Raw genomic sequence first — 230686 nt, forward strand, 5'->3', positions numbered from 1 at the left:
CTCGCCCTGCGCGAACTCCGTGCCGAACAGCCGGCGCAGGCCGCCCGCCAGACCGCGGCCCTGCGCGCACTGGCCCGGCACATCCGGGCCCTGGACACCGTGCGCCGCACCGAGGGCACGGGGGCTTCCGGTTCGCTGCTGGGCTCCCTGTCCGCGGTGGCCCCGGCCGCGCCCGGCCGCCGTACCGGGCAGAGCGGCCCGGTGTCCCCGGCGGGCGGCAGCGGGACGGAGCCGGAGGGCCGGGGGGACTCGGAGGCTCCTGTCGGCCCCGGTGACGACGGCCGAGGTCCCGTCCGTCCGGGCGGGCTGCGGCGCACCGGCGACGGCGGTGCCGTACTCGACGTACTCGACGGGATCGCCTACGCCCTGCGTCCCGTACCGGTCGGGCCGGGCCACGCCGTGGCCGTCGTATCGGCGGCCCTCCGCGAGCTGGCGGCGGCGGCCGGACCGCTCCCCGGCCGGGGCACCGGGCTCCTGGACCGGCCGGCGGGCGCTGCGGACGACAACCCGCTCGACGACCGGCTCGACGACGGCCATGTCCCGCCACTGGACCGGTCGGTGATGGTGCCGGTGCCGCTGCTGGAGCGCGCGGGGCAGGTTCTGACGGACTCCCAGCGCGCGCAGGGAACCCTGCTCGGCGATGTGCTCCCGGCGGGGGAGGTCGCCGCGGGTCCCGCCGTACGGCTGCGGCTGCTGCTGGCGGACCCCGCCCTGGCCGACCCCGCCGCCGAACTCCCCCTGCTCCCGCTGCTGACCGCCGCCGCGAACACCTTCGGTGTGGTGGTCGCGGTGGCGGAGGCCGACGGCCGGGTCGTCCGCATCGGCGGCGCCCCGGGCTCCGTGACGCCGTACGCCCTGCTGCTCCACGACGGCGACCGGTGGTTCGCCGGACCGCGGGTGGTACGGGCCCCGGGCCCCGGGCCCGGCGGCGGCCCGGTGCCGGACCCCGGCCGCTGATCCGGCCCCGTCCGCCCGCTGCGGCGGGCCGGGCGGTTCGGGTTTTCGGCTCAGGAGCGGGTGAAGGTCCACTCGTGGTTGTTCTGGTTCTCGGGCGCGCAGGGCCAGATGATGAGCTGACGCTCCTGTTCGCTGTTGCTGTAGGAGTCCAGGCACTGGTTGTTGCTGGCGAAGTTGCGGATCCAGAACTTGCCGTCGGCGCGCTTGTCCAGCCACCAGAGCTGGTTGTCCTTGGTGGTGCCGTTGCAGGGGTACTCTGTGACCCCGGTCGCCCCGCCGACGCCCCCGTTGCCGGGGAGGTCCAGGCACATGCCGTCCATGACGTTGCGGATCTGGAAGAGCGGCACCCCGCCGGGTCCCGCCGTGGCGTAGCGCTGCTCCACCGTCCACAACTGGTTGTCGTTGTTGGTGTTGTTGCAGGTGAAGTGGTGCACTTCGGTGTCGGGGCGGCCGCTGGAGTAGCCGGGGATATCGACGCAGGTGCCGTTGGTGTTGTTCTTGATGAGCACCCGGGTCATCACGGAGGGCAGACTTCCGGAGGTCTTCTTCTGCTTCTTCTGGGTACTTCCTGCCCGGTCCGTGGTCTTCGCGCTCCCCGAGCCGCCGGTACCGCCCGTGCCGCCTGTTCCGCCTGTGCTGTCCGTGCCGCCTGTGTTTGCCGTCTTCGCGCCCGGCGGGGCGGCCGGGTCGGCCTTCTCCGGCCCGGCGCCCTGCTTCTGCTTCTCCGGCTTCGCGCTCGGCACGGGCTTCGGCTTCGGCTTCGGCGGCGAGGGGGCGGGCGATTCGGCGACGAAGGCGCCCGCGGGGTCGTCCTCGTCCGTGAGGACGTTCTCGGCCGCTGTGGTGACGGTCTTCTTCTCCTCGTCCTTGCCGAGCGCCATCACCAGCAGCGGGACGGCGACCAGCACGACGCCCACCATGGCGGCGCCGGCCAGGACCGGTTTGCCGGGGCGGCCGGGCGCGGCGGCTTCGGGTCCCGCCGTGTCCCCGCCGGACCCGGCAGCGGCGGCGACGCCACGGCGGCCTTCCGATGCCGTGGCGGCGGCCGCCGAAGACCGTGCCTCGCCGCTCGTCCCGGTCACGGACCCGGTCGCAGCCCCGGCCCGCCCGGTGCTCTCGGCGCCCCCGGACCGGGAGCTCTCCGCCGTCGCGGCGGTCCCGGTGGTTCCGGTCTCCTCGTCCCCGGCGGGCTCGGTGGTTCCGCTCTTCTCGGCAGCGGCCTCCTCGGCAGCGGGTCCTCCGCCGGGTGACGCCGTACTCCCCGTACTCCCGGCGGACCCGGCCGCTTCCCCGGCACCGGCCTCCGAAGTGACCGGCACGGACTCCTCCTCCGCCGTTCCCGGGGCGGGGCCGCCGGGGGGCTTCCCCTCGCCCATGAGCCCGGCCGCGACGGCCTCGGCATCGGGAGCCGCAGCGGATCCCGACGGCCGGCCGACGGATTCGCCCGATGCCTTGTTCTGGTCGGACATCTACTTCTCCTCTGGTCCCGGAGTCGCTGCTCCGGGGCGATGCGGATACGAGGGATCGGTTGGTGCTGAGGTCATGGCCGGTCCCGGTCCGGATCCCGGGGCGGGCCGGACAGCGGGGCCGGGACGGGTGCCAGGGGGCCCGCGGCACGGAGGTGCCCGGCGAGCCGGGCCTGGTCGGTGCCGTCGCGGCCGGTGAGTGCCCGGGCCAGTGTGGCGTGCAGCAGTTGCCGCCCGGACGCCGTGAGGGTGCCGAGCAGGACGTCGTGGACCAGTTCCGGCAGCCGGTAGTGCCCGGCCAGCGGGTCGCCCTGGTCCGGCTGCCAGAGCAACAGCCCCGCGGTGACAGCGTTATCAACGAGCACCGGAAGCCGGTCGGCGGCCAGACCCGGGATCTCCGCGAGCAGTCCGAGGTCCAGCCGCCCGCCGTCGGCGGCGGTGTGGGCGAGGAGCGAACGGGCCTCCGTGGAGAGCCCGGCCAGCCGGTCGTGGACGATGGTGCCGACTGCGGCCGGCACCCTGGCGCCGGGCCCGGTCCGCAGTTCCGGCGCCAGCGCCAGCAGCTCCGCGAGGACGAACGGATTGCCCGCCGCGCGCCGGTGCAGGGCCTCGGCCCCGGCCGGGTCCTCCCCGCGCTCCGTCAGAAGCCGGGCCACGTCCCCGGGGGTCAGCGGCTCCAGATGCAGCCAGACCGTCCCGCGCCTGGCGAGATCGGCGAGCAGACCGCTGATCTCCGGTGCCCCGGTGTCGCGGAGCGCGCAGACCACGGCGGCCGGGGTGTTCCGCAGCAGAGCGGCGAGGCGGCGCAGCCGGGCACAGCTCTCCGGGGCGGCCCCGTCCAGATCGTCGAGCAGGCACAGTACGGGCGTCCGGCGCAGCTCGCGGACGAGTGCCTCCACCGGGTCCGGATCCGCCGCCCCCTTCTCACCCTTCCCACCCGTTTCACCCTTCTCACCGGGAGCGCCGGGAGCGCCGGGATCGGGCTCCCGGCGCTCCAGCGCGTCCAGCAGCCGGAGCACCGGGCAGGACGGCGCGGCGTCCGGCCCCCCGGCACCGGGCCGGTCGCCGTGCACCCGGACCACGGCGATCCCGGACTCGGCTGCACGCGCGGCCAGTTCGTCCAGCAGCCTGGTCTTGCCGGTGCCCGCCTCGCCGGAGACCACCGCCCACCGGGTGGCGCCCGCGGCCGTCTCCCGGAGCAGTCTGCCGAGTTGTCCGTTCTCCTCGTCCCGCCCGACGAGGGGCAGTCCGGCGGAGGTCGCGCGGGGTAACGGGGTACCGGTGAGCCGGTGCGGGCCCGGGGCGCCGAGCACGGGGCCCAGGACGTCGGTGTCGTGGCGCAGTACAGCCGTGTGCAGATCGCGCAGTCCGGGGCTGGGGTCCAGGCCCAGTTCGCGTGCGAGGAGGGAGCGGAACCGCTCGTACTGGCGCAGGGATTCCACGGGCCGTCCCGCCGTGTACAGCGCGCGCATCAGCAGGGCCCAGGACGTCTCGCGCAGCGGGGCGTCGGTGGTGAGCCGCATGGCGGCGGGCACGGCCCGGTCCGGGTCGGCCTGTTTGATGAGCACGGTGACCTGGAGTTCCCGCGCGTCCTGGCGTGCGGCGTCGAGCCGGGTCCGCTCCCGCAGGGCGAAGGCGTGATCAGCGGCCTCGCCGAGGGCCGGGCCGCGCCAGAGTCCGAGGGCGCGGTCGATCCGCTGCCGGGCCAGGTCCAGTCGGCCCTCGTGCAGTGCGGTACGGGCCGCGAGTACCGCCTCTTCGAAGACGGCGGTGTCCCGCGCCTCCCGCGGAATCCGCAGGGCGTACCCGGCCCGGCTGCTGACCAGTACTCCGGAGCGGCCGCGGTGCCCCGGGTCGAGTGCCGACCGCAGGCGGCTGACATGGGCACGCACCGACGACGCTGCGGCCGTGGGCTGGTCGCCCTCCCACAGATCGCGGCAGATCTCGCCGAGGGAGACCGGATGGCCGTCCTGGATGAGCAGCCGGGTCAGCAGCACCCGGCGCTGCCGGGGCCCGAGGTCGAGCACGGTGGCACCGCGCACGACCTCGACGGGGCCGAGCAGGCCGTACCGCAGGGTGGGTCCGTCCTGGGTGTCCATGAAGATCCGGCCACCTCCAGATGGCGCCGTCCGGAGCGGGACGTACGACGGGTAACGGCTGACGGGCTGACAGGCTGACGCACAGACCGGTAAGGGCCAACGGGAGTACGGGAGTTCCCTGGTGGAACCCCTGTTCTCACCGTCTCGCCCCGGCAGCCTACGTCATCCGTGTCACGGGCTCGGAACGGAATCGGTGCTGGTACGGCGGCACCGGGACCGTCGGCAACCGCCCTGCGGAACGGTTCCTCCCGCCCCGTCCGAACGGCCGCCGGTTCCGCCCGCCGCGCCCCCTTACTCTCGGGTAGCGACCCCGCTCGGGACCAGGCCCTCCCCCGGTGGGTACAGAACTGTGACACGGCCTGCCCGGGTGTCCGCCCGGGAGGGAGAGTCGCTCGCCGCCCTCGCCGTCGGCATCCGGCCCGGCCACCGACGAGTGTCGCATTCAACAAGTCGGCTCACACGGCGTTCTGGTTCCCGGCGAGGACCGGAATTCGGAAGTACGGGAAGCACTACCGGCGCACTGGATCATGCAGGCCCGCTGCTGCGCCCCTTTTACCGGGGGCGGGACGGGTGAGCCCTGGGTAGCCTTCCTACGGTATGCACGGACCGCTGTGCCCGAATTCTGGAGAGGTAATGACCCCCGAGATAGACGACGCCTTCGCCGCCATCAGGAGTGAGCACGGACCGGATTCCCTCGTCCGGGTCGAGCAGATGCTGGCGGCGGGAAAAGGTGATCGCCATCCGCTGCAGAAGGGGGCGAAGTGGATCCTGCCGGGAATTTCCCAGCAGCCCTGGCACGATCCGTACGGCCATCCGGAGTTGGCGCCCGTGGTGCACGCCCTCGAAGCAGACCACGCAGCGATCAAAAAGGAGTTGGAGACCGCCTGGGAGGCCCGGCGGCAGGCCTTCTCCGATTACGAGCACTACCTCTCGCGCCAGTCGGACTGGCAGGCTCTCTATCTCTTCCGCAACGGCGGCCTGGTGAACGAGTCGGCCGATACGGTGCCGACCGCCTTCCGGATTCTGAAGGAGGAGGCGGTCGACACCGGAACGCTCTGCCCGCTGCTGGAGTGCCACTTCTCTACCCTGCTGCCCGGCGCGGCGATCGCCCCCCACTCCGACCTGTGGAACTTCAGCATCAACCTGCACCTGGCGGTCGACATCCCCGAGGAGTGCGGCATCACGGTCGCGGGCGAGACGCGGTCGTGGGAAGAGGGCAAGTGCCTGCTCTTCGACTACTCCTTCGAGCACGAGGCCTGGAACCGGGGGGCGCGCCCGCGCACCTGCCTGCTCGTCGACCTGTGGCACCCGGAGACCACCGTGCCCGAGCGGAAGGCGCTCGTGGTGGCCATCACCGAGATCCGCAAGCTGATGGGCGAGGGGTAGAACCTGTCCGGACCCGGCGGGTCCGGACAGGTGAGGAGGGCGGCGCGCGCGGCGCCCTCCCCCTCCTCAGGCCCCCAGCGGTACGGTCACCGCATCGACGACCACCCGGCCGGAGCTGCGGAACCACAGTTCGAACCGGACCCTGTCCCCGGCCTTCAGCTTCGGCGGGTCCATCACCATCACGTCCACGTCGTACGGGGTCATGTTCACCCGGCTCCGGGCCGGGATCGCGAGCGCGTCGAGCGGCTCCATGCGCCCCGCTCCGTCCTCCGTGACCCGCTGGCCCAGCATGGTGGAGCGGAGCTCCGGCGAGGACACGGACGTCAGCACGTCGCCGCTGGCCCCGGTGTTGGTGATGTCGAAGAAGGCCGCGGTGCTCTCGGTATTGGGGGGCACGAAGATCCGGGCGTTGCTGACGCTGATCCGGGCCGGGGGTTCACCGGCCGCACCCGTTTTGGTGTAGGCGGTCAGGAGCATCAGGGCCGTCACACAGGTGACCACGGGTACGTAGGCGGCGCTCAGCGCACCACCGGCCGCGCGGCGCCAGGGCGGCGAGGTGCGTTCGCCGGGGCCGGTGGACGGGGCGGAGCTCATCGGGTCTCCTTCAGGTACGGGACGGTGCCGCTGTCCGCGGTGGAGGGTGCTGTCGGGCCGCCCTTTCCGGCGGCGGGGCGGTAGCCGCCTCCGGGGGGCGCATAGGTCCGCAGCCGCAGGCTGTTGGCGACCACAATGACCGAGCTGGCGGACATCGCCACGGCGGCGAACATCGGGTTGAGCCAGCCGGTGGCCGCCAGGGGCACGGTGACGACGTTGTATCCGAAGGCCCAGGCGAGGTTGGCGCGGATGGTGCTCAGCGTCCGGCGGGTGAGCTGGACGGCGGCCACCACTGCCTGCATGTCCTCGCGTACGAGGGTGATGTCGGCGGCGCCGATCGCCGCGTCGGTGCCGCCGCCCATGGCGATGCCGAGATCGGCGGAGGCCAGGGCCGCGGCGTCGTTGACCCCGTCGCCGATGACCGCCACCCGGCGCCCCTCGGCCCTCAGCCCGGCGACGATGGCGGTCTTCCCCTCCGGGGTGATCTCGGCGTGGACCTCGTCGATGCCGACCTGCTCGGCCACCGCCCGTGCGGCGGCGGGGCCGTCGCCGGTCACCAGAATGGGCTCGATGCCCAGCTTGCGCAGGTGTCGTACGGCGGAGTAGCTGGAGGGCCGCAGGGTGTCTCCGACGGCGAGGACGGCGACCGGGCGGCCGTCCTTCTCGACGACCACGGCTGTACGGGCAGCGGCATGGGCGTCGTCCAGGGCCCGCCGGAGGACGTCCGGGAGCGGGCTGCCGGACCGCGGGCGGCCCACGGCGACCTCGACGCCGTCGACCCGGCCGTGGACGCCGACTCCGGGAACGGCCCGGAAACCGGTCACCGGCGGCATCGGGTTGCCGTCCGCTGCCTGGCGGGCTGCGGCGGCGACCGCGCGGCCGATCGGGTGCTCGGAGCCGTACTCGACCGCCCCGGCGAGCCGGAGGATCTCGCCCGCGTCCTCCCCGGCGACCGCCGTCGTCGCGGCGAGGGTCATGCGTCCGGTGGTCAGGGTGCCGGTCTTGTCGAAGACCACGGTGTCGATGTGCCGCAGCCGTTCCAGCGCTTCCGGGCCCCGGAGCAGAACGCCGAGCTGGGCACCCCGGCCGGTGGCGGCCATGAAGGCGGTGGGGGTGGCCAGGCCGAGAGCGCAGGGGCACGCCACGACGAGGACGGCGACCGCCGCCGTCACGGCCGCCGACGCATTCGCGCCCGCACCGAGCCAGAAGCCGAGGACCGTGCAGGCGACGGTCACGATCGCGGGCACGAAGACCCCCGCGACGGCGTCGGCCAGCCGCTGGATACGCGCCTTGCCCGCCTGGGCGTCGCTCACCAGCTTGGTGATCCGTGCCAGCTGGGTGTCGGCGCCGACCGCCGTGGCGCGGACCACGAGCAGCCCGCCGGCGTTGACGGCGCTGCCCACCACGGCCGATCCCGGCCCGACCTCCACCGGCACGCTCTCGCCGGTCACCAGTGACAGGTCCAGGGCGGAACTGCCGTCGGTGACCACACCGTCGGTGGCGACCTTCTCCCCCGGCCGTACCAGGAACTCCTGCCCGACCCGGAGTTCGGAGACCGGGATCCGCCTGCCCCGGCCCCCCTCCTTGACCTCGACGTCCTTGGCGCCGAGTTCGGCGAGCGCCCGCAGGGCCGATCCGGTGCCCCGCTTGGCGCGTTCCTCCAGATAGCGGCCGGCCAGGACGAACAGCGGCACGGCCACGGCGGCTTCCAGATACAGGTGCGCTCCCGCGTCACCGGCCTCGGGGATCAGGCTGAACGGCATGCTCATGCCCGGCTCGCCCGCGCCGCCGAAGAACAGGGCGTACGTGGACCAGGCGAAGGCGGCCAGCACCCCCAGGGAGACCAGGGTGTCCATGGTCGCCGTGGCATGCCGCAGCCCCTTCAGGGCCCGCTCGTGGAACGGCCACGCGCTCCAGACCACCACCGGGGCGCTCAGAGTGAAACACAGCCACTGCCAGTAGGTGAACTGCCAGGAAGGCACCATGGAGAGCATGAGCACGGGCACCGACAGCAGTGCCGTGATCAGCACCCGGCCCCGGTCATCGACGCCCGCGCCGGCCGTCCGCTGTTCGCCCTCCCCGTCCACCCGCTGTTCTTCGGGCGGCGGCGGGAGTTCGGCGGTGTAACCGGCGCTCTCCACGACGGAGATCAGCTGCTCGGGCGTCACCGACGCCGGGTGGGAGACCCGGGCCCGCCCGGTGGCCAGGTTGACGGTTGCCGTCACACCCGCAACGCGCCCCAGTTTCTTCTCGACCCGGTTCACGCACGCGGCGCACGTCATGCCACCGACCAGCAGATCGGTGGTCGCGTCGGCATCGCCGGCCGTCTCACGGTGATCGGCGGTGGTCATCGGCCCACCCGTACTTCACGGTCGGCCGGACCGAGACCGTGCATCCCCGGCATACCCGGCTCCTGCGAGTCCTCGGACGCCGGATCCGTGCGGTGCATTCCCGGTGCCACCGGGCCTGCCATGCGTCCCGCGGCGTACGACACCCCCGTCAATACCACGAGCAGGACGACGAACCCCAGTAAGGCCGGCGGGACGAGAAAACCGCGTTTCGACTTCTCCATGCAGACATACGGTAGGGGGGTACGCGGCCGATAGCCCGACTCGGACGTGTGACAAAAAACTTTCCCGCCGCCGGGAACCAGGGGCCCCCGCCGTCCGACTACCTCTCAATAAGAGTTCATACGCCGTTTTCAATTGCCGCACTCCAGATCGCCTTCAACGATATCGAAGGCCGAGACGCGAGGTTATGGAGGGTGCTGAAACCAGCCATCCGGGATGCGTCCGGATTCGACAGGAAAGGCTGGAACCAGCAGGCACCACCGACCGACTTGTTGATCAGGGAAACTATCTCTCCACCGTCCGCATATGCCTCCGGCACGCGCTTCGACTGCCCTGCGCCCCTGCCCACCTGGCATGTTCCGCGATCGCTTGCACGAGCAACCGTTCCGGCCGCCACGTACTGCTACGAAAAAGCGAACGATCTTCACAACCCACTCGCAAGCCAGTCCGAAAGTGGGAGTTGAACGCTTGTGGCCCGCGCGGCCGGTGAGCAAAGATCCCGGAGTGATCACCGTCCTGTTTCAGGGGGCGGATTCTTAGGGGGAATCGTTCCGCAATGCCTGCAATGAATTCGCCGTCCGCTCCGTCCCGTCAGCGCCTCGGCTGGCCGCTCGTGGTCCTGGCCGCCGCGCAGCTGGTCATCTCCCTCGACTTCAGCATCGTGTACGTCGCCCTCCCCGGCATCGGCAGCGATCTCGGCTTCTCGGGGCAGGATCTGCAGTGGGTGGTCAGCGCCTATGTCGTGACGACCGGCGGGTTCCTGCTGCTCGGCGGGCGGGCCACCGATCTGCTCGGCCGGCGCCGGATCTTCATCGTCGCCGCGCTGCTGTACGCGGTCTCCTCGCTGGTGGGCGGGTTGTCGGAGTCGGCGGGCGTGCTGATCGCGGTGCGCGCGGTGCAGGGCATCGGTGGTTCACTGCTCTTCCCCGCGGCTCTCTCCCTCGTCAACACCCTCTACGAGGAGGGCCCCGTCCGTAACCGGGCGCTGGCCGCGTGGGGTGCCGCCGGGGCGGGCGGGCTGTGCTTCGGCTCGCTGCTGGGCGGCGTGCTCGTCGACGCCTTCGGCTGGCCCGCGGTGTTCCTCGTCAACGTCCCGCTGGCCGGTGCCATCGCCCTGGCCGCAGCGCTGCTCTTCCCCGCGGACGGCCCCCTGCCCAAACAGCGGAACTTCGACCTCCCGGGCGCCCTGACCGCCACGGCGGGCATCACGCTCCTCGTCTTCGTCCTCATCCATGCGCCGGAGGCCGGCTGGGGCAGCCGCAGCGTGCTCATATGCACGGCCCTCTCGGTGATCTCACTGTCCCTGTTCGTCCTCGTCGAGGCCCGCACCCGGGCCCCCCTGACGCCGGGGCATCTGTTCCGCCACCGCGGTCTGCTGGGCGCCATGGCGCTGACCGCGCTGTTCAGCGCCACGTTCAGCTCGCTGCCGTACTTCCTGACCCTCTACTTCCAGACGGTGCACGGCTACAGCGCCATGGCCACCGGAGCCGCCTTCCTGGTGCCCGCCGTCGTCGTCGCCGCCGGGACGAAGGTCGGCGAGAGAGCCGTGGCCCGGCTGGGCGTGCGGACCATGCTGCTGGGAGCCATGGCGACCGGCGCCGTCGGCGCCCTCCTCCTCGCCCTCGCATTCGATTCCGACGGCTCCTATCTCCGTCTGCTGCCGGGGATCGTGCTGATGAGCCTCGGGCAGGGTGCCACCTGGACCGGCATGTGGATCGTCGCCTCGACCGGTATCCCCGCCGAGGACCAGGGCATCGCCTCGGGCCTGGCCTCCACCACACTGCAGGTGGGCGGCGCCGTCGGCCTCGCCGTCCTGGTGGCCGTCGCCGGCACCGGCAGCCCCGAGCTGACGTCCGCCGCTCTTCTGAACGGGATCCGGGACGCCGTCTACGTCATCACCGCCGGTATCTGTCTCGGCGCCGTGGCCCTGCTGGCCGTGCGCAGGCAAGCGAACGCCTGAGCAGACCGGTTCCCCCACCTTCCTTCCCTGTTCCGGACCTGCCTCCACCGTGCCCGGAGACCTAGGAGCCCTTGTGTCCAGCACCCTTGACCGACCCATCAGCATGCCCGCGCCCCCCGCCCCGCCCCACGGTCGGGCCGCCGTCCTCTGCGGGCTCGCGGGCTGGCTTCCCCCGCGAGTCGTGACCAACGAGGAGCTGTCCCAGCGGCTCGACACCAGCGACAACTGGATCAGGACCCGCACCGGAATCGGCCGACGCCACTTCGCCGAACCCGGCCAGGCCACCTCGGACCTCGCCGTGGAGGCGGGCCGGCGGGCACTGCGCTCCGCGGGGGTGACGGACGTGGACGCGGTCGTCGTCGCCACGACCACCCCGGACCGCTCGTGCCCCGCGACCGCCCCGCTCGTGGCCGACCGGCTCGGGCTGGTGGGAGCGGCGGCCTTCGACATCAGCGCCGTCTGCACCGGGTTCGTCTACGGACTGGCCTCCGCCGCGGGTCTTATCGCGGCAGGGGTGGCCGAACGCGTCCTGCTGATCGGCGCGGACACCTACTCCACGATCGTCGACCCGGACGACCGGACCAACGCCATCATCTTCGGGGACGGCGCCGGAGCCGTCGTCCTGCGCGCCGGCCACGCCGGTGAACCCGGCGCCGTCGGCCACTTCGACCTCGGCAGCGACGGCACCGGCGAGGAACTGATCATGGTGCCCGCCGGTGGTTCACGGCAGCGTTCGGCCTCCCATCTCGCCGCCGCGCAGGACCACTACTTCGCCATGCGCGGCAAGGAGGTCTTCCGGCACGCGGTCACCCGGATGACCGCCTCCGCCCGCGCCACCCTGACGCTGGGCGACCGCAAGGTCGAGGACATCGACCGCATCGTCCCCCACCAGGCCAACCTGCGGATCCTCCGCTCGGTGGCCGAGGACCTCGGACTGCCCCCGGAACGACTGGTGACCAACGTCGAGTCCGTGGGCAACACCGGCGCCGCTTCCATACCGCTCGCCCTGGCGGACGCGGTGGCCCGGCACACCATCCACGCGGGCGAACACGTTCTGCTCACCGCGTTCGGCGGCGGGCTCACCTGGGGGTCCTGCCTCCTGACGTGGCCCGGTCTCGCCGGCACAGATCATCCGTACGACACAGGAGGAACGCAGCAGCCATGAGCGCCACCACCTACGACCGACTGGTCGAAATCGTCACGAAACTCCACGACGCGCCGGAGGACCGGATCAGCCCGGACGTCACCTTCGCCCAGCTGGACGTCGACTCGCTGACCATGGTCGAGATCAGCATGCGCATCGAACGCGAACTCGACGTCCACATCGACGACAACGAGCTCGAAGCGGACCTCACCCTCGACGCGACCACCAAGCTCATCGACGCGAAACTCGCCGCCTGAGCGCCACTGCCCCATCCGCGTTGCCACCACCTCTACCGAGAGCAGGGATCATGCAGATCAAGGAAGTCACCGGCAAGGAAATCGGCGCCACGGTCGAAGGGTTCGACTACGCCACCGCCTCCGCGGAGGACATCGAGGCCATCAAGACGGCCGTCTACACCAAGAAGATCGTCGTCCTGAAGAACCAGCACCTGGAGCCCCAGCAGTTCCTCAAGCTCGGCCAGGCGTTCGGCCGTCCCGAGACCTACTACGAGCCGATGTACAAGCACCCCGAGGTCGAGGAGATATTCGTCTCCTCGAACGTACCCAAGGACGGCAAGCAGATCGGCGTCCCGAAGACCGGGAAGTTCTGGCACGCCGACTACCAGTTCATGCCCGACCCCTTCGGTCTGACGTTCATCTACCCGCAGGTCATCCCCGAGAAGAACCGGGGCACCTACTTCATCGACATGGGCAAGGCGTACGAGCAGCTCCCCGACGACCTCAAGAAGGAGGTCGCGGGCACCTTCTCCGAGCACTCGGTGCGCAAGTACTTCAAGATCCGCCCCACGGACGTCTACCGGCCGCTCTCGGAGATCATCGACGAGGTCGACACCAAGACCCCGCCGGTGCTGAAGCCCAGCACCTTCGTCCACCCCATGACCGGCGAAACGATCCTCTACAACAGTGAGGGCTTCACCGTCGGCATGCAGGACGAGCACGGCAGGCCGCTGGAGAACGACCTCCTGGACCGTCTCTTCGAGGCGACCGGCCAGCTCGACGACGACTTCGAGCACCCCAACATCCACCTCCAGACCTTCGAGAAGGGCGACCTCCTGGTCTGGGACAACCGCAGTCTGATCCACCGTGCCCGGCACACCACCACCCCGGAGCCCGTCGTCTCCTTCCGGCTGACCGTGCACGACGCGCGCAAGCTGTACGACGAGGCCGTCTGAGATGCCGACGCCCGTCCAGCACAAACCGCCGGCGCAGGACTACGAGAACGACGACGAACTGCTGCCGCTGGTGCTGCGGCCCTACAAGCCGCACTGCAAGTACCTGAAATCCGCGGCGGTGAGCACCCGGTCCAGCCTGGTGTCGGCGCGCTGCGAACTGGCCATCCCGGAGTCCTGCTACATCGACGACACCGGCCATCTCAACGCCGTCGAAGTCAACATCAGCTACAACCAGATGATGTACTACACCGTCGCCAAGGCGGTGAAGGAAGGACTTCTCGACGAGTTCGCCGGCTGGTCGATGGACGACTACTGGCGCCATCAGCTGCCGGACATCCTCATCGCCCGCTTCAGCGGCAGCTTCCGGCGCCCCATCAACGCGCGCTCGTTCTCCGGCGAGATCGAGTTCCTGTCCGTGGAGCGGCGCTCGCCGGGCGGCGAACCGCTGCTCGTCGCCGAGACCGCGTACCGGTACTGGGACGACGCCGGCGGGCGCTGCGACGGCGCGGTGAAGCTCGCGTTCGTCAACGCCCCTTAGGCCCTGTCCGGAAAGCCGCGGCCGGCCCACGGGCCAACGGCGTCACTTTCCGGACACGCCCCGGCAGCAGGGCAACCACACCTCGGTCGGCGTGCCGCCGCCCCATCCGGTGGCGGCACGCCGCCCGGCAGACCGAGAGCACATCGAGAGGCAGACCCGCCCATGGCCGAACCGTCCGCGCCGGGGACACCCGGCGACAGGCTGCACCACCCCCAGCTCGAAACCCTCGTGGACACCGCACGCTTCCACGCGGCGCAGAGCCCGCAGCTCCCCGCGGTCGTCTGCGAGGAACGCGAGCTGACGTACGCCCAACTGCACCGTGAGAGCAACCGCATCGCCCATGCCATCCGGGCGACGGGGGCGGCTCCCGGCGCCCGGATCGCCTATCTGGGCAAGGAGTCCGAGCACTACTACGAGATCCTCTTCGGCTGCGCCAAGAGCGGGACCGTCCTGGTGCCCATCAACTGGCGGCTGACGGCCCCCGAGGTCAGCCATATCCTCCAGGACTCCGGCAGTGAACTGCTCTTCCTGGAGGACGAGTTCGGCACCGTCCTGGACCGGCTGCCGACCGCCCCGCCGAAGACCGTCGTCCGGCTGGGTACGGAGGACGGCCTGGCCGCCTGGAAGGCGGACCACCCGGACACCGAACCCGCCTCCTCCGCCACCCCGGACACCCCGGTCGCCCAGCTCTACACCAGTGGAACCACCGGTCTGCCCAAGGGAGTCGTCCTCGCCCACCGGAGCTTCTTCGCCATCCGCAACGCCCTGGCGAGCGAACAGCTCGACTGGATCGACTGGCGGGCCGGCGACGTCGCCCTGGTCGGCATCCCCGGATTCCACGTCGGCGGCCTGTGGTGGGCCACCCAGAACTTCAACGCGGGCGTGACCGTGGTGGCGATGCGGGCCTTCGCCCCGCGGGCCGCGATCGACCTCATCCGCGACCGGGGCATCACCACCGCGTGCGTGGTCCCCGCCATGCTGCGCATGATGCTGGCCGAGCCCGGTGTGCAACCGGACGACTTCACCACCCTCCGCAAGATCGTCTACGGCGGATCCCCGATCTCCGAGGCCCTCCTCGAAGAGAGCCTCGCCATGTTCGGCAGCGAGTTCGCCCAGATCTACGGGCTGACCGAGACCGGCAACACCGCCGTCTGCCTGCCGCCCGCCGACCATGTCCCCGGCCACCCCCGGATGAAGGCCGCTGGCCATCCGTACCCGGGTGTCGGCAGCAAGGTCCTCGACGGGGACGGCAAGGAGCTTCCGGCGGGCGCCGTCGGTGAGATCTGCCTGGCCACCCCGGCCCGTATGACCGAGTACTGGGGTCTGCCCGACAAGACGGCCGAAACCCTCGTCGACGGCTGGATCCACACCGGCGACGCCGGATACATCGACGACGACGGCTATGTCTTCATCCAGGACCGCATCAAGGACGCGATCCTCGTCGCGGGCGAGAACGTCTATCCCGCGGAGATCGAAAACGTCCTGGAGCGTCATCCCGGGGTGTCGGAAGCGGTGATCGTGGGCGCACCCGACGAGCGGTGGGGCGAGAAGGTCCACGCCTTCGTCGTGCCCGTGGCCGGGAACCAGCCCGCCCCGCGGGACCTGCACCGCTTCCTCGTCGACCGGCTTGCCGCCTTCAAGCTGCCCGCGGCCTACGAGTTCATCGAGCACGTCCCGCGGAATCCCAGCGGCAAGATCCTCCGCCGGGAACTGCGCGACCGCTTCTGGAACGACGCCGACCGCAAGGTCAACTAGGGAGTTTCTTTCGGATCAGGCCGGAGCCCGGCCTGATCCGAAAGAGACGCCCCGGACCGGCCCCGCCATCCCCGTGCGGCTACCAAGAGAGAACACCATGCCTGAGCCCCTGACGCCGGCCGCCTTCCGCGCGGACCTGGCGGAATTCCTTCATCAGCATCCGGACGAAGTCGACCTGGACGAGAGCCCGCTGGACGCGGGCCTGGACTCGCTGCGCATCACCACCCTCGCCGAACGCTGGCGCAGTGCCGGTGCCGAGGTGAGCTTCGTCGAGCTCGCCGAGCGCACCACCTTCGGCGCGTGGTGGCAGCTGCTGTCCGAACGCCAGGGGGGAGCGGCTCATGCCGACGCCTGATCCGAGCGCCGAGCGCCGTCCCCTCCTCGCGGCCCAGGAAGGCATCTGGACCGGGCACCTCCTGGATCCGGAGAGCCCCGCCTACAACACCGCCGAATATGTGCAGATCCACGGCCCGGTGGACCCGGCGGTCTTCGAGAAGGCCCTGCGCCACGCCGTGGCGGAGACCGAGGCCCTGAACGTCCGCTTCGTCACCGACGAAACGGGCCGCCCCTGGCAGGTGAGCGCCCCCGACCTCCGGTGGGATCCGCACCTCGTCGACCTGACCACCGCCGCCGACCCGCACCGTGCCGCCCTCGCATGGATGGCGCAGGACCTCGACCGCCCCCTCGACCTGGAGCACGACCCGGTCTTCGGGCATGCCCTGCTGCGTACGGCCCCGGACGAGTTCCTCTGGTACCACCGCGTCCACCACATCGCCCTCGACGGATTCGGCCTCTCCCTGGTCGCCCGCCGTGTGGCGGAGGTGTACACGGCCCTGGCGGGGGACGCCCCGCTCGGCGAGAGCGGTTTCGGCACCCTGGAGTCGGTACGGGAGGAGGAGGCCGCCTACCGCGCTTCGGAGCGGATCGCCAAGAACCGTGCCTACTGGACCGAGCGTTTCGCGGACCGCCCGGCGGTCCCCAGCCTCACCTCCCGGCAGGCCCTCCCGGCCCGTACCTTCCTGCGCCGCGTCGTCGATCTGGATCACGCGGAGACGGAACGGCTCCGTGCCGTCGCCGGTGAACTGTCGGTGACCTGGTCCGATGTGCTGCTCGCCGTCACCGCTGCCTATATCCACCGGGTCAGCGGCGCCCCCGAGGTCGTGCTGAGCCTGCCGTCCATGGGCCGTCTCGGATCGGTGTCCCTGCGGGTGCCGTGCATGGTCCGCAACATCCTGCCCCTGCGGGTCGCGGTCGGGGAGCAGGACGGGCTGCGGGAGCTGGCCGTCAGGGTGGCCGCGGAGCTGCGGGCCGGCCGGCCGCACCAGCGGTACCGCTACGAGCAGCTGCGGCGGGACCTGAAGCTGGTCGGCGGCAAGCGGCGGCTGTCCGGGCCCGGCGTGAACATCATGCCGTTCGAGTACGACCTCCGGTTCGCGGGCGTCCGCAGCACGGTCCACAACGTCTCCGCGGGGCCCGTGGACGACCTTGCGGTCAATGTGTACGACCGGGCCGAGGGCGCGGGCCTGCGCATCGCCTTCGACGCCAACCCCGACCTCTACGACGAGGCGGAGCTGGCCGGGCACGAGGAGGGCCTGCTGTCGCTGCTGCGCGAGGCTCTGGCCGCTCCCGAGCGGGCGATCGGGCAGCGCCCGTGCACCGTTCTGGACGGTGGGCCGCTGCCCGGGCCGGCCCGTCCGGTGCTGGGTCTCATCGCGGACCATGCGGCCCGGCGCGGTGGCGCCACGGCCGTCGAGTACGACGGGCGGAGCATCACCTACGCCGAGTTGTTCGGCTCCGCGCGGCAGCTCGCGCGGCGGATCGCCGCCCGCGACGTCGGCCCCGGTGCGGTCGTGGCCGTCGCCCTGCCGCGCGGCATCGACGCCGTCACCGCCATCCTGGCGGTTCTGCTGTCGGGCGCCGCGTACTGCCCGCTCGACCCCGATGCCCCGGAGGCGAGGACGCAGGCGCTCCTGGACAGTTCCCGGCCCGCGCTGATCCTCACCGACGTGGCGCACGCCCCGCGTTACGCGGGGCGGCCCGCCCTGCTGCTGGACGCCCCCGGCGACGACGCCGAAGCACCGGTCGCCCCGGCCGGAGCGGCGGACGATCTCGCCTATCTCATCCACACCTCGGGCTCCACCGGCCGGCCGAAGGGCGTGGAGATCAGCCACGGCGCACTGGCCACGTTCGTCTCCGGCGGCGCGCACCGCTACGGCCTGCGCCGTGAGGACCGTGTCCTGCAGTTCGCGCCCCTGCACTTCGACGCCAGCGTCGAGGAGGTCTTCCTCACCCTCTGCACGGGCGCCACCCTGGTCGTACGCACCCCCGAGATGACCGAGTCGCTGCCCCAGTTCCTGCGCGCGGTCGACCGGCTGCGGATCAGCGTCCTGGACCTGCCGACGGCGTACTGGCACGAGCTGTCCTACGCGCTCTCCACGGGTACCGCTCCGCTGCCCGGCGGGGTGCGGACCGTCATCATCGGAGGGGAGGCCGCGCTTCCCGAACGCGTCGACCGCTGGCGGAACACGGTCGGCACTTCGGTACAGCTGTTCAACACCTACGGCCCGACCGAGGCGACGGTCGTCGCCACGGTCGCCGCACTCCACGAAACGCCCGCGGAGCCCGGTGACGTACCGATCGGACTCCCGCTGCCCGGAATGCGTGCGGCCGTCGTCGGCGGCGAGCTCCACCTCATCGGTGACGCGCTGGCCCTGGGCTACCGCGGTGCGGACGCCCCGGACGACGCCCGGTTCACCCTGCTCCCCCAGCTGCCCGGCAGTCCGAGGGCCTTCCGCACCGGCGACCTGGTACGCATCGGGGATGACGGCCAACTGCGGTTCCTCGGCCGGGCGGACGACGAATTCAAGATCAGCGGACACCGTGTCCACCCCTCCGAGGTCGAGGCCGCGCTCCTCGCCCTGCCGCGGGTCCGTGAAGCCGCGGTCGTCGGGCAGGTCCTGCCCGACGGCACACGCCGGCTCGCCGCCCATGTCGTCGCGGAGGAGCCCCGGCCCACTGCCGGGGAGGTGCGGGAGGAGCTGCGGAAGGTCCTGCCTGCGGCGATGGTCCCGTCGGCCGTGGAGTTCACCGAGCGGCTGCCCCGTACCAGCACCGGGAAGATCGACCGGAAGAGCCTCGGCACGGTCGTGGCGGAGCAGACCGGCCCGGCGGAGGAGGCGGGCGGCCTGGAGTCGGTCATCACCCGTATCTGGTCCCGGATCCTGGGCGTCGAGGGCATGACGCCCCAGGACGACTTCTTCGACCTCGGTGCCCAGTCGCTCCAGGCGATCCAGGTCGCCAACCGGCTCGGTGCGGAACTGCAGCGGGAGGTCCGCGTCGCCTGGCTGTTCGAGCATCCGACGGCCGCCGATCTCGCGCACCGCCTGGAGCAGCGCGAGGACGCTCCGGCCGGCGCGTCCGTCCAGTCGGCACAGTCCGCGGCCGTCGTGGCCGATGCCGTGCTGGACGACGACATCCGGCCCGGTGCCGCGCCCCGCACGAACGGAGCACCACGCCAGGTGCTGCTGACCGGCGCCACCGGTTTCGTGGGCCCCCATCTGCTCTCCGAACTGCTGAGGGCCACCGACGCCGAGATCGTCTGCCCGGTAAGGGCGGCGACCCCGGCCGAGGCCGCGGACCGTATCCGTCAGGCCCTGGCGGCCCAGGAGATCCCGCTTCCGGCGGGCGCCGAACGGATCACCGCCGTCCCCGCCGACCTCTCCCGCCCGGATCTGGGAATGGGTGCGGACCGTCTGGCGGAGCTGGCCGAGACCTGCGACGCCGTCGTCCACAACGCGGCGACGGTCAGCATCATGCGCGACTACGGCAGTCTGCGCGCCGCCAACACCGACTCCACCCGGCTGCTGCTGCGCATGGCGTCCGTACGGTCGATCCCGGTCCATCTGGTGTCGACGCTGTCCGTGGCCCCGCCCCGCAGCGAGAGCCCGGAGGTGCCCGAGGCGTTCTTCCCGGCGCACCCGGGGCTGATCAGCGGCTACCAGCAGTCCAAGTGGGCGTCGGAGCGCCTGCTGGAGCAGGCCGCCGAACGCGGTCTGCCGGTCACCCTGCACCGGCTGGGCCGGGTGACGGGAGCGGCGGACACCGGCCAGGTGAACCGGCGGGACTTCCTGTGGAGCGTCCTGGCGTCCGGTATCCCCGCCGGTATCGTGCCCGAACTGTTCGACGCCGAGGTGTGGACCCCCGCGGACTACGTCGCCCGCGCCGTCGTACGGCTGTCCCTGACGGCCGCACCCGGAACCGTCTTCAACCATGCGCCCGTCGCCCCCGTCCGGCTGGCCGACGTGTACGACTGGGTGCAGGAGTACGGGTACGACGTCAAGCAGATCCCCCTGCTGCAGTGGCGCAGGGAGCTGCCACGCTCGGCCGACGTGGCGGCGACGACCGGAGCCTTCTTCGACTCCTTCACCGCCGACGAGGACGCCGAGCCGGAGCTGGGCCTCGGCCGGGTCCGGGCGGACAACGTGCTGCGCGGGCTCGAAGGCACCGGCATCAGCTGCCGGGAGGCCGATCGAACACTGGTGTTCCGATACCTGGACCACTGTGTGAAAAACGGAATCCTGCCGGCCCCCGGAGGGGCGAACGTCTGACCTCGCGGGAACTCGGACCCGCCCCGCACCGACTACTTGAACGGAGTCCTTCCCGTCCCAAGGAGATCGTGTGCAGACGAAACGGCCCGCTGCCGTGGTCCTGGCCGTAGCCCTGTGCCTGGCCGCCACGGCATGCGGGGCCTCGTCGGCCCCGGCGGCCAAGCCCGCCGGGGGCGCGAGCGCCCCCGGCTATCCGGTCACGCTGGAGAACTGCGGCCGGACGACCACCTACACCAAGGCGCCCGACAAGGTGGTCGTCATGAACGGCGCTTCGGTCGCCGAGGTCTCGTCGCTGCTGGCGCTGGGACTCGGTGACCGCATCGTCGCGAACCAGCAGTCCTACGGCCGCTCCGAGGTCCCGGGCCGGGCCGCGGCCATCAAGAAGCTGTCCAACGGCGGGATCAAGCTCAACGACGCCTACGACGTTCCCCGCGAGGCGATGCTGGGTCTCACCCCGGACCTGGTGCTGTCCACCACGTCGTACGGCTTCGACGCCAAGAACGGCTTCGCGACCCGCGACGACCTCAAAGCGGTCGGCGCCAACACCTATATCTCGCCCCAGGGTTGCGACCAGGACACCTCCCGGATGACGATCGACGACAGCTACCGGCTGCTCCGCGACCTCGGGAAGATCTTCAATGTCGGCGACCGTGCCGAGAAGCTCATCTCCGCGTCGAGCCGGCGGATCGGCGAGGTGTCGGCGCGGGTGAAGGCCGAGAAGAAGCCCAACGTCATGGTGGTCTTCTCCAATATGAGCATGGGCGGCAACGACTTCAGCTCCGTCGCGGCCCACGGCATCTGGAACGACATCCTCGCCAAGGCGGGCGGCAGCAACGCCTTCGCGACCGCTTCCAAGACCGCCTTCGCCGACCTCAGCAAGGAGAAGGTCGCTGCCGAGCAGGTGGACGCCCTCGTGGTGATCAGCTACAACGACCCGGACCCCGAGGCGTACGCCCGCAAACTGCTTAAGGAGTTCCCCCAGTGGCCGGCCGCCAAGAACAAGCGCTCCCTGGTGCTGTCCGATTCGATCTACCTCGGGCCCAGCAACGATCTGGCAGTGGCGGAGATCGCAAAGATGCTGCACCCGACCGGCTCCTGACCCGGCCGGGCCGGCGCAAGCAGCCGAACTCCGTCCTCGTCTTGGTGGGGCTGCTGGCCGTGCTCCTGGTGGCCATGGTCCTGGCGATCAGCATCGGAGCCGTGACCGTGCCGGTGGGTGAGGTGTGGCGGATCATCTGGCACCGCATCACCGGCAGCGGAACGGTCACCGACCCCGCCATGGACCAGATCGTCTGGAACTTCCGCACCCCGCGCGTCGTCCTCGCGGCGCTGGTCGGCGCGGGGCTCGCGATCGCCGGTGTGGTCCTGCAGGCCGTCGTCGCCAACCCGCTCGCCGACCCGTACGTCCTGGGCGTCTCGTCCGGTGCGTCACTCGGCGCCGTGCTCGTCATCACCCTCACCAGCGGTGCGCTCGGCGGCCTGGGAGTGTCGTCGGCGGCCTTCGTCGGCGCCGCGCTGGCGGCCGCGCTGGTCTTCTTCCTCGGCCAGAAACAAGGGCGTCTCGCACCGACCCGCCTGGTCCTGTCCGGTGTGGCCGTGGGCTATCTGTTCCTGGCCGCCACCAGCTATCTGCAGCTCCAGGCCACTCCGACCGAACTGCGCACGGTCATGTTCTGGATGCTGGGCAGCGTCGCCGGCGCACAGTGGGGGCAGCTCCCCCTCGTCACCACCGTCGTCATCGCCACCACCGTGGTCCTGGCCCTCTTCGGCCGCCGGCTCAACGCCCTCCTCGTCGGCGACGAATCCGCCACCGCCCTCGGGGTCGACGTACACCGGCTGCGCGCCGTGCTGCTGGCGCTGTCCTCCCTGGTGACCGGGACGGTCATCGCCGTCGCCGGGGGAATCGGCTTCGTCGGCCTGATGATCCCCCATCTGGTGCGCCTCACGACCGGCGCCGACCACCGCAGGCTGCTCCCCCAGGCTGCCCTGGTCGGCGCCATCTACCTGGTCGTCGTCGACCTGCTCGCCCGCACCGTCCACCGCCCCAACGAACTGCCGCTCGGTATCCTCACCGCCCTGTTCGGGGCCCCCTTCTTCCTGTGGCTGCTGCGCCGCAACAAGAGCCTGGACACCGCATGAAGCTGACCGTCGAAGAGATCCACGTCGAACTCGGCCGGAAGCCGATCCTCCACGATGTGAACCTGGAGGCCGGGCCGGGCGATATCGTCGGCCTCATCGGCCCCAACGGCAGCGGCAAATCGACGCTGCTGCGGACGGTCTACCGTTCGCTGCGCCCCCACCGCGGTGTGGTGCGTGTGGACGGGGACGACGTCTGGGGGCTGAGCGCGCGCAATGCCGCCCGCCGTACCGCCGCCGTCCTCCAGGACGCCGGGAGCAATCCGTCCGGCCTCTGCGTCACGGAGGTGGTGGCCCTCGGCCGGACCCCGCACCACGGGCTCGTCGGCCGTGACAGCGCCGAGGACCACGAGGCCGTGGACCAGGCCCTCGACCTGTGCGGGATCCAGCACATGGCCGGACGCGACGTCACCTCCCTGTCCGGAGGCGAGCGCCAGCGGGTGCTGCTGGCGCGCGCCTTGGCCCAGCGGCCCCGGCTCCTCGTTCTCGACGAGCTCACCAACCATCTGGACGTCCGCGCCCGCTTCGAACTCCTGGACCTCATCCGGGCGACCGGCATCACGACCCTCGCCGTCCTCCACGACCTCGACCTGGCGGCCCGGCTCTGCGACCACCTGGTGGCGCTCCACTCGGGCCGGGTGGTGGCCGCGGGCCCGGTCCTGGAGGTGCTGACGCCCGGTCTGCTGCGCGAGGTGTTCGGCGTGGCGGGCACTGCCGACCGTCACGCCGACGGCATCGTACGCATCACCTATGCGGCGCAGCCCCTGGCCCTGGAGCGGCTGTCGGAGGCCGGGGTCGGCTGACGGGACGGTCGTACTGCGTCCCCCGGCGGACCTCGGCCGATGCCTCCGCGCTGTCGAGGCGTTCCACCAGGTGGAAGGCCATGTCGATGCCAGCGGAGACACCCGCGCTGGTGACGATGGTGCCGTCGTCGACATACCGTTCGGCGGCGCGGACGTCGATCGTGCCGTCCAGGGCCGCCAGTCTTTCGGTGAAGTCGCGGTGCGTGGTCGCGGGCCGGTCCCGGAGCAGTCCGGCGGCCGCCAGTACGAGTGAACCGGTGCACACGCTCGCCAGCAGCACCTCGCGACGGTGCAGCTCCCTGAGCCACTCCAGATGCGCGCCGTCGTCCTTGAGCGCGCGCGTGCCGTCACCGCCCGGGTGGATCAGCACGTCGAGTGCGGGAGCGTCGGCAGGGCTGTGGTCCACGCCCAGGCGCAGCCCCTTGGCGCAGCGCACCCATCCCTCCTCCCGGGCGACCGTGACCAGGCGGACGGGTGCCGTGGCGACGTGGGCGGCCCAGAAGCCGAGGACTTCCCAGGGGCCGACGACATCGAGTTCCTCGGCGCCCTCGAACACGAAAACGCCTACGGTCAGCGCGGACTCCAGATCCGGTGAGCTCACTAACGCCCCCTGCATGTCGATGAGTTGAGGCATCACCCTGACACGGGAGCCGGTGGCTGTCCCGGGAGCGCCAACCGAAGAACCCGAAGGAATGAAATTGCGTACCGCGGCGCCGCCGTCCGGTCGAGGTCCGGTGCGCGCCCCACGGGCCACGCACCGGACCTCGCCGTCATGCAGCCGCGCCGGCCAGGACGGATACCGCCGTATGGGACGGTGGGACGGCCGGAATCAGGTCGTCGCCGTCCGTGCGGGGCTGTTCCGGCTCGGCGAGCAGGACCAGCAGCATCGAGCGGGCGCGGGCCACCCGCGAACGGATGGTCCCGACCGGGCAGTCGGTGACATCGGCGGCCTCCGCGTACGACAGGCCCAGCAGCTGCGTGAGGATGAACGCCTCGCGGCGTTCGTCCGGCAGCGCTGCCAGCAGGTCGAGGAGTGCGATGCCCTCCTCGAAGCCCGGCACGCCGACCGGCTGGGTCTGTTCGGCGGCCCGCCGCCAGTCCTGGCGATCGGCCAGCCGGGGGCGCGCGGCGGCCCGCCGGAAGTCGTCGATCACGGCCCGGCGTGCGATCGACAGCAGCCAGGCGCGGGCCGAGGAGCGGCCCTCGAACCGGTGCAGGCTGCCCAGGGCACGTATGAACGTCTCCTGGGTCAGATCGTCCGCCGACTGCGGGTCGGCGCTCAGATAGGCGACATAGCGCAGTACGTCGTAGTGCAGAGCGCGGATGAACCGTTCGACGGCGTCCGGATCGCCGCCCCGGGCGGCCAGCGCCCAGCCGGTGATCAGCTGATCGGCCTCCTCGGTCCTGTCGTGCTTCTTACGTCTGTTGCGGGGCCCGCGTAATGCGGGCAGGGCAGGAGCAAGCACCTGGTGTCCTTCGCGAATCGCACAGGGAACGGCGGCACACGGACCTGCCGGTTCCGGCTGTAGGGGGACGGCGGCCGTGCGCGGGCACGACCGTGAACCGGAGCGGGGCGCCGAAGACGCCCGAAGCCCCGGGAAGACCTGCTGTTCTAGATGACAGCGGTCCTCAAGGGCGGTCCCCTGCTGGTGATCGCATGGACGAGATGCAGGTGGTACGGCGCCCAGCGCGAGCGGTTCCGCCGCACCAGACGGCGCGGGCGGCGCGGCAGCGCGGGCAGGGTGAGCGCCGGCCGCAACGGCGCGGCCAGCCATCCGGCGACGGCGCGCACCAGGCGGTAGGCGACACGTTCGCCGTAGGCCAGCCACAGGCCGCACAGCACTGCGGCCACGAGGTGGGCTCCGGACATGCCGAGCGACGGCATGCTGCTCACCAGCCAGTGCCCCAGGTCGGAGCCGGTGTCCGGGCTTGCGTGGGCCGAGTGGCCCATGCCCATGGGCATCTTCATGAGCAGGGAGTGCGCATGGCTGCCGCCCGTTTCGGCGGCGCCCGCGCCGTGTCCCGCGGAGCCGGCCGGGGTGCCTCCCGGGGCGGGGGGCGCCGCTGCCGCCTGTGCGAGTGAGAATCCCCAGTGGAGCATCTTCTGGGCGCCGACGACGAGCGTCACGATCAGCGCCGTACCGCGTTCCCGGCCGGCCAGCACCCAGCCGACGCCGCCCGTTGCCACACCTCCGGCCACGAGTGCCCACCAGGGCACGGCGCAGCAGGACATCAAGGTGTGCCCGATGGCAGCGAGCAGCACGCACACGGCCGCGAACAACGCGGCCCGTACCGTGCGCACATACCAACCGGCATCCATGACTGGCTTCATCCTTGCACCCGAATTGCGGTCGTTATGGATCAAGTATCCAAAGTCACGGGGTGCCCCACTCAAGGGGACCGGTGTGATTCAGGACGTGATCTGCCGGGGAACCGATCACCCCGTCGAGCCGACTCCATAGAGGGCAGTCTGCCTGTGGACGTCCGGATGCGGGAGGGTGCCTCCGTCCGGGTCGGATGCGGCGGTGAAGTGGTGGGGTGCTTCCGGGGTGCGCCGGAAACGGCTTCGGCGCGGGGCTTTCGCCCCGCGCCGAAACTCGTCATTGTTCAGTTGTGCTGCTGCGTTCCGCGCGCTCCCGGACGACCGGTGGGTTCGGCCCGGTCAGAGCCTTCCGCGAGTGCGCTGCGGGAGCCGTCTCAGTTGGTCCTGCGGCGGCTGCGGTTGAGCAGCAGGGCGCCCACGGCGAACACCGCGGCACCTCCCGCCCAGGTCACGGCACCGACGGGCGAGGAGCCCGCGGGCTGCGATTCGGCGGAGGCCAGCGCGGGGGCCTGCTCGTCCCCGCCGTGACCCGAGTGGCTCACGGTCGAGAGGGACGCGCCCGCGTCGATCTTCGCCTGGGTCGGCGCCTTGGCCGTGGCGGCCGAAGAGCCGAAGACGACGTCCGAGCAGCCGTAGAACGCCTCGGGGCTGTCGTGGCGCTGCCAGACCTTGTAGACGATGTGGCGGCCCGTGCGGGCGGGCAGGTTGCCGGTGAAGCGGTAGTAGCCGTTGTCGCTGACGCGCGGCGTGGCGTGGGTGCCGACCGGGGTCGGGTCCAGGTCCGACCACTTGAGGGGCTTCGTGGGGTCGAAGCCCGGCTTGGTGATGTACATCGTCATCGTGCCCAGGTGGGCCGCGGTGATCCGCACGTTGAAGTTGTACGAACCGGCGGCCACGTTCGTGGCGGGCCAGTCGGCGCGGGCCCAGTCCAGGGCGCGGTACTTCACGCGGTTGGCGGAGCAGAGCTTTCCGTCGGGGATGAGCTCCTTGTGCTTGCCGTTCGCGTTGGCGATGTTCACCTCGTTCCAGTCGTACAGCGGCTGGGTGCCCGAGTCCGCGACAAGGTCCTTACAGACCTGGGACTTGGGCGTCTCCGGGCCTTCGGCGAAGCAGGCACTCACCCTGCTGACCGGACCGAAGACGGAACCGTGGGCGCTCGCGGGGGTCGGCGCCAGGGAGACGAAGGTCGCGGCGGAAGCGACCACGGAGGCCGCGGCAATGCGGCGTCGTGCGGAAGACATAGTGGCTCACTCTCGTACGTGTAGGGCCGTCGGGAGTAACGGGGTAACACCGGCCCGACCGTGGGGGGTTGGAGCGGTGGTCTGAACCAGAGGATCGCATTGGTACACACCAATCACAAGAGGGTGCGCCCGATGTACCCCGGAATGGCAGCCTTTCCGGTGGGTGTACGGGGCGGCCTCGGAGCCGTACCGCAGACTTCCGTACCGCCTCCGTCCTTCGGAGATCCTCTTCGGTCCGGTACCGCGGACGCCTGTCCTCCGCGCCCTGCGGACCGCGGCGGCCCGGGCCGATATCGCCCGCGTGATGACGACGACCCGTGCACCGTGCCGCCGCCGGCAACGGCGGCGGCCGGATGCGCCGGTTCGCCGATGTCACACTTTCGGGCAGCACCTGCACTCAACGGATGAGGGGCCTCGACAGGGTGTCCCCGAGGGCGAACCGCGTATCGGAACAGGGGTAGCGGATGCTGGAAGTCTTTGCCGGATTGAGCGGTGTCGTCGTACTGCTGGGAACACGTCTGGCGTATCAGTGGATCCGGGGTCGGACGGAGGTCGAGCTGGCCCGGGTGGCCCGGGAGACCGCGGCCGGTCTGCCGCCGGGCAGTGTGCTCACCGATCGGCGCCCGGGCAGCGAGCTACGGGTGCAGATCGGGCCCGGATTCCGGGGGCAGTCGCATGGCTGAGGCCCCGGGCCACCCCGCCGTCCCGGTGGCGCAGCCGTTACGCCCGCCCGACCCGGACACACGGCCGGGCGCCGAGTTCGCCCGCTACTACGAACAGCAGATGCCCCGGCTGCTCATTCATCTGGTCCGCCGGGGGGCGAGCTGGCACGAGGCCGGGGAAGCCGCCCAGGCCGCCTTCACCGAGGCGTTCACCCAGTGGGATCGCATCGCACACCCCGCCGGCTGGCTGCGGCTGGTCGCCTACCGCCTCTATCTGCGCCGCCCCGCACGCCGGGAGGAGCCCACCGACCAGCTGCCCGACGGGCCCGGAGGCAGCTGTCCGCTGCACAAGGTGGAACTGAAGGAGTCCGAGCAGTGGGTCCTGTCCGCTCTGTCGGCCCTGCCGTCGCAGCAGAGCGCGGTCATGGCCTGGCACCTCGACGGCTTCGCCACCCGGGAGATCGCGGAGGCCCTCGGGACCACCCCGGCAGCGGTACGGCAGAACCTCGCCAGGGCCCGCGCCCGGCTCAAGACGATCCTGCTCGCACCCACCGACCGGACAGGAGACGGAGGCCGGGAATGACGATCCACGACGACGATGACGCAGCACTCGACGCGCTGCTCGACGCCGCCGACGACGGCCTGCGCGCTGCGGTCGCGGCGAGCCTGGACGCCGACGCAGGCCGTGCCGCGATCTTCACCCGGGCACTGCCGCCCCACCGCGACGCGCTCCCACCGGCGGACAATATGTTCGGCGGCCACACCACGATCCACTGGGCCGATGCGATCGACACCGACCCCCACGTCAGCCGGATCCTGGAGCTTCTGTCCGAGGCCCTGAACCGCCTCTCGGAGCTGGGCTGCTGGCTCCGGACCCCGGGCGGCCCGGGAACCCCACCGGGCCGGACGGAGACCGCCGCCACCCTGCTGACCGCCCTGTGGCTGGGGGTCAAGGAACGGGGCGTCGACCAGCCCACCGCCCAGACCTTCGTGGGCGTCGGCCTCGACGAGATCCGTGAACTGCGGAACGAGCTGAGGAGGTCCGTCGGATCGGGGCGGCAGCTACGGCCCGATCCCTGGGACAGCTGGGACGGCCAGTGGGCCGACGCCCACTGTCACCGGCTGCACACCACCCTGCAGACCGCCCGGAATCTGCTCCCGGACCTCTTCCGCGACGGCAGCGAGACCTCCTCCGTGCCCCTGTCGAGCCGTTGAATCCGCGGCGCCGCGGTGACCGGAAGGCACCCGCGGGCCCGCCCGTGATCTACTGACAGGAATCGGCCGCAGCAGCGGCTGCAGCGGGGCTACGACAGGGCTACGACGGGGGAACGACGCGATGTTCGGATTCCGGGGGCGGCGGAACGATCCGCCGGCCGAGCGCGCCAGGGGCGGGGGCGCGGAGCTGGTCCTGCCGTCCGCCGATCCGGTCGAGCGGGCGGAGGCGCTGAGCTGGCTCCAGGAGCACGCGCGCGAGTATCTCGACCCCGGTGCCCTCGCCGACCGTGAGGATCTGCGCCGGTGACCCCCTCCGAGCGGCCGGCCCCGCGCTACCTCGCCCATACGTCACTGGTCTGGCGGCTGCTTTTCGGCACGGTCGGCGGCCCCTGGCCCGAGCGGGTCGCCGAAGGGCTCGTGACCATCTGCCCCGTCACCCATGCCGAACTCCGGCACGGTCTGCACCCCGGTACGGACCCCTTGCCCCTGCATCTGGCGCTCGACCGGGCCTTCGGCTCCGTCCCGCTGAGGCACTTCGACAAGCAGCCCGAAGCCGCCGACGTGGGCAAGCGGCTGCGCGCGCTCGGCGTCGGGCAGCCGCCCTCCCTGATGGACATCGTGACCGCGCTCACCGCACGCGACCACGGTCTGACCCTCGTCCACACCATCGACCGCTTCGACAGCATCAACCGGGTGTGCCCCGATATCTCCCTGATCAAGGTGCAGGCGGCCCGCCCTCCGCGCCCCGAGCCCTCCCGGGACACCAACCGGCGGCGGGGCTTCCTGCGCAGCCTCCTGGACGACTGACCCGGCCCCACCGGCCCCGAGCGGCCCTCAGCGGCCCGGACCCCGCCCCGACCGGGGCCCGCGTACAGCCGCCGGAGTCCGCGGCACGGGCAGCCCGGCGGCCGACCCGTTCCCGGACAAGGGCCCTCCCACCGCCCCCCTAGGCATCTGTCCCATGGTCGCTTAGGGGGGTCCGGCCTGCCGTCCTAGGGGGCTGACGGGCCGACGAAGCCCTCCCTATGCTCGGGTCGTTCGTTACGGGGAGACGGCATCCCGGAGCCGCCGCGGCCACTCTTCGACCACCGGTGGGTCCGGTACGCGGCGGACCCGTCCCCTCGTCCCGCGCTACCGCACCTCCATCCCGATCATGCCCCTCCTGTCCGGCCGGAGCATGTCCAGCGGCATGTCCGACGGTTCCCCCTGCCCGGCAGGAGAAGCGCCGGCCCGAGCTGTCCGGGCGGGACCGGCCCGGGCCATCCCGACGAAAGGACGATGACATGACCAGTGGGGTGGCGTTCCTCTTCCCCGGCCAAGGGTCGTACGTACCGGGCGTCTTCGCCGGTCTGGGTGCCGATGCCGGCCGGGTGGCGACCCTCGTCGCGGAGATCGACGCGGCCGTCGAGGAGTTCCGGCTGAAGCCGGTCCGGCCGCTTCTGTTCTCCCCGGACGCTCCGGCGCTGGCGGAGCTGCTCGAATCCGATCACGAGCGGCTCGACGTGGCCATCCTGGCAACCTCCATCGCCCTGGCGGAGCTTCTGGAGTCACGGCACGGGATGAGTCCCGACCATGTCGCCGGGCACAGTCTCGGGGAGTTCGGAGCCCTCGCCGTCGCCGGTGTCTTCACCCCGGGCGACGCGGCCAGGGCGGTCTGCGAACGCCACGCCACGCTGCGCAAGGCGCCGCCGCCCACGGGCGGGATGCTGGCGGTGAAGGCGGACGCGGCCCGCGCCGGGGAGCTGATCGCTGCCGCGCGGGCCGGGACGTCGGCCGTATCGGCGCTGAACTCCCCCAGCCAGACGGTGATCAGCGGCGCGGAAGCGGATCTGGTGAAGGTGCAGCAGCTGGCACGGGAGGAAGGCATCCGTACCTCCCGGCTGCATGTCCCCGGCCCCTTCCACGTCCCGCAGCTGGCCGACGCGAGCGCCCTGTACGCGACGACGATGCGCACCATACGGATATCCGCGCCCCGGGAGCGCTTCTTCTACTCCCACGGTCTGGGCCGCTTCCTGACGGCGCAGGACGATGTCGTCGACCTGATGGTGAACGACATGACCCGTCCGGTGCGGTTCCACGACTCCGTACGCGCGCTGAACGCGGAGGGCGTCACGACCTATGTGGAGTGCGGTGCGCTGGACGTCCTCACCCGGATCGTGTCCGGATCGCTGCCCCGCGCCGTGACCCTGGCACCGCTCCGGGAGGCCACGACGACACCGGATCTGTCCGCCCGGCTGCGGCCCGCCGGCACCCCGGCCGTGAACGGCGTCGCTGCGCCCGCGGGCCCGGCGCCGGCCGCCGAGGTCGACCCGGAGGTGCTCGCGGGGGTACGTGCGGTGTGCGCCGAGGTCCTGGAGTATCCGCTGGAGGTGATCACCGACGACGCGGACTTCCAGGCCGATCTCGGTGTCGACTCCCTGGCGATGACCGAGCTGCAGGCCCACGCGCTGCAGCGGTTCGGTCTGAAGGAGACGCTGCAGGACGCGGATACGGGAACGTACGGCACGGTTTCCGGTCTGGCCGCGTACATCACGGGCCTGCTGAGTGAGGGCACCGGTTCCGTTTCCGGGCGGCGGTGATCCGGTCGTGATCTCCCGTGCTCCGGACGGGGAGGGGCCGCACGACGACAGGGTCGCCGTCGTCGGGATGGGTGTCGCCGTGCCGGGCGCCTGCGACCCGGAGGAGCTGTGGAAGCTGCTGTGCGGTGACAGACCCGTGTTCGATGAGCCGTCGGACCGCTTCCGGCTCGATTCCTTCTGGTCCGCGGATCCGGCCGCCGAGGACCGCGGCTATGTCCGCACTTCGGGTTTTCTGCACGACTTCCGTCCGCACCCCGCACTGGCCGCGGAGATCGCGGCCGGAACGCTCTCGGCCGCCGCGCAGAACCCGGTCTGGCTGCGGCACTGCCTGCTGCAGGCGCGGGACACCGTCACCGCCCGCAGCACCGACCGATACGCCTACCACGTCGGGACCAGCGCCCTGGTCGGCCAGCGCACCGACGAGGCGGTGCTGGCCGAGTGCGTTCCCCGGGCCGTCGCCGAGCGGCTGCACCGCGACGAGCCCGCCCGGATGGCCGAGGCCGAGGCACGGCTGCGCGCCCTGCTGAGAAGCCACCACGGGTACGGCGCCGAAGAGCCGCGGGACACACTGCCCGACCGGGTCGTACGGGCCGCGGCGGCCGGACTGTTACCCGACGACTGCGAGTTCTCCGTGGTCGACGCGGCCTGCTCGTCCTCGCTGTACGCGATCGGTCTGGGTGTCGCGAGCCTGCTGGCGGGCGCCTGCGATATCGCCTACTGCGGCGGGGTGTCGGGAGTGACGCCGCGTTACAACGTCACGTTCTCCAAACTGCACGGGCTGAGCCCCAGCGGCGACGTCCGCGCGTTCGACGACGACGCCGACGGAACGCTGTTCTCGGACGGAGCGGGCGTTGTCGCGCTGAAGCGCCTGGACCGGGCCGTCGAGGACGGGGACCCGGTGTTCGGCGTCCTCGTGGGATTCGGCGGGTCGTCGGACGGCCGGGGAACGGCGATCTACGCCCCCAACCCCGTCGGTCAGCGCCGCTGCCTGGACCGCGCCCGGCAGGCATCGGGTCTCACGGCGGACGATGTCGACTGGGTCATCGCGCACGGGACGGGCACGGCCGTCGGTGACGCGGTCGAGCTGCGGACCCTCGCCGCCGCCACCGATCCGGGCAGCGTCTGGTGCGGATCCAACAAGTCCCTGCTCGGTCATACCGGGTGGAGCTCCGGAGTGGTCTCGGTCGTCCAGGCCCTCACGGCGCTGCGGCAGGGCACGATACCGGCACAGCGACGCTTCACCGGTCCCGGGCTCACCGCGCAGACCGGCGACCGGGTACGCATACCTTCGGCGGACGTTCCCTGGCATGCGGGCGGCCGGCGTTCCAGGACCGCAGGCGTCTCCGCCTTCGGCTTCGGCGGCACCAACGCCCATCTGCTGATCACCGACCGAGAGCCCGTGCGGACGGGCCCGCGCCCCGCCCGCACCGGGCCCGATCCGGTGGTCGTCCTCGCCTGGACCGCGCACCTGCCCGGCGACCCCGGCCCCGAGGCGACGGAGCGGCTGCTGCGCGAAGGCCGCATCCCCGGGCCGCGTACCTTCGGCCCCCGCTATCCGGCGCCCCCGTTTCCGGACGTCCGTCTCCCTCCGCCCACCGTACGGTCCACGGACGCGGGCCAGCTCATGGCCCTGCGGGTGGCGGGCCTGTTCGCCGCCGAACACGGTGAGCTGTGGGCGCCGGTACGGGCGACCACCGGGGTCTTCGCGGCCGCCACCGGTCCGCCGCCGTCCTCCATGGATCATCTGGTGCGCTGTCATGCCGCCGACGTACACCGCATTCTCGACGAACCCGACCGGACGGCGTTCACCGAATGGCTCGCCGACCTGCGGGCCACGACCCCGGCGACCACCAAGGACACGCTGCCGGGGCTGCTGCCCAACATCATCCCGGCGCGTATCGCCAACCGCTACGACCTGGGCGGCCCCACCATGCTGGTCGACACGGGCACCACCAGCGGGCTCACCGCCGTGCACACCGCCGTCCGCCAACTGGCGGCCGGTGCCGTCGACATGGCGCTCGTCCTCGGTGTCAGCGCGACCGGCCGACCCGAGTTCGCCCGCTTCATGGGCGTCGCGGCCGAGCGGATCGCGGAGGGGGCGTTCCTCCTCGCGCTGAGTCGCGAGTCCGTCGCCCTCGCGCACGGCCTGACCCCCCTCGTCCGCCTCCGCACGGACTGGACCGGCAGCCCTCAGGCGTCTGCGGATGCCGTCCCCGGCGGGCCCGGTGCGGCGGAGGACACCTTCCTCGGCGCCGACGGCGTCCTCGCCGTGATCCGTGCCCTGCACTCCACCGCGTCCGGCGTCACCGTGGGACCCGCGGACGGCGAACCGGGCCCGGTGATCACCCTCTCCCCCGCCGACGGCTCACCTCTTCGGCAGACAAGGACCAGCCGATGACCCACGTTCGCGACGCCGCGGCCACCGACGACCCGCAGGCCATCGCCGCCTGCGAGGTCCCGGCCGGCTACCGGGCCGCCGTTGTCCTCGCGGCCGACCACCAGGCACTCGCCGGGAGCCCCGTCGAAGACCGGGACCCCCGCAAGACGGTCCAGGTCCAGGAGGTCCCCACCCCCGAACCGGACCACGGCGAGGTGCTCATCGCCACCATGGCGAGCTCCATCAACTACAACACCGTGTGGTCGGCGCTCTTCGAGCCCGTTCCCACCTTCCGCTTTCTGCGCACCCTCGGCCGTACCTCACCGGAGGCGGCCCGCCACGACCAGCCGTACCACGTGCTCGGCTCCGACCTGTCCGGAGTGGTGCTGCGCACCGGACCGGGTGTACGGGAGTGGAAGCCCGGCGACGAAGTCGTCGCGCACTGTCTGCAACCGGACCTGCAGACGCCGGGCGGGCACGACGACACCCTGCTCGACCCCGGCCAGCGGGTCTGGGGCTACGAGACGAACTTCGGCGGCCTCGCCGAACTCTCCCTGGTCAAGGCGAACCAGCTGATGCCGAAGCCCGCCCATCTCACCTGGGAGGAGGCGGCCTCCCTGGGGGTGGCGCTCTCCACGGCCTACCGTCAGCTGGTGTCCCACCACGGGGCGGCGATGAAGCAGGGCGAGCGCGTCCTGGTCTGGGGTGCCGCCGGTGGCGTCGGCGCCTACGCGACCCAGCTGGCCCTCAACGGCGGCGCCGTTCCGATCTGTGTGGTGTCGTCGCAGGCCAAGGCCGACCTGTGCCGGCAGATGGGCGCGGAGCTCGTCATCGACCGTGCTGCGGAGGGCTTCTCGTTCTGGGAGGGGCGGGACCGCCCGCGGCTGAGCGAGTGGAGCCGCTTCCGCGGTGCCGTCCGGTCCCTGGCGGGTGACGACCCGGACATCGTCATCGAGCACCCCGGCCGGGACACCTTCGGCGTCAGCGTCATGATCGCCGCCCGGGGCGGAAAGGTGGTCACCTGCGCATCGACCACCGGCTACCAGCACACCTACGACAACCGCCATCTGTGGATGCGCGTCAAACGCATCATCGGGTCACATATGGCGAACTACCGGGAAGCCTGGGCCGCGAACGAACTCGTCGCACGCGGCAGCATCCACCCCGTGCTCTCCCGGGTCTACCCCCTCGACGCCACAGGCGACGCCACGCACGCCGTCGCCAACAACAGCCACCACGGCAAGGTGGGCGTGCTCTGCCTCGCCGACCGCCCCGGCATGGGAGTGCGCGACCCCGAGCTGCGGGCCCGGAAACTCGACAGCATCAACCTGTTCCGGAAGGGGCAGCCCCGGTGAGCGAATCCGAACGCCTCGGTATCGTCAGGGATTTCGTCGCCCGGGAGATCCTGGGCCGCGAAGGCATCCTCGACTCGCTGGCGGACGCACCACTGGCCCTGTACGAACGCTTCGCCGAGACGGGCCTGATGAACTGGTGGGTCCCCAAGGAGCACGGCGGTCTTGGGCTCGGCCTGGAAGAGAGTGTGCGGATCGTCTCCGAACTCGCCTACGGGGACGCCGGGGTGGCGTTCACCCTGTTTCTGCCCGTCCTGACGACCAGCATGATCGGCTGGTACGGCAGCGAGGAGCTCAAGGAGAGATTCCTCGGCCCTCTCGTGGCCCGGCGGGGCTTCTGCGCCACGCTGGGCAGCGAGCACGAGGCCGGCAGCGAACTGGCCCGGATCTCCACCACGGTCCGCCGTGACGGCGACACGCTGGTACTCGACGGCACCAAGGCCTTCTCCACCAGCACCGACTTCGCCCGGTTCCTCGTCGTCATCGCCCGTTCGGCGGACGACCCGGCCCGGTACACGGCGGTCACCGTACCGCGGGACGCGCCGGGGCTGCGGGTCGACAAACGCTGGGACGTCATCGGGATGCGCGCCTCCGCGACCTATCAGGTGTCGTTCTCCGACTGCCGGGTGCCGGGGGACAACGCGCTGAACGGCAATGGGCTGCGGCTGCTGGAGATCGGCCTCAACGCCAGCAGAATCCTGATCGCCGCATCCGCTCTGGGTGTCGCCCGCAGGATCCGCGATGTGTGCATGGAGTACGGGAAGACGAAGTCGCTCAAGGGCGCTCCGCTCGTCAAGGACGGCGTGTTCGCCGGGCGGCTCGGCCAGTTCGAGATGCAGATCGACGTGATGGCGAACCAGTGCCTGGCGGCCGCACGGGCCTACGACGCGACCGCGGCCCGGCCCGACGCCGCCAGGGTGCTGCTGCGGCAGGGCGCCCAGAAGTCGGCACTGACCGCGAAGATGTTCTGCGGGCAGACGGCCTGGCAGATCGCGTCCACCGCGTCGGAGATGTTCGGCGGCATCGGGTACACGCACGACATGGTGATCGGGAAGCTGCTGCGGGATGTGCGGCACGCTTCGATCATCGAGGGCGGCGACGACGTCCTGCGCGATCTCGTCTACCAGCGCTTCGTCGTCCCCACCGCGAAACGTACCTAGGGCATGTTCTGGTCAGTCCCGCGTCAGGGCCTGGGTGAGGTCGGCCCACAGATCGTCGACGTGTTCGAGGCCGACGGAGATCCGGAGCAGTCGGTCGGAGATACCGGCCTGTTCGCGTGAGCCCGGGTCCATGGCGTGGTGGGTGAGCGAGACCGGGTGCTGAATGAGGCTGTCGACGCTGCCGAGGCTGACCGCCGGGGTGAAGAGACGTACGCCGCCGGTCACCGCGTGCGGATCGTCGACCTCGAAGGACACGATTGCCCCGCCTGCGGCCATCTGCTTCGGCGGCCGGGGTTCACCGCTCAGCCCCGGGTAGTGGACCCTGGTGACCGCCGGATGGTGCAGGAGCCGGCGGGCGATCTCGGCAGCCGAGGCCGAAGCGTGGTGCATCCGCACCGAGAGCGTCGACAGTCCTCTGAGGAGCTGGTAGCCAGCCAGGGGGTGCAGGATCCCTCCGGTGGCGAACCGGATCCGCCGCAGGGCACGGGCGAACTCCTCGTTCGACGCCACCACACCGCCCATGACGTCACCGTGGCCCCCCAGGTACTTCGTCGCGCTGTGCAGAACGATGGCGGCACCCCTGTTCAGGGGGCGCTGGAGCGCGGGCGTTGCGAAGGTGTTGTCGACCAGTACCGGAACCGGAGCGCATGCAGCGGCCAGCGCCTGGATGTCGGTCTCCGTCAGTGTGGGGTTGGCGGGTGACTCGACGATCACCAGCCCCGTGTCGCTGCGGATGGCATCGCCGGCGCTGTGGGGTTGCGCCCAGGTCACCGAGGTGCCCAGCAGGCCCGAGTCCAGGAGGTAGTCGCTGGTGCCGTACAGGGGACGGACGGCGACGATATGCGGCCGTCCCCGGGCGACCTGCACGAGAAGGCAGGCGCAGAGCGCTGCCATACCGCTGGCGAAGGCCACCGCGGCTTCGGCCCCTTCCAGTTCGGCCAGCGCGGACTCGAACCGTGCGACGGTGGGGTTCCCTGCCCGGCCGTAGATCGGCGGACCGCCGTCGTCGGCTCCGGAGCCGAACACGTCGATCCGCGCCGCCTCGGCAACGGTGTCGCGGGAGGGGTAGGTGGTGGACAGGTCTATGGGCGGGACATGCAGTCCGAGATCGACAAGATCCTCACGGCCGGCATGGACCGCCCGGGTTTCCCAGTGATGCGAAGGCATGACGACAGTCTTCGCAAAGCGTCAGGATCAGTGACTGAATCTCGCACTACATTCGGTCCATGAAAGAAAAGGTTGTCCTGGATTCGATAGATCAGGCAATTCTGCGTGAGCTGCAGAATGATGGTCGGCTGCCCAACAAGACGCTGGCCCGGAGGGTCGGCGTGGCACCGTCCACCTGTCTGGCCCGCACGCAGAGGCTGATGGAGGCAGGTGTGATCAGAGGTTTCCAGGCTCAGGTGAGTGCCGCGGCGATCGGCCGGCAGGTCCAGGCCGTCCTCGCCGTCCAGTTCATCGCCCATTCACGTCCCTTTGTCGACCCGTTCGTGGCATGGGCCAGGGAGCGGCCCGAGACTCGTGCGCTTCACCATGTGACCGGAGCCTTCGACTTCCTCGTCCACACGGCCTGCCGTGACACCGAGAACCTCCAGCAACTCGTCCTGGAGTTCACCGCACGCCGAGAGGTGGGCCGAGTGGAGACCCACCTCGTATTCGGATCCTGGTCGGGAGGACCCCTGACTCCGGGCTAGTGATCTGAATCGGAGATTCGTCGGCAGGTCGGGCGGGCGCCGATGTCCCGCCGGTACAGTCGCCACCGTCGTTCCATCCACCCTCTGTCTCCAAGGAGACCTCGTGGACCGAGAACCCGTTTTCGTCCTCGACCCGCGCGGCGGCGATCGCCATGGCGAGGACGCCGCCCTCCGCGCCCGCGGCCCCCTGACCCGAGTCGACGCCCTCGGCGTGGAGGCGTGGTCGGTCACCGACCCGGTGCTGCTCCGTCGGCTGCTGCTGGACTCGCGGGTCTCCAAAAACGCCCGGCAACACTGGCCCGCCTTCCCGGAGGAGATCGTCGGAGTCTGGCCGCTCGCCCTCTGGGTCGCCGTGGAGAACATGTTCACCGCCTATGGCGAGGAGCACCGACGGCTGCGGCGGACCATCGGGCCGGCCTTCGCCGCCCGCAGGATCAACGCGCTGGCGCCGGTCATCGAGCAGCTCGTGGGGGAGCTGCTGGACGAGCTCGCCGCCACCCCGCCCGGAGAGCCGGTCGACCTGCGGGAGCACTTCGCCTATCCGCTGCCCATCGGGGTCGTCGGCCAGCTCGCCGGCCTCCCCGAATCCGTCCGGCCCCGGTTCCGCCGTACCGTCGACGTGATCTTCTCCACCAGCCACAGCCCCGAGGAGACGACCGCCGCGGTCCAGGATCTGTACGCGCTCCTCGCCGACCTCGTGGCCGCCAAGCGCGCCGAGCCGGGAGACGACCTCACGTCGGCGCTCATCGCCGCCAGGGATACGGAAGGCGACGGAGAGCCCCTGACGGAGGCCGAACTCGTCGACACCCTGCTGCTGGTGGTCAACGCCGGTTTCGAAACCACCGTCAACCTCCTGGACCAGGCGATCACCGCACTCCTCACCGACCCCGGGCAACTCGCCCATGTCCGCGCCGGACGCGCGGGCTGGAAGGACGTGGTCGAGGAATCACTCCGCCACGAGGCCCCGCTCGCGCATCTGCCGATGCGCTTCGCCGTGGAGGACATCCCCCTCCCCGAACACGGCGTGACCATCCGGCAGGGCGACGCCGTCCTGCCCGCCTACGCCGCCGCCAACCGGCATCCGGACCTGCACGGCCTCACCGCCGACGACTTCGACGCCACCCGGAGCGACAAGAGCCATCTCTCCTTCGGACACGGCATGCACCTCTGCCTCGGAGCCGCCCTCGGTCGCCTCGAAGCCGAAATCGCCCTGCGCGGCCTCTTCGAACGCTTCCCCCGTCTCGCCCTCGCCGTGCCCCTGGACCGACTGCGCCCCAAGCCGAGCTTCATCTCCAACGGCCACAGCGAACTGCCCGTCATCATCGACCCGTAGCCCCCGGCCGACGGCAGGGATGTCCGCTCTCAACAGCACGGGGATACTCTGATGAACCGCTTCGCCTCGGACGAGGGGCTGGACGACAGAGTCGCCTACTGACTGCGAAGGACTTGGAAGCACACCGAGCCGCCGCCCCCTCCGCCCCGTACCGGGGCGGCACGACGAAAGGGCAGGGACGACTGTGGGCACTCCTCAACCCGATGTCGCCGAGGGCCTCACGCCGGTCGAGGCGGCGCGCTCACTGGTCCCGCTGCTCGCTGCCGAAGCGGCCCGCACCGAGGAGCGGCGCGCCCTCACCGGCGCCACTGTGACCGGCCTGCGCCGGGCCGGTCTGCTCCGCCTCGGGACCCCGACCGAGTGCGGCGGCCGGGGTGCGGGTGCCCGTACCGCGGTGGATGTGTGCGAGGAGCTGGCCAAGGGCTGTGCGTCCGCCTCCTGGATCGTGGGCATCGCCTACGGCGGCGCCCTCTTCGCCTCCCAGCTTCCCCACTCCGAGCGTGCGGCCCTGTGGCGGGACGACCCGGACGCTGTCGTCTGCGGCAGCGCCAACCCGTCCGGAACGGCGCGGCGTACGGACGGCGGCTGGACCCTGAGCGGCCGTTGGCCCTGGATCTCCGGCATCCACCATGCGCCCTGGACCCTGCTCGGCTTCGTCCGGCCCGGCGCAGGGGGCGAACCGGAGCGCGGCATGGCCGTGGTCCCCACCGCCGGCCTGACCGTCGAGGACGTCTGGCATATGGCGGGCATGCGCGGCACCGGCAGCGACACGGCCGTCGCGGACGGCGTGTACGTGCCGGACTCCCGCACGATCTCCCTGACCGCCATGGCGGACGGCGCCTACCGGCGACGCCATCCCGGCGAACCCCGGGTCACCTTCCATCTCTCCATCAACCTGCCGTTGGTGGCGACGGCCGTCGGGATCGCCACAGCGTCCCTGGAGAAGGTGCTGGATGCCGCGGCCCGGGGCAAACAGACGGTCTCCCCGCTGCACCGGCTGGTCGCCGAGGACTCCGCCCATCAGCTCAATGTGGCGGACGCCGCGACGCTCATCGACACGGCCCGGCTGCATCTGCGCCGCGCCGCCGACGAGGTGGACTCCCACGCCCGCGCGGGGCGCCGTCCCGCGCTCGCCGAGCGGGCCCGACTGCGGATGGACGCCGCCCACGCCATGCGCTGCGCCCGCGACGCCGTGAGCCTGCTGCTGGACACCGCGGGCGCGGGCAGCTTCGCGGACGGCTCGGTCCTGCAACGGGCCTGGCGCGATATCGAGACGGCGTCCCGGCACGCCGCGCTCAGCGTCCAGACCAGCAAGGAGATATACGGCCGCGCTCTGCTCGGCGCCCCGCTGCCGCCCGGCCCGGTCGTCTGAGGGGGGCCGACGATGACGACGGCAGGCCTCCGGGTGGCGCTGGTCACCGGCGCGGGACGCGGTATCGGGGCCGCGATCGCCGAACGGCTGCACGGGTCCGGCCACCGGGTGGCCCTGCTGGACCGCGACGGCGACGCCGTGACCGGGCTGTCCGCCGCCCTCGACCCCGCCGGCGCGGGCACCGCGCTGCCGCTGCGTGCGGACGTCGACGACACGGACGCCGTCCACGCCGCGCTGCGCGAGACCGCCGCCGCCTGGCACGCGCCCGACATCCTGATCAACAATGCCGCCCGGACCGCCCCCGGCTCGGTATGGGACATCGAACCGGACGAATGGGACGCCGTACTGACGACCAATCTGCGCAGCGTCCTGACCCTGACCCGGCTGTGCGCGCCCGCGATGCGCGACCGCGGCTGGGGCCGGGTGGTCAACCTCTCCTCGCTGGCCGGTCAGCAGGGCGGCACCCTCGCCGGCGCCCACTACTCCGCCGCCAAGGCGGGCGTTCTCGTGCTGACCAAGGTGTTCGCCCGTGAACTGGCGGCGCACGGCGTGACCGTCAACGCGGTAGCCCCGGCCGCCGTCGACACCCCGGCGGTCGCCGGGCTCGGCCCGTCGGCGGTGGCCGAGGCGGCCCGGCAGATCCCGGTGGGCCGGATGGGGAGGCCTTCGGAGGTCGCCGGCCTCGTGGCCTATCTGGTGGGCGAAGAGGGCGGATACGTCACCGGCGCCACCTTCGACATCAACGGCGGCACCCATATGCGCTGACGCGGCCCCGCGCCCTGCGATCGCGATGCCGCCCCCGAGGCGCCGCTGGACCGTGTGGTCCCGGGTGGGTCCCGGCGCCGCACCGCTACCCCCCTCCCCACCCCCCTGGACCCCCCTGACCCGGGGGTCCGGGCCGGGAGGGGGACGGGACGCCCGCCTAGCATTCCGGGCATGGCGAATCAGGTGACCATGTCCGACGCGCTGCTCGCTTACGTCCGGAAGGTGTCACTGCGGGACGACAGGGTGCTGGGCGGTCTGCGGGCGGAGTCGGCAGGGCTGCCGGGGGGCAACGCTCTGCCGGTATCCGCCGAAGAGGGCCAGTTCCTGGAATTCCTGGTGCGGTTGACCGGCGCCCGTCAGGTGCTGGAGATCGGGACGTACACCGGCTACAGCACCCTCTGTCTGGCCCGCGGGCTGCCGCCCGGGGCCCGGGTGGTGACGTGCGACAACACGGCGAAGTGGCCGGAGGTGGGCAGGCCGTACTGGGAGCGGGCCGGGGTGGCCGAACGGATCGACGTACGGATCGGCGACGCCCTGGACGTGCTGGCCGGACTCCGCGACGAGCCGGGCGCGGGACCGGGGTCGTTCGATGTCGTGTTCATCGACGCCGACAAGGAACGCTATCCGGCCTACTACGAGGCGGCTCTGCCGCTGGTGCGCGGCGGTGGCCTGATCGTCGTCGACAACACGCTGTTCTTCGGACGGGTGGCCGACGACGCGGTGACGGACCCGGAGACGACAGCGATCCGCGCACTCAATGCGGGGCTGCGCGACGACGATCGGGTGGACCTGGCCATGCTGGCGTCGGCCGACGGCATCACCTTGTTGCGGAAGCGGTGAACGGGATACTGCCCGCGGCGGTCAGTGTCAGGGTCCTCGGCCCGGGTCGCGGCGAGGGCTCCAGATGCAGCCGTTCCACACCACCGGCCGGCTCCCCCAGCGGCGACGCGCAGGCGCAGCCGCTCTCCATGAACCCGGCGAACCGGTAGGCGACCTCCATCAGACGGTTGCGTTCCGTGCGCCGGAAGTCGGCCATCAGATGGACGCCGGCCCGGGCGGCCCGGTCCGTGAGCCAGTCGAGGATCACCGCACCGGCACCGAACGACACCACCCGGCAGGACGTCGCGAGCAGCTTCAGGTGCCACACCTGCGGTTGCGTCGCGAGCAGGACGATGCCGACGGCGCCGTGCGGGCCGAAGCGGTCGCCCATGGTGACGACGAGGACCTCGTGGCCGGGGTCTGCGAGCAGCGCCCGCAGTGCCGCGTCGGAGTAGTGCACGCCGGTCGCGTTCATCTGACTGGTCCGCAGCGTCAGCTCCTCGACGCGGGTGATCTCCTCGGGGCCCGCGGGCGCGATCGTCATTCTCAGGTCCAGGGAGCGCAGGAAGTCGTCGTCGGGGCCGGACCAGGCCTCTCGTGCGTGGTCACGCGCGAATCCGGCCTGGTACATGAGGCGTCGGCGGCGTGAGTCGACCGTGGATTCCGGGGGGCTGAACTCGGGCAGGGTGGGGAGCGCGGTCACCTGCTCGGCTGCGTAGCAGCGCACTTCGGGGAGATGGAACGCGACCTCGGCGCGCTCGGCGGGCTGGTCGTCGACGAAGGCGAGCGTCGACGGGGCGAAGTTCAGCCTTTCGGCGATGGCCCGGACGGATTGCGATTTCGGCCCCCATCCGATGTGCGGCAGAACGAAGTACTCGGCCATGCCGAGCCGTTCGAGGTGCTTCCAGGCGAGGTCGTGGTCGTTCTTGCTGGCGACCGCCTGGAGAATGCCGCGGCCGTCGAGTGCGCGGACGACGTCGCGGACCGCGTCGGTGAGTACCACGTCGGCGTCTTCCAGCACGGTGCCGCGCCACAAGGTGTTGTCCAGATCCCAGACCAGGCATTTGACGATGGTCGTGGTGGTCATGGCCGTCCTCTCAGGCCGGGAGGGCCAGCGCGTGCCGCGCGAGCATCATCCGGCTCATCTCGCTGCTGCCTTCGATGATCTCCATGAGCTTGGCGTCGCGGTACGCCCGCTCGACGACGTGTCCTTCGATCGCTCCGGCCGACGCGAGTATCTGTGCGGCGAGCGCGGCGCCCGCGGCGGCCCGCTCGGCGGCGACGTGCTTCGCCAGGACCGTCGCGGTCACCGCCTCGGGTGAGCCCTCGTCCCAGAGGTCGCTCGCGTGCTCGCACACGCGCGCCGCGATCTGCTCCGCGGTCCACAGGTCGGCGAGATGCCCGGCGACGAGCTGATGTCCGGCGAGCGGTTGCCCGAACTGTTCCCGGCTCTTCGCGTGGGCTGTCGCGGCGGCGGTGCAGGCGCGCAGGATCCCGAGGCAGCCCCAGGCGACCGAGGTGCGGCCGTACGCGAGTGACACCGCGACGAGCATCGGGAGCGACGCCCCGGAGCCGGCGAGGACCGCGTCCGCCGGTACCCGTACTCCGTCGAAGTACAGGTGGGCGTGGCCCGCGGCGCGGCATCCCGACGGGTTCGGGACCCGTTCGACCCGTAGGCCCGCAGTGTCCGACGGCACGACGACGACCGCGCCGGAGCCGTCCTCCTGCAGGCCGAAGACGACCAGGTGGTCCGCGTACGCGGCCGCGGTCGTCCAGACCTTGTGGCCGTCGACGACGGCGGTGTCTCCTTCGATCCGCACCCGGGTCCGGATCGCCGACAGATCGCTGCCGGCCTGCCGTTCGCTGAAGCCGACGGCCGCGAGTTTCCCGCTGGTCAGCTCCTTCAGATAGGTCTCGCGCTGGGCGGTGCCGCCGATCCTCAGCACGGTCCAGGCGGCCATTCCCTGCGATGTCATGACGCTCCGGAGTGAGCTGCAGAGACTGCCGACGTGCGCGGTGAGCTCGCCGTTGCCGCGGCTGCCGAGGCCGAGGCCGCCGTACCCGGCCTCGACCTCCGCGCAGAGCAGGCCTTCGGCGCCGAGCCGGACGAGGAGGTCGCGCGGCAGTTCGCCGGAGACGTCCCAGCCGGCAGCCCGGTCGCCCACGAGCCCGGTCAGCAGCGCCTGGTGATCAGGCATCGCCGGTCCGCAGCCGGTGGACGAGGCCGACCATGGACACGACGCTGCGGTAGTTCACGAGCTGGAGGTCGGGTCCGCTGATGGTGATGCTGAACGTCTTCTCCAGGAAGACCACCAGCTCCAGGGCGAACAGCGACGAGAGGCCTCCTTCCGCGAACAGGTCGCGCTCCACCGACCAGGGCGATCCGGTCTTCTTCTCCAGGAATGCGACCAGCTCGTGGGCGACGGGGTCGTCTGTGACGGGAACGGTCACCGGAACACCTCTTCGTAGGGGTAGAAGCCACGCCCGGTCTTCCGGCCGTGGTGCCCGTCCCGGACCTTGGTGAGGAGCAGGTCGCAGGGACGGCTGCGGTCGTCGCCGGTGCGCTTGTGCAGCACCCACAGCGCGTCGACGAGGTTGTCGATGCCGATGAGGTCCGCGGTGCGCAGCGGGCCGGTCGGGTGGCCGAGGCAGCCCGTCATCAGCGCGTCGACGTCCTCGACGGACGCGGTGCCCTCCTGGACGACCCGCGCCGCGTCGTTGATCATCGGGTGGAGCAGCCGGCTCGTGACGAAACCGGGCGCGTCGCGGACGACGATCGCCTTGCGGCCGAGGACCGCGAGCAGATCCGCGGCGGCGGCCATGGCCGCCTCCCCGCTGCGGGGCCCGCGGACCACCTCGACCATCGGGATCGCATACGACGGGTTCATGAAGTGCGTGCCGAGGAGGTCCTGCGGCCGGGCCACGGCGTCGGCCAGCTCGTCGACGGGGATCGACGACGTGTTCGTGATGATCGGGGTGCCGGGCGGCACCGCCGCCGAGACGGCGGCGAGGACCTGTGCCTTGACCGTCGCGTCCTCGACGACGGCTTCGATCACCGCGGTGGCAGTGCCGGGCTCGGTCCGCGCCGATGTCACCGTTGTCAGCTCGCCGGGGTCCGCCTCGGCGGGACCCGTCAGGAGGTGCGCCATCCGCAGCTCGGCGGCGATCCGTTTCCGCGCCGCCGCCAGAATGGTCTCGGACGTGTCGACGAGTGTGACGTGGACGCCGTGGCGCAGCGCGAGCGTGGTGATCCCGGTGCCCATCACTCCCGCGCCGAGGACGAGGATCCGCCGTTCCGTTCCGCTTCCCCCGGCCGGCGTCACCACGGCAGCGAGTAGGGGTCGAGGACGTCGTCCGGTGTCGCCCCGATCGCGGCTTTGCGGCCGAGACCGAGTTCATCGGCGAAGCCGAGCAGTACGTCGAACGCGATGTGGTCGGCGAAGGCGCTGCCGGTCGAGTCGAGGACGCTCAGGCTGCCGATGTACGCAGCGGCGGTGCGGGGCGCCGCGCAGAGGCTCGCCAGCGACGGTCCGAGCGGGCGGTCGGGCAGCTGCTGGAATTCGCCTTCGGCACGGGCCTGCCCGGGGTGGTCGACGCAGATGAACGCATCGTCGAGCAGGGCCTTCGGCAGCTCGGTCTTGCCCGGCTCGTCGGCACCGGTCGCGTTGACGTGGAGGTGTGCCAGGCGCGGCTCGGCGGGGAGCACCGGGCCCTGTCCCGCGGGCACCGATGTGACGGTGCTCAGGACGTCGGCGGCGGCGACCGCTTCGGCAGGGCCGGTGATTTCGACGGGGAGCCCGAGGAAGGCGATCCGGCCCGCGAAGGACGCCGCGTGCGCCGGGTCGATATCGCTGACCAGGATCCGCTCGACGGGCAGGACCCTGCTGAGTGCGTGTGCCTGGGTCACCGCCTGTGCGCCGGCTCCGATCAGCGCGAGGGTGGAGCTGTCGGGTCTGGCCAGCAGCCGGCTCGCGACGGCCGAGACCGCGCCCGTGCGCATCGCGGTGATCACACCCGCGTCGGCGAGCGCGATCAGACTGCCGCTGTCGTCGTCGAGGCGCGACACCGTGCCGACGACCGTCGGCAGCCGGAATCGCTGATAGTTGTGCGGACTGTACGAAACGGTCTTCATGGTCACGGCAACACCGGGCACCCGGTACGGCATGAACTCGATGACGCCGGGGATCTCGCCGCTCCGGGCGAAGCCACTGCGTGGCGGCGCCTCGGCGAGCTCTCCCCGGCCGAGCGCGGCGAAGCCGTCGTACAGCTCTTGGATCAGCCGGTCCATTATCGTGTCGCGGCCGACCACGGAGAGGATCTGCTTGATATCGCGCTGACGCAGGATCTTGGTCTGCATGGGTCACCCTCCTTTCCTGGTCAGGGTTGTTGTCTCTGTGGTCCGAGCGTCGTGGTGGTGTTCTTCGCCGCGGCGGCCGGGCAGGTGGCTGCCGTACGTCTCATCGCAGCTCCCGGTCGATCAGGTCGAAGATCTCGTCCGCGGTCGCCTCCGCGGACAGCACGCCGGCCGGTGCGGCCGGGTGGGCCGCGCGCTGCCAGCGGTCGAGCAGGGCGGCGATTCGGGTCCCGATCGGATCGGCTCTGCGGTCGCCCGGGTCGACGTCTGCGACCAGCGCCTCCAGCCGGTCGAGCTGTGCGAGTGCGGCGGTCGCCGGGTCGTCCGGGGAGAGGAGTTCGCCGATGCGGCCGGCCAGCGCGCGGGGCGTCGGGTAGTCGAAGACGAGGGTGGCGGCGAGCTTCAGACCGGTCGCTTCGTTGAGGCCGTTGCGGAGTTGGACCGCGATGAGGGAGTCGACGCCGAGCTCCCGGAAGGCCGCGTCCTCGGGGATGTCGTCCGGCCCTCCGTGTCCCAGCAGGGCTGCGGCCTTCTGCCGTACGAGCGTGAGCAGATCGCCCGTGGGGTCCTCGTCGCGGGTGACCCGGCGGGGCACCGGCTTGGGGCGTCCGCGCAGCAGTGGCAGATCCGAGGGGAGTTCACCGGCCACGGCGACGACACTGCCCGTGCCCGCCCGAACGGCTGCCTCGTACATGCGCATGCCCTGCTCCGCGGTGAGTGCGCTCGCCCCTCCCCGGCGCATGCGGCGCCGGTCGGCGTCGGTCAGCCCGCCGGTCAGACGGGTCGCCTGGTCCCAGAGGCCCCAGGCGATGGACAGCGCCGGCAGCCCCAGAGTGCGGCGGTGTTCGGCGAGCGCGTCGAGAAAGGCGTTGGCCGCGGCGTAGTTGCCCTGCCCGGGAGTCCCGAGCACGCCCGCCGCCGACGAATAGAGGACGAATGCGGCGAGGTCGGTGTTGCGGGTGTGGTGGTGGAGGTGCCAGGCGGCGTCGGCTTTGGGCTGGAGGACGGTGTGGATGCGGGTGGGTGTGAGGTGGTCGATGAGGGTGTCGTCGAGGGTGGCCGCGGTGTGGAAGATGCCGGTGAGGGGTTGGGGTATCTGGTGGAGGGCTTGGGTGAGTTGGTGGGGGTCGGTGAGGTCGCAGGGGATGTGGGTGCCGGGGGTGGTGGGGGGCGGTGGTGTTCGGGAGAGGAGGTAGGTGTGGGGGTGGTCGAGGTGGCGGGCGAGGATTCCGGCGAGGGTGCCGGAGCCGCCGGTGATGACGATCGCGCCGTCGGGGTCGAGCGGCCGCGGCACCGTGAGCACCAGCTTCCCGGTGTGGTCGCCCCGGCTCATGGTCGCCATCGCCTCGTGAGCCTGCCGCATGTCGTGAACGGTCACGGGGAGGGGGTGGAGGGTGCCTTGGGCGAAGAGGTCGAGGAGTCGGGTGATGATCTGCTGGAGGTGGTCGGGTCCGGCGTCCATGAGGTCGAAGGGCTGCTGGATGTCGTGGCGGAGGTCGGTTTTGCCCATCTCGATGAAGCGGCCGCCGGGTGCGAGGAGGGCGACGGAGGCGTCGAGGAGTTCGCCGGTGAGGGCGTTGAGTACGACGTCGACGGGGGGGAAGGTGGTGGCGAACGCGGTGCTGCGGGAGTCGGCGGTGTGCGGGCCGTCGAGGTCCAGGAGATGCTGCTTCGCTATGGAGGCGGTGGCGTAGACCTCGGCGCCCAGATGCCGGGCGATCTGGACGGCTGCCGCGCCCACACCGGTGGCCGCCGCGTGGATCAGGACCTTCTCACCGGGCCGCAGCCCCGCCAGATCCACCAGGCCGTACCACGCCGTCGCGAACACGGTGACCACGGACGCCGCCTGCGGAAACGTCCATCCCTCCGGTATCCGGCCCAGCATCCGGTGATCGGCGACGACCGTGGGGCCGAAGCCGGTTCCGACCAGACCGAAGACCCGGTCGCCGGGTACCAGATCGTGCACATCGGGGCCGGTCTCCAGGACGATCCCCGCGGCCTCGCCGCCGAGCACGCCCCGGCCGGGGTAGGTACCGAGCGCGATTAGCACGTCGCGGAAGTTGAGACCTGCCGCGCGGACTGCGATCCGGACCTCGGTGGGGGCCAGCGGCCGCCACGGTTCTGCCGAATCGACGGCAGTGAGTCCTTCGAGGGTGCCGGTCGGCGCCGGCCGGATCAGCCAGGTGTCGCTTTCCGGGACGGCGAGCGGCTCCGGCACCCTGGTGAGGCGGGCCGCCTCGAAGCGGCCGCGGCGCAGGCGGAGTCGCGGTTCGCCCAGGGCGACGGCGATCTGCTGCTGCCCGGTATCGAGTGTTGCGCCGGGTGCGGTTTCGACGTGGACGAAGCGCCCGGGCTGTTCGGCCTGGGCGGTACGGAGGAGGCCTGCGGCCGCGGCGGTGGCGAGCCCCTCGGTGGTCTGCACGAGCAGGGTGCGGTCGGTGCCGGTCAGGGCCTCCAGCAGGTGGGCCGTCAACGCACGTGTCTCGGCCGTCGGGTCGTCGTCGGCGGCGTGCAAGGTGATGACGTCCACATCGGTCATGGGGACGTCCGCGGGTACGGCGGGCTCGGTCCAGGTCAGTCGCATGAGGCCGGTGCCCACGGGCAGGGACAGCGGACGGGTGCGGATCGTCCGGATTTCGGCGACCGGTCGTCCGGTGGAGTCGGCGGCCCGCAGGCTCAGCTCGTCCCCGTCCCGGGTGACCGCGACCCGGAGCGCGGCTGCGCCGACGGCGACCAGCCGGGCTCCGGTCCAGGCGAACGGCAGGTCGGCGGTGCTGCCGTCCGGCGCGGTCAGGGCGACGATCTGCAGGGCCGCGTCGAGCAGGGCGGGGTGCATGCCGTAGCGGGGTGCCTCGGCAGCCTGTTCGTCGGGAAGGGCGACATCCGCGTAGAGGGTGTCGCCGTCGCGCCAGGCCGCGCGCAGGCCGCAGAAGGCCGGGCCGTAGCCGTAACCGACTGCGGCGAGTTCCTGGTAGAAGCCGGTGATGTCGACGGCGTGCGCTGCCGGTGGCGGCCACGCGGACGGGTCCGCCGCCACGGTGGTACCGGTGGTACCGGTGGTGGTGAGGGTTCCGGTGGCGTGGCGGGTCCAGGTGTCGGTTCCTTCGGGGCGTGCGTGGACGGTCACGGGGCGGCGTCCGGCCTCGTCGGGCCGGTCGACGGTGACGGTGAGGTCGACGGCTCCGGTGACGGGCAGGGCGAGCGGTGTTTCGATGATCAGCTCGTCGATGGTGTCGCAGCCGGTCTCGTCACCGGCCCTCAGCACGAGTTCGAGTAGTGCCGTGCCCGGGAGAAGTACCGTGTCCTGGACCGTGTGGTCGGCCAGCCAGGGGTGCGCGGCGAGTGACACCCTGCCCTTCAGCAGGACGCTGTCGCTGCCCGGCAGGGCCACCACGCTCGACAGGAACGGATGCCCGATGCCCTCGCTGCCGCCTGCCGGGGCGGGAGGCAGCCAGTAGCGCTTGTGGTCGAAGGGGTAGGTGGGGAGGTCGAGGAGCCGTACCCCGGTGGGCGGGACGACGGTCGTCCAGTCGACGGCCGCGCCCTGAACCCAGGCTTCGGCCAGGGCGGTGGTGAACCGGTCTCCGCCGCCGTCGTCGGTGCGCAGGGAGGCGACGGTACGCTCCTGGTCGATGGCGGGCAGCAGCACGGGATGGGCGCTGCACTCGATGAAAAGGGAGCCGTCGAGTTCTGTGATGGCGGTGTCCAGGGCTACCGGTTGACGGAGGTTGCGGTACCAGTAGCCGTCGTCGACCGGTCCGGTGACCCAGCCGCTGTCGACGGTGGACCACCAGGGGATGGTGGGGGTCCGGGCCGTAATACCGGTTAATGCTTCGGCCAGTTCGTTCTCGATGGCCTCGACGTGGGGGGTGTGGGAGGCGTAGTCGACCGCGATCCGCCGAACCCGTACCCCCGCAGTTTCGTACCGGGCCAGGACCCCCTCCACCGCCTGCGCATCTCCCGCGATCACGGTCGACGACGGGCCGTTACGGGCCGCGATCCACACCCCCTCCACCGTCTCGATGTCGGCGGCGGGGAGTGCGACCGATGCCATCACCCCCCGCCCCGCCAGCCGGGCACCGATCACCCGGCTCCGCAAAGCCACCACCCGCGCTCCGTCCTCCAGGCTCAGCGCACCCGCCACACACGCCGCAGCAATCTCCCCCTGCGAATGCCCCACCACCACATCCGGCACCACACCATGCGACCCCCACAACCCGGCCAGACTCACCGCCACCGCCCACGACAACGGCTGCACCACCTCCACAGCCCCGGAATCGTGCCGCCCGGCCAGCACCTCACCCAGATCCCAGCCCGTGAACGGCTTCAACGCCGCCGCACACTCACCCATCCGCCGGGCGAACACCTCCGACCACCCCATCAACTCCACACCCATTCCCACCCACTGCGACCCCTGCCCCGGGAACACGAACACCGTCCGCAACCCCTCACCCGCCACACCCATAACCCTGCTCTCCCCCAACAGCACCGCCCGATGACCGAACACCGCACGCCCCCGCACCAACCCATCCGCCACCACCCCCACATCACACCCACCCCCCACCAACCCACCCACCCGCTCCACCAACACACCCACACCCACACCCGAACGAGCCGACACCGGCAACGGCAACAAACCACCGGACGACTCTGTGGGAGAGACCGAAACCTCCGGCACCCCCTCCAAAATCACATGCGCATTCGTCCCGCTCACCCCGAACCCCGACACCCCCGCCCGCCGCGCACGCCCCGACTCCGGCCACGGCCTCGCCTCCGACAACACCTCCACCGACCCCGCCGACCAGTCCACATGCGACGACGGCTCACCGACGTGCAACGTCCTCGGCAACACCCCGTACCGCATCGCCATCACCATCTTGATCACACCGGCCACACCAGCCGCCGCCTGCGCATGACCAATATTCGACTTCAACGAACCCAAATACAGAGGCACCTCACGCCCCTGCCCATACACCGCAATAACCGCCTGCGCCTCAATCGGATCCCCCAGCACCGTCCCCGTCCCATGCGCCTCCACCACATCCACATCCGCAGGACCCAACCCCGCCCGCTCCAACGCCCCACGAATCACCCGCTGCTGCGCCGGACCATTCGGCGCCGACAACCCATTCGACGCACCGTCCTGATTCACCGCCGAACCCCGCACCACCGCAAGCACCGAATGACCATGACGCTCCGCATCCGACAACCGCTCCACCACCAGAACACCGACGCCTTCCGCCCAGCCGGTGCCGTTCGCGGTGTCCGCGAACGCTCGGCAGCGGCCGTCGGGAGAGAGTCCGCCCTGTTGCTCGAACTCGACGAACCCGTCCGGGGTGCCCATCACCGTGACCCCGCCGACCAGCGCCAGCGAGCACTCCCCTTGGCGCAGGGCGTGCCCTGCCTGGTGCAGGGCGACCAGCGACGACGAACACGCCGTATCGACCGTCACCGCCGGGCCCTGGAAGCCGTAGAAGTACGAGATACGGCCGGTGAGGACGCTGGGCTGTACGCCCAGGGAGCCGAATCCGCCCAGGTCGGCGCCTGCTCCGTAGCCGTACGAGAAGGTACCCATGAACACGCCGGTGTCGCTCCCCCGGAGCGTTTTCGGCACGATGCCCGCGTGCTCGAACGCCTCCCATGACGTCTCCAGGACCAGACGCTGTTGCGGGTCCATCGTCAGTGCCTCGCGCGGGCTGATCCCGAAGAACGCGGCGTCGAAGTCCGCGGCGTCGGAGAGGAAGCCGCCCCGGTCCGCGTCCGCCCTGCCGCCCAGGACGGTCGGGTCCCAGCCGCGGTCGACGGGGAAGCCGCTGATCGCATCGCCGCCGCTGTCCACCAGCCGCCACAGGTCTGCGGGTGATGTGACGCCGCCGGGGAGACGGCAGGCCATGCCGACGATCGCGAGGGGCTCGTCACCGGTCGCCGCGGTGGCGGGCCGTGCGGTCGGCCGGGCGGGGGCGGCGCCGGTCAGCGTGTCGTTGAGCCGGGACGCAACGGCCCGCGGCGTCGGATGGTCGAAGGCGAGGGTGGCGGGCAGCCGGACACCGGTCGCCGCGGCGAGCCGGTTCCGTAGTTCGACGGCGGTCAGCGAGTCGACCCCGAGATCCTTGAACGCCGCATCCGCGGGCACGTCCGCGGCGTCCGCGTGGCCGAGCACGGCCGCCGCGCAGTCGCGGACCAGGGTGAGCAGCGCGGCGTCCCGGTCGGTGCGGGCCATGGTCGCGAGCCGTTCGACAAGCGGAACACCGGTGGCGGCCGTCCGGCGTGGCGCGGGGCGCCGCAGGCCGGCGAAGAGCGGCGAGGTCTGCGCGTTCAGGTCCATGGCGGCCGCCACGGTGAACGCGGCACCGGTTCCGGCGGCGGTCTCCAGCAGGCGTAGCGCCTGGTCGCCCTGCATGGGGCGGAATCCGCCGCGGCGCACGCGGGTCCGGTTGGTGCCGCTCATACTGCCGGTGAGTCCGCTGTCGTCCTCCCAGAGACCCCAGGCCAGCGACAGCGCGGGCAGCCCTTCGGCCCGGCGCTGGGCGGCGAGTCCGTCGAGGAAGCCGTTGGCCGCGGCGTAGTTGCCCTGGCCGCGGCCGCCCAGAAGGCCCGCGACGGACGAGTAGAGGACGAATGCGCGCAGGTCCGCGCCGCGGGTCAGCTCGTGGAGATGCCAGGCGCCGTCGGCCTTGGGTCGCAGCGCGGTGGCGAGCCGTTCCGGGGTGAGCGCGGTGACCACGCCGTCGTCGAGCACCGCCGCCGTGTGGAAGACGGCGGTCAGCGGCCGCTCCACGGCGGCGAGTACGGCGGCGAGCCGGTCCCGGTCGGAGACGTCGCAGCGGACGTGAACACCGGGTGTGTCCGGTGGCGGTTCGCTGCGGGAGAGGAGCAGGAGGTGGCGGGCGCCGTGTTCGGTGACGAGGCGCCGGGCGAGAAGGCCCGCCAGTACGCCCGAGCCGCCGGTGATGACCACCGTGCCGTCGGGGTCCAGCAGTGGCCCGTCCGGCTGCGCGGGCGCTGCGGTGCGGGTGAGCCGGGGCACTTCGTACCGGCCCTCGGTGAGACGGACGTACGGTTCGGCCAGTGTCACGGCCGCGGCCACTGCCTCGTCCGGGGTGTCGGCGCCGGTCTCCACCAGCACGAAGCGTCCGGGGTGCTCGGCCTGTGCGGAGCGGACGAGACCGGCGACCGCTCCCCCGGTCGGTCCCGCGTCGATGCGGACGACCAGGGGGGTCGTCTCCGCGAGGCTTTCGTCGGCGATCACCCGGTGCAGCTCACCGAGCACCAGTTCGGTGAGCCGGTACGTCTCCTGGAGCACATCCGCGCCCGGCTTCGGGAGCGCCGAGACACAGGGGGCCGGGCCCGCGGGCCCGGGGCGGGTCTCCGTCCCGGGTGCACGGTTCAGGGTGGGCGCGGGGGGCGGCAGCTCGGTCCAGGAGAGGTCGTACAGGGAGTTGCGGGCCGCGGCGTCGCCGTCGGTGAGTGTGCTGGTGTCGACCGGTCGTGCGGTCAGTTCGGAGACGGTCAGTACCGGGTGACCGGCCGGGTCCGTCGCGTGCACGGTCACACCGTTCGGGCCCGGGCCCGGGGTGATCGCGACGCGGAGCGTGGTGGCACCGGTCGTGTGCATCCGCACGCCGTTCCACGAGAACGGCAGCTTCACCTCTCCCGGATCCGATTCCTGCCCTGTGAGCAGGGGCAGACAGGTGACGTGCAGCGCGGCGTCGAGCAGGGCCGGGTGTACGCCGTACCGGGATGCGTCGTCCTCCTGTTCTCCGGGGAGCGTCACCTCGGCGTAGAGGGTGTCGCCGTCGCGCCAGGCCGCGCGCAGGCCCTGGAAGGCCGGGCCGTAGAGGTAGCCCGCTGTCGCGAGCCGCTCGTAGAAGCCGGTGATGTCGACGGCTTGGGCTCCCGGTGGCGGCCACGCGGACGGGCCCGCCGCCATTGTGCTTCCGGCGCGGGTGAGGGTTCCGGTGGCGTGGCGGGTCCAGGTGTCGGTTCCTTCGGGGCGGGCGTGGACGGTCACCGGGCGGCGTCCGGCCTCGTCGGGCCGGTCGACGGTGACGGTGAGGTCGACGGCTCCGGTGACCGGAAGGGCGAGCGGTGTCTCGATGACCAGTTCCTCGACCAGGTCGCAGCCCGCCTCGTCACCGGCGCGGATCACCAGCTCCAGGAACGCGGTACCCGGCAGCAGTACCGTGTCGTGGACGGCGTGGTCGGCCAGCCAGGGATGCGTGGTCTGCGACAGCTTCCCTGTCGCCAACACCCCGTCGCTGCCCGGCAGCGCCACGGCGGTCGTCAGCAGCCCGTGCCCGATACCGTCGCCGCCGGTCGGCTTGGGCAACAGCCAGTAGCGCTTGTGGTCGAAGGGGTAGGTGGGGAGGTCGAGGAGCCGTACCCCGGTGGGCGGGACGATGGTGGTCCAGTCGACGGCCGCGCCGTGGACCCAGGCTTCGGCCAGGGCGGTGGTGAACCGGTCTCCGCCGCCGTCGTCGGTACGCAGGGAGGCGACGGTACGTTGCTGGTCGATGGCGGGCAGCAGCACCGGGTGCGCACTGCACTCGATGAAGAGGGAGCCGTCGAGTTCTGTGATGGCGGTGTCCAGGGCTACCGGTTGACGGAGGTTGCGGTACCAGTAGCCGTCGTCGACCGGCTCCTCCACCCAGCCGCTGTCGACCGTGGACCACCAAGGGATCACAGGAGTACGGGTGGTTACGCCTTCCAGCACCTCGGCCAGTTCGTCCTCGATGGCCTCGACGTGGGGGGTGTGGGAGGCGTAGTCGACCGCGATCCGCCGAACCCGTACCCCCGCAGTTTCGCACCGGGCCAGAACCCCCTCCACCGCCTGCGCATCTCCCGCGATCACGGTCGACGACGGGCCGTTACGGGCCGCGATCCACACCCCCTCCACCGTCTCGATGTCGGCAGCGGGGAGGGCGACCGATGCCATCACCCCCCGCCCCGCCAGCCGGCCCGCGATCACCCGGCTCCGCAAAGCCACCACCCGCGCCCCGTCCTCCAGGCTCAGCGCACCCGCCACACACGCCGCAGCAATCTCCCCCTGCGAATGCCCCACCACCACATCCGGCACCACACCATGCGCCCCCCACAGCGCCGCCAGACTCACCGCCACCGCCCACGACAACGGCTGCACCACCTCCACAGCCCCGGAATCGTGCCGCCCGGCCAGCACCTCACCCAGATCCCAGCCCGTGAACGGCTTCAACGCCGCCGCACACTCACCCATCCGCCGCGCAAACACCTCCGACCACCCCATCAACTCCACACCCATTCCCACCCACTGCGACCCCTGCCCCGGGAACACGAACACCGTCCGCAACCCCTCACCCGCCACACCCGTAACCCTGCTCTCCCCCAACAGCACCGCCCGATGACCGAACACCGCACGCCCCCGCACCAACCCATCCGCCACCACACCCACATCACACCCACCCCCCACCAACCCACCCACCCGCTCCACCAACACACCCACACCCACACCCGAACGAGCCGACACCGGCAACGGCACCAAACCACCGGACTCGGGCTCAGCGGCAGAAACCGAAACCTCCGGCACCCCCTCCAACACCACATGCGCATTCGTCCCACTCACCCCGAACCCCGACACCCCCGCCCGCCGCGCACGCCCCGACTCCGGCCACGGCCTCGCCTCCGTCAGCAGCTCCACCGCCCCCGCCGACCAGTCCACATGCGACGACGGCTCACCGACGTGCAACGTCCTCGGCAGCACCCCGTACCGCATCGCCAACACCATCTTGATCACACCAGCCACACCAGCCGCCGCCTGCGCATGACCAATATTCGACTTCAACGAACCCAAATACAGCGGCACCTCACGCCCCTGCCCATACACCGCAATAACCGCCTGCGCCTCAATCGGATCCCCCAACACCGTCCCCGTCCCATGCGCCTCCACCACATCCACATCCGCCGGACCCAACCCCGCCCGCTCCAACGCCCCACGAATCACCCGCTGCTGCGCCGGACCATTCGGCGCCGACAAACCATTCGACGCACCGTCCTGATTCACCGCCGAACCCCGCACCACCGCAAGCACCGAATGACCATGACGCTCCGCATCCGACAACCGCTCCACCACCAGAACACCGGCTCCCTCGGCGAATCCGGTGCCGTCGGCCGTATCGGCGAACGCCTTGCACCGCCCGTCCGAGGCCACCCCGCCCTGCCGGGAGAACTCCACGAAGCTCTGCGGCGACGCCATCACCGTGACCCCGCCGACCAGCGCAAGCGAGCATTCGCCGCTGCGCAGTGCCTGCCCTGCCTGGTGCAGGGCGACCAGCGACGACGAGCACGCCGTATCGACCGTCACCGCCGGGCCCTGGAGTCCGAAGAAGTAGGAGAGGCGTCCGGCGAGCACCGCGGGCTGTGTGCTGTACGCGCCGAACCCGCCCAGGTCGGCGCCTGCTCCGTAGCCGTAGTAGAAGCCGCCGACGAAGACGCCCGTGTCGGTGCCGCGCAGGGTGTCCGGCACGATGCCCGCGCGTTCGAGCGCCTCCCAGGCGATCTCCAGAAGGATCCGCTGCTGCGGGTCGAGCGCGGTGGCCTCGCGCGGGCTGATCCCGAAGAACGCGGCGTCGAAGTCGCCGGCTCCCCTGAGGGCGCCTGCCCGTGAGGTGGCCGACTCGGCGTCGGCGTGGAGCGCGGCCACGTCCCAACCGCGGTCGGTGGGGAAGTCCCCGACCGCGTCGCCCCCGGCCTCGACGAGCTCCCACAGCTCTTCCGGCGATGTGATGCCGCCGGGCAGACGGCATGCCATACCGACGACGGCGAGCGGCTCGTTCACGGCGGCGCGCAGCGCGGTGTTCTCCCTGCGCAGCTTCGCGTTGTCCTTGACCGATATCCGCAGCGCGTCGATCAGCTCGTTCTCGGCCATCGCCTCATCCCTTCCGTACATGCGCGATGAGCGCGTCGGCGTCCATGTCGTCGATCAACTCCTCGTCGAGCAACTCGTCGTCGATCGACTTGTTGTCGGGCTCCGCCGCCTGAGGGTTCTCGGGCGTCCGCGCCACCGGCGGTTCACCGCCGTCCTGGGTCGCGCTGCCATCCGGGTTCAGGAGCGTGAGCAGGTGGCGGGTGAGTGTCCCGGCCGCCGGATAGTCGAAGACGAGGGTGGCCGGCAGTGGGGTGGCGAGGGCTTCGGCCAGGCGGTCTCGCAGGCCGAGTGCGGTGAGGGAGTCGACCCCGAGGTCCTTGAAGGCCGCGGTGGCCGTGACCGCCCGGGCGTCGGCGTGGCCGAGCAGTGCGGCCGCGGTGTCGCGAACCAGCCCGAGTACTGCCTGCTCCTGTTCTTCGGGCGACAGGTCCGGCAGTCGCTCCGGCAGGGTGCCGCCGCTTGCGGCGGCGCGCCGGGTGGGCCGCCGGACCGGCCGCCACAGCGGTGACGGGTCACCGGGCGGGGGTGGGGCGGTCGCCACGACCACGGCCTCTCCGGTGGCGCGTGCCGCGTCGAGCAGTTCGGTCTGCCGGTCCTCGGCGGCCGTGAACGCCATGGCGGGCAGCCCTTCTGCCCGGCGCAGTTCGGCGAGGGCTTCCCACGGCCCTGCCGCCTCCCCGGGCGGAACGAGCAGGACGAACGCGTCCAGCGGGAGTTCGCGGGTGAGCCGGTGCAGTTCCCACGCCGACTCGGCGGTGCCTGCCGCGTGGACGACCGCGGTCACCGGGGACCCGGGCAGCCTGCCCGGCTCATGGCGGATCACCTCGGCTCCCTGCCCGGTCAGCTGCCGGGCGAGGTCGTCCGACCCACCGGCGAGGAGCACGACGCCGCCGTACGGGGGTGGATCGGTGCGGGGCGGGGCCGGGACCAGGCGTGGTGCTTCGAGGCGTCCACCGGTGAGCCTGAGGTGCGGTTCGTCGAGGCGGGCGAAGGCCGCGGCGCGGCGGGGTGTGATCGTGTCGGCGGTCTGCACCAGCACGATCCGTCCGGGTGGTGAGGTGTCGACCAGCGCCGCGACGGCACCGGCAGTGGTTCCGGCGGCCGCGGACACGACCAGCGTGGCGCCGGCCGTCCTCGGGTCGTCGAGCGCGGTGCGTACGTCCGCGGGATCGGACGCCCTGACCACGAGGACATCGGGGCGGGTCGTGTCGAACGGGTCGCCCCCGGGCGCGGTGCCGTCGCCCGGGTCCGGGTATCTGACGGCGGTGGTGCCGGGTGCCGCGGGCGCCCTGACACCGGTCCAGGTACGCCGGTACAGGCGTACGTCTCCGCCCGGATCCGGGGTGGCGGGGGGCCGGGTGACGAGTGACCCGATCTCCGCGACCGGCCGTCCCGTCTCGTCGGCGAGATGGACGCGGGCACCGCCGTCGGCGGCGGTGAAGGTGACCCGCGCCTTCGTGGCGCCGCTCGAATGGACCCGTACACCGGAGAACGCGAACGGGACCCGGACCCCCGCGTCCTCGGAGCCCGCGCTCAGGCTGCCCGCCTGGAGCGCGGTGACGAGCAGCGCCGGGTGCAGGGTGTAGCGGGAGGCGTCCCTGGCGAGGGCGCCGTCGACGGCCACCTCCGCGAAGACGGTGTCACCGTGTCGCCATGCCGCGGACAGGCCTCGGAACCCGGGGCCGAACCCGTACCCCTCGTCGTCGAGCCTTCGGTAGAACTCCGCGGTGTCGAGCTGCTCGGCGTGCGCGGGCGGCCAGGGGCCGTCGGTCGTGGCCGGCTCGGCGGTGGCGATACCGGCCCGGCCCGAGGCATGACGGGTCCACGTCCCGTCCCCGTCTTTCCGGGCGTGGATGCGCACGGCGCGGCGTCCGCCGTCGTCGGCTGCGGCGACGGTCACGCGGACCTGTACGGCGCCGGTCGCGGGCAGCGCCAGGGGGGTCTCGATGACCAGTTCGTCGAGCAGGTCGCAGCCCGTCTCGTCGGCGGCGCGCCCGGCCAGCTCCACGAACACCGGTCCGGGCAGCAGCACTTCGCCCGCGACGGAGTGCCCGGCGAGCCACGGGTGGGTGGCGAGGGAGAAACGGCCGGTGAGCAGCGTCTCGTCGGTGTCGGGCAGGGCCACGGACGCGGCGAGCAGCGGGTGGTCCACGGCGTCGAGTCCGAGGCCGGTGGCGTCCGTACCGGATGACGGTTCGATCCAGTAGCGCTCGTGGTGGAAGGCGTACGTCGGCAGGTCGTGTGCCGGTCCCGGGACGGGTCCGGATGCCGTCCTTGTGGTGTCGTGTGCCGTCCCCGGTGCCGCGACGACGGTCGGCCAGTCGACGGCCACACCGGCCGTGTACGCCTTGGCCAGCGAGTCGACGACCTGGTCGGCCCCTCCGCCGCGGCGCAGCGTGCCGACGGTTGTGCCGTTGATCGCGGGCAGCAGTACCGGGTGGGCGCTGACCTCGACGAAGACGGTGTCACCCGGCTCGCGGGCGGCGGCCACGGCGGCGGCGAAACCAACGGGATTGCGCAGATTGCGGAACCAGTACTCGTCGTCCAGCGGGGAGTCGATCCACCGCTCGTCGGCGGTGGAGAACCAGGGGATTCGGGGCGTACGGGAGGTGGTGGCCGCGGCGATCCGCTGGAACTCGTCGTACAGCGGGTCGACGAACGGGGTGTGGGTCGGGCAGTCGACGACGAGGCGGGTCACCCAGACGCCTCGGGCCTCGTAGCGGGCGATCAGCGTTTCGACGGCGTCGGGCCGCCCGGACACGATCGTGGTGCCGGTGCCGTTGCGGCCCGCGACCCAGACGTTGTCGACCTGTGCGGCGGCCGCCTCGACGTCGGCGGCGGGGAACGCGATCGAACCCATCGCGCCGTGTCCGGCGAGTTCGCGCTGGAGCAGGGCGGAGCGGAGCGCGACGAGCCGGGCACCGTCCTCCAGTGTGATCGCCCCGGCGACACAGGCCGCGGCGATCTCCCCCTGGGAGTGGCCGATGACGGCGTCCGGACGTACCCCCGCGGCCTCCCACACGGCGGCCAGGGACATCATGACCGCCCAGCAGACGGGGTGGACGACGTCGACGCGGCTTTTCACGGCCGGGTCTTCGAGCATGGCGATCAGGTCGCGGCCCGTGTGTTCGGCGAGCGCGTCCGCGCACTCCCTCATCCGGGCCGCGAACACCGGTGACTCGGCCATCAGTTTCAGGCCCATGCCGAGCCACTGGGAGCCTTGTCCGGGGAAGACGAAGACCGTACGCGGCCGGGTGAGCGCCGTGCCGGTGACAGCGCCTTCGCCGAGGAGCACGGCGCGGTGCGGGAACTCGGTGCGGGTGGAGAACAGCGCGGCGGCGACGGTACGCGGGTCGTCGCCGGGGTGTTCGGCCAGGTGTGCGCGGAGCCGTTGGATCTGGCCTTCGACGGCCTCGGGGGTACGGGCCGAGACCGGGAGCGGGGTGCGCTCCGTGAGGAACAGCGGTTCGCGGGGCGCCACGGACGGTGAAGCTGCGGACGGTGAATCCGGAGCCGCGGGGGCTTCGAGGATGACGTGGGCGTTGGTGCCGCTGACGCCGAAGGAGGAGACGGCGGCCCGCCGGGGCCGGCTCGTCCCGGGCCAGGGCCGGGCTTCGGTGAGGAGTTCGACTCCTCCCGCCGTCCAGTCGACGTGCGACGACGGTGTGTCGACGTGCAGGGTGCGGGGCAGGGTGCCGTGGTGCATGGCGAGGACCATTTTGATGATGCCCGCGACGCCCGCGGCGGCCTGGGTGTGGCCGATGTTGGACTTCAGGGAGCCGAGGAGGAGCGGTGTGGTGCGGCTCTGTCCGTAGGTCGCGAGGAGCGCGGTCGCTTCGATGGGGTCCCCGAGGCGGGTGCCGGTGCCGTGTGCTTCGACCGCGTCGACGTCGGAAGGTTCGAGCCGCGCGTTCGCGAGGGCTTGCCGGATGACGCGTTCCTGGGAGGGTCCGTTGGGTGCGGAGAGTCCGTTGGAGGCGCCGTCCTGGTTGACGGCGGAGCCGCGTACGACCGCGAGAACACGATGGCCGAGCCGCTCGGCATCGGAAAGCCGCTCCACCACCAGCACACCGGAACCCTCCGCGAAGGCGGTACCGTCCGCGGCGTCCGCGAAGGCCTTGCACCGGCCGTCCGAGGCGAGGCCCCGCTGCTGGGAGAACTCGACGAAACCGGACGGCGAGGCCATCACCGTGACACCGCCGACCAGTGCCAGAGAACACTCCCCGGTACGCAGCGACTGACCGGCCTGGTGCAGCGCGACCAGCGACGACGAACACGCCGTGTCGACCGTGACCGCCGGGCCCTCCAGACCGTAGAAGTACGAGAGACGGCCCGACAGCACACTGGTCTGGGTTCCGGTGGCGCCGAATCCGCCGAGGTCGGTGCCGAGGCCGTACCCGTCGGAGAACGCGCCGATGAACACACCGGTGTCGCTGCCGCGGAGCGTTCCGGGGACGATGCCCGCCTGTTCCAGCGCCTCCCACGACGTTTCCAGGACGATCCGCTGCTGCGGGTCCATCGCGAGGGCCTCACGCGGGCTGATCCCGAAGAACGCGGCGTCGAAGTCGGCCGCCCCCGGGAGGAACCCGCCGTGCCGGACCGTGGACGTGCCCGGATGCCCGGGGTCGGGATCGTAGAGCGCGTCCACGTCCCAGCCGCGGTCGGCGGGGAACGCCGTGATGCCCTCGCCACCGGACTCCAGCAGCCGCCACAGACCGTCGGGTGACGCGACCCCGCCCGGCAGCCGGCAGGCCATGCCCACGATCGCCAGCGGTTCGTCGACTGCCATGGCCGGGGTCGGCGCGCGGGTGGGCTCCGCCGGGCGGCCGGACAGGGCGGTGGTCAGCTTCGCCGCGACGGCTTGCGGCGTCGGGAAGTCGAAGACCGCGGTCGCGGGGAGCCGTACACCTGTCGCCTCGGTGAGCGCGTTGCGCAGCCGGACCGCCGTGAGGGAGTCGGCGCCGAGTTCCTTGAAGGTCGCGGTCGGTTCGATCCGGTCGGCGCCGTCGTGGCCGAGCACGGCCGCCGCGCACTCCCGGACGACGGCGAGCGCGACCTTCTCCGCTTCGGCCGCGGAGAGTCCGGCGATCCGGTCCGCGAGCGCTCCGGCACCGGCCGTACGGCGCCGGGGGACCCTGCCCGCTGCCCTGAGGAGGGGCGTATCACCGAGCCCCGCCGGGTCGGCGGCGACGAGCGCCGCGTCCGGGGACCGCAGGGCCGCGTCGAAGAGCGCCAGTCCGCGTTCGGTGCTCAGTGCCGTGACGCCGGATCGGCGCAGGCGGTCGCCGGCCCCGGCCGTCAGTCCGCTCTCCGGCTCCCACAGGCCCCAGGCCAACGACAGGGCGGGCAGTCCGGTGGCCCGGCGCTGTACGGCGAGTTCGTCGAGGAACGCGTTCGCTGCCGCGTAGTTGCCCTGGCCGGGGCTGCCGAGCACCCCGGCGGCCGAGGAGTAGAGCACGAACGCCGCGAGGTCCTGGTCCTTGGTGAGTTCGTGCAGGTGCCAGGCGCCGTCGGCCTTCGGGCGCAGGACGGTGTCGAGACGCTCCGGCGTGAGTCCGGTGAGGACTCCGTCGTCGATGACGGCCGCGGTGTGCACCACGGCGGTCAGGGGGTGTGCGGGGTCGATCCCCGCCAGTGCCGATACCAGCTCGTCCCGGTTCGCGATATCGCAGGCGACGGCCGTGACATGGGCGCCCGGGACGTCGTTCGCCGTGCCGCCGCGGGACAGCATCAGCAGCCGGCGTACTCCGTAGTGGTCGACGAGGTGCCGGGCGATGATGCCCGCCAGTGTTCCGGACCCTCCGGTGATGAGGACCGTGCCGTCCGGGTCGAGTGCGGGAGCGTCACCGGCCGGGGCCGCCGGGGTGAGCCTGCGCGGATAGGTCCGGCCGTCGCGCAGCACGGTCTGTGGTTCACCGAGGACGGCGGCCGCCGCCAGCAGCGGGGCGGCGGTGTCCGGTGCGGCGTCGACGAGGGCGATCCGGCCGGGGTGCTCCGCCTGCGCGGTTCGTACGAGGCCCGCGACGGCCGCGGCGGCGAGGCCGGGCCCGGTGTGGACGGCGAGCACCGCCTCGGCGTACCGGTCGTCGGTGAGGAAGCGCTGCAGCGCGGCCAGCACCTCGGCCCCGAGGCGCCGTACCTCGTCGAGCGGGGCGCCCCCGGTCCCGTACGCGGGAAGGATCACGACGTCCGGGACCGTCGGGTCGTCGAGTCCACCGGTCGTCGCGGTGGTGGGGGGCGGTTCCTGTATCTCGGCCGGCTCTGCCAGTACGGGTCGCAGCAGGCCCGGAACGGCTCCTTCGACGGTCAGGGGGCGGCTGCGGACGGCGCCGACGGTGGCGACGGGCCTCCCGGTCCCGTCCGTGATGTGTACGCCGTGGGCGGTGACGGCGACCCGTACCGCGGTGGCTCCGCCGGTGTGGACGCGCACGTCGTCGAAGGCGTACGGAAGATCGGTCCCCGCCGCGGCGAGGGTGAGCGCGGCGCCGAGCAGAGCCGGGTGCAGTCCGTAGCGCCCGGCTTCGGACAGCCGGTCTTCGGCGAGGGACACTTCGGCGTAGACGGCGCCCTCGTCGGTCCAGGCCGCGTGCGGCCGGGGCTGCGCGGGGCCGCCCGTGTGACCGGCCCTGGCCAGGGCGTCCGCCTGCTCTCCGACATCCAACGGGCGGGCCGTCGCGGGCGGCCACACCGACGGTGCTGCCAAGGCCGGGGCCGGGGCCGGGGCTTCGGCGGCGAGGATTCCGGTGGCGTGCCCGGTCCACTCGCCGTTGCCGTGCCGGGCATGCACGGTGACCGTGCGGCGGCCGTCTTCCCGGGGCGCCGCGACGGTGACGGAGAGCGCGGCCCCGCCGGACTGCGGAAGCACCAGCGGGGTGTCCACGGCGAAGGTCTCCAGAACACCGCAGCCGGCTTCGTCGCCCGCGGTGACCGCCAGGTCGACGAGGACGGCGGCCGGGAGTACCGCGATGCCGTGCACGGAGTGCGCCAGTGGATCGGCGGCGTCGACGCGGCCGGTGAGGACCAGTTCACCGCTGCCGGGAATACTGACCGCCGCGGTCAGCACCGGGTGGTCGACGGGCAGCTGACCCGCGGGGGCCGTATCGCCGCTGCCGCGGGACGCCGACCAGTAGCGGTCCCGCGCGAACGGGTACGTCGGCAGGTCCGGCGGCGAGGCCGGCGCGGGGCCGATGACCTTCGGCCAGTCGACCGTGGCACCACTGGTGTGGAGGCGGGCGAGCGCGGTCATCGCGGACCGGGGCTCGTCGTCGCCGTGCAGCATCGGGATGCCGTCGACGAGGCGGGACAGATTGCGGTCCGGGCCGACCTCCAGGAGCAGCGCCCCGTCGTACGCGGCGATCTGCTCTCCGAACCGGACGGTGTCGCGGACCTGCCGCACCCAGTACTCCGGTGTCGCGCACTCGGCGCCCGCGGCCATCGGAATCTTCGGCTCGTGGTACGTCAGCCCCTCCGCGACCTCCCGGAACGCGTCGAGCATCGGTTCCATCCGGGCCGAATGGAAGGCGTGGCTGGTCCGCAGGCGGGTGAAGCGGCCGAGTCGGGCCGCGGTGTCGAGCACCGTGGCCTCGTCACCGGAGAGGACGATCGACGAGGGGCCGTTGACCGCGGCGATCTCCACGCCGTCGCGCAGCAGCGGCTGCGCCTCCTGCTCGGACGCGACGACGGCGGCCATCGCGCCGCCGTGCGGCAGGGCCTGCATCAGCCGGGCGCGCGCCGCGACCAGGGTGCACGCGTCGTCGAGGGACCAGACACCGGCGACGTACGCCGCGGCCAGCTCGCCGATGGAGTGGCCCACGAGGACGTCCGGGCGTACGCCCCAGGTGTCGAGCTGGGCGCTGAGCGCGACTTGGAGGGCGAAGACCGAAGGCTGGGCGTATCCGGTGTCGTGGAGGTCGAGTCCGGTGGGCACCCGGAGGGCGTCGAGGACGTCACGGCGGGTGCGGGCGAACACGTCGTACGCGGCGGCCAGTTCGTCGCCCATGCCGGGGCGTTGCGAGCCCTGCCCGGAGTAGAGCCACACCAGGCGGCGGTCCGGTTCGGCGGTGCCGGTGATCAGGTCCGTGCCGATGAGGGCCGCCCGGTGCCGGAAGGCCGTACGGGCGAGCAGGGCCGAGGCCACGGCGTGTTCGTCGCAGCTTCCGGAGTCGCGGAAGGCCCGGATGCGGGTGGTGTGTTCATGGAGGGCGCGGGGGGTGCGGGCGGAGATCAGCAGGGGTGCGGGGTGGGCGCCGGGCGGGGTCTCGGCTTCCGGCTGGGGGCGGCTTTCGAGGATGACGTGGGCGTTGGTGCCGCTGACGCCGAAGGAGGAGACGGCGGCCCGCCGGGGCCGGCCGGTATCGGGCCAGGGCCTGGGTTCGGTGAGGAGTTCGATGCTGCCTGCCGACCAGTCGACGTGGGTGGTGGGCCGGTCGACGTGGAGCGTCGGGGGCAGGGTGCCGTGGCGCATCGCCAGGACCATTTTGATGATGCCCGCGACGCCCGCGGCGGCCTGGGTGTGGCCGATGTTGGACTTCAGGGAGCCGAGGAGGAGCGGCGCCGTACGGTCCTGTCCGTACGTCTCCAGAAGCGCCCTGGCTTCGATGGGGTCACCGAGGCGGGTGCCGGTGCCGTGCGCTTCCACGGCGTCGACGTCGGAAGGTTCGAGCCGCGCATTGGCGAGGGCTTGCCGGATGACACGTTCCTGGGAGGGTCCGTTGGGTGCGGAGAGTCCGTTGGAGGCGCCGTCCTGGTTGACGGCGGAGCCGCGTACGACCGCGAGGACGCGGTGGCCGAGGCGTTCGGCATCGGAAAGCCGCTCCACCACCAGCACACCGGAACCCTCCGCGAAGGCGGTACCGTCCGCGGCGTCCGCGAAGGCCTTGCACCGGCCGTCCGAGGCGAGACCGCGCTGCTGGGAGAAGTCGACGAAACCGGACGGCGAGGCCATCACCGTGACGCCGCCGACCAGTGCCAGGGAGCATTCCCCGGTACGCAGCGACTGACCGGCCTGATGCAGCGCGACCAGCGACGACGAGCACGCCGTGTCGACCGTGACCGCCGGGCCCTCCAGTCCGTAGAAGTAGGAGAGGCGGCCCGACAGCACACTGGTCTGGGTGCTGGTGGCGCCGAATCCGCCGCGATCGGAGCCGGAGCCGTACCCGTAGAAGTAGCCGCCGATGAACACGCCGGTGTCGCTGCCGCGCAGGGTGTGCGCGTCGATGCCCGCGTGTTCGAGCGCCTCCCACGACGTTTCCAGGACGATCCGCTGCTGCGGGTCCATCGCGAGGGCCTCGCGCGGGCTGATCCCGAAGAACGCGGCGTCGAAGTGGGCCGCCCCCGGGAGGAATCCGCCGTGCCGGACGGTGGACGTGCCCGGACGGTCGGGGTCGGGGTCGTAGAGCGCTTCCAGGTCCCAGCCGCGGTCGGCGGGGAATGCCGTGATGCCGTCGCCGCCCGACTCCAGCAGCCGCCACAGATCGTCGGGGGACATGACCCCGCCCGGCAGGCGGCACGCCATGCCCACGATCGCCAGTGGTTCGTCGTGGCGGCGGGCCGGGGTCGGTGTACGTCGCCGGGTGGCCGCCCGGGTACCGGCCAGTTCGTCGAGGTGGGCGGCGAGTGCCTGCGGTGTGGGGTGGTCGAAGACGAGTGTGGCGGGCAGGGTCAGACCCGTCGCGTCGGTCAGCCGGTTGCGCAGCTCGACGCCGGTCAGTGAGTCGAAGCCCACGTCTTTGAACGCGCGCAGGGGTTCGACGGCGTGCACGTCGCGATGGCCGAGGACCGCGGCGGCACTCGTCCTGACGAGTTCGAGCATGTCGCGCGAGCCGGCCGGTGCGGGCGTGCGCCGCGCGGCCGGTACCAGGTCGCGGAGGATCGGTGGGACGTGATCCGCCGCGGCGACGGCGGCGAGGTCGAGGCGGACGGGGACGAGTGCGGCGCGGTCGCTGTGCAGGGCCGCGTCGAACAGGGCGAGTCCTTGCGCGGCCGTCATCGGGATCATGCCGCCGCGGGCGATGCGGCCGAGGTCGGTGGAGGTCAGCCGTCCGCCCATGCCGTCCGCCTCGTCCCACAGCCCCCACGCGAGGGAGACGGCGGGCAGTCCCCGGTCGCGCCGGTGGCGGGCGAGCGCGTCGAGGAACGCGTTGCCGGTCGCGTAGTTCGCCTGCCCCGCCCCGCCGAACGTCGCGGAGATCGACGAGTACAGGACGAACGCCGCGAGTTCGGTGTCGCGCGTCAGTTCGTGCAGGTGCCAGGCGACGTCGGCCTTCACCCGCAGTACGTCGTCCCACTGTTGGGGCCGCATGGTCGCCACGACCGCGTCGTCGACGATCCCGGCCATGTGCACGACGGCGCGGAGCCGTCCGGAGATGCCGTCGACGAGGGCGGCCAGCGCGTCCCGGTCGGTGACGTCCACGGCCGCGTACCGCACCCGGTCGTCCTCAGGCGCTCCGCCGGGCCGGCCGCCGCGGGACGCCACGACGATCTCCGCTGCCTCGTGGACGGTGAGCAGATGGTCCACGAGAAGGCGGCCGAGGCCGCCGGTGCCGCCGGTGACGAGGACGGTTCCCCCGGTCAGCGCGGAGGCTCCCGCGGCCGCGGCGACACGGCGCAGACGAGCGGCGCGGACCGTCCCTCCGGCGACCCGGACCCGGGGCTCGTCACCGGCGGCGAGCCCGGCCGCGACGGTGGCGGGCGTGATCTCGTCCGCTTCGATCAGGCCGACGCGGCCGGGGTTCTCCGTCCCGGCGGTACGGACCAGACCGCCGAGCGCTTCCTGCGCGGGATCGCCGGTGCGGGTGACCACGACGAGGCGGGAACCGGCCCGGCGGGGGTCCGCGAGCCACGTCTGCACCGTCGCGAGCAGATCGCGGCCCAGCTCCCGGGCCCGGACGCCGGGCGATCCGCCGCGGTCGCCGGGGTCGCCGGGGTCGCCGGGGTCGCCGGGGTCGCCGGGGTCGCCGGGCTCCAAGGGAAGGACCACGACCGGGGGAGTATCCCCTTCGGGGACATCGGCGTGATACGTCCAGCCGGGGACGGGCGCGGCCGGCACGGGAACCCAGACGACCTCGAACAGCGCGTCGTTGCCGGGCTCCGCGCCCCGTACGGTCAGACCGTCCGCTTCGAGGACCGGGGCGCCGTGCTCGTCCATGGCGAGGACCCGGATCGTGTCGGCGCCGACGCGTTCGAGGAGCACCCGCAGCGCGGTGGCGGCGCGCGTGTACATCCGTACGCCGGTCCAGGAGAACGCGAGCCTGCGCCGCTCCGGATCGTCGAAGAGCATGCCGAGGGCGTGCAGTGCCGCGTCGAGCAGGACGGGGTGCAGTCCGTACCGGGCGTCGGTGAGCTGTTCACCGAGGCGGACCGACGCGTAGGCGCGTCCCCGGCCGGCCCACAGCGCCGTCACGGCGCGGAAAGCGGGCCCGTAGCTGAGCGGCAGCGTGTCGTAGAAGCCTGCCGGGTCGACCGGGTCGGCATCGGGGGGAGGCCACTCGGGCGTCGCCGGTTCGCGGGTCTCGGCGCTCAGCGCTCCGGTGGCCACCAGGGTCCACGGCCCCGTACCGGTACGGCTGTGCAGGCGTACGGGCCGCTGCCCGGACACCTCGGAGCCGACCGTGAACTGGACCTCTGTGGCCGCGTCGGCGTCGACCACCAGCGGTACGACGATCGTCAGCTCCGCGATCGCCGGTGTACCGAGCCGGGTGCCCGCCTCGGCAAGGAGTTCCACGAGCGCCGAGCCGGGCACGATGATCCGCCCGTCGACCTCGTGGTCGGTGAGCCAGGGCTGTCGGCGTACCGAGAACAGCGCGGTGGCGAGCGCCCCTTCGCCGTCGGCACGGTCGACCAGCGAGGCCAGCAGCGGATGCCCGGAGCCGCCGGCCGGTTCCGCGTCGATCCAGTAGCGGTCGCGCCGGAACGGGTACGTGGGCAGCGGCACACTCCGGGACACCCCGAACGACCAGGTGACGGGTACGCCCCGGACCCAGAGCGCGGCGAGCGACTTGCCGAAGCGGCGCGGCCCGCCCTCGCCGCGCCGCAGCGTGCCGACCACCACCGTGTTCGGCTGCCCGGCGAGCGTGTCCTCCAGCGCGGGGGTGAGGACCGGGTGCGGGCTGGTCTCGACGAATACGCGGTAGCCGAGTTCGTCGAGGCGGCTCGTCGCGACGCCGAAGCGGACGGGGCGGCGCACGTTGTCGTACCAGTAGGCGGCGTCGGCGGGCCGGTCGAGCCACTCCCCGTCCACGGTGGAGAAGAACGGGATCTCCGGTGCTCGCGGGGTGAGGTCGGCCAGGGCGTCGAGCAGGGCTTGACGGACCGTCTCGACGTGCGCGGTGTGCGACGCGTAGTCGACGGCGATCCGGCGGGCACGGGGTGCGGCGGCGAGGAACTCCTCTACGGCATCGGCCGCTCCGGCGACGACGATCGACGCGGGCCCGTTGACCGCGGCGACCTCCAGGCGCCCCGTCCACGCGGCGGCGTCGAAGTCCGCGGGCGCCACCGCGACCATGCCTCCTCGCCCGGCGAGTTCGGCGGCGACGAGCCGGCTGCGCAGCGCGACGACCTTCGCGGCGTCGTCGAGGGTGAGCGCCCCGGCGACGCAGGCCGCGGCGACCTCCCCCTGGGAATGCCCGACCACCGCGGCCGGGGCGACCCCGTGCACGCTCCACAGCTCCGCGAGGGCCACCATCAGGGCGAACGACGCGGGCTGCACGACATCGACCCGGTCCAGAGCGGGCGCGCCGGGCCGTTGGGTGATGACGTCGAGGAGGTCCCAGCCGGTGTGCGGGGCGAGGGCCGCGGCGCACTCACCGAGCCGCCGCGCGAAGACGGGTTCGGCCGCGAGCAGTTCGGCGCCCATACCGGCCCACTGGGAGCCCTGGCCCGGGAACACGAACACGGCGCGCGGGTCGGTGATGTCGGCCGTTCCCCGCACCACGTCCGGCACTTCCTCGCCGCGGGCGAACGCCTCCGCGTCCCGGGCCGGGACAACCGCCCGGTGGCGCATGGCCGTGCGGGTGGTGGCGAGCGAATGCCCGATCGCGGCCGCCCTTGCCGTGAGGGCGGCCATACGGGCCGCGACGTCCCGCACCCCGTCCGAGGTGCGGGCCGAAACCGGCCACAGCACGTCCTGCGTCTCGGCCTCGGGGAGCGGTACGGGAGCGGCGGGGGGCACGGGAGCGGTGGAGGGGCCGGGGGCGGCGGGGAGACCGAGAGTCGCGGAGGGACCGAGACTCGCGGAGGAACCGGGAGCGGCGGAGGGGCCGGACTCCAGCACCACATGGGCGTTGGCACCGCTGATGCCGAACGACGAGACGCCCGCGCGCCGGGCGCGGCCGGTGTCCGGCCACGGCTCGTTGCGGCGCAGCAGCCGGACGTTGCCGTCCCAGTCGACGTGCCGGGACGGTTCGTCCACGTACAGCGTGCGCGGCAGGACGCCGTGCCGCATCGCCATCACCATCTTGATGACACCCGCGATACCGGCCGCCGCCTGGGTGTGGCCGATGTTCGACTTGAGCGAGCCGATGAGCAGCGGGCGCTCGCGGCCGGCCCCGTACGCCGCCTCCAGTGCCTGGGCCTCGATAGGGTCGCCGAGACGGGTACCGGTGCCGTGTGCCTCCACGGCGTCGACCTCGCCCGGTGCGAGGCCCGCGTCGGCGAGCGCACGTTCGATGACGCGCTGCTGCGCGGGACCGTTCGGAGCGGAGAGGCCGTTCGAAGCGCCGTCGGAGTTGACCGCGGAGCCGCGCACCACGGCGAGCACGGGATGGCCGAGGCGGGTGGCGTCGGAGAGCCGCTCGACGATCAGGACACCGGCGCCTTCCGAGAAGCTGGTGCCGTCGGCGGTGTCCGCGAACGCCTTGGCCCGGCCGTCGGGGGCGAGCCCGCGCTGACGGGAGAACTCGACGAATCCCGTCGTCGTCGCCATGACGGTGACCCCGCCGACCAGCGCGAGCGAACACTCCCCCGAGCGCAGCGACCGCGCGGCCTGGTGCAGGGCGACCAGCGACGACGAGCAGGCCGTGTCGACGGTGACGGAGGGGCCCTCGAACCCGAAGTAGTAGGAGAGCCGTCCGGAGAGCACGCTCGTCGGCGTGCCGGTCGCCCCGAAGCCGCCCAGGTCGACACCGGCACCGTACCCCTGGCCGAACGCGCCCATGAACACCCCGGCGTCGCTGCCGCGGACGCTCGCGGGCAGGATGCCCGCCCGTTCGAACGCCTCCCACGACACTTCGAGGATCAGCCGCTGCTGCGGGTCCATCGCCAGCGCCTCGCGCGGGCTGATGCCGAAGAACTCGGCATCGAAGTCGGCCGCCCCGGCGAGGAACCCGCCGTGGCGCACGGAGACCTTGCCGATCGCGTCGGGGTCCGGGTCGTAGAGCGCCGCGAGGTCCCAGCCGCGGTCGGTGGGGAAATCGGTGATCCCGTCGCCACCGGATTCGACGAGGTTCCACAGGTCTTCCGGGGTATCCGCACCGCCGGGCATCCGGCAGGCCATGGCCACGATCGCCAGCGGTTCGTCCCCCGCCACCGCCTTCGGGGGTACGGGCGCCGGGGCCGCGGTCTCCGCACCGCCCGGCGGCGCTCCGGCACTGCGCAGGGCCGCGGCGAGCTGCGTGGCGAGCGCGTCCGGAGTCGGATGGTCGAAGACGGCCGTCGCGGAGAGCCTGACGCCGGTCGTCTCGGCGAGCCTGTTGCGCAGCCGGATACCGCTGAGCGAGTCGATGCCGAGATCCTTGAACGCGGTCGCGGGCCCGATACCGGAGGCGTCCGGGTGGCCCAGCACGGCGGCGGTGGCCGAACACACGACGGCCAGCAGATCACGGCCGCGGTCCTCGCCCGTACGGACGGTGGGGCGCTCCACGCGCCGGCGGGCGGGCTCGGATTCGGGTACGGATACGGATTCGGGTGCGGCGGGGATCGCCGCGATCACGAACGGCTCGTCCGTGGCGAGGCTCAGGTCGAGGAAGTGCCTGCCCTCCGCCTCGGTGAGCGGCCGGAACCCGTCGCGCACCCGCTGTCGGTCGGTGTGGGTGAGTTGGGTGGTGAGGTTGGTGGTGGTTTGCCACATGCCCCAGGCGATGGTGGTGGCGGGTTGTCCTTGGGTGTGGCGGTGGGTGGCGAGGGCGTCGAGGAAGGCGTTGGCGGCGGCGTAGTTGGCTTGTCCGGGGCTGCCGAGGGTGGCGGCTGCTGAGGAGTAGAGGATGAAGTGGGTGAGGGGGTGGTGTTGGGTTTGTTGGTGGAGGTGCCAGGCGGTGTGGGCTTTGGTGGTGAGGGTGGTGGTGAGGTGGTGGGGGGTGAGGTTGTGGAGGGTGGCGTCGTTGAGGGTGGCTGCGGTGTGGTAGATGGCGGTGAGGGGTTGGGGTATGTGGTGGAGGGCTTGGGTGAGTTGGTGGGGGTCGGTGAGGTCGCAGGGGATGTGGGTGCCGGGGGTGGTGGGGGGTGGTGGTGTTCGGGAGAGGAGGTAGGTGTGGGGGTGGTTGAGGTGGCGGGCGAGGATTCCGGCGAGGGTGCCGGAGCCGCCGGTGATGAGGATGGCGTGGTGGGGGTTGAGGGGTGGTGTGGGGGTGGGGGTGTGGTGGAGGGGGGTGAGGTGGGGTGTGTGGAGGGTGTGGTGGGTGAGGCGGAGGTGGGGTTGGTTGAGGGTGGTGATCTGGTGGAGGGGGAGGGGTGTGTGGGGGTGGGTGGTTTCGATGATGTGGATGCGGTTTGGGTGTTCGTTCTGGGCGGTTTTGGTGAGTCCGGTGGCTGCGGCGCCTGCGGGGTCGGTGGTGGTGTGGACGATGAGGGTGTGGTGGGTGGTGGTGAGGTGGTGTTGGAGGGCGGTGAGGGTGCGGGTGGTGCGGGCTTGGGTGAGGGCGGGCATATCGGTGAGGTCGGTGAGGTCGTCCGGCTCGTCGGGGTGTGCGGCGGTGATGAGGGTGTAGCCGTCGGGGAGGGTCCCGTCGTAGACGGCTTCCGCCACCGGCACCCACTCCAACCCGAGGAGCTTCGGTCCCGACGGCGTGCCGGTACCCGGTCGTAGTACCAGCGCGTCTACGGTGACGACGGGACGACCGTCCGGATCGGCCATCTGCACGGTGACGCCCCCCGGGCCCCGGATGAGAGCGACGCGCACCGCGGTGGCCCCACCGGCGTGCAGGCGCACACCCGTCCAGGAGAACGGAAGCTCCAATGCGTCGCCCGCGTCGAGGCGTCCGGCGTGCAGGGCCGCGTCCAGGAGCGCCGGGTGAACCCCGAAGCGGTCCACCTCTTCGGCGCTGTCCAGAGCGGCTTCGGCGTAGATCGTGTCGCCCGCCGTCCATGCAGCGCGCAGCCCCTGGAACGCCGGACCGTAGGTGTAGCCCGCTGCCGCCAGTTGCTCGTAGAACCGGTCCAGGCTTGCCGGTTGCGCTCCGGCCGGGGGCCACTGCGCCAAGGTGTACGGGTCCGGGGCATCGGTGGTCCGCTTGGTGCCGGTGGTGAGGGTTCCGGTGGCGTGGCGGGTCCAGGTGCCGGTTCCCTGGAGGCGGGCGTGGACGGTCACGGGGCGGCGTCCGGCCTCGTCGGGCCGGTCGACGGTGACGGTGAGGTCGACGGCACCGGTGACCGGAAGGGCGAGCGGTGTTTCGATGACCAGCTCGTCGATGGTGTCGCAGCCGGTCTCGTCACCGGCGCGGATCACCAGCTCCAGGAACGCGGTACCCGGGAGAAGTACCGTGTCGCGAACGGCGTGGTCGGCCAGCCAGGGGTGCGCGGCGAGTGACACCCTGCCCTTCAGCAGAACGCCGTCGCTGCCCGGCAGGGCCACCACGCTCGACAGAAACGGATGCCCGATGCCCTCGCTGCCGCCTGCCGGGGCGGGAGGCAGCCAGTAGCGCTTGTGGTCGAAGGGGTAGGTGGGGAGGTCGAGGAGTCGTTCCGGGGTGGGCGGGACGATGGTGGTCCAGTCGACGGCCGCGCCGTGGACCCAGGCCTCCGCCAGGGCGGTGGTGAACCGGTCTCCGCCGCCGTCGTCGGTGCGGAGTGACGCGACGGTACGTTGCTGGTCGATGGCGGGCAGCAGCACCGGATGGGCGCTGCACTCGACGAAGAGGGAGCCGTCGAGTTCTGTGATGGCGGTGTCCAGGGCTACCGGTTGACGGAGGTTGCGGTACCAGTAGCCGTCGTCGACCGGCTCCTCCACCCAGCCGCTGTCGACCGTGGACCACCAAGGGATCACAGGAGTACGGGTGGTTACGCCTTCCAGCACCTCGGCCAGCTCGTCCTCGATGGCCTCGACGTGGGGGGTGTGGGAGGCGTAGTCGACCGCGATCCGCCGAACCCGTACTCCTGTGCTCTCGTACCGGGCCAGAACCCCCTCCACCGCCTGCGCATCTCCCGCGATCACGGTCGACGACGGTCCGTTACGGGCCGCGATCCACACCCCCTCCACCGTCTCGATGTCGGCGGCGGGGAGTGCGACCGATGCCATCACCCCCCGCCCCGCCAGCCGGGCACCGATCACCCGGCTGCGCAAAGCCACCACCCGCGCCCCGTCCTCCAAACTCAGCGCACCCGCCACACACGCCGCAGCAATCTCCCCCTGCGAATGCCCCACCACCACATCCGGCACCACACCATGCGCCCCCCACAGCGCCGCCAGACTCACCGCCACCGCCCACGACAACGGCTGCACCACCTCCACCCGCCCCAGCAACTCCGCCGACCCCAACGCCTCCTCCCACGACCAGTCCACATGAGGTGCCAACGCCGCCGCACACTCACCCATCCGCGCCGCAAAGACAGGTGACACTTCAGCAAGTTCGCGGCCCATTCCCACCCACTGCGACCCCTGCCCCGGGAACACGAACACCGTCCGCAACCCCTCACCCGCCACACCCATAACCCTGCTCTCCCCCAACAGCACCGCCCGATGACCGAACACCGCACGCCCCCGCACCAACCCATCCGCCACCACACCCACATCACACCCACCCCCCACCAACCCACCCACCCGCTCCACCAACACACCCACACCCACACCCGAACGAGCCGACACCGGCAATGGCAACAAACCACCGGACGACTCTGTGGGAGAGACCGAAACCTCCGGCACCCCCTCCAACACCACATGCGCATTCGTCCCACTCACCCCGAACCCCGACACCCCCGCCCGCCGCGCACGCCCCAACTCCGGCCACGGCCTCGCCTCCGACAACACCTCCACCGCCCCCGCCGACCAGTCCACATGCGACGACCGCTCACCGACGTGCAAGGTCCTCGGCAGCACCCCGTACCGCATCGCCATCACCATCTTGATCACACCGGCCACACCAGCCGCCGCCTGCGCATGACCAATATTCGACTTCAACGAACCTAAATACAGCGGCACCTCACGCCCCTGCCCATACACCGCAATAACCGCCTGCGCCTCAATCGGATCCCCCAACACCGTCCCCGTCCCATGCGCCTCGACGGCCTGCACATCGGACCCGCTCAACCCGGCGCTGGCGAGTGCCTGCCGGATGACGCGCTGCTGTGCTACACCGTTGGGCGCGGAGAGGCCGTTGGACGCACCGTCCTGGTTCACCGCCGTACCGCGAATCACCGCAAGCACCGTGTGACCGTTGCGCTCCGCGTCCGACAGCCGCTCCACCACCAGAACACCGACGCCTTCGGAGAACCCCGTTCCGTCGGCCGTGTCGGCGAACGCCTTGCACCGGCCGTCCGGAGCGAGCCCGCGCTGACGGGAGAACTCCACGAAGCTCTGCGGGGTCGCCATCACGGTGACCCCGCCGGTCAGGGCGAGGGAGCACTCGCCGCTGCGCAGCGCCTGTACCGCTTGGTGCAGGGCGACCAGCGACGACGAGCACGCCGTATCGACCGTGACCGCCGGGCCCTGGAACCCGTAGAAGTACGAGAGACGTCCGGACAGAACGCTCGTCTGGATTGCCGTGACACCGAGTCCGCCCAGGTCGCGGCCTGCGCCGTACCCCTGGTGGAAGGCGCCCATGAACACGCCGGTGTCGCTGTCCCTGAGCGTGTCCGGCACGATGCCCGCGTGTTCGAACGCCTCCCATGACGTCTCCAGGACCAGGCGCTGCTGCGGGTCCATGGCCAGGGCCTCGTTCGGGCTGATCCCGAAGAACGCGGTGTCGAACCCGGTCGCCCCGGTGAGGAAGCCGCCGTGGCGGGTCGTCGACCGTCCGGCCGCGTCCGGGTCGGGGTCGTACAGCGACTCGACTTCCCAGCCGCGGTCGGCGGGGAACTCGGTGATGGCGTCGCCCCCGGATTCGACGAGCCGCCATAGTTCCTCCGGCGATGCGACGCCGCCCGGCAGTCGGCAGGCCATGCCGACGATCGCGATGGGTTCACCGGGGCCGACGGTCCGGGCCGGGGCGGGCGCCGCCGTTGTGGCCCCGGCGAGGTGCGCGGCGAACGCACGCGGAGTGGGGTGGTCGAACGCCGTGGACGCGGGAACGCGCAGGCCTGTCCGGGCGGCGACGATGTTCGCGAATTCGACGGTGGTGAGGGAGTCGAGGCCGTTCTCGCGGAACGTCCGGTCCGGCGCACAGTGTTCGGCGTTCGACAGGCCGAGGACCGTGGCGACGGTGTCGCGTACCAGGTCGAGCAGTATGTCCTGCCGGTCGGCGGCGGCCGCCGCGAGGCGGTTCGCCCATGCCGGGTCCACGGCTCCGGGCCCATCCGGGTCCGCCGGGCCGGCCCGTCCCGCGAGCCTGCTGAGAATCGGTGGCGTCGCGCCTGCCATCGCCTCGGCCCGCGCACCGGCGGAACCGACGCGGGTGACGACGTACGAGCCGCCGCCCGCGACGGCCCTTTCGATCAGCTCCGCCGTGAGTGCTGCCTCTTCGATTCCCGGCAGACCGTGGAGCGTGACGGCCGGGAGCCCTTCCGAGGCTCGCGACCGGGCGTACGCGTCGGCGCCGGCCGGATCGCCGAGCACGATATGCACGAGCGCACTCGTGTCCACGGCATCCGCCGTCGCCAGGGCATCCGCGTCGCCGGTGAACACGGGACCCGAGTCCACTTCGCGGCGCAGCAGACCGGCGACGGCGTCGGCGCCTTCCCCGGTGACCAGGACCGGCGTGTCCGGCCCGAGCGGCTGCGGGACGGTGAGAACCATCTTGCCGGTGTGCCGGGCCCGGCTCATCCAGGTGAACGCATCCCGCGCACGGCGGATGTCCCACGCGCGGAGCGGCAGTGGGGACAGCTCGCCGCGGTCGAACAGTTCCAGGAGCAGTTCCAGGATCTCGCGCAGCCGTGCGGGGGCGATGTCGGACAGGTCGAAGGGCTCCTGTGCGTCGTGCCGGATGTCGGTCTTGCCCATCTCGATGAACCGGCCGTCCGGTGCGAGCAACGCGACCGAGGCGTCGAGGAGTTCGCCGGTGAGGGAGTTCAGCACGACGTCCATCGGGGGGAAGGCGTCCGCGAAGGCGGTGGTACGGGAGTCCGCCACATGGTCGGCGTCGAAGCCGTCGGCGTACAGCAGGTGCTGCTTGGCCGGGCTCGCGGTGGCGTAGACCTCGGCGCCGAGGTGGCGGGCGATCCGGGTGGCGGCCATGCCGACGCCGCCCGTCGCGGCGTGGATCAGTACCTTGCGGCCGGGCCGCAGGCCACCCGCGTCGACGAGTCCGTACCAGGCGGTCGCGAACACGACGGGCACGGAAGCGGCGACCGGGAACGACCATCCCTGCGGAACCGGTGCGATCAGCCTCCGGTCGGCGACGACACTGCGCCGGAACGCGTCCTGCACCAGGCCGAACACCCGGTCCCCGGGCGTCAGGTCGTCGACCCCGGGCCCGACCTCGGTCACGATTCCGGCGGCTTCCCCGCCCATCTCGCCGTCGCCCGGGTAGGTGCCGAGTGCGATCAGCACATCGCGGAAGTTCAGCCCCGCGGCGCGGACCTCGATACGGACCTCACCCGTGGCCAGGGGGTGCGGCGGGGCGTCGGACGGGGCGACTGCGAGGTCGCGGAGGGTTCCGGAGGCGGGCGGTCGCAGTGCCCACGGGCCCGGCGGCAGGGGGGTGGTGACCGCGTGGACCAGCCGGGGTACATAGGCCGTGCCGTTCCGCAGGGCGACCAGGGGCTCGCCGAGAGAGGCCGCGGCGGCAATGCTTCCGGCCCCGGCGGCACCGGCGTCGGCTGCTTCTCCGTCCGTCGTCTCGCCGTCCGTCGTCTCGCCGCCCGTCGTCTCTCCGCCCGTTGTCCTTCCGCCCGTTGTCTCTCGGCCTGTTGTCTCTCCGCCCGTTGGCTCGCCGTCCGTATCGACCAGCACGAACGATCCGGGGTCGGCAGCCTGGTCCTTGAGCGCCTCGTCCCAGAGCGCGGCCTGGTCCGCGTCCGGCACTTCGGCCGGGTCGATGCCCACGGCACGGCGGGTGATGACGGTCGGCACCGGCGTGACGGTGGTGGGCAGCTCGCGCCGTTCCCACACCAGTTCGCACAGGGCGGTCTCGCCGCTTCCGGTGGCGACGAGGCGTGTCGTACGACCGGCCAGCTCTCCCCGGCGTACCTTCCCCGATGCGGTGCGCGGGATCTCCGTGGTCTGCAGGATCTCGTCGGGCACCTTGAAGTAGGCGAGCTGGCGGCGGCACTCCGCGAGGATCGCGTCGGTGGGGACGGTGGGTCCCTCCGGGACGACGTAGAGCACGGGTATCTCACCGAGGACGGGGTGGGGGCGGCCCGCCGCCGCGGCGTCCCGGACGCCCGGCACTGCCTGGGCGACTGATTCGATCTCCCCCGGGTGGATGTTCTCCCCGCCCCGGATGACGAGTTCCTTGACCCGCCCGGTGATCGTCACATGTCCGGTCTCCGCCTGGCGTGCCAGGTCTCCGGTGCGGTACCAACCGTCCACGAGCACCTCGGCGGTCGCCTCGGGCTGCTCGTGGTAGCCGAGCATGAGGCTCGGTCCGCTCGCCCACAGCTCGCCCTCGTCGCCGCGCGGCACGTCGGCGCCGGACACCGGGTCGACGAACCGCAGCGACAGGCCGGGGACGGGCAGTCCGCACGAGCCGGGAACCCTCGGGCCGGTCAGGGTGTTGGCCGTGAGTGAGCCGGTCGTCTCGGTGCAGCCGTAGGTATCGAGCAGCGGTACGCCGAAGGCCGCTTCGAAGTCCGCCGTGAGCGAGGCGGGTGCGGTGGATCCCGCGACCAGCGCGGCGCGCAGCGCGCCTGCCTCCGGTTCGCCGGACACGGCGCCGAGAAGGTAGCGGTACATCGTCGGTACGCCGACGAGCACGGTGCTCGGGTGTTCGGCCAGGGCGTCGAGGACGTCGCGCGCGACGAAGCCGCCGAGGATCCGGGCGGACGCGCCGACGGTGAGGACCGCGAGCAGGCAGAGATGGTGGCCGAGGCTGTGGAAGAGCGGTGCGGGCCAGAGCAGTTCGTCGGTCTCGGTGAGTTCCCAGGACGGTACGTCGCAGTACAGCGCGGACCACAGGCCGCTTCGCTGGGCGGAGACGACTCCCTTCGGGCGTCCGGTCGTTCCGGACGTGTAGAGCATCCAGGCGGGTTCGTCCAGGGCGAGGTCGTCGCGGGGCGGGTACGCCGGTTCGGTTCCGGCGAGGTCCTCGTACGCGGTGCAGCCCGGATCCCGCCGTCCCGCGAGTACGACCGTGGCATCGGTGCCGACCCGGCGCACCTGGTCGAGGTGGAGGTCGTCGGTGACCAGGACGGTCGCGCCCGAGTCGGTGAGGAAGTGGGCGATCTCCGCATCGCCGGCGTCCGGGTTGAGCGGCACGGCGACGGCGGCGGCACGCGCGGCGGCGATATAGGTCTCGATGGTCTCGACCCGGTTTCCGAGCAGCAGCGCGATACGGTCGCCACGGCCCACCCCTGCCGCGGCGAGGTGACCGGCGATCCGGCCGGTCCTGAGCCGGAGCTGCGCGTACGTCACGGCGCGTCGGGAATCCACGTAGGCGATCCGGTCACCCTGCCGTTCGGCGTTCACGCGCAGCAATTCGTGCACAGGCCGAAGTGATTCCCCACGCGCCATGAAAACGCCTTTCTCTCGGCTGACCGTACGGCAGCACGAAGCCGGCAGTGAGTGTCGGCGACGTTAGCAGCGAACCCCTGGTGATCCCCCCCTGACCATCCCCCCTGCCCCCGGCCGAATTCTCCCGCCGCGCATTTAGGGGGTTGCCCGAATACCGTCGCGCGTACTTGTCTGCATCGTGACCGACAACGGAACGGCAGGGAGGGATGAGGCTTTGTCTGTGCCTGTCGCGGCACCGTACTGCCGCTTCGAGAAGCTCGTGCCGTCGGACCTCGAAGGGGACGAGACCGTGCTCGGCGTCATCGAGCACGGCACCGGTCATGCCGAGGTGTCGCTCACGGACGGTGTCCCGCGTGCCGCGGTGCACACCACGACCTTCGAGGAGGAGGCGTTCGCCGAGGTGTGGCGCGCGCAGCCGCCCGTCGAGTCCGGCCGGGACGGAGGCATCGCATGGGCCCGCACCGACGAGTACCTGTTCGGTGTCGGCCGCGTCCCCGAGAGCCGGGGGTACGCCGATGCCGTCGCGGCGCTCTACACGCGGGTCTTCGGGCTGACCCGGTCCCTGGGACATCCGCTGCTCGCCCGGACGTGGAACTACATCAGTGGGATCAACGCGGCGAACGCGGACGGGCTGGAGGTGTACCGGGACTTCTGCGTGGGCCGTGCGCAGGCGCTGGACGCGGGCGGGATCGACCCGGCCGGCCTGCCCGCGGCCACCGGCATCGGCACGCACGGGGGTGGTATCACCTGCGTGTTCCTCGCCGCCCGCGGCGGAACCCGGATCAACATCGAGAACCCTGCCGTCCTCACGGCACACCACTACCCCACGGCGTACGGCCCGCGCCCCCCGGTCTTCGCACGGGCCACCTGGCTGGGCCCGCCGGGCGACGGCCGGCTGTTCGTGTCCGCGACGGCCGGAATCCTCGGGCACGAGACCACGCACCACGGTGATGTGACCGGTCAGTGCGAGGTCGCCCTGGACAACATCGCCCGGGTCGTGGCCGCCGAGAACCTGCACCGGCACGGTGTCCGGCGGGGTTACGCCCTCACCGACGTCGATCACCTCAAGGTCTACGTCCGGCGCCGCGCGGACCTCCCCGCGGTCCGCCGGGTCTGCGCCGCCCGCTTGGCGAGCACCGCGACCGTCGCGTTTCTGCACACCGACATCGCCCGTGGCGACCTGCTCGTGGAGATCGAAGGAGTGGTGTCGTGACACCGGACGGCAAGAGGCCGGGGACGCTCCGTCTCGGCGGTTCCACAAAGAATCGGGGAAGTCAGGGAAACGGGGAAACCCGGGAATCCCGGGAAAATCAGGGAAGCCGGAAAGACCAGGGAAACCGGGGAAACCGGCATCGGGAAATCGGTACCGCCAACCGCTCCGAGCCACTCCTCACCTCGTTTTCGCAGCGGCGTATCTGGTTTCTGCAGGAACTGGATCCGGACAGCAATGCCTACAATCTTCCGCTGGTGCTGCGGCTGAGCGGTCCGCTCGACGCGGCGCTCCTGGAGCGGGCCCTCGCGCTCGTCGTGGCGCGGCACGAGGCGCTGCGGACCGTGTTCGACGCCGCGGACGGCGAACCCGTCCAGCGGGTGCTGCCGCCGTCGCCCCGGATCCTGCGCCGGTCCCGGGCAGCCGACGACCGGGACGCGGCCCGGCTCGTACGCGACGAGATCGCCGCGCCGTTCGATCTCTCCACCGGGCCGCTGATCAGGGCCCTGCTGATCCGGGTGGACGACGGCCGGCACGTGCTGGCGGTGGTCGTGCACCACATCGCCTGTGACGGCTGGTCGTTCGGGATTCTGCAGCTCGAACTCGCAGCCCACTACTCGGCTCTCCGGGACACGTCCCGGCCCGCCGTCCTGCCGCCGCTGTCCCTGCAGTACGCAGACTTCGCCGCCTGGGAACGATCGGAGCTCACCGGCGCCGGGCTCGAAGAGCGCCTGGCCCACTGGCGCCACCGGCTCCAGGACGCCCCGCCGGTGCTCCGTCTGCCGTCCGACCGGCCCCGTCCTGCCGTCGCCGCCCCGGACGCGGGCATGGTCGAGTGGCGGCCGCCCGACGCGCTGACCTCCGCGGTGCTCCGGCTGGGGCACGACGCCGGTACGACGGTGTTCATGACGCTGCTCTCGGCGTTCCAGATCGTGCTCGCCCGGCATGCGGGCACGCTGGACGTGGTGGTGGGCACGCCCGTCGCCAACCGCACCCGGGCGGCGCTCGAAGGCCTCATCGGCATGTTCGTCAACACGCTCGCGCTGCGCGGTGACCTCTCCGGCGATCCCACGTTCCGGGAGCTCCTCGGCCGCTGCCGGGCCATGGCCACGGACGCGTTCGCCCACGCCGACCTTCCGTTCGAGAACCTCATCGAGGTCGTCGCACCGGATCGCGATCTGTCGGTCAATCCGGTCGTCCAGGTACTGCTGCAGGTCCTCAGACGCGATACGACGACGGCCGCGCTGCCCGGTGTGACCGCCGAGCCCTTCTCCGCCGGGCGCTGGTTCACCCGCTTCGATCTGGAATTCCATGTCTACGAGGAGGCCGGGGGGACCCTCGCCGGAGAGCTGCTGTACAGCCGTGCGCTGTTCGACGAACCCCGGATCACGGGGTTGCTCGACGAGTTCACGGCCGTGCTGCGGGCCGTCACGGCCGACCCGGACGTACGGCTGTCCGGTCTGCCTGCGGGCGACGCCGGGACGGCGCCGGCTCCGGTGGTCCCCTCGAACGACACGGCGCGGGCGCTGCCCGTCGAGACACTGCCGGAGCTGCTGGCACGGTACGCCGCACGGACCCCCGACGCCGTAGCCGTCACGGATCCTCGGACCTCACTCACCTATGCGGAGCTGGACCGGCGCGCGAACCGTCTGGCGCAGCTGCTCCGGGCCCGCGGCACCGCCACCGGCGACCTGGTGGGGATCTGTGCCGACCGCGGCGTCGATCTGGTCGTCGGCATCGTGGGGATCCTCAAGGCAGGTGCCGCGTACGTACCGCTCGACCCCGAACACCCGGCGGAGCGGACGGCGTTCGTCCTGGAGGACGCGCGGCTGACCACGGTGGTGACGGACAGCGCCTATCGCCCCCGCTTCCCCGGCGTCCCGCACGTGGTGACGCCCGACGACCCGCAGCTGGCCCGGCAGCCCGACACGGCACCGCGCATCGTGCTCGACCGGGACAGCCTCGCCTACGCGATCTACACCTCGGGGTCGACCGGGAAACCCAAGGCCGTGCTCATGCCGGGCGTCAGCGCCGTCAACCTGCTGCTGTGGCAGGAGCGGACGATGGGCCGCGAACCGGCCAGCCGGACCGTGCAGTTCGTGACCAGCACCTTCGACTACTCGGTGCAGGAGATCTTCTCCGCGCTGCTCGGCGGGACACTCGTCATCCCGCCGGACGAGGTCCGGCTCGACCCGCCGGGGCTCGCACGGTGGATGGACGAGCAGGCGATCACCCGCATCTACGCGCCGACAGCGGTCCTGCGCGCCCTCGTCGGTCACGTCGACCCGCACAGCGATCAGCTCTCCGCCCTGCGGCACCTCTGCCAGGGCGGCGAGGCACTGGTCCTCGACACTCGGCTGCGCGAGCTCTGCCGCCACCGGCCCCGGTTGCGCGTCCACAACCACTACGGTCCGGCCGAGAGCCAGCTCATCACCGCGTACACGCTGCCCTCCGACCCCGGCACCTGGCCGGCCGCCGCACCGATCGGCCCACCCATCGACAACACCCGGATCCATCTCCTCGACGACGCGCTGCGGCCGGTTCCGGACGGGATGCCGGGCCAGCTCTGCGTTGCGGGCATCGGCCTCGCCCGCGGATATCTGGCCCGCCCGGGACTGACCGCCGAGCGGTGGGTCCCGGGCGGCGCCACCGGCGAGGAACGCCTGTACCTCACGGGCGATCTGGCGCGCCGGGCGCCCTCCGGCGACCTCGACTTCCTCGGCCGGATCGACGACCAGGTCAAGATCCGCGGCATTCGCATCGAGCCGGGTGAGATCGAGAACGCGCTCGCCGACGACCCCCGTGTCGCGGACGCGGCCGTGTCCGTACGGGAGGATCCGCGGGGCGAGAAGTTCCTGGCGGCGTACGTCGTACCGGCGGGCGGACCGTACGGCGACGGTTTCGCCGCATCGCTGCGCGACGGCCTGGCCGCCCGGCTGCCCGCCTATCTCGTACCGTCCTCCGTCGTCACGGTGGCCGCGCTGCCCCGGACCACGAGCGGAAAGGTGGACCGGCGGGCACTGCCCGACCCGGAGCCCGCCCGGGGGTCGGACCGGCAGGCCGCTCCCCGTACCGTCGCCGAACGGGTGGTGTGCCGCATCTTCCAGGACGTGCTGGACGTCCCCCGCGTCGGTGCCGACGACGACTTCTTCATGCTGGGCGGGCATTCGCTGCTCGCCACCCGGCTCGTTTCCCGGATCCGTGCCGAGTTCGGCGTCGACATCGCACTGCGGACGCTCTTCGACGGACGGACGCCCGCTGCCCTCGCCCGCGCGGTGGACACGGCGGGACCCGCCGCCGTACCGCCCCCGGTCCTGTCCTTCCCCGGTGCGGGGCCCGCACCCGTCACCGCGGCGCAGGAGCAGATGCTGCACTCGCACGGTTCGCTGCTCGCCGCGCCGTCCTACACGGTCGCCCCGTACGGGTTCCGGCTGTACGGGCCGCTCGACCACCCCGCCCTCAACGCGGCACTGACCCGGATCACGGCCCGGCACGAGCCGTTGCGGACCGGGTTCCACGGCCGGACGCAGATCGTCCATCCGCCTGCCGAGGTACGTGCCGAGGTGGTCGAGCCGGTGCCGGGCGGCGTCCCTGACGCGGTCCGGGTTGCCCGCGCGGAACTGACCCGGCCGTTCGACCTGGTGAACGGGCCGCTGCTGCGCGCCGTGCTCCTCCCGCTGGGTACCGAGGACCACGTACTGCTGCTGATGCTGCACCACCTCGCCGGTGACGGCTGGTCGTTCGACCTCCTGGTCCGGGAGCTGTCGGGGGCATCGCCCGAACTGCCGGTGTCCTATACGGATGTCGCCCGGTGGGAGCGGACACCCGAGGTCGTCGCAGCGCGGGACAACGACCGCAGCTACTGGAGACGGCAGTTGGAAGGGGCCCGGGCGCCGGAGCTGCCCACGATCCGCCCCCGCGGTACGACGGCCGCGCCGGACGGGCGGGCCTTCCTCTGGACCCTCGACGACACCACGGTCGCGGCGGCGCGCCGGATCTCCGGCGCCCGGAACTCGACACTGCAGGAGACCGTGCTCGGCGCCTTCGCCCTGGTCGTGGCGGAGGCCGCGGGCACCGACGACCTGCTCGTCACCACACCCTTCGCGGACCGGGGCCAGGCCGGGACCGAGCATCTCATCGGCTTCTTCGCGAAGGTCCTCGCACTCCGTGTCGACGTCGGTGACGGCAACGGCGGCACAGCGTCGTACCCCGAAGTCCTGCGGCGGGTCGGGACCGCGATGACCGGCGCCCACACCCATCAGTCGGTGCCCTACTCGGCGATGCGCGCGGCCGATCCCGCGCTGCCGCCGGCCCCACTGTCGTTCCAGCTCATCAGCGCACTCAGTACGGAGCTCCGGCTGCCCGGACTGCGCACCGAGCCGTTTCCCGTCGTCGCCGAGAGCGTCGACGACATCAACGGCGAACTGTCGGTCAACCTCTTCGACGACGGCCGCACCGTGTCGGGCGCGGTCGTCCACGACGCCGCGCTGCTCGACCGCGCGGCCGTCACCGACCTGCTCACCCGGGTGGAGTCGACACTCCGTGCCGCCGCAGGCGACCTCACCGTACCCGTCACCGGCCCCGTGGGAAGCGAGTAGCCGTGCCCGAACAGGACAAAACGGTCGAGTACCTGCGCTGGACCACCGCGGAACTGCAGAAGGCCCGGAGGGAACTCGCCGCGCACAGCGAGCCCCTGGCGATCGTCGGTATGGCGTGCCGGCTGCCGGGCGGGGTGGCATCGCCGGACGATCTGTGGCGGCTGCTCGACTCCGGCGGCGACGGCATCGGCGCGCATCCCACCGACCGCGGCTGGGAGACGTCCGAAGGCGGTCGCGGCGGATTCCTCACCGGTGCGGCCGGATTCGATGCCGCGTTCTTCGGGATCAGCCCGCGCGAGGCCCTCGCGATGGACCCGCAGCAGCGGATCGTCCTGGAAACGTCGTGGGAGGCGCTCGAACACGCGGGCATCGACCCCCATGCGCTGAACGGCAGCGATACCGGGGTGTTCCTGGGAGCGTTCTTCCAGGGGTACGGAATCGGCGCCGACTTCGACGGGTACGGCACCACCAGCATCCATACGAGCGTCCTCTCCGGCCGCCTCGCCTATTTCTACGGACTGGAGGGCCCGGCGGTCACGGTCGATACGGCGTGCTCGTCGTCGCTGGTCGCCCTGCACCAGGCCGGTCAGTCGCTGCGTACCGGGGAATGCTCCCTGGCACTGGTCGGCGGCGTCACGGTACTGGCGTCCGCGGCGGGCTTCGCGGACTTCTCCGAGCAGGGCGGTCTGGCGCCGGACGGCCGGTGCAAGGCCTTCGCGGACGCCGCGGACGGCACCACCTTCGCCGAAGGCTCCGGTGTCCTGGTGGTGGAGCGGCTTTCCGACGCCGAACGCCACGGCCACCGCGTCCTCGCGGTCGTACGCGGCTCCGCCGTCAACCAGGACGGCGCCTCCAACGGACTCTCCGCACCCAACGGACCCTCCCAGGAACGCGTCATCCGGCAAGCCCTCGCCAACGCGGGACTCACCACCGCCGACATCCACGCCGTGGAAGCGCACGGCACCGGCACCCGCCTCGGGGACCCCATCGAAGCGACCGCACTGCTCGCCACCTACGGACAGAGCCGCACCACACCGCTCCTCCTCGGCTCCCTGAAGTCCAACATCGGCCACACCCAGGCCGCCGCGGGCGTCGCGGGCATCATCAAAATGATCCTCGCCATGCACCACGGCACCCTGCCCCGCACCCTGCACGTCGACACACCGTCCACCCACGTCGACTGGACGGCGGGAGGCATCGAACTCCTCACCGAAGCCCGGCCCTGGCCCACGGCTGCGGGGCCCCACCGCGCCGGTGTCTCCTCCTTCGGCGTCAGCGGCACCAACGCCCACGTCATCCTCGAAAGCCGCCCCCAGCCGGAATCCGAGACCCCGCCCGACGCCTACGCCGTGCCCCTGGTCGTCTCCGCCCGGACCCCCGAGGCGCTCGACCGGCAGATCACCCGGGTACGCGCGTTCCTCCACGACCATCCGCGCACGGACCGCGTGGCCGTCGCGCAGACCCTGGCCCGGCGCACCTCCTTCGAACACCGTGCCGTACTGCTCGGCGACACGGTCGTCACCGCGGACCCGAACGCCACCCTCGGGCCGGTCGTCTACGTCTACTCGGGACAGAGCACCCTGCACCCGGACACCGGCAACCGGCTGGCGGCCGCCTACCCGGTCTTCGCGGACGCACGGCGCGAGGCGCTCGGTCACCTCGACCCGGAGCCGGGTCCGGCCAGGCACTTCGCCCACCAGGTTGCCCTCACCGCACTGCTGCGGTCCTGGGGCATCACTCCGCACGCGGTCATCGGCCACTCCCTCGGTGAGATCACCGCCGCGTACACGGCCGGAATCCTGCCGCTGCGCGACGCGTGCACGCTCCTGACCGTCCGCAGCCGCCTCATGGACGAACTCCCGGAGGGCGGCGCGATGGTCACCGTCCTCACAGGCGAGGAGGAGGCGCGCCGGGCGCTGCGCCCCGGAGTGGAGATCGCCGCCGTCAACGGCCCCCACTCCGTCGTGCTCTCCGGCGACGAAGAAGCCGTACTCGACGTCGCCCAGCGGCTCGGCATCCACCACCGGCTGCCGACGCGCCACGCCGGGCACTCCGCCCGGATGGATCCGCTCGTCGCGCCGCTGCTCGAAGCCGCCCGGGGGCTGACGTACCACCAGCCCCGCATCACCGTCCCCTCGGGCCCCACCACGGCCGAGTACTGGGCGCGCCAAGTCCGCAACCCGGTGCGCTTCCAGGAGCACACCGAACAGTTCCCCGGCGCCACGTTCCTGGAGATCGGGCCCAACCAGGACCTCTCCCCGATCATCGACGGCATTCCCACCCAGACGGGGACGCCCGACGAGACCGCGGCGCTCCACACCGCCCTCGCGCGTCTGTACACCCGTGGGGTCGCGGTCGACTGGACGACCGTACTCGGCAGTGACCGCGCACCCGTCGCGCTGCCCCCGTACCCGTTCCAGCACCAGGACTACTGGCTGCGGGCCACCGCCCGGGCGGATGTGACCGGCGCGGGGCAGGAACAGGTCGCGCACCCGCTGCTCGGTGCCGCGGTCGCGCTCCCCGGCACCGGCGGAAACGTCCTGACCGGACGGATCTCCCTGGCCTCCCATCCGTGGCTCGGCGGGCACGCCGTCAACGGGGCCGTGCTCCTGCCCGGTGCGGCGTTCCTCGAACTCGCGGTGCGCGCCGGTGACGAGGCCGGATGCGATCTTCTCCACGAACTGGTGGTCGAGACCCCGCTCGTGCTGCCGGAGAGCGGCTCCGTCGCGATCTCCGTCGAGGTGGCCGAGCCCGACGAGGCGGGGCGCCGCGCGGTGACCGTCCACGCGCGCGCCGACGGTGCCGGCCCGTGGACCCACCACGCCACCGGCTTCCTCGGCAAGGCACCCACCGGGACCGCAGCGACCGCGGTGGCGGACCCGGCGCCCTGGCCGCCCGCCGGGGCCCTGCCGGTCGACGTGGACGACGTCTACGAGCGGTTCGGGAGCATCGGATACGCATACGGGCCGCCGTTCCAGGGGCTGCGGGCGGCGTGGCGTGACGGCGACACCCTCCACGCCGAGGTCGCGCTCCCCGACGATCAGGCGGCGGACGCCGCCCGGTTCACCCTGCACCCCGCGCTGTTCGACGCCGCGTTCCAGGCCGGTGCGCTGTACGCGCTCGACACGCCCGGGGCGACGGCCCGGCTGCCGTTCTCGTTCCAGGACGTCCGCATCCATGCGTCCGGGGCCACACGGGCACGCGTCACCGTCGGCCGCGACGGTGATCGCAGCACCGTACGCATGACCGGCGAGGACGGAAAGCCCGTGGCCGTCGTCGGGTCGGTGGTGTCGCGCCCGTACACCGGTGGATCCGGCCCCGGCGACGACCTGCTGCGCCCGGTCTGGACCGAGCTGCCGATGCCCGTACCTTCCGCGGACGATCCGCGCGTGGAGATTTTCGCTGCGGACCCCGTCGACGACGACCCGACCGTGGCGGTGAGGGAGCTGACGGGCCGCGTCCTCGACGCCCTGCGGCGCCGGCTGTCCACCACCGACGAGATGACCCTCGTCGTCCGGACCGGCACCGGCCCGGCGGCGGCCGCCGCGGCGGGCCTGGTCCGCTCGGCACAGGCGGAGAACCCCGGGCGGATCGTCCTCGTCGAGGCGCCCCCGGACACTCCTGCGGACCTCCTCGCCGCGTGCGCCGCACTGGACGAAACGCAGCTGGCCGTCCGGGACGGTGTGCTCTACGCACGGCGGCTGGTACGGATGTCCGACCCGGTGCACGGCCCGCTGCCCCTGCCGGACGGCGACTGGCTGCTCACCCGCTCCGCCTCCGGAGTCCTGCACGACGTCACGCTGACCGCCGACGACGGGCCCCGCCGCGCACTCGAAGCCGGCGAGGTCCGCATCGACGTCCGGGCCGCGGGCCTGAACTTCCGGGACGTCCTGATCGCGCTGGGGACGTACGAGGGGGCGACCGCCATGGGCGGTGAGGCCGCGGGCGTCGTCGTGGACACCGGGCCCGGCGTGACCGACCTCTCCCCCGGTGACCGGGTCTTCGGCCTGACCCGGGGCGGTATCGGCCCGACCGCCGTCACGGACCGGCGCTGGCTGGCGCGGATACCCGACGGGTGGAGCTTCACCACGGCGGCATCCGTCCCGGTGGTGTTCGCGACCGCCTGGTACGGCCTGGTCGACCTCGCGGGGCTGCGCGCGGGCGAGAAGGTCCTCGTGCACGCGGCCACCGGCGGTGTCGGCATGGCCGCCACGCAGATCGCCCGGCACCTCGGCGCCGAGGTCTATGCCACCGCCGGTACCGGGAAGCATCATGTGCTGCGCGCCGCCGGGCTGCCCGGCACGCATATCGCCGACTCACGGACGACGGCGTTCCGGACCGTCTTCCCGCGGATGGACGTCGTCCTCAACTCCCTGACCGGCGAGTTCATCGACGCTTCACTCGAACTCCTGGACACGGACGGCCGGTTCGTCGAGATGGGCCGCGCCGAGCTGCGCGATCCGGACACCGTCACGCCCGCCTATCTGCCGTTCGACCTCCTCGACGCGGGCACCGACCGCATCGGCGAGATCCTGGGCGAACTCCTCGGGCTGTTCGAGGCGGGCGCGCTCGGTCCGCTGCCGGTCCGCGCCTGGGACGTCCGGCAGGCTCGGACCGCGCTCGACCGGATGAGCCGAGCCCGCCACATCGGCAAGAACGTCCTCACGCTCCCCCGGCCGCTCGACCCGGACGGCGCGGTCGTCATCACCGGCGGTTCGGGCACCCTCGCCGGCATCCTGGCCCGTCACCTCGGCGGGCGGCACGTCTATCTGCTGTCCCGGACGGCGCCGCCGGAGGGAACACCCGGCACCTATCTGCCGTGCGACGTCGGCGACCGGCAGCAACTGGCGACGGCACTGGGGCGGATCGACCGGCCGATCACCGCCGTGGTGCACACGGCGGGCGCGCTGGACGACGCCACCGTCCCTTCGCTCACGCGCGAGCACTTCGACACCGTCCTGCGCCCGAAGGCCGACGGCGCCTGGCATCTGCACGAACTCACCAAGGACCAGGACCTCGCGGCGTTCGTGCTCTACTCGTCGGCCGCCGGGGTGCTCGGCAACGCGGGCCAGGGCAACTACGCCGCGGCCAACGCCTTCCTCGACGCGCTCGCCGAACAGCGCCACGCGGCGGGCCTGCCCGCGCTGTCCATCGCCTGGGGACTCTGGGAGGACACGAGCGCGCTCACCGCCGGGCTCGGTGAGGCGGACCGGGACCGGATGCGGCGGAGCGGATTCCGTACGATCAGCGCGCGACGGGGCATGCGTCTGTACGAGGCGGCGGGGCGCAGCGGGAGTCCCGTGGTGGCAGCTGCCGAACTCGACGAGGCGCCGGACGTACCGCTGCTGCGGGGGCTCCGGCGTACGACCGTGCGGCGTGCCGCCGTCCGGGAGCGCTCCCTCGCCGACCGGCTCGCCGCGCTGCCGGACGGCGAGCGCGCGGATGCACTCCTCGCGCTCGTCCGGGACTGTACGGCCACCGTGCTCGGCCATCTGGGTACCGAAGGGATTCCGCCGGGGTCGACGTTCAAGGAGCTCGGCATCGACTCGCTGACCGCGGTCCAGCTCCGCAACGGGCTCACCACGGCGACCGGTGTACGCCTCAACGCCACGGCGGTCTTCGACTTCCCGACGCCCCGGGCGCTCGCGGCGAAGCTCGGTGACGAGCTGACCGGGGTCCGCGCGGCCGTCACGGCCCCCAGCGCGGCCACGGACGTGGCGCACGACGAACCACTGGCGATCGTGGGCATGGCCTGCCGTCTGCCGGGCGGGGTCACCTCGCCGGAGGAGCTGTGGCGGCTCGTCGTGTCCGGCACCGACGCCATCAGCGAGTTCCCCACGGACCGCGACTGGGACATCGACGCCCTCTACGACCCCGACCCCGACGCCGTCGGCAAGACGTTCGTCCGGCACGGCGGCTTCCTCGGCAGTGCGACCGGCTTCGACGCGGCGTTCTTCGGCATCAGTCCGCGCGAGGCCCTGGCCATGGATCCGCAGCAGCGGGTCCTCCTGGAGACGTCCTGGGAGGCGTTCGAAAGTGCCGGACTGACCCCGGACTCGGCCCGGGGCAGCGACACCGGCGTCTTCATCGGCGCGTTCTCCTACGGCTACGGCACGGGTGCGGATACCAACGGCTTCGGCGCGACGGGCTCGCAGACGAGCGTGCTCTCCGGACGGCTCTCCTACTTCTACGGTCTGGAGGGGCCGTCGGTCACCGTCGACACCGCCTGCTCGTCGTCGCTGGTCGCGCTCCACCAGGCCGGTCAGTCCCTGCGTACCGGGGAGTGTTCCCTGGCGCTGGTCGGCGGCGTCACGGTGATGGCGTCCCCCAGCGGCTTCGTCGAGTTCTCCCGGCAGCGCGGTCTCGCACCGGACGGGCGGGCGAAGGCGTTCGGCGCGGGCGCGGACGGTACGAGCTTCGCCGAGGGCGCCGGTGTCCTGGTCGTGGAGCGGCTGTCCGACGCGGAACGCCACGGGCGTACCGTCCTCGCGGTCGTCCGCGGCTCCGCGGTCAACTCCGACGGCGCCTCGAACGGTCTGTCGGCGCCCAACGGGCCGTCGCAGGAGCGGGTCATCCGGCAGGCCCTCGCGAACGCGCGGCTCGAACCGGCGGACGTCGACGCGGTCGAGGCCCATGGCACCGGCACCCGCCTCGGCGACCCCATCGAGGCGACCGCGCTGCTCGCGGCGTACGGGCAGGACCGGGCGGAGCCCCTGCTGCTCGGCTCGCTGAAGTCGAACATCGGGCATGCGCAGGCCGCGTCCGGTGTGGCCGGGATCATCAAGATGGTGCAGGCGATCCGGTACGGGGAGCTGCCGCCGACGCTCCACGCGGACGAGCCGTCGCCGCATGTCGACTGGGCGTCCGGCGCCGTCGAGCTGCTGACGTCGGCCCGGCCGTGGCCGCGGACCGGCCGTCCGCGCCGTGCCGCCGTCTCGTCGTTCGGGGTGAGCGGCACGAACGCCCATATCGTCCTGGAGGCCGGGCCGGACCCTGCACCGCCCCCGGCGGCACCGGTACCGACACCGACACCGGCCGAGGGGCTGCCGCTGCTGGTGTCGGCGCGGTCCGCGGAGGCACTCGACGAGCAGATCGCGCGCCTGCGCGCCTATCTCGGCTCCGCTCCGGACATCGACCGGGCGGCGGTGGCGCAGACACTGGCCCGGCGGACGCACTTCGCCCACCGTGCCGTGCTGCTCGGTGACTCCGTCGTCACCGCTCCCCCGGCGGAGGAAGCCGGGGAGCTGGTCTTCGTCTACTCCGGCCAGGGCACCCAGCATCCGTCGATGGGCGAGCACCTCGCCGCCGCCTTCCCCGCCTTCGCCGGGGCGTGGCGGGACGCGCTCCACCGGCTCGGTGACCCCGATCCCCACGACCCCACGCGAAGCCAGCACACGCTCTTCGCCCACCAGGCGGCGTTCACCTCCCTGCTGGAGTCCTGGGGCATCGCCCCGCACGCGGTGATCGGCCACTCCCTCGGGGAGATCACCGCCGCCCACGCGGCCGGGATCCTGTCGCTCGACGACGCGTGCACCCTGGTCACGACCCGTGCCCGCCTGATGCACACGCTGCCGCCGCCCGGTGCCATGGTCACCGTGCTGAGCAGTGAGGAGGAGGCGCGGCGGGCACTCCGGCCGGGCGTGGAGATCGCCGCGGTCAACGGCCCCCACTCCGTCGTGCTCTCCGGCGACGAGGACGCGGTGCTCGATGTCGCGCAGGGGCTCGGCATCCACCACCGGCTGCCCGCGCCGCACGCGGGACACTCCGCGCATATGGAGCCGGTGGCCGCCGAGCTGCTCGCGACCACCCGGCAGCTCGGCTACGGCAGGCCCCGCGTCGCCGTCCCCAACGACCCGACCACCGCCGAGTACTGGGCCGAGCAGGTCCGTAAGCCGGTGCTGTTCCATGAGCACGCGCAGCGGTATCCCGATGCGGTGTTCGTCGAGATCGGCCCCGGGCAGGATCTCTCACCGTTGGTCGACGGCATCGCCCTGCAGAACGGCACGGCGAACGAGGTGCAGGCGCTGTACACAGCGCTCGCCCGCCTCCACACGCGGGGCGCGACGCTCGACTGGCCCCTGATCCTGGGCGGTGACCCGCGTCACGACCCGGACGTTCCGGGGTACGCCTTCCAGCGACGCGCCTACTGGATCGCATCGGCGCCCGCGGCCACGGCCGAAGCGGGCCACCCCGTCCTCGGCACCGGAGTCGCCCTCGCCGGGTCGCCCGGCCGGGTGTTCACGGGCACCGTCCCGGCGGACGGGGACCGCGCGGTGTTCCTCGCCGAACTGGCCCTGGCCGCCGCGGACGCGGCCGACTGCGCCACGGTCGAACGTCTCGACATCACCAGCCTGCCCGGCGGATCCGCCGGGGGCCGGGCCACCGTGCAGCTCTGGGTCGGTGAGCCCGGGGCGGACGGCAAGCTCCCGTTCACGGTGCACACCCGTGTCGGCGGCGGCCCGTGGACGCTGCACGCCGAGGGTGTGCTCCGCCCCGGCGGCGTACCCGTGCCCGATGCCTTCGACACCTCGTGGCCCCCGCCGGGCGCGGTGCCCGCCGACGGGTCGCCCGGGGCGTGGCGGCGCGGGGACGAGGTGTTCGTCGAGGCGGAACTAGACGGATCGACCGGATCGACCGGAGAGGCCGGATCAGCCGACTCGACCGGCTCGACCGGCTTCGTGGTCCACCCCGATCTGCTCGACGCGGTCTTCTCGGCCGTCGGCGGCGGCCGCCGGCCGACCGCCTGGCGCGATCTCGCGGTGCACGCGTCGGACGCCACCGTGCTGCGTGCCCGTCTCACCCGCCGTACGGGCGGTGCCGTGGAACTCGCCGCCTTCGACGGTGCCGGTCTGCCGGTACTCAGCGCGGCCTCGGTGACCTTGGGCGAGGTCGCATCGGCGGGCGATGCGAACGGCCTGTTCGGGTTGGAGTGGGTGCCGGTGGCGGAAGCCGTCTACGACGGGACCCTGCCCGACGGCTACACCCTCATCACCGCCGCACACCCCGACGAGCCGGACGACCTCACCGACCTCACCGATATGCCCGCCCTCACCCAAGCCCGCACCACCCGCACCCTCACCGCCCTCCAACACCACCTCACCACCACCCACCACACCCTCATCGTCCACACCACCACCGACCCCGCAGGCGCCGCAGCCACCGGACTCACCAAAACCGCCCAGAACGAACACCCAAACCGCATCCACATCATCGAAACCACCCACCCCCACACACCCCTCCCCCTCCACCAGATCACCACCCTCAACCAACCCCACCTCCGACTCACCCACCACACCCTCCACACACCCCACCTCACCCCCCTCCACCACACCCCCACCCCCACACCACCCCTCAACCCCCACCACGCCATCCTCATCACCGGCGGCTCCGGCACCCTCGCCGGAATCCTCGCCCGCCACCTCAACCACCCCCACACCTACCTCCTCTCCCGAACACCACCACCCCCCACCACCCCCGGCACCCACATCCCCTGCGACCTCACCGACCCCCACCAACTCACCCAAGCCCTCACCCACATACCCCAACCCCTCACCGCCATCTACCACACCGCAGCCACCCTCAACGACGCCACCCTCCACAACCTCACCCCCCACCACCTCACCACCACCCTCCAAACCAAAGCCCACACCGCCTGGCACCTCCACCAACAAACCCAACACCACCCCCTCACCCACTTCATCCTCTACTCCTCAGCAGCCGCCACCCTCGGCAGCCCCGGACAAGCCAACTACGCCGCCGCCAACGCCTTCCTCGACGCCCTCGCCACCCACCGCCACCACCAAGGACAACCCGCCACCACCATCGCCTGGGGCATGTGGCAAACCACCACCAACCTCACCACCCAACTCACCCACACCGACCGACAGCGCATCCGCCGCAGCGGCTTCCTGCCCATCTCGGACGAAGAAGGCATGGACCTCTACGACGCGGCTGTCGCCTCCGGCAAGGATTTCGTGCTGGCGGCCCCGATGGACCCGGCGCAGCTGGCATCCGGTGACGTACCGCCGATCCTGAGCGGTCTGCGCCGAGGCGCGCGCCGTACCGCCCGGCCCGGGCAGACGTTCACCCAGCGGCTCGCGGACCTGCCCGACGCCGACCGTGAGACGGCCCTGCTCACTCTGGTGTCGGACGCCACCGCGACCGTGCTCGGCCATGCCGACGCCTCGGACATCGGACCGACCAGGGCGTTCAAGGATCTCGGCATCGACTCGCTCACCGCCATCGAGCTGCGGAACCGGCTCGCGGAGGCGACCGGGCTCCGGCTGAGCTCCACGATGGTGTTCGACCATCCGACACCGCGGGTGCTGGCCACGAAGCTCCGCGCCGATCTGTTCGGCACGGACGCGCCGTTGCCCGTACGAACCGCACAGGCCCACCACGACGAACCCCTCGCGATCGTCGGCATGGCCTGTCGTCTGCCCGGCGGCGTCTCCTCGCCCGAGGGCCTGTGGCGGCTCGTCGAGTCCGGCACGGACGCGATCACCGAGTTCCCCGCCGACCGCGGCTGGGACATCGAGTCACTGTTCGACCCGGACCCGGACGCGCCCGGCAAGACGTACGTCCGGCACGGCGGCTTCCTCCCCGAGGCCGCGGACTTCGATGCCGCGTTCTTCGGGATCAGCCCGCGCGAGGCATGGGCCATGGACCCGCAGCAGCGTGTCATCCTCGAAACGGCCTGGGAGGCGTTCGAGCACGCGGGCATCGTCCCGGGCGCACTGCGGGGCAGCGACACCGGCGTGTTCATGGGCGCGTTCTCCCACGGGTACGGCGCAGGCGTCGACCTGGGCGGCTTCGGCGCCACGGCCACCCAGAACAGCGTGCTCTCCGGTCGTATCTCCTACTTCTTCGGCATGGAAGGACCGGCCGTCACCGTCGACACGGCGTGCTCGTCGTCACTGGTCGCGCTCCACCAGGCCGCACAGTCGCTCCGGGCCGGGGACTGTTCCCTGGCGCTGGCCGGCGGGGTCACGGTCATGCCCACACCGCTGGGATACGTCGAATTCTGCCGCCAGCGCGGACTCGCACCCGACGGCCGGGCCAAGGCGTTCGCGGACACCGCCGACGGCACCAGCTTCTCGGAAGGCGCCGGTGTCGTCATCGTGGAGCGGCTCTCCGACGCCCGGCGCAACGGACACACCGTCCTCGCGCTCCTGCGCTCCTCAGCCGTCAACCAGGACGGTGCCTCCAACGGCATCTCCGCGCCCAACGGCCCGTCCCAGCAGGCCGTCATCCGCAGGGCACTCGACCGGGCGGGGCTCGCCGCCGCCGACGTCGACGTGGTCGAGGCGCACGGCACGGGTACGCCCCTGGGCGACCCCATCGAGGCACAGGCCATCATCGCGACGTACGGGCAGGACCGCGAGACACCTCTCTACCTCGGTTCGGTCAAGTCGAACATCGGCCACACCCAGACCGCGGCGGGCATCGCGGGTGTCATCAAGATGGTGATGGCGATGCGGTACGGGGTGCTGCCGAGGACGTTGCACGTCGGTGAGCCGTCGTCGCATGTGGACTGGTCGGCGGGGTCGGTGGAGGTGCTGACGGAGGCCAGGCCGTGGCCCGAGTCGGACCGTCCGCGCCGGGCAGGCGTGTCGTCACTCGGCATCAGCGGGACGAATGCGCATGTGATTTTGGAGAGTGCGCCGGAGGTTTCGGTCTCTGCCGCTGAGCCCGAGTCCGGTGGTTTGGTGCCGTTGCCGGTGTCGGCTCGTTCGGGTGTGGGTGTGGGTGTGTTGGTAGAGCGGGTGGGTGGGTTGGTGGGGGGTGGGTGTGATGTGGGTGTGGTGGCGGATGGGTTGGTGCGGGGGCGTGCGGTGTTCGGTCATCGGGCGGTGTTGCTGGGGGATGGTGTGGTGAGGGGTGTGGCGGGTGAGGGGTTGCGGACGGTGTTCGTGTTCCCGGGGCAGGGGTCGCAGTGGGTGGGAATGGGCCGCGAACTCGCCGAAGTGTCACCTGTCTTTGCGGCGCGGATGGGTGAGTGTGCGGCGGCGCTGGCACCTCATGTGGACTGGTCGTGGGAGGAGGCTCTGGGGTCGCCGGAGTTGCTGGGGCGGGTGGAGGTGGTGCAGCCGTTGTCGTGGGCGGTGGCGGTGAGTCTGGCTGCGCTGTGGGGGGCGCATGGTGTGGTGCCGGATGTGGTGGTGGGTCATTCGCAGGGGGAGATTGCTGCGGCGTGTGTGGCGGGTGCGCTGAGCCTGGAGGACGGGGCGCGGGTGGTGGCTTTGCGGAGCCGGGTGATCGGTGCCCGGCTGGCGGGGCGGGGGGTGATGGCATCGGTCGCACTCCCCGCCGCCGACATCGAGACGGTGGAGGGGGTGTGGATCGCGGCCCGTAACGGACCGTCGTCGACCGTGATCGCGGGAGATGCGCAGGCCGTGGAGGGGGTTCTGGCCCGGTACGAAACTGCGGGGGTACGGGTTCGGCGGATCGCGGTCGACTACGCCTCCCACACCCCCCACGTCGAGGCCATCGAGAACGAACTGGCCGAAGCATTAACCGGTATTGCGGCCCGGACCCCCAGCATCCCCTGGTGGTCCACCGTCGACAGCGGCTGGGTCACCGGACCGGTCGACGGCGGCTACTGGTACCGCAACCTCCGTCAACCAGTAGCCCTGGACACCGCCATCACAGAACTCGACGGCTCCCTGTTCGTCGAGTGCAGTGCGCATCCCGTGCTGCTGCCCGCCATCGACCAGCAACGTACCGTCGCCTCACTCCGCACCGACGACGGCGGCGGAGACCGGTTCACCACCGCCCTGGCCGAAGCCTGGGTCCACGGCGCAGCCGTCGACTGGACCACCATCGTCCCGCCCACCCCGGAACGACTCCTCGACCTCCCCACCTACCCCTTCGACCACAAGCGCTACTGGATAGAAGCGGCCGGCCCCACCGATCTCGGCGCCCTCGGACTCACCGCCACCGCGCACTCCATGCTGGCCGCGACCACCGCGCTGCCGACGAACGACGGCACCGCGCTCACCGGCCGGATCTCCCTGCGCACCCATCCCTGGCTGGCCGACCACGCCGTCCACGACACGGTACTTCTCCCGGGTACCGCGTTCCTGGAGCTGGTGATCCGCGCCGGTGACGAGACCGGCTGCGACACCATCGACGAGCTGATCATCGAAACACCGCTCGCCCTGCCCGTCACCGGAGCCGTCGACCTCACCGTCACCGTCGACCGGCCCGACGAGGCCGGACGCCGCCCCGTGACCGTCCACGCACGCCCCGAAGGAACCGGCACCTGGACCCGCCACGCCACCGGAACCCTCACCACCAGCGGCACCACCGCCCCGGACGCGTTCCCGCAATGGCCGCCGACCGGTACCACCGCCGTCGACATCGGGGAGTTCTATCCGCGGCTCACCGCGCTGGGCTACCGGTTCGGCCCCGCTTTCCGCGGGCTGCGGGCGGCCTGGCGCGACGGCGACACCGTGTACGCCGAGGTGGCGCTCCCCGAGGACCGTACCGCCGACGCGGAACGCTTCGGTGTCCATCCGGCCCTGCTCGACGCCGCCCTGCAGAGCGGCAGCCTCCTGATGCTCGAATCCGACGGCGCGCAGGGTGTGCAACTCCCGTTCTCCTGGCACGGCGTCCGCTTCCATGCGACCGGGGCGACCTCGCTGCGGGTCGCGATCACACCCGGCCCCGACGGCCTCCGGCTGCACGCCGCGGACAGCGGCAACCGATCCGTCGTGTCCATCGACGCGCTGGTCACCCGGCCCCCGGCGGGCCTCGCACCCCCCGATCCGGTGCTCCGCGTCGGCTGGAGCACCGTGCCCGTACCGGCCGACGTCGTCCCGTGCGACGCGGATGTGCTGACGCTGCACAGCAACGACGCCGACCCGCTCCAGGAGACCCGGGACCTCACCACTCGTGTGCTCGACACCCTCCTCCGGGCCGAGCGCACCCTGATCGTCCAAGTCACCGGCGGCCTCGCCGCGATGGCGGCGGCGGGCCTCGTACGCACCGCGCAGAACGAGCGGCCCGGCCGCTTCTTCCTCGTCGAAACGGATCCCGGGGAGGTCCTGGACCCTGCACGGTGCGCCACGATCGCGGCGCTCGGCGAGCCGCGGCTGCGCCTGCGCGGCGACCGCTACGAGGCAGCCCGGCTCATGCGGGCCGCACCGGCCCTGACCCTTCCCGAGACCGGATCGTGGCAGCTGCGCCGGTCCGCCACCGGGTCGCTCGACGACCTCGCCGTCGTTGCCACCGAAGAACCGGACCGGCCGCTCGCGGCCGGAGAGGTGCGGATCGCGGTACGGGCCGCGGGCCTGAACTTCCGTGACGTCACGGTGGCGCTGGGCGTGATCTCCGATGAACGGCCGCTCGGCAGTGAAGCCGCCGGGGTCGTCCTGGAGACCGGCCCCGGGGTGCACGACCTGGTACCCGGCGACCGGGTCATGGGGATGCTCGCGGGCGCCTTCGGGCCGGTCGCGATCACCGACCGGCGGCTGCTGGGCCGGATGCCCGACGGCTGGACGTACGGGACCGGCGCATCCGTCCTGACCGCCTTCGCGACGGCGTGGTACGGCCTGGTGGATCTGGCGGGGCTGCGGCCCGGTGAGAAGGTCCTGATCCACGCGGCGGCCACCGGTGTGGGCGCGGCAGCCGTCCAGATCGCCCGGCATCTGGGCGCCGAGGTCTACGCCACCGCCTCCACGGCGAAACGGCACCTCCTGGACCTCGACGGCCCGCACACCGCCGACTCCCGCAGCACCGCGTTCGCCACCACCTTCCCCCCCGTCGACGTCGTACTCAACGCGCTCACCGGCGAACTCCTCGACGCCTCCGTCGCCCTCCTCGCACCCGGCGGCCGCTTCATCGAGATGGGCAAAACCGACCTCCGCCACGACATCCAGCAGCCCTTCGACCTCATGGACGCCGGACCCGACCACCTCCAGCAGATCATCACCCGACTCCTCGACCTCTTCACCCAAGGCACCCTCCACCCCCTCCCCGTGACCGTTCACGACATCCGGCGGGCGCGGGAGGCGTTCGGCTGGATGAGCAGCGGACGGCATACGGGCAAGCTGGTGCTCACGGTGCCGCGGCCGCTCGACCCCGACGGCGCGATCGTCATCACCGGCGGCTCCGGCACCCTCGCCGGAATCCTCGCCCGCCACCTCAACCACCCCCACACCTACCTCCTCTCCCGAACACCACCACCCCCCACCACCCCCGGCACCCACATCCCCTGCGACCTCACCGACCCCCACCAACTCACCCAAGCCCTCCACCAGATACCCCAACCCCTCACCGGCATCTTCCACACCGCGGCCACCCTCGACGACACCCTCATCGACCACCTCACACCCACCCGCATCCACACCGTCCTCCAGCCCAAAGCCGACGCCGCCTGGCACCTCCACCACCACACCCGCAACACCGACCTCGCCGCATTCGTCCTCTACTCCGCGGTCGCCGGGGTCATGGGGAGCCCTGGCCAGGGCAACTACGTCGCGGCGAACGCGTTCCTGGACGCGCTCGCGGAGCACCGGCACGCCATGGGTCTGCCCGCGCAGTCTCTCGCCTGGGGTATGTGGGCGGACGTCAGCGCGCTGACGTCGAAGCTCACCGCCGCGGACCGTGAACGCATCCGGCGCGCCGGGTTCCCGCCGCTCAGCGCTGCGGACGGCATGCGGCTGCTGGACTCGGCGGCGCGTACCCCGGAGCCGGTGGTCGTCGCCACGACGGTCGACACCGCACGGCTCGACGGGCCGGTCGCGCCGCTGCTCCGCAGCCTGGTGGCCCATCGGTCCGGGCCGGTGCGCGGGGTCGCCCGGAACACCGGGGACGAGCCGCTGGCGGTACGTCTCACCGGGCGCACCGTCACCGAACAGCGGCGCGTGATGCAGGACATCGTGCTCCGCCAGGCGGCCGCGGTGCTGGCCTACGGCCCGGACGAGCAGGTCGCGGTGGACCGGCCGTTCCGTGAACTCGGTTTCGATTCGCTGACCGCGGTCGACCTGCGCAACCGGCTCGCGGCCGAGACGGGGCTGCGGCTGCCGACCACGGTGGTGTTCAGCCATCCGACGGCGCAGGCGCTCGCCGGGCATCTGCTGGAACTGCTCGGCGCTCCCGCCACCCGGTCCGCGGCGGACTCCGTGCCCGCCCCGGCCGTACGGGACCGGGACCGGGACCGGGACCGGGACCGGGACGAGCCGATCGCGATCGTGGCGATGGCCTGCCGTCTGCCCGGTGGCGTGGCATCACCCGAGGATCTGTGGCGGCTCGTCGAGTCCGGCACCGATGCGATCACCGTGCCGCCCGGCGACCGCGGATGGGATCTCGACGCGCTGTACGACGCGGACCCCGACGCGGTGGGCAAGGCGTACAACCTGCGGGGCGGCTTCCTGGACGGGGCGGCGGAGTTCGACGCGGCGTTCTTCGGCATCAGCCCACGGGAGGCGCTGGGCATGGACCCGCAGCAGCGCCTGCTGCTGGAGACCGCGTGGGAGGCCGTCGAGCGCGGCCGGATCGACCCCGCGTCGCTGCACGGCCGGGAGGTCGGTGTCTACGTCGGCGCGGCCGCGCAGGGCTACGGCCTCGGTGCCGAGCACCCCGAGAGCCCCGGGCACCCCCAGTACACCGAGGGCAATGCGGTCACCGGCAGCTCCACGAGTCTGCTGTCCGGGCGGATCGCCTACGTCCTCGGGCTGGAGGGACCGGCCGTCACCGTCGACACGGCGTGCTCGTCGTCGCTGGTCGCCCTGCATCTGGCCTGTCAGGGACTGCGCCTGGGCGAATGCGAGCTGGCACTCGCGGGCGGCGTCTCCGTACTCAGCTCGCCGGCCGCTTTCATCGAGTTCTCCCGCCAGCGCGGTCTGGCGGCGGACGGGCGCTGCAAATCGTTCGGCTCGGGTGCGGACGGTACGACGTGGGCCGAGGGAGTGGGCGTACTGGTCCTCGAACGGCTGTCGGACGCCGAGCGGCTCGGGCACGCCGTGCTCGCCGTCGTCCGCGGCAGCGCCGTCACGTCCGACGGCGCCTCCAACGGGCTCACCGCTCCGAACGGCCTCTCCCAGCAGCGGGTCATCCGCAAGGCGCTGGCCGCGGCCGGTCTGACCGCCGCCGATGTGGACGTCGTCGAGGGACACGGGACCGGCACCCGGCTGGGCGATCCGGTCGAGGCGGACGCCCTGCTCGCGACGTACGGACAGAACCGCCGGGACCCGGTCCGCCTCGGCTCGCTGAAGTCGAACATCGGGCATGCGACGGCCGCGGCCGGGGTCGCGAGCGTCATCAAGATGGTGCAGGCGATCGGGGCGGGCACCATGCCGCGGACGCTGCACGCGGACGAGCCCTCGCCCGCCGTCGACTGGACCACGGGGCGGGTGGCCCTGCTCACCGAGAACCGGCCCTGGCCGGATGACGAGAGCCCGCGGCGGGCGGCCGTCTCCGCGTTCGGGCTCAGCGGGACGAACGCGCACCTCGTACTCGAACAGCACCGTCCGGCGCCCGCCGGACCCCGGCCGGCCCGTGCGGAGCCCCGGCCGGTGCCGTGGGTGCTGTCCGCACGGTCGCCGGCCGCGCTGCGGGCGCAGGCCGCCCGGCTCCGCGACCATCTGGCGGCGGTCCCGGCAGCGGACCCGCTGGACATCGGATACGCGCTGGCCACCAGCCGCGCCCGGTTGCCGTACCGCGCCGCGGCCGTCGCCACCGACACCGACGGGTTCCGTACCGTGCTGGACGGCATCGCGGACGGCGTCGACGCGCCCGGAGCCGTCACCGGGACCGCCCGGGACCGCCGCATCGCCTTCCTCTTCGACGGCCAGGGCACCCAGCGCACGGGCATGGGGCGCGAGCTGCACCGGAGTTTCCCCGTCTTCGCCGCCGCCTGGGACGAGGTGTCCGACGCCTTCGCCGGGCAGCTGGAACACTCCCCGACGGACGTCTTCCACGGTGCGCACGGTGAGCTCGCCAACGACACCCTGTACGCGCAGGCCGGGCTGTTCACCCTCGAAGTGGCACTGCTGCGGCTCCTGGACCACTGGGGTGTGCGCCCGGACGTCGTCGTCGGGCACTCCGTCGGGGAAGTCACCGCGGCCCATGCGGCGGGGGTGCTCACGCTCACGGACGCCACCAGGCTGATCGTGGCCCGTGGCCGGGCCCTGCAGGCCCTGCCGCCGGGGGCCATGACCGCGGTCGACGGCAGCCTCGCGGAGGTCGGTGCCTTCACCGGCTCCACCGATCTGGACGTCGCCGCGGTCAACGGCCCCACCGGCGTGGTCCTCACGGGCTCACCGGACGACGTGGCCGCGTTCGAACGGGAGTGGGCGGCGGCCGGGCGGCGCGCGAAACGGCTGGACGTCGGGCACGCGTTCCACTCGCGGCATGTCGACGGCGCCCTCGACGACTTCCGTACCGTCCTCGAATCCATCCCGTTCGGCGCGGCACAGCTGCCGGTGGTGTCCACGACGACGGGCCGTGAGGCGGCGGACGACCTCGCGACCCCGGAACACTGGCTGCGCCATGCGCGCCGGCCGGTGCTCTTCGCGGACGCCGTCCTGGAGCTCGCGGACCGCGGTGTGAACATGTTCGTGGCCGTCGGACCGTCCGGGGCTCTCGCTTCGGCCGCGTCGGAGAACACCGGCGGGGACGCCGGGACCTACCACTCGGTGCTGCGTGCCCGGGCGGGCGAGGAGACCGCGGCGCTGACCGCCGCCGCCGAACTGCACGTACACGGAGCCCCGGTGGACCTGGCCGTGGTGCTGGACGGCGGACGCCCGGTGGACCTCCCCGTCTACCCGTTCCAGCACCGCCACTACTGGCTGGCATCCGGCCCGGGCAGGAGTACGCCGACGGCCTCCCCGGACACCGGGTGGGGCGAGGAGCCCGAAGCGGGGGACCTCGGCATCGCCGAGATCGTCCGGCGGAGTACCGCGGCGCTGCTCGGCGTCACCGACCCCGCCGACGTCGACACGGACTCGACGTTCTTCGCACTCGGCTTCGACTCGCTGGCGGTGCAGCGCCTGCGCAACCGGCTCACCTCCGCAACCGGTCTCGACCTGCCGACGTCCGTGCTGTTCGACCACGACACCCCGGCCGCCCTCACCGCCTATCTGGAGGACCGGCTCGGCGACGGCGCGGACGACGACCCGCCCACCGTGCTCGAACTCCTGACGGAGATGGAGTCGCTCGACGCCGCGGACATCGCGGCGACACCCGCCCCGGAGCGTGCGGCCATCGCCGATCTCCTCGACACTCTCTCCCGCGTCTGGAAGGACCACCGATGAGCACCGACACACCCGACGAGACGACGCCCGCCGGACGCTGCCCGTTCGCGATCCAGGACGGCCACCGGGCGATCCTGGCGAGCGGCACGGTGGGCTCGTTCGATCTGTTCGGCATCCAGCACTGGCTGGTCGCCGGTGCCGAGGACGTCAAACTGGTCACCAACGACCCGCGGTTCAGTTCGGCCGCACCGTCCGAGATGCTGCCCGACCGGCGCCCCGGCTGGTTCTCCGGCATGGACCTGCCGGAGCACAGCCGCTACCGGCAGAAGATCGCCGGGGACTTCACGCTGCGTTCCGCGCGCAAGCAGGAGACCTTCGTCGTCGAGGCGGCCGACGCCTGTCTGGACGGGATCGAGGCCGCCGGGCCCGGCACCGATCTGATTTCCGGGTACGCGAAGCAGCTCCCCTCCCTCGTCATCAACGCGCTGTACGGGCTCACCCCGGAGGAGGGAGCGGTACTGGAAACACGCATGCGCAGCATCACGGGCTCGACCGACCTGGACAGCGTGAAGACGCTGACGGACGACTTCTTCGTCCATGCCGGGGAGCTGGTCCGCGCCAAACGCGACGAGCAGGGCGACGACCTGCTCCACCGCCTCGCCTCCACCGCTGACGGCGAGATCTCGCTGAGCGACGACGAGGCGACGGGAGTGTTCGCGACTCTGCTGTTCGCCGGGCACGACTCCGTACAGCAGATGGTCGGCTACTGCCTCTACGCCCTGCTCAGCCACCCCGAACAGCAGGCGGCCCTCCGTGCACAACCCGATCTGATCGACCACGCGGTCGAGGAGATGCTGCGCTTCCTGCCGGTCAACCAGATGGGAGTACCGCGCGTCTGCGTCGAAGACGTCGACCTGCACGGCGTACGGATCAGCGCGGGCGACAACGTGATCCCGCTCTACTCGACGGCGAACCGCGACCCGAGGCTGTTCCTGGACCCCGATGTGTTCGACGTACGGCGTCCGCCGGAGGGCAACTTCGCGTTCGGCCACGGCATCCACAAGTGCCCCGGGCAGCACATCGCCCGGCTGCTCATCAAGGTCGCGTGCCTGCGGTTGTTCGAACGCTTCCCGGACGTCCGCCTCGCCGGCGACGTACCGATGAACGAGGGTCTCGGGCTGTTCAGCCCGGCCGAACTGCGGATCACCTGGGGTACGGCGTGACCCCGGTGCCGGAGACACTGCGACTGCCGAACGGGACGACGGTCTCGCACATCAACGCGGGCGAGGCGCAGTTCCTGTACCGGGAGATCTTCACCGAGCGCTGCTATCTGCGCAACGGCATCGAACTGCTCCCGGGTGACGTGGTCTTCGACGTCGGCGCCAATATCGGCATGTTCACGCTCTTCGCCCATCTGGAGCGGCCCGGAGTGACCGTGCACGCCTTCGAGCCCGCGCCGATGCCGTTCGCCGCGCTACGGGCCAACGTGCTGCGGCACGGCGTCCCGGGCCGGGTGGACCAGTGCGCGGTCTCCGACGAGGCCGGGGTCAGCAGGATGACGTTCTACCCCGACGCCACCCTGATGTCGGGCTTCCACACGGATCCCGCGAGCCGCAGAGAGCTGTTGCGTACGCTCGGCCTCAACGGCGGCTACAGCACCGAGGACGTCGACATCATGCTTGCCCAACTGCCCGACACGAGCGAAGAGATCGAGACCACGACGGTCCGGATCTCCGACGTCATCGCGGAGCGCGGCATCACGGCGATCGGTCTTCTGAAGATCGACGTCGAGAAGAGCGAACGGCGGGTCCTCGCCGGCATCGAGGACGCCGACTGGCCCCGTATCCGCCAGGTCGTCGCCGAGGTCCACGACACCGAAGGCGCGCTCGGCGAAGTCGTCGCGCTCCTGCACGGCCATGGCTTCACCGTGGTCACCGAGCAGGAACCGCTGTTCGTCGGCACGGACATCCACCAGGTCGCCGCACGGCGGCCGGCCGGCTGAGCCGCCGGGGGCGGCTACCCGCACCGGTCGCCCCGGCCCGCCGGCTCGCTGACGTCGGCCAGTTCCCTCGGAAGCTGCTGGCGGCCCTTCACTCCCAGCTTGCGGAACACGTTCGTGAGGTGCTGCTCCACGGTACTGGCCGTGACGAACAGATGGTCGGCTATCTCCCTGTTCGTACGCCCCACGGCGGCGAGTGCGGACACCCGCCGCTCCGACTCCGTCAGTGAGGTGATGCGCTGTCCCAGCGTTGCGTCCCAGGCACCGCCGAGGTCCGACGGTTTCGCGCCGAGCCTCAGCAGCAGCGGCGCCGCACCGCACTGGGTCGCCAGGTACCGTGCCCTGCGGATCAGGCCCCGTGCCCGGTTGTGCTGTCTGACCAGGTTGAGCGCCTCGCCCAGGTCACTGAGGACATGGGCCAGTTCGTACTGGTCATTGCAGGTGACGAGGAGGTCGGCTGCTTCTTCGAGCAGGTCGATCCGCTTGGGCAGTGGACTGTAGGCCGCCTGCACCCGCAGGGTCAGGGCGCGTGACCGGGACCGCATCGGCCGGGACATCTGGTCGGATATGAGCCGGAGTCCTTCGGCGCGGTCGGTGCCGAGCATCAGCAGCGCCTCGGCGGCGTCGACCCGCCAGAGCACCAGGCCCGGCACGTCGACGGCCCACTGCCGCATCCGGTCCCCGCACTCCCTGAACAGTGCGTACGCCGCCCGGTGCCGCCCGGTCGCGAGGTGGTACCGCCCCCGGGCCCAGAGCAGATGCAGCCCGAAGAGGCTCTCCGAGGTCTCCTGCGGCAACGGCTCGGAGAGCCACCGGTCGGCCCGTTCGATATCGCCGAGTCGGATCGCCGCAACCACGGTGCTGCTCAGCGGCAGCGTGGCCGCCATTCCCCAGGTGGGCACCAGCCCCTGGCCGAGGGCCGCCTCGCCGTAGGCGACGGCGGTGGTCAGGTCGCCGCGGCGCAGGGCGGTCTCGGCGCCGAACCCGGCGTAGATCGCCTCGTCGGCCGGGGTGCGAGTCTCCTTGTCACCGGCCAGTCTGTCGACCCAGAACTGGACGGCCTCGGTGTTCTCGGCGTAGAGCACGGCCAGCAGCGCCATCATGGCCGTGGTCCGGTCCGCCGTGGCGTCTGTGTACTGGAGGACCCGCTCGGCATGGGCGTCCGCCAGCTCCGGCCGGCCTCGCAGCGCGGCGACGACGGCCTTGTCTGCGACCGCGCGCTGCCGGGCCGGGCCACGGAGGGCGGCGAGCCCGCCCGCGGCGAAGAAGTCGGCCCTGCGCGAAGGATCCGATCTGCCGGGATGGACCAGCGCGAGGGATAACTCCCCTACGAGCAGCAGCGCACGGCTCTGGTCGTCCCCTGCCGCGGGGTGCTGGGTCGCCAGCACTTCGGCCGCCTCCCCCGGCCGCCCGCCCATCGCCAGCCAGTCGGCGAGGGACACGGCATGCTCGCCGGAGAGCAGTCCCGCGCGCGCCGCGGTGAGCAGCTCCGGCAGATGTCGGCCGGCCCTCATCGGATCGCAGATGCGTTCGACCTCGGCGGCCCCGATGCGCAGCGCGGCCCGTATGACGGGGTCGTCGCAGGCGCGGTGGGCGAGCTCCAGATATCCGACCGCATCCTCCAGTTCGCCGCGCAGAAGATGCTCCCGCGCGGCCTCGGTGAACAGTTCGACCGCGTCCGCGCCGTGCACCCGGCCGGTGCCTATCTGGTGACGGGCGAGCACATTGCCGGCCACGCCGTGGTCCCGCAGCAGTTCCAGTGCGGACTCGTGCAGGTTCCGGCGGTCGAGGGCCGACAGGTCGTCGAGGACGATGGACCGGGCCTCCGGGTGCGGAAACCGTCCGTCCTGCAGCAGCCGTCCGTCCTGCAGCTGTTCGCAGACCTGCTCGAAGGCTTCCGTGTTGAGGCCGGTCATCCGCTGGACGAGTACGGGTTCGGCGCTCGCGCCGAGTACCGCGGCCGCCCGGGCGATGTGCAATGCCGTCGGGCCGCACCGGTAGAGGGAGCCCAGGTAGGCGAGCCGGTACGCCCTGCCCGCCACGGCCTCCGGGCGCCCCGTGGCCCGCGCCTCCCGGATGTCGTTGATCAGGCCGTGCCCGAGGAGCAGGTTGCCTCCGGTCGCCCGGAACGTCTCGGCAAGGACGTCGTCGTGGGTGTCCCGGCCGAGGTGGCGGCGGACGAGTTCGGCGCTCTCCGTCTCGTTGAGGGGCCGCAGCGCTATCTCCTGGTAGGAGCGGAGGCTCAGCAGTTCCGCCTGGAATCGGGAGTCGGCCGGTGTCGGGCGGCGGAGCTCGGTCAGCACGATGGAGATACGGGCCGGGCCGATCCGGCGCGCGAGGTGCAGCAGACAGAGCAGCGATGCGCCGTCGGCATGGTGCACGTCGTCGACGCCTATCAGAACGGGCCGGTCCGCGGCGAGCGCCAGCAGGGTCCGGGTGAACTCGGCCCGCAGCCGGTTGTCGGTGCCGATCGGCGGGCCCTCGCACGAGGCCGTGAGCCGGGCGAGACCCGGCGCCCGGGCGGCCGGCTCGGGATGGTCGAAGAGCTGGCCGAGCATCCCGTAGGGCAGGGCACGCTCCTCCATGGAGCACACGGCGCGAAGGGTGACGAAGCCGGTCTTGGCCGCTCCGGCCTCCAGCAGTGCCGTCTTGCCGCTGGCGATCGGCCCGGTGATGGTGACGACGGCACCCCGTCCGCTTTCCGCGCCGGAGAGTGCCCGGTGGAGACGGCTCAGCTCGTCGTCACGAGCGATCAGTTCATAAGGGGCTGCTCGCACTTCCGGAACCACCTCGCGGCCGTCGTCTCCATGGGTTCTGCGCCGTTCATCTACTGGTAAATGCAGCTATGAACGGCGTTGATTAACAGCATGATCCGGCTCCTCGGACACGTGTCCTCCCGGTGTCACGAGCCTTACGCCCCGCGCCACCGTCTCGGCCACTTGTTCCTGGTGCTCGACCAGATAGAAATGCCCACCCGAGAAGACCTCCACGGTCGTCGGCGCGGTGGTGTGCCCGGCCCAGGCGCGGGCCTGCTCCACCGTGGTCTTGGGGTCGCTGTCGCCGATACATACGGTGATCGGCGTGTCCAGCGGCGGCCCGCTGCGCCAGCGGTACGTCTCCGCCGCGACGTAGTCCGCACGCAGCGGAGGCAGGATCAGCGCACGCAGTTCGTCGTCGGCCATCACATCGGCGTTCGTCCCGCCGAGAGCGCCCACCGCTGCCAGCAAGTCGTCGTCCGACGTCAGACGGACGGTGTCGGTGAGTGGATGCGACGGCGCACGTACGCCCGAGACGATCAGGTGCGCCACCGGGATCCGCTGGGCCAGTTCGAACGCGAGCGTGGCGCCCATACTGTGTCCGAACAGCACCAACGGCCGGTCGAGACCCGGCTTCAGAACCTCCGCGACGAGCCCGGCGAGGGTACGCAGGTCCCGCAGCGGCTCCTCGTCACGGCGGTCCTGGCGGCCGGGGTACTGCACGGCATACACGTCGGCCACCGGGGCGAGCGCGCGGGCGATCGGAAGGTAGAAGGTCGCCGAACCTCCGGAGTGCGGCAGCAGCACCACCCGTACGGAAGCTTCCGGCGCCGGGAAGAACTGCCGCAGCCACAGCTCCTGGTTCATGGCGCACATCCGGTCCGGGCCCCGGGCACCGTGGGGACGCCGTGCGAGGCACACCCGGCATGCCCGTGAGCCGGGTCAGGTGTGGGCGTCACCACGCCGCCGACCCGCCAGGTCGTCCGGTTTTCCCCGTCGGAGGCCGGAAAGACGAACGGAGGAAGTGGCTCGAACAGATGATCCCGCAGCGGTACCCATTCGGTCGTATCCATCTCGCCGGGGAGTCTCACCGCTCTCCGACGGCATTGAAGCACGCGCATGCCGGCCTCCAGTCCAAAGATGGCAAATCGACACTAACGATGCTGGTGACGGACGTGACACCCCTGACCGGGCGCATCACCCCCCAGCACCGGGGCTGGGGCTACTTGACAACATTCACCCAACATCACTCGCCGATATTTCGACCAAATGACGGCACTTGAGCCGTCCGGTGATGGAATTCTGAATGTTTCGACGTTTTTCTGCGGTCACCCGGGGCAACCCAATTCAGCTGCCGGCCGGCGGAGGGCATGAGGGCGGGGCACCCGGACGTCTCCGGCCGCATCCGGGCCGACGGCCACCGGAGCGGCGCGCCGGCTGTCGACGGGCGCATCGGCATCTGCGTTTCCTGATCCGTCCGGCCACGTTGACGAGTTTTCCCGCCGGGCGGCGGCGAGGCCAATACATCATGCTGATGGTGCCCATCAGCAGGGGTGATGCGGGTCCGGTGATCCTTGGGAACGTCCTGCCTTCCCCGGTGGAACGCCGCGCGACGGCGCGTGCCGCCGCCGACAATGTCCACGCGGCACTTCAACGTCAAGACCCTTCACCATCCTGCCCGGTACCCGCCCCGGTGCGCCGGGGAGGGCGTCGTCCGCCCCCGGGAAGCGTCCCGTACCGGCGGCGGGCCCCGGTCCGGACCTGGCCGGTTGCTAGCCTCCCGGCCATGGAGTTACGCACCCTGGAGTACTTCGTCGCCGTTGCCGAGGAACGGTCCTTCACCAGGGCGGCCGCGCGCTGCCATGTCGTCCAGCCCGCGATCAGCCAGCGGATCCGGGCCCTGGAGAAGGAGCTGGGCGAGCCCCTCTTCGAACGGCTGCCCCGGCAGGTGGTGCTCACCTCCGGCGGCGCCGCGCTGCTGCCGCACGCGCGGGCCTGTCTGGCGGCGGCAGCCGCGGCCTCCCTGGAGTTCGCCGACCGGTCCGGCCTCCTCAGCGGCACGCTGGTGCTGGGGACCGCCGGCGGCCTGGAGGGCACCTCCGTACCCCGGCTGCTCGGTGAGTACCACCGCCGCTATCCGGGAGTGCAGGTACGTCTCACCGGGGCGCCCAGCCCCGTGCTGATGGCGCAGGCCCGCAGCGGGGAGATCGACGCCGCGGTGATCGCGGAACCTCCGGGGGGCCTGCCGCACGGCCTCGGTTCACGGTGCCTCCTGGAGGACCGCTTCGTCGCGGTGCTGCCCGCCGGAACCCGGGACCCGGACCATCCCATGACCCTCGCCGAGGCGGCCCGCTGCCCCCTCATCGGCTACGGCTCCGGCAGCGGAGCGCACGCCTTCGTCCGGGACGCCTTCGCGGCACAGGGCCTGCAACTGGACATCGCCTATGCGACCGCCGACATCGCCCTCCAGGTGACGCTGGTGGCCGAGGGGATCGGCATCGCCCTGACCTCGTACACGAACCCGCTGCTCCGGCTGGACCAACGGATCGTCGTGGTACCGCTGGAGCCCGCGATCCGGCTGCGGAAGGTGCTCGCCTGGCGGCTCGGGAACCGTCCGGGGCCACCGTTACGGGCCTTCCTCGACCTGCTGACGGAGCTGCCCCACACCACGCATCCGACCAGCGCGACCGCAGAGGCCCCGCAGGACCCTCAACCCGCCCCACAGGACTGAGAATCCCCCGCTCCCTCGCTGAGCGCATAGGCGATATGGGCCTCGTCGGCTGCGGTCCAGTCGCCCATCGCCGCGGTGGCCGGCAGGTCCCCGAGGCCGCCGAAGAAGGCCATGGCCGGGACGATCACCGCACCCGCTTCCCGGGCCCGGTCCCGGTAGTGGGCGAAGGTGTCGAGCGGCCCCGGCCGCTCCGGCGTGCGGGTGGTTCGGGGGCTGTGGTGCATGGAAGCGCTGTTGCGGTGATAGCTGGTCGTTGGCGGCAATCCCTTATGGGTACGGGTGTCTCCCGTGCCGGACAGCAGGAGGACCTCGATGGCGGCTTCCCGGTGCGTTTCGCGACGGGTGCTGGCGGTGGTGTGCGGGACGGCGGCGCTGTCGTCGCTGATGCTGCCGTCCGGGCAGGCGGCCGGGCAGCGGGCCGAGCCGCGGTACGTGGTGTTCCAGGGCGGTGGGACGTACAACTGGACCAGACCGGCCGGGGTCGAGAACGTATCCGTCTATTTGTGGGGCGCGAGCGGCGGAGGCGGTGGGGGCGCCGGGGGCGGGGGCGGCGGCCGGGGAGACGACCAGGCGACGGTGATCGGCCCCAACAACGCACGGTACCGCGGCGGCGGCGGAGGCGGTGCCGGTGGTGCGGGCGGCGGAGGCGGGGCGGGAGACTTCGTCGAGTGCCACCTCGGCAGATTCCAGCTCCTGGTGGTGGAGCCCACCCTGCGGGTGGTAGTGGGCCGGGGCGGAACCGGCGGAACCGCCGGCCCGGGCGGCAGCGGCGAGACCACGGCAGGGCTGCTGTTCGACAACCCGGCGACACCGGGTACCGGCGGGGACGGCGGAGGGGACGGCGGGACCTCGCGGCTCATCGCCACGACCACCCTGTCCGGGAGGAACGAAACCGACTTGTCCCGAGCGTCGGGAGGCACCGGCGGCGGCGGAACCCGCGGCGGGGGCGGCGGGCTGGACGGGATCCCGTCGTATCTCGAACCCGGCGGAGAGGGCCGGGCCGGTGCGGGCGGGGCGGGTGGCGGCGCGGGGAGTGCGGCGGCGGACACCTTCTGCCAGACCCGCGACCGGACCGTCACCTTCGGCACCGGTGGTACGGACGGCACCTCCGGCGGGTCCGGAGCACAGGGCGCGCTCCCGGCGGGCGGCGCGGGCGGCGGTCCGGGTACCGGAGGCCGTGGAGGCGCCGCACCCGCCGTCACCCAGGTGACCCTCCCCGACGGCACCGTCTTCCCGGTGCCCGCCGGTGTCCTCAGCGGCGGCGGTACGGGCGGGAACGGCGGTACGGGCGGCCGGGGCGGCGACGGCAGCTACAAAACCGGCCAGGGCGGCGGTGTGGTCCGCGCACAGAACGGGAACCCCGGCGGCCGCGGCTTCTACGGCGGCGACGGATCCCAGGGGCTGGTCGTCATCGCCTGGTAACCCCGAACAACTACTCCGGGCCGGCACCAGGGCAGCAATCGGGCCTGATGACACAGCAGCCGGCCGGTCCGAACAGCAACCTGCACAGCTCACAGACGATCGGGGCCCCGGGGGCCGTCGTGGCGCAGGCCGCCGCATGGTGCGCCGGGAACGGGAACGGAGCTGCCGCGGCGCTCCCCACGGCACCCGGATTCAGAACCACGGCCGCCGCCACTGCCGCCATGACAGCGGCAAGCCTCTTGCCCGTCGTCATCACTGGTCTCCTTCTGCTGGTACCGGCATTCCCCTGCCTGCGTTCCTGCGCGAAGTGGCCGCGGCCCGGGGGGCGGGTACGGCAGTGACCGCGCCGAAGCGGACACGGCCGTCGCGGACACTCCGTCCGCCCCCGGCCGGGACCGCACGCCGGAAGCACTTGGCATGGACACCATCATCGGGCGAAGAACTCGAAAAGGACCATCCCTCACAAGAGGGACAGCTGAACGGGTGCCCGCCGGAGGAAGCCCCCTCCTCGGTGGCACTCACCGGCCTCCACCCCGGATACCCCGCTCAAGGTGGCGGAAAGTGCACACGGGATTACGTTGATGGGTGATCCCCTCTTCCACCCTGGGGCCGGCCCCGGGTTCCCGCGGAAAGGCCTGCGCCATGCTTCTTCCTCGTGCCTTGTCCAGTCCCGTCCGGCTCACGCGGACCGGACGCGGGCAGCTGCTCCGTCCGGTCGGTGCGAGTGCGGTGCTGATGCTCGGGGCGGGGGTGCTGTGGCCCCCGGAGGCGGCTGCCCAGCCTCAGCCCGGCTGCGTGGCATCGGGGGCGACGACCACCCTCTGCACGGGCTACACCAGCACCACGTACACCGTCCCCGACAACGCCACTTCGGTGTCCTTCACCCTGGTCGGGGCAGGGGGTGGCGGGGGCGGTGGCACCACGACTCTGGGCGGCGCCTCGGGCGAGGGGGCGGGCGCGGGCGGAACGCTGCGGTGCACGGTCACCGGCCTCGCGGGCCGGACGCTGAACGTCACCGCCGCGGGTCCGGGCCACCCCGGCTACCGCGGCCCCGGCGGACCTGCGGGCCCCGGCGGAGGCGGGGACGACGTCGGCGCGAACGGCTTCGGAGGAAGTAGCGGCGCCCGTAACGGAGGCGGCGGCGGTGGAGGGGGCGGAGGGGCAAGCAATGTCCGTCTCGGGACCTACGGAACCGAGTTCACCGCCGTCGCGGCCGGCGGAGGCGGCGGAGCAGGTATCAACAGGCTCCCGTTCTTCGGACTCAGCGGATCCGGGGGTTCCGCCCCCGTGGTGGCGTCCTCGGCGCTGGGCCTGTCAGCCCTCGGCGGGAATACCCTCCTCGACTTCGCAACCTCCGACCCGCCTGCCGGGGGAGCCGCGGACTGCGGCGCGTCGGGCGCCTTCGCCGTCACCTCCAAAACCTCCACCACGGGCGGCGACCCCGACGGCCTCACCGGAGGAACCGCGAGCGGCGTACCCGCCTCCTGCGGCACGGCGAACGGCCGCGGCGGCAACGGCGGCTCCCCCACCGATCCGCACGGAACCACCGGCGAACCCGGCTGCGTCGTCATCACCTACAGCACCACCTGACCCCCGGCGATGAGAGGTACCGGCGCTGCCGCCTTCGGCCCTCCGGGGAACAGGAAGGCTGAGCGCCGCCCGCCCGCAACCTCAACCTCAATCTCAACCGGCATCACACCGAGGTCACCAGGCGATCACCACGTGGCCGTCGCCGCCCTTACCGCCGTTACTGCCGGCCTGGCTGCCCACCCCGTTCGTGTACAGGAACCTCTCCGTCGCCCCCTTGCCACCCGCGCCGCCGTTACCTCCGTTACCTCCGCTGCCGCCACCTTGCCCGACGGAAGCCGGAGGAGTGTAGGTCCGGCCGTCGGGCAGCGTAACGGTGGTGACGACGAGGCCTGCTCCTGCACCACCTGCCCCTCCGGTCCCCCCGTTGCCGCCGATACCCCGGTCCGGTGAATACAGGACCGGGCGGGTGCCGTTGATGCCCGGGGTACCACCGGCTCCGCTGCTACCGCCGACTCCGTTGGTGACCGGTTCCGTCTCCTCGCCCTCGCACAGAGCGGTGGTTGACCCACCCCCGGCCGGGCCACCGGCGCCGCCCGGCCGGCCCTCGCTGTTGAAGGCCCCTTCACCGCCGAGACCGCCCCGGCCGGATTCCCCGCTGAGCACCCCCGCCGCCGGGTCCCCGCCGACGAAGAGGCCGGTCGGTGCGGCGCCTACGCCGTCCGACCCGCCACCGCCGGTCCCGCCCGGGACCGGGATCAGCAGCAGGGCGTCGTGCCCGCCCTGCGCCGCGCCACCGCCTGAACCGCCTTCACGGCCGGGGGCGACCCGCACCGACAGCGACTCACCGGCTAGCTGGGCGGCGGTGAAGGTACACGCGACGAAGCTTCCGACACCTCCGCCGCCGCCTCCGCCGCCTCCACCACCCCCGCCGCCACCGGGTCCGTTCCGGACACCAGGAGGAGCACCGGGGGGATTGCCGGTGGTGGCACCACCCCTGGCTCCGCCTCCGCCGCCGGCTCCGCCACCGCCTCCGCCACTGGCGCCCCACAGATACACGGTGAACTCCTCCACCCCCACGGGCACGCTCCACTGCTGAGGGCCGTCAGCCGGAGTGAATACTCGGTACCCAGGCTCATCCACCGCCCGCCCCGGCATGTCCGATGCGGCGTACCCCACCCCCGCAGGTGTCGCCACCCACATCACACTCCCTGCGAGCGTCGCCGTCATCACGCATCGCCGCACACGAGATCCTCGCACCGCATCCTCCTCAGGAACCCCTCCAGTGACAGTGGTCCCTCTGTCCCCTGGCCGCTTCACGGCCACACGCGCAGGCAGCGCCTGTCCCCCATTCGTCTTCGACGAAGAGGCCATCTGCATCCGGCGTCCAACGGAAAAGGGGCACCCGAGCGGCGGACGGGGGGAATTCCGGGCGGTGATCACGGGTGCTCGGTAGGGTCGGTGGTCTTGGACGGTGACGGACAGGAGCGTGCCGATGCAGTCTGGCGAGCAGTCTTCCCGGTCGGGTTCGCGGGTCGATCCGTGGCGCGGACGGTACGCGGCACGGGCGGCCGGGATGGTCGCCTCCGAGGTCCGGGCCCTGTTCGCCGTGGCATCGCGGCCGGAAATCGTATCGCTGGCCGGGGGCATGCCGAACGTGTCCGCGCTGCCGCTGGACGCCATCGGCACGCTCATGGCCGAACTGGTGGCGGAACGGGGCGCGGTGGCGCTCCAGTACGGCTCCGCGCAGGGGGACCCTGGGCTGCGGGAGACGATCTGCCGGGTGATGGCCGCCGAGGGCATCGACGACGCGCACCCCGACGACGTGATGGTCACCGTCGGCTCCCAGCAGGCCCTCGACCTGGTGACCCGGGTGTTCGTCGACCCCGGCGACACCGTCGTCACCGAAGCCCCCACCTATGTGACCGCCCTCGGCGTCTTCGCCGCCTACCAGGCCAACGTCGTGCACGTCGCCATGGACGAGGACGGCGTCGTCCCCGAGGCGCTGACGGAGACCTTCGCCCGGCTGGAGCGCGAGGGACGGCCCGCGAAGCTCTTCTACACCGTGCCGACGTTCCAGAACCCGGCCGGTGTCACCCTTTCCGCAGCACGCCGCCCCCAGGTGGTGGAGGTCTGTCGCCGGGCCGGGGTCCTGCTTCTGGAGGACAACCCGTACGGCCTGCTCCACCTCGACGGCGACGAGCCGATGCGGGCCCTGCGCGCCGACGCCCCGGACGACGTGATCTATCTCGGCTCCTTCTCCAAAACCCTCGCCCCCGGACTCCGGGTCGGCTGGGCGCTCGCCCCGGCGGCCGTACGGGAGAAGCTGGTGCTCGCGGCCGAGAGTGCGATGCTCTCGCACTCCGTCTTCAACCAGCTCGCCGTCGACCGCTATCTGCGCACCCAGCCCTGGCCCGAGCAGATGAAGGACTTCCGGGCGATGTACCGGGAGCGGCGCGACACCATGCTCGACGCACTGGAGAAGTACATGCCCCCGGGGGTTTCGTGGACCCGCCCGGCCGGCGGCTTCTTCGTGTGGGTCACCCTCCCCGAAGGACTGGACTCCAAGGCGATGCTCCCCAGAGCGATCCAGTCCCGGGTCGCGTACGTCCCGGGCACCGGGTTCTACGCGGACGGCGGCGGACGCCAGGCGATGCGGCTGTCGTACTGCTACCCGCCACCCGAGCGGATCCGCGACGGGGTACGGCTGCTCGCGGACGTCATCGGCGCCGAGCTGCGGCTGCGGGACGTCTTCGGCACCTCCGCCCCCGCCACCAGCACCGGGCCTCAGGCACCCGGCCCCGACCAGGCATGACCACCGAGAAAGAACGAGGAACCATGACCGATCTGCGGGTGGTCGTCATCGCGGGCGGCCTCTCCCCCGAGCGCGAGGTCTCCCAGAAGTCCGGCGCCCGGGTCGCCGACGCCCTGCGCCGCGCCGGGGTCGGAACCGAACTCCGCGACGTCGGACCGGATCTGCTGCCCGCGCTCGCCGACGCCCAGGGTGCTGTGGTCTTCCCGGTGCTGCACGGGGTGGCCGGCGAGGACGGCACCATCAAGGAGATCCTCGAACTCGCCGGGGTGCCGTATGTCGGCGCCCGTCCCGGAGCCTGCCGCGCCGCGTTCGACAAGGCGGTGGCGAAGGAGACGTTCGTACGCGCCGGACTGTCCACCCCTGCGTCGGTCACCCTCCCCAAGGAGGCGTTCCACGACCTGGGCGCCGCCGCGCTCACCGCCCGGATCACCGAGCGGCTGGGGCTGCCGCTGTTCGTGAAACCGCGGGCGGGCGGCTCCGCCTTCGGGGTGAGCCGCGTCGAGCGCGCCGAGCAGCTCCCCGAGGCGCTGATGGCATGCTTCGCCTACCACGACGAGGCCCTGATCGAACGTCTCGTCACCGGCACCGAGATCGCCGTCGGCGTCGCCGACCTGGGCGAAGGCCCCTTCGCCCTCCCGGCCGTCGAGATCGCGGCGGAGGGCCTGTACGACTACACCGCCCGCTACACGCCCGGCGCCGTCGAGTTCCACCACCCGGCCCGGATCTCCCCGGCGGCGGCCGAGGAGGCCGCCCGGGTCGCGGTAGCCGCCCACCGGACCCTCGGGCTGCGCGACCTGTCCCGTACAGACGCCATCGTCACCACCGAGGGAGAGGTGGTGGTGCTGGAGACCAACGTCGCCCCCGGGATGACCCTCACCAGCACCTACCCGATGGCCCTGGAGGCCGCCGGGCTCGGCTTCGGGGACTTCTGCCGCGACCTGGCCGCAGCGGCCGAACAGCGACACCGCTCCTGAGCCCGTCCCGGAAGAGTGTGCCGAGCGGTTGCTGAGACGGCTGGCTGCGGAGTGCGTGAACGTCGGCGGTCCGGCTGCAGCGTCCGATGTGGGCAGCCCGGCTGAGGTGCAAGCGCTGCTGGACACCCGGCTGGTCGTGCGTCGCGGCGACCGGCACCAAAAGCGGGTCCGTGAACCGGCCGAGTCCGTTCGGGCCCTGCTGCGTCGGCTCATCGGACGAACAGCAGTGTCACATGATCACGCCCCGCCGAGGCCGTCGCCCGTCCGGGTGGCCTCACACACCACCGCCATGAGCCGGAGAGGCAGTGCACAGGCAGGGATCAGGCAAGCACTCCGCCCGAAACTCCTGAAGGTGGTCACGCCGTCCCCCGCAGAGAGGCACTCCCGCCTGATACTGGTCCGAGTGTTCGCGTCGGAAGACCCGACCCGCCCCGGACCGCCGTGTAGCGCCAAGGTCAACAACTGCCCTTACCCGCCCTGACCTGCAAGAAAGCAGCCCAGGGGCCCGTCCGACAATCTGCCGAGGAGAGACCGTTGAGGATGCTCATCAATGTCCCCGAAACCGTGGTCGCCGATGCCCTGCGCGGTGTGGCGGCCGCCCATCCCGAGCTGACCGTGGACGTGGAGAACCGGGTGATCGTGCGCCGTGACGCGCCGGTGGCCGGGAAGGTGGGGCTGGTGTCCGGCGGCGGGTCCGGGCACGAGCCCCTGCACGGGGGGTTCGTGGGGCCGGGCATGCTGTCCGCCGCGTGCCCCGGGGAAGTCTTTACGAGTCCCGTGCCGGACCAGATGGTGCGGGCGGCGGCCGCCGTGGACAGTGGGGAGGGGGTGCTGTTCATCGTGAAGAACTACACGGGGGACGTCCTCAACTTCGAGATGGCCGCCGAGCTCGCGGAGGACGAGGGCGTACGGCTGGCGAAGGTGCTGGTCGACGACGATGTGGCGGTCACCGACAGCCTGTACACGGCGGGGCGGCGCGGCACGGGTGCCACGCTGTTCGTGGAGAAGATCGCGGGGGCCGCCGCCGAGGAGGGCGCTCCGCTGGAGCGGGTGGAATCGCTGGCGCGGCGGGTCGACGAGGTTTCGCGGAGTTTCGGTGTGGCTCTGAGCGCGGTCACCACTCCCGCCAAGGGGAGTCCGACCTTCGAGCTGCCGTCCGGGGAGCTGGAGCTGGGCATCGGCATCCACGGGGAGCCGGGCCGGGAGCGGCGGGCGATGATGACCTCCCGGGAGATCGCCGATTACACCGTCGACGTGCTGGTGGCCGACCGGCGGCCGAGCGGGCCGGTGCTGCTGCTGGTCAACGGGATGGGCGCCACTCCGCTGCTGGAGCTGTACGGGTTCAACGCCGAGGTGCACCGGGCGCTCAAGGAGCGGGGGGTGACCGTCGCCCGTACCCTCGTCGGGAACTACGTGACCTCCCTCGACATGGCGGGCTGCTCGGTGACGCTCTGCGAGGCCGACGAGGAGCTGGTACGGCTCTGGGACGCGCCCGTGCAGACCCCGGCGCTCCGCTGGGGCCGCTGAGCGGGGTCCGACCGCTCGCCACCGGGGGCCGTCCTCACGGATGATCGGTCCAGGGACGCCCTTCGACTCAAGGGAGTGCACGTGCTCGACGCCGAATTCTTCCGTCGCTGGCTCACGGGGACCGCCGCTCTGGTCGACCGGGAGGCCGCCCGGCTCACCGAACTCGACTCCGCCATCGGGGACGCCGACCACGGATCCAATCTGCAGCGGGGTTTCACGGCCGTGACCGAGGCACTGGCGAAGGACGCCCCGGAGACCCCGGGAGCGGTGCTGGTCCTCGCGGGCGGGCAGCTCATCTCCAAGGTCGGGGGCGCCTCCGGACCGCTGTACGGAACGCTTCTGCGGCGTACGGGAAAGGAGCTGGGCGATGCCGCCGAGGTGACACCCGGACAGTTCGCCGCAGCGTTCGCCGCGGGAGTCGCGGCGGTGGCCGGGCTCGGCGGGGCCAAGGCCGGGGACAAGACGATGCTGGACGCCCTGGAACCGGCCGTCGCCGCGCTCGGCGCGGACACGGACACCTTCGCCGCGGCCAGGGACGCGGCCGGACAGGGCGCGCGGGACACCGTGCCGCTGCTGGCCCGCAAAGGCCGGGCGAGTTATCTGGGGGAACGGAGCATCGGACACGAGGACCCGGGAGCCGCATCGTCCGCGCTGCTGCTGGCCGCGCTGGCCGAGGCGGTGGCCTGATGGCGGGCGGCACGGTGGGGATCGTCCTGGTGTCGCACAGCCGTGAGGTCGCCGATTCCGCGGCCGCGCTCGCGGTGGCGCTCGCGGGCGCGGGCCCCGACGCGCCGGTCGCGGCTGCGGGCGGCACCCCCGACGGCGGTCTCGGAACCAGTTCCGAACTGATCGCGGGGGCGGCGGCGGCCGTGGACCGGGGTGCGGGGGTGGCAGTCCTGGTGGACCTCGGCAGCGCCGTACTGACGGTGAAGGCGCTGCTCGCCGAGGGCGACGAGCTGCCGCCGGACACCCGGTTGGTGGACGCGCCGTTCCTGGAGGGCGCGATCGCCGCGGTGGTGACGGCGTCCGCCGGGGGCGGGCTGGACGCGGTGGAGGCCGCGGCCTCGGAGGCGTACGGCTACCGGAAGGCCTGACCCGGACCGCCGGACGGCCCGGCTGCCGTTCGGCGGAACAGCGGTGGCGGGCGGCGGGGCACGCTCCTAGCGTCGGTAGCGACCGTGCGTGCCTTCCCTCACCGAAAGACCTGACCATGCGTGCCATACGTCTCGCGCCGCTCGCCGCCCTGACCACCGCCGTCCTGGCGTTCGCCGCTCCGGCGGCCGCCGCCGTTCCGGTGCCGGGACCGGTTCCGGTGCCCGCTCCCGCGACCGGCGCGACAACGGGAACGGACCCCGGTGCCGCAGCCGACGCGGGCACGGGCGCGGGCGCGGATTCCGGTGCGGTGGCGGAGCAGGGCGGCGGGGTGACCTCGTTCGGGTTCACCGTGGCCCCGGAGACCGTCGCGCCCGGCGGTACGGTCACCCTGCGGGCGACGGAGTGCTCCGGCCCCGCCGTGACCGCCTCGTCGGGTGTCTTCGCACCGGTCACCCTGGCCGAGGGGCTGCCCGGCACGGCGACCGTCTTCCCGGAGGCGGAGCCGGGGACCGCGTACGACATCACCTTCGACTGCCAGGGCGAACGGGGCACCGCACGGCTGCTCGTCGCCGAGGAGTCCGAGGCGGGACGGGTTCGGGCAGGGCAGGATCCGGCCGGGCAGGAGGACGGCGGCGTCGTCGTCCGGGAACCGGTTCCGGATTCCGGTACCGGTACCCGCGATTCCGGTGCGCACGATTCCGGTGCGGGGGCGCACGACGGTACGTCGGCACACCGCTCCGAGTCCCCGGTGAAGCCGGACGGCGGGGTACGGGCGGGTGGCGGAGGCAGTCTGCCGCAGTCCGGTCCCGAGCGGATCGCCGCCGGGTCCGCTCTGATGGCGGGCGCGGCAGCGGCCGGTGCCGTCCTGTTCGCGGTACGCCGGCGGCGTACCGGCCACGGCGTCTGACGCCCCCTCACCGCCGTGCTGCCGCCGCCCCCGCCGCCCGCCCATCGCGCTCCGCGCGGCGGACCGTGGTTCGCGCTGCTCTGCGTCCTGCTGTTGGGGTTCTTCCTGGTGCGTACGGGGACGGGCGCGCCGGGCACCGGACCCGGCGCGTCGGCAGCGGTCGGCCCGCCCCGGCCCGCACCGGCCGCCGCCGGAGGCCGTACCGGCGCCGAACCACCGGGCACAGCCGTACCGCTCCCCCACTCCCCACCGCGCCGGATCGTCATCCCGTCCCTGCGGATCGACGCCCCGGTGCTCGGTACGGGGCTGACCGCGGACCGGTCCGTCGCACCGCCGCCCACCGGGGAACCCAACCTCGCGGGCTGGTACACAGGATCCGTATCACCCGGTGAACGCGGTACGGCCGTCGTCGTCGGCCATGTCGACACCGAGACCGGCCCGGCCGTCTTCCACCCTCTGGCCCGGCTCGGCCCCGGGGACCGTATCGAGGTGGGCCGGGAGGACGGCCGTACCGCGGTGTTCACGGTGTACGGCGTCGAGTCCCTGCCCCGGGACGGTTTCCCGGCCGGCCGGGTCTACCGGGACGCGCCCGGGCCCGAGCTCCGGCTGATCACCTGCGGCGGCCGCTGGTCGCCGGGGGCTGGCTACGAGGAGAACGTGGTCGTGTTCGCCCGGGCGGGCGGCTGAGCCCGTCCGACGAGCGCGACGGCCTCGGGAACCGTGAGGCTGCCGCCCTCCCCGTACGCGCGCTGCCACGCCTCCCCGCCCAGTGCCGCCCGGGCCGCCGCCTCGGCCTCGGTCCGGGTCCGCCGCTCGTCGTGGAAGGGCTGGAGGCCGAGCCCGCCGGAGCGGTGCCCCGCCGCGTCGAAGACGGCGATCAGCCGTGCCGCGTCCTCGGCTTCCCCGAGCCGGGCCATCGCCCAGGCGGCGCAGAGGAACTGGTCCACCATCAGCCGGGTGACGAAGTCTCCGAGCCCCTCCAGCAGGCGGAGCGCGGTCCGGCAGTGGTCAAGGGCCCGTGGGAACCGGCCGTCCTGGCAGTCGAGCCACGCGTGGATGCCGCTGATCAGCCCCCGGAACAGCTCGGGCGCCTCCGCGCTGAGCTGCTTCTCCAATACGTCGAGCTGGGCGCGGGCCTGCTCGGTCCGTCCGGTGGCGCCGTAGTGCCGGGCGAGGAGCATATTCGGGGTGGCCAGGAACTCCGCCTCTCCGGCAGTCGTCCCGGCGTCCCGGGCCGCGTCGAGCAGTTCCCGCTCCGCGGCCTCCCGCACGGCCGGATCGGTGGCCGTCCGCAGCTTCAGGAACATCAGGCGCGCCTTGTAGACGGAGGACACCTGTACGGGCTGGCGGGACCGGTCCACGATCCGCAGGGCGTCCTGGTAGTCGGCGGCGGCCGCCTCGTTCCGGCCGTTCCACTCGTGGTTCTCGCCCCGGACCGCGTACGACTCGGCAATGCCCCAGTCGTCACCGGCGGCCGTGAACAGGGCGAGGGCCCGGTCCGGGTCCGATTCCGGGCCGGCGTCCTCGGGTGTCACGCCCGGCGGTCCCTCTCCGCCGGGTGGCCGGGTGAACGCGCCCGACCGCAGCCGTACCCGCATGAGCAGGGTGAAGCCCAGGTCCCAGCCGTCCGCCGCGCCCCGCGCGTACTGCTCCTCGCAGGCGGCGACGAGGGCGTCGGCGGACTCGTCGAGACCCGTGAAGCCGCCGGTCATCAGCTTGCAGAAGAACCACATGGCCGCGGGCTGGCGGACCAGTTGGGGCAGCCCCGGTTCATAGGCGCCGACAATGCGCCGGAGCCGGTCCCGGGTTTCGGCCTTCTTCACCGCCATACCGTCGGGGCCGCCCGCGGCCAGCGCCGTCATGCGGACGCCGCGCCGCGCCTCCCACAACCGGTCCGGGGACCACGGCGGCGGTGTGTCGGTGCAGCGTCCCGCGACCGGCTCGGCGGGCCGTACGGGTGCCTCGAACGGATCGGGCCCGAGGGCGGCGACGGCGGTCGACCAGGTACGGGCGTCGGACTGGAGCGACCGCAACTGCCAGTACCAGCCCAGGGAGAGGACGAGGCAGAGCCCCTCCTGCTCCTCCTCGTAGTGGACGGCGGTGCGCAGGGCGGCCCGGACATTGCCGATCTCGGTGTCCAGCCGGGTCATCCACATGCTGCCGCCGGGGCCGCGCAGGGCGGATTCACCGATCCGGGTCAGTTCGCGGTACGTCCTCAGATGGCCGCGCTCGACGGCCTCCCGCTCCCCGGCTGCGTCGAGGCGGTCGGCGGCGTACTCGGCCACGGTTTCGAGGAGGCGGTAGCGCATGGCGGAGCCGTCGCCGGGCGCGGCGACCACCAGCGACTTGTCGACCAGGGCGCCCAGGGCGTGCAGGACGTCGGGACCATCGGGACTGTCGGGGCTGTCAGGGCTGTCGGGACCGCCGTCCGGACCGGCACCGCAGACGGCCTCCGCCTCCGGGAGGGCGCAGCCTCCGGCGAAGACGGAGAGGCGGCGCAGGACGGTGCGTTCGTGGTGGTCGAGGAGGTCCCAGGACCAGTCGACGACGGCGCGGAGGGTTTGCTGGCGGGGCAGGACGGTGCGGCTGCCGCCGGTGAGGAGGCGGAAGCGGTCGTCGAGGCGGTCGGCTATCTGGCGGGTGGTGAGCATGCGCAGGCGGGCGGCGGCGAGTTCGATGGCGAGGGGGAGGCCGTCGAGGCGGCGGCAGATCTCGGCGGCGGCCCGCGGGTCGTCGGTGACGGTGAATCCGGGGCGGGCGGCGGCACCGCGCTCCCCCAGCAGCCGCAGCGCGGCATCCCGGTGCAGCGGGCCCACCGGCCGCACCAGCTCACCGGGCACGCCCAGCGGTTCACGGCTCGTCGCCAGAACCGTCACCCCCGGACAGCTCTCCAGCACCCGCGCCACCAGCCCCGCCGCCGCACCCACCACATGCTCACAGTTGTCCACGATCAACAGCATCCGCCGCTGCCGGCAGTGCTCCACCAGACGGGCGAGCGGATCGGGTGCCTGGCCCGGGGCCCGTACGGCCAGGGGAGGTTCGCGGACGCCCAGCGCCGCGAGGACGGCGTCGGCAACGGCCGTACCGCCGTCGCGCACCGGGGCGAGTTCGGAGATCCACACGCCGTCCGGGTACGCGGGGCCCTTCGTGCTGCTGGTGCCGGTGGTGCCTGCGGTGTCGGCGGCCTCCAGGGCCAGCCGGGTCTTGCCCGCGCCGCCCGGGCCGACGAGGGTGACGAGGCGCTGCGTTGAGAGGGCCGACGTCACATCGGCGAGATCGTCGCCGCGGCCGACGAACGACGTCAGGCGCGCGGGAAGGTTTCCGGGTACGGGCGGAGCGTCCCCGCCTCCGGGCGGCCCGGCGAGCAGTTCGACATGGAGGGCACGCAGCCCGGCCCCGGGATCGGTGCCGAGCCGCTCCGCGAGGCGCACCCGGACCTCCTCGTAGGCGGCCAGCGCCGCGGCTTGGCGGCCGCTCGCGGCGAGCGCCCTGATCCACAGCGCCTGCAGGGGCTCGTCGAGAGGCTCGGCGGCGGCCAGCGCAGCTGCCTCGGGGAGGGCGGCATCGGCCCGGCCGAGCGCGAGCGCCGCGGCGACCGCGCCCCGGCGGGCCTCGGCATGGCGCTGCCGGGCGCGTACGGCGAGGGGATCGCGCTCCCCGTCCGGGAGGTCCGCGAGCGGCGGGCCCTGCCAGAGCGCGAGGGCCTCCCCGAAGAGCCGGGCGGCCTCGGCCGGGGGGCCCGTATCCAGAACGGCGAGGCCGTCCGCGGTGAGCGCCTCGAACCGGAAGAGGTCCACCTCGTCCGGGGCGGCGACCAGCCGGTAGCCGCCGGGAGTCAGCTCCACGGCCTCCCGCCCGATCGCCCGGCGCAACCGTCCGACGAGCGCCTGGAGGGCGGCGGCCGGATCCCGGGGCGGCTCCCCGGCCCACACCTGGGCGGCCAGCCCGGCCGGCGGTACGGGGCGGCCCGCGGCGGCGGCGAGGGCGGTGAGCAGGGCGCGTACGCGCCCTCCGCCGGGCACGACGGGGCCGTCGGCTCCGCCGGGCGGGACGGCGCGGGCGGGCCCGAGCACCCGGTAACGAATGATCACGCGCCCATTCTCCCCCGCGGGGGCGCCTCCGGCTGCGGGGTGCGGGGTGGGGGCGGTGTGCGGGGTGGGGGCGGTGTGCCGGCTGCGGGCCGTCGGGTGGCTGGTCGCGCAGTTCCCCGCGCCCCTTTCCTGCCCGCCCCTGCCCGCGGGGAGCACCCTGCGCGGTGGATGCCGGATGCCGACCGCGCGCCGCCGGTGGCCGGTCGCGCAGTTCCCCGCGCCCCTTTCCTGCCCGCCCCTGCCCGCGGGGCACGCCCTGCGGAGTGCGCCGTGCAGGGTGGGATTGTGTGCCGACCGCGCGCCGCCGGTGGCCGGTCGCGCAGTTCCCCGCGCCCCTTTCCTGCCCGCCCCTGCCCGCCCCTGCCCGCGGGGGGATGCCGGTGGCCGGGCGCGTAGTTCCCCGCGCCCCTCGGCCGGGGCCGTACGCCCATCGCGCACCGTCGGCGGCTCGGCGCGGCCCTTTCCTACCCGACCCCTCCTTGCCAGGGGCAGCACCTTCACAGGCGAGACACAAAGCGCCTCTCACCTGTAGATTGGTCTACACCATTGCGCCCGACCGACTGCCACCCAGCGTGCGCACACACAGACAGGGACTTCCGTGGAAGTTGTCATCGTTCCGGATGCCGCCGCAGGCGGCGAACTCATCGCCGAAGCCATGGCCGCCCTGCTGCGGCGCAAGCCCGAGGCCCTTCTCGGGGTCGCCACCGGGTCGACGCCGCTGCCCGTCTACCAGGCGCTGTCCGCCAAGGTCCGGGCCGGTGAGGTGGATGTGGCCGGGGCCCGGATATGCCAGCTCGACGAGTACGTGGGGCTGCCCGCCGGGCACCCCGAGTCCTACCGGTCCGTGGTGCTGCGGGAGGTCGTGGAGCCCCTCGGGCTCTCGGAAGCCTCCTTCATGGGGCCCGACGGCGGCGCCGAGGACATACCCGCCGCCTGTGCCGCCTACGACAGCGCGCTGACCGAGGCGGGCGGGGTGGACCTCCAGCTGCTCGGCATCGGTACGGACGGGCACATCGGGTTCAACGAGCCCTGCTCGTCGCTGGCGTCGCGGACCCGCATCAAGACGCTCACCGAGCAGACCCGCAAGGACAACGCTCGTTTCTTCGACAGCATCGACCAGGTCCCGCACCATGTGATCACGCAGGGGATCGGGACCATCCTGGAGGCCCGGCACCTGGTGCTGCTGGCCACCGGCGAGGCGAAGGCGGACGCCGTGGCGCTGGCCGTCGAGGGGCCGCTGTCCGCGCTGGTCCCGGCTTCGGCGCTGCAGCTCCACCCGCACGCCACGATCATCGCCGACGAGGCCGCCGCCTCGCGGCTCAAGCTGGGCGACTACTTCCGTGCCACCTACGCGGCCAAGCCCGCGTGGCAGGGGATCTGAGCCGTCGCTCCGAGACCGGTCGCGTCCCGTCCGGTTCCCGTGGGACACCCGCGGAAACCGGACGGCTTCGGCGGGTAACCGTCTTGACCCGCCGGAGGGCCGCAGGATGTAAGGATTCTGTCCCGGCCGGAACAAATCCAGCGCGCAACCACCCTTCGGGGCCCCGGGGTTGATACGGTGCGCTGGCCCGGCGCCGCCCGCGCGCGCCGGGCGGCGTGCGGATGTGCGGCCCCGGGGGGAACCACATGGACGACGACAGCGCCGCGTTCGGCGGCCCGCCCCGTGCTGCGGCGGAGGACGGGCCGGGCGGCGGGGAGCCCCCCGACGACGCCGAGGTGGTCCGGGCGAGCCTCGAACGCGTCAGACGCCGGGCCGGACACGTGGTCCGGTACTTCTTCGCCCATCTCTTCCGCCACCACCCCCATCTCCGCCCGCTGTTCCCGGCGGTGATGGACGATCAGTACGAGCGGATGTTCACCGCCCTCACCCAGGTCGTGGAGCAGTTAGGCCGTCCCGGACTCCCGGCCCGGCTGGAGCGGCTCGGCCGGGACCACCGCAAGTTCGGGGTCGCCGACGCGGACTATCCGGCCGTCGGGGCGAGTCTGGTGGCCGCCCTGCGCCGGCACTCCCCGGCCACCTGGGACGCGCCGACGGAGGCGGCCTGGCAGCGGACGTACCGGAGCATCGCCGCGCATATGGCTGCGGGTGCCCGCCGCGCCGCCGCGGCCGGGGAGCCCGGCTGCTGGGAGGCCACCGTCGTCTCGCACCGGCTGCACGGCGACCACACGGCTGTGATCCGGGCCGCCGTCCGCAGACCGTACCCCTGGCTGCCGGGGCAGTACGCGACCGTCGAGCACCAGGATCTGCCCGGAGTGTGGCGGCCCTACTCACTGGCGGGGGTCACGGTGGCGGACGAACGGGAACGGGTGCTGGAGTTCCATGTGGGCCGGGTGCCCGGCGGGCTGCTCAGCGGGGTGCTGTGCGATACGACCCGGCCGGGCCACCGGCTCCGGCTCGGCCCGGCATCGGGATCCGCGCTCGCCCCGCCGCCCGGCACTCCGGGCGTCACCCTGATCGCCGGGGGTACGGGCTGGGCCCCGGTCAAGCCGGTCCTCGACGAACTGCTGCGCCGCCGTCCGGCCCCGCGGATCCGGGTGGACGCGGTGGCCCGGGGCGAGGCCCATTTCTACGACGGGGCCTTCCTGGACGGGCTGCTCAGGGACCGGCCCTGGCTGAGCGCCTACTGGTGGTACCAGGAGCAGGGCGAGGGCCTGATCAGGGCCGCCGAACGGCTCCACGAGCATCTGCGCAGACGCCGCGACTGGGCCGGGGAGACCGTCTATCTCTGCGGCCCCGGGGGCTTTGTCCAGGAGACCGCCGAACTGCTGTTCTCGTGCGGGCTGCCGCCCGAGGCCCTGATCCGGGATCCGCAGCCGGCGTCGGCGGCGCGGCGGGGGCACGTCTCGCACGCGGAGGCGTTCCTCGACCCGTCGGCGGTGCACTGGATCGACCCGGACGCCCGGATCGGGCCGGATGCCCGGATCGGCCCGCCCGCGGACCCGGGCGCCGCCCCTCCGGCACCGGCCACCGCGGCCGGGCCGTCGTGCCTGCCGCGCCCGGCGGAGGTCAGGGGCCGTACCAGAGCGTCGTGACCTCGCAGAACTCGCGGATACCGTGCCCGGAGAGCTCCCGGCCGTATCCGGAGCGCTTGACGCCGCCGAAGGGGAAGGCGGGGTGGGACGCGGTCATGCCGTTGAAGAAGACCCCGCCCGCTTCGATCTCGCGGGCGCAGCGGGCCGTCTCGCGCTCGTCCCGGGTCCAGACACTCGAACTGAGCCCGAAGGGTGTGTCGTTGGCCAGGGCGATGGCCTGGTCGAGGTCGAGGGCGCGATAGACGGTGGCGACGGGGCCGAAGGCCTCCTCCCGGTGGATGCGCATGTCCGGGCGGACATCGGTGAGGACGGTGGGTTCGTAGAACCAGCCGTGGTCCCGGCCGGGCGGGCGGGCCGCGCCGCACAGGGCGCGGGCCCCGAGGGACAGGGCGTCGGCGACGAGGGCTTCGAGATCGGCCCGCCCCTGTTCGGTGGCGACCGGCCCGACGTCGGTGTTCTCGTCCAGGGGGTTGCCGACGACGAGCTCCCGCATCCGGGCGGTGAACCGTTCGCAGAAGGCGTCGTGGACGTCGGTGTGCACGATGAACCGTTTGGCGGCGATGCAGGACTGGCCGTTGTTCTGGACCCGGGCGGTGACGGCGGTGTCGGCGGCGCGGGCGATATCGGCGCTGGGCAGCACCACGAAGGGGTCGCTGCCGCCGAGCTCCAGGACGGTCTTCTTGACCTCGTCGCCCGCGACGGCGGCGACGGCCCGTCCGGCGGCCTCGCTGCCGGTGAGGGTGGCGGCGGCCACCCGGGGATCGCGCAGGACGGCTTCGACGGCGCCCGCCCCGATCAGCAGGGTCTGGAAGCAGCCCGCGGGCCAGCCGGCCCGCCGGAACAGCTCTTCCAGATACAGGGCCGTCCGGGGCACGTTGGAGGCATGTTTCAGCAGGGCGGTGTTCCCCGCCATCAGGGCGGGCGCGGCGAACCGTACGACCTGCCAGAGGGGGAAGTTCCACGGCATGACGGCGAGGACCACCCCGACGGGCCGGTAGCGCACCACGACCCGGGCTGCGCCCGAGTCGGCGACGTCCGTGGGGGCCGGGTGCTCGTCGGCGAGCAGCTCCTCGGCCCGGGCGGCGTACCAGCGCATGGTCCGCGCGCATTTGGCCGCCTCGGCCCGGGCCTGGGCGAGGGGTTTGCCCATCTCGGTGGTCATGGTGCGGGCGATGTGCTCGGCGTCCTCGTCGAGGAGGTCGGTGGCGCGGAGCAGCAGCCGGGCCCGGTCGGCGAATCCGCTGACCCGCTGCCCGGCGAACGCCTCCCGGGCGAGGGCGATCCGCTGCTCGACCTCGCCGGGCTCCATCGGGTCGAAGGTGCCGAGAGTCTCCCCGGTGGCGGGGTCGACCGTGGCGATGGGCATGGGGCTCTCCTCCTGGGTCTCCCGGGCACGGCGGCGTCCCGTCGCCGTGACAGGGCCACGGGGCCCTTCGACCCTCGCGTGCCCCGGCGCGTCCCGCAACGCGGCACGGGCCGCCCGTGGCCCGGACCGGCGGCAGTACCGGCAGTACGGCCGGTACGGCGGAGTCGGCCGGTCAGCCGGTACGGCTCAGCAGCCGTAGCTGTACGTCCTTCTCCTGGTCTCCCGCGGCGGTCCCCCGCCGCTCCACCTCGAACGCGGCGGCGAGGGTCTCGGTCATCCGGTCGACGGCCCAGTAGCCGCCCTGCATCTCGGCCTCCACCGGTTCCGTGAGCCGTACCGGCGCGGCCGGGGCGAGGGCGGTGGCGACGTCGAAGGTCGCCGTCCAGACCGTGGCGTGGCCCTCGGACACGTACTCGGGCCGGTCGCCTGCCTCACGGTCGCAGGCATAGGCCCGGCGGAGGACCTCGAAGACGGCGTGGGCGTCCTCCTTGGCGGAGTTGCTGATCGTGACCACGACGGGTTCGGCGTGCTGGTCGGCGCTGTTCACTGCGGTCCCCTCTGCTGGCTGAGGCTGTTGGGGTCGGTTGGGGGTCTGCTGGAGTCTGCTGGAGTCCGTTGGGGTCGGCCGGAGCCGGTCGGAGCCGGTCGGAGCCTGTCGGAGCCTGTCGGGGCCGGTTGGGGCCGGTCCGGGCCGCCGGTCGGGCCCGGTCATGGCTCCGGAGCGGCCCGGCGACCGCTGTCATCTCCAGCCTTGCGCGCCCCGGGCCCCGAGGCGAATCGGGCTCCGGCCCCGGGGCGGCGGCCGACCCAGCACAGGATCAGCAGGGAGGCGACCGCCGCCAGCGCGCACCAGGTGGAGACGAACGCGGTGCGCCACAGCAGAGCGCAGACCACGGCCCCGGCGCCGGTGACGGCGCCGAGCAGCCGCAGGATCCGGTCGCCGCTCAGCAGCAGGGCACCGACGGTCGCGAGCAGATAGCCCGCGAGGACGGCGGCCGGGGCGGGCAGGCCCACGGCGTAGCCGACGGTCCGCCCGTGGATCTCGGCGGTGACCGTCGTGCTCGCGAGCCGGTGGGCGAGGACGGCGGCGGTGACGGCGCCCGCCGCCAGGGGCACGGCGAGCCGCAGGACACCTCCCGGCCCCTGCGGGGGCCAGGTGCCGGCAGCGACCGCGAGGGGTACGTACAGCGGCAGCACCGGCAGGGCGATCACCGCCCAGACGAGGGTGGCGGGTCCGCTGCCGCCCCCGCCGTGCCAGAGCACCGCCTCGGTGATCTGGTGGGCGCCGAGCAGCAGCGGAAGCGCGGCGAGCGGCAGATCGCGGACGCGGCGCGCCCGGATGACGCAGACGGCGCCGACGGCACCGATCGCGGTGCCCGCGACGAGGTCGGCGGTAGCGCTCCAGCACACGGCGCCCGGCTCCCGGCCCGGTCCCCTAGGGGAGCCTGCGGTTCGCGAGGACGGGTACGGCCCGGCGGACGGCGGCGACCTCGTCCGGGTCGATATCGGTGATCAGCAGTCCGGGGGCGGCGGGCAGGCGCTCCCGCACGGTCCCGTCGGGGCCGACGACGGCGCTGTGGCCGATGCCCGTGGGGGCTCCCGGGGCGGCAGGGGCGCCCGTGGCGGCCGGGTCGGCCTGGTCGACGGCGGCGACCCAGAGGGTGGCGTCGAGGGCCCGGGCCCGTACCAGCAGCTCCCACTGGTCCCGCTTGCCCTCCCCCGCGCCCCAGGACGCGGGCAGCAGGGACAGGACCGCTCCGGCATCCGCATGGGCCCGGAACAGTTCGGGGAAGCGGACGTCGTAGCAGGTGGCGAGGCCGATGCGGACCCCTTCCAGATCGAAGGTGACGATCCGTGACCCGGGGGCGACGGTGGCGGACTCGGTGAAACCGAAGGCGTCGTACAGATGGATCTTGTCGTAGGCGGTCTCGACACCGGGTCCGGTCGCCAGCAGGGTGTTGGTGACCCTGCCGTCGGCCGCGGGGGTGAACATGCCCGCGACGACCACCGCGCCGGTCTCCTTGGCGATCTGCCGCACCTCGGTGGCCCAGGGGCCGTCGAGAGGTTCGGCGACGGGAGCCAGCCGGGTGCCGAAGCAGGCCATGGTGGCTTCGGGGAAGGCCACGAGCCGGGCTCCGGCATCGGCGGCGAGCCGGGTCTGCTCCCGGACGAGACCGAGGTTGCGGGCGGGGTCGGGGCCGGTGGTGAGCTGGCTCAGGGCGATGCGCATGTACGTCCCCCAGAAGAGTCGCGGTGCGGTGTGCCCGGTCCGGTCGGTCCGGGTCTCGACCCCAGCATGCTCCCGCCGCTCCCCCGTCCCGAAGGGGACCCCGCGAACGGGCGCACGGCATCACCCGGTGATCACCGGTCGGCGGCGCTGCCGCCGGGGTCCGGGGGCCGGTGGAGACCGAAGGGCGAGCCCTGGTCGTCGTGGCAGAGGACGAAGCGGCCGAAACGGGCGGTGCTCTCGTCGTCCTGTGACAAGTCTGTTTCGTCCACGCTGCCGCCCAGTTCGGTGACGCGCGCCAGGGCGGCCGCCAGATCGTCGACGCGGAAGAAGACGTACGGTCCGGCGCCGCGGTCGCCGCCGTGGATGCCGCCGGGCCCGCCCGGTGTACGGAACGCGTGCCCGCCGCCCATACCGCCGGGCTCGAAGGACCAGCCCAGCAGCGCTCCGTAGAACGCCCTGGCCCGGTCGGCGTCGGCCACACCGAGTTCGACGAAGGAGATCTCACCGGCCATCGTCCGGCCCGCCTTCCGCCCGGGTCACGGTCGCCCGGGTCCTTCCACCGTAGGGGCGGGCCCCACCCGCCGCACCCCCTAGAGCCGTCCCCGGCCGCCCCTAGAGAGGGCGGGGGTTCTTGACCGCCCGATGGCACCGGGCGAGGGTGGGAGTCGGCCGCCGCCTGACACGTGTTCGCCGGTGGGGTACGGCCGTGCGCAAGGCCGTCCCGTCGGCGCAGAGTCGCGACGCCGGGCCGTCGTCCCGTTCCGTTCGTCGTCGACCAGGCAGGGGTGACCCCTTGTTCGATTCCCCCGGGTCCGGGGTGCCGGGCGCACCGCCCGACACGGTGCTGTCGTACGCCTCCGGCACCGCCACCCCGTGTACCCACACGCCCCGTCAGACCCCTGCATACCAGGGCAAGGGTGACCGATTGAGGGAGGGCAAGCTCACACTCCGTACATCTGCTGTACGTGTGTGCAGATGTCCTAGCATCCCGGCATGACCGTGCTCCCCGACCGCCCCCTTGAGGGGTTCTCCCTGGCCGCAGACTTCCCCGAGGCCGACGCCGGCACCTGGCGCCGCCTGGTCGCCGGTGTGCTGCGCAAGACGGGCAAGGACGTCCCCGAGGACGCGGTGGAGGACGCGCTCGCCACCCTCGTCGAAGAGGGTCTGAGCGTCCGTCCGCTGCATACCGGCGACCAGACGGACGACACCTCCGCCCCCACCGGCTTGCCGGCCTTTCCCGGCTTCGCCCCCTTCACCCGCGGCGGCCGTCCCGAAGGCGGCGCGGTCGCCGGATGGGACGTACGGCAGCGTCACGACCGTCCGGATCCGGCCGCCGCCAACGAGGCGGTCCTCGCCGATCTGGAGCACGGCGTCACGTCCCTGTGGCTGTCCGTCGGCGCGTCCGGCGTCCCGGTCTCCGGGCTGGCCGCCGCTCTCGACGGCGTACTGCTCGACCTCGCGCCCGTCGTCCTCGACGCCGGTGACGACGTCGAGGAGGCCGCCGCCGTCCTCTTCGGTCTGTACGAGCGGGCGGGCACCGCCCCGGCACCCGGCGGCAATCTGGGCGCCGACCCCTTCGGGCAGGCGGCGCGCACCGGCGCCCACGACGCCGTCACGGACCGTCTCGGGGTCGCGGTGGGGCTCGCCCGGCGCTGCCACGAGACCGTGCCCGGTCTGCGCGCGCTGACCGTGGACGCGCTGCCGTACCACGAGGCCGGTGCGTCGGCCGCCCAGGAACTCGGCTGTTCCCTGGCGACCGGGGTGGCCCTGCTGCGTGCGCTCACGGACGCCGGACTCGGCATCGAAGCGGCCCTGGGCCAGCTGGAGTTCCGGTACGCGGCGGGCGCCGACCAGTTTCTGACGATCGCGAAGCTGCGGGCGGCCCGGCGCCTCTGGGCCCGGGTCGCCGAGGCGTGCGGCGCCGACGGTACGGCGGGCGCCCAGCGCCAGCACGCGGTCACCTCACCGGTGATGATGACCCGTCGGGACCCCTGGGTGAACATGCTGCGCACCACGGTCGCCGCGCTCGGCGCGGGCGTCGGCGGCGCGGACGCGGTGACGGTGCTGCCGTTCGACCATGCGCTCGGTCTGCCGGACGCCTTCGCCCGCCGGATCGCCCGCAACACCTCCGTGATCCTGCTGGAGGAGTCGCATATCGGCCGGGTGATCGACCCGGCGGGCGGCTCCTGGTACGTGGAGCGGCTCACGGAGGATCTGGCCCAGCGGGCCTGGGAGTGGTTCCAGGAGCTGGAGCGGGCCGGTGGACAGCTCGCCGCGCTCCGCTCCGGTCTGGTGGAGACGCGCATCGGCGCCGTGTGGGAGCACCGCCGCGGAAAGCTGGCCACCCGCCGGGAGCCGGTCACCGGAGTCAGCGAGTTCCCCCTGCTGTCCGAGGCACCGGTGAAGCGCGACCCCGCGCCCGAACCGCCGGCGGGCGGGCTGCCCAGGGTCCGGCGCGACGAGGCGTTCGAGGCGCTGCGCAGCCGCTCCGACGCGGCCGTGGCGGCGGGCGGCGACCGGCCGCGGATCTTCCTGGCGGCCCTCGGCCCGGCGTCGGCGCACACCGCTCGCGCCTCGTTCACGGCAAACCTGTTCGCCGCGGGCGGTATCGAGCCGGTGCACGATCCGGTGACGGTGGACGCCGGTTCGGTGGCGGCGGCCTTCGCGGCCTCCGGGGCGGAACTGGCCTGCATCTGTTCCAGTGACGCGCTCTACGCCGAACAGGCGGAATCGGTCGCCGGGGCGCTGAAGGCCGCGGGGGCGCGCCGCGTCTACCTCGCCGGGCGCCCCGGGGAACTGCGCGAGACGTACGAACGGGCCGGGGTGGACGAGTTCGTGGTCGCGGGCGGCGACGCCGTGGCCGTGCTCACCCGGGCCCTCGACCTGATCGGAGTGGCTCCGTGACCATCCCCGACTTCACCGGCATCGAGCTGGGGCCGGGCGCGCGGGCGGCCGGTGACGACGACCGCTGGCGGGCCGCCGTCAAGGAGTCCTGCGGACGGAACGCGGACGACCTGGTGTGGGAGACCCCGGAGGGGATCCCTGTGAAGCCGCTGTACACGGAGGCCGATCTGGCCCCGGTGGACTTCCTGGGCACCTATCCGGGGATCGCGCCGTATCTGCGCGGCCCGTACCCGACGATGTACGTCAACCAGCCGTGGACGATCCGGCAGTACGCGGGGTTCTCCACCGCCGAGGAGTCCAACGCCTTCTACCGGCGGAATCTGGCGGCCGGTCAGAAGGGCCTGTCGGTCGCCTTCGACCTGCCGACGCACCGGGGGTACGACTCCGATCATCCCCGGGTCACCGGTGATGTCGGCATGGCCGGGGTGGCGATCGACTCCATCTACGACATGCGGCAGCTCTTCGCCGGTATTCCGCTGGACCGGATGAGCGTGTCGATGACCATGAACGGCGCGGTGCTGCCGGTCCTGGCGCTGTACATCGTGGCGGCCGAGGAGCAGGGGGTGGCGCCCGAGCAGCTGGCCGGGACCATCCAGAACGACATCCTCAAGGAGTTCATGGTCCGCAACACGTACATCTATCCGCCGAAGCCGTCGATGCGGATCATCTCCGACATCTTCGCCTTCACCTCGCGGCGGATGCCCCGCTACAACTCCATCTCCATCTCCGGGTACCACATCCAGGAGGCGGGGGCGACGGCCGATCTGGAGCTGGCGTACACGCTGGCGGACGGCATGGAGTATCTGCGGGCCGGTATCGGCACCGGTCTCGACGTGGACGCGTTCGCGCCGCGGCTGTCGTTCTTCTGGGCGATCGGCATGAACTTCTTCATGGAGGTCGCCAAGCTGCGGGCGGCCCGGCTGCTGTGGGCGAAGCTGGTGCGCACCTTCGAGCCGAAGAACGCGAAGTCGCTGTCGCTGCGCACCCATTCCCAGACCTCGGGCTGGTCGCTGACGGCGCAGGACGTGTTCAACAATGTGACGCGGACCTGTGTGGAGGCGATGGCCGCCACCCAGGGGCACACCCAGTCGCTGCACACCAACGCGCTGGACGAGGCGCTGGCGCTGCCGACGGACTTCTCGGCGCGGATCGCCCGCAACACCCAGATCCTGCTCCAGCAGGAGTCGGGGACGACCCGGGCGATCGACCCCTGGGGCGGCAGTGCGTACGTGGAGCGGCTGACGTACGACCTGGCGCGCCGGGCCTGGCAGCACATCGAGGAGGTCGAGGCCGCGGGCGGCATGGCGCAGGCCATCGACGCGGGCATCCCCAAGCTGCGGGTGGAGGAGGCGGCGGCCCGGACCCAGGCCCGGATCGACTCGGGCCGGCAGCCGGTGATCGGCGTGAACAAGTACCGGGTCGAATCCGACGAGCAGATCGACGTGCTGAAGGTCGACAACTCGGCGGTGCGGGCGCAGCAGATCGACAAGCTGCGGCGGCTCCGGGAGGAGCGCGACGAGGCGGTGTGCCGGGACGCGCTGCGGGCGCTGACCGCGGCCGCGGGCTCGGCGCCCGGCCCCGGTCTTGAGGGCAATCTGCTGGCGCTGGCGGTGGACGCGGCGCGCGCGAAGGCGACCGTGGGTGAGATCTCGGACGCCCTGGAGGCCGTGTACGGGCGGCATTCGGGCCAGATCCGTACGATCTCCGGTGTGTACCGAGGTGAGGCAGGACAGTCCCCGTCCGTGGCGCGGACCCGGACGCTGGTCGAGCAGTTCGAGGAGGCGGAGGGCCGCCGGCCGCGGATCCTGGTGGCGAAGATGGGCCAGGACGGGCACGACCGCGGCCAGAAGGTGATCGCCACGGCCTTCGCGGACCTGGGCTTCGACGTGGACGTGGGCCCGCTGTTCCAGACGCCCGAGGAGGTGGCGCGGCAGGCGGTGGAGGCCGATGTGCATATCGTCGGGGTGTCGTCGCTGGCGGCGGGGCATCTGACGCTGGTGCCCGCGCTGCGGGAGGAACTGGCGGCGCAGGACCGGGAGGACATCATGATCGTGGTGGGCGGGGTGATTCCGCCGCAGGACGTGGCGACGCTCCGCGAGTCGGGTGCGGCGGCCGTGTTCCCGCCCGGGACGGTGATCCCGGACGCGGCGTACGACCTGGTCACGACGTTGTCCGCGGCGCTGGGCCACACCTCGTGAGGCCGGTGACCGGGGTAGCCGGCCCGCGGGGCGGCGGGGCGGAGCGGATGTGCCGGTGAGCGTCGATCTCGCCGCCTATGTGAAGGGCGTACGGGAGGGTTCCCGGGCGTACATCGCCCGGGCGGTCACCCTGGTGGAGTCCCGCCGCCCCGACCACCGGGTGCTCGCCCAGGAGCTGCTGTCGGAGCTGCTGCCCCATGCGGGTGCCGCCCGGCGGGTGGGCATCAGCGGGGTGCCGGGGGTCGGCAAGTCGACCTTCATCGACGCGTTGGGCACGATGCTGACGGGGCTCGGCCACCGGGTCGCGGTGCTCGCGGTGGACCCCTCGTCCCGGCGTACCGGCGGTTCCATCCTGGGCGACAAGACCCGGATGGAGCGGCTGTCGACGGATCCGGCGGCCTTCGTCCGGCCGTCGCCTTCGGCGGGCACGCTCGGCGGGGTCGCGAAGGCCACCCGGGAGACGATGGTGGTGATGGAGGCCGCGGGCTACGACGTGGTGCTCGTCGAGACCGTGGGCGTGGGCCAGTCGGAGACCACGGTCGCCCAGATGGTCGACACGTTCCTGCTGCTGACGCTGGCCAGGACCGGGGACCAGCTCCAGGGCATCAAGAAGGGCGTCCTGGAGCTGGCGGACGTGATCGCCGTCAACAAGGCGGACGGGCCCCATGAGCGCGATGCCCGCTCGGCCGCCCGCGAACTCGCCGGGGCGCTGCGCCTGATGCACCCGGCGGACGCGGCCTGGACCCCGCCGGTGCTGTCGTGCAGCGCGCGTGAGTCGGCCGGTCTGGACACGGTGTGGGAGCGGGTGGAGCAGCACCGCGATCTGCTGTCGTCGACGGGGAAGCTCGCCGCGAAGCGCCGTGACCAGCAGATCGACTGGGTGTGGTCGATGGTCCGGGACGAGCTGACGGAGCGGCTGCGTACGCATCCCGCGGTCCGGGACCTGGTTCCGGACGTGGAGCGCGCGGTGCGCGGCGGGGAGCTGACGGCGACGCTGGCGGCGCGGCGGATCCTGGAGGCGTTCGAGAGCCCGCGCTGATCGGGGCCGGATGTTTGCGGCGGACCGGGGGGTGTAGTAATTATGGAAGAGCCCCCGCCCGGGAACTGGGAATTCATAGGGCGGGAGCTCACGCAGTGCAGTGGGTTGACCTGAGCCCCGTCTATGGGGGCTCAGTTCAGCCCTTCAGCCACCTCCCCAGCTTCCACGCGATCCGGACCAGCAGGTCCTCGGCGCGCTGCCGCAGTGATGGCTTCTGCTTCCTGCGACGCCCCATGGGCGCCTCCCCTCAGAACCGGCCGCCGAGATTCCCGGTCGACGGCCCTTCCTTCGGATTCGGGCCGGGCCCCGAGGGGAGGGGCCCGGACGTGTCCGTGAGGGGAGGCGCACCGCAGTGCGCACCGAGCACACTACCTCCGCTCCCCCGTTCGGCCCGACACTCCGTCAACTCGCGTCCACCACGGCCACTCGTGCGAGCGAATCGCCTCGGTCCGGCGTTAGCCTGGCCCTATGCACAGACCTCCCGTATCACACGTACTGACCTGGGAAATCGTCGAGAATCAGGGGTACGAGACCGCCTGGGTAGGGCTCGGGGACGGGGTGCTGGAGGCCCGGGGGCGGGCCGTCGGTATCGCCCCGGAGCCGTACTGGATCACCTATGAGCTGCGGACCGGGCCGGAGTGGACGACCCGGGAGCTGCGGGTGACTGCCGAGTCGGCGGACGGGGTACGGGGTACGGTCCTCGCCCACGACGGCTCCGGGCACTGGACCGTCGACGGCGAGCAGCGGCCCGATCTCGACGGGGCCCTCGACTGCGATCTCGGGCTGTGCCCGCTCACCAACACCATGCCGGTGCTCCGGCACGGACTGCACCGGGCCGGTCCCTCCGGTGCGGCACGGACGTTCACCATGGCGTGGGTGTCGGTGCCCGATCTGACGGTCCGTGCGTCGGAGCAGACGTACACCCCGCTGGAGGAGACGGACGACGGCGGGGCGCTCGTCCGCTACGAGGCGGGCGACTTCCGCCGGGACATCGAGATCGGTGCGGACGGGTTCGTCGTCGACTACCCGGACCTGGCGTATCTGATCGGCCACGCCACCCACGGCTGACCGGGCGGCCGGGCGCGACCGGGCAGCCGTGGAATCGGCGGAACGCGGCGGGTAGCGTGCGCGGTGTGGTGAGTGAGCGACGACCCGACCGGCAGGCCCCTCGTCATCGCCGCGCCCCGCGCGCGGCCCGTGTTCCGGGGGTGGTGGTATGAGGCTCGCCCTGCTGGGCGGCGGCGGGTTCCGGGTTCCGCTGGTGTACGGGGCCCTGCTGGGCGACCGTGCGGAGGGCCGGATCACCGAGCTGGTGCTGTACGACGTCGACTCCGGGCGGCTGACCGCCGTCGCCCGGGTCCTCGCCGAGCAGGCCGAAGGGGTGCCGGACGCCCCGGCCGTGACGGTGACCACCGACCTCGACGAGGCGCTGCGCGGAGCCGACTTCGTCTTCTCGGCGATCCGCGTCGGCGGCCTCGAAGGGCGCGCCGCCGACGAGCGGATCGCGCTGGCGGAGGGTGTGCTGGGCCAGGAGACCGTGGGTGCGGGCGGGATCGCGTACGGGCTGCGCACGGTGCCCGTTGCGGTGGAGATCGCCCGCCGGGTGGCCCGCCTCGCGCCGGATGCCCTGGTCATCAACTTCACCAATCCGGCGGGCCTGGTCACCGAGGCGATGGCCGGGGTGCTGGGCGACCGTGTGGTGGGGATCTGCGATTCGCCGGTGGGCCTCGGGCGGCGGGTCGCCCGGCTGCTCGGCGCCGATCCGGCGACGGCGTGGATCGACTACGCGGGCCTCAACCATCTGGGCTGGCTGCGCGGTCTGCGGGTCGGCGGCCGGGATCTGCTGCCCGGGCTGCTGGCCGATCCGGTACTGCTGGGGTCCTTCGAGGAGGGCCGGCTGTTCGGGGCCGACTGGCTGCGGACCCTGGGCGCCGTCCCCAACGAGTATCTGCACTACTACTACTTCAACCGGGAGACGGTGGCCGCCTACCGGAGCGCGGAGCGGACCCGGGGCGCGTTCCTCCACGAGCAGCAGGACGGGTTCTACGCGGCGATGCGGCGACCTGGCGGCGGCTCGGCGCTGGCGGCCTGGGACCGTACCCGCGCCGAGCGGGAGGCGACGTACATGGCGCACAACCGGCAGGCGGCGGGCGCGGGCGAGCGGGACGCCGCCGATCTGGAGTCCGGGGGCTACGAGCAGGTCGCCCTGGCGCTGATGCGGGCCGTCGCCCGGGACGAGCGCACCACCCTGATCCTCAACGTCCGCAACCGGGGCGCCCTGGCACCGCTGGATGCGGACGCGGTCGTCGAGGTGCCCTGCCTGGTCGACGGCAACGGCGCGCATCCGGTGACCGTCTCCCCGCTGACCGGCCATGCGGCGGGGCTGGTGACCGCGGTGAAGGCGGTGGAGCGGGAGGTGCTGGCGGCGGCCGGGTCCGGATCGCGCGAGCGGGCGGTGGCGGCGTTCGCGCTGCACCCGCTGGTCGACTCGGTGACGGTGGCCCGACGGCTGGTGGATGCCTATGCGGCGGCCCATCCGGGGCTCGCCTATCTGCGGTAGGACCCGGGCGGCTGTCTGGGCAGGCCCCGGGCGGGGTCCGGCGCGCGCCGATAATATGGTGATATGGCTGAGCGCCGTGCCGCGCCGACCGCCCCCGATCTGGTCATCGAGACGGACGACGGCTCCACCGTGATGCATCCGGGCCGGGCATACCAGGTCGGACGGGACCCGCTGTGCGACATCGTGTTCGACGACGACCGTGTGTCATGGCACCACGCCGTCCTGCGGGCCGACGCCGACCACTGGACGGTGGAGGACGAGCACAGCACCAACGGCACCTACGCGGACGGGCTGCGGGTCCGCTCCTGGGACGTGGGCGCGGGCAGCGAGCTGCGGTTCGGCAGCGCCACGGACGGGCCCCGCGCGGTCCTCGTCGACCGGGCCGCCCCCGCCCCCGCCCGTACCGCGCACGGCCCCGCCGCCGCGGAGCATCCTGGCCCGCATGTGTCCGTACCGGCCGCCACCGGCACCTTCCGGCATCCGACGTCGGTACGGCCGCGGCCCGCCCGTACCGTCCGGATCGGCCGGGCCTCCGACAACGACCTCGTCGTCGACGATCTGACGGTCTCCCGCCACCACGCCGAACTGCGGTCCCGCCCCGACGGGACCTACGAGATCGCCGATATCGGCTCCCACAACGGCACCTTCCTCAACGGTGTCGCGGTGACCGTCGCCGCCGTGGCCGAGGGCGACGTCGTCGGCATCGGGCACTCGGACTTCTGTCTCATCGGCGACGAACTCCAGGAGTACGTCGACACCGGCGAGGTCACGCTCGACGTGCAGGAGCTGACGGTGACCGTGGACCGCGGCCGCCGTACCCTCCTCGACCGGGTCACGTTCCCGGTACCCGAGCGCTGTCTGCTGGCCGTGGTCGGCCCCAGCGGCGCCGGAAAGTCGACCCTGCTCAACGCGCTCACCGGGCTGCGGCCCGCCGACGGCGGCGCCGTGCTGTACGACGGCCGTGACCTGTACCGGGACTACGCGGAGCTGCGGCAGCGCATCGGGCTCGTACCGCAGGACGACATCCTGCACACGCAGCTCACCGTGCGCGCGGCCCTCGGGTACGCGGCCGAGCTGCGGTTCCCGCAGGACACGGGCAAGGAGGAGCGGCGCGGCCGGGTCTCCGAGGTGATCCGGGAACTGGGGCTCGGACACCGTGCCCAGCAGCCCGTGCACCGGCTCTCCGGCGGGCAGCGCAAACGGGTCAGCGTGGCCCTGGAGCTGCTGACGAAACCGTCGCTGCTCTTTCTCGACGAGCCGACGTCGGGGCTCGACCCGGGCATGGACCGTTCGGTGATGCAGATGCTGCGGACCCTGGCCGACGACGGACGGACCGTGGTCGTGGTGACGCACAGCGTCCTCAGTCTGGATGTGTGCGACCGGCTGCTGGTCCTGGCGCCGGGCGGCAGGACCGCCTACTACGGGCCGCCGGACGAGGCGCTGGGTTTCTTCGGCCACGAGCGGTGGCCGGAGGCCTTCGCGGCGTTCGAGAACGAGCCCGACCGGGACTGGGCGGGCGACTACGCCGCGTCGGAGCACCACCGGCGCTATGTCACGGAAGCCTCCGCGCAGCCGCCGCCCGAGGCCACCAGGGGGCCCGTGCGCCCGGCGCCGCCGCCCGCGAAGCCGCGGAGCCGGAGCGCCCAGCTGTGGACCCTGGTACGGCGGTACACGGCGGCCCTCAGCGCCGACCGTACGTTCCTCGTGGTGATGATCGCCCTGCCGTTTGTGATGGGGGCGATGGCGCGCGCCCTGGCGGGCAGTGCGCTGACCCGCGATACGGCGATGAACGCCCTGCTGATCCTCTGTGTCGGCGGGGTGCTGACGGGCTCCGCGAACGCCGTGCGCGAGCTGGTGAAGGAGCGGGCGATCTACCGGCGGGAACGGGCCGTGGGGCTGTCCCGGGGGGCGTATCTGCTGTCGAAGGTGGTGGTGCTGGGCACGGTGACGGTGCTCCAGGCCGTGGTCCTCACCCTGATCGGACTGGCCGGGGTGCGGCTCAACGCGCCGGGCGGCAGCGGGGTGCTGCTGCCACCCCTGGTCGAACTGACCCTGGCGGTGGCACTGCTGTCGTTCACGGCGATGATGCTCGGTCTGCTGATCTCCGCCCTGGTCTCCAAGGAGGAGGTCACCATGCCCCTGCTGGTGCTCCTCGCGATCGTGCAGGTCGTGTTCTGCGGGGCACTGCTGGAACTGCACGGGCTTCCGGTCGCGGAACAGCTGGCCTGGCTGGTGCCGTCCCGGTGGGCGCTGGCGGCGATGGCGGCCACGGTGGGGCTGGGGAGACTGGTGCCGGGTGCCCTGACGGCGGATCCGCTGTTCGAGCACTCCGCGGCGGTGTGGCTGCTGGATATGGGCATGATGGTGGTGCTGTCCGTGCTGTACGGCTGGCTGGTCGCCCTCCTCCTGCGCCGCCAGGAGCCCTCCGTGATGCGGAAGTAGGCACCGTTCGATGACCGAGGAGACCGAGGACTTCACCCCGACGCATGTGGTGCCGCCGGGCGGGCTGGCGGCCTGGGAGACTCCGGGCACCTCACGGCCCGCCGCGTCCCTGGACCCGCTGCTGCCGGTGCTGCTGGCCGACCGGCGCGGCGACTGGGGGCGGATCGTCTGTGCGAACGGATGGTCGGCCTGGGTCGACGGCCGGCTGCTGGTCGCGGTGCCGCAGCCGCCGCCCGCGACCGGACGGCCGCTGACCAGGACGGCCGATCAGCGGCCCCAGCTGGCGAAGACGGGCGAGGCGGTCAGCCGCTACCGCAGCGCCGCCGACGATCTCGCGGGCGGCCGGATCGACGGCGAGACCTTCCGCAGCCGGACCCGGGGGCTGCGGGCCGGGGTCGTCATCGACGGCGAGTCCGTATGGCTGTACGAGGCCGAGCACGAGCGGTGGGTGTACGGGGACGGGGTGCGGCTGGGCACGTACGCGGTGTCCCGGGAGGCGCGGGACGACGCCCCGACCGGGGGCACGCCGGACGCACGGCCCGGCGCCGAGCCGGGACAGGGCTCCGTGACCGGATCCGGCGCCGAGGCCCTCACCGGACCCCGGCCGGAGGAACCGCCCGGAGCGGTCGGGGCGCCCGGGGCGCCCGGGACCGGACCGCCGCCGGATGCGCCGCCGCCCACCAGGGTGGTCGCCCCCGACGGCGGTGACGGCGGGGCGGCGCCCCGGCCGACGCGCCCGGGCGGCGAAGGCTGATGGGGCCGCGCGAAACCGGTGCGTCCGGCGGGCCGGACCCGAGCGCGCCGAAGGATGCACCGGCACCGGATCCCCCGTCCGGACGCCCGACCGACCTCGCCGGAAAGCGGATCGCGGACTACCGGATCGAACAGGAGATCGGCCGGGGCGGGATGGCGGTCGTCTACCGGGCCCGTGACCTGCGGCTGGACCGTACTGTCGCACTGAAGCTGCTGGCACCCGAACTGGCCCGCAACGACACCTTTCGCCGCCGGTTCACCCATGAGTCACGGGTGGCCGCCGCCATCGACCACCCCCATATCGTCCCGGTGTTCGAGGCCGGGGAGGCGGACGGGCTGCTGTACATCGCCATGCGGTACGTGCCCGGCCAGGACCTGCGGACCCTGCTGCGCCGGGAGGGCCCGCTGCCCATGGCCACGGCGGGCCGGATCGCCGCGCAGACCGCCTCCGCCCTGGACGCGGCGCACCGGCACGATCTGGTGCACCGCGATGTGAAACCGGGGAACGTCCTGGTCGACGAGGGCACCGACAGCGACCATCCGGAGCATGTGTATCTCACCGACTTCGGGCTGACGAAGAAGTCGCTCTCGCTGACCGGGTTCACGACGGTGGGCCAGTTCGTCGGCACACTGGACTATGTGGCGCCCGAGCAGATCTCGGGGCGGCCGGTGGACGGCCGCTGCGACGTCTACGGGCTGGCGTGCGTGGTGTACGAGATGCTGGGCGGGGCGCCGCCGTTCCAGCGGGACGACGATATGGCCCTGCTGTGGGCGCACCAGTTCGACCCGCCGCCGCATCTGACGGGGCGCCGCCCGGATCTCCCGGCGGCGGTGGACGAGGTGCTGATCCGGGCCCTGGCGAAGGTGCCCGACGACCGTTACGGCTCGTGCGGGGCGTTTGTGACGGCACTGCGGGCGGCGGCGCACGGCCCGGGCCGTGCGCCGACCCGTACGGCGGCGGTGGCCGCGCCCGGCTCGTCGGGTCCTCCCCCGCCGCCCGCCCCGCCGTCGTGGGCCCTGCCGGTGTTCCCGGGGCTGCCGACCAGTCCCGGGACGTCCGGCTGACGGACCCCCTCGAAAGCGCGCACGGCCGGATCGGGCGCGGGGGTCAGTCCCTGGGCCCGATCCGGACTCTGTCGCTGAGCATCGTCACGTCCGGTGCCACGACGACGGCCGCCAGCTCACCTCCGGCGGTCCGCCCCAGCCAGCTGACCAGGGTGCCGTCGTCCACGGCCATCGTCACCAGATCGGCGCCGACCGTATCGTCCCGGACCAGTTCATTGCCGTCGGGCAGCGCTTCGACGGCCCGTTGCTCCGACTCCTCCGGACGGTCGGCGCTCTCCTCGCGCGCCTTCAGGAACAAGCGGGCCAGGGTCCCGCGGTGCGCGGCGTCGGCGAAACAGCCCAGGCCCGTTTCCAGGTAGACGCCCGGCTCAAGGCCCTGGGGGACGTCCTCGACGCGCTCCCCCACGCCGAGGGCCATCTCCCAGCCCACCACCGGTTCGTCACGGACGATCAGCCTGGTCCCGGAGCAGTCCCGCATGTCCGTGATCCTGCCCTGATATTCGAAGGGGGCGCTGGTCCAGGCCGTCTCCACCCGGTAGGCGCCCGGCGGTATCCGCTCGGCCAGCTCCCACCATTCGCCGTCCGGCCACTCCTCCGCATGCGACGGTGCGAACGAGTCGTCCGGCCAGGGCGTGCCGACCCCGAGGCGTCCGCTGGGGATGCGGATCGTGGCCGCGTGGATCAGCTCGACCACCGTGACGTCCCCGGACAGGTCGTAGACCGGGCCCAGTCGGGTGCCCGGAACGAAGACGGAGTGCAGATACGCCGCCATTCTCGGCCCCGCCGTCAGCCGGGGATCCCCCGTCCATGCCATGCCGTGCCCCCTCCACCGGATGCGCGCCCCTGGATGTCTGCGCTCGTGGCGCCATCGTAGAGAGCACCACTGACAACGCTGCCAATGCTGCCAAGGCCGCCAATGCCGCCAACACCGACAACGCCGCCACCCCCGCAAGCACTGCCAACGCCCGTCTCAGTGCCCGGCGGAGCCGTGACGGCGCCGGTGGACGAGGCCCGCGGCAAAGCCGGTCACCAGTCCCCACAGGGCGGCTGCGAGCAGCGCCGTCCACCAGCGGGGCAGCAGTTCCACCCGGCCGGAGAGCGCGCCGCCGACATCTCCGAGGCCGAGCAGGGAGAGGCCGTAGTGGGCGTCGACCCGGCAGAGCAGACAGACCGTCAGGACGGTGACGACGAGCGCCGCGGCCGTCCGGACGGCGTGCTGCCAGGGGCGGGTACCGGGCGGGGAGCGCAGCGCGGCGAGAACCGCTGCCGCAAGGACCCCGACGGCGGCGGCGACCAGCAGCCACCAGGCGTCGCCGCTCTCTGCGGTGAGGGACTTCAGGTCGAGCGTGGTGCCGCCGGGTGTACGGAGCACCGTGTCCAGGGCCTTCGGCATCGGCAGTCCGAACGGGCCTTCGGCCAGCCCGTCCCAGACCGTGCCGAGGCCGAGGGTGAGCGCGAGCCACGCGAGGTTGGGCAGCCCGAGGAGGATCACGGCCAGGGTTTCGGACGCCCGGCCGCGGGTCGCGGCGGTCACCAGTCCGGCGACGAGCGCCGCGGCGACGTAGGCGAGCAGCAGGACCGCCATGGCGTGTGCGGCCGGGCGGACCGGGGCGACCGCGCGGAGCAGCCGGGCGGGAAGCCCCGCACCGCGCGAGGCGAGCAGCGCCGCGGCGAACAGGGCGGCCAGCCAGAGGAGTCCGTACAGCAGGGTGAGCGGTACGTCGGCGGCGAAACCGGCCCGTGCCGAGAGGCCGAGGAGGCTGCCGATGTCGGCGATCGTGCCCTCGGGGGTGATGTCGAAGGTGTGCCGGGCGATCGCCGCCAGTGCGACGAGGACGACGGCCCACAGCAGGCCCAGTCGGGCCGCCCACGCCGCGAGGTCGCGGGTCCGGACCATCGCGTGGTGGCGCAGCGGGCGCAGAAAGCCGCGGGCCAGGACGAGTGCGGCCACCAGGGTGACCGAGAGCGGGACGACCGCGAGGTCGCCGCCCCCTGCCGCGAGGTCCCCGGCGCCGCCGGAGAGTTCGACGGTACCGCCCGCGGCGAGGACCGCGGTGGCGGCGACGACCTGCGGGAAGGCTCCGCCGGGCAGTCCCTGGGCACCTGCCGCCCAGAGTCCCAGCGCCGCGGTGACGACCAGCGCGACCAGCCCGCCGGCCACGACGAGGAAGGCCTGGATCCAGCCGTAGGGGGTCCGGCCGACCGGTGGGGGGCCCGGGGTGCGCCGCCCGGGCACTGGCTGTTGGCTCACGCCGTCACGCTAAGCAGCGGCGCGGCGGGCCGCCTTCCGGAAGGGGCCGACCGCGTCGCGCCGACGGCCCGTCCCGGCTTGCGGACGGTCCGCGGCGGGCGCACACAATGGGCTGCGAGCGTCCCGCGGCCGGTCCCGGACCGTGCCGCGCTCCGACTCCCCGGGCCGTCCGGCGCGGGGGATCCCGGTGTGCGCACCGTACGGACCGGCCCGCCGGGCCGTCCGTGGCAGAGCCCGTCAGTCTCCTCCGAGCAGGGGAAGAGCCCGTGAGCGCCGAACCTCCGTCGTCCGAACCTCCCACCGGTCCGCCGTCCGGCCCGCTCGCCGGTTCGTCGGGCCGGGGCTCCGCTCCCCCGCCGCCCGCTCCGGAGTCCGCGCCACCGCCCACCCGGGTGTCGGGGCAGGGCCCGGGCGGTCCCGGCGACGGCGGAGGCGCGGGCGACGGTGCCGGTGGCGGAGGTGGGGGTGGTTCCGGCGGTTCGGGAGGCGGGCCGAAGGAGCCGGGCGGCGGGCCCGGCCGGCCCTGGTGGCGTTCGATCCCCAAGGCGGCTCTGATCGGTATCGCCGCCGCCGTGGTGATCGCGGTGGTCCTGCTCCTCACCCTGCCGGGCGGCTCCGGCGGCTCGGGTTCCAGCGCCTCCCGCGAGGTCTTCCTCCAGGCCGCGGGCTCCACCGGCCCGGACCCGTACACCGCGTCGACGGCTCAGGAGAGCACACCGCCGGAGCAGACCGCCCAGCCGACCGGCCCGCCGCCCGCGAAGAACACGGTCCGCGCGGTGTCCGGGGCGACGCCGGGGCTGTACGGCGGCACCCAGCAGCGGTCGAGCTGCGATGTGGGGAAGCAGATCGGCTATCTCGCGGCCGATCAGGCGAAGAACACGGCCTTCGCCGGCGTTCTGGGCATCGCGCCCGGTGACGTACCGGGCTATCTGAAGTCCCTGACGCCGGTTCAGCTGCGGATCGACACCCGGGTCACCAACCACGGCTGGCGCAACGGTGCGTCGACCGCGTACCAGGCGGTGCTCCAGGCGGGTACGGCGGTGCTGGTCGACGCCCGGGGCGTGCCGCGGGTGCGGTGTGCCTGCGGCAATCCGCTGACGCCGCCGCAGGCCGTCCAGGGCACGCCGAAGACGACCGGCGGCTCCTGGCCCGGTTACCAGGCCGAACGGGTGGTGATCGTGGATCCGGCACCGGGCGACCTGCCGGAGCTGACCGTCTACGACGCGTCGGGCGGGACGTGGTTCACCCGGCCGACCGGGACCGCGGGCGGGGCCGACCGGCCGACGGCGCCTCCGGCGGCGAAGCTGCCGTCGGCCCCGCCGTCGGCCTCCGCGGAACCGTCGGCGTCGAAACCGGCGCCGTCCTCGCCCGGTGCTTCGAAGCCCGCGTCGGAACCGGCGTCGAAGCCGCCGTCCGCGCCGGAGTCGCAACCGCCCTCGGCACCGGCCACCCCCGGCAACTCGGCGCCCGCCGAGCAGTCGCCCCCGCCGCCACCACAGAGCTATCCGCCGGGCGGGCCGGCCCTCGTCTCCCCGTAGCCGCAGCTCAGCCGTAACCGCAGCCGGGCGGTTCAGCCCAGTTCGAGGGTGGTGACGCCGAACACCCGCTCGGTACGCACCTCGGGCGCGGGCCCGGTGTACATGCGGGTGGTCGGGAACTGGGCCGTCAGCCCCCGGACGGACGCCAGTGCCGCGGCCTCCGCATGGGGTTCGGGTACGTCGACGGCGACCTGGTCCTCGGCGCCCAGCCCCGAGGTGAGGCTGTCGAAGAGCGCCTCCGCGTCGGCCGCGGTATCGGCGAACAGGGGGCCGATGCGGTGGGCGTCGCGCCCGGGCCGGATCGCTCCGTAGCCGGTGATCCGCCCGTCGTCCGCGAGCCGGGCGTACGCGGTGTGCCCGGGGGCCGTGAGCCAGCGGGCGACGAAAGCGGCCCGGTCGGCGGGGAAGCAGGAGCGGTCGTACGCGCTGATCGCGGAGAGCAGATCGGGGGTGACGGGGACGGTTCCGGGCGCCACGCCGGCGCTGCGCAGCGGGTTGCCGCCGTACCGGACGGTGTTGTACGCGGCGGAGAAGCCGGAGCGCTCGTAGTTGCCCTGTTGGGCGGGGACGGCGTCCAGGCCGATCAGCCGGGCCCCGGCGTGCGGCAGGGCGGCGCGCCAGGTGGCCAGCCCGATACCGCGGCCGCGGAGGTCGGGGCGGACCAGATAGTGGCCGAGGAAGGCGTAGTCGTCGCCGTAGCGGACGATGGAGACCGCGGACGCGATCCGGCCGTCGATACGGCCGGTGAAGAAGCCCTCGGGGTCGGTGGGATGGAAGCAGGCGGCGTCGCCGTTGCCGGGGTTCCAGCCTTCGGCGGCGCACCATTCGGTGAGTTGGCGCCACTCCTCCAGGGTGGCGCTGGTGACCGTGAGACCGGTGGTGTCCTGGGTGCTGGTCATGACGGATGCGTTCCTTCCGGGATGTGCAGGGTCGGTACGGGGCAGGGGTACGGGGCGTCGGTACGGGCAGGGGTACGGGTCACGGGTACGGCACCTGGGCCCGGCGGCGGGTCAGATCAGGTCCATCGCGGCCACCTCGTCGGGGCTGCCGTAACTGACCGGCCCCGAGAAGCGTCTGCGGGCCGTGGCGAACCACCAGACGGTGGCGACCAGGACCACGGCCACCAGGGCGATCGGGGCGTAGTTGAAGGTCGTGACGGTGAGGGGGGTGGAGTGCGGCAGGACGAACAGCACACTGCTCAGCCCGATCCACACGACGGCGATACGCGCCACGGGCACGCCCCAGCGGCCGAGATGCCAGGGACCCGGCCTGAAGTCGTCCTTGAGACGGAGCCGCAGGAAGATCGGGATGCCGTAGGCGAGGTACATGCCGACGACGTTGACGCTGACGATGGCGGCGAAGGCGGTGTGGGACCAGAGGCCGGGCACGGTCAGCGCGAAGGAGCATCCCGCGGCCAGCCAGACGGCGTTGACGGGGGTACGGGTGCGCATGCTGACGGTGTGCCAGCGGCGGGAGCCGGGCATCGCGCCGTCCCGGGCGAAGGCGAAGATCTGCCGGGCGTTGCTGGTCATATTGGCGAGTCCGCAGAACAGCATGGAGCCGATCACCACGAGCAGCAGCAGCCCGGCGACTCCGGTGCCGAGGGCGTCGGTCAGGATGTGCACGGAGGGGACGGTGGCGCTCGCCGTCGCGGAGTAGTCGCCGATGGAGTGCACCAGCGCGAGCATCAGGGCGAGCCCGGCGAGCGCGGAGCAGCCGATGGCCCCGACGATGCCCCGCGGGGTGCTGACCGTGGAGCGCACGGTCTCCTCCGACATATGGAAGCTGCCGTCGAAGCCGGTGTAGGTCCAGCTCGTCACGAGCAGGCCCAGCAGGGCGGCGTACACCCCGCTGGTGAAGCCCGTGTCGTTGACGAAGTGGGCGGAGAACGCCAGCGGGCGGTGGGTGTCGGGCAGCAGGAGGAGGGAGCCGACGATGAGGGTGACGCCACCGGCCAGCCACCACACCGAGAAGCGGATGAGCAGGGCGACCAGATCCACCGTGTAGGTGTTGGCCAGCGCCTGCAGCAGCAGGATGACCGCGGTGATGGCGACCGTGCTGGGCCCGGTGGCCCGGTAGGCGGGGTGGTAGAGGGTGACGAAGGCCTGGAGGAAGGCGGCGGCCGCGTAGGCGGTGGCGGCGGTACCGCCGACCTGGCCCACGAAGTTCAGCCAGCCGGTGAACCAGGACCAGGCACCGCGGTGGCGGCGGGCGAGTTTTCCGGCGGCGAAGTAGAGGGCACCGCTGGTGGGGTAGGCGGAGGCGATCTCGGCCATCGCGGCACCGACGAACAGCACCATCACGGAAACCGCGATCCACCCCGCGACCAGGATCAGCGGGCCGCCCGCGGCCATTCCGTAGCCGAAGGCGGAGAATATTCCGGAGATGACGTTGATGATGGTGAAGGAAATCGCGAAATTGTCGAAGGCCCGGAATCTGCGGGTGAGTTTGCGCGGATATCCCATGGCGTGCAGGGTCGTGTCGTCGTCGAGGGCGACGGTCCCGTCTCCGCGGTGACGATTCCTGCGCCCAACGGCGGTGTGTTCCGGCACCGTCGGCCCCTTTCCCAAGCTTCCGAAAGTTGCTGGTCTCATGCGGCGGGCACCGGGAGGCCGAGGGTGCGCCGGGCCCTGGTCAGCTGGTCGCCGGGGTCTCCGAAGGCGCTCCAGGGCATCCGTGCGGCGTACGGCCCCATCGCGGTGAGCACCTCCCGGGCCTCCGGCTTCTGCCGGCCCATGTAGAGGGCGTGCGCCAGATAGGACAGGTCCAGTACCGGAGTGAAGCGGTAGCGGGGGACCTCGGGCAGCCAGTTGCGGTAGCCGCGGAGGGCGGTGGCCACCCACTGGGGCTGCCGCCAGGTGCGGTGGGCGAGGAGGGACGAGGGGTCGTACTCCTCGGCGAGGGCGACCAGCGGCAGCAGCCTCAGCACGGAGCCGACGGGCGCCCGGTGGCTGAGGAAGGAGGCCACGTCCCAGCGGGCGCTGGCGGTGCCGCCGTAGCGGGCGAAGTAGAAGGCGAGGAAGCGGTGGTGGGCCTCGCGGTTCCAGGGGTCGAGCCGTAACGCCCGGGCCAGCAGCGGCCAGGGGCCGGGGGGCGCGGTCAGCAGTCCCGGGGGCGCGGGGTCACGCGGGCGGCGGATCCTGGCGAGGGCGAGCCGGACCGTCCACGGGGTGGGGTCGCGCGGGTCGAACAGGGCGGCGCGTTCGCAGGCGGTCTCGGCGATGCCGAGCAGGGTGCCGGTGTGCCGGGCACCGCTGTCCTCGGCCCGCAGGGCCCGGAGCATCGCCACCCGGGCCCACAGCAGCGCGGATTCGGGGCCGGGGGCCTCGGCGAGCCACCGCTCCGCGAGATCGGAGTCGGCGGCCTCGGAGGCCAGGACGAGTGACCGGTGCGCCCGGGTGCCGAAGTCGCCGCGGGTTTCGCGCAGGGCGCGTTCGGCGCCGAGGTACCGGCCGGCTTTGACGTCGATACAGGCACGCGCGAGCCGGCGGTCGTCGGCCGCCGGATGCCAGACGTACTGTCCCCCGAAAGACCCGGCAGGCACGTGCCCCTCCCCCGTCGCCCCTGACGCCGCCTCCGGCCCGCATTCCGGCTCGGGCCCGGTCACGGCCGTGGGAATGCGGCCGGATCCGTGTCGATCACCGGCGGCGGGATCACACCCTACTCACCAACAAGTGATGGGGAAAACACTCGTCCGGGTAACGGATGCGTTCTTCACCCCGCCGGGGCAGCTACTCCTGGCTTGTTTCTGGCATATGCCGGAACAGCCGCACCGGGACCCATTACCACGCCCCGCTGCGATTACCCCGAGTTTACTCCGCGAACTCACCCGAAGGAGAACGCCCGTCCGGCTTTCCGCTGGCCCGAATCGGCCCGTTGCAGGCCTGTCCGGAACCGTGGCCGTAACACCGTCCCCACTGAACGCACCGAACGCACCGAACGCACCGAACGCACCGCACCCACACCCGGGGTCACCGGCCGGCACTGTGGGGACCACCGGTACGGAGCAGGGGACCACCGGTACGGAGCAAACGATTCGTCCACCTGTGTGGAGCGTCGACACCGCGGCGCACCGCACTCGTTGTGCGGGCATGATCAACGCACGCCGCGCCGCGGTTCTCCCGTCCCTCGCCCTCGCCGCCGTCCTCTCGGCCGTCCTGCTGCCCGGCACCGCCCGGGCCCAGTTCGCCCCCGACCCCGTCACCGTCGACGCCACCGGCCGGATCGCCCCCGACGGTTCGGTCACGCTCACCGGCACCTACTTCTGCACCCCGGACTCCGGCCCGGTCCTCCTCGACGCCGAGGCCTTCCAGGGCGGCTCCCGCGCCGATCTGGAGGGATCCCTCGCGGTCTGCGACGGCAGACAGCACACCTGGGGGGCCACGGGCCGCCCGGCCGCGGCCTTCGCTCCCGGCGCGGCGGACGCCAAGGTCACCGTGGTGGAGCTGTCGAAGGGCCTGCCGTTCCCGGTCGACGCGCACTCCTTCGAGACCGGTGTGACCCTGGTCCGCTGACTCCCCGCGCTGCGGCGGGCGGCACCGCCCGCCGCAGCGCTCCGCGCTCCTACTCCCAGCGGGTCGCCAGCAGCAGCGCGATGTCGTCGGGACGGTCCTCGGCCTGACGGGCCTCCCTGATCAGCCGGTTGGCGGTCTCCGCCAGCGGTTCGCCCTCCGCGCCGGCCAGCGAGGCGCGCAGCCGTTCGACGCCCGAGTCGATATCGGCGCCCGCCTGTTCCACCAGGCCGTCCGTGTAGAGCGCGAGCACGGCCCCCGGCTCCAGCGTCAGTTCGGTGACGGGGTACGCCGCGGCCGGGTCGACCCCGAGGACCACACCGCCCGCGAGGTCGAGCACCTCGGTACGGCCGTCCGGGTGACGCAGCAGCGGCTGGGGATGTCCCGCCCGTACCGCCTGCACCGCCCCGGTCACCGGGTCGATGAGCAGATAGACACAGCTCGCGAACTGTCCCGGGTCGAGGTCGATGAGCAGCCGGTTGGTGCCGCCCATCACCTCCCGGGGGTCGGGCCCGCTGAGCGCGAAGGCCCGCAGGGCGCTGCGGATCTGGCCCATGGTGGCGGCGGCGGCCACCCCGTGGCCCTGGACGTCCCCGATCACCAGGGCGATCCGGTCGCCCGTCTCGACGACGTCGTACCAGTCGCCGCCCACGTCCATGCCCTGGGTGCCGGGAAGGTAGCGGCCGACGGTCTCGACCTGGTCGAGGACCGGGAGCCGGTGCGGCAGCAGGGCGTCCTGGAGTCCGCGGGCGAGTGCGGATTCGGAGTCGTACCGCCGGGCCCGCTCCAGGGCCTGGGCGATCAGCCCGGCGAGCGCGACGAGCACGGTGCGCTCCTCGGCACCGAAGGCCCGCGGCTGGTCGAAGCCGAGGATGCAGCTGCCGACGGGCCGCCCCGAGGCGATCAGCGGAAGGAAGGCCCGGGCGCCGACATGGGCGTCGAGGGGGATGCCGGGATAGGCGGCGGCGAGCTGCTCCATGGACTCGAAGAAGAGGGGGCGGCCGGTGGTCAGGGTCTCGACGCCGGGCAGCCGGGCGTCGAGGCCGACGCCGTCGAAGCGGTCCAGGAAGCCCTGGGGGAAGCCGGTCTCCCAGGCCAGGAAGAGATGCCGCTCGTGGAGCAGGTAGATGGCCAGCTGACGGCCGCCGAAGGCGGGCAGCAGCTCGTCGGTGACGACGGCCGATACCTGGCGTGCCGTGACCGCCTCGGTCAGGGCGATGGCGAGGGCGACGGGCCGGTAGAGCCCGGTGGACTGACTGGTCAGCGCGGCGAACGGGCCGCCCGGGACCGGGGCGCCCGGCGGCCGGGCCCGGCGCCCGCCCACGGGGTGCTCGGCGGGCAGGAGCGTGACGGTCACCCCGTCGTGGCCGGAGTACAGACCGACCTCCAGCCAGGTGTCGTCGTCCCTGCGGGCGGTGAACGAGACGGGGGCCGGGGACATCAGGGCGGCCCGCAGGTGGTCCTCGTACGCGGGGTCGGCGAGCCACGGCAGCGCCTCCCACAGCACCCGGCCCGTCAGCTCGGGCCTGCCCCGGCCGATGAGGGTCTCGGCGGTGTGGTTGAGATGGGTGACCCGGCCGAGCCGGTCGAGGGAGAGCAGGGCGCGCGGCAGCCGGTCGCCGGATTCGGTGAGAACGGGGCCGGGGCCGAGGTCGACGAGGGACCCGTGGAGCACGGACGGGCCGTCGGGGGCACCGGCGCGGCGCGGCGGACCGCCGGAGAGCTCGACCAGATGCGCCCGACCGTCGGCGCCGCGCAGCCGGATCCGCCGGGAGGCCATGGGGCCCGCGGCCGCGGTCTGCCGGGCGACGGCCCTCAGCCCGGCCGCGTCCTCCGGGGCGAGCCGGCCGGCCAAGGCCTCGGCCGTGCCGGGGAAGTCCGCCGGGGTGTGGCCGAGGATCCGGCAGAACGCCTCGTCCCCGGTGACCGTTCCGGTGTCGAGGTCCCAGTCGAAGTGGCCGATCCGGACCGGGGGCGCGGTCAGGGACGGCAGCTGTACGGGGAGGGGTTCGGCGTCCCAGACGATCGCGGTGCCGCCGTCCTTCAGCGCGGCGAGGTCGGCGGCGAGGCGGTCGGCGGCGCGCTGCATCCGCTGCCGGTCGCCCCGGGCGACGGGGCGGCCCGGGGTGGGGCTGCGCAGCACGCCGAGGACGCCGAACCGCTCGGGGCCCGCGACGACCGGGACGTAGAGCGCGCTGAACGGGAACGGCAGGCTGACCATGAGCTGCGGGAAGCGCCGCATGGCGTCCTCGGCGTCCGGCAGATGGACGGCCCGTCCCGTCCGATGGGCCGCGGCGACCGGGAAAGGGCGGTTCTCGTGCACCCGCCACCAGGGCCGGAAGAGCTTGGTGGGCAGTCCGGCCATGACGGCCAGCCGGAGGAGGCCCTCCGTCGTACCGGAGGGCAGATAGACCCCGCCCGCGAATCCGCCGACCGCTTCGGCGGCCCCCACGGAGGCTTCGGCCAGCAGCAGCTCCAGCTCGCCGGGTACCGCCCCGCCGCCCTTCGGTGGTGCGGGTGTCGCCCCGTGCCGCTGCGGCGGGGTGTCCCCGGTCGCGCCGTTCGAGGTCACACAGCCAGGATGCGCCCCGGCCCGGGCGGGGCGCATCTCCTTCGCCGTCGTCCGTGCGGCCCGGCAGGCGGGTCAGAGCCCGAGGGCGGAGAGGCCGGGACAGTCGTCGGGGCGGCGGCCGGAGGGCCAGTGGAAGAGCCGTTCGGCGGCGGCGATCGGCCGGTCGTTGACGGACGCGTGGCGGGCGCTCATCAGCCCGTCGTCGTCGAACTCCCAGTTCTCGTTGCCGTACGAACGGAACCAGTTGCCGGAGTCGTCGTGCCATTCGTAGGCGAAGCGCACCGCGATCCGCCGGGCCTCGTACGCCCAGACCTCCTTGATGAGCCGGTAGTCCAGTTCGCGCTGCCATTTGCGGGTCAGAAAGGCGACGATCTCCGCCCGGCCGGTGATGAACTCGGCCCGATTGCGCCAGCGGGAGTCCTGCGTGTAGGCGAGGGCGACGCGGGCGGGGTCGCGGCTGTTCCAGGCGTCTTCGGCGAGCCGGGCCTTCCGTACGGCGGACTCCCGGGTGAACGGCGGTACGGGGGGCTTCGCGGTCATGGCTGCTCCTTGTCGCCACCTTCGGCGGCTCTCGGCCACCGAGCGGAGAATGATCGTTCTCCCCTGGGGTCCGCAGCTTACAGAGAACGCTGGTTCTCCCGCAAACACCCTTGTCACCACGGGAGTTCCGGCCCACCACGGCCGTCCACCTACTGTCCGGTATACGAGACGGGCGGGCCGGGCCCTCTCGGCCCGGCCCGCCGACTGGGCTATGTTGAACGGGAGCGGGACGAGAAGGAGTGACACCGGTGCCATCAGATCAGCAGGCACGCGCACAGGCGTCTGCGATCACGCCGGGAGGGGGCGAGCCCGACGCCGGGCCGGCCCCGGCGGACCGGGTCCTCGCGCTCTTCGGCGGCCACCGGCTCTCCCCGGGCCAGCGGCGGATCGCGCAGTACATCACCGACCACCTCACCGAGGCGGCCTTTCTGTCGATCACCGATCTGGCGGACCGGGTCGGGGTCAGCCAGCCCTCGGTCACCCGTTTCGCCGCGTCCGTCGGATTCAGCGGCTACCCCGCCCTGCGGGAGGCGCTCCAGCCCATCGCCCTGAGCGCGATCGCCGGGATGCCCGACGCCCGCGCGGAGATCCGCCGCAACGAGCTCCAGGCCGCCGTCGACGCGGAGATCGACAACCTGGAGAACCTGCGACGGCTGCTCGCCGATACCGACCGGATGCTCGACCTCGGCCGGGAGCTGGCCCGGTCGGTCCCGCTGACCGTGCTCGGCCTGCGGATCTCGGCCTCCCTCGCCGAGTACTTCTCCTACGCGGCCCGCCGTATCCACCCCGACGTACGGACCGTGACCCGCGGCGGGAGCGTCGCCTACGACGCCCTGCTCCAGTCCCGCGAGGCCGGCGGCGCCTGGGTGCTCGCCTTCGCCATGCCGCGGCACGCGAACGAGACGCTCGCCGCGATGCGCGCGGCCCGCACCGCCGGGCTGAAGGTCGCCCTGATCACCGATCTGCCCCTCGGGCCGCTCGCGGACGAGGCGGACGAAGTGCTGGTGGCCGCCACCGGCTCACGGCTGGTCTTCGACTCCTACGCGGCGCCCGGCGTACTCTCCGCCGCCCTGCTCCAGGCGATGGCGGACGCCGATCCGCAGCGCACCCAGACCCGGCTGGAGAGCTACGAACACGCCGCGGAGCAGCACGACTTCTTCCTCGACGACTGACGGATCCGGCCGACTCCCCGCCGGTCCCGGCAGGCGCCCAGGCACCCGGACACCCAACCCCGCGCACCACCCCGCCCGTTCACCCTCCGGACCCCGGTCTGCATGAAAATTTTCTTACCCTTGCATACTCGACGGTATATATATTTACTGCCTGAAGTGGTCCGGAGATCGACCGAGTCGATTCACTCCGTGACCGAACCACGCCCCGAGGAAGGCCGGCCGCGCGCGATCATGCAGACGAACCAACGCCCCGCCGACCTCTCGGGCCCCGGCGCGCACAGCGCCGCATAGAGCCGGGCATCGCGCCATGACGCACTCCTCCTCGCGTCGCCACCGCGATGATCCGTCCGGGCCTCCGTCCCCTGCGGAAGCCCACCCGGCGGCCTCGGCCTACCCCTGGGCCGGGGCCGCCAGAACACCCCGGACCCCCGGGCCCGCCGCCGGGGGCACCCCCTCCGGAGCCACGTCGGCGCCCCGCAACTCCCGCGCGGCCGCGGCGGACTGGCCGCTCCAGGTCACCGCCCCCGGCAACCCCGGCTGGGAACAGACCGCCACCCTCTGGCTGCGCACCCTCGTTCCGGCGCGCTACGCCGGCTATCCCACGCTCGCCCGGCATCCCGTCGCACTGGCCCGCCACGCCCAGTGGCAGCTCCAGCACGAGATCGGCGCGGTCCGGGCCGCCCTGCGGACCTCCCGGGCCGAACTGCCACCACTGGGCGTCTCCGACCGGATCGTGGAGAGCGCGATCCTGATGTACGCGGCCGAGCTGGAGCAACTGGGCAGGCTCGCGCGCGGCGTGCGGCTGGTGACGCGGGCCCTGCTCACGCATGCGCCGGAGCCGTACGGCCGCAACGGCTGACCGCCGCACGCCCGCGGCAACCGTAGGACCGCAGGAATCCCCCTGCCCCCATCTCCCCCGCCCCCGGCGAGCGCCGTCCGGCGTGCCGTAAAACCTCCGCGAGAAAGATCGCCGCACCCCCTTGCGCCCCGGATACCCCTCGGGGGTATATTCCTTCTCGCCCCAGGGGATACCCCCAAGGGGTATGGAACCTTCAGAGGAGGGGACGGGCGATGTCAACCGTCAACCCACGGCGCTGGTGGGCACTTCTGGTGCTGGCCACCGCGCAGTTCATGGTGATCATGGACACTTCGATCATCGGGGTGGCGCTCCCCGAGATGCAGCGCGACCTCGGCTTCTCCCCCGAGGACCTGAGCTGGGTCTTCAACGCCTATGTGATCGCCTTCGGCGGTCTGCTGCTGCTCGGCGGGCGGCTGTCGGACCTGCTGGGCGCCCGCCGGATCTTCGTCAGCGGCTGGGTGGTGCTGATCGCCGGATCCGTGGTCGCCGCCGCCGCGACCACCGCCTGGGTCGAGATCGTCGGCCGCGCCGTCCAGGGTGTGGGCGGCGCGCTGATCGCCCCCGCGTCGATGACCCTGCTGATGATGCTCTTCGGGCACAGCCCGAAGGAGCTGGGCAAGGCCATGGCGCTCTACGGCGCCGCGGCACCGGCCGGCGGTACCGCGGGCGTCTTCCTCGGCGGTGTCTTCACCGAGTGGATGAGCTGGCCGTGGATCTTCATCATCTATGTGCCGATCGGGCTCGCCACCCTGGCCGCCACGGGTCTGCTGCCCGCCGCCGCACCCCGCCGCGGAGCCGTCGACGTCCTCGGCGCCGCCGCCGTCACCGCCGGTCTGGCACTCGCCGTCTTCGCCGTGGTGCGGGCGCCGGAGATCGGCTGGGGCGCTACCGCCACCGTGCTCCAGCTCATCGGCGCGGCCGTACTGCTCGGCCTCTTCCTGGTGATCCAGAAGTCGGTACGGACGCCGTTGATGCCGCTGGCGATCTGGCGGACCCCCGGTCTCGGCATCTCCAACCTGGGAATGGCGCTGCTGGGCGCGGCCTGGATCCCGATGTGGTACTTCCTCAACCTCTACCTCCAGCAGGTTCTGGGCTACGGGGCCTTCGCCAGCGGCGCCGCGCTGCTGCCGATGACGGCCCTGCTGATGGTCTTCATGACCCTGATCACCGCGAAGCTGCTGGGCCGGTGGGGCGCGAAGCCGCTGATCTCCGGCGGACTGCTGGTCCTGGCGGCCGGGCTGCTCTGGCTCTCGGCCATCGAGCCGAACGGCTCCTTCGTGGTCGACGTACTGCCCGCTTCGCTGGTCGCCGCGGTCGGCATGTCCCTCGCCTACATCCCGGCGATGATGGCGGCGATCTCCGGGGCCCGGCAGGAGGAGGCCGGACTCGCCTCCGGCATCGTCAACACCACCTACCAGGTCGGCTCCGCCCTCGGTCTGGCCGCGCTCACCGCGGTCGCCACCTCCCAGGGCGCCGGGAAGCTGGGCGATCTGCCCGCCCTGACCGACGGTTTCAGCGCCGCCTTCATCGGCGCGGCGGCCGTGGCCGCGGCCGGCGCTCTGCTCACGGCCCTGCTGATGCGGGGCGCCAAGCCGGCCGCGGCGGCGGCCGAGGACCGGCAGCCGGTGGGGAGTGGGGGGTGATTGAGCCGCTGTAGCCCGGCACCACAAGAGCGCACACTCCAGGAGAGCAACCGGCCGAAAACCCCGGAACCGCCGGAACCGCCGAAACCGCCGGAACCGCCGAAAACCCAGAAACCCCCGAAAAATCTGAGACCCCGCCCGCGCCACCGGCGCCGGGCGGGGTCTCCGCGTACGGTCCGCGAACTGCTCCCGTCCTACTCGCCCTGCGCCCGCCGGGCCCGGACGGCGGCCGTGGCGGCCCAGCCGAGACCGCCCGCGGCGACCAGCACCAGCAGCAGTTCGGGCCAGGCACCGGCGCGGGTCGCGGGGGTGAGGGAGGAGCGCAGCGGCACCTCCGCGACCAGGGCGCCGGGGGTGAACAGCTTCGTCTTCTCCACGATCCGGCCGTCCGGCATGATGACCGCGCTGACTCCGCTGGTGACGGGCACGACCACGGACCGTCCGTGCTCGACGGCCCGCACCCGGTCCATGGCGAGCTGCTGGTAGGTCATCTCGCTGCGGCCGAAGGTGGCGTTGTTGCTGGGGACCGAGATGAGCTGGGCGCCGTTCACGACGGTGTCCCGGGCCATATCGTCGAAGGCCGCTTCGAAACAGGTGACGAGACCGACCTTGGTGCCCGCGAGATCGAAGACGCCGACCTTGTCGCCGGGGCCGAAGTCCCTGCGGACCCGGTCCACGTCCTTGCTGAACAGCCGGACGAAGGAGCGCATCGGAATGTACTCGCCGAACGGCTGGACGTGCCGCTTGTCGTAGGTGTTGACCGGTCCGCGCTCCGGGTCCCACTCGATGAGGGTGTTCCGCAGCTTCCCGGTCTCCGGGGTGATGACCGCGCCCACGACGGTCGGCACGCCGATCGCCTGCACCGCGCGGTCGATCACCATGCGCGCGTCGGGGTTGGCGTAGGGGTCGATATCGGAGGAGTTCTCCGGCCACAGGACGAAGTCGGGCTGCGGCTCGCGGCCCGCCTTCACGTCCGCGGCCAGCTGCTCCGTACGGCGCACATGGTTGTCGAGGACCGCGCGCCGCTGGGCGTTGAAGTCGAGTCCGAGCCGCGGCACATTGCCCTGGATCGCGGCGACGGTGACCGTACCGTCCTCGGCGGACGCATCGACCAGGGGGCGGGCGGCGACCGCGGCCGCGGCGGGGACCAGCAGGGCGAGCAGCGCGGCCGCCATCGGTCCGCGCGGCAGTCCGCCGCCGCGCCGGTGGGCGACGACGCGCCGCCCGGTCTCGTACAGGCCGAATCCGCACAGGACGACGGCGAAGCCCAGCACCGGTGTACCGCCGAGGGCGGCGAGCGGCAGGAAGACCCCGTCGGCCTGGCCGAACGCGATCTTCCCCCAGGGGAAGCCGCCGAACGGCACCCGGGCCCGGAGCGCCTCACCGAGGATCCACACGGCGGCGGCCCACACCGGCCAGCCCGGCAGCCGGGACACCGCGCCGATACCGAGGCAGGTGGCCGCGATGAACACGGCCTCCACGGCGGCCAGCGCGATCCACGGCACCGGGCCGACGTCCTCGCCGGTCCAGATCAGCAACGGCAGCAGGAACGCCAGACCGGTGAGCTGGCCGAGACCGAAGGCCACCCGCAGCCGACGGCCCCGCAGCACCCAGCCGAGCAGGGCGAACGCGGGCAGCGCCAGCCACCAGAGCGGGCGCGGCGGGAAGCTCAGATAGAGCAGCAGCCCGGCCGCCACGGCGGCCCCCGGCCGGATCACGCGCATCAGCGGTCGGGGCTTCGCGGGGACGGGCCCGGAAGTGTCGGCGGGGGTGAGGGTGGCGGTCACAGCCGCGAGTCTACGGGAGGGGGGTATGACCCCTTCCGGGCCCCGGGCGGCCGGGGCTGGCTCGCGGGCCGGGCCCGCCACTACGGTGAACGCGGCAGACGACGGGGACTGCCGTGGCTCGGTTCGGGGGGTCGGCATCATGAGGGCTGCGCAGGTGGAGCGCGCGGGCGCCGCGGACGGGGTGGGGGCCGCCGTCCTGGGTGCCGCCGTCGGCTGGGCGCTGATCAGCGCGGCGGGACGGGAGTCCGGTCCGGAGGGCGTACTGCTCGCGGTCGTCGCCGTCGCCGCCGGATATGCCTGCGGCCGGATCTCCGGGGCGCTTGTGCCGGTCGCGACGGCCACGACGGCTTCGCTCGCCGTGCTGGCGCTGGCGGTGGCCTCGCCGGAGGGGGTGCCGGGGGTGAACGCGCAGTCCACCGTGGAGCCGGGTGATGCGGGGGCGGCGGCCGCGCTGCTCGCGGTCAGCGCCGGGGCGGCCTGCTGTGCCGCGGCGGCGGCCAGGCGGCCCGGGGCGCGGGCGGCCCTGCGGGCGCTGGCGCTCGCGGTGGTGGCGACGGCGGTCGTGCTGGGGTCGGCGGCGGGTGCCACGGCCGCGGCGGCGGTGGTGCTCTGCGCCGCGGCGTCGAGCAGGGCCCGCAGGCGTACCGCGGCGCTCGCGGGGTTCGTGGTGGTCGCCCTGGTGGCGGCGGGAGTGTCCTGGGCGGTGGCGCAGGACGCGCTGCCGGACGGCCCGGCCGAGGGGCTGAGGGCGCTGCTGACGGAGAACCGGGTGGCGCTGTGGCGCGACGCGGTCGCGCTGGTCGAGGCGGAGCCCGTACGGGGTGTCGGCCCGGACCGGTTCGAGAATCTCAGCGCCACGGCGCAGCAGACCCCCGGCTCGGACGGAAAGCCCCACTCGGCCCTGTTCCAGCAGGCGGCCGAGCAGGGTGTGGTGGGTGCGGCGCTGCTGGCGGGGGCGTTCGGCTGGCTGCTGTACGGCCTGTGGCGCTCGCCGCGCCCGACGCCCGTGGTGCTCTGCGCGGCGGCGGCGCTGACGGCGCTGGCGGTCCTGGCCGTGCTGGGGAACGCGCTGAGCTTCGCCCCGGTGACCGCGGGCGCGGGGCTGCTGGCGGGGCTGGCCACGGCACGTGTCGTCCCGGTGGCCTCGGGGGACCGGGCGTCCGCGGGAGCCGGGGCTCCGGACCCGTCGGCCCGCTGAGCGGCCGCCCGGCGGAATCAGCCGCGGACGGCAGGTCCGCCGGCGGATCCGGCGGCGCGTCCGGTGCGGCGGGCCCGGGAGGCGACGGCGGCTGCGACCAGGCCGGTCACACCCGGGCTGCCCATCATGATCATGGCCACGCCGATGGCGAAGAGTCCGCTGGCATGGTCGGACCAGTCGTAGCAGGCGGCTCCGGTCAGTCCGGCGGTGATACCGAACACCGTCGCTTTGACGTACCGGCGGGAAGCCGCCCAGTACACCGGGGCCGGCAGGGTGACGACGAGCCTGATGACCTGCCACGCCTGGTAGGGGCCGGTCTCGGAACCGTCGGGCTGTACGTCGCGCTGCTGGTCCCAGCCCAGCCAGACGGCCCACAGCAGCGCGGCCGCCCCGGCCAGGGCCAGTGCGGTCAGGACCTGGTCGACGGGGGTCTTCTCGTCTCGCGGGATGTTCTGCATGGTGTCAGCGTTCCTCCCGGCGGGCGGCGAGGACAGCGCTCGGATACTCGGATCCGACGGCCCCGGGTCCGAGTACTTCCCCGGCCGCGGGATTACGCCCCCCGGGGCCGTGGTGTCAGGCGGTGGCGGGGGTGCCCGGGTGGAGTGCCAGCCGGTCGCGGATGGCGCGGACCGCGGCCTCGGCGTCGTCGACGGTGACCGTGAACGTCCGGCCGTCGCCGAGGGTCACCACGATGCCCTCGCCGCGGCGGACGACGATCGCGGTGCCCTGCTCGGGGCGCCAGCGGTAGCCCCAGCCGCCCCACTGGCGGGGGGTGACCCGGGGGTCGACCTCCGCGTGGACGACATGGGCGAGGGGGATACGGCGCCGCGGCAGGCCGATATGGCCGCAGCGGATCTCGACGGCCTGGCTGTCGACCCTGACCGCGACGTGGACGAAGGGGAGGGTGCCGTAGAGCATCAGCAGTCCGGCGGCGACACAGCCGACGACGGACATGGACAGGGCGATCACACCGGACGTCCAGTCGCCCAGCACGGCCAGCTCGATACCGAGGGCGAGACAGGCGGCGCCCGCTACGGCGAGCAGCCACTGGACGCGGTTGGTCGCGCGGCCGGTCCAGACCGCGGGCTCGGCGGTGAGCCGGTCCGCGTCGCCCGGCCGTACGGGCGGGTCGGGGAAGTGGTCCCTCATGCGAGCAGGGTAACCGGCACGGGGCTCGACGGCACCGGGTCCGAGGGAAGGATCACACCGGGCCCCGGCGCCGCCGCACGGGGCTGTTTCGCAGGTCAGCGAGTGGGGACGGCGGCGAACAGCAGTCGGGCCTCGGCGTACTCCAGCGCCTCCCGCGGCAGCGTGTCGGCGGCCCGGCCGCTGAGGACGACGGCGGGCGGCCCGGCCGGTACGGCGCCGGGCGCGTCCGTTGCTCCGATCCGGCGAAGCGTCTGGGCGGCGACCGCCCCGGCGGAGCCGTGGAGGACGACGGGGCGGCCGACGGCGGCGCTGATGCGGTCCGCGACCAGTTCGTAGTGGGTGCAGCCGAGGACGATGTCGGTCACGTCGCCGGGGGTGAGCGCGGCGGCCGCGGCCACGGCCCGCTCGATGCCGGGGCCGTCGGCCCACTGGACCGCGTCGGCCAGCCCGGGGCAGGGCACCTCGGTGACGGCCGCGCCGCCCGCGAAGTCGCGGATCAGACCGCGCTGGTAGGGGCTGCCGGTGGTGGCGGGGGTGGCCCAGATGGCGACGGAGCCGCCGCCCGCGGCGGCGGGCTTGATCGCGGGTACGGTGCCGATGACCGGGACCGCGGGCTCCAGCTCGGCGCGGATCGCGGGCAGGGCGTGCACGGAAGCGGTGTTGCAGGCCACGATCAGGGCCTGCGGGCCGTGGGCGAGGGCGGCCCGGGCGGTGGCGAGGGCACGCCGGGTGACGTCCTCGGGAGTACGGGGGCCCCAGGGCAGTCCGTCGGGGTCGGAGGAGAGCACGAGCTCGGCGTCCGGCCTCTGCCTGCGTACGGCGGCGGCCGCGGCGAGCAGGCCGATCCCGGAGTCCATGAGCGCGATCTTCACCCGGTCACCATAGTCGACGGGCCGTGCGGAGCCCGTGCGGTGCGGCAGACTTCGGCGCATGAGCGTCCTCTCCGCGATCGCCGTGGTGTCCCTGCTCGTCTGGGTGTGGCTGCTGCTGGGACAGGGTCTGTTCTGGCGCACGGACCAGCGGCTTCCGCCGCATCCGGAGCCGCAGGAGTGGCCGGATGCGGTGGTCGTCGTCCCGGCCAGGGACGAGGCAGGGGTACTGCCGGCGAGTCTGCCGTCGCTGCTGGCGCAGGAGTATCCGGGGCGGGCGTCGATCGTCCTGGTCGACGACGGCAGTACGGACGGTACGGGCGCACTGGCCCTGGCCCTGGCCGAGAAGCACGGCGGACTGCCGCTCCGGGTGCTCCGTCCGGGTGAACCGGAGCCCGGCTGGACGGGGAAGCTGTGGGCGCTGCGGCACGGTATCGCGCAGGCCCGCTCGGCGGACGCGGATCCCGAGTACCTGCTGCTGACGGACGCGGACATCGCCCATGCCCCGGACAGTCTGCGGACCCTGGTGGCCGCGGCCCGGGCGAACCGGCTCGATCTGGTGTCCCAGATGGCGCGGCTGCGGATCGCGGGATTCTGGGAGCGGCTCGTCGTGCCCGCGTTCGTCTGGTTCTTCTGCCAGCTCTACCCCTTCCGTTGGGTCAACCGGCCCGCGGCGCGGACGGCCGCGGCGGCGGGCGGCTGTGTCCTGCTGAGCACGGCCGCGGTGGACCGGGCGGGGCTGCCGGATGCGGTCCGGGGCGCGGTCATCGACGATGTGTCGCTGGCGCGGGCCGTGAAGCGGTCGGGGGGCCGGATCTGGCTGGGGCTGGCCGGGGGCGTGATCAGTGTGCGGCCGTATCCCCGGCTCGCCGACCTGTGGCGGATGGTGGCCCGGAGCGCGTACGCCCAGCTGCGGTACAGCCCGCTGCTGCTGGCGGGCACGGTGCCGGGGCTGCTGCTGGTGTATGCGGTGCCTTCGGTGGCGCTGGCCGCGGGGATCGTCGGCGGGGATCCGCTCGCCGCGGCGGCGGGCGGCGCCGCGAAGGCGATCATGATCGTCACCTATCTGCCGATGCTGCGGTACTACCGGTGTTCTCCGCTGCTGGCGCTGGCGCTCCCGCCGACCGCACTGCTGTATCTGGGGATGACGGTGGACTCGGCGGTCCAGCACTACCGGGGCCGGGGCGCGGCCTGGAAGGGGCGGGTGTACGCCCGTCCCGGGACCGCGCCCGACGGGGGCTAGGTGTGTTGTTCCGGGGTCATTTGCGGCCGGGGGTCCAGTTCATTCCCCAGCCGTAGGCGTGGTCGACGGTCCGCTGGGGGCTGACACCGCGCTGCGGTACGAGGAAGTTGGCCTCGCGCTGGACGACCAGGTCCGAACCGGTGTTGGTGATCAGGGCCAGGGCGCAGACGGTCGACGGGACGGTGCACTCGCCGAGGGAGAAGTCGATGGATGCGCCGTGCTGCGGCCGGAGGGTGACGGTGGCGTCGAGGTCGGCGAAGCTGCGGGCGCCCTCGTAGACCGTGACGAAGACGAGGATGCGCCGGAAGTCCCGGCTGTGGTCGAGATTGACGGTGAGGTTCTCGCCGGAGCTGCCTCCGGTGCGGTCGTCGCCGTCGAGGTGGATCCACGGGGGCCGGTGGAGCGAGCCGAAGGCGTTGCCGAGGGCCTGGACGACCCCCTTGCTGCCGTCAGCGAGTTCGTAGAGGGCGCACAGGTCGAGGTCGAGGTCGCCGTGGAGGGCGATGGCGCGGCCGAGTTTGGCGCCCCAGCCCTTGAACTGCTTGCGGACCTGCCAGCTCAGATTGACCTTCAGCGCACCGGAGGTGCCGCCCTGTTTGGTCAGGGAGACGGTGGGTGCCTCCTTGGTGAGGGTGACCTTGGTCAGCCGCACGGGGGCGGAGGAGGGAGCGGGAGGAGCCGCGGGGGCGGGCCGAGGGGATGGCGGTACGGGCGCGGGGGCCGGGGTGCGGGTGGTGGCCGCAGGTGCGGGGGCCGCGGGCCGGGTGGTGACCGGGGGCGGCGGTGCGGCGGGCCGGGCGGCGTCCACGGTGATGCCGAAGTCCGTGGCCAGACCCGCGAGGCCGGTGCTGTACCCCTGTCCCACGGCCCGGAACTTCCAGGCGCCCTGACGCCGGTACAGCTCACCCGCGAGAAGAGCGGTCTCGACGGTGGCGTCGGTGCTGTCGTAGCGGGCGAGTTCCGCACCCGACGCGGCGTCGACGACCCGGACGGAGAGGCCGGGGACCCGGCCGAAGGACCCGCCGCCGGCGGAGGCCGCGAGGACGATCCGCCCGATGCCGGGTTCCACCCGGTCGAGATCGACGGCCACCGCGTCGGTCGCCGTACCGGGCCCGGTCTCCCGCCCTTCGTGGCGGACGGCGCCCGAGGCGTGTTCGGGCTGGTTGTAGAAGACGAAGTCGCGGTCGGAGCGGACCCGGCCCGAGCCGGTGTCGAGCAGCAGTGCCGAAACGTCGACTTCGGGCACCGAGGGGCCGGTGCTCCAGGAGAGCTCGACGCGCACGCGCCGCGCGGTCACCGGAGTGTTGGCACCTTTGAGCATGGACATGGAGCTCCCCCATCCCGTGAGTTCGGGGTCCCGGACCGTACACCGGCCGCCAACCTACTCCCGTGCCCCGCCGCACCCGGTCCGACCCGTCAGTAACCCGCCCTCAACTCGTCCTTTACAGGATCCTTGCGTTGTTGTGCGACCGATTTTCCCGCATTCGCTCACATTGGCGAGCCACGACCCGTGGCGTCCCGCGAAACAACCCCCTATCCGGACTCCCCAACCGACTACACAGGCCTTAACTTATGAGCCATGACCTCCCCCCGCTCCTCCTACGGCGGCGGTTACTACTCCGCACCCTCTTTCGCCGACACCCCTATCTACGACTCCCTGGTCGCGGAGCGGGGCACGCCTCAGATCGCCCCGATCCGAGTGCCTTCCGCCTACGACAACGGCAGCAGCGGCTATCTGCCGGCGCTCCCGGCGGCGCTTCCCGCCCTCCCGGCGGGTCCTTCGGCGGGTCAGCCCGCCCCGGCGTACGGCTACGGCCACCAGAGTCCGCAGCATCTCCAGCAGGCGGCGGCTCCCTATGCACCCCAGCAACAGCCGGTGCCCCCGCGGGGTTATCCGGGTCCGGGCGTGCCCCAGCAGCACCGTCCCGCCCCGACCGGCTACGAGGCGATGCGTCCGGCACCGCCCCGGCCCGCTCCTCCGCAGCCGGGCGGCCCGGCGGGCTACCACCCCCAGTACCAGCAGCAGCGCCCGTACCCCGGCGGCCAGGGGTACTGATCCCGGGGATGTGCCGGAGCACCGGCGGCGGTCGGTCGTGCCGGGGGGCGCCGCCCGGCCGCGGTGCCTCCGGTACGGCGCCCTGCCGCCACCTGGCGTGATGCTCGTCTCTGCCCGCTCGACAAACACCCTGCTGGCCTGGTGATTCGTCAACTGCTGTCACCGGCGCACGCTACGGTGGTGCGACCCGCTCCGGCGGGTCCTGAAGGCGCTGCGATTCCGGGGTCGCCGGGCGCGGTGCGCACACCACGAGGTGGGGGCAGAGCAGCACCATGGCACAGGGCACGGTCCAGGTGACCCACACCGGCACGTCTCGCTGGCGGCGGCGCACCGGCGAGTACGCGTCGCTCACGGCCGCTTTGGAGGCCGCGGGGGACGGTGACGTCCTCACCGTGGCACCGGGCACCTACCGCGAGAACCTCGTGGTGCAGCGGGCCGTCACCCTGCGCGGGCCGGAGGGCTCGGTCGGTTCGGTGCGCATCGCGCCCGCCGACGGTGTGCCGCTGACCGTGCGCGCCGCCGCGACCGTACGGGACCTGTATGTGGAGGGGCAGGATCCGACCGCGCCCGCGCTGCTGGTCGAGGAGGGTACGCCGGAGCTTTCGGATCTGCGGATCTCCACGCGCTCGGCGGCCGGTATAGAGGTGCGGGGCGGGGCCCGCCCCACGGTGCGCCGGGTCGCCGTCGACAATCCCGCCGGGGTCGGGATCGCCGTACTGGACGGCGGGGGCGGGGTGTTCGAGGAGTGCGAGATCGTCGCGGCGGGCCGGTCCGGTGTCTCCGTACGGGACGGCGGGCGTCCCCGGCTGGAGCGCTGCCGGATCCACCACGCCTCCGACGCCGGGCTGAGCGTCACCGGTGACGGCAGTGTGCTGGAGGCCGTCGACTGCGAGGTGTACGAGGTCAAGGGCGCGGGCGTGCAGGTGACGGGCCGGGCGGCGGCACATCTCGAAGGCTCCCGGGTGCACCGCACCTCCGGCGACGGTGTCACGCTCGACACCGACGCCGTGCTCACGCTCTCCGACTGCGATATCCACGACGTCCCGGAGAACGGCATCGACCTGCGGTCGCGTTCGGTGCTCACGCTCACCCGCTCGACGGTCCGCCGGTTCGGCCGCAACGGTCTCTCCGTCTGGGATCCGGGCACCCGGGTCGATGCCAACCAGTGCGAGATATACGACAGCACCGGCGACTATCCCGCGGTGTGGATCAGCGACGGTGCGACAGCGGTACTGGACTCCTGCCGGGTGCACGACGTACCGGACGCCCTGTTCGTCCTGGACCGCGGCTCCCGCGCGGACGTGGTGGACAGCGACCTCTCCCAGATCCGCAATACGGCGGTGTCCGTCAGCGACGGCGCGACGGCACAGCTCGACGACTGCCGGATCGCCCAGGCCTCCACCGGCGCCTGGTTCCGCGACCACGGCAGCGGGGGAACCCTCAACAACTGCACGATCGACACGGCACAGACCGGAGTGATCGTCACCAAGGGCGCGGATCCCGTCATCGAGCGGTGCACGGTCACGGCACCCGCCGAGGCCGGTTTCTACGTCTCCGCCGAAGGCCGGGGCACCTTCCGCGACTGCCGGGTCACCGGCAGCGGGGGTTACGGCTTCCATGTGATGGAGGGCTGCCGCACGGCCCTGAGCCGCTGCCGTACCGAGCGGTGCGCCCGCGGCGGCTACGAATTCACCGAGACGGCGCTGCTGACCGTCGAGGACTGCACGGGCGACGAATCGGCGGTACGGGCCCCGGCCGCGATGACCGCCCCCGCGGCCCCGGCCGGCTCCGCCCCCGCGGCGGCGGCGAGCGTGCCGGGACTCCTGACGACCGTCCCCGCTCCGGCGGTACCCCCGCAGCCCGTGGAACCGGCGCCCGCGGCCCGGGTCTCCGACGAGGTCCTCGGCGAACTCGACGCCCTGGTCGGTCTGGAGAGCGTGAAGCGGGAGGTCCGCTCGCTGATCAACATGATCGAAGTGGGCCGCCGCCGCCGGGAGGCCGGGCTCAAGGCGGCGTCCGTCCGGCGGCATCTCGTCTTCACCGGCTCCCCGGGCACCGGCAAGACCACCGTGGCCCGGCTCTACGGCGAGATCCTGGCCGCCCTCGGCGTCCTCGAACGCGGCCATCTCGTCGAAGTCTCCCGGGTGGACCTGGTCGGCGAGCACATCGGCTCGACCGCGATCCGCACCCAGGAGGCCTTCGAACGGGCCCGCGGCGGGGTCCTCTTCATCGACGAGGCGTACGCCCTCTCCCCCGAGGACTCCGGCCGGGACTTCGGCAAGGAGGCCATCGACACCCTGGTGAAGCTGATGGAGGACCACCGGGACGCGGTGGTCGTGATCGTCGCCGGTTACACCGCGGAGATGGAGCGGTTCCTCGCGGTCAACCCCGGGGTGGCGTCCCGGTTCTCCCGGACCATCACCTTCCAGGACTACGACGCGGAAGAGCTGCTGCGGATCGTCCGCCGACAGGCCGACGAGCACGAGTACCGGCTCGCGGACGGCACCGCCGACGCCCTCCTCGCCTACTTCGGCAAACTGCCCAAGGGCCCGGCGTTCGGCAACGGCAGGACCGCGCGCCAGACCTTCGAGTCGATGGTCGAACGGCACGCGGGCCGGGTCTCCGAACTGGCGGAGGCCGACACCGACGCCCTCACCCTGCTCTACCCGGACGATCTGCCCGAGCCGGTGTGACCCGGCCGCGACCGGACCGCTCCCCCACCGGTCCCGGCTGGCGCGGTACGCCCGGGATCAGCCGGAGCAGTTCGCCGCGGGCCGCCGCGAACGCCGGATCGGCCTGGTAGTCGGAGTGCCCGAGGACCGGCTCGGGAAGCGGATGGCGGACGGACCTGCCGTAGGCCAGGGGGTCCTTCAGGGCGGGCCGGTCGGGCGCGGGCCGGTCCCCGGCGGCCACCAGCACCGGTCCGCCGATCGGGTCGGTGCGGCGGTGGAGATTGCTCCAGCAGTGCACCTCGTCCCGGAGCAGGGCGAGCGCCTCGGGTCCGAAGTAGGCGGGGAACCACCGCCCGTACAGCCGCTCCAGCGGTGAACCGTACGTCAGCAGCGCCACCCGGCCGCGGACCTCGGGCGGCAGCTGCCAGACCGCCGCCGCGGCGAGCACACTGCCCTGCGAGTGGCCGGAGATGACGAGCCGACCGCCGCGGTGCCGGGTGCTCTCGGTCCAGGTGCACATCCGCCACGTCAGATCCGGTACGGCGCGTTCCGCATAGCAGGGGGGTGCGAACGGGTGCGCGGCGCGCGGCCAGAAGGTGCCCACGTCCCACAGGATTCCGATGGTGCGCCGGGCGGACGGATCCCGGTAGGCGCGCCGCCCCCAGGCGACGAAGAATATGGCACCGGCACCGATCAGCCAGGACCCCAGGGACTGGGCGGTCTCCGCGACGGCTTCGGCGAAACCGCCGTCGAAGGCCCGGCCCGGCACATCGCCGCTGCGCCAGGCCCCAACCACGGCGACGGCGCCGAGGACGACGGTGGCCGCCGCGACCACGCCGACGGCGAGCGGGGCAGTGTCGGTGATCCCGGCTGCGGCCCGTACCCGGGCGATGGTCCGGGTACGGATCGCGTCGGGACGCCAGCCGTTGTCACCGAGCCTGGCCGCGCCGGGCGTGGTCCATCCGCACTCCGCCGCCTCGTACTCCGCCTCCACCTCCGGTGCCAGCCGGCGGGCCGTCAGCCAGGTCCGCAGGAGGAGGGCGAGGACGGGCACGAGCAGCAGCACCAGCAGGACCGGGATCACCGAAGCCTGCCAGCTCAGCAGGGTCGGCGGGGCGGGGACGGAACCGTCGGCCCCGGGGGTCCCGGAACCGTCGAGCCGGTCGGCCGCCCACTGTGCCGTACCACCGGTCATCACCCCGCCCAGGGCGCAGGCCAGGACCGTGACCGCGGGTCCGCCCAGACCGCCGAGGACGCTGCGGGCGTGCCGGGCGCGGCGCTGGAGGACGACGGCGACCACCGCGAGCGCCAGGGCGAGTCCGCTCTGGGCCAGGGCGAGCAGCCCGAAGACCGAGGTGCCGGGCAGGACGCCGCCGGACACCCAGTCCGGGCGCGGCCGGGCGGCGTACAGCAGGGAGAGGGCGAGCAGGGTGAGCGCCGCGCCGGGCAGGGCGGTGACGGCGGTCCGGTCGGCGCGGGCGTCGAAGCGGCGTTCGGTACGGCCGCGGCGGAAGACCACCCAGACCACCGTGGTCAGACCGAGGACCAGGCCGGCTTCGAGGGCCCGGCCCCACAGGGCCAGGAGTCCGGCGTCACCGGCGCGGTCGTGGCGGCTCGTGGCAAGGGTGACGGCCCCGGCGACGGTGAGGAATCCGGCGGCGGTATGGGCGGCGCGCAGCCGGGCGACATGGCGGCGGCCGTACCAGAATCCGGGGCGGCCGAGGGCGGGCCGGAGCACCGGTGCGGGCGGGCTGGAGCGGGGCGCGTGGCCGCCGTCCTCGTCACCGTCACCGTAGTTGTCTTCGTCCTCGTGGTCGCCGGGTTCATGGCCGGTCTCCTCCTCGACCTCGGGTTCCCGCTCGGGCCCTTGGTCGTCGGCCGGGCCGGTGCGACCGTCGGGCACATCGGCGCCGGTCGGCGGGCGCTGGGACTCGTAGGCGCTCCAGGTCCGGTGGGAGAGGTACCACAGCAGTCCGACGAGGGCTGCCGGGATCAGCGCGGCGAGCGCGAGGCGGCGGCCGGGCTGGGACCACCAGCCTTCGCGGTCGGCCGCGAGGAAGCCGAGCCACGACCGGCCTTCGGTGCATCCGGTGGCCCCGGCGCACTGCCAGGCGACCAGGTCGAGCGCCACCTCGCAGGCGGCGGCCGTCATCAGCACGGTCAGACTGAGCGCGACCAGCCGCACCAGCGCCCCGTAGAGCCGCATCGTCCGCGCCCGGCCGCGGGCCCGCGGCCGCATCCAGTGGGCGAGGTTGGCGACCATGAAGGGGAGCAGCAGCAGCCAGAGGGCGCGGGCGCTGTTGCCGGAGGTCAGGTTGGACCAGCAGTACGCCTCGGGGACGGGCTCGCCGTCGCTGCGCGCGGGGTCCGACTCGGCGTGGACGTCGTCGGCGCGGCGGAAGACGGCGGCCTTGTCGTCACCGGATATCCGGACCGTGCGGGGATCCCCGAGCATGCCCTCCGGGGTGGCTCCGCCCACACCGTGCACCAGCAGTTCCAGCGCCGGCCCTGGGCCGTTGGAGGTCGGGGGTTCAGCGGACACTTCGGCGGCTCGCTCTCGGACGGCGGCGGGTGGGGTACGGGGCGCGGTGCGGGCGCCACGGTGCGGCGCCCCGGATTCTGACAGCTCCCGGCCGCGGGGTCACGGAGTCGGAGCGTCTCGCGCGGGACGGATCGTGACAGGATGGTTTTCCCGGCCGGGTGTTCGTACGGGTGTGCCGGAGGGCGGCGGCCGGACGGCGGGCCGCGGCGGTCGCGGCACGGGCGGCGACGAAGGGACCGGCTCCGCGGTGACGGAACGACAGAACCTGCTTCTCGACGGGATGCGGCGGCACGGCCGGGCGTCGGTCGATGAACTCCCCCACGGGCTCCGGGTCCCGGACCCGGTCGTACGCCGGGGTGAGCCCGCGGGCAGGGCCGGGTCCGCGCCGTGACCGCGTTCCGGCTGGAGCGTACGGTCGCGTACGGGACGGCGGAGGCATGGCGGCGGGTCACCGACTGGCGGGCCCATGCGGCGCTGATGCCGTGGACGGCGCTGACGTCCGTGGTGCCCGAACCGCCGGGCCCGGGGACGGTGTTCACCGTGCGGACGGGGGTGGGCCGGGCCGGGTTCGACGATCCGATGGAGATCGTGGAGTGGTCACCGCCGTCCGGAGCCGGTCCCGGCCGGTTCCGGCTGGTGAAGCGGGGCCGGGTGATCCGGGGGTGGGCCGTGGTCGAGGTGCGTCCCGAGGGGTCCGGATCGGTGGTGGTGTGGACGGAGGAGGCACGGCTGCGCGGAGTGCCGGGCCGGCTGAGCGCACGGGTGGGGCGCGTGCTGTTCGGACGGGCGCTGGACGCGCTGCTGCGGAACGCCGGGTAGCCTCCGGAGCCCGTTCCGTCCGCCGTGCGTGCTTCCGGCGGGCCTGCGACCGGTGTGACGTCCCATGATCCACTCGTTGGACGGGGCGAGCGGGTCCGCCCCGTGCGCACTGCAACCGTGCCGGGCGCGGGGTGTCCGGACCCGTGAGTCGTCCGCGCACCCCGGAAGGGCCGGCCCCGATGCCGACACGCCGTCAGTCCCCCCGTCCGCACGACCGCCACGCCATAGCGGGCAGTTGCCCCGGGGACGAGGGTGTGGAGGCGATCCTCGTCGAGCAGTACCCCCGGCTCGTCCGGCTGGCGTATCTGACCCTGCCGCCTTCGCTGGGGCGTCATCGGCGGGTGGTCGCGGCGCATGCGACGGTGCAGGGGGTGCTGCCGGTGCGGCCGGTCCGGTCCGAGGCACCGCCGCCGGGCGGCGGCGGTACGGAGTCCGCCGGATACCGCTGGGTGCGGTACCGGGTGCTGCGGGGTGCCCTGCGCGGGCGCCGGAGGGTGCGGGCGCTGCTGCCCCGGGTCATGGGGCTGCGGCTGTTCCCGAGCGCCGGGGGTGCGGAGGAGCTGGCGCTGGACCAGGCACTGTCGTCGGTGGCGGGGCCCGCGCGGGCGGCGCTGGCCCTGGGGGTGCTGGAGGGGCTGTCCGATGAGGCGGCGGGCGCGCTGCTCGCGGAGTGCGGGGTCGGGGATCCGGCGGCGGCGCTGCGGACCGCGGCGCGGTTGCGGGAGTCCGGCGGCGGCCGGGTGGAATCGCTGCTGCGGGCCGCCGAGTTCGATCCGTGCGTGGTCCAGACCCGGCCGACCGATCTGCTGCGGCGCCGCAACCGGATCCGGGCGGGCGCGGTCGCCGGGCTGTGCGCACTGCTGGTGGCCGGGGTGGCGGCGGGTACTCCGGCCGGTGGGCGGGATGCGGTCCGTACGGACGCGAAGGCCCGCCCGGTGTCGGTGCATGCCTGGGCCCGGGCCGTGGATCCCGCCCGGCTGGTCCGGTCCGACGGCGAGTCCTGGGCGGACACCTCCCGGGTCGATTTCTCGGTCTGGCCCGCCCGGGGCGGCCGGAAGGACGACCGGGAGCTGCTGCGGCGGGCGCTGGACGCCTGGTCGTCGCCGGGTGCCGGGGTGCGGGTTTCGGTGACGGCGGACACCGTGCGTACCCCGCCCGCCCTGCCGCCGCGTCTGCTGTACGCCGGTGACACGGACGGTGCTGCGGTGGTGCTGCTGCACGAGGGCGGCCGGGTGGTGCGGTACGCCGAGCCGCTCACGGGCCGGGGTGCGGCGGCCCTCGACTTCGCCCGGGCCGACGACGCCGATGTGACGACCGCGGCTTCGGTGGTCGTGAGCCGGACGGCCGGCGGTACGCGGCTGCTGCTGGCGCCCTGGGTGGCGCGGGCGGCGGTACGGGATCTGCTGGTGCCGCGGCAGGGGGCCCGGGCGCTGGCGGTCGCTGCGGACGGGGTGACGGCGGCCGTTCCCGGCCCGGTGCCGGCGGGGGGTTCGTGTACGGCGTGGCCCGCGCTGGAGCTGCGGTCTTCGGACCGGATCGTGGAGGACCACGCCTTTCTGGTGACGGATCTGGGCGATCTCGTACCCGCCCATCTGACGTACACCCCGCCGCCGGGGGCGGGGGCTCCGGCCCGGCAGCCGCGGGAGTCGACGAGCGGTCCGGCACTGGCCGCCTGGGCGCGGGGGGCGTGTCTGCTCGCGGGGCTGCGCGGAGCGGGCGTACGGGCCGTGAACCAGTGGACGTTCGCCGAGCAGCCGCTGCCGGACGGCGGGGGCCGGGCGGCGTGGCTGTGCACCCGGGCGGACACCTGGAGCGGTCCCGGCCGGGTGCTGGTGCGTTTCCAGCCGCCCGGGCGGCCGCAGGCGGATCCGGGGACGGTGGTCGCGCGGGCCCGGTCCACGGCGGCGTGCAGCCGGTTCGGTCAGCATGTCCTGGCGGGTGTCCGCTGGCGGTCACCGGCCGGGAAGGAGTATCTGCTGGCGGCCGGGAGCCGGGCGGTCACCGGGATCTGGGCGTCGGGGGCGGCCGTCGCGACCGCCCGCGGCACCACGCTGGCCGCGGCCCTCCCGGAGGATGCCCGGGGAGCCGTACGGCTCACGGCGCGGCTGGTGACGGGCGGCACCCTGGCGCCCCTCGGCGGGCCCGTCGGCGGTGCGGACGGCTGAAACCGTCGTGGCCCGCCCCCTGTCGACGGCCGCCGTGAGGTGGGGCGGGCGGGTCAGCGGGGCCAGTGGCCGGTGGTGAGGAAGCGGTCGATGGCCGCGCTGTAGGGCTCGATGTCGATTCCTTGTGCGGCCAGCCAGTCGTCGGAGTAGTACTTGTCCAGGTAGCGGTCGCCCGGATCGCAGAGCAGGGTGACGACGCTGCCGCGCCGGCCGGTGGCGACCATCTCGCCGACGATCTTTAGCGCGCTCCACAGTCCGGTGCCGGTGGAGCCGCCCGCCTTCCGGCCGATGGCCGTGTCCAGGGCGCGGACGGCCGCCACGCTGGCCGCGTCCGGCACCTTCATCATCCGGTCGACGGCGCGGGGCAGGAAGCTGGGCTCCATCCGGGGCCTGCCGATGCCCTCGATACGGGAGCCGTGGGCGCTGGAGGCCTCCGGATCGTTCCGGGTCCAGCCGTCGAAGAAACAGGAGTTCTCCGGGTCGGGGACGCAGATCCGGGTGTCGTACTGCATGTAGTGGACGTAGCGGGCGATGGTCGCGGAGGTGCCGCCGGTCCCCGCGGTCGCCACGATCCACGCAGGTTCGGGATAGCGCTCCAGACGGAGCTGCTGGTAGATCGACTCGGCGATGTTGTTGTTGCCTCGCCAGTCGGTGGCCCGTTCGGCGTAGGTGAACTGGTCCATGTAGTGGCCGCCGGTCCGCTCGGCGAGGGCCGCGGACTCCTCGTACATCCGGCGCGGGTCGTCGACGAAGTGGCACTGTCCGCCGTGGAACTCGATCAGCCGGATCTTCTCGGCGCTGGTGGTGCGGGGCATGACGGCGACGAACGGCACGCCGATCAGCTTGGCGAAGTAGGCCTCGGAGACGGCGGTGGAGCCGCTGGAGGCCTCGATGACCGGTTTGCCGGGCCGGATCCACCCGTTGCACAGCCCGTAGAGGAAGAGGGAGCGGGCCAGCCGGTGCTTGAGGCTGCCGGTGGGGTGGGTCGACTCGTCCTTCAGATAGAGGTCGATATTCCACTCCTCGGGGAGCGGGAAGCGCAGGAGGTGCGTATCGGCGGACCGGTTGGCATCGGCCTGGACCTTGCGGACGGCCTCCTTCAGCCAGCTCCGGTACGCGGTGTCGCTGCGGTCCACGTCGTGCGTCTCCGCCGGGGCTCCCGCCGGGGCCGCCGGATCCCGTGGCACCCCGTCAGTCCGCAGCCCGTCGCGGTCCGTCCCGCCGTCCGTGTTCATTCCGCCGTCCGCCCGTTCGTGTGTCGGTGCTCACTCGGAGGGACGCGCCCGCCCCGCCGGTGACCCCGGCCGCTTGCGCCCCTCCCGTCACAGTAAGCCCGTCACCTGCGTAAACCTTCGCTTGGGGCATCCATAGGTGTCCCTTGTGGGCCGAACGCCCCCTCGGGCGCCCTCGCCGGACGCCTCTTCCGCCTGCTCTACTGGTGCGAGCTACCCGAGGTGTTGCAGACTGCCTGCAGACGAAGCGAACGATGGGGAGGAGGGGCCCAATGGCCATGGCGGAGCCCGAGTTCCGGGCCACTGGTGTACGGATCGAGCGGTGGCCCCGCTCGCTCACCAAGGCCGGCCAGGTCCTCATCAAGGACGGCAGACTGCAACTGCTGACGAGCTACGGCCGGGTGATCGACAGTGCCCCGGTGCGGGCGGTGCGGGCGGGCAAGGCCTGGTTCTCCGACGAGTCGAGCACCGCGCTGACGGTCAACGGCAAGCGGTACCGGCTGACGATGGGTCAGCGGGACGAGCAGGCCGATGTCGGAAAGCTCACGGGGCGTTTTCTGAAGGCGGTCCGCAGGGCCGGGGGCGCCGGGGACTGATCCCGGCGGGATGCGTCGGGAGCACGGGCTCCGGGACCGGACGGCACGGTGCCGAGTTGCGGGCGCCGGGCGGGTCGGCCACGCTGGATTCACCTCACTCAGGGTGAACCGGCGGTGACGCTGTGAACCAGCGGCCGCCATCGGGCCGACAGCCGCCGGTCCGTCGGATCCGATCCTCCGTCTTCTTCCGGACCTTACTTCGGGGAGTCGCAGCCGTGATCACCGAGCCCAGCAACAGGCATTGCACGGTGGAGCTCCAAGCCGTGCCGTCGCGGATCGGCCAGGTCCGCAGAATCATCTCGGCGCAACTGCGCCACTGGCAGTTGGATCCGCTCATCGACCAGGCGGCGCTCGGGGTGACCGAGCTGCTGACCAACGTCCTCCGGCACGCCGAGCCCGACAAGCACTGCACCGTGGACGTCGAGCTCTTCCCCGGACGGCTCACGGTCTCGGTCCGCGACCACGACCCCCGGCTGCCGACGGCGTCGGAGGCCGATCCGTTCGCCACTTCGGGCCGGGGACTCGGCTTGATAGCGGCCGTCAGCGACACCTGGGGCGTACGGCCGCGGGGCGCGGGCGGCAAGGACGTCTGGTTCACGCTGACGGCGCCGGGCACGGGCGTACGCGAGCCGGAGCGGGCCGGCTCCCCCTGACGTACGGCACGCTCCGGAGCCCGGCCCACCGCGCGGCGGCGCACCTCGCCCGCCGGGCGGCTGCCGTCAGCGGCCGGGTTCCGGTCCGTCGAAGCCGGGCAGTACGGTCCGCTCCAGTCTCCGGCGGACCCGCTCCTCGTGGACGAGCCGTCCGACGAGCGCGCCGCCGTAGACCACCACGCCCACGCCGACCAGCCACGACTGGAGCACCAGAACGGTGCCGAAGGGGCCGTAGGTGACGGCGTTCGAGGCGATCAGCGGGGAGAACACCAGCTGGGAGAAGATCCGCAGCCCCAGTATGAACACGGCGGTGGCGACCGCCCCGGGCAGCAGCGCGCCCCAGCGGACCCGGCCGCCCAGCAGCAGCCGCTGGGCGACCCAGAAGAAGACGAACGTGCCGAGGACATCGGCGACGGCGGTGCCGACGGTCCCGGGGACGCTGCGGCCGAAGGCCGGGGTGTTGACGAACAGCAGCAGCGCGAAGACCAGCAGGGCGAGAAAGACGACATGGCGCCACATCGTGTGCCAGCGGGCCGTGGGCAGGTCCCAGACCTTCTCGTACCCCGTCTGCACCGCGGAGCCGAAGGTGAGCCCGAAGACGGCGAGGGCCGCGAGACCGAAGGCCGTCGTGCGCTGGAGGGCGGTGCCCGGTGGCGCGAACAACTCCTCGACCTGCTGCTGGGAGGCGGCGGATACGCCGAGCGCCTGGCCCAGCCAGCGGGCGAAGCCCTGGCCGCTGGCCGGGTCCGCAGCGGCCACGACCACCAGCAGGGGGACGAGGGTGAGGAACCCGAGAGCGGCGAAGCCCATGGCCCGGTGGAGCAGCTCCATCTCGCGGGCCCGGTTCCAGCCGAGCCCGGCGGACGAGGCCGCGACGGCGTCGTGCAGTCGCCGGAAGCGGTCCGTGACACCGGGCGGCCGCGCGCCGGAAGACTGGAGGGTCATGATCGTCGCCTACCCGTTCACCGGCGCGGGGCCGCTTCCCGTGCCCCCGGACGGGTGGCGCGCGAGGGAGTCACCCGCCGACCGGGCCGACCGGGCCCGGATCGGTGGGCCCGGTCCACAGGAAACGGCCTGGGTCAGGCCAGGGCGTGCAGCGGGTCGTCGAGCACCGGCTGCCAGGCCAGTTCCGCCGCGCCGACCAGGGTGTTGTGGTCCAGGGTGCAGGGGAGGATCGGTACGCCGCCGCTGCGGCCCCACAGACTGCGGTCCGCGACCACGGACCGCAGTCGGCCCGGGTCGGCGGCGAGCAGGGCGCGGTGCAGTCCGCCGAGGACGATGCGGTCGGGGTTGAGGATGTTCACCAGGCCCGCCAGGCCGAGCCCCAGACGGTCGATCAGCTCCTCGCAGGCGGCCCGGACCGCGGGGTCGCCGTACTCCGTACCGAGCAGTTGTTCGGACTGGGCGAGGAGGGAGACTTCGGGGCCGGGCGGGCGTCCGGCGGCGGTGAGGAAGGCGAGCGGGTCGGTTTCGACGTCGAGGCAGCCGCGGCTGCCGCAGTGACAGGGGCGGCCTTCGGGGTTGACGGTGAGATGGCCGACTTCGAGGGCCAGTCCGGAGCTGCCGGTGTGCAGCCGGCCGTCCAGGACGAGGGCGCCGCCGACGCCCCGGTGTCCGGTGGCGACGCACAGCAGATGGCGGGCGCCGCGGCCGCCGCCGTGCCGGTACTCGGCGAGCGCAGCGAGGTTGACATCGTTCCCGGTGAAGGCGGGTCCTTCGATTCCGGCGGCCCCGACGTGCTCGGCGAAGATCTGGCGGACCGGTGAGCCCGCGGGCCAGGCGATGTGCAGCGGGTTGAGCGCGGTGCCGTCGGGCTCCGCGACGGCCGACGGTACGGCGAGTCCGGCGCCGGCACAGCGCCGTCCGCTCGCCCGCAGCAGCTCCGCTCCGGCGTCGACGACGGCACCGATGACCTGACCGGGGTCGGCGGCGGGGGTCAGACAGCCCGGGGCAGTAGCGACGATCCGGCCGCCGAGTCCGACCAGTGCGGCGCGGAAGCCGTCGGCGTGGACCTGGGCGGCGAGGACCACGGGGCCCGCGTCGTCGACGGACAGCCGGTGGGAGGGCCGACCCTGGGAGCCGGTCGCGGCGGCGGGGCGGGAGTCGACCCGGATGAGGCCGAGCGCCTCCAGTTCGGCGGCGACGGCACCCGCGGTGGCGCGGGTGACGCCCAGTTCGGCGGTGAGAACGGCACGGGTGGGGGCCCGTCCCGTATGCACGAGTTCCAGTGCGGGGCCGAGTGCGCTGCGGCCCCTCTCCAGTCGCGATCTGGTGTTCGCCGCCTTGCCGTTCATGGAGCCGAGTCTGCCACGCTCCGGAGGGTCCTCCGGCGCCCGTACGGGCCGGGGCGGAGGCAGCCCGGCGGCGGCTGTCCGGTCGCCGCGGGTACGGGAGGGGCGGGCCGCACGGGCCGGGACCGTTGCCCGAACAGATATCGGAACCCCGGCACCGGGTGCGGGCCGGGTGGCAGAATCGGCGTATGGAGACCCTGGAGTTCATCGACGTTCTCGAACGGGAGGGCGGTCTGCTGGCGGACGCCGCCGCGGCGGCCGGTCCGGATGCGGCAGTCCCGACCTGCCCCGGCTGGCGGGTCCGGGATCTCGTCCGGCATATCGGCACCGTGCATCGGTGGGCGGCGTCCCATGTGGCCGACGGGCACGCCGAGCCGCGGTCTCCCGATCCGCTGCCCGAACTCGACGGCGATGCGCTGGTCGCCTGGTATCGGGAAGGGCACCGGCGTCTGGTGGAGGTCCTCCGTGCCGCCCCGGCCGATCTGCAGTGCTGGACCTTCATGCCCGCCCCGTCCGCGCTGGCGTTCTGGGCCCGGCGGCAGGCGCACGAGACCGCGGTCCACCGGGCGGACGCCGAGTCGGCGCTCGGCGGGGCGCGGCGCACGCCCGGGGTGCTCGCGCCCCTGACACCGGAGTTCGCAGCCGACGGCATCGACGAGCTGCTGGGAGGCTTCCACGCCGGGGACCGCAGCCGGGTCCGCTCCGATCCGCCCCGGGTCCTGCGGGTGCGGACCGTCGACACGGGACAGGTGTGGACGGTACGGATCTCGGCGGATCCGCCCGTCACCGACGATTCGGCCACCGGCCCCGCGGACTGCGAGCTGAGCGGCCCGGCGGGGACTCTGTATCTGACGCTCTGGAACCGGTTGCCGCTGAGCGGTGTATCACTGAGCGGAGATGCCTCTTCGGCGGCGCTCTGGCGGGAACTGTCCTCCGTCTGAGCGCGGCCGAGGGCGCCCGGCTTCCGGACGAAGAGGATCAGCCCAGCCAGCCGGGGCGGACCAGACCCGACTCGTAGGCGAGGACGACGAGCTGGGCCCGGTCGCGGGCGCCGAGTTTGACCATCGTGCGGCTCACATGGGTCTTGGCGGTGAGCGGGCTGACGACGAGCCGCCGGGCTATCTCCTCGTTCGAGAGGCCGATGCCGACGAGTGCCATCACTTCCCGCTCGCGTTCGGTGAGGCCCGTGAGGAGGCCGTCGTCGGCGGGGGCCTTGGAGCGGGCGGCGAACTCGGCGATCAGCCTGCGCGTCACTCCCGGGGAGAGCAGGGCGTCCCCGGCGACCACGGCGCGGACGGCGCGCAGCAGTTCGTCCGGCTCGGTGTCCTTCACCAGGAAGCCGGAGGCGCCGGAGCGGATCGCCTCGAAGACGTACTCGTCCAGTTCGAAGGTGGTCAGCATGACCACCTTGACCTCGGCCAGTCCGGCGTCCCCGGTGATCCTGCGGGTTGCGGCGAGGCCGTCGAGCACGGGCATCCGGATGTCCATCAGGACGACGTCGGGACGTACTTCGCCCACCAGCCGGACGGCCTCCGCGCCGTCTGCCGCCTCGCCCGCGACCTCGATGTCCTCCTGGGCGTCGAGCAGCGCCCGGAAACCGGCCCGGACCAGCAGCTGGTCATCGGCGAGCAGAACCCGGACCGTCATGTGTCTCCTCCGTACGCTGCGGCCGCGACCCCGGTGAACGCGCCCGGGGGTGTCCGGGGCGCGGTCGAAGGGGTCACGGCGTCTCCTTGGGTTTGAGGGGCAGCCGGGCGCGGACGGTGAATCCGCCGTCCGGCCGGTGTCCCGCCTCGATGGTGCCACCGAGGCCGGCTGCCCGTTCCCGCATTCCGGCCAGGCCGTTTCCGCTGCCGCCCGCGTCGGAGCCGGTGGCCGGTCCCGCGTCGTCGATGCGCAGCGACAACCGGGCCGTTTCGTACGAGATCCGGACCGCTGCGGTACGGGAACCGGAGTGGCGGACCACATTGGTCAGCGCCTCCTGGACGATCCGGAACGCCGCGAGATCGGTGCCCGGCGGCAGTGCGGCGGGCGGGCCGGCCCGGTCGACGGTGACGGTCAGTCCCGCGCTGGCGGCCTGGTCGACCAGTTCGGGCAGCCGGTCCAGTCCGGGCGCCGGGGCACGGGGCGCGTCGCCGGGGGCCCGCAGGCTGTCCAGCACCTGACGGACCTCGCCGAGGGCCTCCTTGCTGGCCGCTTTGATCGCGGTGAGCGCGGTCCTCGCCTGTTCGGTGTCGCGGTCGAGCAGGGCGAGCCCCACGCCCGCCTGCACATGGATGACGGACAGGGAGTGCGCCAGGACGTCGTGGAGTTCCCGGGCGATCAGCAGGCGTTCCTCGTCGGCGCGGCGGCGGGCCGCGGCGGCGCGTTCGGCGGCGGCGCGGGCCCATTCGACCCGGCGGACCCGCAGCAGTTCGGAGCCCGCGAGGACCACGGCCATCCAGGCGGCGACGACCAGTTCCTTGGCCCAGGGCGCCGCGGTGTCGCCGTCGGGCGGCAGATACGCGTACAGCCAGTGCGAGAGCAGGACGTGGCCGGTCCAGAACACGCCCGCCGCCCACCAGGCGGCGCGCCGGTGACCGGCCACGACCGCGGAGAAGACGGCGACGACCATCGGCAGCAGTACCGGGCCGTACGGGTAGCCCGCGCCGAGGTAGAGCAGGGTGGCGGCGGTCGTGCCGATCAGGGCGGGGACGGGCCACCGCAGGCGCAGCAGCAGAAAGACCGGGGGGACCACCAGCAGCGTCCGGCCGAGGGCGTCGAGCTGTTCACGGATCTCGGGGTGCCCCTTGGCCTCGGCGAAGCCCGTGCCCACGACGACGAACAACGCCACGAGCAGCGTCGAGGGCCACGGCAGCTTGGCGGCGGCGCGGCGGCGTTCCCAGATCCGGGCCCAGGGCGGTTCGCCGGTATCGCCCCGGAAGGGAAGGCCGCAGGTGGGAGAGGCCTTTTCATCCATGCGGGCCACCGTAGACGCGCCGCCGGGGCCGCGCGTCACCCGGGTGTCGTGATCGGCAGTACTCCCGGGGCAGTACGGCGTCCGGGGTGCCGCGGGCGGCCGGTCAGGGCCTGCGGATCAGTCCGGCCTCGTATCCGAGCCGGTCGACGGCGCGGGCGTAGAAGGCGTCCCGCTCCTCGACGATCCTGTTGAACTGTCCGAACACTTCGAAGGAGATGAGTCCGAAGAGCTCCGCCCAGACGGCGACCAGGGCCACGACGACCGCCGGCGGCAGATCGGGGGCGAGATCGGCGGCGAGCCGGTCGCCCTCGGCGGCCAGGGACGCGTCGAGGGGCGGCAGGGCGAGCCGGCCGGTGGCCCGGGCGTCCCGGAGGATGGAGATCATTACCGTGCCGACGCGGGCGGCGGGGCCGACGGTGTCCTGGGGCGCGGTGTAGCCGGGGACCGGGGAGCCGTAGATGAGGGCGTACTGGTGGGGGTGCGCGAGGGCCCAGGCGCGGACGGCGGTGCAGACGGCCGCCCAGCGGTCGGTGGGACGGGCCGCGGCGGGGGCAGCGGCGAGCGCGGATTCGGCGGTCTCACCGAGCGCGTCGTAGGCGTCGATGATCAGGGCGGTCAGCAGTTCGTCGCGGCTCGGGAAGTAGCGGTAGAGGGCGGAGGAGACCATGCCCAGCTCCCGGGCGACGGCGCGCAGGGACAGCTTCGTCGCCCCTTCCGAGGCGACCTGTCGTCGTGCGGCGTCCTTGATGGCGGCGGTGACTTCGGCTCGGGCCCGGTCCCTGGCCCCGCGGATCGTGGTCATACCGGAAGTCTTCCATGATTCAGAGCAGTGACCAATTTCGAGAGCACTGCTCTTGCTTTGGAGCGGCAATCCATGGACACTGATCTCAAGAGAGAGCACCGCTCTCGAAGAGGAGCACCGCTCCCCTCGGGGTGGGTGGCGCACGGACCGTCAAATCGGACCCCGGCCCGCCGCCCGTCCCCGGAACCCGCTCGCCTTGACGACTCAGGAGCCGACGATGTCACCCGTACAGCCCGCTCAGACCCCCCTTCAGGCCCTTCGGACTCCTGGGGCTCCTGGGACCCCTCACTCCGCTCTGCTGCATCAGCCCCCTCAGGCCCATGGGTCGCACGAGCCCGGCGCGCCCCGGGCTTCCCGGTCCGGTGCGGCCGCCCACTATGTCCGCCCGGGCCTTCTCGACCGTGCCTTCGGCAAGCTCGTGGGCCGGCTGGCCCGGCGCGGAGTGAGCCTGATGGGGACGGCCGAACTGTCGGTCCTCGGGCGCAGCAGCGGCGAGTGGCGGAGTATCCCGGTCAACCCCCTGGGGTTGGAGGGCGCCGACTATCTGGTCTCGGCCCGCGGCCACTCCCAGTGGGTGCGCAATATGCGGGCGGCCGGGGGCGGACGGCTCACGCTGGGCCGCAAGGTGCGGCACTTCTCGGCGGTGGAGCTGACCGACGCCGAGAAGCCGGCCGTGCTCCGGGCCTATCTGGAGCGGTGGGGCTGGGAGGTCGGCCGGTTCTTCGACGGGGTGACCGCGTCGTCGACGGACGAGGAACTGCTGGCCGCCGCACCCCGGCACCCGGTCTTCCGGATCACCGCCGAACAGTGACGGCCGCCATGCGCGGGGCGGGCCGAGTCCCGTACCCGGAGTGGAGGGGACACGGCGCTGCGGGCCGGCGGCGGGGCCCTGCGGAGAGCCCGTCTTCCGGGGCGGGTGGGGGGCCGGGAGGCCGGGCCCGCGCCCGGTACCGGAGAACGGGCCGGGCCCGGCCGCAGGCACCGCTGCCCCCTTCCCGGGGATGACAGTGCGCGGCCGGGCCCGGAACCGGTTACGTCGTCGACGGCTCCTTGTCGTCCGAACCGCGGTCCGGCGAGTCCGGCGAGTCCGCCGCGCCCCGGTCGGCGGTACGGCCAGGGTCGCCCATCCTGCGGTCCAGTGCCTCCAGCGCCCTGCGGGCCACCCCGCTGCCCCGGACCAGTCCGGCCAGGGTCGCGGAGCCGCGCGTGATGTCGGTGAAGGCCCGCCAGGCCGGGCGCAGCCCGGTGAGGGCCGCGTGGACCAGACCGGGGCGGCGCTCGAAGACGCCGAGCATCCGCCGCCCCACGGCCATCTCGACCCCGAGTCCGGCCTTGACGGCGAAGGCGTAGTTCAGCGCCTGCCGCCGGGCGTCGACGGCGTCGTGGGCCTCCGCGATCCGGACCGCCCACTCCCCCGCGAGCCGACCCGACCGCAGGGCGAAGGAGATGCCTTCACGGGTCCACGGCTCCAGCAGACCGGCCGCGTCGCCGCAGACCAGGACCCGGCCGCGGGAGAGCGGCGAGTCGTCGCTGCGGCAGCGGGTGAGATGGCCGGAGGAGATCGACGGTTCGAACCCGGCGAGCCCGAGACGGGCGATGAAGTCCTCCAGATACCGCTTGGTCGCAGAGCCCTCGCCGCGCGCGGCGATGACCCCGACGGTGAGCGTCCGTCCCTTGGGGAACACCCAGCCGTAACTGCCGGGCATCGGGCCCCAGTCGATCAGGACCCGGCCGGCCCAGTCCTCGGCGACCGATTCGGGGACCGGGATCTCGGCTTCAAGCCCCAGGTCGACCTGGTCGAGCTTGACGCCGACGTGTTTCCCTATCCGGCTGGCACTGCCGTCCGCGCCGACGACCGCGTGCGCCAGGATCGTCTCCCCGGTGGTGGTGACCACGGCCACCGTCCGCCGGTCCGGTACGGCCGCGCCGTGCTGCTCCACCCGGGAGACGGCGACACCCGTCCGCAGGACGGCGCCCGCCTTCTCGGCGTGCTCCACGAGCAGGGCGTCGAACTCGGGGCGGTTGATCAGCCCGAAGAGCATCCTCTTCGACCGCCGGGTCCGCGACAGTCTGCCGTTGAGGGTGAACGTCACCGCGTGCACCCGGTCGCGGAACGGCAGTTCGAAGCCGGGCGGCAGGCTGTCGCGCGACGGGCCGATGATGCCGCCGCCGCAGGTCTTGTAGCGGGGGAGTTCGGCCTTCTCCAGCAGGAGGACCCGGCGGCCCGCCACTGCCGCCGCATAGGCCGCGGACGCTCCGGCCGGCCCCGCGCCGACCACCACCACGTCCCACACCGGGCCGCTGTGGCCCTGTGCTTCCGATCCTGCCCCGGTGACACCGTTCTCGCTGCTCACGATGTGGTTCTGCTCCCGATCCGACGCGTGCCCGCTGCTCTCGCACGGCATCCTACGGCGCGGCCGTCCCCGCCCGCTGTGGCAGGATCGACCGCGCGTTCGCCGTACACCTACCCTCAACGTCGCAGCCCCCAGGAGCGTGCCCATGTCGGACCGTCGGATCGCCGAGACCGTCGCGGGGCTCATGCCCCGGGCCCGTACCGAACTGGCGGAACTCGTGGCGTTCGCCTCGGTGGCGGACCCCGAGCAGTTCCCCAGGAGCGAGTGCGAGGGCGCAGCGCGCTGGTGCGCGGACGCGCTGCGCGCCGAGGGCTTCACGGACGTTTCGGTGCTCCTCACTCCGGACGGCACGGATTCGGTGTACGGCTATCTGCCGGGCCCGGAGGGCGCGCCGACGGTCCTGCTCTACGCGCACTACGACGTCCAGCCGCCGCTGGACCCGGCCGGCTGGGTCTCCCCGCCGTTCGAGCTGACCGAACGCGACGGCCGCTGGTACGGGCGCGGTGCCGCCGACTGCAAGGGCGGCTTCCTGATGCATCTGCTCGCGCTGCGCGCCCTCAAGGCGGACGGCGGGGTGCCGGTGCATGTGAAGGTGATCGTGGAGGGCTCGGAGGAGCAGGGCACCGGCGGTCTCGAACGGTACGCCGAGCAGCATCCGGAGCTGCTGGCGGCGGACGCCGTGGTGATCGGGGACACCGGTAACTTCCGGACCGGGCTGCCGACGGTGACGGCCACCCTGCGCGGGATGACCATGCTGCGGGTCCGGATCGACACCCTGGCCGGAAACCTTCACTCGGGTCAGTTCGGCGGTGCCGCGCCGGACGCGCTGGCCGCGCTCATCCGCGTACTGGACTCGCTGCGGTCCGAGGACGGTTCGACGACGGTCGACGGGCTGACCGCCGATCAGACGTGGGACGGTCTGGCCTATCCCGAGGACGCCTTCCGTGAGGACGCGAAGGTGCTGGACGGGGTGGGGCTGATCGGTTCCGGTGCGGTGGCCGACCGGGTGTGGGCGCGGCCCGCGGTGACGGTGCTGGGCATCGACTGCCCGCCGGTCGTCGGTGCCACTCCGTCGGTGCAGGCGAGCGCCCGGGCGACGGTCAGCCTGCGGGTGCCGCCGGGGCAGGACGCGGTGGCGGCCACCGAGCTGCTGACGGCGCATCTGGAGAAGCACACGCCGTGGGGTGCGCGGGTGTCGGTGGAGCAGGTCGGCCAGGGGCAGCCGTTCCGGGCGGACACCTCCAGCCCGGCGTACACGGCGATGGCGGACGCCATGCGGGTGGCGTATCCGGGCCAGGAGATGCAGACGTCGGGGATGGGCGGGTCGATCCCGCTCTGCGGCACCCTGGCGGGCCTCTACCCGGACGCCGAGATCCTGCTGATCGGGCTGAGCGACCCGGCGGCGCAGATCCACGCGGTGAACGAGTCGGTGTCCCCGGAGGAGATGGAACGCATGGCGGTGGCCGAGGCGCTGTTCCTGCGGAAGTACGCGGCGTCGCGGTAACCCCCGGAGGCGAGCGGCCGGTCCCGGTGCCGCGGGAACGGCCCCGTCCTCCGGGGCGGGTCCGTCCCCCGGGGCCGGTCCCGCCGTGGGCTCCTGGCGGGCGATTCAGCGTCGGGCGAAGATCGCGCTCGGCGTATTCGGGGGACGCGGCGGGCGGGGCGTGTCCAGAATCGGATCATGGACATCGTTGACGTACGGCCCCGCCTCACCATGTTCCGCTTCCCGATCGGCCAGGCGTACCTCTGGTACGACGACGACGGGCTGACCCTCGTCGACTCCGGCCACTCCGGGGCCGCCGCGGCCGTCGAGGAGGGCATCCGGGCCGTCGGACAGGACCCCTCCCGGCTCCGCCGGATCGTACTGACCCACTGCCACCGCGACCACGTCGGTGCCGCGCAGGAGCTGGCCGACCGGTACGGCGCCGAGATCGTGGCGCACCGGCTCGACGCCCCCGTCGTCAGGGGCGAGGTGCCGACGCCCGAACCGAAGCTGCTGGACTGGGAGATCCCGTACTACGAACACGGCCTCACGGTGCCTGCCGCGCCGCCGACCCGGGTGGACCGGGAGGTGGAGGACGGTGACGACCTCGGCTTCGGCGACGGAGCGGTTGTGGTGCACGCGCCGGGACACACCGACGGCTCCATGGGGATCCATCTGCCCCGGCACGGCGTGCTGTTCACCGGGGACGCGATCGCCGCGGTGGAACGGCGGGTGATCCTGGGCGTGTTCAACACCGACCGGGAGCGGGCGAAGGCGTCGATGAGCCGTCTCGCCGCGCTGGCGCCGGACACGGTCTGTTTCGGCCACGGGGATCCCGTGACCGAGGACACCGCGGCCATACTGCGCGCGGCCGCGAAGGAGGCGGCCGAGGCGGAGTGACGGGCGCCGGAAGGCGTGGGCCAGGATGGTCCGATGAGCGAAGAGACGTCGGACGGTGTGGCCGAGGCGATCGCGGGCGAGCTGGAACTCCTGAGCCCGCGGGTGAGGTCGGACCGGGAGGCCGCCGGACGGCTGCTGGACCCGGAGTTCGTGGAGGTGGGCGCCTCGGGCCGCCGGTGGGACCGCGAGGCGATGCTGTCCGAACTGGCCGGGGCACCGGGCGCTTCCGAGGACGGCCCCCGGTACCGGCCCTCCGGTATGAGCGGGACCGCGCTGGCGCCGGGCATCGTGCATGTGACGTACGAGGTCGTCCTCGGGGAGCGGCGGTCCCGGCACAGTTCGGTCTGGCGGAGGCGGGACGGCGGGGGCGGGTGGCGCCTCTACTACCACCAGGGGACCGTCGTCCCGCCCGGCACGGCGGAGACTCCCTGATCGGGAACACGGGGAGGTGTACGGGCGGGCGGAAGGCGGCCTGACGTCCGGCCCGGCCCCGGCCTCCCGGCCCCTGCGCGGACCAGGGGCCGGGACCGGTCTCAGCCGACCGGGACTCCTGCCTCCAGGTTGAGGACGACCCCACGCTCCCTGGCCCGCAGCGCCCAGCGGAGCCGCTCGTACCGGTTCGGTGGCAGCAGCTGTGCCGCCTCGCGCTCCGCGACGAAGCGCCAGCATCGCAACTCCTGCCCCGGCAGCCTGATCCGCGCGGCATCGGCGCTGTCCAGCCTGCCCCCGTCGAACAGCAGCCGCAGACCGCCGTAGCCGGGCGGACGCGGCGGCTCCCAGTCGACGACCAGCAGCCCGGGCACCCGGTCGAGTGTGATCCCCAACTCCTCGGTGACCTCGCGCATCCCGGCGCGCGCGGGCGCCTCCCCCGGTTCCACCACTCCGCCCGGGAACTCCCATCCCGGCTTGTACGTCGGATCGACCAGCAGGACCCGGTCCCGGTCGTCGAAGAGGAGCACCCCGGCGGCCAGGGTCTCGGTGGTCGGCTCCGGCGTCTGCACGATCTCGCAGACGGGAGCCTCCCCGGTGCGCAGGGCCTCGGCGATGCGGTGCGCGGTGCGGCGCGGGTCGAGCGGGCCGTTGTCGACGACGAAGGCATCGGCGACGAGCCACTCCAGCGCCGCGCGGTAGGGCTCGATGTGGTCGTACGCCCAGCGGCCGCGGCCCTCGGTGTCCGCCATCGTCCGGCCCACCGCGCCGCCCGCAACACCTGCCGCACCTGCCCCGTTCGCACTGCTCGCGACGGCCGCGCCGGGCGAACCGTGCGCGCCGTTCGCCCGGGACAGCGGGCGCTCCCGCTCCTCACGGGCCGCCATCCGGGCGCGCAGTATCGTTTCATCAGGTCTCAACAGCACCTGCCGCACCGGAATACGGCGGGCCGCGAGGCCGCCGAAGATCTCGTCCCGGTACTCCTGGCGCAGCAGTGTCATCGGCACCACCAGCACCCCGCCCAGTTGCGCCAGCATGGCGGCGGCCGTGTCCACCACGAGCCGTCGCCAGATCGGCAGGTCCTGGACGTCCGCCACCTCGTCGAGCGCCTTCGGCGGAAGCAGCAGGCGCAGTTCCGCGACGATGAGCTCGGGGTCGTACAGCGTGCTGTTCGGGATCAGATCGACCAGTTCGCCTGCGGTGGCCGTTTTGCCTGCTCCGAACGCACCGTTGATCCAGACGATCACGGTTCCCCCTCTTCCATAGCCCACAGTGGATTGCCCGCAACGCCCGGCCGCGTAACCCGCGGAGGGCACCCATGGCCGTCACCCGCCGAAGTGTGTCCGGGTGTTCGGGCATCCGGGGGTTCGGGTATCCGGTTCCCTCCTGGGGCGTCCGCGGGGGCGCCGTGGGCGTCTCACCCTACGTAAGGGGTTTCGGAGCAGACCCTCCCCCGGTCCGTCCGCGGCACACCCGAGAGAACCCGGCCCGCGGCCGGCACCCGCCCCGGCTCCGGCCGCGTCGGGTGTCAGACCGCGTCGGCAATGCCCGCCGCGCCACCCGCCCCCGTCGGGGCCACCACCGCCGCGGCGGCGCCGACCAGCCCCGCATCGGTGCCGGTCAGCGCCGGGACGACGGTGAGACGGCGGACGAAGGAGAGCGTGGCGTAGTCGCACAGGCTCCGGCGCAGCGGGGCGAAGAGGACGTCACCGGCGCCCGCCACTCCCCCGCCGACGACCGCGATGTCGATCTCGACGAGGACCGCGGTGGCCGCGATGCCCGCCGCGAGCGCCTGGGCGGCCCGCTCGAAGGAGGCCCGGGCGACGGGGTGCCCCGCGCGGGCGGCTGCCGCCACCGCGGCGGCCGAGGCGTCGCCGTCGGGGCCGGGCCGCCAGCCTCCGTCGAGGGCGCGCCGGGCGATATTGGGGCCGCTGGCGATCCCTTCGACGCAGCCGCGCCCGCCGCAGGGACACGGCTCGCCGTCGAAGTCCACACTGATATGGCCGATATGACCGGCATTGCCCGTGGGGCCGGGGTGGATCCGGCCGCCGAGCACCAGCCCACCGCCGACCCCGGTGGAGACGACCAGACAGAGGGCGTTGTCATGCCCCCGGGCCGCGCCCTGCCAGTGTTCGGCGGCCGTCATCGCCACTCCGTCACCGACGAGCCCGACCGGCAGCCCGCCGGCGGCCCGGCGCACCCGTGCGACCAACGGGAAGTCCCGCCAGGCCGGAACGTTGACCGGACTGACCGTACCCGCCGAAGCGTCGACCGGTCCGGCACTGCCGATGCCGACCGCCGAGACCCGGGACCACTGGGGGGCTGCGGCGAGTTCGGCCAGCACCTCGGCCACCGCGCGCATCACGGTCTCGCCGTCCTCCCGGGCCGGGGTGGCGCGCTGGGCTCGCAGCCGGATGCGGCCGCGGCCGTCCACCAGTGCTCCGGCGATCTTGGTACCGCCGATGTCGAGAGCGGCGACGAGCTGCGTCTGCATCGTTCTGGAACCCCGTTCCCCCCGGCCGTCCGCCGCGTCCGCGGCTGCGGCCTAGTCTTCCCTGCTCTGACAACGTTGTCCAGGTTCTATGCTCATCGCAGCATTCCTCACCACGCCGCATGACGACGGGACGACACACGTGGCCGATATCGACCGTTCCCCCCGGCTGCCCGGCCGCCAGCGCGGCACCGAGTCCCGCTACGGCAACCGGCCGACGATGAAGGATGTGGCGGCGCGCGCCGGGGTCGGACTGAAAACGGTCTCCCGGGTGGTCAACGGGGAGCCCGGGGTCACGGCCGATACCGAACGCCGGGTCCAGGAGGCCATCGAGTCCCTCGGTTTCCGCCGCAACGACAGCGCGCGGGTGCTGCGCAAGGGCCGGACGGCCTCCGTGGGCCTGGTACTCGAAGATCTCGCGGATCCGTTCTACGGACCGCTGAGCCGGGCGGTCGAGGAGGTGGCCCGGGCGCACGGCGCCCTGCTCATCAACGGTTCGAGCGCCGAGGACCCGGAGCGGGAGCAGGAGTTGGCGCTCGCCCTGTGCGCCCGGCGGGTGGACGGTCTGATCGTCATCCCGGCGGGGAACGACCACCGCTATCTGGAGCCGGAGATCAAGGCCGGGATCGCCACCGTCTTCGTCGACCGCCCGCCGGGGCTCATCGACGCGGACGCGGTCCTCTCCGACAGCCGCGGCGGTGCCCGGGCCGGGGTGGCGCAGCTGATCACCCACGGCCACCGCCGGATCGGGTTCATCGGCGACCAGCCGCGGATCCACACCGCGGTGGAGCGGCTGCGCGGTTACCGCGCGGCGATGGAGGACGCGGAGCTTCCGGTCCATCCGTCGTGGATCTCCCTGGGGTCGACGGCGCCCGAGCGGGTGCGCGGGGCGGTCGCGGACATGCTGGACGGCCCGGAGCCGGTCACGGCGCTCTTCGCGGGCAACAACCGGATCATGGTGACGGTGGTACGTGCCCTGGCGGGGCGGGAGCGGCCGATCGCGCTGGTCGGTTTCGACGATATCGAGCTCGCCGATCTGCTCGGCATCACGGTCATCGCGCAGGATGCGGCGCTGCTGGGCCGTACGGCCGCGGAGCGGCTGTTCCGGCGGCTGGACGGCTTCGACGACGCACCGGCCCATACGACCCTGGCGACCAGGCTGATCGCCCGCGGCTCGGGCGAGATTCCGCCGCAGTAGACACCCCTGCCCGCCGGACCCGGGGTGGCCGGGTCCGGGCGGAGCCCTGCCCGCGGCAATCCGGGCCGTAAGCGTCAACAGCCCACGCCGTAAAGGTCCGGACCTATCCGGAACCGAACCCCCTTGCCCCGCCGTCATGACGGCTGTGACTCCGGCAGGGACATCAGCGACACGAGTAAGCCCTCCCGACCTTCACATCACACGCACATTATCGGCCGGATCATCCGCATATCAGCCAATCCGCTATGGAATGTGCGCTTCCCGTTGATTCATTCCGTGTCCAGGGACACTCTTCTTTTCGCCACCGGGGCGGGGACCTCGGCGGCAAGGACGACGAGGGAGGGCTCAACCTCATGTCTGTTCGCAAGGTGTTCGCCGGTATAGCCGTCGCGGCGGCCGTGGCCGGCGCAGGACTCATGACCGCTTCGACGGCCCAGGCCGCCCCCCAGGGCGCGGTGGCGGAGTCGGCGGTCGGCACGAAGAGCTGGCAGCCCCGTGGCGACTACGCCACGTGGGGCCAGTGCGCCCAGGCCGCCCAGTGGTGGCTCATGTGGGGCGGCGCTTCCTACTTCGACTGCTCCTTGAACCCCGTGACCCAGCGCTACGACCTGCTCATCTGGCGTCCCTGACACTCCGGCAGCACCAGCAGCTCCAACAGCACGAAGCGCCCGCGGCCGGTCTCCGGCCGCGGGCGCCCCGTATGTCCGTGCAGTGAGGGCCTGTGCCTATGCGCCCGGACCGGCCCCCGTGGGGGCCGCTCCGCGCGGCGGGCCGAAGGATTCCAGGTCGGTGCGGGTCAGTCCGGTGAGCCCGGCGACCTCGGCCGGGTCGAGGGCGCCGCAGTCCAGACCGCGGAGGAGATAGCCGCTCAGGGCCCTCGCCGTGGCGGGCTCGTCCATCACGTCGCCCGCGGTCCGGTTCGCGTACGCGGCCAGCCGGGCGGCGGCCTTGTCCAGGCCCTCCCGGTAGAAGGCGAACACGGCGGCGTAGCGGGTGGGCAGTTGCCCGGGGTGCATGTCCCAGCCCTGGTAGTAGGCGCGGGCCAGGGCCCGGCGGGTGAGGCCGTAGTGGAGTCGCCAGGCTTCGTGGACCTGTGCGGCGGGCCCGACGGGGAGCACATTGGTGGAGCCGTCCGACACCCGTACCCCGGTCCCCGCGGCGGCCACCTGCATCACGGCCTTGGCGTGGTCGGCGGCCGGGTGGTCGCTCGACTGGTGCGCCGCGCCGACTCCGAGGCAGGCGCTGTAGTCGAAGGTGCCGTAGTGCAGTCCGGTGGCGCGCCCTTCGGCGGCGCCGATCATCCGGGCGACGGTCGCGGTTCCGTCGGCGGCGAGGATCGCCTGGCTGGTCTCTACCTGGATCTCGAAGCCGATCCGGCCCGCGTCGAGCCCGTGGGCCTCCTCGAACGCGGTGAGCAACCGGGCCATCGCGGCGACCTGTTCGGCGTAGGTCACCTTGGGGAGAGTCAGTACCAGGCCGTCGGGCAGCCCGCCGCGTTCGACGAGTCCGGTGAGGAAGACGTCGAGGGTACGGATGCCCCGTTCGCGTACGGCGGCCTCCATGCACTTCATCCGGATCCCGGTGTACGGAGGGCTGCCGGCGTTCCCGCAGGTGTCGGCGACGAGCCGCGCCGCACGGGCGGCGTGCCGGTCCTCCTCGGAGTCCGTACGGCCGCCGTAGCCGTCCTCGAAGTCGATGCGCAGGTCCTCGACCGGCTCCCGCTCCAGCTTGGCCCGCACCCGCTCGTACACCGGCCCGGCGAGCGCCTCCGGCAGACCGATGACGGAGGCGAAGGAGCCCGCGTCCGGGGCGTGTTCGTCGAGGGCCGCCAGGGCCGCGTCGCCCCAGGCCCGGACGGTGTCGGCGGTGAAGGACTCGGCGGGTACGTAGACGGTGTGCACGGGCTGCCGGGTGCCGGGATCGCCGGGGTAGCGGCGGGCGAGTTCGGCGTCCACCGGCGCGAGGAAGGAACCGACGGTCGCACGGGCCTCCGCGTCGAGAGTGGTTGGCAACCGCTTCTGCTGACCCATCGCTGCACGCCTCCCATTTCCGCCGAACGGAATTGATAATCCGCATGGCGAAGCTAGTCGGGGGTCGTGATCTCCGTCAATGGTGGGAGCGGCGTCCGGAAACGGCCGGAGCCGCACCACGGGAATCCGTCGTGCGGCTCCGGCCGGCGGCACGGCCCGCGCCGCCGGGGGCGGCGGGAGGGCTCAGCCCTTGCGGGCGGCCACTTCTTCGGTGAGTTGGGGGACGACGGTGTGGAGGTCGCCGACGACGCCGTAGTCGACGAGGTCGAAGATCGGGGCCTCGGCGTCCTTGTTGATCGCCACGATCGTCTTCGACGTCTGCATCCCCGCCCGGTGCTGAATGGCGCCCGAGATACCCGAAGCGATGTACAGCTGCGGCGACACACTCTTACCCGTCTGCCCGACCTGGTGGGCGTGCGGGTACCAGCCCGCGTCCACCGCAGCCCGCGACGCGCCCACCGCACCGCCCAGCGCATCCGCGAGCGCCTCGATCAGTGCGAAGTTCTCGCCCGAACCCAGCCCCCGGCCACCGGAGACCACGATCGCGGCCTCCGTCAGCTCCGGACGCCCCGTCGACTCCCGCGCCGACCGCGACACCACCCGCGCACCCCGCACACCGGCCGCGAAGTCCACCGCCAGCTCCTCCACCGCCCCCGCACCCTCCACGGGCTCCACGGGGGCGCTGTTCGGCTTGACCGTGATGACGGGGATGCCGCGGGTGACCCGGGAGCGGGTGGTGTACGAGGCGGCGAACGCCGACTGCACCGCCACCGGACGACCGTCCTCACCCGCCTCCACGTCCACCGCGTCCGTGATCACACCCGACTCCAGCCGCAGCGCGAGGCGGGCGGCGATCTCCTTGTTCTCCCCCGACGACACGAACAGCACCGCCACCGGATCCACCAGCTCCACGGCCCGCTGTACCGCATCCACCTTCGGCACCACCAGGAAATCCGCGAACTCCGACGCCTCGGATACGAGAATCCGGGAAGCGCCGTGCCCGGCCAGTACTTCGGCCGTCTGCCCGGCGCCCGCGCCCAGCGCTACCGCGACCGGCGTGCCCAGCCGCCGCGCCACCGTCAGCAGCTCCAGCGTCGGCTTGCGAACCGACCCCTCCACATGATCGACAACAACCAGAACATCCGCCATGACACACACTCCAGAAGAAGAGAAAACGGGAGAGACAAGAAGAGAGGGACGGGTCAGACGAATTTGCGGGACGCCAGGAACTCCGCCACCCCACGGCCTCCCTCACCCTCGTCCTTCACCACGGTCCCCGCACTGCGCGCAGCCCGCGCCTCCACCCCGTCCACCGCGGTCCATGCCCCCGCCGCACCCACCAGCTCCGCGTCCAGCTCCAGCTCCTCCAGATCCCAGGACTCCACCTTCTTCTTCTTCGCCGCCATGATCCCCTTGAAGGAGGGGTAACGCGCCTCACCGGACTGGTCGGTCACCGACACCACCGCCGGCAGCTCCGCCTCCACCACCTCCGACGCCACATCCCCATCACGCCGCCCCGACACCACACCACCGGCCACCGACACCTCCGACAGCAGACTCAGCTGCGCCACCCCCAGCCGCTCCGCCAGCAGCGCCGGGAGCACCCCCATCACCCCGTCCGTCGACGCCATCCCGCACACCACCAGATCGAACCCGGCCCGCTCCACCGCCGACGCCACCACCAGCGACGTCCCCATCACATCCGAACCGTGCAGATCATCGTCCTCGACATGGATCCCCGCGTCCGCACCCATCGACAGCGCCTTGCGCACCGCCTCCCGCGCATCCTCCGGACCCACCGTCAGCACCGTCACCGACGCATCCCCGTCAGCCGCCTCCGAGATCCGCAGCGCCTGCTCCACCGCATACTCGTCCAGCTCCGACAACAGACCGTCCACACCCTCACGATCCACCGTCAGATCATCCGCGAACCCACGATCGCCACTGGCATCGGGCACGTACTTCACACAGACAACGATCCTCAAGCTCACGCCGGCTCTCCTCCTTGCAGTGGCCATTTCCGTGGCGTCCCCGTGCGCGCCGCGCCGGGGGGTGGTTCGTTCTGCCAGGCAGCATAAGTGCCCGGAGGCGGGGTTTTCCGGCCCTCGGCGAGCGACGCTCCGGACCAGATATTACTCACCAGTACGCTCCTCACCCTACCCCTGAGCAAGCGCTTGGCACTGTGACCTTTCCAACGCCTTCCCCGGCCCGGCGGAGGCACTCCCTCACCTCCCTGCTGTCGCGCGACAGCCGCGCACGCACCGGGGCGGCCCACCGCGTGCCGGGAAATACCGGTATGAGTCAATGGACCGACCACCCGGGCGTGATGAGAATCTCGCAGGGCGGACACGCCGGGACTGGCCAGACCGCCCCGTATGGGGCACGATCTGCCCCAGCGCCCTAAAACCTACGGCTGCGTAACTTCCACCCGGAGACCCCTCCCCGGGCACGACAGAAGGGTCCTCTCCGGATGGCTGAGCTCGTCTACCGGCCGATCGTCGGCGCCGCCTGCGTCCTGTTCAAAGCCCTGGACCTGAAGATCGACATCCAGGGGGCGCAGAACATCCCGAAGACGGGCGGGGCCGTGCTGGTGAGCAACCACATCGGCTACCTGGACTTCATCTTCGCGGGCCTGGCGGCGCTCCCCCAGAAGCGGCTGGTCCGCTTTATGGCGAAGGAGTCGGTCTTCCGGCACCGGATCGGCGGGCCCCTGATGCGCGGGATGAAGCACATCCCCGTCGACCGGGCCAAGGGCGAGGACGCGTACAGCCACGCTCTCGACGCCCTGCGCGCCGGTGAGATCGTCGGGGTGTTCCCCGAGGCCACGATCTCCCAGTCGTTCGCGCTGAAGTCGTTCAAGTCCGGCGCCGCGCGTCTCGCCCAGGAGGCCGGGGTTCCGCTGATCCCGGTGGCGCTGTGGGGGACGCAGCGGCTCTGGACGAAGGGGCGTCCGCGCAATCTGAAGCGCAGCCACATCCCCGTCACCATCAGGGTGGGCGAGCCGGTGGAGGCCCCCACGGACCAGTACGCGGGGGCGATCACCAGGCGGCTGCGGGACCGGGTGCAGGAGCTGCTCGAATCGGCGCAGCGGGCCTATCCCGTACGACCGAAGGACGCTGCGGACACCTGGTGGGTGCCGGCCCATCTCGGGGGCACCGCGCCGACCCCGGCCGAGGTGCAGGTGCGCGAGGCGCGCTGAGCCGCGCCCCCGAGTATCCGTACCGGGACCGGCGGGGAAGTCTCCGGTCCCGGGTACGCAGCGGAGGTCAGCGGCCCGGTTCGCGGACCGTGATCCGGGCGCCGGGGCTCACCTTCTCCAGGGATTCCGCGAGTTCGGCACCCGCGGCCCGCAGTTCGCCATCGGTCATCGGCGCGAGCGACTCCAGCAGGAAGAGTGCGTTCACCGACTCCTCCGTGAGGCGGGTGCGCGGCCCCTGCCGCCAATTCCAGCGACGGCAGGTGACGCCCTCACCGTCGCACCACACGACTTCCCCGGGCTCCGGATGCTCGACGGTCTCCGCGCCCGCCGCGACGGTCGTGAAGGGTTCGTCGCCCGTGGCGCGCACCAGGCGCATGCCCCCGCTGATGCGGTCGAGGTCCTCCCCGCCGACGGGGATCAGATGGGCGACGCTGATCGCGTTGTACACATCGACAAGACGGTTGATCCGGGGCAGTCCCCCATCGGCGAGGGCGCGTTTGGCGAGCGCCTCCGCGGAGTTGCGGGTCCGGGACGGCTTGGCACCGAAGGCGGTGTAGACCTCGCGCCAGGCGGCCATATGCGGGTCCTCGTGCGGGGCGCACCCGCCCAGACGGCCGGCGAGGCGGCGCGCGGCATCGTCGAGGAGTGCGGAACTGTGGTCGTCGCTGGGGCCGTTGACCAGCCCGTGCGCCTCGACGGCGAGATGGGTGAAGCCGGGGGCCAGGGCGGTGACCTCGTCGGCGACGGTGAGCGTGAGCGCCATGCGGTTCCTCGTCACAGTGCGGTGGGGAGCGTCTTGCAGAGGGTTTCCCGGTCGGGTGCCGACCTGAGCACGGCGAGCACCGCCGGATGCGGTGCAGCATATAGCATCGGATAGTCCTCTTCGTTGGACTCCGGATCGACGGGGAAGGCCAGCCGTTCCTCGTCGAGGGAGAACTGCGCATCGACGCCGGGCTTGTTGCCCCGGGGGTCGATCCGGGACCAGCTTTCGCGCCCCGGCAGCTTCAGCGCCACCAGTCCGTGCAGAACGCCGAGGTTCTGGTAGCAGAGGGCGGCGGGGATCGACTCGGCCCGCAGCAGGGCGGTCAGGGCGTGCGCCTTGGCGTAGCAGATGCCGGTGCGCTGCTCCAGGACCTCGGAGGCGCGCCGGGTGACCCGGGGGTCGTCGACGTCGATGGAGTGCGTCACGGTGTCGCGGACGAATTCGAAGGCAGCCCGGGCGTAGGCGTGGGCGTCGGGGGCGTCGCGCCGCAGACGCGCGGCGGTCTCCCGGACCAGCGGGTGGCCGTGGTCGATGGTGTCGTCGGCGGCCAGATAGGCGGTGATGTCGTCCGTCTGCTGGATGAGTTCCATGCCTCGACGATAGGAAGAGCGGCCGACCGGGTCAATGGATTTCCGGTCGGCCGCATATTCATGCAGGATTCCTGGTCCGCTAGCGGGCCATCTCTTCCTTCAGCGCCTGGACGAAGGCGTCGACGTCCTCTTCGGTGGTGTCGAAGGAGCACATCCAGCGGACGTCGCCCGCGGCCTCGTCCCAGAAGTAGAACCGGAAGCGGCTCTGGAGCCGGACGGTCACCTCGTGCGGGAGCCGGGCGAAGACGGCGTTGGCCTGTACGGGGTAGAGGATCTCCACGCCGTCGACCTGCCGGACCCCGTCGGCGAGCCGCCGGGCCATGGCGTTGGAGTGCCGGGCGTTCCGCAGCCACAGGTCGCGGGCGAGCAGTGCCTCCAGCTGGACCGAGACGAAGCGCATCTTCGACGCGAGCTGCATGGACATCTTGCGTATGTGCTTCATATGGCTGACGGCGCCCGGGTCGAGGACGATGACCGCCTCACCGAACATCATGCCGTTCTTGGTGCCGCCGAAGGTGACCACGTCGACGCCGACGGCGTTGGTGAAGGTCCGCATGGGGACGTCGAGCGAAGCGGCCGCGTTGGATATGCGGGCGCCGTCGAGGTGGACCTTCATCCCCCGCTCGTGGGCGTGTTCGACGATCTCGCGGATCTCGCCGGGGGTGTAGACCGTGCCCAGTTCGGTGTTCTGGGTGATGGACACGACCTGGGGCATCGCCCGGTGCTCGTCCTCCCAGCCCCAGGCCTGCCGGTCGATCAGCTCGGGGGTGAGCTTGCCGTCCGGGGTCGGTACGGTCAGCAGCTTCAGTCCGCCCATGCGCTCGGGCGCGCCGCCCTCGTCGACGTTGATATGGGCGCTCTCGGCGCAGATCACCGCGCCCCAGCGGTCGGTCATGGCCTGGAGGGCCGTGACGTTGGCGCCGGTGCCGTTGAAGACCGGGAAGGCTTCGGCGGTGGGGCCGAAGTGGCTGTGCATGATGCGCTGGAGGTGGTCGGTGTAGTCGTCCTCGCCGTAGGAGACCTGGTGGCCTCCGTTGGCGAGGGCGACGGCGGCGAGCACCTCGGGGTGGACGCCCGCGTAGTTGTCGCTGGCGAAGCCCCGTACCGCGGGGTCGTGATGGCGCCGGGCGGCCGTCGGGTGGGTCTTCACGGGCGGGGCGTCAGCCACAGGCGCTGTCCATTCACTTCACCGGCGGGCCGCTCCCAGACCCCGGCGATGGCGTCGGCCAGTTCCGAGACGTCCGTGAAGCCCGCGAACTTCGCATTCGGGCGCTCGGCGCGCATGGCGTCGTGCACCAGAGCCTTCACCACCAGGATCGCAGCCGCCGCCTTGGGGTCGTCCTCGCCCCCCGCCTTGCGGAAGGCGTCGGCCAGCGCGAGGGTCCAGGCCTCGGCCGCGGCCTTGGAGGACGCGTAGGCGGCGTTGCCCGCGGTGGGGGCGCTCGCTCCGGCGGCGCTGATCAGCAGATAGCGGCCGCGGTCGCTGCGGAGCAGTCCGTCGTGGAAGGCGAGGGAGGTGTGCTGGACGGTGCGGATCAGCAGCCTCTCCAGCAGGTCCCAGTCGGAGAGCTTGGTCTCGGCGAAGGAGGCGCTGCCGCGCCAGCCGCCGACGAGGTGCACCAGGCCGTCGATCCGGCCGAACTCCTTCTCGGTCTTGTCGGCCCATTCGCGGGTGGCGTCGAGGTCGAGCAGGTCGACCGTGTCGCCGGTGACGGTGGCGCCGCCGTGGGCATAGCGGGCGGCGTCGACGGCGGCGGCGAGGCGCTCGGGGTCGGCGTCGGCTCCGACGACGGTGGCGCCCGCCTCCGCGAGGCGGAGCAGGGTGGCGCGCCCGGCGGGGCCCGCCGCGCCGGCGACCGCGACGACGGCCCCTTCCAGCGGGCCGTTGGAGTTCTTCATCTCGGTCGCCTCCTTGGTACGGATGGTCACGCGGCTGCCCCGGACGCGGTGCCGTCGGCCACCGGGCCGTTCGCAGTGATCCCCTTGGTGGTGGCGATCACGCGCTTGAGCTTCTTGGACAGCGCCTCATAGAACATGCTGAGCGGAAACTCGTCCGGAAGCACGTCGTCGACGAGCTTACGCGGCGGCTGGGACAGGTCGAGGGCGTCGGGGCCCTTGGCCCAGCGGGAGCCGGGGTGGGGGGCGAGGTAGGTGGAGACCAGTTCGTACGCGGCGAACCAGTGGACCAGCTTGGGGCGGTCGATGCCGTCGCGGTAGAGCTTCTCGATCTCGGCGCAGAGCTGGTTGGTGATCTGCGGGGCCCGCTCCCAGTCGATCTTCAGGGTGTTGTCGGTCCAGCGGAGCACATCGTGCTGGTGGAGGTAGGCGAAGAGGAGCTGGCCGCCCAGTCCGTCGTAGTTGCGGACGCGCTCGCCGGTGACGGGGAAGCGGAACATCCGGTCGAAGAGGACGGCGAACTGGACGTCACGGCCCTGCGGGAAGCCGTCGGCCTCCAGCCGCACGGCCTCCTTGAAGGCGGTGAGGTCGCAGCGGAGCTCCTCCAGGCCGTACATCCAGAACGGCTGGCGCTGTTTGATCATGAAGGGGTCGAACGGCAGATCGCCGTGGCTGTGGGTGCGGTCGTGGACCATGTCCCACAGGACGAAGGCCTCCTGGCAGCGCTCCTGGTCCTCGACCATGGCCCGGATGTCGTCGGGCAGGTCGAGGCCGAGCACGGAGACGGCTTCGGTGGTCACGGCGCGGAAGCGGGCGGCTTCCCGGTCGCAGAAGATCCCGCCCCAGGTGAAGCGCTCGGGGGCCTCGCGGACGGCGATGGTCTCGGGGAAGAGGACGGCGGAGTTGGTGTCGTACCCCGCGGTGAAGTCCTCGAAGGTGATACCGCAGAACAGCGGGTTGTCGTAGCGGGTGCGCTCCAGCTCGGCGAGCCACTCGGGCCACACCATGCGCAGGACGACGGCCTCCAGATTGCGGTCCGGGTTGCCGTTCTGGGTGTACATGGGGAAGACCACGAGGTGCTGGAGGCCGTCGGCGCGGTGCGCGGCGGGCTGGAAGGCCAGCAGGGAGTCGAGGAAGTCCGGGACGCCGAAGGCCTCGTCGGCCCACTTGCGGAGGTCCGCGACGAGCGCGCCGTGGTAGGCGGCGTCGTGCGGCAGCAGCGGGGCGAGCTCCGCGACGGCATCGGCGATCCGTCCGACGGCGGCCTCGGCACCGGCCCGGGCGGGGGCGCCTTCGGCGTCGAAGTCGATGGAACCGTCCTTCGACTGCCAGGGGCGGATCTCCTCGACGGCGCTCTTGAGCCGCGGCCAGGCGGGGTGGTCGATCACCCGCCCTGCGGTGGATCCGGTCGCTTCGGCAGCGTCCTGCACAAGAATTTCCGTCATGTCACTTCCTCCACAGGAGAACCTCGCGTCAAGACACCGTATCCAGGCCACCTTCTTTGAGACAAGTGACCCCTATGGAAATTATCCTGCACGATTTCATGACCGCAGGAAGGTTTACGGCCTGTGACCGGATGAACGCCGACTTCCGTCGGCCTGAACACCCACAGGAGGGGTACGAGTGACTGATGCGTGCACGGACGGTCCCCTCCGGGGTACGGACCATTAGGCTGCGCCCTGCCGGGCCGCCGCTGCCCGTGGGGCAGTTGCGCGGGAGCCGCCGTCGACGGAAGCGGAGAGAATCTTGTCGTTCCTCACCATCGGTCATCGCGGAGTCATGGGCGTGGCGCCGGAGAACACCCTGCGCTCCTTCATCCGGGCGGAACGGTCCGGAATGGACGCCGTCGAGCTGGACCTCCATCTGAGCAAGGACGGCGCGCTCGTCGTCATGCACGACGAGGACGTGGACCGTACGACCGACGGCACCGGGCCGGTGGCCGAGAAGACCCTCGCCGAGCTGCGGGAGCTGGACGCGGGCGGCGGTGAGCGGGTGCCGGTCTTCGACGAGGTGGTGGACGCGGTGCGCTGCCCGCTCCAGGCCGAGATCAAGGACATCGCGGCGGCCCGCGCCCTCGCCGATGTGCTGCTCCGCCGCGATCTGGTCCGGCGGGTCACGGTCTCCTCCTTCCACGACGACGCGGTCGCGGAGATCGCGGCCCTGGTGCCCGGGGTACGGACGGTGCTGATCGCGAGCCGCTGGGGCGGAGACGTCGTGGACCGGGCGAAGGCGGTCGGGGCGGACTGGCTGGCCCTGAACATCCGGCGGCTCACCCTGGAGACCACCGAGCGGGCGCACGCCGAGGGGCTGCGGGTGCTGGGCTGGGTGGTGAACACCCAGACCCAGCTCAGGCTGGCCCGTGCGCTGGAACTCGACGGCGTCACGACCGACTTCCCCGAGATCCGGCGCACCGGAAGGTTCACGGCGTAGCGCCGGCGTGCGGACGGGGCGCGGCCGGGCGGGACGGCTCCCGCCCGGCGGTTCCGTCAGCCCAGTTCCTTGACCAGCTGCTCGAAGACCAGATCGTCGCGCTTCGGCGTACCGTGGCGCTCACTGCCGTACGGGAACGGCGAGAGGCTGCCCGTACGCCGGTAGCCCCGGCGCTCGTACCAGGCGATCAGGTCCTCGCGTACGGAGATCACCGTCATCTCCATCGCGGTCGCGCCCCAGGCCTGGACCGCCAGCTGCTCGGCCTCGGTGATCACCCGGCGGCCCAGGCCGTTGCCCTGGAGTCCCGGGCGGACCGCGAACAGACCGAAGTAGGCCCGGTCGGCACGCCGTTCGAGCTGGAAGCAGGCGATGACGCCGCCGTCGTCGCCCGTGACGACGATCAGCCTGCTGTTCTCGGCCGTCATCACCTCCCGGATACCGCTCTCGTCGATCCGCCGGCCGCCGATGAGATGGGACTCGGTGGTCCAGCCGCGTTCGTCCCCGTCGCCGCGGTAGGCGGACTGGACCAGTCCGACCAGGGCGGGAACATCGGCATCGGCGGCGTCGCGGTAGGTCAGGTCACCGGAGGGGCGGGGTGGTGCGGTGCTCATGGAGTGGTCTCTCCCGTCTCACGTGCTGAAGATGGCCGGTCACAGCGGCAGGTCCGCGTCAGCGTACGCGCAGCGCCCGGGGCCGCGCTCCCCGCGCACTCCCGTGCGCTCGGGTGTGCGCCACGGCGGCCGGGCATCCTCCCCGCAAGACCGGCGAGACCGGCCAGACCGGCCAGAGCGGCGAGACCCGACCAGGCGGCGGTGGCCGCCGAGGCCCCGCGGCCGTCCCCAGGGGAGGTGCCCCGTGCACGGACCGGCGGTGTCCGGCTGGCTGCTCGCCGCCCTGTCGGCGGTGACCGGCGCGTACTGCCTGGCCCGGATGCGCTCCTGCTCCGGCGGTGCCCGCCGGGCGGCGGGCGGCGAGGCCCTGATGGGGTTCGGGATGGCGGCCATGGCGGTGCCCGCCGCAGCTCTGGACCCCCCGGGCTGGACCTGGGCGGCCGGTGCCGCGGTCTTCGGCGGGGCGGCACTGCCGACGCTGGCGGCGGTCCGGTACGGCGGCCACCACCTCCACCACGCCGTGGGCTCGCTGGCGATGGTCTACATGGCGGTCCTGATGGCGGTCCCGCCCGCCGCGGGCCACTCCGGACACGGCACTCCGTCCCCGTCCGGCATCCCTCTGCTGACCGGTGTCCTGCTCGTCTATTACGCGGTGTACGTGCTCCGCTCCGGCGCCCGGCTCGCCCCGTCCGCCGGCCCGGGCCCCGGGCCGGCGGACGGGCCGGTACCGGAACTGGTTCCGGCGTGCCGCCTGGTCATGGGCCTCGGAATGCTGGCCATGCTGATCGCCCTGTGAGCCCTGTGATCAGCATGGCCCACGGGAAGGAGCGGCGGAGAAACCGTGGCGTGCGTCACTCTTGCCGTCCGGGGCCGTCCCGCCGGTGCCGGGCCCTGGATAGGGTTGGGCCATGCTGGTCTCCCTCGTGCTGCTGTTGCTCGGCGCGCTGGCCGCTGTTCTGGCGCCCAGGCTGGTGGCGCGGGCCCACTGGTCGGAACGCGAACCGATCGTCGCCCTCTGGGTCTGGCAGTGCGTGGTCGCCGCGGTGCTGCTGTCGTTCGCGCTGTCGATGACCTTCAGCGCGGCCGCCGCCTGGCAGCTCGTCAGGGGACATGTCTTCGCCCCCGCGCCGCAGGCCGTGGTCGAGGCCTATGCCCTCGGGGTCGGCGGGCCGTGGGCGGCCGGGCTCGCGGTGCTCCTGGCCTGCGGCGGCCTCTGGTCGGCCGCGATGCTGACCCGGGAGATCCGCACCGCCCGGGCGCAGCGCCGTCGCCGCCGCCGGGACCTGCTGGTACGGGCTCCGCTGATGCCCGGCGAGGAGACCCAGGGCGAGCGGCTCGTGGTGCTGGAGGGCGAGCGCCCCGACGCCTGGTGGCTGCCCGGATCGGCACCCCAACTGGTCATCACCACGGCCGCGTTGCGCCGACTGAAGGGCCGTCAGCTCGATGCCGTGCTGGCGCACGAGCAGGGCCATGCCCGGGCCCGGCACGACTGGCTGCTGCACGTCTCCGGGGCACTGGCCGCCGGATTCCCCCAGATCCCGGTCTTCGCGGCGTTCCGCGACGAGATGCACCGGCTGGTGGAGCTGTCGGCCGACGATATGGCCTCCAAGCGGTTCGGCAGGCTGACGATCGCGCTGGCCCTGGTCGAACTCAACGAGGAGCGCGGGGTGTTCGGGCCCTGTCCCCCGCACCACGACCAGCTCCCCCAGCGGGTGAACCGGCTGCTGGCGGCGGCCCCCCGGCTCGCTCCGGTGCACCGGCTGAAGCTGACGGCCGCCGCGGCCCTGGTGCCGGTGGTCCCCGTCCTGGTCGCGTTCGTCCCCGCGCTGCGGGCCCTCGGCTGAAACCGGTCCCCCGCGGGAGCGGACACCGGGCCCGGAGGGGCAGCGGGCACCACGCCCGGCGGCCGGAATCCGGGCCCCGGGATGGCTGTGGCGGCATCCGGCGGGGAAGATCGTCCCCATGCCTTTCCCCGGATCAGCACCCCCAGGCCCGTCCGGCTCCTCCGGTACCTCCGTGCCTCCCGGACCTGCCCGGCCACCCGCCGGGCCCGGTGAGCGCGCGGCGGGCCGCACGGGTCTCGTTCTCGCCGTTCTCTCGGCCGTACTGCTGTGGCTGGTCGCCGCCGCCTGGTCGCCCCTGCTCTCCTTCGACCGGTCGGTGGCCCGCGCCCTGCACCGCCGGGCGGTACGAGAACCCGATCTGGTCCAGGTCAACCGGATCCTGACGGACTGGGTCTGGGACCCCTGGACGATGCGGCTGCTGATCGCCGCGGCCGTGCTCTGGCTCTGGTTCCGCCGCGAACGGCTGCTGAGCGTCTACACGACGGCGGCCGTGCTCCTCGCCTGGGCGATCCAGCAGTCGCTGAAGGCCGGCGTCGGACGGAAGCGGCCGCAGTGGCCCGACCCGGTCGATTCGGCGCACTTCGCCGCGTTCCCGTCCGGGCACGCCATGGTCGCGGCCGTGGTCTGCGTTCTGCTGCTGTGGCTGCTGCGGCGGCACGGCCTCCGGGGCCGGGCCTGGGCGGCCGCGGTGACCGCCGCGGCGGTCTCGGTCGTCGGAGTCGGACTGACCCGTCTCTATCTCGGGGTGCACTGGCCCACCGACGTCCTCGCGGGCTGGCTGATGGGGACCGGCTGGGCGCTGCTCGCCGTGGCGGCCTACCCCTGGGTCGAGGAGCGCGTCCGGAGCCGTACCCCCGGCTCGTCGAATGCCGTCGGCGGCGGGGCGGGACCCGCGGGCTGACGGTGCGGCGACCGGGCCGGGCGATCCCCCGCGTCGCCCGGTCCGGCCCCCTCCGGCGGTGGCCTCACGGCCGTCCGGCGGGCTGCGCTGAGTATATTGGCCGAGAGCCAGTCAACGCAGGAGTCCAGCATGAGCCCGCGGAGCGCGTCGGTCAATGAAGAGCTCCGCCGGCGCTCGCGCGAGAGACTGCTGGAGGCCACGGTCGATCTGGTCGGTGAACGGGGTTACGAGACCACGACGCTGGCGGACATCGCGGACCGGGCCGGTTCGGCGCGGGGCCTGGTCTCGTACTACTTCCCCGGGAAGCGCCAGTTGCTGCAGTCGGCGGTGCACCGGCTGATGCACCGGACGCTGGAGGCGGCGCTGCTGCGCGAACCGCGTACGGAGGACGGCCGGGAGCTGCTGGCGCGGGCCATCGACGCCGTCATCGGGCTGGCCGTACACCATCCCGTACTGATGCGGGCGCATATGTCGGGGGTGCTGCAGGCGGAGGGATTCGTCCAGTGCCCCGAGCAGCAGCGGCTCGCGGCGCTGCTGAGCGGTGCCGTGGAGCGGTACGGCTCGACGGCGGTCGGGGTCGACTACCGGCTGCTGCGGGCCCAGTTGATGGGCGCGGTCTTCGCGATCGTGCTGCCGGGCGCGCCGATGGCGCCCGAGCTGCTGCGGTCCGAGCTGTTCCAGCGGTACGGGCTGGAGTGGGAGCTCGGTGTCCCGCCGGATGCTCGGCAGCCCCGGCGGGACACCCCCTGACCCGGTCACCGGGGCCCGCGGCTACGGGCCCCGGTGGTCACCGGAGTTCAACCGTCAGGATTCAGACGACTCAGTCGTCGTCGTGGTCGTCATCGTCGTCGTCGTCGAAGTAGTCCGGCTGGGTCTGGACGTTGAGCTCGTCCAGCCTGATCTTCTTCGCCGGGTCCGTACGCCTGTCGTTGATCTTCAGGACGTCCAGGCCCTTGACCATGTCGTTGGAGTAGACGTAGCCGTTGTAGTAGTACGCCGACCAGGTCCCCCCGCCGATGAAGTCGGTGGCCGAGAGCGGCCCGCGCTCGAAGTAGCCGATCTCCTTCGGCTTCGACGAGTCGGTGAAGTCCCAGAAGGAGACACCGCCCTGGTACCAGGACTGGACCATGATGTCGCGGCCCTTGACCGGGATGATCGACCCGTTGTGGGCGACGCAGTTCTCGTTGATGGCCTGGTGGCGCGGGATCTTGTAGTAGCTGCGGAAGACGAGCTTGCGCTTGTCTCCCTTGCCGACGAGGTCGTAGATGCCGTTCGCACCGCGGTTGGGACCGATCTCCGCGTTGCAGGTGGCCGAGCCGCCGCCGCCCAGCTCGTCCGTGAAGACGACCTTGTCGGTGTCCTGGTTGAAGGTGGCCGAGTGCCAGAACGCGAAGTTCACGTTGTCCTGCACGCGGTCGATGACCTTCGGCTTCTCCGGGTTCTTGATGGAGAAGATGATGCCGTCGCCCATGCAGGCGCCGGCCGCGAGGTCCTTCGACGGGAGCACGGTGATGTCGTGGCAGCCGGTCGTCTTGGAGACGCCCGGGTTGGTCGGACCACCGGGGTTGCCGCCGCCGTCCGGGCCCTCACCGGGGAAGAGCACCGGGAAGCCGACGAGCTTCGCCTGCTGGGGCGCCTTGTAGGGCACCTTGATGACGGAGATGCCGTCGTGCGGCGGCTGGCAGTCGGGGAAGGCCGCGTTCGGCGAGTACGAGGAGACGTACACGTAGAGGTTGCGGCCGTCCGGCACCAGGGTGTTGGTGTGCGAACCACAGGCGGTCTCGACGGCGGCGACGTACTTCGGGTTGCGCTTGTCGCTGATGTCGAAGACCTTGATGCCCTCCCACGAGTCCTTGACCGTCTGCGACTGCGACGTGCTGTTGCACGAGTTGTCGCTGCGGGAGGAGTCGGTGGACAGGACGAGCAGGTTCCCGGAGACGGAGATGTCGTTCTGGCTGCCCGGGCAGAGCACCTGCGCGACGGTCTTCGGGGACCTCGGATTGGATATGTCGAAGATCCGGAACCCGTCGTAGTTACCGGCGTAGGCGTACTTCCCCTGGAACGCGATGTCCGAGTTCGTACCCTTGAGGGTGTCCTTGGGGATGTTCGCCAGATGCTCGACGTTGGAGCTGCGGACTATCTCGTCCACGCCGGGTATGTCACCGCTCTGGATGGCGGAACGGACCGCGGCCTCCTGGCTGTTGGTGGCCTCCTTCTGAACGGGGGCGTCCCCGGGGTCGGGTGTGGCGGCGGCGGGTGCCGCCGTCAGCAGGGCCGCCATCAGCCCGGCCGCGGCCGCCGCCACGCCCAGACGTCTGCGCCGCACTCGTGTGGTGTGCAACAGGGTCACTGCGTCCTCCCTCGTCTCCGTTCGCTTCGAACGGTTCAGACACCACGGAAGTATTGTGCCTAGCATGCGCATTTCAATAGATGGAAACACACACGTCATGAAAGTTTTTGATCATTAGGTCGGGGAACTGTTCCGGAACGACCCCCCGCACCACCCCGAACCCCTGGAGGTCCCCGTGTTCACCCACCGTCCGGCCGCGGGCAGCCGCAGACCCGTTCTCCTCGCGGCGACCGTCCTGGCCGCCGTACTCGCCCTGAGTGCCTGCGAATCGGACGGCGGCGGCTCCGACTCGGCCAAGAAGCCCGGCACTTCGGGCACGGCGACCGGTTCCGTAGTAGCACCGGGCAAGCCGGGCGAACCGGCGAAGACCCTCTCGCCCGAACAGGCCGCGAAGGCCCTGCCCGACGACAGCCCCAACGCCGCCGACTTCTCCTATGCCGAGATGATGGTCGTGCACCACGCCCAGGCCCTGACGATGACCGCCCTGGTACCGGAGCGGGCCGAGTCCAAGCAGGTCAAGGGCGTGGCGGACCGGATCTCGGCGGCGCAGAAGCCGGAGATCGACGCGATGAACGGCTGGCTGAAGCGATTCGCCGACCAGCGTCCGAAGGGCAGCGGCGGACACGGTCACGGCCACGGCGACCCGGCGACCATGCCCGGAATGGCCACCGATGCCCAGTTGGCCCAGTTGCGGGCGGCGAAGGGCAAGGCCTTCGACCAGCTCTTCCTGAAGCTGATGATCACCCATCACGACGGTGCGGTCAGCATGGCCGCCGACGCCCTCTCGGACGGCCGGAACACCCTGGTCCAGGAGATGGCCAACGACGTCATCTCGCAGCAGTCGGCCGAGATCGGCAGGATGCGCAAGATGTGACCCGCGGGGCCGGGCGGTCACCGGGCGGCACGGCCTCCCCGGCGCCGGGGCTCCCGGGGGACGTCCGGCGGTGCCATGCTGGAAGCCCCTGCGGGAAGGAGCGCGCGCGTGCTTCGTATCGCCGTCGTCGGATCGGGCCCCAGCGGGGTCTACACCGCGCAGGGGCTGGTCCAGCAGACCCGGGTGCCCGGAATCCGGGTACACGTCCTGGACCGGCTGCCCTGCCCCTACGGACTGGTGCGCTACGGGGTCGCCCCCGACCACGAGAAGATCAAATCGCTGCAGCACAACCTCCGGGGCGTGCTCACCGACGAGCGGATCACCTTCCTCGGGAATGTGGAGGCCGGGGCGCCGGGCCTGGCGCCCGCAGAGCTGCTGGAGCTGTACCACGCCGTCGTGTACTGCGTCGGCGCGTCCCGGGACCGCAGGCTCGGCATCCCGGGCGAGGAGCTGCCCGGCAGCTACTCCGCGACCGACTTCGTCTCCTGGTACAGCGCCCATCCCGACGCCCCGGCCGGTGACTTCACCGGCCCGGCGCTCACCGCCCGCAGCGCCGTCGTGATCGGGGTCGGCAACGTCGCCGTCGACGTGGCCCGGATCCTCGCCCGGAGCGCCGCTGAACTGCACCCCACCGATGTGCCGCAGGGCGCGCTGGGCGCCCTCGCCCTCAGCACCGTGCGCGAGGTGCACATGGTGGGCAGGCGCGGCCCGTCCCAGGCCCGGTTCACCACCAAGGAGCTGCGGGAGCTGGGTGCGCTGCCGTCGGCGGCGGCGGTCGTCGACCCGGCGGAGCTGGCGCTGGATCCCGTATACAACTCCCCGGCCGCGGCGGCCGCGCTCCCCGTGGTCCAGCGGCGGAATCTGGAGGTACTGCGCGGCTGGGCGGCGGACGGGGCCCGGGAGGCGGGGCGGCGGATCGCGTTGCGGTTCTTCCTCCGCCCGGTGGAGCTGCTGGAGCGGGGCGGCCGGGTCGCCGCCGTACGGTTCGAGCGGACCGCCCCGGACGGCGAGGGCGGAGTCCGGGGTACGGACCGCTACGAGGACGTCCCGGCGCAGCTGGTGCTGCGGGCCGTGGGCTACCGGGGCGAGCCGCTGCCCGGCCTGCCGTTCGACGAACGTGCGGGCACGGTCCCGCACACCGCAGGGCGGGTGCTGCGCGACGGGCTGCCGTCGCCGGGCGAGTACGTGGCGGGGTGGATCAAACGCGGTCCGACGGGCGTCATCGGCACCAATCGGCCGTGCGCCCGCGAGACCGTGGAATCCCTGCTCGCCGACGCCCCCGCCCTGGCCGCCCGGCAGCCGGCCGAGGAGGATCCGGTGGCCCGGCTGCGGGCGGCCGGTCACCGCCCCGTGCCGTGGCCCGGGTGGCTCGCCATCGAAGAGGCGGAGGCCGCCCTGGGCGCCTCGCTGGGGCGGCGGTCGGTGAAGATCCCCGACTGGGAAGGACTGCTGGCGGCGGCGGACGGGGCGGGCCGCCCCGGGCACGCGGCGAGCTGACCGGGCGGGGGCGCGGGGCTCCCGACCGTACCGCCGCGCCGGACTCCGCCGCGACCGGGGGCCAGGCGCCCGTTCCTCCCCGCACCCGGCGCGGGGCTCCCGCCCGTACCGCCGCGCACCCCTTCCGGCCTGCGGGGACGCGGTTCCGCGGGCCGCTGTCGGTGGCTGGGTGCAGACTGGCCCGTATCCAGGACGAAGGCGTCGGGAGGTGCGAGGACATGACCGGAGTGCTGCTCGCCGTAGGGACGCGCAAGGGGCTGTTCACCGGCCGCCGCCGGGAGGGGCGGTGGGAGCTGTCCGGACCGTTCCTGCCCGCCCGGGCGGTGTACGCGGTCGCGATCGACACCCGGGGCTCCGTCCCCCGGCTGCTGGCGGGCGCCGACAGCGCGCACTGGGGCCCGTCCGTCTTCCACTCGGACGATCTGGGCGGCACCTGGACCGAACCGGACCGGCCCGCGGTGGCCTTCCCCCGGGACACCGGGGCATCGCTGGAGCGGGTGTGGCAGCTCCATCCGGCGGCGGGCGAACCGGACGTGGTGTACGCGGGGGCGGAGCCGGCGGCCCTGTTCCGTTCGGAGGACCGCGGTGAGACCTTCACGCTCGTCCGGCCTCTCTGGGAGCATCCGACCCGCTCGCGGTGGCAGCCCGGCGGCGGCGGGGAGGCGGTGCACACGGTGGTGACGGACCGCCGGGATCCCGCGGCGGTGACGGTCGCGGTGTCCGCTGCCGGGGTGTTCAGGTCCCGGGACGCCGGGGCGAGCTGGGCCCCGTCCAACGACGGCGTTTCGGCGGTCTTCCTGCCCGACCCGCACCCGGAGTTCGGACAGTGCGTGCACAAGATCGCCCAGGACGCGGGCGACCTCGACCGGCTCTATCTCCAGAACCACTGGGGCGTCTACCGCAGCGACGACGCGGGCGCCCGGTGGACGGACATCGGCGCCGGACTGCCGTCCGACTTCGGGTTCGCGGTGGCCGCGCATCCGCACCGCCCGGACACCGCCTACGTGTTCCCGATCGCGGCGGACGGCGACCGGGTGCCCGCCGGACACCGCTGCCGGGTCTTCCGTACCCCCGACGCGGGCGCGAACTGGGAGCCCCTCACGGCCGGACTGCCGTCGGGCGACCACTTCGGGACGGTGCTCCGCGACGCCCTGTGCACGGACGACGCGGACCCGGCGGGCGTGTACTTCGGCAATCGCAACGGCGAGCTGTACGCAAGCGCGGACGACGGCGACAGCTGGCAGCAGGTGGCCGCGCATCTGCCGGACGTGCTCTGTGTGAGGGCGGCGACCGTGGACTGAGCGGCGGACGCCACGGGCCCGGCGGGACGGCTGTCGCAGGGGCCCGAGGCAATCGGCACATGACCTGGGGACAGCCGTGATTCGACCAGTAGAGTGACGAACCGTGACTGCACGACGGCCTTTGAACGAAATTGTGGAACCGGGCTGGGCCAAGGCCCTGGAACCGGTGGCGGACCGCATCGCCGCGATGGGGGACTTCCTGCGGACGGAGGTCGCCGAGGGGAGAACGTACCTCCCGGCGGGCGCCCATGTCCTGAGGGCCTTCCAGCAGCCCTTCGACGACGTACGCGTCCTGATCGTCGGCCAGGACCCCTATCCGACCCCGGGGCACGCCGTGGGGCTGAGCTTCTCCGTGGCGCCGGACGTCCAGCCGGTGCCGAAGAGCCTGGACAACATCTTCTGGGAGATGCACAAGGACCTGGGCCACCCGCGGCCGTCGAACGGCGATCTCACCCCGTGGGCGGAGCAGGGCGTACTGCTGCTGAACCGTTCGCTGACCACCGCGCCCCGCAAACCGGCCGCGCATCGCGGGAAGGGCTGGGAAGAGGTCACCGAGCAGGCGATCCGGGCCCTGGTGGACCGGGGCAAGCCGCTGGTGTCGATCCTGTGGGGGCGGGACGCGCGCAATCTGCGCCCGCTGCTCGGCAGCCTGCCCGCCATCGAGTCGGCGCACCCCTCCCCCATGTCGGCGGACCGGGGCTTCTTCGGCTCCCGGCCCTTCAGCCGGGCCAACGAGCTGCTGGAGCAGCAGGGGTCGACTCCGGTCGAGTGGAAGCTGCCATGACCCCGGGCGCCGGGTCCTGGGTCGTCGGGGTCGACTCCGGCGGCTCGGGGCTGCGGGTGGCCCTGGCCGAGGTGACGGCCCGGGGCCCGGGCCCGGCGGAGACCGCCGTGTCCCGGACCCCGGTGCGCACCGGGGAGGCGGGGATCGACGCCCGGCACCTGCTGGAGCAGTTGCTGCCGATGGTGCACGGGCTGCGGGGCCGCGGCGGTGCGGGCGGCGCCCGGCCCGTGGCTGCGGTGGCGGTGGGCGCCGCGGGCATGGCCACGCTCGGCGGGCAGTTGCGGGCGGAGCTGCCCGGCGCGCTCGAAGAGGCCCTCGGGATCCGCGGTCTTGCGCTCGCCGCCGATGCCGTGACCGCCTACGCCGGGGCCCTCGGGCAGCGGCCGGGGGCGGTCGTCGCCGCGGGCACCGGGATGGTCGCGGTCGGCACGGATCTGACGGAGTGGCGGCGCGCCGACGGCTGGGGTCATCTGCTGGGCGACTGCGGCGGCGGGGCGTGGCTGGGCCGTGCGGGCCTGGAGGCCGCGCTCCGGGCCCATGACGGGCGGCGGGGCGGCTCCGCGGCGCTGCTGGCCGCGGCGGAGAGCGTGTTCGGTCCGCCTGCCGGGCTCCCGGGGCAGTTGTACCCGCGGACGGACCGCCCGGCGGTCCTGGCGTCGTTCGCCCCCGAGGTCGCCCGGTGCGCGGCGGAGGGCGACGCGGTGGCGACCGGGATCCTCGCGGAGGCAGCACGCCGGATCGCCGACGCCGCGGAGGCGGTATGCCCCCGGGAGACCGGCCGGGAGGTGGAGATCGCGCTGACGGGCGGGCTGTTGCGGATCGGGGACCCCCTTCTCGTACCCCTCCTGGCGGAGCTGACGGACCGTCTGCCGGGGGCCCGGGTGGTACCGCCCGCGGGCGATCCGCTGTCGGGCGCCCTGTCGATCGCCGCGGCCCTGGCCACCGGTTCCCTGCAGCTCCCGGGCGATCCGGCGATGCTGCATCTCGCCGGGCCGGGCGGCGCGGTGTGACGGCCGCCGGGCGCGGGCCCGGCCGGCCGGCGCGTCCGTACAACTGCGCGGCGCGCCCGGAGGAGTGTGCGGGCCGGGGCGTCCGTCCGTTCGCCCCCGTGCGGGACACCCGGGGAGCACGGGGCCTCCGAGGTGACAGACCGGGACAGACGAGACGCGCCAAACTCATCGGATAAATACGGACAGATGACGTCTGACACCCCCCTCCCCGAACAGCCCCGGGGGTAAAACCAGTAGCATGCGGCGCCATGAGCTCCCCCACTGGGCCCGCACCCGGCCTGCCTGTACGAATGCCGCGTCCCCGCCAGTCCGGTCGGCACCGCCGCCCGGAGCCCGTGGCCGCCCCCGAAGGCGCGCCCGCGCTGGTGCTCGCCGTACCCGGTGCCCCGACGCCCGCGGTCAGGGCGCTGGCCGAAGAGATCATAAGCATCGCCCGTTCCGAACTCCCCGGCCTCGACGTCGGCATCGGCTACCTCGACGGTTACGCCCCCGGGGAGCCCCTGGGCGACGCCGGTCCCGAGGAGACCACCGCCGGTGCGGAGGCCGTGGACGGGCCGCTCGGGGACGAGACCGACGAGACCGCCGCAGCCTCCGCAGCGCCCGCCGCGGAGGCCTCGGACATCGGCGGCCCGGATCTGGCGACGGTGCTCGCCGGGGTCGCCGCGGTCCGTGCCGAGCGGTACGAGTTCGCCCGGGCCGCGGGCCGTGAGGTCGCGGAGCCCGAGGGCCCGGCGGCCGTGGTGGTACCGCTGCTGGTGGGCCCCGACGCGGCCCTGATGGACCGGATCCGGACGACGGTCGAGCAGAGCGCGGCACCCGTCGGCCTGGCCGATGTGCTGGGCCCGCATCCGCTGCTGGCCGAGGCCGTGCACGTACGGCTCTCCGAGGCCGGGCTGGCCCGCGCCGACCGGGCCCGGCTGTTCACGGTGGCCACGGCCGCCGACGGCATCGTTCTCGCCACCGTGGGGGGTGACGAGGCGGTGCGCGCCGCCGGGATCACCGGCATGCTGCTGGCCGCCCGGCTCGCGGTGCCCGTGATGGCCGCCGCGCTCGACCAGGAGGGTTCGGTCGCCGCGGTCGCGGAGCAGCTGCGCGGCTCCGGTTCGACTCAGCTCGCCCTGGCCCCGTATCTGATCGGCCCGGAACTGCCCGAAGGGCTGCTGGACGCCGGCCTGAAGGAGGCGGGCGCTCCCGCGGCCGAGGGGCTGGGCGCGTATCCGGCGATCGGCAAGCTGGTGCTGTCGCAGTACACCACCACCCTCGGCATCACGCCCGCGCCGCAGGGTGCTCCGGTCCGCTGAGCCACGGGCGGTCCGGGCCCGGGCGTGTCGCGTTCCGGGGTCCGGACCGTGCGGCGCGCCCGGGCCCGGCGCCGTCCTCAGGCCGAAGAGGTCACGGCGCGCCGTCACCCCCTGATCGGAGGCCGGTGCCTCGGGGCCGGAGCACCGTCGGCGCGTCCCGGCCATCCGTTCCGGGGCCGTCCGTTCAGGGGCCGTCCGTTGCGGGGCCGATCGTTCCGGGGCCCGCGGCGCTGTTCAGGCGAAGACGACGCAGGAGGCCGCGGGGGCGTTCAGGGAGCCCGCCCGCCGCGGTACACCCGTCTCCGGGTCGAGGTCGAACCAGGTGACGTCGCCGGAGCGTTCGTTGGCCGCGTAGAGCCGCCGTCCGGTGGGGTCGAGGGCCAGATCGCGCGGCCAGTGTCCGCCGCAGGGCACGGTGGTGACCAGCCGGACCCGCTCCCGGTCGGGGCCGAGTTCCAGGACGGAGATGCTGTCGTGGCCGCGGTTGGCGACCCACAGCCGGTCCCCGCCGGGCGCGACCACGACCTCGGAGGGATAGGAGCGGCCTTCGGTGCCCTCCGGCAGTACGGGGACCTCGCCCACCGCTTCGAGGACTCCCGTCTCCCCGTCCCAGCGGCAGACGGTGAGCGTGGGCTCCAGCTCGTTGAGGACGTAGGCGTGAGTTCCCGCCGGGTGGAAGGCCAGATGGCGGGGTCCGCTGCCGGGGCGCAGGGCGGTCGTGCCGTGCTCCACCAACTCGCCCGACGTGCGGTCGACGGCGCACACGTGCACCGCGTCCGTACCGAGGTCGACGCTCAGGACCCAGCGGCCACCGGGACCGGGCACGATCTGGTGGGCATGGGGGCCGCGCTGGCGGTCGGGGTCGGGGCCGGTGCCCTCGTGCTGGAGGACGCCGCCGACGGCGCCGGGGCGGCCGTCGCCGCCGACCGGCAGCACACTGACGCTGCCGGAGCCGTAGTTGGCGGTCAGCAGATGGCCGTCGGTGACCGCGAGATGGGTGGGCCCGGCACCGCAGACCGGTACCGGTCCGCCCAGCGCCTTGGGCGCCGCCCCCCGGACGTCGAAGGCCGCGACGGCACCTTCGGCGGTCTCGGAGACCGCGTACAGGACGGGGCCGCCGGACGCCTCACCGAGGGCCAGGTAGGAGGGGTCGACGATCGCGTCGCTGGAACCGGTCTCGGTCAGCGCACCGGTCTCGGCGTCGACGTCCGCGGCGATGACGCCCCGCCCGCCCGCCGAGGTGAACGATCCGATGAATGCCCGTCCGGCCCTGCTCTCGCCCACGGCGTTTCCTCCCACGCTGCTCACTGTCGGCCCGCTGATCACCGGCTGCCGGGGCAGACGGTAGCAGCGGTCTAGACCAAGTGTCTGTACGAGGGTCCGCGCCCGGGTCACCACAGGGAGACGGCGGCCCCGGCGGATTCCGCAGTGGTTACCCGGCGGGGCGGCCCTGCTACCCCCCGGCGGCGACCGGATTTCTCCCCGGCCGGTGGGTACGGACGCTCAGATGCTGGTCACAGGCGTACGACGGGGGCGGCGGCGCGGGGTACGCCCGGGGCGCGCAGCCAGCGCCGGGCGCCCGTTGCCGTGATGCAAGGGATTTCTGTTGCCCCTGTGGTGTGCGGGGAAATCGGTCCACGGACGGCGGGCGCACTGGCATGCTGGGGTGCATGAGCCTTACACGTACCCCGTCGGTCATCTTCGATCTGGACGGCACGCTGGTGGACAGCGAGCCCAACTACTACGAGGCGGGACGGCGGCTGCTCGCCGAGTACGGCGTCACGGACTTCGGCTGGGAGCGGCACACCGACTTCATCGGCATCAGCACGCGCGAGACCCTGGCGGCGCTGCGCGAGGAGCACGGGCTGTCCGCGTCCCTCGACGAACTCCTCGCGGGCAAGAACCGGCACTATCTGGAGCTGGCCGGGGCGTCGACGGCGGTCTTCCCGCAGATGCGGGAGTTCGTGGAGCTGTTGCGGGAACGCGGGGTGCCGATGGCCGTGGCCTCGGGGTCGTCGCCGGAGAGCATCGCGGCGGTGCTCTCGGGCACCGGTCTCGACGTGTTCTTCCCGACGGTCGTCTCGGCCGAGGAGGTGCCGCGGGGCAAGCCGGCGCCTGACGTGTTCCTGGAGGCGGCACGGCAGTTGGGGGCGGTCCCGGGCGACTGCGTCGTACTGGAGGACGCGCCGCCCGGGGCCGCCGCGGCCCGGGCCGCCGGGATGCGGTGCATCGCGATCCCGTACGCGGCGGCGACCGCGGACGACCCGGCGTTCGCCGCGGCGGATCTGCTGTACGCGGGCGGCCAGGAAGAGTTCACCGCCCGGGCGGCCTGCGACTGGCTGCTCGGCAGCCGGGCGTAGGCCGGGAAGCGCGCCGCGCCGGCGGTGGCCGCCGGCGCGGCGCGCCCCGGGGTCAGCGCTTGAACCCCACGCAGGTGTAGACCGGTGTGCCCGCCGTGTCGAGGGCCTCGTCCTCGGGCTCGTGCGGCCACTCCTCCAGCGCCACCAGACCCGGCTCCAGCAGGTCGAGCCCCGCGACCAGTTCACCGATCTCGGCGTGCGACCGCATCCGCAGCAGCACCCCGTTCGCGCGGTAGATCTCCACGATGCCCGCCATGGTGGCGGGGTCGAAGTCCGCCGTACCGTGCGAGAGCATCAGGGCGCTGCCCGGGGCCAGCGGCTCCAGCAGCGCCTCCAGCAGCCCGCGCGGATCGGCGTCGTCGCCGACGAAGTGGAGCAGGGCGATCGTCGACACCACCACGGGCTCGTCGAAGTCGAGCACCTCCCGCGCCCCGGCGAGTATCTTCTCCGGCTCCCGGACGTCGGCCTGGATGTACTCGGTGCGCCCGGCGGGCGTACCGCGCAGCAGGGCCTCCGCATGGCGCAGGACGACCGGATCGTGGTCCACATAGGTGATGCGCGCGTCGGGGACGACCTCCTGGACGACCTGGTGCAGGTTGGGCCGGGTCGGAATGCCCGTACCGACGTCGAGGAACTGGCGCAGTCCGCGGCGGGCCAGCAGCCGGGCGGCACGGCGCATGAAGCCGCGGTTGGCGTGGGCCGCCTGACGGGCACCCGGAAGGACCTTCAGTACCTGCTCGGCCGCGGCGGCGTCCACGGGATAGTGGTCCTTGCCGCCGAGGATGTAGTCGTAGATCCGGGCCGAATGGGCCTTCGCCGTGTCGATGGTGGTGATCCCGTCCCCGGGGTCGGTCATGGGGGTGTCCTCCGCTGGTCGTTCCGTACCCGTGCTGGTGTTCCGGTACCGGTCGTTCCGCACCCGTACCCGTACTGCGTTCCGGTACCGGTCGTTCCGGGCTCGTGCCGGTGCTGCGGTGCCGGTGGATCTCGTGTTCGCGACGCCGTCGTGCGGCACGCCGCGTCCGTGGTGCCGCGCATCGCCGGATGCCCCCGGCCCGTACGCCGTGCGCGCGTACGGGCCCGGGGCGGGGCCTCGGCGCGGGCCGGCTCAGGAGAGCAGGAAGTCCGCCTCGCCGGCCTTGGCGCCGCGCACCACCTCGGCGATGTCCTGGGCGGTGAAGATCAGCGCCGGTCCGTCGGGGTCCTGGGACTGCCGTACCGCCACATATCCGTTCCCCAGTTGCTTCACCTCGACGCAGTTGCCCCCGTTGCTCCCGCTCCAGGGCTTGGTCCACGCTGAGGCTCCCAGCGTGAGGTCCGCGTGGCTGACGTGGCTCATGGGTCAAGCTCCTTGCGAATGACGTCGAGGAGGCGCAGCGTGTCCTTTCTCGACAGTGCGTACGTGCTCATCTGGTCGAGGGCCTCCCGGTAGAGGGCGACCTCGGCGGGGTCCTCGCTGTACGTCGCGCGGCTGAGGCTGTCGATGCCGACGACGTCCGGCAGTTCGGGAATCTCGAACCTGAAGACCGAGAAGGGGCCGAAGCCCCCGGGATGCAGTCCGGCGCGGAACGGGGCCACCTGGAAGGTCACGGACGGCAGATGGGCCACCGCGAGCAGATGCTCGACCTGGCCGCGCATCACGTCCGGTGGTCCGACCGGGCGGCGCAGAACCGTTTCGTCGACCACGGCCCAGAAGTGCGGCGGCTCGGGCTGCACTCTGGTCAGGAGCGCCTGTCTCTCCCGGCGGAGGGCGATCTGGCGCTCCACCACGTCGGTGGTGACCCGGGGCAGTCCGAGGCTGAGGACGCACCGCGCGTACTCCGGGGTCTGGAGCAGGCCCGGCACCACATGGGGTTCGTACGAGCGGACCTGCGTCGCACCGCTCTCCAGACTGACGTGAACGCCGAACCAGTTGGGCAGTACATCGCGGTAACCCTGCCACCAGCCGGAGACATTGGCCTGATCCGTCAGCTCCAGGAACTCCGCCGCCTCGTCCTCCCCGACGCCGTACATCTCCAGCAGCGCTTTGACGGTCAGCCACTTCAGGGTGACCTCGGCCCGCTCCATGCGGGTGATGGTGGTGTGCGACTGACGCAGCCGCTTGCCCACGTCCTGCGCCGACAGGCCCGCCGCCTGGCGCAGTTGCAGCAGACGTCTGCCCAGGACCATCTGCAGAACCGTGGGCGCTGATCTCGGCTCACTCACGGTACGGCCCCTTTCGAACACCGGATCATCCAATGCAGTGTGCCATGCGTCCAGGAGCCTGCACAGGACACACACAACGACAGTGCACGGTGCAGAGTGTTCTTGCCAACTTTCCTGACCCGGTCCATAGTTGGCGCAGTGACTCGGCTCACGCGGCAGACCGGCCGCTGTGCACGAGGCGCGGCGACGCCCCGGTTCTCGACCACAACCGGGGCCCGGCACCCGGCGGTCCATCCGACCCCTTCGCGAGTGCGCGCGAAGGCACCGCGCCACGGCATCCGGCGCCCGCCCGTCCCGTCCGGTCGCCGCTCGGGCCGGGCGTGCCCCCACCGATAGGACTGCCCGTGACGATCGCCGCCGACCTCCCTCCCCGGCAGCAGCCGGACGACAGCACCGTCCGTACGTGTTTGTTCGACCTCCCGGCGGACCACCGCTCGGTCTCCATCGCCCGGCGGCTCACCGAGACGTATCTCGACAGCCGGGTCCACTGCGACGATGTGCGGCACTCCGTGACCTTGCTGATCAGCGAGTTGGCGACCAACGCCGTCCGGCACGCCTCCGGTATCCAGTTCCGGTGCCGGGTCAGGCTGGAGGAGGGCGCGGTACGCATAGAGGTCGAGGACCGGGGTGGATCGCACTCCCTGATCAGGTCCCGCCGGCCGTCTCCGGAGGAGGAGTGCGGGCGGGGGCTCCAGTTGGTGGAGTGCCTGTCGAAGGACTGGGGGATGCGGCGCCGGGACCACGGCCCGGGGTCGGTGGTCTGGGCGGTCGTCGCGGCCCACTGACCCCGGGGGCGGCGGCGCCCGGCTGCTGTCGTGGCGCGATCACCGCGCACGATGTGGAGATGTGGTGATGCGTCACCGCGGCCACCCCCACGGCTATAGCGCTAAGCGGATTAACGATATGCTCCCGATGGCACCTCGCCACCGGGAGCCCTCCCGGGCCGCACTGCCCCGTGTCCGGCCAACAGGAAGCGGGAGGGCTCTCGGACCGGGGGCCGTCGGGTCTCGCCGCGGCGGGCCGCCGGGCCCGCGCCGTGGCACAAGCGCCCGGCCGGGATCCTCGACCGCCGTCAGCAGGCCACCAGCAGCGGCAGGAACGGCGCCGCCACCGAGGCGAGGAGAACCCCGGCCCGGGTCACCCGGCGCGGACCGGCCTCCGGGGTCAGGATGCGGCGCAGCCGGATCAGGGCGCCGGTGCCTCCGGCGCCCAGCGCGGAACGCGGAGCGCGCCCCGCCGCGACCTCGCACATGGCGGTCGCCAGCGCGTCGCGGGAGTGGGAGCGCAGCGCCCGGTCGTCCGCGATCATCTCCAGCAGCAGCGCGGTCTGTTCCCGGGCCAGTCGGGCCAGCGGCAGCCCGGGAAAGGCCCGGGTGAAGGCCTTCGCCGCGATCTGCACCAGATGGTGGCGGCCCCGGAGATGGGCCTGCTCATGGGCGAGCACGGCCCGCAGCTGCTCGTCGGTCAGCAGGTCCAGCGCGCCCCGGGTGACGACGACGCGGTGCGCCCGCCCGGGCAGGCAGTAGACCGCGGGCGCGTCGTGCTCGACGACCGTCGCCCCGTAGTCCGCCGCCTCGGCGCCGATCACGGCGAGCAGTCCGGCGTGGCGCTGCCGTTCCCGCCGGGCCTGCCAGGCGGTGGCGGCCAGCCAGCCGAGCGGCAGCAGCACGATCGTGGCGGGCGCCAGCAGCAGCCCGAAATCGGCGGCACCGGCCGGGGATGCGCCGGGCGGTGTGTCCGCGGCCAGCCCGCAGGTGCCGAGCAGACCGACGATTCCGTCGTGGACGTGCTGTTCGGAGAGGACGAGGTGGTAGACGGCGAAGGCGGCGGCGACGACGAAGGTGAGGCTCAGCCCCTGCCAGGCCAGTACGGCCGCGGTGGGGGCGCGATGGGTCCAGCGGGCGCCGGAGAGGGCGTAGGGCAGGACGGCACCGACCAGGACGGCGTACGCAGCCAGGGCGAGGACCGTCGTCACGCGCCGCTCCGCCGTTTGGCGGCCCGCAGCGCGGAGCGCAGCGCCTGCACCTCGTCGGCGGAGATCTGTTCCACGAAGCTCAGCAGCACACCGGCCGGGTCGGGATTGCCGTCCAGCGCGTCCTGCATCCGGGCGGCCGTGTACTGCTGGCGGGTGCAGGTGGCCCGGTAGACCCAGGCCCGGCCCTCCTTCTCGCGCTCCAGCATGCCCTTGGTGAAGAGGATGTCGGCGACCGTCTTGACGGTGCTGTACGCGATGGGGCGCTTGCGGTTGAGATCGTCGCGCACCTCGCGGGCGGTGGCCGGACGACCCCAGTTCCAGAGGCGGTCCATGATCTCCGCCTCCAGATCACCCAACTGTCGCACGCCCGCTCCTCTCGCCGGCGGCACCGACGCCCCCGTCCCCGTCCTCAGTGGCTGCTCATCGTAGTCGCCGTACCGGCGGCCCCCGGGGTGTCCGCCCCGCCGCTTCCGGTGCCGTCCGTGGCGTCCGTGACGGGCGCCCGCCCGGTGGGCACCGGGCAGGCGTCCGCGGTGCGCAGCCGTCCGGCCAGCGCATGCGCAAGGAGGGCGACCGAGGCGATCGCGAGCACCGGCTGCGCCGGGGCCCAGTAGGACATCGCCCCGCTCATCCCGAGCGCCAGGACGACCAGTTTGTTGCAGACCGGGCAGCCGACGGCGAGCACCGACAGCACGCCCGCCGCGATCGCGCGGGCGCCCCGCGGCCCGGGCCGGGCGGGATCCGCACCGGACGCACCCGGCGCCCCGGCGCCCTTCCGGGCCCGGCCGGGTCCGGCGGTATAGGTGGCGGCCAGCAGGCCCATCAGGACCGAGCTGACGATCCACACCGGATAGTTCCACCAGAGCACCGGCGTCATCCGCGTGTACAGCGCGGAGGGGACGACTCCGGTCGGCACCCCGACGACGGCCGCGGCGAGTACCGCGACCCCCGCAGCCACCAGCCACTGCCGTGGCGCCCAGGCCCGTACACCCATCGTGTCCTCCTCCACCCTCCCACCGGCAATGCGAAGAACCTTAGTAGAAATCGGGGGGCTGCGGCAGACGGGGAACGCCTTCGGTATCGTCGGGGCCGGAGGTGGACATCGTGCGTGCGGGCAGGACGATCAGGGCTGCGGGTGCCTGGGGGCAACTGCTGCTGGTCGTGCTCGCGCTGGGCGTCTTCGCCATGCACACGGTGGGCCATCCGGACAGCGGCTCGGGTACGTCCCGCACGGACGCGACGGCCGCCGCGGCGGGCCCGGTCCACGGACCCCCCGTCGCACAGCCGGACCCGGCTGCCGCCCCCGACCGGCCGCACGACGGCCACGGCGGCTCCACCGCCCCGGACCCGGGCATGTCGATGGACATGCTCGCCCTCTGTGTCGCCGTCCTGGGCAGCGTGCTGCTCGCCGCGCTGCTGCGGGCGGCCCTCGGCCGCCGTACCGAACGGCCGGTGCGCCTGCGCGGCCTCCTCGTCGCACCCCGCCGCGGCCCTCCGCCGCGCGCCCCCGATCTCGCCACCCTGTCGATCCTGCGCATCTAGGCCGTCGTCCCTGCCGCGGGCCGCTTCGTCGTGCCCGCAGACGCCCCGTGCGGCGCCCCCACGGCCCGTACGGACTCCACCGCAGCATCGAACAGACAGCACGAGGTTGTGACATGCAGGGCTTCGACCACACCCGTACCCCTCTCCCGTCGGGGGCCGGTTCCGCTCCCGGCTCGGGCGGCCGTCCGCGGCGCCGGGCCGTCCGCCGTACCGCCGTCGTCTCCGCCGTCCTCGCGACGGGCCTGCTCCTGGCCGCCTGCGGCAAGGACGACGAGATGAAGGGCATGGACCACGGCAGCAAGGACTCCGCTTCGGCGCCCGCCGCCCCGGCCGACGGCGACAGCCCGGCGCCCGGCGCCTTCAACGACACCGATGTGATGTTCGCCCAGGCGATGATCCCCCACCACCAGCAGGCGCTGGAGATGTCCGCGCTGGCCGACGGCCGGGCGCAGGACGCCGAGATCGTCGGACTCGCCCGGGCGATCTCCGGCGCCCAGGACCCCGAGATCCGCACGATGAAGTCCTGGCTCAAGGCCTGGGGCAAACCCGAGTCGGGCGGCTCGATGCCGGGGATGGACCACGGCTCCGGCGATACCGCCGGTACGGGCGGAATGGACGGAATGATGTCGGAGGCGGAGATGGCCGCCCTGAAGGCGGCGAAGGGCACGGACTTCGACCGGAAGTTCGCCCAGCTCATGATCGAACACCACAAGGGTGCGATCGCCATGGCCGAGGACGAGCAGAAGAGCGGCCGCAACGCGACGGCGAAGGCACTGGCCGGTGAGGTGATCCGGGCCCAGCAGGCCGAGATCGACGCCTTCACCAAGATCCTGAAGCGGCTCTGAGACAGGCCGGGTGCCGGGCCTCCGGGTCCGGCACCCGGCCCGCTCGCCTCCCCCTTCCCCGTACCCCCTCACTCCCTGATCAGGACCCCATGAACAAGCACACCGCCGCCCTGTCCGCCGCCGGCGCCGTCCTCGCGCTCACCCTCACCGCCTGTGCCGGTGCGGACGAGAAGGGCAAGGACGGGCCGGGCCCGTCCGCCATCAGCCATATCCACGGGGTCGAGGTGCACCCCCGCGACGGCAAGCTGTACGTCGCCACCCACAACGGCATCTACACGCCCGGCGCCGGAGGCCGCCCCCAGCTGGTCGGCGACCGCAAGGACGACTTCATGGGCTTCACCCTCGGCAAGGACGGCACCTTCCTCGCCAGCGGCCACCCCGCGCCCGGCCGGGACGCCCCCGCCAACCTCGGCCTGATCGAAAGCACGGACACCGGCCGCAGCTGGAAGGACCGCTCCCTGACCGGCGAGGTCGACTTCCACTCCCTCGACCACGCCCACGACACCATCTACGGCTACGACAGCACCAACGGACTGCTGCGGGTCAGCAAGGACGGCACCGACTGGGAGAAGCGGAGCGGTCTGAAGGCGCTCGACATCGCGGTCAGCCCGACCGACCCCAACACTGTGCTGGCCACCACCGAATCCGGGATCTCCCGCAGCACCGACGGCGGGAAGACCTTCGCCGCCGGGAGCGGAACGGTGCTGGCCTTCCTCGACTGGACGGACGAGAAGTCGCTGTACGGCGTCGACCCGGCCGGGAAGGTCAGCGTCAGCGCCGACGGCGGGAAGACCTGGCGGCAGACCGGCACCGCGCCGGGCGGCGGACCGCAGGCGCTCACCGCGGTCGACGCCCGGCGGCTGGTCGTGGCGACACAGGACGGGGTGTACGAGTCGGTGGACGGCGGCGCCGCCTTCACCAAGCGGCTCGACGTCACCTCGGGCGGCGGCCACTGACGTACCGCGGCGCGGCCACTGCCCGGCCGGGCCGGGTGGTCCCCGCGGCGTGTTCGGGATGCGTCCCGTACCCGTCCGTCGTTGACTGGGATCCACCCCCATCTCCTCGCGGCGGACGGACCGGAGGCCCCCATGACCGCAGCGGACCCGCGGGCCGCCGGGGGCCGCGGCACGGCGCCCGGTGGCTGAGCCCGGGTCCGGCTCCGGGGCCGGTGGTGAGCCCGGCCCCGGGCTGCCGCGTTCGCTGCTCCGCGCCGGCCTCGCCGATCCGGAGCATCTGCCGGAGCACCTCGCCTGGTTCGCGCTGCGCCATATGGGGCCCGCGGCGGACCGGGCGGTGGCACGGGTGCGGGAGCAGCATCCGGATGCCGGGCCCGCGGAGCTGCGGGCCCTGGTCGTGGCCCGGGGGCGGCGGAACACGGTCGCGGAGGGCGCCTTCGTCGGCGGGCCGTTCCTGCTGCTGGTGCCGGTGGCGTTCTGCGCGGCGCTGCTCAACCAGGCCCGTACCGTCCTCGAACTCGCCGGGCTCGACGGCCGGGACCCGACGTCGCCCGAGCGGGCGGCGGAACTGCTGGTGCTGATGGGGGTGCATCCGGACACCGACACCGCGCGGAGGGCACTGGTCTCCCTGGACCCGGACCGTGTCGAGCGTACGGCTCCGCGCCGGGCGCTGCTGCGGCCCGCGGCGCTCCGGGCCGTCACCGTCCGGATGGCCAGGCTCCTGGGGCTGGTCTCCCCGCCGGGGGACCGGAAACCGGACCGCGGCAGGCTGCGCGGTACGGCCGTGGCTGTGGTGAAGGTGCTGCTGGTGGCGGCGGTGTTCGCCGTGGGGCTGGTGGCTCCGCTGGTGTGGCTGCCGTATATGGCGCTCAGCTACCACTGGGCGACGGGGCGGCTCGCGGACCGTGCCGCGCTGTTCTACTTCAGCGAACCGGCGCCGCGCCGCGCGGGCCGGACGGCGCCCGGGCTGACCGCGGCGTACGCGAAGGCCGTGGTGTCGATGCTGCTGCCGGCGGGGCTGACGGTGCTCGTGCTGGTGGTGGGGGTACGGATCGAACGCTCCCACTGGCCGGTGGTGACGATGGCGCTGGCGCTGGCGTCGCTGGCCATGGGCGCGTGGTGGCAGTCGCGGCACCGGTCCCGCCGGAGCCGGACCAGTAACGATGACGGCGACGATGACGACGCCGGTGACGACGACGGCGACGGCGCTGGCGCTGGACGCGGGAACGGGGGCGAGGGCCCGTAGATCCGGTAGCGCCGGGGATGGTCGGCCGCCCGGGCCGTACCGCGGGTCCCGGGGTCTCCCGATTCCCCGGGACCCGGCGGTACGGCCCGGGCAAGCACGCCCCCCCTTGTGCGCGGGCCCGCCGGGGGCGGTCCGTCAGCTGCCGGAAGGGGCCGCCCGCACGGATACCAAAGTAGGTGCGCACTTCGTGCGTTCCCATCCCAGAATTCTGGGGTTCCGCCTAGCCTGCCGGGGTGACACCAGCTCACCCCGGCAGACCGGACGGCCCGTCCTCTCCCGTGCCCGGTCCCGTCGCCCGTGACGCCTTCGCCGATGCTCTCGGCCGCCGGCTGCGCGGGCCCTGCTCCCCCGGCTCCCTCGACGTGCTCCGGACCACGGCCGGCACACTGCTGGACGCCGTACCGGCCGATGTGTGGTGTGCCGTGATGCTGGACCC

General features: G+C 72.7%; 153 protein-coding genes and 4 pseudogenes (2 of these 157 only partly in view). 91 read left to right on the forward strand and 66 right to left on the reverse strand.

Going from position 1 to position 230686, the window contains the following annotated elements:
* Positions 1–957: the end of a hypothetical protein gene (locus tag B7R87_RS01540; protein WP_130585222.1), read on the forward strand. 12591 nt of this gene lie to the left of the window's left edge; 957 of the gene's 13548 nt are visible here — the last part of the coding sequence; the start codon falls outside the window, past its left edge; it ends in the stop codon at positions 955–957.
* A 50-nt stretch (positions 958–1007) separates the two neighbouring features.
* Here B7R87_RS01540 and B7R87_RS01545 read toward each other — a convergent pair whose 3' ends face one another.
* Entirely contained in the window at positions 1008–2426 is a 1419-nt protein-coding gene (locus tag B7R87_RS01545) for an RICIN domain-containing protein (protein WP_006350868.1), read from the reverse strand.
* Positions 2427–2497: 71 nt separating this feature from the next.
* Positions 2498–4522, reverse strand: coding sequence for a BTAD domain-containing putative transcriptional regulator (locus B7R87_RS01550; protein WP_006350867.1), 2025 nt, complete (start codon positions 4520–4522; stop codon positions 2498–2500).
* A 633-nt stretch (positions 4523–5155) separates the two neighbouring features.
* Between B7R87_RS01550 and B7R87_RS01555 the strand changes: the two genes are divergently transcribed.
* On the forward strand, positions 5156–5908 hold the full coding sequence (locus B7R87_RS01555) for an aspartyl/asparaginyl beta-hydroxylase domain-containing protein (RefSeq protein WP_006350866.1): 753 nt from the start codon (positions 5156–5158) through the stop codon (positions 5906–5908).
* 66 nt (positions 5909–5974) lie between these two features.
* On the opposite strand, the gene B7R87_RS01560 is transcribed toward B7R87_RS01555, so the two are convergent.
* Both B7R87_RS01560 and B7R87_RS01565 read right to left on the reverse strand, forming a co-directional pair.
* A complete protein-coding gene (locus B7R87_RS01560; RefSeq protein WP_006350865.1) occupies positions 5975–6502 on the reverse strand; it encodes a copper chaperone PCu(A)C in 528 nt (175 codons plus the stop codon).
* On the reverse strand, positions 6499–8853 hold the full coding sequence (locus B7R87_RS01565) for a heavy metal translocating P-type ATPase (protein WP_006350864.1): 2355 nt from the start codon (positions 8851–8853) through the stop codon (positions 6499–6501). The genes B7R87_RS01560 and B7R87_RS01565 overlap by 4 nt, the downstream gene beginning before the upstream one ends.
* 784 nt (positions 8854–9637) lie before the next feature.
* Between B7R87_RS01565 and B7R87_RS01570 the strand changes: the two genes are divergently transcribed.
* The 11 genes from B7R87_RS01570 (at position 9638) to B7R87_RS01620 (ending at position 23207) form a co-directional block, all read left to right on the forward strand.
* The gene (locus B7R87_RS01570) at positions 9638–11032 is read left to right on the forward strand and encodes an MFS transporter (protein WP_006350863.1); all 1395 of its coding nucleotides are present in this window, start codon (positions 9638–9640) and stop codon (positions 11030–11032) included.
* A gap of 103 nt (positions 11033–11135) precedes the next feature.
* Positions 11136–12197 carry a beta-ketoacyl-ACP synthase III gene (locus B7R87_RS01575; protein WP_006350862.1) on the forward strand — a complete coding sequence of 354 codons (1062 nt, stop codon included), beginning with the start codon at positions 11136–11138 and terminating at the stop codon, positions 12195–12197.
* The gene (locus tag B7R87_RS01580) at positions 12194–12433 is read left to right on the forward strand and encodes an acyl carrier protein (RefSeq protein ID WP_006350861.1); all 240 of its coding nucleotides are present in this window, start codon (positions 12194–12196) and stop codon (positions 12431–12433) included. Before B7R87_RS01575 ends, B7R87_RS01580 begins: the two co-directional genes overlap by 4 nt.
* A gap of 50 nt (positions 12434–12483) precedes the next feature.
* Positions 12484–13368: a (3R)-3-[(carboxymethyl)amino]fatty acid oxygenase/decarboxylase gene (scoE, locus tag B7R87_RS01585; protein WP_006350860.1), complete on the forward strand. Its 885-nt coding sequence runs from the start codon at positions 12484–12486 to the stop codon at positions 13366–13368.
* 1 nt (position 13369) lies between these two features.
* On the forward strand, positions 13370–13906 hold the full coding sequence (gene scoD, locus B7R87_RS01590) for a (2E)-enoyl-ACP glycyltransferase (protein ID WP_006350859.1): 537 nt from the start codon (positions 13370–13372) through the stop codon (positions 13904–13906).
* 162 nt (positions 13907–14068) lie between these two features.
* A complete protein-coding gene (locus B7R87_RS01595; RefSeq protein WP_006350858.1) occupies positions 14069–15661 on the forward strand; it encodes a long-chain-fatty-acid--CoA ligase in 1593 nt (530 codons plus the stop codon).
* Between the two features lie 97 nt (positions 15662–15758).
* On the forward strand, positions 15759–16016 hold the full coding sequence (locus tag B7R87_RS01600; RefSeq protein ID WP_006350857.1) for a phosphopantetheine-binding protein: 258 nt from the start codon (positions 15759–15761) through the stop codon (positions 16014–16016).
* On the forward strand, positions 16003–20268 hold the full coding sequence (locus B7R87_RS01605; protein ID WP_130585223.1) for a non-ribosomal peptide synthetase: 4266 nt from the start codon (positions 16003–16005) through the stop codon (positions 20266–20268). The genes B7R87_RS01600 and B7R87_RS01605 overlap by 14 nt, the downstream gene beginning before the upstream one ends.
* Before the next feature lie 70 nt (positions 20269–20338).
* Positions 20339–21367 carry an ABC transporter substrate-binding protein gene (locus B7R87_RS01610; RefSeq protein WP_045853187.1) on the forward strand — a complete coding sequence of 343 codons (1029 nt, stop codon included), beginning with the start codon at positions 20339–20341 and terminating at the stop codon, positions 21365–21367.
* Between the two features lie 44 nt (positions 21368–21411).
* A complete protein-coding gene (locus B7R87_RS01615) occupies positions 21412–22407 on the forward strand; it encodes a FecCD family ABC transporter permease (protein ID WP_006350853.1) in 996 nt (331 codons plus the stop codon).
* Positions 22404–23207 (forward strand): ABC transporter ATP-binding protein, encoded by an 804-nt coding sequence (locus B7R87_RS01620; protein ID WP_006350852.1) that lies wholly within the window; start codon positions 22404–22406, stop codon positions 23205–23207. Before B7R87_RS01615 ends, B7R87_RS01620 begins: the two co-directional genes overlap by 4 nt.
* Here B7R87_RS01620 and B7R87_RS01625 read toward each other — a convergent pair.
* The 4 genes from B7R87_RS01625 to B7R87_RS01640 form a co-directional block, all read right to left on the reverse strand.
* Positions 23149–23808 carry a DJ-1/PfpI family protein gene (locus B7R87_RS01625; protein WP_006350851.1) on the reverse strand — a complete coding sequence of 220 codons (660 nt, stop codon included), beginning with the start codon at positions 23806–23808 and terminating at the stop codon, positions 23149–23151. The genes B7R87_RS01620 and B7R87_RS01625 overlap by 59 nt on opposite strands.
* Positions 23809–23977: 169 nt before the next feature.
* Positions 23978–24673 carry a sigma-70 family RNA polymerase sigma factor gene (locus B7R87_RS01630; protein WP_006350850.1) on the reverse strand — a complete coding sequence of 232 codons (696 nt, stop codon included), beginning with the start codon at positions 24671–24673 and terminating at the stop codon, positions 23978–23980.
* Between the two features lie 146 nt (positions 24674–24819).
* Entirely contained in the window at positions 24820–25527 is a 708-nt protein-coding gene (locus tag B7R87_RS01635; RefSeq protein WP_006350849.1) for a hypothetical protein, read from the reverse strand.
* Positions 25528–25904: 377 nt separating this feature from the next.
* Positions 25905–26771, reverse strand: a complete 867-nt coding sequence (locus B7R87_RS01640) for a lytic polysaccharide monooxygenase auxiliary activity family 9 protein (RefSeq protein ID WP_040917017.1) — start codon at positions 26769–26771, stop codon at positions 25905–25907.
* A 464-nt stretch (positions 26772–27235) separates the two neighbouring features.
* On the opposite strand from B7R87_RS01640, the gene B7R87_RS01645 reads away from it, so the two are divergent.
* From B7R87_RS01645 to B7R87_RS01685, 9 genes are all read left to right on the forward strand, one after another.
* Positions 27236–27454 (forward strand): hypothetical protein, encoded by a 219-nt coding sequence (locus tag B7R87_RS01645; protein ID WP_006350847.1) that lies wholly within the window; start codon positions 27236–27238, stop codon positions 27452–27454.
* Entirely contained in the window at positions 27447–28016 is a 570-nt protein-coding gene (locus B7R87_RS01650; protein WP_006350846.1) for an RNA polymerase sigma factor, read from the forward strand. The genes B7R87_RS01645 and B7R87_RS01650 overlap by 8 nt, the downstream gene beginning before the upstream one ends.
* Entirely contained in the window at positions 28013–28648 is a 636-nt protein-coding gene (locus tag B7R87_RS01655; RefSeq protein WP_006350845.1) for a hypothetical protein, read from the forward strand. The genes B7R87_RS01650 and B7R87_RS01655 overlap by 4 nt, the downstream gene beginning before the upstream one ends.
* Positions 28649–28769: 121 nt before the next feature.
* Entirely contained in the window at positions 28770–28955 is a 186-nt protein-coding gene (locus tag B7R87_RS01660) for a hypothetical protein (protein WP_006350844.1), read from the forward strand.
* The gene (locus tag B7R87_RS01665) at positions 28952–29455 is read left to right on the forward strand and encodes a PIN domain-containing protein (RefSeq protein WP_006350843.1); all 504 of its coding nucleotides are present in this window, start codon (positions 28952–28954) and stop codon (positions 29453–29455) included. The genes B7R87_RS01660 and B7R87_RS01665 overlap by 4 nt, the downstream gene beginning before the upstream one ends.
* 476 nt (positions 29456–29931) lie before the next feature.
* Positions 29932–31227 (forward strand): acyltransferase domain-containing protein, encoded by a 1296-nt coding sequence (locus tag B7R87_RS01670; RefSeq protein ID WP_006350842.1) that lies wholly within the window; start codon positions 29932–29934, stop codon positions 31225–31227.
* A 7-nt stretch (positions 31228–31234) separates the two neighbouring features.
* The gene (locus tag B7R87_RS01675; RefSeq protein ID WP_233168738.1) at positions 31235–33625 is read left to right on the forward strand and encodes a beta-ketoacyl synthase N-terminal-like domain-containing protein; all 2391 of its coding nucleotides are present in this window, start codon (positions 31235–31237) and stop codon (positions 33623–33625) included.
* Positions 33622–34959 carry a crotonyl-CoA carboxylase/reductase gene (ccrA, locus tag B7R87_RS01680; protein ID WP_006350840.1) on the forward strand — a complete coding sequence of 446 codons (1338 nt, stop codon included), beginning with the start codon at positions 33622–33624 and terminating at the stop codon, positions 34957–34959. Before B7R87_RS01675 ends, ccrA begins: the two co-directional genes overlap by 4 nt.
* Positions 34956–36116 (forward strand): acyl-CoA dehydrogenase family protein, encoded by a 1161-nt coding sequence (locus B7R87_RS01685; RefSeq protein WP_006350839.1) that lies wholly within the window; start codon positions 34956–34958, stop codon positions 36114–36116. Before ccrA ends, B7R87_RS01685 begins: the two co-directional genes overlap by 4 nt.
* 12 nt (positions 36117–36128) lie before the next feature.
* On the opposite strand, the gene B7R87_RS01690 is transcribed toward B7R87_RS01685, so the two are convergent.
* Entirely contained in the window at positions 36129–37283 is a 1155-nt protein-coding gene (locus tag B7R87_RS01690; protein WP_006350838.1) for a trans-sulfuration enzyme family protein, read from the reverse strand.
* Between the two features lie 59 nt (positions 37284–37342).
* On the opposite strand from B7R87_RS01690, the gene B7R87_RS01695 reads away from it, so the two are divergent.
* The 5 genes from B7R87_RS01695 to B7R87_RS01715 all read left to right on the forward strand — a co-directional run bounded on the left by B7R87_RS01695 (position 37343) and on the right by B7R87_RS01715 (position 42120).
* Positions 37343–37810, forward strand: a complete 468-nt coding sequence (locus B7R87_RS01695; protein WP_006350837.1) for an Lrp/AsnC family transcriptional regulator — start codon at positions 37343–37345, stop codon at positions 37808–37810.
* A gap of 103 nt (positions 37811–37913) precedes the next feature.
* Positions 37914–39143, forward strand: a complete 1230-nt coding sequence (locus tag B7R87_RS01700) for a cytochrome P450 family protein (protein ID WP_006350836.1) — start codon at positions 37914–37916, stop codon at positions 39141–39143.
* A 184-nt stretch (positions 39144–39327) separates the two neighbouring features.
* Positions 39328–40515 carry an acyl-CoA dehydrogenase family protein gene (locus B7R87_RS01705; RefSeq protein WP_006350835.1) on the forward strand — a complete coding sequence of 396 codons (1188 nt, stop codon included), beginning with the start codon at positions 39328–39330 and terminating at the stop codon, positions 40513–40515.
* A 12-nt stretch (positions 40516–40527) separates the two neighbouring features.
* Positions 40528–41280 (forward strand): SDR family oxidoreductase, encoded by a 753-nt coding sequence (locus tag B7R87_RS01710; protein ID WP_006350834.1) that lies wholly within the window; start codon positions 40528–40530, stop codon positions 41278–41280.
* A 171-nt stretch (positions 41281–41451) separates the two neighbouring features.
* Positions 41452–42120 carry an O-methyltransferase gene (locus B7R87_RS01715; RefSeq protein ID WP_006350833.1) on the forward strand — a complete coding sequence of 223 codons (669 nt, stop codon included), beginning with the start codon at positions 41452–41454 and terminating at the stop codon, positions 42118–42120.
* On the opposite strand, the gene B7R87_RS01720 is transcribed toward B7R87_RS01715, so the two are convergent.
* The 9 genes and pseudogenes from B7R87_RS01720 to B7R87_RS34500 form a co-directional block, all read right to left on the reverse strand.
* On the reverse strand, positions 42098–43186 hold the full coding sequence (locus B7R87_RS01720; RefSeq protein ID WP_006350832.1) for an HAD-IIIC family phosphatase: 1089 nt from the start codon (positions 43184–43186) through the stop codon (positions 42098–42100). The genes B7R87_RS01715 and B7R87_RS01720 overlap by 23 nt on opposite strands.
* Positions 43187–43196: 10 nt before the next feature.
* Positions 43197–44297 carry an acyl-CoA dehydrogenase family protein gene (locus B7R87_RS01725; protein WP_006350831.1) on the reverse strand — a complete coding sequence of 367 codons (1101 nt, stop codon included), beginning with the start codon at positions 44295–44297 and terminating at the stop codon, positions 43197–43199.
* On the reverse strand, positions 44290–44550 hold the full coding sequence (locus B7R87_RS01730) for an acyl carrier protein (RefSeq protein ID WP_006350830.1): 261 nt from the start codon (positions 44548–44550) through the stop codon (positions 44290–44292). The genes B7R87_RS01725 and B7R87_RS01730 overlap by 8 nt, the downstream gene beginning before the upstream one ends.
* On the reverse strand, positions 44547–45425 hold the full coding sequence (locus B7R87_RS01735) for a 3-hydroxyacyl-CoA dehydrogenase family protein (protein ID WP_006350829.1): 879 nt from the start codon (positions 45423–45425) through the stop codon (positions 44547–44549). Before B7R87_RS01735 ends, B7R87_RS01730 begins: the two co-directional genes overlap by 4 nt.
* Positions 45419–46456: an ornithine cyclodeaminase family protein gene (locus tag B7R87_RS01740; RefSeq protein ID WP_006350828.1), complete on the reverse strand. Its 1038-nt coding sequence runs from the start codon at positions 46454–46456 to the stop codon at positions 45419–45421. The genes B7R87_RS01735 and B7R87_RS01740 overlap by 7 nt, the downstream gene beginning before the upstream one ends.
* 100 nt (positions 46457–46556) lie before the next feature.
* On the reverse strand, positions 46557–57263 hold the full coding sequence (fkbC, locus tag B7R87_RS01745) for a tacrolimus type I polyketide synthase FkbC (RefSeq protein WP_456300568.1): 10707 nt from the start codon (positions 57261–57263) through the stop codon (positions 46557–46559).
* A gap of 94 nt (positions 57264–57357) precedes the next feature.
* Positions 57358–57969, reverse strand: coding sequence for an acyl carrier protein (locus tag B7R87_RS34495; RefSeq protein ID WP_100249286.1), 612 nt, complete (start codon positions 57967–57969; stop codon positions 57358–57360).
* A 639-nt stretch (positions 57970–58608) separates the two neighbouring features.
* Positions 58609–78486: pseudogene (locus B7R87_RS01750) on the reverse strand (SDR family NAD(P)-dependent oxidoreductase); the annotation flags it as partial.
* 369 nt (positions 78487–78855) lie between these two features.
* A pseudogene (locus B7R87_RS34500) lies at positions 78856–80325 on the reverse strand (class I adenylate-forming enzyme family protein); the annotation flags it as partial.
* Positions 80326–80545: 220 nt separating this feature from the next.
* On the opposite strand from B7R87_RS34500, the gene B7R87_RS01760 reads away from it, so the two are divergent.
* From B7R87_RS01760 to B7R87_RS01780, 5 genes and pseudogenes are all read left to right on the forward strand, one after another.
* Positions 80546–81538 carry an FkbO/Hyg5 family chorismatase gene (locus tag B7R87_RS01760; protein ID WP_006350824.1) on the forward strand — a complete coding sequence of 331 codons (993 nt, stop codon included), beginning with the start codon at positions 80546–80548 and terminating at the stop codon, positions 81536–81538.
* Positions 81535–86133 (forward strand): non-ribosomal peptide synthetase, encoded by a 4599-nt coding sequence (locus B7R87_RS01765; RefSeq protein ID WP_006350823.1) that lies wholly within the window; start codon positions 81535–81537, stop codon positions 86131–86133. Before B7R87_RS01760 ends, B7R87_RS01765 begins: the two co-directional genes overlap by 4 nt.
* Positions 86134–86174: 41 nt before the next feature.
* Positions 86175–105209, forward strand: a pseudogene (gene fkbA, locus B7R87_RS01770) (tacrolimus type I polyketide synthase FkbA); the annotation flags it as partial.
* Positions 105210–105388: 179 nt separating this feature from the next.
* A complete protein-coding gene (locus B7R87_RS01775) occupies positions 105389–106555 on the forward strand; it encodes a C9 hydroxylase cytochrome P450 (protein ID WP_006350820.1) in 1167 nt (388 codons plus the stop codon).
* Positions 106552–107334 (forward strand): FkbM family methyltransferase, encoded by a 783-nt coding sequence (locus B7R87_RS01780; RefSeq protein ID WP_006350819.1) that lies wholly within the window; start codon positions 106552–106554, stop codon positions 107332–107334. Before B7R87_RS01775 ends, B7R87_RS01780 begins: the two co-directional genes overlap by 4 nt.
* Before the next feature lie 14 nt (positions 107335–107348).
* Here the strand turns inward: B7R87_RS01780 and B7R87_RS01785 are convergent, their stop codons facing one another.
* Both B7R87_RS01785 and B7R87_RS01790 read right to left on the reverse strand, forming a co-directional pair.
* Positions 107349–110108, reverse strand: a complete 2760-nt coding sequence (locus tag B7R87_RS01785) for a helix-turn-helix transcriptional regulator (RefSeq protein WP_006350818.1) — start codon at positions 110106–110108, stop codon at positions 107349–107351.
* 66 nt (positions 110109–110174) lie between these two features.
* Positions 110175–110954 carry a thioesterase II family protein gene (locus tag B7R87_RS01790; protein ID WP_006350817.1) on the reverse strand — a complete coding sequence of 260 codons (780 nt, stop codon included), beginning with the start codon at positions 110952–110954 and terminating at the stop codon, positions 110175–110177.
* A gap of 919 nt (positions 110955–111873) precedes the next feature.
* Between B7R87_RS01790 and B7R87_RS01795 the strand changes: the two genes are divergently transcribed.
* On the forward strand, positions 111874–112818 hold the full coding sequence (locus B7R87_RS01795) for a LysR family transcriptional regulator (protein ID WP_006350816.1): 945 nt from the start codon (positions 111874–111876) through the stop codon (positions 112816–112818).
* Positions 112819–112835: 17 nt separating this feature from the next.
* Here the strand turns inward: B7R87_RS01795 and B7R87_RS01800 are convergent.
* Positions 112836–112994: pseudogene (locus B7R87_RS01800) on the reverse strand (saccharopine dehydrogenase); the annotation flags it as partial.
* 136 nt (positions 112995–113130) lie between these two features.
* Here B7R87_RS01800 and B7R87_RS34030 point away from each other — a divergent pair.
* From B7R87_RS34030 to B7R87_RS01845, 9 genes are all read left to right on the forward strand, one after another.
* Complete coding sequence (locus tag B7R87_RS34030; protein ID WP_040917014.1) at positions 113131–114240, forward strand: hypothetical protein; 1110 nt, start codon at positions 113131–113133, stop codon at positions 114238–114240.
* 660 nt (positions 114241–114900) lie between these two features.
* Positions 114901–115830: a glycine-rich domain-containing protein gene (locus B7R87_RS01810; RefSeq protein ID WP_040917013.1), complete on the forward strand. Its 930-nt coding sequence runs from the start codon at positions 114901–114903 to the stop codon at positions 115828–115830.
* Between the two features lie 1432 nt (positions 115831–117262).
* Entirely contained in the window at positions 117263–118582 is a 1320-nt protein-coding gene (locus tag B7R87_RS01815) for an aminotransferase-like domain-containing protein (protein WP_040917012.1), read from the forward strand.
* Between the two features lie 23 nt (positions 118583–118605).
* Entirely contained in the window at positions 118606–119556 is a 951-nt protein-coding gene (locus B7R87_RS01820) for a D-alanine--D-alanine ligase family protein (RefSeq protein WP_006350810.1), read from the forward strand.
* A gap of 534 nt (positions 119557–120090) precedes the next feature.
* Complete coding sequence (gene dhaK / locus B7R87_RS01825; protein WP_040917010.1) at positions 120091–121083, forward strand: dihydroxyacetone kinase subunit DhaK; 993 nt, start codon at positions 120091–120093, stop codon at positions 121081–121083.
* A gap of 81 nt (positions 121084–121164) precedes the next feature.
* Positions 121165–121770, forward strand: a complete 606-nt coding sequence (dhaL, locus tag B7R87_RS01830) for a dihydroxyacetone kinase subunit DhaL (protein WP_040917021.1) — start codon at positions 121165–121167, stop codon at positions 121768–121770.
* Positions 121770–122177 (forward strand): PTS-dependent dihydroxyacetone kinase phosphotransferase subunit DhaM, encoded by a 408-nt coding sequence (locus B7R87_RS01835; RefSeq protein WP_006350807.1) that lies wholly within the window; start codon positions 121770–121772, stop codon positions 122175–122177. Before dhaL ends, B7R87_RS01835 begins: the two co-directional genes overlap by 1 nt.
* A gap of 116 nt (positions 122178–122293) precedes the next feature.
* Positions 122294–123085 carry a hypothetical protein gene (locus tag B7R87_RS01840; RefSeq protein ID WP_006350806.1) on the forward strand — a complete coding sequence of 264 codons (792 nt, stop codon included), beginning with the start codon at positions 122294–122296 and terminating at the stop codon, positions 123083–123085.
* A 15-nt stretch (positions 123086–123100) separates the two neighbouring features.
* Positions 123101–123772: a class F sortase gene (locus tag B7R87_RS01845; protein WP_187144590.1), complete on the forward strand. Its 672-nt coding sequence runs from the start codon at positions 123101–123103 to the stop codon at positions 123770–123772.
* On the opposite strand, the gene B7R87_RS01850 is transcribed toward B7R87_RS01845, so the two are convergent.
* On the reverse strand, positions 123730–127176 hold the full coding sequence (locus B7R87_RS01850) for an ATP-binding protein (protein ID WP_130585226.1): 3447 nt from the start codon (positions 127174–127176) through the stop codon (positions 123730–123732). The two genes, B7R87_RS01845 and B7R87_RS01850, sit on opposite strands and share 43 nt — an antisense overlap.
* Before the next feature lie 598 nt (positions 127177–127774).
* On the opposite strand from B7R87_RS01850, the gene nagB reads away from it, so the two are divergent.
* Both nagB and B7R87_RS01860 read left to right on the forward strand, forming a co-directional pair.
* Entirely contained in the window at positions 127775–128557 is a 783-nt protein-coding gene (nagB, locus tag B7R87_RS01855) for a glucosamine-6-phosphate deaminase (protein ID WP_006350803.1), read from the forward strand.
* A 245-nt stretch (positions 128558–128802) separates the two neighbouring features.
* On the forward strand, positions 128803–130209 hold the full coding sequence (locus B7R87_RS01860; RefSeq protein ID WP_006350802.1) for a globin domain-containing protein: 1407 nt from the start codon (positions 128803–128805) through the stop codon (positions 130207–130209).
* Here B7R87_RS01860 and B7R87_RS01865 read toward each other — a convergent pair.
* The 5 genes from B7R87_RS01865 to B7R87_RS01885 all read right to left on the reverse strand — a co-directional run bounded on the left by B7R87_RS01865 (position 130184) and on the right by B7R87_RS01885 (position 134317).
* Positions 130184–131575, reverse strand: a complete 1392-nt coding sequence (locus tag B7R87_RS01865) for an NADP-dependent succinic semialdehyde dehydrogenase (RefSeq protein WP_006350801.1) — start codon at positions 131573–131575, stop codon at positions 130184–130186. The genes B7R87_RS01860 and B7R87_RS01865 overlap by 26 nt on opposite strands.
* A gap of 172 nt (positions 131576–131747) precedes the next feature.
* Positions 131748–132122 carry a hypothetical protein gene (locus tag B7R87_RS01870; RefSeq protein ID WP_006350800.1) on the reverse strand — a complete coding sequence of 125 codons (375 nt, stop codon included), beginning with the start codon at positions 132120–132122 and terminating at the stop codon, positions 131748–131750.
* A 161-nt stretch (positions 132123–132283) separates the two neighbouring features.
* A complete protein-coding gene (locus B7R87_RS01875) occupies positions 132284–132985 on the reverse strand; it encodes a DUF6629 family protein (protein ID WP_130585228.1) in 702 nt (233 codons plus the stop codon).
* Positions 132986–133010: 25 nt separating this feature from the next.
* The gene (locus tag B7R87_RS01880; RefSeq protein ID WP_130585229.1) at positions 133011–133805 is read right to left on the reverse strand and encodes a carbon-nitrogen hydrolase family protein; all 795 of its coding nucleotides are present in this window, start codon (positions 133803–133805) and stop codon (positions 133011–133013) included.
* A 131-nt stretch (positions 133806–133936) separates the two neighbouring features.
* Positions 133937–134317 (reverse strand): VOC family protein, encoded by a 381-nt coding sequence (locus B7R87_RS01885; protein ID WP_006350797.1) that lies wholly within the window; start codon positions 134315–134317, stop codon positions 133937–133939.
* 481 nt (positions 134318–134798) lie between these two features.
* Here B7R87_RS01885 and B7R87_RS01890 point away from each other — a divergent pair, with 481 nt between their 5' ends.
* From B7R87_RS01890 to B7R87_RS01925, 8 genes are all read left to right on the forward strand, one after another.
* Positions 134799–136709 carry a methylmalonyl-CoA mutase family protein gene (locus tag B7R87_RS01890; RefSeq protein WP_006350796.1) on the forward strand — a complete coding sequence of 637 codons (1911 nt, stop codon included), beginning with the start codon at positions 134799–134801 and terminating at the stop codon, positions 136707–136709.
* Positions 136706–138907, forward strand: a complete 2202-nt coding sequence (gene scpA, locus B7R87_RS01895) for a methylmalonyl-CoA mutase (RefSeq protein ID WP_006350795.1) — start codon at positions 136706–136708, stop codon at positions 138905–138907. The genes B7R87_RS01890 and scpA overlap by 4 nt, the downstream gene beginning before the upstream one ends.
* A gap of 55 nt (positions 138908–138962) precedes the next feature.
* On the forward strand, positions 138963–139946 hold the full coding sequence (meaB, locus tag B7R87_RS01900; protein ID WP_006350794.1) for a methylmalonyl Co-A mutase-associated GTPase MeaB: 984 nt from the start codon (positions 138963–138965) through the stop codon (positions 139944–139946).
* A 468-nt stretch (positions 139947–140414) separates the two neighbouring features.
* Positions 140415–141014 (forward strand): putative glycolipid-binding domain-containing protein, encoded by a 600-nt coding sequence (locus B7R87_RS01905; protein WP_006350793.1) that lies wholly within the window; start codon positions 140415–140417, stop codon positions 141012–141014.
* A gap of 148 nt (positions 141015–141162) precedes the next feature.
* Positions 141163–142506: a 6-phospho-beta-glucosidase gene (locus B7R87_RS01910; protein ID WP_006350792.1), complete on the forward strand. Its 1344-nt coding sequence runs from the start codon at positions 141163–141165 to the stop codon at positions 142504–142506.
* 63 nt (positions 142507–142569) lie between these two features.
* Positions 142570–144948 (forward strand): ABC transporter ATP-binding protein/permease, encoded by a 2379-nt coding sequence (locus B7R87_RS01915; RefSeq protein WP_006350791.1) that lies wholly within the window; start codon positions 142570–142572, stop codon positions 144946–144948.
* 10 nt (positions 144949–144958) lie between these two features.
* Positions 144959–145702: a hypothetical protein gene (locus B7R87_RS01920; protein ID WP_130585230.1), complete on the forward strand. Its 744-nt coding sequence runs from the start codon at positions 144959–144961 to the stop codon at positions 145700–145702.
* Complete coding sequence (locus B7R87_RS01925) at positions 145702–146766, forward strand: serine/threonine-protein kinase (protein WP_130585231.1); 1065 nt, start codon at positions 145702–145704, stop codon at positions 146764–146766. The genes B7R87_RS01920 and B7R87_RS01925 overlap by 1 nt, the downstream gene beginning before the upstream one ends.
* 43 nt (positions 146767–146809) lie before the next feature.
* Here the strand turns inward: B7R87_RS01925 and B7R87_RS01930 are convergent, their stop codons facing one another.
* Together B7R87_RS01930 and B7R87_RS01935 are read right to left on the reverse strand one after the other, a co-directional pair.
* On the reverse strand, positions 146810–147580 hold the full coding sequence (locus tag B7R87_RS01930) for a DUF4241 domain-containing protein (RefSeq protein ID WP_078902457.1): 771 nt from the start codon (positions 147578–147580) through the stop codon (positions 146810–146812).
* Positions 147581–147736: 156 nt separating this feature from the next.
* Positions 147737–149017 (reverse strand): streptophobe family protein, encoded by a 1281-nt coding sequence (locus tag B7R87_RS01935; protein ID WP_391119266.1) that lies wholly within the window; start codon positions 149015–149017, stop codon positions 147737–147739.
* 266 nt (positions 149018–149283) lie between these two features.
* Between B7R87_RS01935 and B7R87_RS01940 the strand changes: the two genes are divergently transcribed.
* A complete protein-coding gene (locus B7R87_RS01940) occupies positions 149284–150555 on the forward strand; it encodes a DUF6777 domain-containing protein (RefSeq protein WP_130585232.1) in 1272 nt (423 codons plus the stop codon).
* A gap of 32 nt (positions 150556–150587) precedes the next feature.
* Here B7R87_RS01940 and B7R87_RS01945 read toward each other — a convergent pair whose 3' ends face one another.
* From B7R87_RS01945 to B7R87_RS01955, 3 genes are all read right to left on the reverse strand, one after another.
* Positions 150588–151454, reverse strand: coding sequence for a GNAT family N-acetyltransferase (locus B7R87_RS01945; RefSeq protein ID WP_006350785.1), 867 nt, complete (start codon positions 151452–151454; stop codon positions 150588–150590).
* Positions 151455–151565: 111 nt separating this feature from the next.
* Complete coding sequence (locus B7R87_RS01950; RefSeq protein WP_006350784.1) at positions 151566–153020, reverse strand: amino acid permease; 1455 nt, start codon at positions 153018–153020, stop codon at positions 151566–151568.
* 125 nt (positions 153021–153145) lie between these two features.
* Positions 153146–154099 carry a hypothetical protein gene (locus B7R87_RS01955; protein WP_006350783.1) on the reverse strand — a complete coding sequence of 318 codons (954 nt, stop codon included), beginning with the start codon at positions 154097–154099 and terminating at the stop codon, positions 153146–153148.
* Between the two features lie 547 nt (positions 154100–154646).
* On the opposite strand from B7R87_RS01955, the gene B7R87_RS01960 reads away from it, so the two are divergent.
* Positions 154647–155069, forward strand: coding sequence for a DUF6299 family protein (locus tag B7R87_RS01960; protein ID WP_006350782.1), 423 nt, complete (start codon positions 154647–154649; stop codon positions 155067–155069).
* Positions 155070–155118: 49 nt separating this feature from the next.
* Here B7R87_RS01960 and B7R87_RS01965 read toward each other — a convergent pair whose 3' ends face one another.
* Positions 155119–157674, reverse strand: coding sequence for a SpoIIE family protein phosphatase (locus B7R87_RS01965; protein ID WP_130585233.1), 2556 nt, complete (start codon positions 157672–157674; stop codon positions 155119–155121).
* Positions 157675–157710: 36 nt separating this feature from the next.
* The gene (locus tag B7R87_RS01970; RefSeq protein ID WP_006350779.1) at positions 157711–158178 is read right to left on the reverse strand and encodes a nuclear transport factor 2 family protein; all 468 of its coding nucleotides are present in this window, start codon (positions 158176–158178) and stop codon (positions 157711–157713) included.
* A 248-nt stretch (positions 158179–158426) separates the two neighbouring features.
* On the opposite strand from B7R87_RS01970, the gene B7R87_RS01975 reads away from it, so the two are divergent.
* From B7R87_RS01975 to B7R87_RS01985, 3 genes are all read left to right on the forward strand, one after another.
* Positions 158427–159350, forward strand: coding sequence for a MurR/RpiR family transcriptional regulator (locus B7R87_RS01975; RefSeq protein WP_006350778.1), 924 nt, complete (start codon positions 158427–158429; stop codon positions 159348–159350).
* 307 nt (positions 159351–159657) lie between these two features.
* Positions 159658–160209 carry a hypothetical protein gene (locus tag B7R87_RS01980; protein ID WP_006350777.1) on the forward strand — a complete coding sequence of 184 codons (552 nt, stop codon included), beginning with the start codon at positions 159658–159660 and terminating at the stop codon, positions 160207–160209.
* A gap of 212 nt (positions 160210–160421) precedes the next feature.
* A complete protein-coding gene (locus B7R87_RS01985; protein WP_006350776.1) occupies positions 160422–161852 on the forward strand; it encodes an MFS transporter in 1431 nt (476 codons plus the stop codon).
* 194 nt (positions 161853–162046) lie between these two features.
* Here B7R87_RS01985 and lnt read toward each other — a convergent pair whose 3' ends face one another.
* Positions 162047–163639 carry an apolipoprotein N-acyltransferase gene (gene lnt / locus B7R87_RS01990; RefSeq protein ID WP_130585234.1) on the reverse strand — a complete coding sequence of 531 codons (1593 nt, stop codon included), beginning with the start codon at positions 163637–163639 and terminating at the stop codon, positions 162047–162049.
* 139 nt (positions 163640–163778) lie between these two features.
* On the opposite strand from lnt, the gene B7R87_RS01995 reads away from it, so the two are divergent.
* Positions 163779–164837 carry an O-antigen ligase family protein gene (locus B7R87_RS01995; RefSeq protein WP_130585235.1) on the forward strand — a complete coding sequence of 353 codons (1059 nt, stop codon included), beginning with the start codon at positions 163779–163781 and terminating at the stop codon, positions 164835–164837.
* A 17-nt stretch (positions 164838–164854) separates the two neighbouring features.
* Here the strand turns inward: B7R87_RS01995 and B7R87_RS02000 are convergent, their stop codons facing one another.
* The 3 genes from B7R87_RS02000 to B7R87_RS02010 form a co-directional block, all read right to left on the reverse strand.
* Positions 164855–165295, reverse strand: a complete 441-nt coding sequence (locus tag B7R87_RS02000; RefSeq protein ID WP_130585236.1) for a hypothetical protein — start codon at positions 165293–165295, stop codon at positions 164855–164857.
* A 115-nt stretch (positions 165296–165410) separates the two neighbouring features.
* Positions 165411–165986: a hypothetical protein gene (locus tag B7R87_RS02005; protein WP_006350773.1), complete on the reverse strand. Its 576-nt coding sequence runs from the start codon at positions 165984–165986 to the stop codon at positions 165411–165413.
* 95 nt (positions 165987–166081) lie between these two features.
* Positions 166082–166918 (reverse strand): glutamate racemase, encoded by an 837-nt coding sequence (locus tag B7R87_RS02010; RefSeq protein ID WP_130585237.1) that lies wholly within the window; start codon positions 166916–166918, stop codon positions 166082–166084.
* On the opposite strand from B7R87_RS02010, the gene B7R87_RS02015 reads away from it, so the two are divergent.
* A complete protein-coding gene (locus tag B7R87_RS02015) occupies positions 166917–168098 on the forward strand; it encodes a glycosyltransferase (protein WP_006350770.1) in 1182 nt (393 codons plus the stop codon). The two genes, B7R87_RS02010 and B7R87_RS02015, sit on opposite strands and share 2 nt — an antisense overlap.
* 16 nt (positions 168099–168114) lie before the next feature.
* Here B7R87_RS02015 and B7R87_RS02020 read toward each other — a convergent pair whose 3' ends face one another.
* Positions 168115–169425: a TerD family protein gene (locus tag B7R87_RS02020; RefSeq protein WP_006350769.1), complete on the reverse strand. Its 1311-nt coding sequence runs from the start codon at positions 169423–169425 to the stop codon at positions 168115–168117.
* Positions 169426–169677: 252 nt separating this feature from the next.
* On the opposite strand from B7R87_RS02020, the gene B7R87_RS02025 reads away from it, so the two are divergent.
* Positions 169678–170154, forward strand: coding sequence for a DUF6643 family protein (locus tag B7R87_RS02025; protein WP_006350768.1), 477 nt, complete (start codon positions 169678–169680; stop codon positions 170152–170154).
* A 272-nt stretch (positions 170155–170426) separates the two neighbouring features.
* The gene (locus B7R87_RS02030; RefSeq protein WP_130585238.1) at positions 170427–172847 is read left to right on the forward strand and encodes a right-handed parallel beta-helix repeat-containing protein; all 2421 of its coding nucleotides are present in this window, start codon (positions 170427–170429) and stop codon (positions 172845–172847) included.
* Here B7R87_RS02030 and B7R87_RS02035 read toward each other — a convergent pair.
* Complete coding sequence (locus tag B7R87_RS02035) at positions 172807–175368, reverse strand: hypothetical protein (RefSeq protein ID WP_006350765.1); 2562 nt, start codon at positions 175366–175368, stop codon at positions 172807–172809. The genes B7R87_RS02030 and B7R87_RS02035 overlap by 41 nt on opposite strands.
* A gap of 387 nt (positions 175369–175755) precedes the next feature.
* On the opposite strand from B7R87_RS02035, the gene B7R87_RS02040 reads away from it, so the two are divergent.
* Both B7R87_RS02040 and B7R87_RS02045 read left to right on the forward strand, forming a co-directional pair.
* A complete protein-coding gene (locus B7R87_RS02040; protein ID WP_006350763.1) occupies positions 175756–176187 on the forward strand; it encodes an SRPBCC family protein in 432 nt (143 codons plus the stop codon).
* 179 nt (positions 176188–176366) lie between these two features.
* Positions 176367–178352 (forward strand): hypothetical protein, encoded by a 1986-nt coding sequence (locus B7R87_RS02045; protein WP_233168739.1) that lies wholly within the window; start codon positions 176367–176369, stop codon positions 178350–178352.
* A 53-nt stretch (positions 178353–178405) separates the two neighbouring features.
* Here B7R87_RS02045 and cds1 read toward each other — a convergent pair whose 3' ends face one another.
* Positions 178406–179587, reverse strand: coding sequence for an L-cysteine desulfhydrase Cds1 (gene cds1 / locus B7R87_RS02050; protein ID WP_006350760.1), 1182 nt, complete (start codon positions 179585–179587; stop codon positions 178406–178408).
* 269 nt (positions 179588–179856) lie between these two features.
* Between cds1 and B7R87_RS02055 the strand changes: the two genes are divergently transcribed.
* The gene (locus tag B7R87_RS02055) at positions 179857–180180 is read left to right on the forward strand and encodes a hypothetical protein (RefSeq protein WP_006350759.1); all 324 of its coding nucleotides are present in this window, start codon (positions 179857–179859) and stop codon (positions 180178–180180) included.
* A gap of 215 nt (positions 180181–180395) precedes the next feature.
* Positions 180396–180833, forward strand: a complete 438-nt coding sequence (locus B7R87_RS02060; RefSeq protein ID WP_078902453.1) for an ATP-binding protein — start codon at positions 180396–180398, stop codon at positions 180831–180833.
* Between the two features lie 66 nt (positions 180834–180899).
* Here the strand turns inward: B7R87_RS02060 and B7R87_RS02065 are convergent, their stop codons facing one another.
* Both B7R87_RS02065 and B7R87_RS02070 read right to left on the reverse strand, forming a co-directional pair.
* The gene (locus B7R87_RS02065) at positions 180900–181778 is read right to left on the reverse strand and encodes a YhjD/YihY/BrkB family envelope integrity protein (protein WP_006350757.1); all 879 of its coding nucleotides are present in this window, start codon (positions 181776–181778) and stop codon (positions 180900–180902) included.
* 134 nt (positions 181779–181912) lie between these two features.
* Complete coding sequence (locus B7R87_RS02070) at positions 181913–183127, reverse strand: ROK family protein (protein ID WP_006350756.1); 1215 nt, start codon at positions 183125–183127, stop codon at positions 181913–181915.
* A 185-nt stretch (positions 183128–183312) separates the two neighbouring features.
* Here B7R87_RS02070 and B7R87_RS02075 point away from each other — a divergent pair, with 185 nt between their 5' ends.
* Positions 183313–184065, forward strand: coding sequence for a maleylpyruvate isomerase family mycothiol-dependent enzyme (locus B7R87_RS02075; protein ID WP_006350755.1), 753 nt, complete (start codon positions 183313–183315; stop codon positions 184063–184065).
* Between the two features lie 37 nt (positions 184066–184102).
* Here the strand turns inward: B7R87_RS02075 and B7R87_RS02080 are convergent, their stop codons facing one another.
* The 3 genes from B7R87_RS02080 to B7R87_RS02090 form a co-directional block, all read right to left on the reverse strand.
* Complete coding sequence (locus tag B7R87_RS02080) at positions 184103–184771, reverse strand: response regulator (RefSeq protein ID WP_006350754.1); 669 nt, start codon at positions 184769–184771, stop codon at positions 184103–184105.
* A 73-nt stretch (positions 184772–184844) separates the two neighbouring features.
* A complete protein-coding gene (locus B7R87_RS02085) occupies positions 184845–186083 on the reverse strand; it encodes a sensor histidine kinase (protein ID WP_006350753.1) in 1239 nt (412 codons plus the stop codon).
* Positions 186084–186186: 103 nt separating this feature from the next.
* Positions 186187–186885 carry a TetR/AcrR family transcriptional regulator gene (locus B7R87_RS02090; protein WP_006350752.1) on the reverse strand — a complete coding sequence of 233 codons (699 nt, stop codon included), beginning with the start codon at positions 186883–186885 and terminating at the stop codon, positions 186187–186189.
* A gap of 217 nt (positions 186886–187102) precedes the next feature.
* Here B7R87_RS02090 and B7R87_RS02095 point away from each other — a divergent pair, with 217 nt between their 5' ends.
* A complete protein-coding gene (locus B7R87_RS02095; RefSeq protein WP_100249280.1) occupies positions 187103–187696 on the forward strand; it encodes a nitroreductase/quinone reductase family protein in 594 nt (197 codons plus the stop codon).
* A gap of 220 nt (positions 187697–187916) precedes the next feature.
* Here B7R87_RS02095 and B7R87_RS02100 read toward each other — a convergent pair whose 3' ends face one another.
* Entirely contained in the window at positions 187917–189239 is a 1323-nt protein-coding gene (locus B7R87_RS02100; RefSeq protein ID WP_100249281.1) for a geranylgeranyl reductase family protein, read from the reverse strand.
* 145 nt (positions 189240–189384) lie between these two features.
* On the opposite strand from B7R87_RS02100, the gene B7R87_RS02105 reads away from it, so the two are divergent.
* The 3 genes from B7R87_RS02105 to B7R87_RS02115 all read left to right on the forward strand — a co-directional run bounded on the left by B7R87_RS02105 (position 189385) and on the right by B7R87_RS02115 (position 192054).
* Positions 189385–190743 carry a dipeptidase gene (locus B7R87_RS02105; protein WP_006350749.1) on the forward strand — a complete coding sequence of 453 codons (1359 nt, stop codon included), beginning with the start codon at positions 189385–189387 and terminating at the stop codon, positions 190741–190743.
* A 177-nt stretch (positions 190744–190920) separates the two neighbouring features.
* Complete coding sequence (locus B7R87_RS02110) at positions 190921–191622, forward strand: MBL fold metallo-hydrolase (RefSeq protein WP_006350748.1); 702 nt, start codon at positions 190921–190923, stop codon at positions 191620–191622.
* A gap of 33 nt (positions 191623–191655) precedes the next feature.
* On the forward strand, positions 191656–192054 hold the full coding sequence (locus B7R87_RS02115; RefSeq protein WP_006350747.1) for a nuclear transport factor 2 family protein: 399 nt from the start codon (positions 191656–191658) through the stop codon (positions 192052–192054).
* A 101-nt stretch (positions 192055–192155) separates the two neighbouring features.
* On the opposite strand, the gene B7R87_RS02120 is transcribed toward B7R87_RS02115, so the two are convergent.
* Both B7R87_RS02120 and B7R87_RS02125 read right to left on the reverse strand, forming a co-directional pair.
* Positions 192156–193298, reverse strand: a complete 1143-nt coding sequence (locus B7R87_RS02120) for an NUDIX hydrolase (RefSeq protein ID WP_006350746.1) — start codon at positions 193296–193298, stop codon at positions 192156–192158.
* Between the two features lie 281 nt (positions 193299–193579).
* On the reverse strand, positions 193580–194545 hold the full coding sequence (locus tag B7R87_RS02125; protein WP_130585239.1) for an ROK family protein: 966 nt from the start codon (positions 194543–194545) through the stop codon (positions 193580–193582).
* Positions 194546–194762: 217 nt separating this feature from the next.
* Here B7R87_RS02125 and B7R87_RS02130 point away from each other — a divergent pair, with 217 nt between their 5' ends.
* Both B7R87_RS02130 and B7R87_RS02135 read left to right on the forward strand, forming a co-directional pair.
* A complete protein-coding gene (locus B7R87_RS02130; RefSeq protein WP_045853179.1) occupies positions 194763–195740 on the forward strand; it encodes a LacI family DNA-binding transcriptional regulator in 978 nt (325 codons plus the stop codon).
* A gap of 353 nt (positions 195741–196093) precedes the next feature.
* Entirely contained in the window at positions 196094–196369 is a 276-nt protein-coding gene (locus B7R87_RS02135; protein WP_006350743.1) for a hypothetical protein, read from the forward strand.
* Positions 196370–196465: 96 nt separating this feature from the next.
* On the opposite strand, the gene B7R87_RS02140 is transcribed toward B7R87_RS02135, so the two are convergent.
* The 3 genes from B7R87_RS02140 to B7R87_RS02150 form a co-directional block, all read right to left on the reverse strand.
* Positions 196466–197770: a DUF6986 family protein gene (locus B7R87_RS02140; RefSeq protein ID WP_006350742.1), complete on the reverse strand. Its 1305-nt coding sequence runs from the start codon at positions 197768–197770 to the stop codon at positions 196466–196468.
* A gap of 183 nt (positions 197771–197953) precedes the next feature.
* The gene (locus B7R87_RS02145) at positions 197954–198919 is read right to left on the reverse strand and encodes an electron transfer flavoprotein subunit alpha/FixB family protein (protein WP_130585240.1); all 966 of its coding nucleotides are present in this window, start codon (positions 198917–198919) and stop codon (positions 197954–197956) included.
* 53 nt (positions 198920–198972) lie between these two features.
* Positions 198973–199761 (reverse strand): electron transfer flavoprotein subunit beta/FixA family protein, encoded by a 789-nt coding sequence (locus tag B7R87_RS02150; RefSeq protein WP_130585241.1) that lies wholly within the window; start codon positions 199759–199761, stop codon positions 198973–198975.
* Between the two features lie 479 nt (positions 199762–200240).
* On the opposite strand from B7R87_RS02150, the gene B7R87_RS02155 reads away from it, so the two are divergent.
* Entirely contained in the window at positions 200241–200969 is a 729-nt protein-coding gene (locus B7R87_RS02155) for a lysophospholipid acyltransferase family protein (RefSeq protein WP_006350741.1), read from the forward strand.
* 67 nt (positions 200970–201036) lie between these two features.
* Here B7R87_RS02155 and B7R87_RS02160 read toward each other — a convergent pair whose 3' ends face one another.
* The 5 genes from B7R87_RS02160 to B7R87_RS02180 all read right to left on the reverse strand — a co-directional run bounded on the left by B7R87_RS02160 (position 201037) and on the right by B7R87_RS02180 (position 205663).
* Entirely contained in the window at positions 201037–201732 is a 696-nt protein-coding gene (locus B7R87_RS02160) for a B3/B4 domain-containing protein (protein ID WP_006350740.1), read from the reverse strand.
* An 11-nt stretch (positions 201733–201743) separates the two neighbouring features.
* Entirely contained in the window at positions 201744–202322 is a 579-nt protein-coding gene (locus B7R87_RS02165) for a transglutaminase-like domain-containing protein (protein WP_006350739.1), read from the reverse strand.
* A gap of 79 nt (positions 202323–202401) precedes the next feature.
* Positions 202402–203490 (reverse strand): threonine aldolase family protein, encoded by a 1089-nt coding sequence (locus B7R87_RS02170; protein ID WP_006350738.1) that lies wholly within the window; start codon positions 203488–203490, stop codon positions 202402–202404.
* The gene (locus B7R87_RS02175) at positions 203469–204221 is read right to left on the reverse strand and encodes an SDR family oxidoreductase (protein ID WP_130585263.1); all 753 of its coding nucleotides are present in this window, start codon (positions 204219–204221) and stop codon (positions 203469–203471) included. Before B7R87_RS02175 ends, B7R87_RS02170 begins: the two co-directional genes overlap by 22 nt.
* Before the next feature lie 26 nt (positions 204222–204247).
* Complete coding sequence (locus B7R87_RS02180; RefSeq protein WP_040916982.1) at positions 204248–205663, reverse strand: DUF6421 family protein; 1416 nt, start codon at positions 205661–205663, stop codon at positions 204248–204250.
* Positions 205664–205997: 334 nt separating this feature from the next.
* On the opposite strand from B7R87_RS02180, the gene B7R87_RS02185 reads away from it, so the two are divergent.
* The gene (locus tag B7R87_RS02185) at positions 205998–206648 is read left to right on the forward strand and encodes a glycerophosphodiester phosphodiesterase (protein WP_040916981.1); all 651 of its coding nucleotides are present in this window, start codon (positions 205998–206000) and stop codon (positions 206646–206648) included.
* A 56-nt stretch (positions 206649–206704) separates the two neighbouring features.
* Here the strand turns inward: B7R87_RS02185 and B7R87_RS02190 are convergent, their stop codons facing one another.
* Entirely contained in the window at positions 206705–207259 is a 555-nt protein-coding gene (locus tag B7R87_RS02190) for a GNAT family N-acetyltransferase (RefSeq protein WP_006350734.1), read from the reverse strand.
* A 244-nt stretch (positions 207260–207503) separates the two neighbouring features.
* Here B7R87_RS02190 and B7R87_RS02195 point away from each other — a divergent pair, with 244 nt between their 5' ends.
* The 4 genes from B7R87_RS02195 to B7R87_RS02210 all read left to right on the forward strand — a co-directional run bounded on the left by B7R87_RS02195 (position 207504) and on the right by B7R87_RS02210 (position 210754).
* On the forward strand, positions 207504–208055 hold the full coding sequence (locus tag B7R87_RS02195; RefSeq protein ID WP_130585242.1) for a DUF5134 domain-containing protein: 552 nt from the start codon (positions 207504–207506) through the stop codon (positions 208053–208055).
* A gap of 112 nt (positions 208056–208167) precedes the next feature.
* Complete coding sequence (locus B7R87_RS02200; RefSeq protein WP_006350732.1) at positions 208168–209103, forward strand: M56 family metallopeptidase; 936 nt, start codon at positions 208168–208170, stop codon at positions 209101–209103.
* Positions 209104–209275: 172 nt separating this feature from the next.
* Complete coding sequence (locus tag B7R87_RS02205; protein ID WP_006350731.1) at positions 209276–210004, forward strand: phosphatase PAP2 family protein; 729 nt, start codon at positions 209276–209278, stop codon at positions 210002–210004.
* A gap of 129 nt (positions 210005–210133) precedes the next feature.
* A complete protein-coding gene (locus B7R87_RS02210) occupies positions 210134–210754 on the forward strand; it encodes a TetR/AcrR family transcriptional regulator (protein WP_006350730.1) in 621 nt (206 codons plus the stop codon).
* 70 nt (positions 210755–210824) lie between these two features.
* Here the strand turns inward: B7R87_RS02210 and B7R87_RS02215 are convergent, their stop codons facing one another.
* On the reverse strand, positions 210825–212354 hold the full coding sequence (locus B7R87_RS02215) for an LVIVD repeat-containing protein (protein WP_040916980.1): 1530 nt from the start codon (positions 212352–212354) through the stop codon (positions 210825–210827).
* A 175-nt stretch (positions 212355–212529) separates the two neighbouring features.
* On the opposite strand from B7R87_RS02215, the gene B7R87_RS02220 reads away from it, so the two are divergent.
* The 6 genes from B7R87_RS02220 (at position 212530) to B7R87_RS02245 (ending at position 219121) form a co-directional block, all read left to right on the forward strand.
* Positions 212530–213228, forward strand: coding sequence for a DUF305 domain-containing protein (locus tag B7R87_RS02220; RefSeq protein WP_006350728.1), 699 nt, complete (start codon positions 212530–212532; stop codon positions 213226–213228).
* Positions 213229–213336: 108 nt separating this feature from the next.
* Complete coding sequence (locus tag B7R87_RS02225; protein WP_130585243.1) at positions 213337–214725, forward strand: FAD-dependent oxidoreductase; 1389 nt, start codon at positions 213337–213339, stop codon at positions 214723–214725.
* 218 nt (positions 214726–214943) lie between these two features.
* A complete protein-coding gene (locus B7R87_RS02230; RefSeq protein WP_006350726.1) occupies positions 214944–216026 on the forward strand; it encodes a WD40/YVTN/BNR-like repeat-containing protein in 1083 nt (360 codons plus the stop codon).
* 121 nt (positions 216027–216147) lie between these two features.
* A complete protein-coding gene (locus tag B7R87_RS02235) occupies positions 216148–216810 on the forward strand; it encodes a uracil-DNA glycosylase (protein WP_040916978.1) in 663 nt (220 codons plus the stop codon).
* Positions 216807–217820, forward strand: a complete 1014-nt coding sequence (locus B7R87_RS02240; protein WP_130585244.1) for an N-acetylglucosamine kinase — start codon at positions 216807–216809, stop codon at positions 217818–217820. The genes B7R87_RS02235 and B7R87_RS02240 overlap by 4 nt, the downstream gene beginning before the upstream one ends.
* A gap of 248 nt (positions 217821–218068) precedes the next feature.
* On the forward strand, positions 218069–219121 hold the full coding sequence (locus B7R87_RS02245; protein WP_100249278.1) for a sirohydrochlorin chelatase: 1053 nt from the start codon (positions 218069–218071) through the stop codon (positions 219119–219121).
* A 234-nt stretch (positions 219122–219355) separates the two neighbouring features.
* On the opposite strand, the gene B7R87_RS02250 is transcribed toward B7R87_RS02245, so the two are convergent.
* Positions 219356–220405: a lactonase family protein gene (locus B7R87_RS02250; RefSeq protein ID WP_006350722.1), complete on the reverse strand. Its 1050-nt coding sequence runs from the start codon at positions 220403–220405 to the stop codon at positions 219356–219358.
* Positions 220406–220791: 386 nt separating this feature from the next.
* Here B7R87_RS02250 and B7R87_RS02255 point away from each other — a divergent pair, with 386 nt between their 5' ends.
* A complete protein-coding gene (locus B7R87_RS02255) occupies positions 220792–221481 on the forward strand; it encodes an HAD family hydrolase (protein ID WP_040916971.1) in 690 nt (229 codons plus the stop codon).
* 52 nt (positions 221482–221533) lie between these two features.
* On the opposite strand, the gene B7R87_RS02260 is transcribed toward B7R87_RS02255, so the two are convergent.
* From B7R87_RS02260 to B7R87_RS02270, 3 genes are all read right to left on the reverse strand, one after another.
* Positions 221534–222337: an SAM-dependent methyltransferase gene (locus B7R87_RS02260; RefSeq protein ID WP_040916976.1), complete on the reverse strand. Its 804-nt coding sequence runs from the start codon at positions 222335–222337 to the stop codon at positions 221534–221536.
* A gap of 252 nt (positions 222338–222589) precedes the next feature.
* The gene (locus tag B7R87_RS02265; RefSeq protein WP_006350719.1) at positions 222590–222820 is read right to left on the reverse strand and encodes a DUF397 domain-containing protein; all 231 of its coding nucleotides are present in this window, start codon (positions 222818–222820) and stop codon (positions 222590–222592) included.
* Positions 222817–223686 (reverse strand): helix-turn-helix domain-containing protein, encoded by an 870-nt coding sequence (locus tag B7R87_RS02270; protein WP_040916974.1) that lies wholly within the window; start codon positions 223684–223686, stop codon positions 222817–222819. The genes B7R87_RS02265 and B7R87_RS02270 overlap by 4 nt, the downstream gene beginning before the upstream one ends.
* Positions 223687–224030: 344 nt before the next feature.
* Between B7R87_RS02270 and B7R87_RS02275 the strand changes: the two genes are divergently transcribed.
* Entirely contained in the window at positions 224031–224471 is a 441-nt protein-coding gene (locus tag B7R87_RS02275) for an ATP-binding protein (protein WP_006350717.1), read from the forward strand.
* A 287-nt stretch (positions 224472–224758) separates the two neighbouring features.
* On the opposite strand, the gene B7R87_RS02280 is transcribed toward B7R87_RS02275, so the two are convergent.
* The 3 genes from B7R87_RS02280 to B7R87_RS02290 are packed head-to-tail and all read right to left on the reverse strand — an operon-like array spanning position 224759 to position 226655.
* On the reverse strand, positions 224759–225661 hold the full coding sequence (locus B7R87_RS02280; RefSeq protein ID WP_130585245.1) for a M56 family metallopeptidase: 903 nt from the start codon (positions 225659–225661) through the stop codon (positions 224759–224761).
* Positions 225658–226026 (reverse strand): BlaI/MecI/CopY family transcriptional regulator, encoded by a 369-nt coding sequence (locus tag B7R87_RS02285; protein ID WP_040916968.1) that lies wholly within the window; start codon positions 226024–226026, stop codon positions 225658–225660. Before B7R87_RS02285 ends, B7R87_RS02280 begins: the two co-directional genes overlap by 4 nt.
* Before the next feature lie 44 nt (positions 226027–226070).
* Entirely contained in the window at positions 226071–226655 is a 585-nt protein-coding gene (locus tag B7R87_RS02290; RefSeq protein ID WP_233168742.1) for a hypothetical protein, read from the reverse strand.
* Positions 226656–226756: 101 nt separating this feature from the next.
* Here B7R87_RS02290 and B7R87_RS02295 point away from each other — a divergent pair, with 101 nt between their 5' ends.
* The 5 genes from B7R87_RS02295 to B7R87_RS02315 form a co-directional block, all read left to right on the forward strand.
* Complete coding sequence (locus B7R87_RS02295; protein ID WP_332903340.1) at positions 226757–227203, forward strand: DUF6153 family protein; 447 nt, start codon at positions 226757–226759, stop codon at positions 227201–227203.
* A gap of 113 nt (positions 227204–227316) precedes the next feature.
* Positions 227317–228048, forward strand: a complete 732-nt coding sequence (locus B7R87_RS02300) for a DUF305 domain-containing protein (RefSeq protein WP_006350713.1) — start codon at positions 227317–227319, stop codon at positions 228046–228048.
* An 89-nt stretch (positions 228049–228137) separates the two neighbouring features.
* Positions 228138–229004: a F510_1955 family glycosylhydrolase gene (locus B7R87_RS02305; protein ID WP_006350712.1), complete on the forward strand. Its 867-nt coding sequence runs from the start codon at positions 228138–228140 to the stop codon at positions 229002–229004.
* Positions 229005–229185: 181 nt separating this feature from the next.
* Positions 229186–230250 (forward strand): hypothetical protein, encoded by a 1065-nt coding sequence (locus tag B7R87_RS02310; protein WP_130585247.1) that lies wholly within the window; start codon positions 229186–229188, stop codon positions 230248–230250.
* A gap of 233 nt (positions 230251–230483) precedes the next feature.
* Positions 230484–230686: the start of a helix-turn-helix transcriptional regulator gene (locus tag B7R87_RS02315; protein ID WP_130585248.1), read on the forward strand. The gene runs 1042 nt beyond the window's last position; the window shows 203 of its 1245 coding nt (coding positions 1–203); it begins with the start codon at positions 230484–230486; its stop codon lies beyond the right edge, outside the window.

Source organism: Streptomyces tsukubensis, assembly GCF_003932715.1.
Taxonomy (GTDB): domain Bacteria; phylum Actinomycetota; class Actinomycetes; order Streptomycetales; family Streptomycetaceae; genus Streptomyces; species Streptomyces tsukubensis.

Bases quoted from the DNA above. Each gene is read 5' to 3' on its own strand.
- B7R87_RS01545 (WP_006350868.1), bottom strand. From the start codon at position 2,426: ATGTCCGACCAGAACAAGGCATCGGGCGAATCCGTCGGCCGGCCGTCG.
- B7R87_RS01550 (WP_006350867.1), bottom strand. From the start codon at position 4,522: ATGGACACCCAGGACGGACCCACCCTGCGGTACGGCCTGCTCGGCCCC.
- B7R87_RS01555 (WP_006350866.1), top strand. From the start codon at position 5,156: ATGACCCCCGAGATAGACGACGCCTTCGCCGCCATCAGGAGTGAGCAC.
- B7R87_RS01560 (WP_006350865.1), bottom strand. From the start codon at position 6,502: ATGAGCTCCGCCCCGTCCACCGGCCCCGGCGAACGCACCTCGCCGCCC.
- B7R87_RS01565 (WP_006350864.1), bottom strand. From the start codon at position 8,853: ATGACCACCGCCGATCACCGTGAGACGGCCGGCGATGCCGACGCGACC.
- B7R87_RS01570 (WP_006350863.1), top strand. From the start codon at position 9,638: ATGAATTCGCCGTCCGCTCCGTCCCGTCAGCGCCTCGGCTGGCCGCTC.
- B7R87_RS01575 (WP_006350862.1), top strand. From the start codon at position 11,136: ATGCCCGCGCCCCCCGCCCCGCCCCACGGTCGGGCCGCCGTCCTCTGC.
- B7R87_RS01580 (WP_006350861.1), top strand. From the start codon at position 12,194: ATGAGCGCCACCACCTACGACCGACTGGTCGAAATCGTCACGAAACTC.
- scoE (WP_006350860.1), top strand. From the start codon at position 12,484: ATGCAGATCAAGGAAGTCACCGGCAAGGAAATCGGCGCCACGGTCGAA.
- scoD (WP_006350859.1), top strand. From the start codon at position 13,370: ATGCCGACGCCCGTCCAGCACAAACCGCCGGCGCAGGACTACGAGAAC.
- B7R87_RS01595 (WP_006350858.1), top strand. From the start codon at position 14,069: ATGGCCGAACCGTCCGCGCCGGGGACACCCGGCGACAGGCTGCACCAC.
- B7R87_RS01600 (WP_006350857.1), top strand. From the start codon at position 15,759: ATGCCTGAGCCCCTGACGCCGGCCGCCTTCCGCGCGGACCTGGCGGAA.
- B7R87_RS01605 (WP_130585223.1), top strand. From the start codon at position 16,003: ATGCCGACGCCTGATCCGAGCGCCGAGCGCCGTCCCCTCCTCGCGGCC.
- B7R87_RS01620 (WP_006350852.1), top strand. From the start codon at position 22,404: ATGAAGCTGACCGTCGAAGAGATCCACGTCGAACTCGGCCGGAAGCCG.
- B7R87_RS01635 (WP_006350849.1), bottom strand. From the start codon at position 25,527: ATGGATGCCGGTTGGTATGTGCGCACGGTACGGGCCGCGTTGTTCGCG.
- B7R87_RS01640 (WP_040917017.1), bottom strand. From the start codon at position 26,771: ATGTCTTCCGCACGACGCCGCATTGCCGCGGCCTCCGTGGTCGCTTCC.
- B7R87_RS01645 (WP_006350847.1), top strand. From the start codon at position 27,236: ATGCTGGAAGTCTTTGCCGGATTGAGCGGTGTCGTCGTACTGCTGGGA.
- B7R87_RS01650 (WP_006350846.1), top strand. From the start codon at position 27,447: ATGGCTGAGGCCCCGGGCCACCCCGCCGTCCCGGTGGCGCAGCCGTTA.
- B7R87_RS01655 (WP_006350845.1), top strand. From the start codon at position 28,013: ATGACGATCCACGACGACGATGACGCAGCACTCGACGCGCTGCTCGAC.
- B7R87_RS01660 (WP_006350844.1), top strand. From the start codon at position 28,770: ATGTTCGGATTCCGGGGGCGGCGGAACGATCCGCCGGCCGAGCGCGCC.
- B7R87_RS01670 (WP_006350842.1), top strand. From the start codon at position 29,932: ATGACCAGTGGGGTGGCGTTCCTCTTCCCCGGCCAAGGGTCGTACGTA.
- ccrA (WP_006350840.1), top strand. From the start codon at position 33,622: ATGACCCACGTTCGCGACGCCGCGGCCACCGACGACCCGCAGGCCATC.
- B7R87_RS01690 (WP_006350838.1), bottom strand. From the start codon at position 37,283: ATGCCTTCGCATCACTGGGAAACCCGGGCGGTCCATGCCGGCCGTGAG.
- B7R87_RS01695 (WP_006350837.1), top strand. From the start codon at position 37,343: ATGAAAGAAAAGGTTGTCCTGGATTCGATAGATCAGGCAATTCTGCGT.
- B7R87_RS01710 (WP_006350834.1), top strand. From the start codon at position 40,528: ATGACGACGGCAGGCCTCCGGGTGGCGCTGGTCACCGGCGCGGGACGC.
- B7R87_RS01715 (WP_006350833.1), top strand. From the start codon at position 41,452: ATGGCGAATCAGGTGACCATGTCCGACGCGCTGCTCGCTTACGTCCGG.
- B7R87_RS01720 (WP_006350832.1), bottom strand. From the start codon at position 43,186: ATGACCACCACGACCATCGTCAAATGCCTGGTCTGGGATCTGGACAAC.
- B7R87_RS01725 (WP_006350831.1), bottom strand. From the start codon at position 44,297: ATGCCTGATCACCAGGCGCTGCTGACCGGGCTCGTGGGCGACCGGGCT.
- B7R87_RS01740 (WP_006350828.1), bottom strand. From the start codon at position 46,456: ATGCAGACCAAGATCCTGCGTCAGCGCGATATCAAGCAGATCCTCTCC.
- B7R87_RS34495 (WP_100249286.1), bottom strand. From the start codon at position 57,969: ATGGCGTTCACGGCCGCCGAGGACCGGCAGACCGAACTGCTCGACGCG.
- B7R87_RS01775 (WP_006350820.1), top strand. From the start codon at position 105,389: ATGAGCACCGACACACCCGACGAGACGACGCCCGCCGGACGCTGCCCG.
- B7R87_RS01790 (WP_006350817.1), bottom strand. From the start codon at position 110,954: ATGAACCAGGAGCTGTGGCTGCGGCAGTTCTTCCCGGCGCCGGAAGCT.
- B7R87_RS01795 (WP_006350816.1), top strand. From the start codon at position 111,874: ATGGAGTTACGCACCCTGGAGTACTTCGTCGCCGTTGCCGAGGAACGG.
- B7R87_RS34030 (WP_040917014.1), top strand. From the start codon at position 113,131: ATGGCGGCTTCCCGGTGCGTTTCGCGACGGGTGCTGGCGGTGGTGTGC.
- B7R87_RS01815 (WP_040917012.1), top strand. From the start codon at position 117,263: ATGCAGTCTGGCGAGCAGTCTTCCCGGTCGGGTTCGCGGGTCGATCCG.
- B7R87_RS01820 (WP_006350810.1), top strand. From the start codon at position 118,606: ATGACCGATCTGCGGGTGGTCGTCATCGCGGGCGGCCTCTCCCCCGAG.
- B7R87_RS01835 (WP_006350807.1), top strand. From the start codon at position 121,770: ATGGCGGGCGGCACGGTGGGGATCGTCCTGGTGTCGCACAGCCGTGAG.
- B7R87_RS01840 (WP_006350806.1), top strand. From the start codon at position 122,294: ATGCGTGCCATACGTCTCGCGCCGCTCGCCGCCCTGACCACCGCCGTC.
- B7R87_RS01860 (WP_006350802.1), top strand. From the start codon at position 128,803: ATGGACGACGACAGCGCCGCGTTCGGCGGCCCGCCCCGTGCTGCGGCG.
- B7R87_RS01865 (WP_006350801.1), bottom strand. From the start codon at position 131,575: ATGCCCATCGCCACGGTCGACCCCGCCACCGGGGAGACTCTCGGCACC.
- B7R87_RS01880 (WP_130585229.1), bottom strand. From the start codon at position 133,805: ATGCGCATCGCCCTGAGCCAGCTCACCACCGGCCCCGACCCCGCCCGC.
- B7R87_RS01885 (WP_006350797.1), bottom strand. From the start codon at position 134,317: ATGGCCGGTGAGATCTCCTTCGTCGAACTCGGTGTGGCCGACGCCGAC.
- B7R87_RS01890 (WP_006350796.1), top strand. From the start codon at position 134,799: ATGACCGTGCTCCCCGACCGCCCCCTTGAGGGGTTCTCCCTGGCCGCA.
- B7R87_RS01905 (WP_006350793.1), top strand. From the start codon at position 140,415: ATGCACAGACCTCCCGTATCACACGTACTGACCTGGGAAATCGTCGAG.
- B7R87_RS01910 (WP_006350792.1), top strand. From the start codon at position 141,163: ATGAGGCTCGCCCTGCTGGGCGGCGGCGGGTTCCGGGTTCCGCTGGTG.
- B7R87_RS01915 (WP_006350791.1), top strand. From the start codon at position 142,570: ATGGCTGAGCGCCGTGCCGCGCCGACCGCCCCCGATCTGGTCATCGAG.
- B7R87_RS01920 (WP_130585230.1), top strand. From the start codon at position 144,959: ATGACCGAGGAGACCGAGGACTTCACCCCGACGCATGTGGTGCCGCCG.
- B7R87_RS01925 (WP_130585231.1), top strand. From the start codon at position 145,702: ATGGGGCCGCGCGAAACCGGTGCGTCCGGCGGGCCGGACCCGAGCGCG.
- B7R87_RS01930 (WP_078902457.1), bottom strand. From the start codon at position 147,580: ATGGCATGGACGGGGGATCCCCGGCTGACGGCGGGGCCGAGAATGGCG.
- B7R87_RS01945 (WP_006350785.1), bottom strand. From the start codon at position 151,454: ATGACCAGCACCCAGGACACCACCGGTCTCACGGTCACCAGCGCCACC.
- B7R87_RS01950 (WP_006350784.1), bottom strand. From the start codon at position 153,020: ATGGGATATCCGCGCAAACTCACCCGCAGATTCCGGGCCTTCGACAAT.
- B7R87_RS01960 (WP_006350782.1), top strand. From the start codon at position 154,647: ATGATCAACGCACGCCGCGCCGCGGTTCTCCCGTCCCTCGCCCTCGCC.
- B7R87_RS01965 (WP_130585233.1), bottom strand. From the start codon at position 157,674: ATGCGCCCCGCCCGGGCCGGGGCGCATCCTGGCTGTGTGACCTCGAAC.
- B7R87_RS01970 (WP_006350779.1), bottom strand. From the start codon at position 158,178: ATGACCGCGAAGCCCCCCGTACCGCCGTTCACCCGGGAGTCCGCCGTA.
- B7R87_RS01980 (WP_006350777.1), top strand. From the start codon at position 159,658: ATGACGCACTCCTCCTCGCGTCGCCACCGCGATGATCCGTCCGGGCCT.
- B7R87_RS01985 (WP_006350776.1), top strand. From the start codon at position 160,422: ATGTCAACCGTCAACCCACGGCGCTGGTGGGCACTTCTGGTGCTGGCC.
- B7R87_RS01995 (WP_130585235.1), top strand. From the start codon at position 163,779: ATGAGGGCTGCGCAGGTGGAGCGCGCGGGCGCCGCGGACGGGGTGGGG.
- B7R87_RS02000 (WP_130585236.1), bottom strand. From the start codon at position 165,295: ATGCAGAACATCCCGCGAGACGAGAAGACCCCCGTCGACCAGGTCCTG.
- B7R87_RS02005 (WP_006350773.1), bottom strand. From the start codon at position 165,986: ATGAGGGACCACTTCCCCGACCCGCCCGTACGGCCGGGCGACGCGGAC.
- B7R87_RS02015 (WP_006350770.1), top strand. From the start codon at position 166,917: ATGAGCGTCCTCTCCGCGATCGCCGTGGTGTCCCTGCTCGTCTGGGTG.
- B7R87_RS02010 (WP_130585237.1), bottom strand. From the start codon at position 166,918: ATGCGCCGAAGTCTGCCGCACCGCACGGGCTCCGCACGGCCCGTCGAC.
- B7R87_RS02020 (WP_006350769.1), bottom strand. From the start codon at position 169,425: ATGTCCATGCTCAAAGGTGCCAACACTCCGGTGACCGCGCGGCGCGTG.
- B7R87_RS02025 (WP_006350768.1), top strand. From the start codon at position 169,678: ATGACCTCCCCCCGCTCCTCCTACGGCGGCGGTTACTACTCCGCACCC.
- B7R87_RS02030 (WP_130585238.1), top strand. From the start codon at position 170,427: ATGGCACAGGGCACGGTCCAGGTGACCCACACCGGCACGTCTCGCTGG.
- B7R87_RS02045 (WP_233168739.1), top strand. From the start codon at position 176,367: ATGCCGACACGCCGTCAGTCCCCCCGTCCGCACGACCGCCACGCCATA.
- cds1 (WP_006350760.1), bottom strand. From the start codon at position 179,587: ATGAACACGGACGGCGGGACGGACCGCGACGGGCTGCGGACTGACGGG.
- B7R87_RS02055 (WP_006350759.1), top strand. From the start codon at position 179,857: ATGGCCATGGCGGAGCCCGAGTTCCGGGCCACTGGTGTACGGATCGAG.
- B7R87_RS02065 (WP_006350757.1), bottom strand. From the start codon at position 181,778: ATGACCCTCCAGTCTTCCGGCGCGCGGCCGCCCGGTGTCACGGACCGC.
- B7R87_RS02070 (WP_006350756.1), bottom strand. From the start codon at position 183,127: ATGAACGGCAAGGCGGCGAACACCAGATCGCGACTGGAGAGGGGCCGC.
- B7R87_RS02075 (WP_006350755.1), top strand. From the start codon at position 183,313: ATGGAGACCCTGGAGTTCATCGACGTTCTCGAACGGGAGGGCGGTCTG.
- B7R87_RS02080 (WP_006350754.1), bottom strand. From the start codon at position 184,771: ATGACGGTCCGGGTTCTGCTCGCCGATGACCAGCTGCTGGTCCGGGCC.
- B7R87_RS02085 (WP_006350753.1), bottom strand. From the start codon at position 186,083: ATGGATGAAAAGGCCTCTCCCACCTGCGGCCTTCCCTTCCGGGGCGAT.
- B7R87_RS02090 (WP_006350752.1), bottom strand. From the start codon at position 186,885: ATGACCACGATCCGCGGGGCCAGGGACCGGGCCCGAGCCGAAGTCACC.
- B7R87_RS02095 (WP_100249280.1), top strand. From the start codon at position 187,103: ATGTCACCCGTACAGCCCGCTCAGACCCCCCTTCAGGCCCTTCGGACT.
- B7R87_RS02105 (WP_006350749.1), top strand. From the start codon at position 189,385: ATGTCGGACCGTCGGATCGCCGAGACCGTCGCGGGGCTCATGCCCCGG.
- B7R87_RS02110 (WP_006350748.1), top strand. From the start codon at position 190,921: ATGGACATCGTTGACGTACGGCCCCGCCTCACCATGTTCCGCTTCCCG.
- B7R87_RS02115 (WP_006350747.1), top strand. From the start codon at position 191,656: ATGAGCGAAGAGACGTCGGACGGTGTGGCCGAGGCGATCGCGGGCGAG.
- B7R87_RS02125 (WP_130585239.1), bottom strand. From the start codon at position 194,545: ATGCAGACGCAGCTCGTCGCCGCTCTCGACATCGGCGGTACCAAGATC.
- B7R87_RS02130 (WP_045853179.1), top strand. From the start codon at position 194,763: ATGAAGGATGTGGCGGCGCGCGCCGGGGTCGGACTGAAAACGGTCTCC.
- B7R87_RS02135 (WP_006350743.1), top strand. From the start codon at position 196,094: ATGTCTGTTCGCAAGGTGTTCGCCGGTATAGCCGTCGCGGCGGCCGTG.
- B7R87_RS02140 (WP_006350742.1), bottom strand. From the start codon at position 197,770: ATGGGTCAGCAGAAGCGGTTGCCAACCACTCTCGACGCGGAGGCCCGT.
- B7R87_RS02145 (WP_130585240.1), bottom strand. From the start codon at position 198,919: ATGGCGGATGTTCTGGTTGTTGTCGATCATGTGGAGGGGTCGGTTCGC.
- B7R87_RS02155 (WP_006350741.1), top strand. From the start codon at position 200,241: ATGGCTGAGCTCGTCTACCGGCCGATCGTCGGCGCCGCCTGCGTCCTG.
- B7R87_RS02160 (WP_006350740.1), bottom strand. From the start codon at position 201,732: ATGGCGCTCACGCTCACCGTCGCCGACGAGGTCACCGCCCTGGCCCCC.
- B7R87_RS02165 (WP_006350739.1), bottom strand. From the start codon at position 202,322: ATGGAACTCATCCAGCAGACGGACGACATCACCGCCTATCTGGCCGCC.
- B7R87_RS02175 (WP_130585263.1), bottom strand. From the start codon at position 204,221: ATGAAGAACTCCAACGGCCCGCTGGAAGGGGCCGTCGTCGCGGTCGCC.
- B7R87_RS02180 (WP_040916982.1), bottom strand. From the start codon at position 205,663: ATGACGGAAATTCTTGTGCAGGACGCTGCCGAAGCGACCGGATCCACC.
- B7R87_RS02185 (WP_040916981.1), top strand. From the start codon at position 205,998: ATGGGCGTGGCGCCGGAGAACACCCTGCGCTCCTTCATCCGGGCGGAA.
- B7R87_RS02190 (WP_006350734.1), bottom strand. From the start codon at position 207,259: ATGAGCACCGCACCACCCCGCCCCTCCGGTGACCTGACCTACCGCGAC.
- B7R87_RS02200 (WP_006350732.1), top strand. From the start codon at position 208,168: ATGCTGGTCTCCCTCGTGCTGCTGTTGCTCGGCGCGCTGGCCGCTGTT.
- B7R87_RS02210 (WP_006350730.1), top strand. From the start codon at position 210,134: ATGAGCCCGCGGAGCGCGTCGGTCAATGAAGAGCTCCGCCGGCGCTCG.
- B7R87_RS02230 (WP_006350726.1), top strand. From the start codon at position 214,944: ATGACCGGAGTGCTGCTCGCCGTAGGGACGCGCAAGGGGCTGTTCACC.
- B7R87_RS02240 (WP_130585244.1), top strand. From the start codon at position 216,807: ATGACCCCGGGCGCCGGGTCCTGGGTCGTCGGGGTCGACTCCGGCGGC.
- B7R87_RS02245 (WP_100249278.1), top strand. From the start codon at position 218,069: ATGAGCTCCCCCACTGGGCCCGCACCCGGCCTGCCTGTACGAATGCCG.
- B7R87_RS02255 (WP_040916971.1), top strand. From the start codon at position 220,792: ATGAGCCTTACACGTACCCCGTCGGTCATCTTCGATCTGGACGGCACG.
- B7R87_RS02260 (WP_040916976.1), bottom strand. From the start codon at position 222,337: ATGACCGACCCCGGGGACGGGATCACCACCATCGACACGGCGAAGGCC.
- B7R87_RS02265 (WP_006350719.1), bottom strand. From the start codon at position 222,820: ATGAGCCACGTCAGCCACGCGGACCTCACGCTGGGAGCCTCAGCGTGG.
- B7R87_RS02290 (WP_233168742.1), bottom strand. From the start codon at position 226,655: ATGGGTGTACGGGCCTGGGCGCCACGGCAGTGGCTGGTGGCTGCGGGG.
- B7R87_RS02300 (WP_006350713.1), top strand. From the start codon at position 227,317: ATGCAGGGCTTCGACCACACCCGTACCCCTCTCCCGTCGGGGGCCGGT.
- B7R87_RS02305 (WP_006350712.1), top strand. From the start codon at position 228,138: ATGAACAAGCACACCGCCGCCCTGTCCGCCGCCGGCGCCGTCCTCGCG.